Source organism: Cupriavidus sp. H39 (assembly GCF_050271075.1).
Classification (GTDB): Bacteria; Pseudomonadota; Gammaproteobacteria; order Burkholderiales; family Burkholderiaceae; genus Cupriavidus; species Cupriavidus necator_B.
On the sequence record NZ_CP189848.1, the window covers coordinates 450,191 to 674,572 of the forward strand.

Sequence of the window (224,382 nt, forward strand, 5' to 3'; positions counted from 1 at the left end):
CTACGTGGTGGTGCTGCCGATGCGGCAGGGCTTTGCGCGTTCGGGCGGCGCCTATGTGGGCGGCAGTTGCGACATCGAGACCAACGGCATGATGCAGGCCGACGATATCGTCGCCACGCTCGACTACATGGCCACGCAGCCCTATGTCGACATGGCGCGCATCGTCGTGATCGGCCAGTCGCATGGGGGGCTGACCACCATGGCGTTCAGCACCATCGCCTATCCGGGCGTGCGGGGCGTGGTCAACTTTGCCGGCGGGCTGCGCAACCTGAACTGCCCGGACTGGGAAGCGCGCCTGGTCGATGCTTTCGCCAGCTACGGCAGCCTGGCGCGCTACCCGTCGCTGTGGGTCTATGGCGAGAATGACAGTTACTGGCCGGTGCCCTTGCCCGGCCGCATGTTCAACGCCTTCAAGGCGCGCGCCACCGGCCCGGCGGCGCAAGCCCGGCTGGTCGACGTGGGCGAGTTCGGCGCCGACTCGCACCGGCTGTTCAGCGCGCGCGAAGGCATCCCGGTGTGGCTGCCGGAAGTCGGCAACTTCTTCCGCTCGCTCGGGCTGCCATTCGATACCGGCAGCTGAGGGCACGCCGCACCATCACTATCCGCCAACGGAGCGAACCATGGAATTCACAGCCCTGAACGTCAATATCGCCAACCACGTGGCCACCGTCACGCTGAACCGGCCCGACGTGCGCAACGCCTTCAACGAGACCGTGATCGCCGAGCTGACCGGCGCCTTCCGCGCGCTGGGCGACATGGACGAGGTGCGCGCCATCGTGCTGGCCGGCAGCGGGCCGGCCTTCTGCGCCGGCGCCGACCTGAACTGGATGAAGAAGATGGCGGGCTACTCCGACGACCAGAACCGCGCCGATGCGCTGACGCTGGCGCAGATGCTGCACACCATCTGGTCGTGCCCGCGCCCGGTAATTGCGCGTATCCAAGGCGATACCTACGCCGGCGGCATGGGCCTGGTGGCCGCGTGCGATATCGCGGTGGCCGCCGAGCATGCGCATTTCTGCCTGTCCGAGGCGCGCCTGGGCCTGCTGCCCGCCACCATCAGCCCGTATGTGATCCGCGCCATGGGCGAACAGGCCGCGCGCCGCTACTTCATCACCGCCGAGCGCTTCGACGCGGCCGAGGCGCTGCGGCTCGGCCTGCTGCATGCGGTGGTCCCTGCCGAGGCGCTGGACGCCAAGGTGGCCGAACTGACGGCCGCACTGGTTGGCAACAGCCCGAACGCCGTGCGCGAGAGCAAGCGGCTGGTACAGGATATTGCCGGCCGCGTCATCGACAACGACCTGCTGGCGGATACGGCGGAGCGCATCGCGAAGATCCGGGCATCGGAAGAAGGGCGCGAAGGGGTGAAGTCGTTTCTGGAGAAGCGCACGCCGTCGTGGCGGCCGGCTTGAAGAAGTCATCCCCGTTTGTTTGGTCCCTTTTCCCGCAAGCGGGAGAGGGAGCTCCACGGCGGCATGTGAAAGCGATTCAGGAAATAAAGGCGCCGTGTGTTGCGTGGAGATGGCAGCACGCTAGCCCCAAAACCTTGGCTTCATGCGCATAACGTTCGCCAAGTCCAGTCAACGCTACGCTAACCGTAAAAATCCGCACTCATTGCCAAGGCGCGGCGGACCTTCTTAACATGACCCTCCCCAACCCCTCCGCCACTGTCGCACTGCCCGGCCTTGCCGGCAGCGGCGACCGCGCGGACGGTCAACCAAGGAGGGCTATCTTGGACCACCTGTCCCATTCCCCAGGCAGCGGCGCGCCGGCGCTGGGCCAGCGCAGCCGCGCTGCCGTCTGGCACCCGTGCACGCGCCTGCGTCCCGACGACGACGCCTTGCCGCTGGCGATCGTGCGCGGCGAAGGCCCGTGGCTGCACGATGCCGACGGCCATCGCTATTTCGACGCCACCAGTTCCTGGTGGGTCAACCTGTTTGGCCACGCCAATCCGCGCATCAACGCGGCACTGGCAATGCAGCTGGAGACGCTGGAGCACGTGATGCTCGCCGGCTGCACGCACGCCCCGGCAGTCGAGCTGGCCGAGCGCCTGTCGGCCTTGACCGGCGGCGCGCTGGGCAATGTCTTCTACGCCTCGGACGGCGCCTCGGCGGTCGAGATCGCGCTGAAGATGAGCTTCCACTACTGGCGCAACACCGGCCTGCCGGCCAAGCGCGAGTTCGTCTGCCTGCGCCACGGCTACCACGGTGAAACCGTAGGCGCGCTCGCCGTGACCGACGTGGAGATCTTCCGCGATGCCTACGACGCGCTGATCCGCCGCGCGCATGTGGTGATGTCGCCCGATGCACGACAGGCCGGGCGCGGCGAGTCGCCCGCCGACGTGGCGGCGCGCGCGCTGGCGGAGCTCGAGGCGCTGCTGCGCGAGCGCGCCGGCGCCATTGCCGCGCTGATCGTCGAGCCGTTGGTGCAGGGCGCCGCCGGCATGGCGATGCATGACCCGTCCTACCTCGACGGCGTGCGCGCGTTGTGCGACCGCTACCGGGTCCACCTGATCGCCGACGAGATCGCGGTGGGCTGCGGACGCACCGGCACCTTCTTCGCGTGGGAACAGTCGCGCGGCACCGAGGCGCCGCTGCCCGCGCATGCCTGGCCTGACTTCCTGTGCCTGTCCAAGGGCATCAGCGGCGGCTACCTGCCGCTGTCGCTGGTGCTGTCGCGCCCCGAAATCCAGCGCGCCTTCGTCGCCGACGACCTGGCGCGCAGCTTCCTGCATTCGCATTCGTACACCGGCAACCCGCTCGCCTGCCGCGCGGCCCTGGCCACGCTGGACCTGTTCGCGCAGGACCAGGTGCTGGCGCGCAACCGCGAGCGCGCGCAATGGCTGGCCGACGGCATGGCCGCGCTGGCTGCCGACGCGCGCGTGCGGCACGTGCGCCAGCGTGGCCTGATCTGGGCCGCCGACGTGCGCGACGAGGTGGCCGGTGCCGACTTTGCCGCGCGCTTCCACCATGCCGCGCGCGCGCGCGAGCTGCTGGTGCGCCCGATCGGCCATACGCTCTACGTGATGCCGCCGTACGTGTTCGACGCCACGCAGGCGCGCTGGCTGGGCGAACAGCTGCTGGCCACGCTCGACGATGTGACCGCGCACGTGACCGTGGCCGCGGACCAGGAGGTGCGCCATGCTGCTTGAACAACTGAAGCAGGCCGCGGAACAGCGCCACGCCCAGGCCCTTACGCGCCGCCGCCGCATCGCGCACACCGCATGCGCGCCGCACCAGGCCGTGGGCGAGGACGGGGCCGAGGCGGAATCGCTGCTGACCTTCTGCAGCAACGACTACCTGGGACTGGCCAACCACCCGCAAGTGATCGCCGCGCTGGTGGAAGGCGCGCAGCGCTATGGCGCCGGCAGCGGCGCCTCGCACCTGGTCAGCGGCCATTCGCGCGCGCACGCGCAGCTGGAGACCGAGCTGGCACGCTGGTTTGCGCCGCACATCGCGCAGGCGCGCACGCTGTACTTCTGCACCGGCTACATGGCCAATATGGCGGTGCTGACCGCACTGGGCACGGCCGGGACGACGCTGTTCTGCGAATCGCTCAATCATGCCTCGCTGATCGACGGCGCACGGCTGGCGCGCGCCGACGTGCAGCGCTACCCGCATTGCGACACCGATGCGCTGGAAGCGCTGCTCGCGGCCAGCACCAGCCAGCGCAAGCTGATCGTTACCGACAGCGTGTTCAGCATGGACGGCAATGTCGCGCCGCTGCGCGCGCTGCTGGCGCTGGCCGAGCGTCATGACGCCTGGATCATCGTCGACGATGCCCATGGCTTCGGCGTGCTCGGCGAACACGGCCATGGCGTGCTGGAAGCGCTGGGCCTGTCGTCCGAACGCTTCATCTATATCGGCACGCTTGGCAAGGCCGCCGGCGTGGCGGGCGCCTTCGTCGCCGCGCACGAGACCATCATCGAGCACCTGGTCAACACTGCGCGGCCGTATATCTACACCACGGCCGCGCCGCCCGCGGTCGCACACGCGCTGCTGGCCAGCCTGGCCATCATCGAAGGCGAGGAGGGCCGGCAACGCCGTGCGCAACTGGCGCGCTGCATCGCCATGCTGCGCGAGGGCCTGGCCCAGGTCGCCGCGATCGCAGGCTGGACCCTGGGCGACAGCCAGACCGCGGTCCAGCCGCTGATCGTCGGCGACAACGGCGCGTCTCTGGCGCTGTCGGCCATGCTGGAGGCCGACGGCATCCGCGTTGGCGCGATCCGTCCGCCGACCGTGCCCGAGGGCACCGCGCGGCTGCGCATCACGCTGTCGGCATCGCACACCGAAGCCGACGTGCGGCGCCTGCTTGATGCGCTGAGCGCCGCGGTGGCGCAGCGGGAGGCCGCATGAGCACCCGGACGCCCTTTGCCTGCTTTGTGACGGGCACCGATACCGGCATCGGCAAGACCCACGCCAGCGCCGCGCTGCTGCATGCGCTCCACGGCGCCGGCTACCAAACCGCGGGCATGAAGCCTGTCGCCAGCGGCAGCGAATGGCGCGACGGCCATTGGCACAATGACGACGTGGCGCAGTTGCGCGCCGCCAGCTCGGTCACGGTGCCGCTCGGCCAGACCTGTCCGTTCCTGCTGCGCACGCCGTGCTCGCCGCACCTGGCCGCCGCGCAGGAAGGCGTACGCATCACGCGCGCGCCGATCCGTGCCGCCTTCGATGCGCTGCGCCGCCAGGCCGATGCCGTGGTGGTGGAGGGCGTGGGGGGCTTTAACGTGCCCCTCGACGCCGGCGCGGTGCGCTGGAACACCGCCGACCTCGCGGTGATGCTGAGCGTGCCGGTGGTGCTGGTGGTGGGCATCCGGCTCGGCTGCCTGAACCACGCCGTGCTGAGCGCCGAGGCCATCCGCGCGCGCGGCCTGCCGCTGGCCGGCTGGATCGCCAACCGGGTCGATCCGGACATGCTGCTGGCCGACGGGAACATCGCCACGCTGCATGCGTCGCTGGACGCGCCTTGCCTCGGCGAGCTGCCCTGGCAACTGGCACCCGCCGACGCCGCGGACCGTATCGACCTGGCGCCGCTGCTGGCCGCCGCCACCCGCTACCAGACCGAGGCCGCAGGCCTCGCCGCCTGAAAACAGAATTCGACTGACCATGACCCAAGCCCACACCGTTACCACCATTTCCGCCGAATCGCTGCGCCAGACCGCGCGCCAGCCTGCCTTGCCCGACGATGCCAAATGGCGCGTCGACGACGTCGCCGCGCTGTTCGCGCTGCCGTTCAACGACCTGCTGTTCCGCGCCCAGCAGGTGCATCGCGAGCATTTCGACGCCAACACCGTGCAGCTGTCGACGCTGCTGTCGATCAAGACCGGCGGCTGCGAAGAGGATTGCGGCTACTGCCCGCAAAGCGCGCACCACGATGCCGGCGTAAAGGCCGAGAAGCTGATGGCGCTGGACGAAGTGCTCGACGCCGCGCGCGCGGCCAAGGCCAATGGCGCCACGCGCTTCTGCATGGGCGCCGCCTGGCGCAGCCCCAAGGACCGCCACCTGGAGCCGGTGATGGACATGGTGCGCGAAGTCAAGGCGATGGGCCTGGAGACCTGCGTCACGCTGGGCATGCTCAAGGCCGAGCAGGCGCAGCAGCTCAAGGACGCGGGCCTGGACTACTACAACCACAACCTCGATACCTCGCCCGAGTTCTACGGCAAGATCATCACCACGCGCACCTACCAGGACCGGCTCGACACCATCGGCCATGTGCGCGACGCCGGCATCAACGTCTGCTGCGGCGGCATCGTCGGCATGGGCGAATCGCGCGAGGCGCGCGCCGGCCTGATCGCCCAGCTGGCCAATATGGACCCGTATCCGGAGTCGGTGCCGATCAACAACCTGGTGCAGGTCGAGGGCACGCCGCTGGCCGGCACCGAGGCGCTGGACCCGTTCGAGTTCGTCCGCACCATTGCCGTGGCGCGCATCACCATGCCGCAAGCGATGGTGCGCCTGTCCGCCGGCCGCGAGGCCATGGACGAAGCATTGCAGGCGCTGTGCTTCATGGCCGGCGCCAATTCCATTTTCTACGGCGACAAGCTGCTGACCACCGGCAACCCGCAGGCCGACCGCGATCGCGCCCTGCTGGCCCGCCTCGACATCCGCGCGGAGGGCTACGCGGGATGACGCGGTAGGAAAGTGCCCGCTGGACGGCTCGCCGCCGTAAGATCCCATCCATGGGATAACGAGGAGGGGGCATGTTCAACAAGATCCTGATCGCCAACCGCGGTGAAATCGCCTGCCGCGTGGCCGCCACCTGCCGCCGGCTGGGCATCCGCACCGTCGCGGTGTATTCCGATGCGGACGCCGAGGCGCGCCATGTCGCCTTCTGCGACGAGGCCGTGCATATCGGCGGCGCCGCCGCGCGCGACAGCTACCTGCGCGCCGACCATATCATCGAGATGGCGAAGGAGGCCGGTGCCCAGGCGATCCACCCGGGCTACGGCTTCCTGTCCGAGAACGAAGCCTTCGCTGAGGCCTGCGCCGCCGCCGGGCTGGTCTTCATCGGCCCGCCGGCGTCGGCGATCCACGCGATGGGCAGCAAGAGCGCGGCCAAGCAATTGATGGAAAAGGCCGCGGTGCCGCTGGTGCCCGGCTACCACGGCGAAGACCAGGACCCGGCGCTGCTGCGCCGCGAGGCCGACCGCATCGGCTACCCGGTGCTGCTCAAGGCCAGCGCCGGCGGCGGCGGCAAGGGCATGCGCGTGGTCGAGTCGGGCGACGGCTTCGAGGCCGCGCTGGCGTCGGTCAAGCGCGAGGCGTCGGCCAGCTTCGGCGACGACAAGGTGCTGGTCGAGAAGTACCTGACGCGCCCGCGCCATATCGAGATCCAGGTGTTCGCCGATACCCACGGCAACTGCGTCTACCTGTTCGAGCGCGATTGTTCGGTGCAACGCCGGCACCAGAAGGTGCTGGAGGAAGCCCCCGCGCCGGGCATGACCGAGGAGCGCCGCCGCGCCATGGGGGAGGCGGCCGTGGCCGCAGCCAAAGCCGTGGGCTATGTCGGCGCCGGCACGGTCGAGTTCATCGCCGATTATTCCAACGGCGAGGACGGCTCGTTCTACTTCATGGAGATGAACACGCGCCTGCAGGTGGAGCATCCGGTCACCGAGATGATCACCGGCCAGGACCTGGTCGAATGGCAGCTGCGCGTCGCCGCCGGCGAGCCGCTGCCGCTCACGCAGGAGCAGCTGCGCATCGATGGCCATGCGCTGGAGGCGCGCATCTACGCCGAGAACCCCGACAAGCAGTTCCTGCCGTCCACCGGCACGCTGCGCTTCCTGCGCACGCCGCCGGCGGTGCAGTTCATGCGCGGCGACGATGCACACGGCCCGGCCGGGGTGCGCATCGACGCCGGCGTGCGCGAGGGCGACACCATCAGCCCGTTCTACGACCCGATGATCGCCAAGCTGATCGTCTGGGGCAAGGACCGCGACGAGGCGCTGGCGCGCATGCGCCAGGCGCTGGCGGCCTACCACGTGGTGGGGCTGTCGACCAACGTGGCGTTCCTGCAGCGGCTGGTGAAGTCGGAAGCGTTCCGCACCGCCGATCTCGACACCGGCCTGATCGCGCGCAACGAGCAGGTCCTGTTCCCGCCGCCGGCGCCGGTCGGCATGGAGCTGATCGCGCTGGCGACCGCCGCGCTGCTGGCGCGCGACAACAACGAGCGCCGCATCGATGCCGCCGACCCGCATTCGCCGTGGACCCACGCCGGCGCATGGCGGCTGAACGGCGGCGTGTCGCGCACGCTGCGCTTCGGCTATGGCGAGCAAGTGCTGGAAGCCAGGCTGGATACCAACGCGCGCGGCAGCACGCTGATCTACGCCGACCAGGCCGCACCGTTCGCCTTTACCTGCCAGGCAGACGAGGTCCGCATCAACCTCGGCACGCGGCGCGCGCGCGGGCAGGTGCATGTGGACGGAGAGTATTTCCACGTGTTCTATGCCGGGCGCCATGTGAGCCTGGCGTGGCTCGACCCGCTCGCGCACGCCGGCGAGGCCGAAGGCGAGGGCGGCAAGCTGACCGCGCCGATGCCGGGCAAGGTCATCGCGGTGATGGTCGAGGCCGGCAGCGCGGTCACGCGCGGCACCCCGCTGCTGGTGATGGAGGCGATGAAGATGGAACACACCATCAGCGCACCGGGCGATGGGGTGGTCAGCGAGGTGCTTTACCGGGTGGGCGAGCAGGTGGCCGAAGGGGCGCAACTGCTGGCATTCGAGGGCAAGTGACGTTGGCAGCCTGAGGCGGGCCCGCGTGGGGCGCAAGTTAAGGGCGATCACCGTTGCATCCGCCAGCCCGGGCGCGCTTCCTCTGCCAGAATACGCATTTACCCCACCAGAAATCCTGCTGGAGACAAGATGAAGCTGCAGTTGTACGTCCCCGATGGCCGCTACGATCCGTGGATCGCCGGCTTTGCCGAGGCGCTGCCGGAAGCGCAGTGCGTAACGTGGGAGGACAGCCGCGGCGAGCCGGCCGACTACGCCGTAGTCTGGCGTCCGCCGGTGGAGATGCTGCGCGGCCGCTCCGAGCTGAAGGCGATCTTCAATCTCGGGGCCGGGGTCGACGGCATCCTGCGCCTGCGCGACGAGGCCCCGGATGCCCTGCCCGCGGGGGTGCCGATCGTGCGGCTGGACGACGCCGGCATGGCCGCGCAGATGGCGGAATACGTGACCCACGCGGTGCTGCGCTATTTCCGCAAGCTCGACGCCTACGAGGCCCAGCAGCGCGCGGGCCACTGGAAATTCCTCAAGCCGCATCGCCGCGCCGACTTCACCATCGGCGTGATGGGCGTGGGTACGCTTGGCGCGCATATCGCCCGCACGCTGGCGGGGTTCGGCTTTCCGGTACGGGGCTGGAGCCGCAGCGCGCGAGCGATCGAAGGGGTGAGCGGCTTCTATGGCGATGCCGGCCAGGCGCCGTTTCTGGACGGCTTGCGCGTGCTGGTCAACGTGCTGCCGCTGACCCCGCAGACCGATAACATTTTGAACGGCGAACTGTTCGGCAAGCTGGCGCAGGGCGCCTACGTGATCAATGTCGCGCGCGGCCAGCACCTGGTCGAAGCCGACCTGCTCGCGGCGGTGCAGGCCGGCCAGATCGCAGGCGCCACGCTGGACGTGTTCCGCACCGAGCCGCTGCCCGCCGAACACCCGTTCTGGCAGGAGCCGCGCATCACCATTACGCCGCATATCTCGGCGCTGACGTTGCGCGAGGACAGCATCGCGCAGATCGCGGGCAAGATCCGCGCGCTGCGCGCGGGCCAGCCGATCGCGGGCGTGGTCGACCTGCAGCGCGGCTATTGACCCGCTAACGAGCCCTCATACCCCACCGAATAAACGACAGGAGACAGCCATGACCATGCCTAACTACGTGAAGATCGTCGAAGTGGGCCCGCGCGACGGCCTGCAGAACGAAAAGGCGATGGTGCCGACCGACGTGAAGGTCGCGCTGATCAACCAGCTTACCGACGCCGGCTTCGTCAATATCGAGGCCGCGTCGTTCGTCTCGCCCAAATGGGTGCCGCAGATGGCCGACGGCGCCGACGTGATGGCACGGATCCAGCGCCGCGCGGGCACGCTGTATTCGGCGCTGACGCCGAACCTGAAGGGCTTCGAGGGCGCGATCGCCGCCGGTGCCGACGAGGTGGTGATCTTCGGCGCGGCCAGCGAGGCGTTCTCGCAGAAGAACATCAATTGCTCGATCGCCGAGTCGATCGCGCGCTTTGCGCCGGTGGCGGCCGCGGCGAAGGAGCAGGGCGTGCGCCTGCGCGGCAGCATCTCGTGCGCGCTCGGCTGCCCGTACCAGGGCGAAGTGCCGGTCAGCGCGGTGGTCGACGTGGTGCGGCGCATGCGCGAGCTGGGCTGCGATGAAATCGACATCGCCGACACCATCGGCGTGGGCACGCCGGTGCGCGTGCAGGAAGTGATGCGCGCCGCGGCGGCGGAGTTTGCGCTGGACCGGCTGTCCGGCCACTTTCACGATACCTACGGCCAGGCGCTGTCCAACATCCTGGCCAGCCTGGAAGTGGGCGTCGCGATCTTCCATGCGTCGGTGGCCGGGCTGGGCGGCTGCCCCTATGCCAAGGGCGCCACCGGCAACGTCGCCACCGAAGACGTGCTCTACATGCTGCACGGCATGGGCATCCACACCGGCATCGACCTGGAAGCGGTGGTCCGCACCGGCGACTACATCTCGCAGGCGATCGGCCGTGCCAACAGTTCGCGCGTGGGCCGCGCCCTGCTGACCAAATGGGCCGCCGCCAGCGACGCGGCCCCGGCCTGCGTGTAAGCGCGTGGCGCAAACGGGAGAACGCATGACGGTGAATCACGAAGCGCTGCCCGAGTCCGCGCAGCGCGTGGCGGGCCTGCTCGCCGGGCTCGGCCACGACCGGCCCGTGGTGATGCTGCCCGCCACCGGCAAGACCTCGGCCGAGGCCGCGGCGGGACTCGGCTGCAGCGTGGCGGAGATCGCCAAGTCCATCATCTTTCGCCGCGTCGCCGACGATGCGCCGGTGCTGGTGATCGCCAGCGGCAGCAACCGCGTCGACGAAGCCAAGGTGGCCGCGCGTGTGGGTGCGCTGGGCAAGGCCGACGCGCGCTTCGTGCGCGAGAAGACCGGCTATGCCATCGGCGGGGTCTGCCCCATCGGCCATGCGGTGGCGCCGGTAATGCTGCTGGACCAGGACCTGTTCCGGTATGAAAGCCTGTGGGCCGCGGCCGGCCATCCGCATGCGGTGTTCAACCTGACGCCGCACCAGCTGCAGCAGATGACCGGGGCCGAAGTGGCCGATGTTGCCGCGACGGCAGTCCCCGGAGCCGCGGCGTGAGCCCGGACCTGCGACCCGGCCTGGCGTTCAGCTGGCAATACACGGTGCCACCGAAGGCCACGGTGCCGCGCCTGTACGACGATATCCCCGGCTGCCCCGAGATGCCCGACGTGCTGGCCACCGGCTACCTGGTCGGCATCATGGAGTGCGCCTGCCTGCAGATGCTGCGCGAGCACCTGGACTGGCCGCGCGAGCAGTCGCTCGGCACGCTGGTCAGTTTCTCGCACCTGGCCCCCACGCCGCCGGGCATGGTGGTGACGGTCAAGGGCGAGCTGGTCGAGGTGGAAGGGCGCCGCCTGCGTTTCCAGCTGAGCGCGTGGGACGGCGAGGACAAGATCTCGGAAGGCGTGCACGAACGCCACCTGATCGACGCCGGCCGCTTCAACCAGAAAGTCGCGGCCAAGGCCGCGCGCGCGGCGGGCTGAGTGCCGGGCGAGCGCCACGCCATGGCCATGACACCCGCAGCGCTCGCCGCGCTCGCCGCTGAGCTGGCCACGCAGGCCGACGCCGCGCAGAAGGCCGCCCCGGTGCCGTCGCCGTGCCGCAACGTGTGCCGCATGGACCCGTCCAGCGGTTATTGTGAGGGCTGCCTGCGCACCATCGAAGAGATTGCCGGCTGGTCGTCGGCCGGCGACCAAGACAAGCGCCGCATCTGGGCGCAACTGCCACGGCGCGCCGCAGGGCTGGCCGGCGGGGAGACATCGTCGTGAGCGAAAGCACCGTGCCGCCGTTGCCGGCCACCCTGCGCGTGTTCGAGCGTGGCTGGCTGTCGGCCAACAACATCCTGTTCGCCGACGGCGACGATACCGCGCTGGTCGACACCGGCTACGTCACCCACGCGCCGCAGACGGTGGCGCTGGTCGCTTCAGCGCTGCAGGGCCGGCCGCTGGCGCGCGTGATCAATACCCATCTGCATTCGGACCACTGCGGCGGCAACGCCGCGCTGCAGGCGCGCTGGCAGCCGCGCACCGCGATCCCCGCGGCCGAGGCCACGGCCGTGGCGGCGTGGGATACGGATGCGCTCAGCTACAAGGCGACTGGCCAGCAGTGCGACCGCTTCACCTTCGACAGCGTGCTAAACCACGGCGACACGCTGCGCCTGGGCGGCATCGACTGGCAGGTGGTGGCGGCCCCCGGGCATGACCCGCATGCGGTGATGCTGTTCGCGCCAGCCGAGCGCATCCTGATTTCCGGGGACGCGCTGTGGGAGAACGGCTTCGGCGTGATCTTTCCCGAACTGGAGGGCGAGAGCGGCTTCGCCGAGCAGGCGGCCGTGCTGGCGTGCATCGCGCAGCTCGACGTGCGCGTGGTGATACCGGGCCATGGACGCGTCTTCACCGACGTGGCGGCGGCGCTCGAACGCGCACAGGGGCGCCTCGCGTACCTCAGCGCCGACCCGGCACGCAACGCCGGCCATGCGGTCAAGGTGCTGGTGAAATTCAAGCTGCTGGAGGCGCAGCGCATGACGCTGGCGGCATTGGCGGCGTGGATGGAGGCGACACCGTTGATGGCGCACATGCGCGAGCGCTTTATGCCGGGGCAGGAGATGGCGCAGCTCTGCGCGCAGACGGTGTCGGCGCTGGCGCGCGTCGGGGCGGCGCAGGTTGAGGGGGAGTGGGTGGTGAATCGGGATTGAGTGTTAGTGCCCTGCCGGTTTGCTTCCCTCTCCCGCAAGCGGGAGAGGGAGCACCCAGTTGGCTGCAAGAGACATTAGAGGGTTTGATGCGCCCCAGCCCGGCATCATTCAGAACGACGTCCTGAACCCCACCTTCACGCTGCGTCCCGCCATCGGCGCGATATCGCGCAGGATCGACGCCGCATTGCGCGCCTCCTGGTTGGTCAGGTTGTCGCCGCGCAGGTACACCAGGGTTTGCATCCCCGCCACCTTGAACTTGTAGGTCAGCGCCAGGCTCAGCAGCGTATAGGCGTCGGTCGGCGTGTCATTGGACGGCACGCGCGTCTGTTTGGCCGCGTAGGTGACATCGACGCGCGCGCCCCATGGCCCGGCGCCGTACACCAGCGCGCCGCCCAGGCGCAGCGGCGCCAGCCGCGGCAGCGGCTCGCCGGTGTCGCGGTTCTCGCCGCGCACGTAGTCGGCGCGTGCCTCGAAGTCCAGCGTGTCGCTGCTGGTCAGCATCTTCTGCAGCAGGCGCGCCTTACCTTCCGCCTCGAAGCCGTACAGCGTGGCCGGTACGCCCAGGTACTGGAACTCGGGCAGCGCATCGGGGCTGCCCGCGGCGACCACGTCGCCCGCCTCGTCGCGCGCGCGGCCGGTGGCGCTCAGCGCCAGGTAGTTGGCAAAGCGGCTGTAGTAGCCCGACACGCTGGCGCTGTGCGCGCCCGACTTGAAGCGCAAGCCCAGGTCGACCGAGGTGGCGCGCTCCTTGCTGGCGTTGGGATCGCCGACTTCCCAGGCGCCGGTGGCGACGTGGGGGCCGTTGGCGTACAGCTCGTAGAAGGTCGGCGCGCGTTCCGTGTAGGACAGGTTGCTGGTCAGTGACCACGCCGGGTTCATCTTGTACAGCAGGCCGGCCGAGGCGCTGGTGGCATTGAAGCTGCGGCTGGCGTCGGCGAAGAGGTCATTGCCGTTGGCGCTGGCCTTGACGCTGCTGTGGTCGAGCCGGCCGCCGAAATTCAGCTTTAGGTCGCCGCCGGCGGTCAGCGGCAGTTCCTCGAACAGGAATAGCGCGGCGTTGTCGGTGTTGGTGCTGGGCACGAAAGCCTCTTCGCCCAGCGCCGAAAAGTTGGTGTGCCCGAACTGCGTGCCGACCACGCCCGTCAGGTTGCCGATCTTCGCGTGCTTGGCCTCGAAGCGCGCATCCCAGCCGCGGTTCTTGAAGATCGTGCCGGTTTCGCCGTCTTCGATTTCGCGGTGCTCGTAGTCGGTGAAGCTGACCTTGCCCTTGACCGATTCGAACCAGCCGCCGGTGTTGCCGGCCAGGTTGCGCGCCTCGCCTTCCAGCGCGAAGCGGTCCTGCTTCATCTTCAGCCGCACCGCGTCCTCGGCGGGCGTGCCGTAGTCGTTGCGATAGGCACTGTAGTTGGCGCCGAGGAAGCCATCGGCCCAGGTGTAGGAGCCGCCCAGCGAGCCACCCTGCTGGTCGGCGCTGGTATTGGGCAGGCGCCCGTAGGGCTCGGCCTCGCCTTCGGGCAGCGGCTCGGCATTGCGCAGGCGGTCGCTGCGCGCGTAGCCGGGGATGCGCAGGTCGCTGGTCTTGCGCGCGAAGGCATCGGCGTGGACGGCAAACCTGCCGTTGCCAGCCTCGATCAGCGCGCTGGCGTTACGGGCCTGGTCGCCGCCGGCGGTGGCGCTGGCATCGACCGCGCCGCCAATGCCTTCGATCGGCTCCTTGGGGATGCGGTTGTCGATCACGTTGACCACGCCGCCGATGGCATTGCCGCCGTACATCAGTGCCGCCGGGCCGCGCACGACCTCGATGCGCTCGGCCACCAGCGGGTCCACCGGCACGGCGTGATCGTAGGACAGCGTGGAGGCGTCGACCGTGCTGCCGCCGTTCTGCAGCACCTTGATGCGGTCGCCGTCCAGGCCGCGGATCACCGGCCGGCTGGCATTGGGGCCGAAGTACGTGGATGACACCCCGGGCAGCTTGTCCAGGGTTTCGCCCAGCGTGCTGGCCTGGCGCACGGCCAGCGCATCGCCGCCCAGCGTCGACACCGGCGCCACCATGTCGTTCAGGTCGCTGCCCAGCGGATTGGCGGTGATCACGACTTCGCGCAGCGTGGCGCCGGCGGGGACCGTGGCGGGCGCGGCATCGGCGGCCGGCGCCGTGGCGGTTTGTGCCAGTGCGGCGGGCGCCACGAAGGCCGTAGCGAGCGTGGCGGTGAGGGAGGCGGCAAGTGCCGCCAGCGGGGTCAGGCGCGGTGCGGCGGACTTGGTGTAACGGCTGGTGGTGTAACGGTTCTTCGACATGGCGCGCAGAGCAATGCAGTGGCGATCGGCCCGGCCGGCACGGCGGCGCTGGCGCGGCGCCGCACGCCTGCGACAGGCGTGGCGAGCGCGGCCGGCAGGGCGCGTGTTCAGCTCGGAATGCGTAAGACGGCGGGTGCGCGGCGATGGCCGCGTCCCGGATCAGGCGAGGGCGATGGCCGGCACCGGCGGGGCGCGCGATTGGAAGGGGTGGGCGGATGGCAGGTCGGGCCAGCGCCAGGCCAGGCTGGCCGGCTTGACCGGTTTGCCGAAGGCAAGCTGCAGCGGCGGCAGCTTGCCGCAATGCGTGTCGGCGACGGTGGCGCCATCGAACAGCACGCACGAGTGCCCGGTGAGGGCCTGCGCCAGGGGATGCAGGTCGCCATCGGACGCTGCCGCAGCACTGGCAGCCGCCAGTGTGCCGGCCGGGGCGAGCAGGCCGCCATGGACGATGCGGTGGGTCAGCCCGGCATGCTGCGCCAGCAGCAGGCACAGCGCCAGCCACAGCGCGGGCCAGAGGCCCGGGCCGTGCGCGCGCAGGCGGGCGAACCAGTCAGTGCGCATGGGGATGGCCGCCATGGTTGCCGTGGTCGTGGCCGGGATCGCCGCAGCCGCAGTCACCGTCATGGCCGTGGCCATGGTCGTGATCGTGATCGTCGTCGAAATCATCGACCCAGGCCGGGAAAGGGTCCGGACAGGCGGCCCAGGCTTGCGCCCCGGCGGCCATCTCGGCATCGCTCAGCAGGCAGGCGTCGAGCCGGGCCTGCAGCGTGGCATGGTCCAGGTCCAGGCCAATCAGCACCAGTTCCTGGCGGCGGTCGCCGAACGGCGCCGGCACGCCTTGGTCGTGCATGTCGGCTTCCACCTCGGCGCGCTCGGTGGTGTCTGCCGGCCATTCCGCCGGATCGAGCGCAGCCCACCACGCGCCAGCGCCGCCATGGCGGCACACGCCGCCGGACTGGTTCCAGTCGCCGGCGGTATCCATGCGGCTCGCCAGCCAGAACAGGCCCTTGGAGCGCAGCACGCTGCCGTGCTCGCGCAGCCATTCGGTATGGATCAGGTCGGCGAAGCGTTGCGGGTGGAACGGGCGGCGGCGGCGGTAGACCAGCGTGGAGACGCCGCTGGCGGCGTCCGCCGCGGGTGCTTCGCCGCGCAGCGCGGCAAGCCAGCCAGGGCCCTCCGCGGCGGCTTCAAAATCGAAACGGCCGGTGCCCTGCACGCGCTCGGGCGGCGCCTTGCCGAAGCTGGCTTCGACGATGTCGGCGCGCGGGTTCAGGGCCTGCAGCGCCGCGTGCAGCCGCGCCAGCTCGGCGGCGCCGACGAGGTCAGCCTTGTTCAGCACGATCACGTCGCAGCCCTCGATCTGCGCGACCAGCACTTCGGCCACGGTGCGGTCGTCGTCCTGGCCCTGCGCCAGACCGCGGTCGGCGAGGAACTCGGCTTCATTGAGGTCGCGCAGCACGGTGGCGGCATCGACCACGGTGACCAGCGTGTCAGGCTGCAAGGCCGCCTCAGGCCCGGCGCCATGCTCGGCCTCGAACAGGAAGCCTTCGGCAATGGCCAGCGGCTCGTCGAGGCCGTCGGCCTCCACCAGCAGCGCGTCGAAGCGTCCCTCGGCGGCCAGCCGGGCGGCTTCGGCAAGCAGCGGCTCGCCCGACGGCAGCACCGTGGCCTCGCAGCCGGGCGGCAGCGGCGCCAGCGCTTGGCCGTCTTGCGCGCCGCAGACCAGCACGCCGACACGCCCGCCCGCGCCGTGCGCGAGCAGGTGGTTCAGCAGCGTGGTCTTGCCGGCGCCGGGAAAACCGGATAGCACCGTGACGGGCAGGCGATCAGCCATGGCAGCAGAGGGGAAAATGACGACGGGCAACGCAGCGCGCGAAGGCCGCGGCGCGCTGTTGCAACAAGGTTGCGAATTTACCAGAAAGGCCGCGGCGGCAACAGCCGGATGATTCTGAATGGTAGGCCGTGGCCCTGGCACGACAAAGCCGGATGCGGCCTGGCGCAACCTGGCTCGGCAGAAAAACAAACGGCCCGGGTACCCGGGCCGTCACGTCACGCCTGCTGCGCCGGCCTGGCCGGCGCGCCGGGCTTCAGTCGCCGAACAGCTTCTGGCGCAGTTCGCGGCGTTGCTGCGCTTCCAGCGACAGCGTGGCGGTGGGGCGCGCCAGCAGGCGCGGCACGCCGATCGGCTCGCCGGTTTCCTCGCACCAGCCGTAGTCGCCGGACTCGATGCGCTGCAGCGATTGTTCGACCTTCTTCAGCAGCTTGCGCTCGCGGTCGCGCGTGCGCAGCTCCAGCGCATGTTCTTCCTCGATGGTGGCACGGTCGGCCGGATCCGGCACGATCACGGTTTCGCGCAGGTGTTCCGTGGTCTGGTCAGCGTTCTTCAGGATTTCGTCGCGCAGCTGCTCAAGGCGGTGCTTGAAGAAGGCGAGCTGCGCTTCGTTCATGTAATCCTTGTCGCTCATCTTCAGGATTTCAGCTTCAGTCAGAAGTTTGTTGCTGCTCATGGTTGCTGCTGATTCTCTTGTTGATGCGGCCGGCGGCGTCTCAGTCCGCGCGGGTGCGCTGTCCGCGCGCTTGCGCGCCACGGTTGTTTCACTCTGGCTGGCTGCAGTCTTGCTGCTTCGCGGGCCTCCCTTCCTTGCGCCCGCTTCGGCGTTCGCCGTACTGCCGCGGGGAGCGGGCGCGGCCTTCACAGGCTGCGCCTTGAGCGTCTCTGCCGCGGCACTACCAGTCTTGCTGCGGCTTTCTTTGGTCTTCGTTGCGGCTGTCATGGGGACACCTCTCTCTCGCGTCAGTCAGTGACGGCGCGCGTCGGGGTACCCCAAGCGGAACAGGCGGTCTCCGCACGAAGCACTGCGACCGCACCTGCCGGCGGCCTGCCTCATGCTGACGACAACCGCCGCCCTGCAAGTCCACCGGCAAGCGGTGGACCGGACACCGGCGGCGGGAAAAAGGTGCGCCACCGGTATCAAATCCGGCCTATTGTACTTGAACAAATTTTTCGGAGATATGGGGAAAACCGGCTGGCGCTTCGGTATTTCCCCGGTACCCCGAACGGGGGGCAGCCGCAAGGCGGTGTCCGGCGGGGTGCCGCCCATGGGGCGGCAGGCGCACTCAGGCCAGGCAGTTCTCCAGGCCCTTGAGGATGGCGTCGCGGGGCAGGTCCACGCCGATGAACACCATGCGCGTGCCCGGGGTCTCGTCTTCCCACTCGGCACCGATGTCGCTGCCCATCAGCTGGTGAACGCCCTGGAACACCACCTTGCGGTCCACCCCCTCCATATATAGTACGCCCTTGTAGCGCAACAGTTTTTCGCCGTAGACCGCGAGGATGCCGGACAGGAATTCTTCCAGCTTGCCGTAGTGGAAGGGCTTGTCGCTGCGGAAGACGAACGACGCGATGCGGTCGGTGTGGTGATGGTGGTGATGGTGGTCGTGCGCATGGCCATGGCCGTGCCCATGGTCGTCGCCGTGATCATGCCCGCAGTCGGCATCGCAATGGTCGCCGTGTTCGTGATCGTGATCGTGGTCGTGGTCCTCGGCGCGCAGGAAGTCGGGGTCGATCTCGAGCTTGGCGTTCAGGTTGAAGCCGCGCAGGTCGAAGATGGTATCGATCGGCGCCTCGCCGAAATTGACCAGGCGGATCGGCGCGCGCGGGTTCATGTGCAGCAGCCGGTGGCGCAGCTCGGCCACGTCGGCTTCGCTCACCAGGTCGGACTTGGTGATGAAGATGGCGTCGGCAAAACCGACCTGGCGCTGCGCCTCTTCCTGCTGGTCCAACTGCAGGTGGGCGTGCTTGGCGTCGACCAGCGTGATCACCGCGTCGAGCAGGTAGCGCGCGGCGATTTCCTCGTCCATGAAGAAGGTCTGCGCCACCGGGCCCGGGTTGGCCACGCCGGTGGTTTCGATCACCACGCGGTCGAATTCGATTTCGCCGGCGTCGCGGCGCGTCAGCAGCGTCGACAGCGCCTGCACCAGGTCGCCGCGGATGGTGCAGCAGATGCAGCCGTTGCTCATCTGCACGATCTGCTCGCGGCCATCCTGCACCAGGATCTCGTTGTCGATGTTCTCTTCACCGAACTCGTTCTCGATCACGGCGATCTTCATGCCGTGCTGCTCGTTCAGGATGCGCTTGAGCAGGGTGGTCTTGCCGCTGCCGAGGAAGCCAGTCAGGATCGTGACCGGAATCAGTTTGGACATTGTTGTTCTCCGGGATGAGAGAAAGCGTTCAGGGGGGCCGCCCGCGGGCTGTGCGGACGGTTTCGTGGACCATTCAGTGCGAAGCGCCGCGGGGCGCGGCCGGCGGCCGCTTGCCGCATTCGGCGCAGACCCCGTTCACGGTCAGTTCGACATGTTCGATGGCAAAGCCGCTGGGCACGCGCGGCGCGACTGGCTGCGCCGGCGTGCCGGCATCGTCGAGGCAGAAGGTGCGGTCGCAGCGGGTGCAGTGGAAATGGCTGTGCTGGCGATGCTCCTGCGCGCGCGCGGCCTCGTGCTCGACCAGGCTGAAGCGAAACACGCGGTCGTTGCCGGCGCGCTTCTGCGCCACCCCCTGGTCCACCAGCCAGTCCAGCACGCGGTAGACGGTGACGCGGTCAATAGTTTCGCCGGCATCGGGCAGCCGGTCGATCACGGCCTGGTGCGTCAGCGCCTCATCGCTGCCGATCAGGCAGGCCAGGATACACAGCCGTGGCTGGGTCACGCGCGCGCCCAGCTGGCGCAGGCGCTCATGGGCGGCCTCCTGGGCCGCCGGGGTCGGGATTGCCGGTTCCGGCGCCACGGCCGGCCGGTCCGGACTGGGACGGGTCATGGCCGGATTTAACCATAGCCCTCCGGTTGATGCAATTCAGTTGCGTCAGCCGGGGCGGCGGATTGCGCCTATGATCGGCACTGGACCACTAAGCGGAGACCCCCATGCTGAATGACGCGAGCGCGCTGCTGTTCCCGAATTTCGAACCGTTCCGGCAGCAGGTCGGCGAGGTCGAGATCGCCGGGGTGCGGGGCGGCTCGGGGCCGCCGCTGCTGCTGTTGCATGGCCACCCGCAAAGCCACCTGATCTGGCACCGGGTCGCGCCCGCGCTGGCCGACCACTTCACGGTGATCGCCACCGACCTGCGCGGCTATGGCAGCAGCGCGGCGCCGCCGGGCAATGCCGGGCATGAGCGCTACAGCAAGCGCACCATGGCGCAGGACCAGGTGGCGCTGATGGCGGCCCTTGGCTTCCCGCGCTTTGCGCTGTGCGGCCATGACCGCGGCGCGCGCGTATCCCACCGGCTGTGCATGGACCATCCCGAGGCGGTCAGCCGCGCCATGCTGCTCGACATCGCGCCCACGCTGGCGATGTACGAGCGCACCAGCATGGCCTTTGCCGCCGCCTACTGGCACTGGTTCTTCCTGATCCAGCCGACGCCGTTCCCCGAGACGCTGATCAACGCCGAGCCGGATTTCTATATCCAGAAGCTGATGGGCCTGCGCCACGCCGGCCTGGCGGCGTTTGCCCCCGACGCGATGGCGGCCTACACCGCGGCGATGCGTGACCCGGCCCGCGTGCACGCGATGTGCGAGGACTACCGCGCCGCCGCCACCATCGACCTGGAGCACGACCGCGCCGACCGCGAAGCCGGGCGCCGCCTGGCGCTGCCACTGCGCGTGCTGTGGGGCGAGCACGGCGTGGTGGCGCGCTGTTTCGAGCCGCTGGCGCTGTGGCAGGAAGTGGCCACCGACGTGAGCGGCCACGCGCTGGCCTGCGGCCATTACATCCCCGAAGAAGCCCCTGAGCCGCTGCTGGAGGAAATGCTCGGTTTCTTCCGTTAGCCGGTGACGGCTGTCGCCAACGCATGCCTTTGGCGAGGATTGCTGCCATATTTTCCGCGTTTCCCGCCATATGCCGCGGATTGCAGGCGGGTTAGCCCCTATACCTGGCTATTGTCTGCTGTTGCTAACATCAATCCCCGCCCTTGCCGTTTACGGCGGGGCAGCGGTGCCGGCCGGCATGGTCCAAGCGCGGCCACAGAGCCGCGCCAGCAGCGTCCCCCGCACAGGCGGGCGTCGGGCCGGCGGCGATGCATTGCAGACGGGTATTACCGGGAACCAGGAGAAGAAAGCATGAAACGCGTGGCAAAGATGGTCGCGGCCGCTATGGCAGTCAGCGCGATGGGGGTGGCAACGGGCGCATACGCCCAGGAATATCCGGGCGGCAAGCCGGTATCGGCCGTGGTGCCGTTCGCAGCGGGCGGCCCGACCGACAAGGTCGCGCGCGAGCTGACCGCGATTATGTCCAAGCACCTGGGCTCGACCATCGTGATCGAAAACCTCGGCGGCGCCGGCGGTACCATCGGCGCCAAGAAGGTGGCCCAGTCCAAGAACGACGGCCACACCATCCTGATCCACCATATCGGCATGGCCACGGCCCCGGCGTTGTACCGCAACCTGGGCTTCGATCCGCTCAAGGACTTCGAGATGGTCGGCGAGATCGCCGACGTGCCGATGATCCTGGTCGGCAACAAGTCGCTGCCGCCGAACACTTTCAAGGAATTGCTGCCGTACCTCAAGGCCAACGCGAGCAAGCTGTCGCTGGCCAACGCCGGCATCGGCTCGGCCTCGCACCTGTGCGGCCTGCTGTTCCAGAGCGCGATCCAGACCGAGCTGACCACCGTGCCGTACAAGGGCGCCGCGCCGGCGCTGACCGATATCCTCGGCGGCCAGGTCAACCTGCTGTGCGACCAGACCACCAATCTCGCCGGCCATCTCAAGGCCCATTCGGTCAAGCCGTACGCGGCCATGCAGGCACGCCGCGTGGAAGCGTTCAAGGATATCCCGACCGCGGCCGAGCAGGGCCTGCCCGGAATCGAAGTGAAGGTCTGGCACGCCATGTACGCGCCCAAGGGCACGCCCAAGCCGGTGATCGACAAGCTCTCGGCCGCGCTGCAGAAGGCCGTGGCCGACCCGACCTTCCGCGCCAAGATGGCCGAGCTGGGCGCCGAGGCCGTGCCGGCGCAGCGCGCCACGCCGGAATCGCTGCGCACCTACCTGGGCGCCGAGATCAACAAGTGGACCCCGGTCATCAAGAAGGCCGGCGTGTACGCGGACTGATCAGGGGATCGAGTGGAGTGATTCATGCGGCGCGTCGGCAAATGACCGGCGTTCGCCACAGGGGCCATGCGCTTGCGCATGGCCCTTTTTGTTTTCCGTGACGGCGCCGGCAGCGCCTCGGCGCGCGTCCTATATTGGTCAGACTTGCCACCGCGCCCCGGGTGCGCGACAGGGCTTGAAACCGGGCGGGGGCGTCGCCAACTACGGTCCTGACATATTCACGGAAGCCACCATGGAACAGTATCACGGCACTACCATCGTAAGCGTCCGCCGCGGCAATCAGGTCGCGCTGGGCGGTGATGGGCAGGTCACGCTTGGCAATATCGTGATGAAAGGCACCGCGCGCAAGGTGCGCCGCATCTACAACGGCAAGGTACTGGTCGGGTTTGCCGGCAGCACCGCCGACGCCTTCTCGCTGCTGGACCGCTTCGAGGCCAAGCTGGAGAAATACCAGGGCAACCTGACGCGCGCCGCGGTCGACCTGGCCAAGGACTGGCGCTCGGACCGCGCGCTGCGCCGGCTCGAGGCCATGCTGATCACCGCCGACCGCGGCACCACGCTGGTCATCACCGGCAACGGCGACGTGCTCGACCCCGAAGGCGGCATCGCCGCGATCGGCTCGGGCGGCGCGTATGCGCAGTCGGCGGCCAAGGCGCTGGTGGAAAACACCGAGATGGCGCCGAAGGACGTGGTCGAGAAGGCGCTGACCATCGCCGGCGAACTCTGCATCTACACCAACACCAATTTCGTCATCGAGACGCTGGAATAAGCCGCTGGAACACGCGGGTGCCGGCCATCGGGCTGCGCGCCCCTGCGCCCCCTGCGTCCCAACTGAACGGATACCATGTCGCACACCATGACCCCGTCGGAAATCGTTTCCGAACTCGACAAGCACATCATCGGCCAGAACAAGGCCAAGAAGGCCGTGGCGGTGGCGCTGCGCAACCGCTGGCGCCGCCAGCAGGTGGCCGAGCCCCTGCGCCAGGAAATCACCCCCAAGAACATCCTGATGATCGGGCCGACCGGCGTCGGCAAGACCGAGATCGCGCGCCGCCTGGCCAAGCTGGCCGACGCGCCCTTCATCAAGATCGAGGCGACCAAGTTCACCGAGGTGGGCTACGTGGGCCGCGACGTCGACACCATCGTGCGTGACCTGGCCGAGATGGCGATCAAGCAGACGCGCGAGTCCGAGATGAAGAAGGTGCGCACCAAGGCCGAGGACGCCGCCGAGGACCGCCTGCTCGACGTGCTGCTGCCGCCGCCGCGCGATATCGGTTTCTCGCAGCCGGAAGAGAAGGATTCCAACACGCGCCAGGTGTTCCGCAAGAAGCTGCGCGAAGGCCAGCTCGACGACAAGGACATCGAGCTCGAGGTCTCCGCCGGCATGCCCAGCATGGACATCATGGGCCCGCCGGGCATGGAAGACATGACCGAACAGATCCGCACCATGTTTGCCGGCCTGGGCCAGGGCAAGAAGGCGCGCCGCAAGATGAAGGTCAAGGAAGCCTTCAAGCTGCTGATCGACGAAGAGGCCGCCAAGCTGGTCAACGACGAGGAGCTCAAGCACAAGGCCATCGCCAATGTCGAGCAGAACGGCATCGTGTTCCTGGACGAGATCGACAAGATCGCCAGCCGTAGCGATATCGGCGGCGGCGAGGTCTCGCGCCAGGGCGTGCAGCGCGACCTGCTGCCGCTGGTCGAGGGCACTACGGTGAACACCAAGTACGGGATGATCAAGACCGACCACATCCTGTTCATCGCCTCGGGCGCGTTCCACCTGTCCAAGCCGAGCGACCTGATCCCCGAGCTGCAGGGCCGCTTCCCGATCCGCGTGGAACTCGAATCGCTGTCGGTCCAGGATTTCGAGGCCATCCTGACGCAGACCGATGCCAGCCTGACCAAGCAGTACCAGGCCCTGCTGAACACGGAAGAGGTCAGCCTGGTGTTCGCGCCGGACGGCATCCGCCGGCTTGCCGAGATTGCGTTCTCGGTCAACGAGAAGGTCGAGAATATCGGCGCGCGCCGGCTCTATACGGTGATGGAGCGCCTGCTCGAGGACCTGTCATTCCACGCCACCAAGTCGTCGGGCGAAACCGTGACGATCGATGCGGCGTATGTGGAAGAGCGGCTGGGCGACCTGGCCGGCAACGAGGATCTGTCGCGCTACGTGCTGTAAGGCCCGCAGCCACCCAAACGGAAGGCGCACCGCGGTGCGCCTTTTTCATGTCCGTGCGTTTCCACCTGCCACAGCCCGGTAATCCTCGTAAGCATTGGTAAGCCCGCTGGCCGGCGTTGCCGTGCGATGCGACCCTTGCGCACCTTGACGGTCGATTGACCGGTGCGGGAGCCACCGCATCCCCCTCAACCCACTGGCAGGAGAAATCACATGGTCCATTACAAGACCCGCCGGGTGGTGCTGGCCACGGGCGGCCTGCTGGCCGCGCTGGCGGCCGCCACGGCCTTCCTTTGCGTCCGTCCGGCGATCCCGGCTGCCGCAGCCGCGCAGTCGGGCACCATTGGCGCGGCGGCTGCTGCGGCGGCGACGCTGGCACTGGATTCGGGCGCGCTGTTCACGCTGGCGGATCGCCATGCCGGCGACGCCATGCGCATCGCCGACAGCGGCACGCCGCCGGACGGTGCCGAGGGCCTGGACTGGGACTACGTCCAGCTGCGCCTGTAAGGCGCCGCCACGCCAGGCAAAAGGCCGCGCTCGTGCGCGGCCTTTTGCTTGGCCGGAGTTCTTTCAGTGCCTTCAGCGTGATACCGGCCGCTTGCCCAGCTTGCGCTGCAAGGTGCGCCGGTGCATGTTCAGCGCCCGCGCGGTGGCCGAGATATTGCCGCCATGCTCGGCCAGCACGCGCTGGATATGTTCCCATTCCAGCCGTGCCACCGACAGCGGCACGGGCTCTTCCAGCGCCGCCTGCGCCGCGTCTTCCGATACGCCCGCAGTCAGCGCGGTCAGGATCGAATCGACATTGGCGGGCTTGGCCAGGTATTCGTCCGCGCCTTGCTTGACCGCCGCCACCGCGGTGGCGATGCTGGCGTAGCCGGTCAGGATCAGGATGCGCGCGTCGGGCAGGGCCTGGCGCAGCGGCGCCACCAGCTGCAGCCCGGACTCGGCGGGCGCGGTGCTGCCGGCCTCGGGCGGCGGCTCCAGGTGCAGGTCCAGCGTGACGTAGGCAAAGTCGGTGCGCGCCGCCAGCGCCAGCGCGGCGCGGCCGTCATGCGCCACCGCCACGGCATAGCCGCGGCGCATCAGCGCGCGCGCCAGCGTGCCGGCAAAGACTTCGTCGTCGTCGATCACCAGGAAGGGCGTGCCGGCCGGTGCGGTGGCCTCGGGTACCGGGGTAAGGGTATCGGTCATGGGGTGGAGGGCATGGTGGCGGCAGCCGCCGCTGCGGAAAGCGTGAAGAGCGCGGGCAGGCGCAGTTCGGCGACGGTGCCGCCGCCGGGACGGTCATGCCAGGCCAGTTCGCCGCCCATCTGCCGGGCGGCGCTTTGCGCCAGGTACAGCCCGATGCCTTGGCCGCCGTGCGGGCTGGCCACCGGGGTTTCGCCAAGCTGGCCGCGCAGCGCTTCGGGGATGCCGTCGCCCTGGTCGGCGACGCGGAACGACAGCCACGGCGCGGTATTGCCCGGCGCCATGGCGATCTGCAGCTGCAGCGGCCGCGCGCCGCGCCCGGCGGCCTGCTGGCTGCGCGCGGCGTTGTCCAGCAGGATGGTCAGGATCTGGCCGACGCGCGCGGTTTCCACCGCTTGCGCGCCTGCGCCCGGCGTGGCCACGGCCTGCAGGCTGGCATTGGGATGGCGCAGCTGCCAGCGCTCGGCAAAGGCGGGCAGCCAGCCGTCGATGCGCTGCGGCGCCAGCGTGGCCGGATCTTCGCGCAGCCGCGCCAGCGTCGAACGGCACAGCGCCAGCTGCTGCTCCATGGTCTGCAGGTCGGGCAGATAACCGCTGATGGTGGCGGCGCCGCGGCCCGGGTCGGAGGCATCGGCGCGCAGCTCGCCGGCAATCACCGCCAGCGTGGCCAGCGGCGTGCCGATCTCGTGCGCGACCGCGGCGGCCTGGCCGTTCAGGTCTTCGACGCGCGCTTCGCGCAGCAGCTGCTCGCGCGCCAGGTTCAGCTGCGCCTCGCGCTGGCGCAGCACCCCGGACAGGCGCGCCACGAACAGCGCGATCATCACCGCGCTGGCGACAAAATTCAGCCACATGCCGGCCAGGTGATAGTTCACCGCGTTGTCCGGGTTGTGCAGGTCCAGCGGCACGTATTCGATCAGCAGCACCGTATAGCAGGCCAACGCATACAGCGCCAGCGCAATCACCTGGCGCCACGGCAGGATCGCCGCGGCGATGGCCAGCCCCGGCAGGTAGAACGAGACGAACGGGTTGGTCGCGCCGCCGGTATAGAACAGGATCGCCGACAGCGCGGTAAGGTCCACCAGCAACTGGCCCATCAGTTCGGCTTCGCCGGGCGCGCTGTTGCGCCGCGTGTGCTGGCGCAGCCGCAGGCCGGTGAGCAGGTTGAACAGCGCCTGCAGGCCCAGCACCACCAGCAGCGGCGCGTAAGGCAGGCGGATGCCGGCAATCGGCTCGCACACCAGCACGGTCAGCGCCTGCCCGCCGAGCAGCGCCCAGCGCAGCCAGAACAGCCGGCGCAGCGTCACCTGCCCATGGCGTGCCGAACTGGCGGCCGGCAGGGGCGACAGGAAGGGGAAGTCAGGCAAGCGGGGCACGGCTGCGGCGGGGCTCATGGCGCGAGTGTATCAATGCCGCCGCGGGGCGCCGGCGCGTGCGACACCTTGCCGCATTGGCGTGCCGGAGCGCCGGCTGCCAGACTGGCCGGTTGCGTGGTCGATCGTGCGCGCCTGGTGGCCATGCCGGGCGCAGGCAGTGCGGTCCCTGCCATGGTCTAATGTCTGCTTTCAGGAGAGCCTTTGATGCAAGCCAAATTCCGCCCGGCCACGCTGGCCGCACCCTTCGCCCTGGCTGCCGCGCTGGCATCGGGCGCCGCGTTGGCCCAGGTCGATGTCAGCAATGCCTGGGTGCGCGGCACGGTGCCGACCCAGACCGCTTCCGGCGCCTTCATGGTGCTGCACGCGCACGAGAACGCGAAGCTGGTCGGCGTCTCGTCGCCGGTGGGGGTGGCCGAGCTGCACGAGATGAAGATGGAGGGCAACGTGATGCGCATGCGCCAGGTCAAGTCGCTGGACCTGCCCAAAATGCAGAACGTCGAACTGAAGCCGGGCGGCTACCACGTGATGCTGATGGACCTGAAAGGGCAGCTCAAGCCCGGCGATACCGTGCCCATCACGCTGAAGATCGAGCAGGGCGGCAAGGTGGTCGAACAGAAGGTCACGGCCGAAGTGCGCAGCATGGTGCCGGCCGCCGCCAGCGGTGCGCACGCTGGCCACGGCGACCACATGCACTGACCGGCGCTCCGCCCGGACCGGGCGGCCACAACTCGACAACATGGCCAACAAGCAGCACGGCACCCGCCAGAAGATGGTGTTCCGCGGCGACACGCGGCCTGCCAGGCCGCCTGCCGTGCCAGCGCAACGTCGCGATGCCCGGCCCCCGGCGCCAGCCAAAGCGCCCGGGCGCCGTCAGCCGCGCAAGCTGATCGGCTCTTCCGATTCCTGAGCGGCGGCCGCGGCCAGCACGCGTTCGCGCAGCCACGCGTGGGCGGGATCGGCCTCGGTGCGCTCGTGCCAGATCATGCTGAAGGTGAAATCGTCCAGCGCGAACGGCGGCGCGAACACGGCATAGCGCGGGTCGTCTTCCAGCGCGGCCAGGCTGCGCCGCGCCGTGGTCAGCACCAGGTTGGTCCCGGCGATCAGCGCCGGCGCCACGCTCCAGTGCGGCACCACGCAGGCGATCTTGCGCCGCCCGCCCAGCTTTGCCACGGCGGTGTCGATCGCGTCCATGCGCTCGCTGTGCGTGGCTACCAGCACGTGCGAGCGCGCCAGGTAGGCCACCTGGTCGAGCCGGCCGCTGTCGCGCACGGTGGCAGCGTCCACCGCGCAGGCATAGCTTTCGCGGAATAGTTCGGCCGACTGCACGCCTTCTGGCTGGTGGCTGAACACCCCCAGCGCCATGTCGATCTCGCCATCGGCGACCTGCGCCGTCATGCCTTCGCGGCTGGCTTGCGACACCACCAGGTCGATATTGGGCGCGGCCTTGCGCACCGCGCGCAGCAGCCGCGGCAGCACCACCAGCGCGCCGTAATCGGACATCGCCAGGCGGAAGGTGCGCCGCGCGGTGGCCGGCTGGAAGCCGCTTGGCCCCAGCAGGATGCGCACCTGCGCCAGCGCCTCCGCCAGCGGGCCGGACAGCTCGTGCGCGCGCGCACTCAGCACCAGCCCGCCCTTGCCGCGTACCAGGATGGGATCGTCGAGCAGCTGCCGCAGGCGCCCCAGCGCATGGCTGACCGCGGGCTGGCTCAGGTGCAACCGCAGCGCGGCGCGTGAGATATGGCGCTCCGCCAGCAGCGCTTCCAGCACCACCAGCAGGTTGAGGTCGATTCCGCGTAGGCTATTCATTCGGCGAATATTAAACGTACGAAAGCAGAATTGGAAATTCGCAAAGCGATATTTCAAACTGCTGGCATCGCATCTTGCCCGATGGAGCGCGCCATGTCAGGTATCTCGTTGCCGTTTTCGATCCCGGTTTCCCTTTGGCTGCCGCTTGGCACCGCCGTGCTGGCCGGTGCTGCGATCCCGTTTCAGGCCGGGGCGAACGCCACGTTGGGGCGCACGCTCGGGCATCCGCTGTCGGCCACGCTGGTGTCGCTGCTGGTCAGCCTGCTGGCGCTGCTGCCCGTGCTGTGGCTGATGCGGGTACCGCTGCCGGCCCCGGCAGCGCTGGCGCGTGCGCCGGCCTGGCTCTGGAGCGGCGGGGTGCTGGGGGTGTTCTATATCTCGGCCGCGCTGATCATGGCGCCCAGGCTGGGCGCTGCCGGCTTCATTGCCGCGGTGGTGGCCGGGCAGGTGCTGGCCGCGCTGCTAGTGGACCAGTTCGGCCTGGCCGGGTTTGCGGTGCGCGCGCTCACGCCGGCGCGGCTGGCCGGCGCCGCGCTGATCGTGGCCGGGATGCTGGCGATGCAGTGGGACAACGGCGCGGCCTCCGCGCCGGCGCGTCAGCCGGCCGCCGGATCGGGCACGGAAGCGGGTGCGGAATCCGGCGTCTGATCCGCCCGCCGCAGCGCCAGGCAGGCCGGGCACAGGCAGTGCTGGCCGGGCACAATCTGCCGCGAAGGCAGCAGCGGCTGGCTGGCGCACCAGCACGCCGGCAGCCCCGCTACGTAGCCGCAGACAAAGCCGGCGCCGCAGCGGCTGCAATGTTCGACGGGCCGCAACTGGCCGGTCAGCACCGCGCGGGCGTCGCTCACGGCCGCCTCCGCTGCGCTGGCGCGACGGCGCGGGTCCGGTAGGGCAGGCGGCGGATGGCTGCGGACATGATGGCAAGGATTCGGGAACACTGCGCCGCGGCGCGGGCCAAATGGCTGAGTAGGTGGACTGAGCGGGCAGTGCGCTTGTTGCATGGACGGAACGCCCTGGTGCCCCGCAGGCCGCTTGCAGCCGGTTCACCGCGCCACCTTGGGCCGGCGCGCTCGCGCCCCGCGCGGTTTCTTGTAAAATCGGCGCCTGCCGTGGCCGGATGGCGCACTTTCGGGCGATCCCCGTGGGCGCTCCGTCGGGCTTCCCCCCGGGGACGCGGCCGCTTAGCCATCATACCTGTTGATTCTCACGGATGTCCCCCATGAACGCCGACAACCCCGGGCCTGCCGCAACCACGGTGGCCGCCATTGCTCCCGCGCTGAAAGCCGAGATTCTCGCCGAGGCCCTGCCGTATATCCGCAAGTTCCACGGCAAGACCATCGTGGTCAAGTACGGCGGCAATGCCATGACCGAAGAGAAGCTCAAGCACGGCTTCGCGCGCGACGTGATCCTGCTCAAGCTGGTCGGCATGAACCCGGTGGTGGTGCACGGCGGCGGCCCGCAGATCGACGAGGCGCTGAAGAAGGTCGGCAAGGTCGGCACCTTCGTGCAGGGCATGCGCGTCACCGACGAAGAGACCATGGAAGTGGTCGAGTGGGTGCTCGGCGGTGAAGTCCAGCAGGACATCGTGATGCTGATCAACCAGTACGGTGGCCAGGCGGTGGGCCTGACCGGCAAGGACGGCGGCCTGATCCGCGCCAAGCGCCTGCAGATGCCCGACCGCGAGAACCCCGGCGCGTTCATCGATATCGGCTATGTCGGCGACATCGAGGCGATCAACCCGGCGGTGGTCAAGGCGCTGCAGGACGACGCCTTCATCCCGGTGATCTCGCCGATCGGCTTCTCCGACGACGGCCAGGCGTACAACATCAACGCCGACGTGGTCGCCGGCAAGATGGCCGAGATCCTGAAGGCCGAGAAGCTGGTGATGATGACCAACATCCCGGGCGTGATGGACAAGAAGGGCAACCTGCTGACCGACCTGTCCGCGCGCGAGATCGAAGAACTGTTCGCCGACGGCACCATCTCGGGCGGCATGCTGCCGAAAATCTCGTCGGCGCTGGACGCGGCCAAGAGCGGCGTGCATTCGGTGCACATCATCGACGGCCGCATCGAGCATTCGCTGCTGCTGGAAATCCTGACCGAGCAGGCCTTCGGCACCATGATCCGCTCGCACTGAGCGGAACCCCGGGGCGGCCCCGGCCACGGCCGCCCGTCCCGGCATATCCCACTACCTCCGAGTTGCCCGGCGTGCCTTCCAGTCTTCCCTCACCGCGCCGTGTCCGCGCTCGCCTCCGCCGCCGCCCCGCGGGCGATACCTCGGGCGGCACGGTCTGGCTGTTCGATCTCGACAATACGCTGCACGACGCCTCGCACGCGATCTTCCCGGCGATCAACCGGCAGATGACCGCCTACGTGGCGCGCGTGCTCGGCTGCGACGAGGCCACCGCCAGCCGCGTGCGCGTGGACTACTGGCAGCGCTACGGCGCCACGCTGCTCGGCATGATCCGGCACCACGGGGTGGACCCGGCCGACTTCCTGCGCGCCGCGCACGAATTCCCCGAACTGGCCGACATGGTGCGGGTGCGGCGCGGCCTGGCCGCGCACCTGCGGCGCCTGCCCGGGCGCAAGATCCTGGTCACCAACGCGCCGCAGGACTATGCGCGCGCGGTGCTCGAGATCGCCGGCATCCGCCATTGCTTCGAGCGCGTGGTGGCGATCGAGCAGATGTGGGTGCATGGCCACCTGCGGCCCAAGCCGGACCGCCGCATGCTGCGCCGGCTGCTGGCGCAGGCGCGCATCGCGCCGCATCGCGCGGTGCTGGTCGAAGACACCGTGTCGCATCTCAAGCGCTATGCCGGCACCGGCATCCGCACCGCGTGGGTGACCGGCTACCTGCGCACGCTCGCGCCATCGCGCCCGCACGCGGTGCCCGCCGCGGCCGCTGCCGCCCATGACGACGGCAGTCGGCGCGACGCCGCGGTACGCTCGACGCTGGAAGCCGAGGACCGCCGCCATGCCGGCCACGCGGTGCAGGAGCGCTCGGTCACGCTGGTGGCCGCCGAGACCCAGGCGCCGCAGGCGCAGCCCGACAACGTGCCGCGCGTGCGCGCCCGCGTGCCGAACCGGCCGGCCTATGTGGACATAAAAGTACAATCGATGCATCAACTCCAACGACGAATGCGGAGAACCGGGTCATGACGCAAAGCAACGGGCGCGAACCAGAGGCCGTCATCACAGGCAGCGAGCACGAGGCCGACCAGCAGCCGGCCGCGCCGGCGCGCAAGCGTCCGCGCCCGGGCGAGCGCCGCGTGCAGATCCTGCAGACGCTGGCCACCATGCTGGAGCACCCGCGCGGGGAGAAGATCACCACCGCGGCGCTGGCCGCGCGGCTGAGCGTGTCCGAGGCGGCGCTGTACCGGCATTTCGCCAGCAAGGCGCAGATGTACGAAGGGCTGATCGGTTTTATCGAGCAGACCGTGTTCGGCCTGATCAACCAGATCACCGACAAGGAAGAGCACGGCCTGCGCCAGGCGCACGCGATCGTGCGCATGCTGCTGTCGTTCGCGGAAAAGAACCCGGGCATGACGCGCGTGCTGACCGGCGAGGCGCTGGTGGGCGAGCACGAACGGCTGCAGGAGCGCATCAACCAGCTGGTGGACCGCATCGAGGCCTCGCTGCGCCAGTGCCTGAAGGTGGCGGTGACGCAAGCCGCGTTCCCCGCGGATGCCGATATCCCCGCGCGCGCCGCGCTGGTCATGGCGGCGGTGCAGGGCCAGTGGCAGCGCTATGCCAAGAGCGGCTTCCGCAAGTCGCCATCGGACCATGCCGAGGCGCATTTGCGCGTGCTGCTGGGCTGAATGCAACCGGCCGGGCCGATTGCTCTATAATTGCCCGGTCGCGCCGATTTGATGACTGGCTTGCGGGCGCGCGGCAGCTACGGGACCAAGGTCCACGGCTTGCCACTATAAATGCGGCTAAAGAGGTTGGGTCGGCGCCCCATGCCACCACGGCAGTGGATGGCGCCGGCACGCGGAATCCCGCAAGGAATCCAGCGAATCCCGACTTGGCTGCGACGCTTCATACGCAAATGCCGGTCGGGTTTTTTTATGCCCGTTCGCCACGGGCCGGATTCCATGACTGATGTCGCCCTGCCGACCGCCGCGCCCGCCGCGTTCGACCTGCCGCCCGATTCCGTCGGCGTGGTCGCGCCGCAGCGCATGCACTTTGCCGAGCCGCTGAAGCTGCGCAACGGCTCGTCCCTTGCGGGCTACGACCTGATGGTCGAGACCTACGGCACGCTCAACGCGGACCGCTCCAACGCGGTGCTGGTCTGCCACGCGCTGAACGCCTCGCACCATGTGGCCGGGGTCTATGCCGAAGACCCGCGCGACGTGGGCTGGTGGGACAACATGGTCGGGCCCGGCAAGCCGCTCGACACCAACCGCTTCTTCGTCATCGGCGTGAACAACCTGGGCTCGTGCTTCGGCTCGACCGGGCCGATGAGCCCGAACCCGGCCACCGGCGCGCCCTATGGCGCGGCGTTCCCGGTGGTGACGGTGGAAGACTGGGTCAATGCGCAGGCGCGCGTGGCCGACGCCTTCGGTATCGCGCAGTTCGCCGCGGTGATGGGCGGCAGCCTGGGCGGCATGCAGGCGGTGGCCTGGAGCCTGATGTACCCGGACCGCCTGCGCCACTGCATCGTGATCGCGTCCACGCCCAAGCTGTCGGCACAGAACATCGCCTTCAACGAAGTCGCGCGCAGCGCGATCCTGTCGGATCCGGACTTCCACGGCGGCAACTACTACGCGCATGGCGTCAAGCCCAAGCGCGGCCTGCGCGTGGCGCGCATGATCGGCCATATCACCTACCTGTCGGACGAGGACATGGCCGAGAAATTCGGCCGTGAGCTCAAGAGCGAGGACATCCGCTTTTCGTTCGACGTCGAGTTCCAGGTGGAGAGCTACCTGCGCTACCAGGGCGACAAGTTCGCGGAATACTTCGACGCCAACACCTACCTGCTGATCACGCGCGCGCTCGATTACTTCGATCCGGCGCTGGCCCACGGCGGCGACCTCACGCGCGCGATGGCGCAGACCAAGGCCAGCTTCCTGGTGGCCAGCTTCGGCACTGACTGGCGCTTCGCGCCCAGCCGCAGCCGCGAACTGGTCAAGGCGCTGCTGGACAACAAGCGCCCGGTTTCGTACGCGGAGATCGACGCGCCGCACGGCCACGACGCCTTCCTGCTCGACGACCCGCGCTATCACAACCTGATGCGCGCCTATTACGACCGCATCGCCCAGGAGATCGGCGCATGAACGCCCTGGCCAATCCCAATATCCTGGCGCTGCGCCCCGACTTCCGCGCCATCGCGCGCTGGATCGAACCCAATTCCACCGTGCTCGACCTGGGCTGCGGCGACGGCAGCCTGCTGCGCGTGCTGCAGGACGAGCTCGACGTGCAGGCCTACGGCATCGAAATCCGCGATGAAGGGGTGCTGGCCTGCGCGCAGAAGGGCGTGCATGTGATCCAGCAGAACCTGGAAGGCGGCCTGGCGCTGTTCGAGGACAAGAGCTTCGACACGGTGATCCTGTCGCAGACGCTGCAGACCATCCACAACACCGCGCAGGTGCTGCGCGACACGCTGCGGGTGGGGCGCGAGTGCATCGTGTCGTTCCCGAACTTCGGCTACTGGCCGCACCGGCTGTCGGTGTTCCGCGGCCGCATGCCGGTGTCGGAGTCGCTGCCTTACCAGTGGTACAACACCCCCAACGTGCGCGTGCTGACCATCAGCGATTTCGAGGCCCTCGCGCCCAAGGTCGGCCTGCGCGTGATCGACCGCGTCGTGATGCACGAGGGCGTGACGGTCAACTGGGGCGGCAACTGGCGCGGCAGCCTGGCGGTGTACCGGGTCTGCGCGGCCTGAGGCCTCAGCGCGGCGTGTCGCCGGCGGTGCCGGCCAGGTGGTCGACAAAGGCGCGCACCTTGGGCGCTACATGCCGTGTGGGCGTATAGACCGCGTAGGCCGTGCCGATGTAGGGCTCGAGGATGTCCCAGTCGGCCAGCACGGTGACGACCCGGCCCTGCTCCAGCGCATCGCCGAGGGAGAAATCCGGCACCAGGCCGATGCCGGCGTCGCGTTCCACCATGCTCATGATCGCCAGGCTGTTGTTCAGCGTCAGGCGCGGCGGGATGCGCACCTCGACCTTGTCGCCGCCGGCCTGGTGGCGCAGGGTCCAGCGTTCGCCGAAATTGCCGTAGCCCAGGTACAGGCAGCGCGCCGCCGGCAGGTCGGCCGGCGTGGCCGGCGCGCCATGGCGCGCCAGGTAAGCAGGGGAGGCCACCAGCCGGTAGCGCACCTCGCGCAGCGGGCGCGCCGCCAGCCCCGGGTCCAATTCGCGGGCGATGCGCACGGCCACGTCCAGGCCCTCTTCCACGAGGTCGACCATGCGGTCGGCCAGGGTCAGCTGCAGGTCCAGCCCGGGGTACTTCGCCAGCAACGGCGGCAGCCGCGGCGCCAGCCACGCTTGGCCGAACGAGACCGGCGCGCTCACGCGCAGCACGCCTTGCGGCGCGCCGCCATGCTCGCCGGCCAGCGCGGTGACCTCGCGCGCGGCGGCGGTCAGGCGCGCGCAGGCGGCGTAGACCGACTGCCCCAGCTCGGTCAGCGCAAATGCGCGCGTGGTCCGCTGCAGCAGGCTCGCGCCGAGCCTGGCCTCCAATCGCGAGACATGGCGGCTGACCGCCGACGGGGTCATGCCAAGGTCTTGCGCGGCAGCCGAGAAGCTGCCGCACTCGACCACGCGGGCAAATACCGCCATCGCATTGAGTGGTGCATCCATCATGCCGAATCCCCCGTCTTTGACCTGTAGTCAAATACTAATTGAGCCACGACTACATTGTTGACATGAGCGACGAGTGAAACAATGCGGGCATTCGCTAGACCGGAGTTCTTCATGCCTTCGCAACAACCCCTGCCCGGCGGCGCCTGGCGCATGGTCGCGGCCATGGTGCTGTCCGGCACCATCGGCTGGTTCGTGGTCACCAGCGGCCAGCCGCCGCTCGATGTGGTGTTCTTCCGCTGCCTGTTCGGCGGCCTCGCGCTGCTCGGCGCGCTGACCTTGCAGCGTGGCTGGGTGCGCATGAGCCGCGTCCAGCTGGGCTGGCTGGCGCTGGGCGGCATCACGCTGGTACTCAACTGGCTGGCGCTGTTCTCGGCGTATGGGTACAGCGGCATCGCCATTGCCACGGTGGTCTACCACACCCAGCCGTTCTTCCTGCTGCTGCTGACGTCGGTGCTGCAGCGCGAGCCGTTCCCGTTTGCCCGCCTGCCCTGGCTGGTGCTGGCCTTTGCCGGCGTCATGCTGATTACCGGGCTGGAGCACGGCGCCAGCGGCGCGTCGATGCTCGCCGGTATCGGCCTGGGGTTGCTCGCGGCTCTGCTGTACGCTGTGACGACCCTCGCCACGCGGCGGCTGCAGGCCATCCCGCCAGGCCAGATCGCGGGGCTGCAGATGGTGCTGGGCGTGCTGATGCTGGCGCCGCTGGCGCATCCGGCGGCGGGCAGCTATGGCGCCGGCACCTGGGCCGCGCTGCTGGCGCTCGGACTGGTGCATACCGGCGTGATGTACACGCTGCTGTATGGCGCTTTCCAGCGGCTTTCGGTGCTGTCGATCGCCACGCTCTCGTTCATCTATCCGCTGGTGGCGATCGTCATCGACGTGATGGTCTTCGGCGTGGTGCTGGGGCCGCTGCAGGTGGCCGGCATGGCGCTGGTGTTGCTGGGCGTGGTCGCCAACCAGCTTGGCTGGGCGCTGCCCTTGCGGCGCCGGGTGCGGAGTTGATGCGGCGGCGTGCAAAGGCGGGAAGACTGTCACTTGACCGCAATGCTGACTACGGTTAGTGTAGGCAGCTAAAGCGAACGATCGTTCGATTCCACGACACACATCTTCCTGCATCCGCCATGTCCACTGCGCCCCAGACCCCCGCGGCCCCCGCCGCCAGCCCGCTCCATCCCTTCGACGACGCACTGGCACTGACGCCGGCCGGCGAACACCGCTTCCAGGGGCGCACCACGCCGGCGTACTGGAACATGATCGGCCCGTTCGGCGGCATTACGGCCGCCACGCTGCTGCAGGCGGCGATGAACCATCCGCAGCGCCTGGGCGAGCCGGTCTCGCTGACGGTCAACTTTGCCGGCCCGATCGCCGAAGGCCCGTTCGAGATCGAGGCGCGCCCGGTGCGCACCAACCGCTCGACCCAGCACTGGACACTGGAACTGCGCCAGGGCGATGCCGTTGCCACCACCGCGACCGCGATGTTTGCCGTGCGGCGCGAGACCTGGGCCTGTGGCGAAGCCGTGATGCCGGCGGTGCCGGCCGCCGAGACGCTGCCGGGCATGGGCGGGTTTGCGCCGGTGCGCTGGCTCAAGTCCTACGACATGCGTCCGGTGCGCGGCGCGAAGCCGAACGCCGAGGCGGGCACCGAGCATCCGGACAGCCTGACCCAGTTCTGGCTGCGCGATGCGCCGGCGCGCACGCCGGACTTTGCCGCGGTGGCGGCGTGGGCCGACAGCTTCTACCCGCGCATCTTCCTCAAGCGCGCGGGTTTCGTGCCGGCCGGCACGGTTTCGATGACCACGTATTTCCATGCGGACGCGGCCACGCTGGCCGCGCTGGGCGACAGCCATGTGCTGGCCAGCGCGCAGGCGCAGGTGTTCCGGCAGGGCTTCTTCGACCAGCGCGCGCAGCTGTGGAGCGCAGCGGGCGAACTGATCGCCAGCTCGCACCAGATCGTCTACTACAAGGAATAGAGGAAGCGGCCGGGCGCCCGCTCAGGCGACCGCTTCGCGCGCCTGGGCCTCGTAGCGGTGCACGGTGTGGCGCATGGCCCAGAGCAGCATCACGCCGGGCAGCGCCACCACCACGGTGCCCAGATAGAACGGCGCCCAGCCCCAGGCCTCGACCATATAGCCGGACGTCGGCCCGACGTAGACCCGGCCCACCGACGCCAGCGCCGACAGCAGCGCGTACTGCGTGGCCGAGAACGAGCGGTTGCACAGCGTCATCAGCAGCGCGACGAAGGCCGCGGTGCCCATGCCCCCGCACAGGTTCTCGACCGCAATGGTCGCGCCCATGGTCCACAGGTGCGGCGGTGTCACCGCCAGGATCCAGTAGCCGAGGTTCGACACCGCCTGCAGCACGCCGAACAGCATCAATGAGCGATACAGGCCGAGGCGCACCATCAGCGTGCCGCCGAACAGCGCGCCGATGATCGTCGCGGCCAGCCCCAGGGTCTTGTTGACGATGCCGACCTCACCCGCCGAGAAGCCGACGCCGCGGATCAGGAAGGTGGTCGACAGGCTGCCGGCAAAGGCGTCGCCAAGCTTGTACAGCACGATCAGCAGCAATAGCCACCATGCGCCCGGGCGCGCGAAGAAGTCGCGCAGCGGGCCCGTCACCGCCTCTTCCAGCGAGCGCGGCGCGCGCGCGGGCACATCGGGCTCCGGGGCCCACAGCAGCGTCAGCATGCCCACGCCCATCAGCGCCGCCATCAGCAGGTAGGTCTGCTGCCAGCCCAGCACGCGGTCGGCCAGCCACAGCGCCAGGCCGCCCGAGACCAGCATCGCCAGCCGGTAGCCCAGCACCTTGACCGCCGCGCCGGCGCCGCGCTCGGCCGGGCGCAGCACGTCGGTGCTGTAGGCGTCGAAGACGATGTCCTGCGAGGCCGACAGGAATGCCACCAGCGTGGCCAGCGCCGCGAGCGTCCACAGTGCCTGTTGCGGTGGGCAGAACGCCATGCCGGCGATGCCCAGCACCAGCCCGGCCTGCGTCAGCAGCAGCCAGCCGCGCCGGCGCCCTAGCAGCGGCGGCGTGTAGCGGTCCATCAGCGGCGCCCACAGGAACTTGAAGATATAGGCCTGGCCGACCAGCGAGAAAAAGCCGATGGTCTTGAGATCCAGCCCTTCGACCGTCATCCATGCCTGCAAGGTGCCCGAGGTCAGCGCCAGCGGCAGCCCGGAGGCAAAGCCCAGCATCAGCATGGCGCCGATGCGGCGGTTGCGGAAGATATCGAGATAGGTCTGGAAATTCATGGATGGGGCGGCGGTGTGCCGCCCGCGCGGCTGCGCGGGCGCCGTGTATTATTGCACCACCGGTTTGCCCACTCTCCGATTGCGCCCAAGGAATCGCACATGCTTCGCCCCTCGCATGGTGTTCAGCGTCCTTCCAGACTGCGCCTGGCCCGCGCGTTGGTGCTGGCCGCGGCCGTGCTGCCGCTCGCCGGCAGCTTGCCGGCGCTGGCGCAGCCGCAGGACCCCGGTGCCGGCGGCATCCGGCTCAACCCCGGCGGCTCCGCAGTGCGCAACATCGTGCCGGCCGAGGTGATCGAGCAGCAGGCCGCGCAGGAGTACGAGCAGCTCAAGCAGGAGGCCATCGCCAAGCGCGCCCTCGCCGCCGACAACAATCCGCAGTTGATCCGCCTGCGCGCCATCGGCAAGCGCCTGCTGCCGCAGACCGCGCGCTGGAATGAGCGCGCGCGCCAGTGGCAGTGGGAAATCAACCTGATCGGCTCGAAGCAGGTCAATGCGTTCTGCATGCCGGGCGGCAAGATCGCGGTCTATACCGGGCTGCTCGACCAGCTCAAGCTGACCGATGACGAAGTCGCCATGGTGATGGGGCACGAGATCGCGCACGCGCTGCAGGAGCATGCGCGCGAGCGCGCCGCCAAGTCCGAGATCACCAACCTGGGCGCCAACGTGATCTCGCAGCTGTTCGGCTTCGGCAACCTCGGCAATATGGCGCTGGGCACGGGCGCGCACCTGCTGACGCTGCGTTTTTCACGCTCGGACGAGTCCGAAGCGGACCTGATCGGCATGGATGTGGCCGCGCGCGCCGGCTACGATCCGCGCGCGGCGGTGTCGCTATGGCAGAAGATGGGCAAGGTATCGCAGTCGGGCGCCGAGTTCCTGTCGACGCATCCGTCCGGGCGCAGCCGCATCGCTGACCTGGAAAGGCACATGCCCGAGGTGCTGCCGCTGTACGCGCGCGCCATCAATACCACCGTAGACAAGCTGCCGCCGTACCGCGCCAACATGACGGGCCTTGGCGATGCGCCGGTGGATGCCGGCGACGAAGACCGGCAAAAGCCGCTGAAGCGCTGAAGCCCGTTGCGGCGACCCACGCCGCATCCCGGACAGCGGCCTGAAGCCATGGCGCCGGCGCCAGCGACAATGCGACAACCGCAGGGGGACCCGCATGAGCCTGAACCGCATGACCCCGTCGGAGCAGCGGGCCGCGTATATGCTGATCTTCGCCGGCTGCGAGGCCGAGCCAGACCGCTTTACCAGCGATCTGCCGGTCAGCTCCGAAGTCTGGCTGCTGTATGCGTCCGGCGAATCGTTCGAGGTGCCGCGCGGCTTGCTGCTGACCCCGCACCACGGCGCCGGCATAGCCGCGCTGCGCGCCGCGGTGCTGCGGCGGCTGCCGGCGCTGGCGGGGCCGGCGGACCAGGCCGGCCAACGCTTTCTTGCCGCCAATGAATCGCACCTGCTGGCGCAGATCGACTTCTTCGACATGCTGCGCCTGCTGCCGCTCACGGCCTGGTGGCATCGCGAGGTGCGCGTGCCGATGGCCGGCATGCAATGGACGCCCGCCGCGCGCAGGGCGCTGGCGCTGAGCCTGACCGGAGAGGCGCTGGTGCGCTGGCTGGGCGAGTCGGTGCTGGCCCATGTCGGCAGCGAGGCGGCGCTGGCCCGCTTCAAGGACATCGGCTACACCGCGTCGCGCACCCGCTTTGGCGGCCTCGCTGCCCCGGCCGGGCAGGCGCTGGGGCGGCTGGTCAATGTCGCCGCGCAGTACGTCGCGCTGACGCTGCTGGGGCTGCGCGACGACAGCTTCCCGCCCGGCGGGCTGACGCGGCGCGTCACGCAGGCCAGCCGCCAGGTGCTGGGGACGCTGTGGGCTTGCCTGCAGGAGGATCATGCAGAGGCCGCCGCGCCGGCGGCCGGAGTAGCTCCGGGAATGGCGGCGGGAATGGGGTCGGGAAGGGCTGCCGGGGACGTCCCCAATGCCGCTGCCGTCTCGCCGCTGTGGCGCATCTCCGTCAACCGGCCGGCCGAGCACGCGGTGTTCGCCTCGCGCAAGACCGTCAAGGCCGATGCGGCCATCCGCGTGTTCGATACCGGCGGGCAGGGCGTGTGCTGGGCGGTGATCGATTCCGGCATCGATGCCCGCCATCCGGCGTTCTTCGACCCGGCCAAGCTGGACGGGTCGCTGCCGGTGCGCGACGGGCTGATCGCCCCACGCTTGTCGCGCGTGGTCAGGACGCTGGATTTCACGCGCCTGTCGGCGATCACCAGCGGCCGCCTGCCGCCCATGCCCAAGGGCAAGCGGGTGCCTGGCGAGGCGGAACTCAGGCAGCGGATCGACGCGATTGCCAATGACCTGGCGCATGGACGCATCATCGACTGGTCGGTGATCGAGCCGCTGCTCGAAATCAGCCACGAGGATCCGGCGCAGTACGTGGCCCCTGGCGGCAGCCATGGCACGCATGTGGCGGGCATCATCGGCGCCGGCTGGCCCTCGTCGGCCTACCTGGCGCGGCCCGATCCCATGCCGCTGCCGCCCGAACTGGCCGAAGCCGGCGACGTCAGCGGCATCTGCCCGCGCATCGGACTGCTGGACCTGCGCATTTTCGACGCGCAGGGCCGGGGCGACGAGTTCGGCATCCTGGGCGCGCTGCAGTACGTGCGCTGGCTCAACCAGAGCCGCGACCGGCAATCGGTGCATGGCATCAACCTGAGCGTGGCGCTGCGCCACGACGTGCGCAGCTATGCCTGCGGCAGCACGCCGGTGTGCGTCGAGTGCGACCGCCTGGTGGCCAGCGGCGTGATCGTGGTGGTGGCGGCCGGCAACTACGGCTACGACGAGGCCTTCGCCGCCGAACACATGGGTGCGGGCTTCCGGGGCCAGACCATCACCGATCCGGGCAACGCAAGGGCCGTGATCACGGTGGGCGCGACCCATCGTACCGATCCCTACCGGTTCGGCATTTCCTACTTTTCCAGCCACGGTCCCACTGGCGATGGCCGCATCAAGCCCGACCTGGTCGCGCCGGGGGAGAAGATCACCTCGACCGTGCCCGGCGGCACGCTGGCGTCGATGGATGGCACCAGCATGGCGGCGCCGCACGTGTCCGGCGTCGCAGCCTTGCTGCTGTCGCGCAACAATGAACTGATGGGCCAGCCGGAGACGGTCAAGGCCATCCTGTGCGGCGCGGCCACGGACCTGGGGCGCGAGCGCGCCTTCCAGGGGGCCGGGCTGGTCGATGCGCTGCGTGCGTTGCAACGCGTGTAAGCCGCAGCGACCCGACCAACAAAAAAGCCGGCATCGCCGGCTTTTTTTACGCGCGTGGGCAGAAGCCTCAGGCGCGCAGTCCGCTGGCTTCGTCGGCGCCCACATGCACATTCATGCATTGCACCGCCGCGCCTGCCGCGCCCTTGCCCAGGTTGTCCAGGCGCGCCACCAGGTTCAGGCGCTCGGCATTGCCGAACACGAACAGGTCGACGCGGTTGGTGTCGTTGTTGGCCTGCACATCGAAGAAACCGCCGTCGAGGTTGTCGGCGCTGTTGTACGGCATCACGCGCACGAACTGCTCGCCTTCATAGTGCTGGCGATAGATCTCGACGATCTGCTCGGGGCTGACCTTGCGCGCCAGCCGGTTCGCGAACACCGGCACCGTCACCGCCAGGCCCTTCAGGAAATCGCCGACGATCGGGTTGAAGATCGGCGCCTGCGCCAGGCCGGCCTGCACACGCATTTCCGGCAGGTGCTTGTGCTCCAGGCCCAGCGCGTAAGGACGCGGGCTGTCCAGCTTCGGGTTACCGCCGGCCTCGAACTCGGCAATCATCGACTTGCCGCCGCCGCTGTAGCCGGTCAGCGAGAACGCCGACAGCGGGTAGTCGGCCGGCAGCACGCCGGCATCCACCAGCGGGCGCACCGCCAGCACGAAGGCGCTGGCGTGGCAGCCCGGCACCGCGATGCGCTTGCTGGCGCGAATCTTCTCGCGCTGGCCGCGCGCCAGTTCGGGCAGGCCGTAGGCCCAGTTGTCAGCGGTGCGGAACGCCGTGCTGGCGTCGATCACGCAAGTGTCCGGATTGGTCACCAGCGATACCGCCTCGCGCGAGGCCACGTCGGGCAGGCACAGGAAGGCGACGTCGGCGGCGTTCAGGAAGCGTGCTCGTTCGGCCGGGTCCTTGCGCTTGTCGTCGGCAATGCGCAGCAGTTCCACGTCGGAACGACCCGAGAGATAGTCAAGCAGCCGGAGACCGGTGGTGCCTTCCTGACCATCGACGAACACTTTGAAAACCATGGCTGACTCGCTCAATGAGGTGCGGGAAATGCGAAATGTCCCCTGCCGACCACGGCGGGGAACCTGCATTGTAGCGGGGATGAGGGCGCGTCGCAGGGTTTGTACCGAGGCAAGGCTTGCGATCTGGCGCAGTTCCGCGGTTGCAGGATATAACCAAGTAGGTTAATTTTCATGGAGAAAGGGACGGCACACTACAAGCTGAGGCATGTGCAGGGCCTTGTGGCGGCCGGCAAGATGGAATTGACCTATGCGGCTTACTCCCATGCGGCCATGATGGGCCTGCGTTGGCATGGTGTTCGCGAAATTGTGATGCAGCTCTGCCCGGCAGATTTCTACAAAAGCATGACAACGCATGAAGACCATCGAGTCTGGCAGGACGTCTACAGGCCCATCACGAGGCATGGCGCCTTGTATGTGAAGCTGACGGTCACCAGTGAGGTGCTGGTCGTTTCCTTCAAGCCAAAGTAGCAGCCGGTACGGAAAATCTAGGAGAGCGGATGAAGTGTCCCGAGTGCGGTGGTGCGGAACTGGTGGCAGAAATGCGCGACATGCCCTATACGTATCGCGGCGAAACCACTGTGATTGGCAATGTACGGGGCCAATGGTGTCCCAAGTGCGGCGAGGGGGTGCTGCCCCGTGACAGCGACTGGGTCAGCGACGCGATGCTTGCTTTCAACAAGCAGGTCAATGCCGCCCTTGTCGATCCCGCCTATATCACCGAAGTGCGAAAGAAGCTCCATCTGGACCAGCGGGAAGCCGCCGAAATCTTTGGTGGCGGCGTCAATGCGTTCTCGAGGTACGAAACCGGGCGGACCAAGCCGCCACTGGCCCTGGTGAAGCTGCTGAAGCTGCTCGATCGTCACCCGGAACTGCTTGCCGAGATCCGGGCGACGTGACCGCTGTCAGAGCGGAAAGTTATAGTCGATCGACAGCGGCGCGTGGTCGCTGAACTTCTCGTCCTTGTAGATCGAGCACAGGTGCGCGGTATCGGCGATCTTCGGCGTGGCGAGGTGGTAATCGATGCGCCACCCCACGTTCTTGGCATAAGCCTGGCCGCGATTGCTCCACCAGGTGTACTGGTCCGGCCGCGGATCCAGCTTGCGGAACACGTCGACATAGCCGTGCACGTCGAACAGTTCGCCGATCCAGGCACGCTCCTCCGGCAGGAAGCCTGAGTTCTTCAGGTTGCCCTTCCAGTTCTTGATGTCGATCTCCTTGTGCGCGATGTTGACGTCGCCGCACAGCACGATCTCGCGCCCGCTGGCCTTCAGTTGCAGCAGGTGCGGCAGGAAGGCCTCCATGAAGCGGAACTTGGCCAGTTGGCGTTCCTCGCCGCTGGAGCCGGAGGGCACGTACACCGAAATCACAGCCAGATGCGGATACTGCACTTCGACATAGCGGCCCTCGCTGTCGAACTCCGTATTGCCGAAGCCGGTGATCACGCGCTCGGGCTTGTGGCGGGTGTAGAGACCGACGCCGCTATAGCCTTTCTTCTCGGCGTAATGGAAAAAGCCGTGGTAGCCATGTGGTGCCAGGAACGCTTCCGTCATGTCGGCGGCCTGCGCCTTCAGTTCCTGCACACAGACCATGTCTGCGTCTTGCTTGCCCATCCAGTCGAAAAAGCCCTTCTTGGACGCGGAGCGGATGCCGTTGAGGTTGGCGCTGATAATCCGTAACATTCGGGGAAATTTTGAATTCAGAGAGAAATGATGACGCAGCAGAATGCGCCCGCCGGTAGCGCGGGTACCGCGGGTGACGATCTCAGCCAGACTTTTATCCGCTTTGCGCTCGACGCGGGCGTGCTGTCGTTCGGCGAGTTCGTCACCAAGGCCGGCCGCAAATCGCCTTACTTCTTCAACGCCGGCCTGTTCAACCAGGGCGGGATGCTGGGCCAGGTGGCGCAATTCTATGCGAAAACCCTGCTGGCCTCGGGTGTGCAGTTCGACGTGCTGTTCGGGCCGGCATACAAGGGCATCACGCTGGCGTCGGCCACCGCGGTGGCGCTGGCGGGCATGGGACGTGACGTCGGCTTCGCGTACAACCGCAAGGAAGCCAAGGACCACGGCGAAGGCGGCACGCTGGTCGGGGCGAAACTGCAGGGCAAGGTGGTGATTGTCGACGACGTGATCTCGGCCGGCACCTCGGTACGCGAATCGGTCAACCTGATCCGCGCCGCCGGCGCCGAGCCGGCCGCAGTGCTGATCGCGCTGGACCGCATGGAAAAGAGCGGCACCGCCGAGCAGGTCGGCACGCATTCGGCGGTGCAGGACGTACAGCGCGAATTCGGCATCCCGGTGATTGCCATCGCCAGCCTGAAGGACCTGCTGGCCTATCTCGATGCCTCGCAGGATCCGACGCTGGGCGCGTCGCGCGAGGCCGTGGCGGCCTATCGGCAACGCTACGGCGTTTGAAACCGCTAATGACGGTGGGCGTTGGCAACCAGCGCCCGACCAGGGGCGGCTGACTTTCAGACCGGAGGGAGCGCGGCGTGGCGGCAAAAGAACGGCAGGAACGGACAGTGCGGCAGGCGGCAACGCCGGCCTCGGCGGCGCAGTCAGCCGGCAACGGCGAGTCGCTCGCCGAGCGCGGCGCGCAGGTGCGGCCGCGCAAGCCGGTGCGCCAGGCCGCCAAGGCCCCCGACCGGCCCGCGCATGAGGCCTATGCCGTGCGCGCGCTGGTGTTGCAGGGCGGCGGCGCGCTTGGCGCCTACCAGGCCGGCGTGTACCAGGGCCTGGCCGACGGCGGCATCTCCCCCAACTGGGTCGCCGGCATTTCCATCGGCGCGCTCAACGCGGCCATCATTGCCGGCAATCCGCCGCAGCGCCGGGTGGAGCAACTGCGGGCGTTCTGGGAATATATCTGCGCCCAGCCGTGGCTGCCCAGCCTGTCGTACACCTGGTTCGCCGACGAGGCCGCAAGCTGGCCCGAGCCGATGCGGATCTGGTTCGACGGCCTGCATGCGGCGCGCGCCATGGTGGAAGGCCAGCGCGGCTTTTTCCAGCCGCGCAGCTGGGCGGCGCTGATGTCGCGCTACTCGGATCCGACCCATGCCAGCTTCTATGACACCACGCCGCTGAAGGCGACGCTGGAGCGCTTTGCCGACTTCGACCTGATCAACCATCGCCCCGACCTGATGCGGGTCTCGGTGGGCGCGGTCAACGTGCGCACCGGCAATTTCGCCTACTTCGACAATACCCGCGACAAGCTCTGCCCCGAGCATTTCATGGCCTCGGGGGCGCTGCCGCCGGGTTTCCCGGCGGTGGAAATCGATGGCCAGTACTACTGGGACGGCGGGCTGGTGTCGAACACGCCGCTGGCCGAGGTGCTGACCGCGCAACCGCGGCGCGACGCGCTGATCTTCCAGGTCGACTTGTGGAGCGCGCGCGGCAAGCTGCCGCACGACCTGATCGACGTGGCCGAGCGCCAGAAGGACATCCAGTATTCCAGCCGCACCCGGGCCATCACCGACTATATGCGCGAGCAGCAGAACCTGCGCCGCATGCTCAACGAGGTGATGGCGCTGGTGCCGCCGTCAAAGCGCGACAACGACTGGTACCGCCGCGCCGCCGAGCAGTCGTGCGATGCGCGCCGCAACGTGATCCAGCTGATCTACCGCGACAAGTCGTTCGAGAACCTGGCCAAGGACTACCAGTTCGGCCCGCTGACCATGCATGAGCACTGGACCAGCGGGCTCGAAGATATCCGCCAGACCCTGCGCCATCCGCAATGGCTGGCCATGCCCAGCCGCGAGCAGCCGTTCGTCACGCACGACGTGCATCGCGGCAACGGCGGCTGAGCCGGCCGGCGCGCGCTGGCTCAGTCGACCTTGATCTTTGCCAGTTCGGGCCGCGCCGGCGGATAAGCCGGCTTCAGGTCCGCGAACACCTTGGTCATGATCTCGGCCACCATCAGGTTGCGGTGCGTCTTGGAGTCGGCCGGCACCACGTACCAGGGGCATTCGGGCGTGCTGGTGGCCATGATGGCCGCCTCGTAGGCATCCATGTAGGCCTTCCAGTGCTTGCGCTCGGCGAGGTCGGTGGTGTCGAATTTCCAGTGCTTCTCCGGGTCGGCCAGGCGCGCCTCGAGCCGCGATTTCTGCTCGTCGCGGGAAATATGCAGGAAGCACTTGATGATAGTGGTGCCGGTCTCGGTCAGCATCGACTCGAATTCGCGGATCTGGCGCAAGCGCCGCTCGCATTCGGCGGCGTCGATCCAGTCGTGCACGCGCGTGATCAGCACGTCTTCGTAGTGGCTGCGGTTGAACACCACGATCTCGCCCGCCTTCGGCACTTGCAGGTGGATGCGCCACAGGTAGTCGCGCGCCAGTTCCTCGGGCGACGGGGCCTTGAAGCCGACCACGCGGATGCCCAGCGGGTCGAAGCTGCGGAACACGCCGCGCACGGTGCCGTCCTTGCCGCTGGTGTCCATGCCCTGCAGCACCACCAGCAGCTTGCGGCGGTGCTCGGCATAGAAGATGTCCTGCTGCGCGTCGAGGGCGTTGCTCAGCTCGATGATGCGGGCCAGGTCTTCTTCCTTGTTGCCGCACGACAGCGGCTTGCTGCCGGGGTCAAAGTCGGCAAGGCGGAATCGCTTGCCCGAAGTAATGCGGAAATCGTCCAGCGGCATGGGCGCTCCATTCGTGATGACCTGCGGGATCATGGAATCGGGCGCCCCCGCGAGGGCTCCGCGGCAACAGCGGCGGGGAGTGCGGAAGGGGCGCGCAGCCCCTATGGTCAGGCCGGCAGGGCCGCCAGGTCAATGCTGCCTTCGAACACGGTGGTGGCCGGGCCGGTCATGCGCACCGGTTCGGCGCCGCCGTCCCACGCGATGGTCAGCTCGCCGCCATGCGTGTGGACCCGCACCGGCGAATCCAGCAGGCCGCGCCGGATCCCGGCCACCACCGCCGCGCAGGCGCCGGTGCCGCAGGCCAGGGTCTCGCCGGCGCCGCGCTCGTAGACGCGCAGGCGGATGGCGTGGCGGTCCGCGACCTGCATGAAGCCGGCGTTGACACGGTTCGGGAAGGCGGGGTGGTGCTCGATCACCGGGCCGTCCTGCAGCACGGGGAAGTTCTCCACGTCGTCCACCACCTGCACCGCATGCGGGTTGCCCATCGATACCGCCGAGATCCATTCGGTGCGGCCGTTGACCTCGAGGCCGTACAGCGTGTCGGCGCCTTCGGCATGCGTGGGCAGGCCCTGCACCTGGAACGGCACGCGCGCCGGTTCCAGCTCGGGCGCGCCCATGTCCACCGTGACCTGGCCATCGTCCTGCAGCGTCAGCGTGATCACGCCGTTCATCACTTCCACGCGCACCGAACGCTTGTCGGTCATGCCCTGGTCGGTGACAAAGCGCACGAAGCAGCGCGCGCCATTGCCGCAGTGCTCAACCTCGCTGCCATCGGCATTGATGATGCGGTAGCGGAAATCGACGTCAGGACGCGTCGGCTTCTCGACGATCAGGATCTGGTCCGCGCCCACCCCGAAATGCCGGCTGGCCAGCGCGCGCCATTGCGCCGGGGTCAGGTCGATCTGCTGGTGGATGCCGTCGAGCACGACAAAGTCGTTGCCGGCGCCATGCATCTTGGTGAACTGGAGTTTCATGGTGGGGATTGTAGCGGCGCGGCGCCAGCCGTGCCGGCGCTCAGTAGATCTCGGGCTCGCCCGGCAGGCGATGCTTGAAGCGCTTGTGCACCCAATAGTACTCAGGCACGCGCGGCCGGATGCAGTCCTCGAAAAAGGCGTTCATGCGGCGCGTGTCGTCGGTCACGCTCGCGCCCGGGTAGTGCTCCCAGGCCGGCAGCACGCGCAGCACGTAGCCCTGGTAGTCGGGCAGCATCTCGGTGTAGATCGGCACCACCCTGGCGCCGGTCAGGCGCGCCAGCCGCGACACCGAAGTCAGCGTCAGCGCCTGCACGCCGAAGAACGGCACGAACTCCGAATCGCGCTCGCCGAAATCCATGTCGGCAATCAGCTGCAACGCCTCGCCCTTCTTCAGGCAGCGCAGGATGTCGCGCGCGCTGTCGTTGCGAGAGATCATATTGGCGCCGAAGCGCCCGCGCGCCTGCTTGAGGAAGGCGTCGAACAGCGCGTTCTTCTGCTTCGTATAGAGCGATGCGCCGGAGCGGCCGACATGCTCGCGCAGGTGGATGGTGAGCCGGATCGCGCCGGCTTCCACGCCCGACAGGTGCAGCGTAACGAGGATATGCGGGGTGCCATCCAGCGCCACCAGGCCGGCCTGGTCGTCGATCTGCACCCAGCGGCGCATCTGCGCCTCGCTGCCGGTCCAGAAGATGCCGCGCTCGGCAAAGCTGCGGAACAGGATGCGGAAGCTCCGGCGCGACAGCGTGTCGATCTCGGCCTCGGTCCGGTCCGGGAAGCACAGGCGCAGGTTGGCCTGCACCACGCGGCGCCGCTCGCTGGGGATCCAATACAGCAGGCTGCCCAGCGCTTCACCGAAGCGCGCCACGAACGGATAGGGCAGTTTGCCCAGCACGGTCAGCAGGCCGATGCCGAGCCACGTGAACACACGGCTCATGAGATCGATCGGTCGGCGGCCGGCCCGGTGTCGCTGCCCACGGTGCCCGGCATGCCAGGGGCGCCCGCACCGGCGGGGTGCTTGTAGCGGTTGTAGCCCCACAGGTACTGGGTCGGGCACAGGCTGACCAGGGCCTCGATGGTCTGGTTGATGACCGCGGCGGCGGCGGCCGGATCCTCCGGCAGCATGCCGCCCTCGTTGATTACGCGCAGATGCCCGCGGTAGCCGGCGCCGCGCGGCAGCCGCTCGGCAAACACCGCCACCACCGGCGCGCCGGTCAGTTGCTGCAGCCGGTGCACCAGCGCCATCGTATAGGCCGGCTTGCCGAAGAACGGCGCCCAGTTGCCTTCGCCGCCGCTGGGCACCTGGTCGGGCAGGATGCCCACCGCCTGGCCGCGCTTGAGCGCCTTCACCAGCATGCGCACGCCGCGCGGCGTGGCCGGCGCCATGTGCATGTTGGGGCGGGTGCGCATCTTTTCGATCCAGTCGCGCAGCCACGGCTGGTGCGGCGGCTTGAACAGCGCGGTCACCGGGCGCTGCAACGCGTGGGATTGGGGCAGCACCTCAAAGCAGCCGAGGTGCGGGGTCAGGATGATGATGCCCTTGCCGCGCGCCTGCAGCGTTGCGAGCTCGGGCCACAGGTGGTCGTCAAAGCCGTACAGCTTCGCGCCGATCTTGCTGCGGCTCCAGAAGTAGGGCATCTCGATGATCATGCGCCCGGCCGAGCGGGCGGCTTCGTCGATCATCGCCTCGGTGGCGCCAGGAAACGCGAGCCGGAAATTCTCCCGCAGGCGCTGGCCATAGCGGCCCGGCAGCCGTGCGCTCAGCAGGCCCAGCGCACCGCCCGCGGCCTGCAGCAGCCGCAGCGGAAAACGGGAGATCAGCCAGAATAAAAAAGTCATCAGGCGAGGAAAACAGGTCCAGGCAAGTCCGCCGCGGGTCTGTGCCGGGATCAGACGGGCAGGCAGGCGGGGGTCCCGATGGCGGTATTCCCCGCAGCGCCCCGGCATGCCGGCTAGGTGTTGTACCGCACCCCTGACGCGCTGCAACGACGCCTGCAGGCGCGTATAATAGCGTGTATCGCCGAGTTAACTGACAACTTGCGGGGCGATGCGGCTCAAACCGGGCTGCCTGAAATACCGCTAAAGCGTCGCCGCCATGAACCGAAAAGGCTGGCACGCAATAGCCAACCTGGAGAATAAGTTCGTGGCAAACGACTTCCTTTTTACTTCGGAATCCGTCTCCGAAGGCCATCCCGACAAGGTCGCTGACCAGATTTCCGACGCTGTCCTGGACGCCATCCTGGCGCAGGACAAGTATGCGCGTGTGGCAGCTGAGACGCTTTGCAACACCGGTCTGGTGGTGCTGGCCGGGGAAATCACCACGACCGCCAACGTCGACTATATCCAGATCGCGCGCGACACCATCAAGCGCATCGGGTACGACAACACCGATTACGGCATCGACTACAAGGGCTGCGCGGTGCTGGTGGCCTATGACAAGCAGTCGCCCGACATCGCCCAGGGCGTGGACCGCGCCTCGGACGACTACCTGAACCAGGGTGCCGGCGACCAGGGCCTGATGTTCGGCTACGCCTGCGACGAGACCCCGGAACTGATGCCGTTCCCGATTTACTATGCGCACCGCCTGGTCGAGCGCCAGTCGCAACTGCGCCGCGACGGCCGCCTGCCCTGGCTGCGCCCGGACGCCAAGTCACAAGTCACGGTGCGCTATGTCGACGGCAAGCCGCACAGCGTGGACACCGTAGTGCTGTCGACGCAGCATGCGCCCGACATCACGCAGGCGCAGATCCGCGAAGCGGTGATCGAGGAGATCATCAAGCCGGTGCTGCCGGCGGAGATGCTCAAGGAAACCAAGTACCTGGTGAACCCGACCGGGCGCTTCGTGATCGGCGGGCCGCAGGGCGACTGCGGCCTGACCGGGCGCAAGATCATCGTCGACACGTACGGCGGCGCCTCGCCGCACGGCGGCGGCGCGTTCTCGGGCAAGGACCCGTCCAAGGTCGACCGCTCGGCCGCCTACGCCGCGCGCTACGTGGCCAAGAACGTGGTGGCCTCGGGGCTGGCGCGGCAATGCCAGGTGCAGGTCAGCTATGCCATCGGCGTGGCCCGCCCGATTAACGTGACGGTCTACACCGAAGGCACCGGGAAGATTCCGGACGCCAAGATCGCGGAACTGGTGCAGGAGCATTTCGACCTGCGGCCGAAGGGCATCGTGCAGATGCTGGACCTGCTGCGGCCGATCTATGAGAAGACGGCTGCCTATGGGCACTTCGGGCGTGAAGAGCCGGAGTTCTCGTGGGAGGCTACTGACAAGGCGGCTGCGCTGCGGGCTGCGGCTGGGTTGTAAGAGGTATTTTGGAGTTTCCGAGGCTGGATGCGGGTGTTTTCTGGCTTCGGGCATGCCCCGCTGGCTCGTTAGGGTTTGGTGGGGTTTTTGTTTTTTTGGTTTGGGCGCTGCTGGTGACATGCTGTCGGCCGTTGGACCGCCTGGTTCCGCCCTGCTGGGCGGGTCACTTTTTGTCCGAGCGGTGTGTGTCAAGGTAGTTGTCGCGTCCGCCGTTATGCTGCTTTCCGGTGCTCCCTAGCCTCCTGCTCAGCTCGTTCGGGGTTCAAGAAGACCACTGGATCCAGTTTCCAATTCCGGATCCCTCGCGACCAGCGCTGCGGATGTCGGGCGCGGGCTGCCTGATACAGCATCGTGCGTCGCGCCAGTAGGGGCGGCGCTTCACCGCGGTGCCGCTGGTTCGGCGTGACGTACTTTAGGCCACTGTGGCGGTGCTCCTCGTTGTACCAACGCACGAACCGATGGACCCAATCGCGCGCCTGCTGCAGCGTATCGAATGGCCGATCCGGCCACAGCGGGCAGTACTTGGCTGTGCGGAACAGCGCTTCCGCGTAAGCGTTGTCATTGCTCACACGCGGACGACTGTATGAGGGCTGCACGCCCAGGTAACCCATCATCGCCAGCATCGTCCCTCCTTTCATGACGCTGCCGTTGTCCGAATGCAGCACCAGCGGCCGGCCGGCGGTCTTCTCGCGCAAACAGCCCAGCGACAGCAGTTCGCTGGCATGGTTGGCCGATTCGCTCTCGTGCACCTCGTTGACTACCAGCTTGCGGCTGTAGATGTCCTGCATCATGTACCAGTAAAAGAAGCGACCTTTCACCGTCGTGGGCATCCACGTGATATCCCAGCACCACACCTGGTTGGGTCCGTCGGCTCGGTGGGTGGTCAACGGACGCGACTTGGCTTCGTGGCCGCGTCCGCGCCGGCGCGCCTGGCCGGCGGCCTTGAGCACGCGGTAGAAGGTCGACTCCGAGGCCAGGTAACGGCCTTCGTCGGCCAGCCTGGGTACGATCTGGTGCGGCGTCAGGCCCTCGCAGCCGGGCTCGTTGGCCGCGGCCAGCACGGCCTCACGCTCGGCCTCGCTGAGCTTGTTGGCCGGCACCGGACGCTGCGCGCCCGGTCGTCCATCCTCAGGCGTATGGCGCCAGCGCTGCAAGGTGCGCTCGTTCAGACCTAATTCCTCGCACGCGAGGGCCTGGCGCGCGCCGCTCTTTACCGCTTCATCGATCAACGCAATGGCCTCGCGGCGATCCGAGACGTTGATCAATCCTCCTCGTCCCTTCCCCAGATCGCCTCGGCTTTTTTTCTTAGCACCAGCAGCGCTGCGGTTTCCGCCAGCGCGGCGTCCTTGCGCTTCAGCTCACGCTCCAAGTCACGGATTCGCTTCTTCGCGGTTGCTTCCTCGCGCAGCTGTGTGTCTGCCTTGGGCGGCGTCTTCGCATTCGCCTGCTCACAGGCAGCACGCCACTGCCGGATCTGTTCTGGCTGAATGCCCTTCCTGCGGCAGTATTCGGACAGCTCCGCTTCACTCAGGGGCGCCGTCTCCAGCACCACCCGGAACTTGTCCGCGCTGGACCACTTATCGCTCTGTTTGCCGTTGCCTGGCACAACTCGTCCTTGCTCTCGCGCCTCGTTGCGCCAGGTGCGCAGGCTCACCGTCGTGACACCCGTCTCCCTGGCCAACTCCACAACCGATCGGTTCACGGGCGGCATCATCTGCTCAACCACCCATTCCTTGTACTCCGCCGGATAGCGTTTCATTCTCCAACCGCTTCCGCCCTCCATTGTCCTTCATCGAAAGGCGGCGGGGCGACATCTATCCTGACATGGAGGGGAGCGACAAAAAGTAACCAAAAAGCGCGTTTACTGCCCTGCGGGCGGCATGTCTTATCGTAGTGGGCGTGGGGTTTTCGTACGGGGCTTGGCTTCCTCACAAAGCTGGACTGCCTGCCGCAGGGGGTGCACGACGGTGGGTGGGGCGTTGGAGTGGGGTTTGAACGAGCCCAGAGGGGTGGGTGGTCCCTGCTGCGGACCTTATCGTAGGGACGCCTACGGCTGCGCTACGCGCCGGCCCAAAAATGGCAGAACTGGATCCCTCGCGCCCGAAAGCCCCAAGCGAGCGCAGCGACGCGTGCCGAGCCAGGGCCCCTGCTCGGCGATACTGCCTGCGCGCAGCGCAGCCGTAGGCGTTCCTACGGCAAGGCCGGCAGCAGGCGGCCACCCCCCGCTCTGGGCTCGTTCAACCATCCCTTCAACGCCCCTGCCACCGACGCGCACCCCTGCGGCAGGCAGTCTAGCTTTATGAGGAAGCCAAGCCCCGTACGAAAACCCGGGGCCCACTACGATAAGACATGCCGCCCGCAGGGCAGTAAACGCGCTTTTTGGTTACTTTTTGTCGCTCCCCTCCATGTCAGGATAGATGTCGCCCCGCCGCCTTTCGATGAAGGACAATGGAGGGCGGAAGCGGTTGGAGAATGAAACGCTATCCGGCGGAGTACAAGGAATGGGTGGTTGAGCAGATGATGCCGCCCGTGAACCGATCGGTTGTGGAGTTGGCCAGGGAGACGGGTGTCACGACGGTGAGCCTGCGCACCTGGCGCAACGAGGCGCGAGAGCAAGGACGAGTTGTGCCAGGCAACGGCAAACAGAGCGATAAGTGGTCCAGCGCGGACAAGTTCCGGGTGGTGCTGGAGACGGCGCCCCTGAGTGAAGCGGAGCTGTCCGAATACTGCCGCAGGAAGGGCATTCAGCCAGAACAGATCCGGCAGTGGCGTGCTGCCTGTGAGCAGGCGAATGCGAAGACGCCGCCCAAGGCAGACACACAGCTGCGCGAGGAAGCAACCGCGAAGAAGCGAATCCGTGACTTGGAGCGTGAGCTGAAGCGCAAGGACGCCGCGCTGGCGGAAACCGCAGCGCTGCTGGTGCTAAGAAAAAAAGCCGAGGCGATCTGGGGAAGGGACGAGGAGGATTGATCAACGTCTCGGATCGCCGCGAGGCCATTGCGTTGATCGATGAAGCGGTAAAGAGCGGCGCGCGCCAGGCCCTCGCGTGCGAGGAATTAGGTCTGAACGAGCGCACCTTGCAGCGCTGGCGCCATACGCCTGAGGATGGACGACCGGGCGCGCAGCGTCCGGTGCCGGCCAACAAGCTCAGCGAGGCCGAGCGTGAGGCCGTGCTGGCCGCGGCCAACGAGCCCGGCTGCGAGGGCCTGACGCCGCACCAGATCGTACCCAGGCTGGCCGACGAAGGCCGTTACCTGGCCTCGGAGTCGACCTTCTACCGCGTGCTCAAGGCCGCCGGCCAGGCGCGCCGGCGCGGACGCGGCCACGAAGCCAAGTCGCGTCCGTTGACCACCCACCGAGCCGACGGACCCAACCAGGTGTGGTGCTGGGATATCACGTGGATGCCCACGACGGTGAAAGGTCGCTTCTTTTACTGGTACATGATGCAGGACATCTACAGCCGCAAGCTGGTAGTCAACGAGGTGCACGAGAGCGAATCGGCCAACCATGCCAGCGAACTGCTGTCGCTGGGCTGTTTGCGCGAGAAGACCGCCGGCCGGCCGCTGGTGCTGCATTCGGACAACGGCAGCGTCATGAAAGGAGGGACGATGCTGGCGATGATGGGTTACCTGGGCGTGCAGCCCTCATACAGTCGTCCGCGTGTGAGCAATGACAACGCTTACGCGGAAGCGCTGTTCCGCACAGCCAAGTACTGCCCGCTGTGGCCGGATCGGCCATTCGATACGCTGCAGCAGGCGCGCGATTGGGTCCATCGGTTCGTGCGTTGGTACAACGAGGAGCACCGCCACAGTGGCCTAAAGTACGTCACGCCGAACCAGCGGCACCGCGGTGAAGCGCCGCCCCTACTGGCGCGACGCACGATGCTGTATCAGGCAGCCCGCGCCCGACATCCGCAGCGCTGGTCGCGAGGGATCCGGAATTGGAAACTGGATCCAGTGGTCTTCTTGAACCCCGAACGAGCTGAGCAGGAGGCTAGGGAGCACCGGAAAGCAGCATAACGGCGGACGCGACAACTACCTTGACACACACCGCTCGGACAAAAAGTGACCCGCCCAGCAGGGCGGAACCAGGTGGTTCAACAGCCGACAGCATGTCACAAGCAGCACCCACCTCAGAAACCCCTCCCCACAGTAGTAAAATCCACCCCAACCCAGCCTCCCGCGCTGACAAAAAATTCCTTCCCGGGGCCCATCCCCAGAGGACTTCCATGCCCGCTGCACCAGCCATTGCCACTGCCACCGAGCCGACCAGCTCCCCATCCCAGGGCAAGCTCGACCTGATCCGCCCGCAGCCCTACACCGACTGGGCTCCCCAGGTCACCCCGGAGGAACGCGCCACACTGCGCCGCGAGCTGGAGCAGGGCGCGGTACTGTATTTCCCCAACCTGAAGTTCCATTTCCAGCCGGGCGAAGAGCGCTTCCTCGACAGCCGCTATTCCGACGGCAAATCCAAGAACATCAACCTGCGCGCCGATGACACCGCGGTGCGCGGCGCGCAGGGCAGCCCGCAGGACCTGGCCGACCTCTACACGCTGATCCGCCGCTACGCCGACAGCAGCGAAACCCTGGTGCGCACGCTGTTCCCCGAGTACATCCCCCACATGACGCGCGCCGGCACGTCGCTGCGGCCCAGCGAGATCGCCGGGCGCCCGGTCAGCTGGCGCAAGGACGACACCCGCCTGCACGTGGACTCGTTCCCGTCCAACCCGATGCTGGGCAAGCGGCTGTTGCGCGTGTTCCACAATATCGACCCGGCCGCGCCGCGCGTGTGGCGCGTGGGCGAGCCGTTCGGCGACTTTGCGCGCCGGTTCGTGCCCAAGACCCACGGCATGTGGCCGGGGCAGGCGGCGTTGATGAAGCTGCTGCATATCACCAAGCGCCGCCGCTCGGAATACGACCACCGCATGCTGCAGCTCCATGACCTGGCCAAGGCCGACCTCGACTACCAGGCCAACGTGCCGCAGCAGGAATTCCACTTCCCGCCGGGTGCGACCTGGATCGTCTTCAGCGACCAGCTGCTGCATGCCGCCATGCGCGGGCGCGCGATGATGGAGCAGACCATCTACCTGGCGCCGCAGGCGATTTCGGACCACACCCATTCGCCCGAGGCGGTGCTGTCGCGCATGCTCGGGCGGCCGATGCTGGTTTCCTGACTCAGCGCAGCAACAGCCGCAGCATCGTTTCAAAGGTCTTGCCGTAAGGCGGCTTGAGCAGGCCGGCGCCGTTCAGGCTGGCCTGGTGGAACACCGGTTTCACCTTCGAGAAGGTATCGAAGCCCGCCTGCCCGTGATACGCGCCCATGCCGCTGGGGCCGACGCCGCCGAACGGCAGGCCGTCCTGGGCGATATGGAACAGGGTGTCGTTGACGGTAACGCCGCCGGCGACGGTCTGCTTCATCACATGGCCGATGGCGCCGCGGTCGCGTTCGAACAGGTACAGTGCGAGCGGGCGCGGGCGGGCGTTGATGTAATCCACCGCCTCGTCAAGCGTGCGGTAGGTCACCACCGGCAGCACCGGCCCGAAGATTTCCTCGCGCAGGGCGGTTACGCCTTCCGGCACATCCAGCAGCAGCACCGGCGGCAGGCGCCGCGCCTGCGCGTCCGGCTGCGCATCGGACAGCGGCACCACGGTTGCGCCCTGGGCCGCGGCCTCGTCGACCAGACCCGCCAGCCGCGCGAAATGCCGCGGGCTGATGATGCTGGTGTAGTCCGCGTTGCGCGCCAGGTCCGGGTAGAGCCGGCCCACGCAGCGGCGCGCCGCTTCCACCAGTTGCCCCCGCAGGTCCTCCGGCACCAGCACATAATCCGGCGCGATGCAGGTCTGCCCCGCGTTCATCAGCTTGCCTACCAGGATGCGCTCCACCGCGCGCTCCAGGTCAGCGCCGGGGCCGATGATGGCGGGGGACTTGCCACCCAGCTCCAGCGTCACCGGCGTCAGGTTGGCGGCCGCCGCGCGCATCACATGGTGGCCCACCGCGGTCGAGCCCGTGAACAGCAGGTGGTCGAACGGCAGCGCGGTGAAGGCGCTGCCCACTTCGGCATCGCCGTTGATCACCACGATCTCGTCCGGGGCGAAGTGCTGCGGCACCAGCTGCGCGAACAGCGCCGCGAAGCGCGGCGTGTATTCCGACAGCTTCACCATGGCGCGATTGCCTGCGGCCAGCGCGCCGGCCAGCGGGCCGATAGTCAGGTACAGCGGATAGTTCCAGGGCACCACGATGCCCACCACGCCGAGCGGCTGCGGCACCAGGCGCGAGCGGCCGGGGCGGAACCAGAAGCCGGTGGCGGCGCGCCGCACGCGCATCCAGCGCTTGCCGTGGCGCAGGGCATCGTCGATGCCGGCAAGGCTGGGGAACACCTCCAGCAGCGCGGTTTCCTGACGCGGACGGTTGGTGAAATCCGCGTGGATCGCGGCGGCAATTTCGGCCTGGTTTTCGGTCACCAGGCGACACAGGCGCTGCAAGCGGTCGGCACGCACGGTCCAGCCGGGCAGCTGGTCGCGCCGCGAGGCGGCATGCATCGCACTGAAGACGGACGACAGGTCGGGGACTTCTCGCATGGCTGCGCTCCTGGATTTCTGCGCACATTCGCGCACCATCGCGCACGATAAGGCAGCGCGCCAGCCAAGACAATGGAAGCTTCCTACCAGAAGGCCAATTCAAACGCCCGTCCGTCGCGCCCGCGCATTTCGTTGCCGCCGACCTGCTCCAGTTCTTGAGCCAGCGCAGCCAGCGCCTACACTGAATCTCACGGCTTGCCATCCGCTGGACGGACCGGGCGCGCGCGCCGGCGCAGCCCGGCTTGCGCATGCGCGCCGCCTGCGGAATCGCGGGGAGACAGATGGAAACCACCTATGACTACGTCATCGTCGGCGCGGGCTCGGCGGGCTGTGCGCTGGCGGGGCGCCTGGCCGACAGCGGCGATGACACCATCGCCCTGGTCGAGGCCGGGCACCACGACCACCATGTGCTGGTGCGCACACCCGCCGGGCTGGCCGCGATGCTGCCGCGCGCGGGGGCGCGCAACTACGGCTTCCAGACCGTGCCGCAGCCGGGCCTGAACGGCCGCCGCGGCTACCAGCCGCGCGGGCGCGGGCTGGGCGGCTGCTCGTCGATCAACGCGATGATCTACACGCGCGGCCGGCCCGCGGACTATGATGCCTGGGCCGACGCCGGCTGCGATGGCTGGTCCTGGGACGACGTGCTGCCGTACTTTCGCCGCGCCGAATGCAACGAGCGCCTGGCGGGCAGCGACGAAGACCCGCTGCACGGCGGCAATGGCCCGCTCCATGTCAGCGACCTGCGCACGCCCAACCCGTTCGCCGAGCGCTTCATCGAGGCCGCGCAGCAGGCTGGCTATCCGCGCAACGACGATTTCAACGGTGAAGAGCAGGAGGGCATCGGCTGGTACCAGGTCACGCAACACGCCGGCGAGCGCTGGAATGCCGCGCGTGCCTACCTGCACGGCGGCAACGTGCGCGACCGCGCCTGCAATGGCGGCCGTGCGCGGTTGCACGTGCTGACCGACACGCAAGCCCTGCGCATCGTCTTCGAAGGCCGCCACGCCACCGGGGTACTGGTGCTGCGTGACGGCCGCCAGCAGCTGCTGCGCGCGCGTCGCGACGTGATCGTGTGCGCGGGCACGTTCGGCTCGCCGCAGCTGCTGATGGTCTCGGGCGTCGGTCCCGCCGCGCACCTGCGCGAACACGGCATCGGCGTGGTGCACGACCTGCCCGGCGTGGGCGCCAACCTGCAGGATCATCTCGACGTGGTGCTGCACAAGCGCACCGCCGTGCCCGAACTGTTCGGGGTGTCGTTCGGCGGCCTGGCGCGGCTGCTGGCCGAAATGCTGCGCTACCGGCGCGAGCGCGCCGGCATGATGTCGAGCAACTTCGCCGAGGCGGGCGGCTTCGTGCGCAGCCACCCGACGCTGCCCGAGCCCGACCTGCAGCTGCATTTCGTGGTCGGCCTGGCGGACGACCATATGCGCAAGCTGAATGTCGGCCATGGCTATTCCTGCCATGTCTGCCTGCTGCGCCCGCGTAGCCGCGGCGAGGTCCGCCTGGCCGCGGCCGATATCCGGCGCGCGCCGCTGATCGATCCGAAGTACCTGAGCGACGGGCGCGATCTCGACGACATGGTGGCCGGCGTGCGCATCGTGCGCAGCATCCTGTCGCAGCCGCAGCTGGCGTGCTTCGGCGGGCGCGAACTTTATACGGCCGGCCTGCGTGCCGATGGCAGCGACGATGCCGCCGTGCGCGCGCTGATCCGCGCGCGCGCCGACACCATCTACCAACCGGTCGGCACCTGCCGCATGGGCATGGATGCGATGGCAGTGGTGGACCCGCAGCTGCGCGTGCGCGGCGTCGAGGGCCTGCGCGTGGTCGATGCCTCGGTGATGCCCACGCTGGTCGGCGGCAACACCAATGCGCCCGCGATCATGATCGGCGAGCGCGCGCACGACCTGATCCGCTATGCGCCGCGGGTGATGCTGCGGGTGCTGGAGTCGATGGAGGCCTAGCCTTCGAAACCGCGCGACGCCACCCGCCCGAGCGCGTCGGCATCCGCATCCAGCGTGCCGAACACGCGCCCGTGCTGCCGCCCGAGCCGGCTGGCGACGAACAGCTCGGCGTTCGCGGGGTCGGCATGCGCGAGCATTAGCGCCGCCTGCGCGGTCAGCACCAGGCCCTGCGCGAAGCGGCGTGCATTGGCTTCCAGGTGCTCGGCAGGCTCGCGCAGCATGGCCTGCAGCGAGGCCAGTTCGGCGCGCACCGCCGCGTGGCCGCCGGCGCGGCGCGACAGGTCCTGCAGCAGGCGCGCGCCATCGTCCGGATTGCGCTGCAGCGCGCGCAGCACGTCCAGGCACATGATGTTGCCTGAGCCTTCCCAGATCGAATTGACCGGCGCCTCGCGGTACAGCCGCGCCATCGGGCCTTCTTCGACATAGCCGTTGCCGCCCCAGACTTCCATCGCTTCGCCGGTGGCTTCGAGCGTGCGCTTGCAGATCCAGAACTTGGCCGCGGGCGTGACCACGCGCTTCCAGGCCGCGGCGAGCGGGTCGGGGTGGTCGCCCTCGGCATGCTCGAAGGCGTGGCCCAGCTCCATCATCAGCAGCGCGGCCGCTTCGGATTCCAGTGCCAGGTCCGCCAGCACATTGCGCATCAGCGGCTGGTCGACCAGCTGGCGGCCGAACGCGCTGCGGTGGCGCGCATGGTGCAGCGCCTGCACGAACGCCGCGCGCAGGATGGCGGAGCTGCCGATCACGCAGTCGAGCCGCGTATTGGTCGCCATCTCGATGATGGTGGGGATGCCGCGTCCTTCCTCGCCGATCAGGATGCCGGTGGCGTCGCGAAACTCGACTTCGCTGCTGGCATTGGAGCGGTTGCCGAGCTTGTCCTTGAGCCGCTGGATCTGCACCGCGTTCCTGCTGCCGTCGTCGCGGAAACGCGACACGAAGAAGCACGACAGCGGGCCGTCTTCGGCGCCCATGCGCGCCACCACCAGGTGCGCGTCGCACATTGGCGCGGAGAAGAACCACTTGTGGCCGGTCAGCGCGTACTCCGCGCCGCGGCCTTCTCCGCGCACCGGGCGCGCCACCGTGGTGTTGGCGCGCACGTCGGAGCCTCCCTGCTTTTCGGTCATGCCCATGCCGATCATGATCGCGGTCTTGCTGCGCCACGGGAGGTCGCGCGCATCATGCTCCGTGGCATACAGGCGCGGTTCCAGCTCGGCGAACAGCGCGGCTTCCTTGCGCAGCACGGGAATGCTGGCGAAGGTCATGGTGGGCGGGCATAGCGAGCCCGATTCCACCTGCGCCTGCAGGAAGTACCCCGCCGTGCGCGCGGCCCAGGCGCCGGCGCGCGGTTGTGCAAAGGGCAGGGCCTGCAACTGCTGGCTGCGCAGCAGCCCCAGCAGCGCGTGCCAGCCGGGGTGGAACTCGACCGTGTCGATGCGCTCGCCGGTGCGGCTGTGGGTGTGCAGCTCCGGCGTATGGCGGTTGGCGTCCGCGGCCCATTGCTGCACTTCCGGCTCGCCCAGCCGCGCGCCGAACTGCCGCAGCGCGTCGGCATGCCAGCCGCCGCCCAGGCGCTCCAGCGCGGACCGCACCGTGGGATCGCTGTCGAACAGGTTGTAGTGCGCGAGATCCGGCACCTGGTTAAAGACACGGTGGGTGGCGGCGTCGGTCATGATGTCTCCTGGATCGGGCTTGCCGTTTGCTTGCATGGTAGAGCACGTGGCGGGCGTTCGAGTGCCTGGTTGTCCGCCTGGATGCGCTTTTTGCGATGCAGCATGCGTGATTCGATACCTTTATGCACAGCTGTGGCACCACCAACCGTGGTGAACTGGCACTGGCGCCCACCGGGGCTCTGTGCTTAAATTCACCCCGTTGGATGAAACAGGGGTGCCGTACGGATGGGCCGTGCGGCTGAGAGAGTCCCTTCGAACCCGATCCGGTTAGTACCGGCGTGGGAAGTTTCAGCAAGACCAAGCCTCTAGTCCCTCCGGGACTCGCCGCCCAGGCCTCCAAGCCGCCGGCAGCGCTCACAGGGCTCCTGGTTTCGTCCACCCCGCAAGAGAGAGGACGACACCCATGGCCCGTACTGCCCCCGCTGCATCCTTCGAATCGCTCGAAAGCGATCTCGACCAGAAATTCGCCTACCCGGCTTCGAGCAAGACTTACCTGACCGGCAGCCGCCCGGATCTCCGCGTACCGCTGCGCACCATCCTGCAGACCTCGACGCGCACGGAAAAGGGCGACATGCCCAATCCGCCGATCCCGGTCTACGACACTTCGGGCCCGTACAGCGACCCGGACGTGCACATCGACCTGAAGGCCGGCCTGCCGGCGGTGCGCGCCAAGTGGATCGAAGAGCGCGGCGACACCGAAGTGCTGCCCGGCCTGTCGTCGGAATACGGTCGCGACCGCGCCAACGACCCGGCCACCGCGCACCTGCGCTTTGCCCAGCTGACCAACCCGCGCCGCGCCAAGGCCGGCGCCAACGTGTCGCAGATGCACTATGCGCGCAAGGGCATCATCACGCCCGAGATGGAATACGTCGCGCTGCGCGAATCGCTGAACCTGCAGGCCCTGTACGACAAGCCCGAATACAAGGCGCTGCTGCGCCAGCATCCCGGCAACGCGCTGGGCGCCGGCCTGCCGCTGCGTCCGGAAGACATCACGCCGGAATTCGTGCGCAACGAGATTGCCACCGGCCGCGCCATCATTCCCGCCAACATCAACCACACCGAACTGGAGCCGATGGCGATCGGGCGCAATTTCCGCGTCAAGATCAACGGCAACCTCGGCAATTCGGCGGTGACGTCGTCGCTGGCCGAGGAAGTGGAAAAGATGGTGTGGTCGATCCGCTGGGGCGCTGACACCATCATGGACCTGTCCACCGGCAAGCACATCCACGAAACCCGTGAATGGATCCTGCGCAACTCGCCGGTGCCGATCGGCACGGTGCCGATCTACCAGGCGCTGGACAAGACCGGCGGCATCGCCGAGGACCTGACCTGGGAGATGTTCCGCGACACGCTGATCGAGCAGGCCGAGCAGGGCGTCGACTACTTCACCATCCACGCCGGCGTGCTGCTGCGCTACGTGCCGCTGACCGCCGACCGCGTCACGGGCATCGTCTCGCGCGGCGGCTCGATCATGGCCAAGTGGTGCCTGGCGCACCACAAGGAAAACTTCCTGTACACGCACTTCGACGAGATCTGCGAGATCATGAAGGCCTATGACGTGTCGTTCAGCCTCGGCGACGGCCTGCGTCCGGGCTGCATCGCGGATTCGAACGATGACGCCCAGTTCGGCGAACTGCGCACGCTGGGCGAGCTGACCGCCAAGGCGTGGAAGCACGACGTGCAGGTGATGATCGAAGGCCCGGGCCACGTGCCGCTGCAGCGCATCCAGGCCAACATGGACGAAGAACTCAAGCACTGCTACGAGGCGCCGTTCTATACCCTGGGACCGCTGGTGACGGACATCGCCCCCGGCTACGACCACATCACCAGCGGCATTGGCGCGGCCAATATCGGCTGGATGGGCACGGCCATGCTGTGCTACGTCACGCCCAAGGAGCACCTGGGCCTGCCGGACAAGGAAGACGTGCGCGAGGGCATCATCACCTACAAGATCGCCGCCCACGCAGCGGACCTCGCCAAGGGCTGGCCCGGCGCGCAGCTGCGCGACAACGCGCTGTCCAAGGCGCGCTTCGAGTTCCGCTGGGAAGACCAGTTCAACCTGGGCCTGGACCCGGAGCGCGCGCGTTCGTACCACGACGCCACGCTGCCGGCCGAAGGCGCCAAGATCGCCCACTTCTGCTCGATGTGCGGGCCGAAGTTCTGCTCGATGAAGATCACGCAGGAAGTGCGCGACTACGCGGCCTCGCTGCCCAAGGAAGCACAGCAGGGCATGGAAGAAAAGTCGATCGAGTTCCTGAAGAAGGGCAGCAAGATCTACTCGTAAGGCAACCGCAGTACGGGCATGGCCTCGCAACCCATGCCCGCGCAAGATCCGCCGCCGCGCAGCGCCCCGCGTGGCGGCACCGATAACAAGGAGGCCGGACGCGGCCGCAACGGCGCGTCCGGCACAACACCCTCATGACAGCAGTGCAGTCGTTTGACGTCGCCATCCTCGGGGCCGGCCTTGCCGGCCGCCTGGCCGCTTGGTTGCTGGTCCGCAGCGGCGCCCGCGTGGCGCTGGTGGAGCGGGCCGGCCCGGACGGCGCGGGCTCTGCCGCCTATGTGGCCGCGGCCATGCTGGCGCCGCTGGCCGAGTCGGCCATCGCCGAGCGCCGCATCGTCGACCTCGGCGTCGCCAGTGTCGACCTGTGGCGCGCTTGGCTGGCCGAACTGCCGGAGCCGGTCTTCTTCCAGGAAGACGGCACGCTGGTGGTCTGGCACGCGCGCGACCGCGCCGAGATGTCGCTGTTCACCAGCCGCGTGCGCGCCGTGGCGCCGCCCGAGCTGGTGGCGCAGCGGCTGCGTGCGCTCGATGCCGCGGGCGTGGGCGAGGCCGAGCCCGCGCTGGCGGGCCGTTTCCCGCAGGGCCTGCTGCTGGCCGGCGAAGGCCAGCTCGACAACCGCGGCGCGCTGCGCGCGCTGCTGTCGTGCGCGGTCAGCGAAGGCGTGCATTGCGTCTGGGAGGCTGGGGAAGTGGAAGCCGACACGCTGCCCATGCTGGGCATCCGCGCCGACGTGGTGCTGGATTGCCGCGGCCTGGGCGCGCGCGCGGCGTGGCCGGCGCAGCCCGGCGGCACCACGCCCGGGCTGCGCGGGCTGCGCGGCGAAGTGGTGCGCGTGCATGCGCCCGACGTGAAGCTGCACCGGCCGGTGCGGCTGCTGCATCCGCGCTACCCGATCTATATTGCTCCCAAGCCCAACGACCTGTACGTGATCGGCGCGACCGAGCTGGAAAGCGAGGACGATTCGCCGATGAGCGTGCGTTCCGCGCTGGAGCTGCTGTCGGCGGCGCACTCGCTGCATCCCGCTTTCGGCGAGGCGCGCGTGCTCGAGCTGAACGTGCAGCGCCGCCCCACGCGGCCCGACCACCTGCCGGCGATCCGCGTCGACCAGCACGCGCGCGTAGTGCGCGTCAACGGCCTGTACCGCCACGGCTTCCTGATCGCCCCGGCGGTGACCGAGGCCGCGTGCGCGGTGGTGAGCGCGTTGCTCAAGGGCGACCCTGCCGCCCACGCGGTGCCTGCCGCGCTGCGCTGGCCCGGCATGATCGAAGCCGTGACGGAAGCGCCGGCAGCCGCGATGCGCGCGCACTCCGGGCTGCTGCACTAACGCAAGACTGACATGGATATCCTGCTCAACGGCCGACCGCTCGCCCTTGCCGAATCCGCCACGCTGGCGGACGCGGTGAGCGCGGCGCAGATCGCGCCCCCCTTTGCCGCGGCGGTCAACGGCCAGTTCGTGCCGCGTGCCGCGCATGCCAACACCCCCCTTGCGGCCGGCGACCGCATCGACCTCGTGCAACCCGTGACGGGAGGCTGACCCCATGACCTTCGAACCTTCCGAAACCCTGCGCGACCCGTTCGTGCTGTATGGCGAGTCGTTCGGCTCGCGCCTGCTACTGGGGACCGCGCGCTATCCGTCGCCGGCCACGCTGGAAGCGGCCGTGCAGGCCTCCACGCCGGCCATGATCACCGTCGCGCTGCGCCGCCAGGGCGCGGTGGGCGACGGCGAGGGCGGCCAGGCGTTCTGGCAGATGCTCAAGGCACTGAACGTGCCGGTGCTGCCCAACACCGCCGGCTGCTTCACCGCGCAGGAAGTCATCACCACCGCGATGATGGCGCGCGAGGTGTTCGAGACGCCATGGATCAAGCTCGAGCTGATCGGCGACGACTACACGCTGCAGCCCGATACGCTCAACCTGCCGGCCGTGGCCGAGACCCTGATCAAGGAAGGCTTCAAGGTGCTGCCGTACTGCACCGAGGACCTGGTGCTATGCCGCCGGTTGCTCGATGTCGGCTGCCAGGCGCTGATGCCGTGGGCCGCGCCGATCGGCACCGGACGTGGCGCGGTCAATCCGCATGCGATGCGCGTGCTGCGCGAGCGCCTGCCGGACACCCCGCTGATCGTTGACGCCGGCCTGGGCCTGCCGTCGCACGCGGCGCAGGTGCTGGAGTGGGGCTACGACGGCGTGCTGCTCAACACCGCGGTGGCGCAGGCCGCCTACCCGGTCGACATGGCGCGCGCCTTCGCGCAAGCCGTGGCGGCGGGCCGCACCGCCTACCTGGCCGGGCCGATGCCCGAGCGCGAAATCGCGCAGGCCAGCACCCCGGTGGTCGGCATGCCGTTCTGGCACGCCGACCACACGGAGCAGCGCGCATGACCCGCCGCCCCGTCCACGCCCCCAGCGATGGTCCGCTGCGCGCGGCGGTGCTGGAACACTATGGCGAGACCTTCGGCGTCGATGACAAGCCGTGGCAGGCCTGGCGTCTTGAAGATGCGCCCGCGCAGCCCGGCGCGCACGACGTGCTGCTGTCGGACGGCGAAGCCACCGAGGCAGTCATCGCGCGCGTCGCCGCCAGCGGCGCCACGCTGATCGAGACCGACCGCGAAGGCGGCCAGTGGATCGACACGGTGCGCTCGCCGATGGGCACGTGGGTGTTCTCGGTTGCCGCGGACAGCGACCAGCCGCATTCGCCCGCGTTTGTCGCCGTGCTGCTGGCAAGCCTGTCGCTGCATTTCCCAGCGCATGACGCGTTGGTGCTGGCGCGCGCCTGGGCCCCGGGTTCGGCCGACTGGCCGTCTGACTTCGCGCGCTTCCCGCGCGTGCGCCATGCCGCGCTGGTGGCGCCGGAGCAGGCCGTCGAGCCGTTCGCGCCGTGCCCCGCGCTGGGCCTGTACGTGGTGGTGCCGAGCGCCGAGTGGATCGAGCGCCTGGCGCCGCTGAAGGTGCCGACGGTACAGTTGCGCTTCAAGGCCGATGATCCGGCCTCGGTGCGTGCCGAGATCGCGCGCGCTGCCACGGCCATGCGGGGCTCGTCGTCGCGCCTGTTCATCAACGACCACTGGCAGGCCGCGATCGACTATCGCGCCGCCCACGGCGGCGAGCAGAGCGGCATCTACGGCATCCACCTGGGCCAGGAAGATCTCGCTGACGCCGACCTCGATGCGATCCGCGCATCCGGGCTGCGGCTGGGCGTGTCCACGCATGGTTATGCCGAGATGCTGCGCGTCGCGGCGATCCGCCCGAGCTACCTGGCGCTGGGCGCGATCTTCCCGACCACCACCAAGGTGATGCCGACCCAGCCGCAGGGCATGGGCCGCTTCCGCGCCTACGTGAAGCTGATGCAGCCGGTGATCCCGTCGCTGGTGGGCATCGGCGGCGTCAACGCCACGAACATGCGCGAGGTGCTGGCCGTGGGCGTGGGCAGCGCCGCCGTGGTGCGCGCCGTCACTGAAGCCGACGACGTGCCGGCCGCGGTGGCCCGCCTCGTCAGCCTGTTCCCGGCCAGCTGAGCGCGCCGTGCCCGCGCCGCGCATTCGCCTGGCGGCCGTGGCTGACCTGCCGCGGCTGCCCGACATCGAACTGGCCGCGGCGGCGCTGTTCCCCGAGGGCGACCTGCCGGCGCTGCTGCGCCTGGTCAGCACGCCGGACTCGGCGCTGGCCGCCGCGCAGCGCGAAGGACGGTTGTGGGTGGCCGAGCATGCGGGCGAGCTCGCCGGCTTCGCACTGGCCAGCCGCAATGGCGCCTGCGGCTATCTCGATGAAATGGACGTGCATCCGGACCATGGCCGGCGCGGTATCGGGCGCGCGCTGGTCGGGACCGTGCAGGGCTGGGCGCGGGCGAACGGCCTGCGCACGCTGAACCTGACCACTTTCGCGCATTTGCCCTGGAATGCGCCGTTCTATGCCTCGATGGGGTTCCGGCGGCTGGAGGACGGCGAGCTGTGCCCGTTGCTGGCGGAGGCGCTGGCGGCACAGCGCGCTGCGGGGTTGCGCCAGCGCGTGGCGATGCGGCAGGAGTTCTGAGAGGGCAGCCTGGTTCCCGCGGCGCGAGCTACGGCGGCTTTCCGGGGACAAGATTTGTGCGACATTCGCCCAGCCGCCGGAGCCGGACCGGACCCGCCGCTATGATGTCGGGCAGCATTCCCCGCCAACCCTCCCGCAGCGCCCACCATGTCGACCCAGCTCCCCACCATCATCCCCGCCGCCCCCGGCACGCCCGAAAAGCCCTATTTCGGCATCGACGTGCCGCTGATGCGTTATTTCGGCCTGCAGCCGGAGTTGATCGAAGAGGGCTACTGCCGCACACGGCTGCCGGCGCACCCGCAGCTGGTGAACAGCCGCGGCGACGTGCACGGCGGCACGCTGATGGCGACGCTGGATTTCACGCTGAGCGGCGCGGCACGCTCGCATGCGCCCACCGAGACGGGCGTGATCACCATCGACATGTCGACCCATTTCCTGGCCGCCGCGCGCGGCGAGCTGACGCTGGAAGCGCGCTGCCTGCGCCGCGGCGCGCGCATTGCGTTCTGCGAGGGCGAGGTGAAGGATGCCGACGGCAACGTGGTGTGCGTGGCACGCGCGGCGTTCAAGCTGGTGCCGCTGTCCAGCGGCGGCAACTGATTCCTGCCTGAAAGCCCGGCCGTTCAGTCCTGCAGCGGCCGGTACACCTGTTCGAACCGCGCGCGCTCGGTGATGCCATAGTCGCCGGGCGCGTATTGCATCAGCCAGTCGCCCGGCTTGCCGTGCAGCACGTCGCCGCCGGCGCTGCGTTCGATGCTGAAGGGCTCGCCCATCTGGCGCGCCAGCACCGGGACCGGCTTGTTGCGATAGGCGCCGTCCTGGCCGTGCGCCAGCGGCGGGATGGCTTCGTACTTGGGATCGAAGCGGTCGCGCGATACGCACCAGCGATCGCCAGTGGCGCTGGTGACCAGCGCATCGCCAGGCTGGTAGCGGTTGGGACCTTCGCGGCTGATCAGCTCGCCAGCCTCGGTGGCGAACTTCACGTCGACGACTTCATGCTTGAGGTAGAAGGCGGCGTCGGGATCGCTGCGCAGGTCGATATCGGTAAGCCTGTGCATTTGCCGCTCAACCCAGCGCACGTGGCGCGAAGGCGTGGTTCAGCGGGCCGTTGCCGCTGCCCAGCCGCAGTCCGGCACCGGCCGCGATGGCCTGTGCCACATAGTCCAGCGCCTTGCCCGCCGCATCTTGCAGCGCATCGCCACGCGCCAGCTGCGCGGCGATCGCCGCCGCCAGCGTGCAGCCGGTGCCATGCAGGTTGCGGGTATCGACGCGTGGATGCGTGAACACGCGCACGGTGCCGTCCCGCAGCATCAGCAGGTCGTCCAGCCCCCCGGCGATGCCGGCCGCGCCATCGTCCTCCAGGTGGCCGCCCTTGAGCAGCACCGCCGGGCAACCCATCGCGATCAGGTCGGCGGCGGCCGGTTCCATGTCGGCGCGGCGCGCGATCCTGCGGCCCAGCAGATAGGAAGCCTCGGGCAGGTTGGGCGTGACCAGCAGCGCGCGCGGGAACAGCAGCCGCACCATGGCCTGCGTGGTGGCGTCGTCGGACAGCGTCGCGCCCGAGGTCGAGATCATCACCGGATCCACCACCAGCTTGCGGATGCCATGCCGGTCCGCGGCGGCGGCCACGGCCTCGACGATGGCGGCGGTTCCCAGCATGCCGGTCTTTGCCGCGTCCACGCCGATATCGCTGGCGACGGCATCGATCTGCGCGGCGACCATGTCGGCCGGGATCGCATGCACGCCGGTCACGCCCAGCGTGTTCTGCGCGGTGATCGCGGTAATGGCGCTCATGCCGAAGCAGCCCAGCGCGGAGAAAGTCTTCAGGTCGGCCTGGATGCCGGCGCCGCCGCCGGAGTCGGAGCCGGCGATGGTCAGGGTGCGGGGTGGCGTTGGGATCATCTGTGCGGAAATCAAGGAGGGCCGGTGCGCAAGGCGCCCGGGCACGCTACAATACCGCCACTCGTGCGACACGCACTCTCGTGTCCGGGTAGCTCCAACGTAAGGAGCATCGACCTCTGTTGGGACAAGGTGGCGGCCTCGGCTGACACCGTCCAATCCCAACCATTTCTTGCTTAGACACGCCGAGCCGCAAGGTGAGGTAAGTCAATCGGTGCAACGCCTGCCGGATCTTCGGTAGGGATTGTAGCTTGCTTTTGCTGGTCAACAGCCAGCCATCGCCCAAGGCGGAGACGCTCGCCTTCGGGCGAATTCGCCTTGACACTTTCCCAGCGGGAAGGCGTCTGCGCACGTCTCTGTTGCATAACTGCCACACGATTTAAGCCGACCCATCGGGTCGGCATCGCGTCTTGGACCGACTGCAGCCACTGCGCTCGCACGTCGGTAAGCGCTCGCCTTTACGGGAGCACATAAGTAAGGACTGAGGCCCGGAGCGTAAGCTCTACGCGTTATGGTTCGGTCGAGCACGCCCGCGTGGGCGCCTTGATAGAGAACTCGCTATGCGACTAGCGGTAGCCTAGGGGGACATGCGTCACTGGTAACGGTGGGGTGTGAAGCTTCCCTGACAATGTAGCCCCCGTAAGGGTGCCAATGGATCGTGAGGTCCGTAGGCAGCAAACCGAAGCAGCATCGGTTGAGGAGCTAGGCTGGCTGGTATGGGCAACACATGTGAACTGCTGATAAACGTCGTGAGTATTACGGTGCCAAAGCTGATGACAGGCACTCACCAAAAGGTACGTGGCTGGATACTCCGCTGAGTGGTCGGAGTACGTCGTCGTTAAGCCACCGGCGAAGAGGCAGGCCCTAACCCAGTCGTGTAACGCGTGGGGAACGTGGTAAGCCCGTATGGCTGCCCGAGTGCAGTTTTGCTCAGGCAGGCGAACCGCAAGGAACGCTGTCGGCTGTGCGGGTATGGGAGGTTGGAAAAAGCGAATGCCGGGTTGTAATGATCCGGATAGGGATTGAAACATCATCCCACGCGAAAGCGGGCAGACTTCCAACTGGTCTACTCGTCGCAAGACGACTGACTGAACTCGCTTGTTTAACTTTTCTTCCCTTGTGGGACAACTTGTCCCGCAAGGGGCATGTTGTCTCTTGATGTTGGGGAAGATCCTCAAGATAAGGAGGGCAGCATGGAAGCATTGATCCGCGAGGATGAATCTGCGCCTTCCGGCGTACCGCAAAAGTGGGGCGACATCGATTGGCGCCGCATAGAGCGGAACGTTCGAGTAATGCAGATTCGAATTGCGAAGGCAACACAGGAAGAGGATTGGCGTCGGGTGAAAGCCCTGCAAAGGTCCTTGACCCGCTCGTTCTCCGCCAAGGCATCGGCTGTACGACGAGTGACGATGAACCAAGGTGCGCGGACGGCGGGAGTCGATCGCGTAACGTGGGAAACGCCTGAAGTCCGGTGGGAAGCCATCGGGCGGTTGAAGCGCCGGGGGTACAGGCCACTGCCATTAAGGAGGGTCTACATTCCCAAAGCCAACGGTAAGAAGCGCCCCCTGGGCATTCCGACCATGTTGGATCGAGCCATGCAAGCGTTGTTTCTGCTGGCGCTGGAACCGGTGTCCGAAGGAACGGGCGATCCGAACTCGTATGGGTTTCGGATCAATCGGTCTACCGCGGATGCCATGAGCCAGTTATTCGCCTCCCTATCCCAGAAGGTTTCGGCCCAATGGGTGTTGGAGGCGGATATCAAGGGGTGCTTTGACCATATCAGTCACGACTGGTTGGAGCGCAATGTCCCAATGGACAAAGCCATCCTTAGGAAATGGCTGAAAGCTGGCGTGGTATTTCAAGGCCAGTTTCAGGCGACCGACGCCGGAACACCACAGGGGGGCATCATTTCCCCGACTCTGGCAAACGTGGCGCTGAACGGGTTGGAACAGCAACTGACCACCGCCCTCAAGGCGAAGTTAGGGGCCCACAACCTACGAAGGCACAAGGTGAATGTTGTGCGCTATGCGGACGACTTCGTGATCACCGGTAACACACCGGAGGTCTTGGAATGCGAAGTGAAGCCGTGGGTGGAACAGTTCCTCGCTGTCAGGGGGCTGACACTATCGACGGAGAAAACGCGGATCGTCACCATCGCCGAAGGCTTTGATTTCCTTGGGTGGAATTTCCGGAAGTACTCGGGAAAACTGCTCATCAAGCCGAGCAAGAAAAACGCGCAAGCGTTCTACCGCACGGTCAAAGGAGTCATCAGTGCCATGAAGGGAAGAAAGCAAGAAGATCTGATCCGACTGCTGAATCCGATGCTAAGGGGCTGGGCGCAATATCACAGTCCAGTGGTAGCGAAGGCAATGTTCACCAGAATGGAGCGCATGGTTTTTCAGGCTCTGTGGAGGTGGGCAAAGCGGCGACATCGAGGTAAGAACGCTGACTGGGTACGCAAGCGGTATTTCGTAACCATCGGCAATCGGAACTGGGTGTTTGGTACCACAACCGTGGATAAGAAGGGCAATCCCTTCTGGTTGGAGTTATACCCGCTCGCGGGCACGCCGATCAGAAGGCACGCGAAGGTCAAGGGGGAATTCAATCCTTTTGATCCGGTCTGGGAAATGTATGGCGAAAAACTGCGACAGGAGCGCATGCTGCAAAGCATGTCGCACCGCAAGCAGTGGATCAGGCTGTATATGTCCCAGCAGGGTTTATGTGCGTTGTGTCAGTGCAAAATGACCAAAGAGACGGGGTGGGATGATCACCACATCGTGCCGCGCGTTCTTGGTGGTTCCGACGCTCTAGGGAACCGAGTACTGGTGCATCCGGGTTGCCATGTTCAAGTTCATCACCACGGCAGAACCGTTGTGAAGCCGGTGTTCGATTTATTCGATCACTTTGTTGAGGCTTGAGCCGTATGCGGGGAAACCCGCACGTACGGTTCTTAGGGGGGAGTGTCACCAGCGATGGTATACTCCTACCCTCCCGAGGAGCGTTGCAACGGATGGCGGCCGGCGAAGCACATCGCGCGGTCGGCGGCACAGCTGCCCCATGCCATCCGCCAGGCTCGGACTGTCTTCAACGGCGCTCGCTGATCCGTGGTTTCGCACGGAGGCGAGTCGACCTATCCGCCCGCTGCGCATGTGCCCCGCTGCCATGCCGCCGCCCGCTTGCCCGATCTCGTCACCTGCGTGCCACTCTTCACCGGGAGTGAAACATGAACGCCGTGACCGACCTGAAGCAAGACTACCTCGTCGCCGACATCAACCTCGCCAGCTGGGGCCGCAAGGAAATCGCCATCGCCGAGACCGAGATGCCCGGCCTGATGGCGATCCGCGATGAATTCGCCGCCGCACAGCCGCTCAAGGGCGCGCGCATCGCCGGCTCGCTGCACATGACGATCCAGACCGCCGTGCTGATCGAAACGCTCAAGGCGCTGGGCGCCGATGTGCGCTGGGCCTCGTGCAATATCTTCTCGACGCAGGACCACGCCGCCGCCGCCATCGCCGCGGGCGGCACGCCGGTGTTCGCCTTCAAGGGCGAATCGCTGAAGGAATACTGGGACTTTACGCACCGCATCTTCGACTGGGCCGACGGCGGCACGCCCAACATGATCCTCGACGACGGCGGCGACGCCACGCTGCTGCTGCATCTGGGCGCCAAGGCCGAGCAGGATGCGTCGCTGATCGCCAACCCGGGCAGCGAGGAAGAGACCTTCCTGTTCGCCGCGATCAAGGAAAAGCTGGCCAAGGACCCGTCGTGGTACAGCCGCAACCTCGCCGCCATCCGCGGCGTGACCGAGGAAACCACGACCGGCGTGCACCGCCTGTACCAGATGGCGCAGAAGGGCGAGCTCAAGTTCCCTGCCATCAACGTCAACGACTCGGTCACCAAGAGCAAGTTCGACAACCTGTACGGCTGCCGCGAATCGCTGGTGGACGGCATCAAGCGCGCCACCGACGTGATGATCGCCGGCAAGGTCGCCATCGTGGCCGGCTACGGCGACGTGGGCAAGGGCAGCGCGCAGGCGCTGCGGGCGCTGTCGGCGCAAGTGTGGGTCACCGAGATCGACCCGATCTGCGCGCTGCAGGCCGCGATGGAAGGCTATCGCGTGGTGACAATGGACTACGCCGCCGAGCATGGCGATATCTTCGTCACCTGCACCGGCAACTACCACGTCATCACCCATGAGCACATGGCGAAGATGAAGGACCAGGCCATTGTCTGCAACATCGGCCACTTCGACAACGAGATCGACATCGCCTCGATCGAGAAGTACGAATGGGACGAGATCAAGCCGCAGGTCGACCACGTCAAGTTCCCCGACGGCAAGAAGCTGATCATCCTGGCCAAGGGCCGCCTGGTGAACCTGGGCTGCGCCACCGGCCACCCCTCGTACGTGATGAGCAGCTCGTTCGCCAACCAGACCATCGCGCAGATCGAACTCTGGCAGGAGCGCGACAGCGGCAAGTATCCGGTCGGGGTCTACACGCTGCCCAAGCACCTGGACGAGAAGGTCGCGCGCCTGCAGCTGCGCAAGCTGAACGCGCAGCTGACCGAGCTGACCGAGCAGCAGGCTGCCTATATCGGCGTGAAGAAGGAAGGCCCGTACAAGGCGGATCACTACCGCTATTGATCGGATCGCGCGCCGCGCTTGCCGTGCTCCCTCTTCCATGCATGGGGAGGGAGCAACCACGCCATCGAAGCCAACCAAGGAGCCGTCATGAGACTACTGGTCGTATGGATCATCAACGCCGTTGCGCTGTTCGTCTTGCCGTACATCATCCCGTCGATCCACATCAAGAGCTTCGGCTCGGCGATGCTGGCGGCGCTGGTGCTGGGCCTGGTCAATACGCTGATCCGTCCGATCCTGGTGATCCTGACGTTGCCGGTGACGCTGCTGACGCTGGGGCTGTTTATCTTCGTCATCAACGCGCTGCTGTTCCTGTTTGTCGGCAACCTGCTGTCGGGCTTTACCGTCGGCAGCTTCTGGGCGGCCTTGCTGGGCTCGATCCTGTACAGCGTGATCTCGTGGCTGCTGGCCAGCCTGCTGCTGGGCAACCGCGACGACTGACACTATTTCGCGCGCCGCGCCAACGCGGCGCGCCACCATCATGCAAGACCGCTACTTCAGCTTTGAATTCTTCCCGCCCAAGACGGCGGAGGGCACCGAGAAGCTGCGCAACACGCGTGCGCAGCTGGCACCGCTCAAGCCCAAGTACATCTCGGTGACGTTCGGCGCCGGCGGCACCACGCAGCAGGGCACGCTCGACGCGGTGCTGGAAATCCAGCGCGAAGGCATCGAGGCCGCGCCGCACCTGTCGTGCGTGGGCTCGTCGCGCGAGAGCATCCGCGCGATCCTGCAGCAGTACCGCGACGGCGGCATCCGCCATATCGTCGCGCTGCGCGGCGACATGCCGTCGGGCATGGGCGAGATCGGCGAATTCCGCTACGCCAACGAGCTGGTGGAGTTCATCCGTGCCGAGACCGGCGACTGGTTCAATATCGAGGTGGCCGCCTACCCCGAGTACCATCCGCAGGCGAAATCGCCGCGCCATGACCTCGACAACTTCGTGCGCAAGGTCAAGGCCGGTGCCGACTCGGCAATCACGCAGTACTTCTACAACGCCGACGCGTATTTCCGCTTTGTCGACGATGTGCGCGCGCTGGGCGTCGAGGTGCCCATCGTGCCGGGCATCATGCCGATCACCAACTACTCGCAGCTGATGCGCTTCTCCGAGATGTGCGGCGCCGAAGTGCCGCGCTGGGTGGCCAAGCGGCTCGAGAGCTTCGGCGACGACCGCGAATCGATCCGCGCCTTCGGGCTGGACGTGGTGACGGGGCTGTGCGAGCGGCTGCTGGCGGCAGGCGTGCCGGGCCTCCACTTCTACACGCTCAACGCGGCAGGCGCGACCAAGGCGATCTGGCAGCGGCTGAAGCTGTAAGCAACGCCGCAGAAAAAGCGAGCGGTTTTGGGTGCTCCAAAGCAGCTCGAGCTTGCCCAAGCAAGGTGTTCCCCCTCTCCCGTCATGGGGAGAGGGTCGGGGTGAGGGGTGGTTTAGCGAGGAACCACGAAAAACGGGGCCAACGGTTTTATCCGGCATAGCGGCTCCGGCAAACATCGGCCCTTACCCCACCCCTCTCCCGCGAGCGGGAGAGGGGTGCCTGCTGCACGGGGATTGTGGTGCTCCCGGCGTCCAGCAATCGGTGCCATACTCGCCCCCATGGTCACCGCGACCTTCCGCTTCTACGAGGAACTGAACGACTTCCTCGCGCCGGACCAGCGCCGGCGCGACCTGTCCTGCGTGTGCGCGCGCGCCGCCACGGTCAAGCACATGATCGAGGCGCTGGGTGTGCCGCATACCGAGGTCGAGCTGATCCTGGTCAACGGCGAGTCATGCGGATTCGACCGGCAACTGTGCGATGGCGACCGGGTCTCGGTCTATCCCAAGTTCGAACGGATCGACGTGTCGCCGCTGCTGCGGGTACGCGAGCTGCCGCTGCGCGTCATGCGCTTTGTCGCCGACGCCCACCTGGGCGGGCTGGCGCATCTGCTGCGCATGACCGGCTTCGACACGCTCTACGACAACCATTTCGAAGACAGCGAGATCGAGCGCATCGCCGTCGACGAGGGCCGCATCGTGCTGACGCGCGATCGCGAACTGCTCAAGCGCCGCGGCATCACGCACGGCTGCTATGTGCGCGCCCTCAAGCCGCGCCAGCAGGTGCGCGAGATCTTCGCGCGGCTTGACCTGGCGGGCAGCGCCCGGCCATTTTCGCTGTGCCTGGACTGCAACGTGCCGCTGCACACGCTGGAGGCGGCCGCCGCTGCCGGACGCGTGCCGGACGGCGTGCTCGAGCGCCATCGCAGCTTCGTCACTTGCGACCGCTGCCGGCGGGTGTTCTGGGAAGGCTCGCACTGGCGCTGCATGCGCGCGCTGGTCGATGAGCTGGTGCGGGACGCCGGGTCCGATCCGGCCTAGAACGCACCCGACTCCGTCACGATCCAGTCCATGGCGATGTCGTGGGGCTGCGCCTGCAGCGCGATACGGCAAGCGTCGTGGCCGATGCCGATCGCCACCGGCCGCGGCGCCATGGCCGCCAGCGTGCGGTCGTAGAAGCCGCCGCCATAGCCCAGGCGGAACTTGTCCGGGCTGAAACCGACACAGGGAATAAGCAGCGCATCAGGCATGGCGGCCTCGGTGCCGTCAGGCACCGGGATGCCGTAGTGGCCGGTGGCCATGGGCGTATCCGGCGTCCACAGGTGGAAGTCCAGCGGCGCGCCGGGGCGGCTGACCGAGGGCAGCGCCGCATGGCGGCCGGGCACGTCGGCCAGCCACTGCGCTACCGCGGCGCGCGCGTCGAACTCTTGCTGGATCGGCCAGTAGAAGCCCAGGCAGCGCACGGCCAGGCCCGCCAGCAGTTCAGACAGCGCGGCGGCGATGCGCGCGTCGGCTTCGGCGCGGGCGGGCAGGGCGGCGCGCCGCGCCAGCAGTTGCGCGCGCAGCGCGCGGCGGTCGCCGGCGGCGGGGGTGGGGGCGGTCGTGGCAGGAGTGGCAGACATGGCGTGGGATAATGCCCTGGTCCGAACCAACACGGACGGCGAAGCCGCGGATTTTGGCACAACGGTGCAGGCGCCGGCGCCGCCGTCATCGACAAGGAAGAAGAATGCTGAAGGGAGTATATCTGCAGCGTGCAGGGCGGGCCGCCTGGATCGCCCTTGCATGTGCATTGCTTGTCACGCCGGTCCACGCGCAGAAGCGCCCGCAAGCGGTGTCGCGCGCGCCGTCGACGGTGATCCCCAGCGATCCCGACGAGGCCTTCGCCGCGCTGCGCGAAGCCGCGCGCAAGAACGACGTCGAACGCGCCTACGCGATCTCGGCCACGCTGGTGGATTACCCGGTGCCGTCCTATGTCGAGTACTTCCGCATCAAGCCGCAGTTGTTCGACGCCAGCGGCCTGGCCCGCATCGATGCGCCGGACGACCAGGTACGCGTATTCCTGCAGCGCTACAAGGGCGACGCGATTGCCGACCGCATGCGCAATGACTGGCTGCTGGTGCTGGGCAAGAAGCGCGACTGGGCCAATTTCGACGTCGAGTATCCGCAGTTCGCGCTCAAGGACGATACCCAGGTCGAGTGCTATGCGCTGCTGTCGCGCGCGCTCAAGGGCCAGAACGTGGCCGCCGATGCGCGCAACGTGCTGAGCGATCCCAGGTACTACGGCGAGGGCTGTGTCGACCTGATCGGCTACCTGGCGCAGAGCCAGCAGATCCAGCGCAGCGACGTGGCCTTCCAGGCGCGCCTCGCGCTGGAGCAGAACTACCTCACGCTGGCCGCCAAGATCGCCGCGCTGCTGCCGGATGCGCGCATGGACGGCGATACCCTCGCCACCATCGTCAAGATGGCGCGCGCCGACCCGTCGCAGGCGGTGGCCTACCTCAGCACGGCGCAGGGCGCGCTGTCGCGCGACGAGCAGGGCGCGGCCTGGGGCGTGATTGGCCAGTTCGCGGCCAAGAAGCTGTTGCCCGAGGCGGCCGGCTACTACCGCCGCCAGATGGATCTGGGCGGCAACCAGTGGCTGTCCGACGACACGCAGGAATGGCGCGTGCGCGCCGCGCTGCGCCAGGGCGACTGGAAGCAGGTGCGCCAGGCGGTCGAGCTGATGCGCCCGGAGCTGCGCGCCAAGGACCCGGCCTGGATCTACTGGTACGGCCGCGCGCTCAAGGCCGACGGCCGCGACACCGAGGCCCAGCAGAACTTCCAGCAGATTGCGGGCCAGTTCAATTTCTACGGCCAGCTGGCCAGCGAGGAGCTGGGCAACCGCATCACGCTGCCGGCGCGCACCACCGTCAGCGACGCCGAGGCCATGGCGATGCGCGCGCGCCCCGGTTTTCAGCGCGCGCAGAAGTTCTACGCGATGAACCTGCGCTTCGAGGGCAACCGCGAGTGGAACTGGGAGCTGCGCAACATGAGCGACCGCGAGCTGCTGGCCGCGGCCGAATATGCGCGCCGCCTCGAGTTGCTGGACCGCACCGTCAACTCCGCCGACCGCACCCGCAACGAGCATGACTTCACGCTGCGCTTCCTGATGCCGTACCGCGACATCATGCAGCGCGCCACCGACGAGGTCGGCCTGGACATGGCATGGGTGTACGGCCTGATCCGCCAAGAGTCGCGCTTCATCATGAATGCGCGCTCGTCGGCCGGGGCCCACGGCCTGATGCAGGTGATGCCGGCCACGGCCAGGTATGTGGCGCGCAAGATCGGCATGAGCGACTTTTCGCCGTCGATGATGGCCGATCCCACCGTCAACATCCAGCTCGGCACCAATTACCTGAACATGGTGCTGACCGACCTGGACAGCTCCTGGACGCTGGCGTCGGCCGCGTACAACGCTGGCCCGGGCCGGCCCAAGGCCTGGCGCAGCACGCTGGCGCGGCCGGTGGAAGGCGCGATCTTTGCAGAGACCATCCCGTTCACGGAAACGCGCGGCTATGTGAAGAATGTGCTTTCCAACGCTACGTACTATGCTGCATTGATGAGTGGCCGGCCGCAGTCGCTGAAGTCGCGCCTGGGCACGGTCACGCCGTCGGCGGTGACTACCACCAGCCTGCCCTGAAGTCGTCTCTTTCCGCCCTTTGACCCCGTCAGGGCGGGCAAGACGGGCCCGCCGGCATTGCCCGGCGGGCAGATTTTCCCGGCACGGAGGCATCATGCAGACCAGCAACGTCCTCGTCATTGGTGGCGCCGGCTTCATCGGCAGCCATCTCGTCTCGCGCCTGGCCGGCGCCGCCTCGGCCTCCGGCGCGCCGCTGGAGCCCGGCGCCAACCCAGATTCCCCGATTGCCCCCGATCGCATCGTGGTCGGCACGCGCAATGTCGAGCATGCGCAGCACCTGCTGTTGCTGCCGCGCGTCGAGGTGGTGGAGCTGGGCCTGGCCGACAATGCCGCGCTGGATGACGCGATCGGCTCGCTTGGCGTGGACGGCATCGTCGTCAACCTGGTGGGCGTGCTGCATGGCGAGCGCGGCGAGCCTTACGGCGAGGCCTTTGCCAGCGCGCATGTGGAGCTGGTGCGGCAGATTGTGGCGTCATGCCTGTCCACGGGGGTGCGCCGGCTGTTGCATATGAGCGCGCTCGGCGCCGACAGCAACGGACCGTCGATGTACCTGCGCAGCAAGGGCGACGGCGAGCGTATCGTGCGCGCAAGCGGGCTCGACTGGACCATCTTCCGGCCGTCGGTGGTGTTCGGCCCCGACGACCATTTCCTGAACCTGTTCGCCCACATGCAGCAACTGGCGCCGGTGGTGCCGCTGGCGTGCGCGCATGCCCGCTTCCAGCCGGTGTTCGTGCAGGACGTGGTGCAGGCTTACCTGAACGCCATGGTGAATCCGGCCACCATCGGCCACGGTTATGAGCTCGGTGGGCCGCAGGTCTATACGCTGGAAGAGCTGGTGCGCTTTGCCGGGCGCGCCTCGGGCCATCCGCGCCCGGTGATCGCGCTGCCCGATGCGCTGGCGCGGGTGCAGGCCGCGGTCATGGAGCATATGCCGGGCGAACCGCTGCTGTCGCGCGACAACCTGGACTCGATGCAGCTCGACAATGTGCTGGAGCGCCCGATGGCGCCCGAACTGAACCTGCAGCCCGTGCACCTGGAGTCGGTCATGACCGACGCGCTGTCCGGGCGCAACCGCGATGCCGCGCTGACCCACATGCGCGCCAGCGTACACCGCTGAGACGCAGTCCAGGGCGCGGGCTATGTGACCGGATTTCATATCGGTTGCGAGCGCAATTCACTTTGACGCGGGCTGCCACGCTGGCAAAATGACAGGTCGGGCGCGCGCCGGCCACGCCATCCCGCGGGCCCTGCGCATGGGTCGCGACCCGCGACCGTGCCGCCTCTCCCTTCCGTTTCCTCCCCCAAGGACCCCACGATGAAGCTCGTCATCGGCAACAAGAACTATTCCTCCTGGTCGCTGCGCCCCTGGCTGCTGCTGCGCCAGGCCGGCATTGATTTCGAGGAAGTGCAGGTGCGCCTGTTCACCGGCAGCTTCGCCGCCGAGATTGCCCGCTACTCGCCCGCGGGCAAGGTGCCGGTGCTGGTCGACGGCGACGTCACCGTGTGGGATTCGCTGGCGATTTCCGAATACGTGGCCGAGCGCTTCCCCGAGCAGCAGCTGTGGCCCGCCGACCCGGCCGAGCGCGCGGTGGCGCGCGCGGTCTGCGCCGAGATGCACTCCGGCTTCGGCAACGTACGCAGCCAGCTGCCGATGAACGTGACCGCGGTGCTGCCCGGGCGCGGCTGGAACGTGGCGGTGCAGCGCGAGGTGGAGCGGATCGCCGCGATCTGGGACGGGCTGCGCAAGCAGCACGGCGCGCGCGGGCCGTTCCTGTTCGGCACGTTCACGGTGGCGGATGCGTTCTTTGCGCCGGTGGTGAGCCGCTTCGCCACCTATGGCATCCACTTGCCGGACGACACCGAAGACGCCAAGGCCTATGCCGATTTCATGCTGGCGCTGCCGGCGATGCAGCAATGGATTGCCGGCGCGCGCGAGGAGCGCGACTTCCTTGCCGACGACGAGCCGTACCGCCTGGCCCCCGATCGTGCCGATGCGATAATCGTCAATCACTAGCAATATCGCCGGCCCCCGGAGGCTGCTGCCCCGGAGCCGGCGCATGACGAGGCCACAACGATGCAGGTGTATGCCGTCGGCGGCGCGATCCGCGACGAACTGCTGGGCAAGCCCAGCCAGGACCGCGACTACGTGGTCGTCGGCGCGACCCCGGCCGAGATGGAAGCCGCCGGCTATCGCCCGGTGGGCAAGGACTTCCCGGTGTTCCTGCATCCGCGCACGCAGGAGGAATACGCGCTGGCGCGCACCGAGCGCAAGACCGCGATGGGCTACAAGGGCTTTGCCTTCTACTGCGAGCCCGATGTCACGCTGGAGGACGACCTGGTCCGGCGCGACCTGACCATCAACGCCATGGCGCGCGCGGTCGATGCCGACGGCAACCTGACCGGCCCCGTGATCGATCCGCACGGCGGCCAGCGCGACCTGGCCGCGCGCCTGTTCCGCCATGTCTCCGAGGCCTTCGCCGAGGACCCCGTGCGCATCCTGCGGCTGGCGCGCTTTGCCGCGCGCTTCCATGACTTCACCGTCGCCGCCGAGACCCTGCGCCTGATGCGCGAGATGGTCGCCGCCGGCGAGGTCGATGCGCTGGTGCCCGAGCGCGTGTGGCAGGAGCTGGCGCGCGGGCTGATGGAGGCAAGGCCGTCGCGCATGTTCGAGGTGCTGCGCGAATGCGGCGCGCTGGCGCGGCTGCTGCCGGAGCTGGAGCGGCTGTGGGGCGTGCCGCAGCGCGCCGACTTCCACCCCGAGGTCGATACCGGCGTGCACGTGATGATGGTGATCGACTGCGCCGCGGCGCTGGGCGCGCCGCTGCCGGTGCGCTTTGCCGCGCTGGTGCATGACCTGGGCAAGGGCACAACGCCCGAAGACGTGCTGCCGCGCCATATCGGCCACGAGATGCGCAGCGTCAGGCTGCTGGAAGCCGTCTGCGCGCGGCTGCGCGTGCCCAACGATTGCCGCGACCTGGCGGTGGTGGTGGCGCGCGAGCACGGCAACATCCACCGCTCGCTGGAGTTCAGCGCGGCCGCCCTGGTGCGGCTGCTGGAGCGCTGCGATGCGCTGCGCAAGCCCGGGCGCTTCGCCCAGGCGCTGCAAGCGTGTGAAGCCGACAAGCGCGGGCGCAAGGGCTTTGAAGCGAGCGCGTATCCGCAGGCGGCGCGCCTGCTGGCTGCGCTGGACGCCGCGGCGGCCGTCGACGCCGGCGCTATCGCGCGCGCCTGTGGCGACGATGTCAGCCAGATCCGCGACCGCATTCATGCGGCGCGCGTAGCCGCGGTGGCGCAGCGGCTCGGCAGCTAGGCAGGATGCCTCGCGCCGCGGCCGGTCCGCTGTAGAGGATCAGCAGCGCGCTGCGCCATCTTCCCGCCGTCATGCGCCGAGAAACAGCCGCCCGACCTCCGGATCCGCGCTGAGTTCGCCACCGGTTCCGGCCATGGCCAGCTGCCCGGCCACCAGGACATAGCCGAGGTCGGCGAATGCCAGTCCTTTGCGGGCGTTCTGTTCGACCAGGATGATGGTCTTGCCCGCCTCGTGCTGCAGCTGGCCAAGGAGTTCAAACACCAGGTCGATATAGCGTGGCTCCAGCCCGATCGAGGGCTCGTCCACCAGCAGCACGGCCGGATCCATCATCAGCGCGCGCAAGATTTCCAGCAGCCGGCGCTCCCCGCCCGAGAGCACGCTGGCGCGCTGGCCGCGCCGTTGCGCCAGCACGCCATGCTGCCGGAAGATGCGCTCGGCAGCCGCGGCCGCGTCCCGTGGGTGCGGCATCAGGTAGCCGCCCATCAGCAGGTTTTCCTCGACCGTCATGTCGGGGAAGATCGAACTTTCCTGCAGCACATAGGCCACGCCTGCCTGCCGCAGCTTCTGCTCGGCGTGCAGGTGAACCACCTGCGCGCCTGCCACGGCAATGGTCCCCGACATGACCCGGGCCAGCCCGTAGATGGCGCGCAGCACCGTCGACTTGCCCGCGCCGTTCGGGCCGATCAGGCACAGCGAGCCGCCGCGCGCCACGCGCAGGCTGAAGCCGTGCAGGATCTCCATGCCGCCATAGCCGGCGACCACGTTGTCCATGGCGACCATCGGCGCGCCGCCGGCCAGTTGCTCCAGTTGCGCGACGCCGGGCCGGGGGCGCGAGAGGGCGGCGGCGAGCGTGGCGGCCGGAGCGCTGGCGGCCCCCTGTGCCGCCGTGTGCGCGCTGCGCGTGGCGGTCACGGCTGTCCTCCGAGGTAGGCCTCGATCACGGCGCGGTTGGCCGTGATCTGCGCCGGCGGTCCCTGCGCCAGCACCTCGCCATGCGCCAGGCAGAAGATGTGGCCGGCCAGCTGCATGATGACCCGCATATTGTGTTCGATCACCAGCAGCGTGATGCCGAGCCGCGCGTTGATATCCCTGAGCAGCGCGATCAGGCTGTCGATCATCACCGGGTTCACGCCGGCGGTCGGCTCATCGAGCAGCAGCAGCCTGGGCTCGTTCATCAGGGCCATGCAGATCTCCAGCAACTTCTGCTGCCCGAACGACAGGTCCGCGCCGCGCTGGTCCGCGTGGTCCTGCAGGCCCGCCATGCGCAGGATCTGCCGGGCCCGTTCCGCCACCGCCGGCGGCTGCCGCGTGCACATCGCGGCGAGCCCTTCGTGGCTGTGCGGCACGCTGACCAGCAGGTTCTGCAGGCAGCTCATCTTGCCGAATACCCGGGTCTGCTGGAATGTGCGCGCGAGGCCCAGGCGTGCGATTTCGGGAACGCGCAGGCGCGAGATCTCGTGCCCGTCGAACCAGATCGAGCCGCCGTCGATGGGGTGGTAGCCGACGATGGCATTGAACAGCGTCGTCTTGCCCGAACCGTTTGGCCCGATCAGTCCCACGATGCCGCCGCGCGGCACCTGCAGGGAAACCTCATGGTTGGCGACGACCCCGCCAAAGCGCTTGGTGACGCCGCGCACCGCAAGCAGGTCGGTCATGGCGCGCCGCTCCCGCCCATGCGTCGGCGGTGCGCCCTGAAATCATGCAGCCAGCCCATGATGCCGGTCGGGAACAGCACCACGATCAGTACGATCAGCACGCCCAGCGCAACGCGCTGCCAGTTCAGCAGGTAAGTCCAGAACAACTCCTGGGTGAGGTGGAACAGCGCGGCGCCGAGCACCGGCCCCCATAGCGTGCCCTTGCCGCCCAGGATGGCCATCACCACCATCCACACGCCGAAGCTGGCACTGGCAAAGGCCAGCTCGCGCGGATCGATGAAGCCCACCAGGTTGCCCGTCAGTGCGCCCGCCATGCCCAGGAAGACCGCGCACAGGCACCAGGCCACAATCTTGTAGCGCGTGGTGTGCAGGCCGAGCGCCTCGGCCTTGTCCTCGTCGTCGCGGATGGCATTGAGCGCGAGGCCGAACGGGCGCGCATAGAGCCAGCGCAGCGTCAGCAGGGTCGCCACCGCCAGCACCAGCATCGCGTAGTAGAAGAACGGCTCGCGGCTGCCGGCGGCACCCGGGAACAGCGGCACCGTCATGCCCGATCCCGCGCCGATGAAATCCCAGCCGGCGGCGGCATCGGCGCAGGCGATGCCCAGGCCCAGCGTGCCGATGGCGAAGTAGTGGCCGCGCAGGCCCAGCATGGCGGGCCCCAGCGCCAGCGCTGCTACCACTGCCGCCAGCGCCGCCAGGCCCGTGCCCGCGGCCAGGCCGGCGAAATATCCGAGCCCGAAGTCGCGCTGCGCGACCGCGCAGACATAGGCGCCCACGCCGAAGAACACGATATTGCCGAAGGAGTTGTATCCCATCTGCCCGCCCATCACGTCCCAGGTCAGCGCGAACAGAACCATCAGCCAGAGGAAGGTCAGCTGCGTGGTGATGCCGGTGAACAGCCACGGCGCTGCCAGCGCGACCAGGCTGACCGCAAGCAGCGCCAGCCAGAGCACCGGGGTGGCTGCCGTGGCCGGAAACCCCGCTTCGGGCCGGCGCGCGCCGCGCAGGTGCGGCTTCATCGCAGATAGCCTCGCCGCCGGCGCAGCATCAGGTTGCGGCTCACCAGGATCGCCACCAGCAGGGCGTAGAGGAAGGCGGTCTGGTATTCGGTGCCGAGCAGGAAGCCGGCGTAATTCTCGGCCACGCCCAGCCCGGCCCCGGCGCCAAGCACCGGCAGCATGCTGCCCAGCCCGGCCACCACCACGATCATGAAGGCGCGCACGGTATAGGGCAGGCCCAGGTAGGGGTGGATGATCCAGGTCATGGCCACCAGGGCGCCAGCCGCGCCGCAGATGGCGGCATTGAGGGCAAAGGTGGCGGCGTAGATGCGATCGGCGTCCACCCCCAGAACGCGCGCCGCGCGCGCGTTCTGGGCGGTCGCCCGGATCGCCTGGCCGCGGCGGGTATGCCTGAGGAACAGCATCAGGCCGGCCCCCAGCGCCAGGGCGGCGACGAACGCCAGCAGCTTGATCTTCGGCACCACCAGTCCGCCCGGCAGGAACAGGCTGCCGAGGCCGGCATCGAGTGTGCGCACATTGGCGCCGAATGCCAGGTTGGCGAACTGCTGCAGCACGATGCTCAGGCCGAAGGTGGCCAGCACCGAGACAAAGAGATCGCGCTCGACCAGCCGGAAGATGACGATGCGATAGAGTCCCCAGCCCACCCAGTACATCGCCGCCGCGGCCACCGGCACGGCCAGCAGCGGCGGCACGCCCTTTTCCGCCAGCCAGATCACGATATAGCCGCCCAGCATCACCAGTTCACCCTGGGCCACGTTGATGAGGTTCATCACGCCCCAGACCAGCGCCATGCCGTAGGCGGCCAGCGCAAAGATCGCGCCGGCCAGCAGGCCATCCATCACGAGCTGCAGGTTCAGCCCGGGACTCTGGACGAGCACCGCGAGATCGGTCATAGGCTTCGGGCCGCGCCGCGGCCCCTATTTGCGCTGGGTCCAGGCGGGGGCCGGATAGATGACCTTGGACGATGCCCACTTGCCCGGCGCGACCACCTTGAACTTGCCGTCCTGCACCTGGTACAGCACCATCGACTTGGCAATGTTCTTGCCGCTCTGGTCGAACTTGAGCGGGCCGTAGAACGTCATCAGGTCGGTGGCGGCAAGCGCCTGGCGGACCTTTTCCGTATCGAGCGAGCCGGCGCGCTCGAAGGCGTCGGCGAAGGCCAGCACCGCGGCGCTCGATTCGGCCGCCTGGTATGGCGGGTCATAGCGGAATTCTTTCTCGAAGCGCTGCGCGTACTGGTCGGCCGTGCCGAACCAGCGGTCCTTGTAGCTCAGCGTGCGGTCCCATTGCGAGCCGCACACGGCGAATTCCGCGCTCTTGCCGAACTTCTCGATGATCTGCGCGGAGTCGCAGTGCGTCAGCGCCAGCATCGGCACGTCGATGCGCATCTCCGCCACCTGGCGCACCGCGAGCGCCGCGCCTTTCTCGTGGCCGGACACCACCAGGATGTCGGGCTTGAGCGCCTTCACCTTGGCCAGCGTGACCGACATGTCGTTGAGCTCGGGCGGCAGCTTGTCGTCGATCACCACCTGCATGCCCAGGCGTTTCGCATCCTCGGCCACGCCGTCGCGCACGTCCTGCGAGAAGTTGTCGTTCTCGATGGCGATCGCCACCTTCAGGGTCTTCGGTGACTTGCCGGCCTGGTGAGCTTGCTCGGCGGCAAGATTGATGGCGGCGCGCAGATAGTAGTCAGAGGTATTGAGCACCGCGAACATGTAGCGGTAGCCCTGCGTGAACAGGTTGCGGTCTGCGCCGTTGCCCTCGACCATCGGGATCCGGTACTTCTCCGTGACCGGGGCCATCGCCTTGGTGAGCCCCGAGCTGTAGGGGCCCAGCACGAACTTGACGCCGTCCTGGCTGATCAGCCGCTCCGCCAGCTGCGCACCGCGCGCCGAGGTGGATTCGTCGTCGTAGAAGAGGATCTTCAGCTGGTAGGCCTTGCCGCCGACCTTGACGCCGCCCATCTCGTTGATGCGCTTCACGGCAAGGTTGTAGCCGTCCTGCGTGTTCTTGCCATTGGTGGAGTACTTGCCGGTCAGCGAGACCGCGGCGCCGAGGACGATGGTGTCGGTCTCCGCCTTGGCTGCTCCGGGGAGCGACAGGGCCAAGCCAAGGCCAGCCAGGGCACAGAGGGCGGCATGGCGCATGCCGCCGGTGGTAGACCCTGGCCGGACACCGGTCAGAAAGCTGTGGGCGGATGCGGTTTTCATATCACCTCCTGACTCTCTCAAGATTAGGACTCATTTTTGAAAGGGAAAGGGCGGTATGAAACGAATCGATCACGCCATGATGGATATCGGGTTTTCCTTACGTTGAAACGGGGCCGTGCCACGCGACGGTGGTGAAACTGGCTGCCCCCGTGGCGCGCGCCTAAAGCAGCTTGCCGATCACCAGCGCCACCATCGACAGCAGGATCGTCGAGGCAAACGGCAGCACAAATTCGCGCCCGAACAGACGGAAACGCACGTCGCCCGGCAGCCGTCCCAGCCCGATCTTCTGCAGCCATGGCAACGCCGCGGACAGCACGATCACGCTGAAGAAGATGGTCAAGGTCCAGCGCAGCATGGCCGGCCTACAGCGCGTGGCAGCGGTCGCCGCGGGCAAAGCCGGCCAACGGTTCGCTGTCGTCCAGCCCGCGCGTGAGCGCGATCACCTTGAACAGTTCACCCATCTCGGCTTCGGACAGCAGCTTCTGCACCGCATTGGCCTGCGGCAGGAAGGCGCGTGCGTCGGACGGGTCCAGCGTCATCAGCAGGTCGGTGATGCCGGCGTTCATCAGGAAGCGCGCCTGCGAGGCAAAGCCCGCCACGGTCAGTCCGGTTTCGGCGGCGGCGTGCGCGATGCCGCTGAAGTTCACGTGCGCGGTGATGTCCTGCAGGCCGGGATACAGGAAGGGGTCGGGGTGCGCATGATGGCGGTAGTGGCACATCAGCGTGCCGCCGGCGCGCTGCGGATGGTAGTACTCGGCGCCGGGAAAGCCATAGTCGATGAAAAAGGCCGCGCCGCGCGCCAGCATGGCGCCGACCGCGCGCGTAAAGCCCTCGGCCTCGGCATGGGTCTCGGTGACCAGGTCGTGGTCGCCGGGGATGGCGCGCAAGGCCTCGGGCACGTCGGTAGCGGCCAGCGGGCGGTCTTCGAAGCGGAACGCGGTCGCGCCGCCATCCGGTACGCCGGCGCGCGCCACGCCGCGTTCATGCCAGTTGCCGCCATTGCGCGCATACAGCTGCACCGGCATTGCATCGAGCACTTCGTTGCCGACGATCACGCCTTCGAAGGCAACGGGCAGGGTATCGAGCCAGGTGACGCGCTCCGCCAGGTGCGGCGCGCGCCGGGCCAGCGTGTCCTGCTGGCGCGCGCGCAGTTCGCCCGATAGTTCGACGATGGCGTAGGTGTCGGGCAACTGGCCTTCCTGTTCGAGCCCGAGCAACAGGTCCGCCGCCAGCCGGCCGGTGCCGGCGCCGAATTCGAGCAGGCGCGGCAACCCCTGCGCCAGCAGCGGCGCGAACTGGCGCGCCAGCGTGCGGGCGAAGAAGGGGCTCAGTTCGGGGGCGGTGATGAAGTCGCTGCCGTCGCGGGCATCGCGCCCGAACTTGGCCGAGCCGCCGCTGTAATAGCCCAGGCCGGGCGCGTACAGCGCCAGCGCCATATAGCGGTCAAAGCCGATCCAGCCACCGGCCGCATCGATCGATTCGCCAATACGGGCCGCAAGGGTATCGGAAGCGGCCTGCGCGTCGGCGGGGGGAAGGGGTAAACTAGCGGCTTTCTGCATCCTGCGATTGTAGCAATGCCCGCATCCAAGATTCTCGCCGGCGAGACCGGTGCCCAGCCTGCCGTGGCCCGCGGCGTGGCGCTCGTGACCGGCGGCGCGCGCCGCCTGGGCCGCGCCATCGCGCTGGAACTCGCGGCGCAGGGCTGGGACGTGGCGGTGCACTGCCATCGCTCGGTCGACGAGGCCGAAGCCCTGGCCACGCAGATCCGCGCGCTGGGCCGCCGCGCCGCGGTGCTGCGCGCCGACCTGGCCGACGAGGCTGCCACCAGCCGCCTGGTGGCCGACTGCACCGCCGCGCTGGGCGTGCCCGCCTGCCTGGTCAACAATGCCTCGCTGTTCCAGTACGACGTGGCGACCAGCTTCTCGTATGCGTCGCTGGATACGCATATGCGCACCAACGTGGCCGCGCCGCTGCTGCTGGCGCGCGAACTGCACAAGGCGCTGGCCGCGTCCGCGGCTGCGGAAGGCGCGAACAAGGCCGCCGAGCCGCGCGGCGTGGTGATCAACCTGCTCGACCAGAAGCTGGACAACCTGAACCCCGACTTCCTCTCTTACACGCTGTCCAAGGCCGCGCTGCAGACCGCCACGGTGCAGCTGGCGCAGGCGCTGGCGCCGCGCCTGCGCGTGGTGGGCGTGGCTCCCGGCATCACGCTGGTGTCGGGCGAGCAGTCGGAGCAGAGCTTCCGCCGCGCGCACCGCGTGACGCCGCTGGGCCAGTCGTCCACGCCCGAGGACATCGCCCAGGCAGTGGCCTACCTGGCGCAGGCGCGCGCCGTGACCGGCACCACGCTGTATGTCGACGGTGGCCAGCACCTGATGCCGCTGGCGCGCGACGTGATGTTCCTGACCGAGTAAGCTGGAAGCCAGCCACCGAATACCCTAGTCATCTTGATGTGCCGCGCCCGCCGGGCGCGGCTTTCCATTTTTCTCTCCGCAGCCGCCCATGACCATGCTCGCCGCCCTTTCCCACCCCAGCCTGCAAGACTGCCGACGCATGTTCCTGCGCAACTATGAAGTGCAGATCAACATCGGCGTGCACGAATTCGAAAAGAAGGGCGAGCAGCGCGTGCTGATCAATATCGACCTGTTCGTACCGCTGGAGGAATGCACGCCGCAGGCCGACAAGCTCGACGAAGTGGTCGACTATGACTTCATGCGCAATACCGTGGCCGCGCGCATGGCGCAGGGTCACGTGCACCTGCAGGAAACGCTGTGCGACGACGTGGCCCGCGCCATGCTGAAGCATCCCAAGGTGCGCGCGGTGCGCGTGTCGACCGAGAAGCCCGACGTGTACCCGGATTGCGATTCGGTCGGGGTCGAGGTGTTCCATATCAAGCAGGCCTGAGCGGTCCTGCGGGCGTCCGCTGCAGCTAACGGACGCCTAAAGTAAAATGTTGCCCCTTCGCGCCGCGCCGGCCATTCCATCCGGCGGGCGCCACGCAACAGGATGCTCCATGAGCCACTCGAATAACTTTTATCGCCTCGAGACGAGGCTGCAATCGCAAACCGGCAAGGCCATCGGCGACTTCGGCATGATCGAGGACGGCGACACCGTGCTGGTCTGCATGAGTGGCGGCAAGGACTCGTACACCATGCTGTCGGTGCTGATGGCGCTGCAGAAGCGCGCGCCCATCAAGTTCAAGCTGATCGCGATGAACCTGGACCAGAAGCAGCCAGGCTTCCCGGAACACATCCTGCCGGCGTACCTGAAGTCGGTCGGCGTGGAATATGTGATCGTCGAGGCGGACACCTACTCGATCGTCAAGGAGAAGGTGCCCGAGGGCAAGACCACCTGCTCGCTGTGCTCGCGCCTGCGCCGCGGCGTGATCTACCGCACCGCCAAGGAGCTGGGCGCCAACAAGATTGCGCTGGGCCACCACCGCGACGACATCGTCAACACCTTCTTCCTGAACATGTTCTTCGGCGGCAAGATGAAGGCGATGCCGCCCAAGCTGGCTACCGACGATGGCGCGCATATCGTGATCCGCCCGCTGGCGTACTGCTCGGAGAAGGACATTGCCTCCTACGCGCGCGCGATGGAGTTCCCGATTATCCCGTGCAACCTGTGCGGCTCGCAGGAGAACCTGCAGCGCAAGAAGGTCAGCGAGATGCTGCAGGAATGGGAGCGCCAGAACCCGGGCCGCATCGACAATATCTTCTCGGCGCTGCGCAACGTGGTGCCGTCGCACCTGGCGGATACCGACCTGTTCCCGTTCACGGGGCTGGCGACCGGCCTGGCCAAGGTGGACGAGGCCTCACTGTTCGGCGAGACCACGTTCCAGCAGCAGCCGCTGATGTTCGCCGGCAGCGTCGAAGAAAACCGCATGGAGTTCGTGCGCTTCGAGCGCGCGCCCGCGGCGGAGCAGGCCGGCACCCAGTAAGACTGCCCCGGCAGCGCAAGCTTGCCGGGGGTTTTGCTCGCCGCTCCCGCGTGCGAGCGCATACACGGGCATTCCACCCGCCTAATTTGCCGCCGCCGCCGACTGCACCGGCGGATTCGCCTTTTCACGCATCAACGCATGGGTGTCGTCGATCCATTTCTGGAAGCGCTCCTGCGCGTGCGCCTTCTGTTGCGGCGTGGTCATGTTGGCAATCGCCACCGTCAGCGCGATGCCGGCGTTGTCGTTCGCCTGATGGCTGGCGGCGAGCCGGGCCGGCGGGTGCTGCCAGTACTCGCGGAAGCGGCGCAGCAGGTCGATCACCTGCGTCTTAGGCGGCTGCGTGGCCTGCACGTAGCGCACCATCTTGAGCCATTCCTGCTGCCGCGCCACACGCTCGGCATAGCGCGCCTCGGCGTTCTCCACTACCGGCCCCACCTTGGCGCGGATCGCCTTTTCCTGCTCGGCGGAGAAGCCGCCGTAGACCAGCCGGGCGTACTCCATCACCTTGTCGAAGCGTGCTTCCTCGCGCTCGGCCGGGTTTGCATTGAGGAATTTCTTGCGGTACTTGGCGTTGCCGTCGGCAAACTTCTTTTCCATGCGCGCGATCTGGTCGGGCGTGAGCGTCAGCAGCAAGTCCGCCATGTCGGGCATGGCCTGCTCGAAGGAGCGGCGCGCCAGCTCCTGCGACGCGTCCTGGAAGTGCTCGACGCGCGCCGCGCTGACGGGCTGGCGCACGTCCGCCTTGGCTTCCTGCAGCAAGCTGGCGATTTCCGGCAGCTGTGCCTTGCGATGCCAGGCGAAGAAGCGCGCGATGGCCTCGCGCGTGAGGGGTTCCTGGGCCGAGGTGACGTCGACATAATTGTCGATCCACCAGTACGCCAGCCGGTCTCCCTGCTGGTAGCCCAGTTTCATTGCGCTGCAGGCGCACAACGCCGCCGCGCCCAGAATCACCAAAATGCGCCGGGTCCAGCAATTGTGAAATTCCGAAACCGCGGTCCGTTGCGCAGAAAGCGCCATGTTAAAATCGGCGCGCATTGAAACCGGGCTGCCCCGCGAGCTGATCCGATGCCCGCCAGCCAAGGCCTGGCAAGGGTTTGCGGGAAGACGCGCAGGCCTGGCGGCAAGCTTCCGCCAGCGCCGGCAGCGCAGTTTGCCAAACACCGGCCCAAACACCCGGCCGGCGCTTTCCAGAATATTTTCGGACACACTCACTTAGGGGTCTCCTTGTGAATATCGTCATTCTCGCCGCGGGCATGGGCAAGCGGATGTATTCCGATTTGCCCAAGGTGCTGCACCCGGTAGCCGGGCGGCCCATGCTCGCGCATGTCCTGGATACGGCCCGTGCGCTGTCGCCGTCCCGGCTGGTGGTCGTGGTCGGCCACGGGGCCGATCGCGTGCGCGAGGCGGTCGCCGCTGACGATGTCGCCTTCGCCGAGCAGGCCCAGCAACTGGGCACGGGTCATGCGGTGATGCAGGCACTTCCCTTGTTGGACGACAACCACCCCACGTTGGTTCTCTACGGTGACGTGCCGCTCACCAGCGCAGCGACGCTGCAGGCGCTGGTGACCGAGGCCGGCGCGGAGCGCCTTGGCGTGCTCACCGTCGAGATGCCCGATCCCGCCGGTTATGGCCGCATCGTGCGCGACGCGGCGGGCAGCATCGTCCGCATCATCGAGCAAAAAGATGCGACGGAAGCCGAGCAAGCCATCCGCGAGATCAATACCGGCATTATCGTGTGCCCGACCGGCCACCTGCGCAAGTGGCTGTCGACGCTGCGCAACGACAACGCCCAGGGCGAGTACTACCTGACCGATACCGTCGAGCGCGCCGTCGCGGATGGCGTCGAGACCGTCTCGGCCCAGCCCGCGGCGGTCTGGGAGACGCTGGGCGTCAACAGCAAGCTGCAACTGGCCGAGGTCGAGCGCATTCACCAGGGCAACCAGGCCCGGCGCCTGCTCGAAGCCGGCGTGACGCTGCTGGACCCGGCCCGCATCGACGTGCGCGGCCAGCTGACCTGCGGGCGCGATGTCACCATCGACGTTGGCTGCGTGTTCGAGGGCCGCGTGCACCTGGAAGACGGCGTGCGCATCGGTGCGCATTGCGTGGTCCGCAACAGCACCGTCGGCGCCGGCGCGCAGGTGCACCCGTTCTGCCATATCGACGAGGCCAGGATCGGTCCGGCGGGCCGCATCGGGCCGTACGCGCGGCTGCGCCACGGCACCGAGCTGGGCGAGGACGTGCATATCGGCAACTTCGTCGAGGTGAAGAATGCACAGGTGGCGGCACACAGCAAGGCCAACCACCTGGCTTATGTGGGCGACGCCACGGTGGGGTCGCGCGTCAATATTGGCGCGGGTACCATCACCTGCAACTATGACGGGGTTAACAAGCACCGCACCGTGATCGAGGACGATGTCTTCATCGGTTCCGACACGCAGCTGGTGGCGCCGGTGACGGTGCGACGCGGCGCCACGCTGGGCGCCGGCACCACGCTCACCAAGGAGGCCCCGGCCGACAAGCTGACGCTGTCGCGGGCCAAGCAGCTGACCATCGACGCCTGGCAGCGTCCGGTCAAGCAGCCGAAGCAGTAAGCAGCAGGAAGCTCAAGCGCCGCCCGCGCAGGGTGGCGCCACAGGATTCATACCGGCGCCAGTGGCCTGCGGGCAGGCGCCAGCAAAACGGGGGTTCAGCATGTGTGGCATCGTCGGCGCGGTTTCCACGCGCAATATCGTTCCGGTCCTGATCGAAGGGCTGCGCCGCCTCGAGTATCGCGGCTATGACTCGTGCGGCGTTGCCGTCGTGCGCGACGATGCGGTCGAGCGCGCACGCACCGTGTCGCGCGTCGCCGACCTGGACGCGCAGACGCAGGCGTCCGGCCTGTCCGGCTTTACCGGCGTGGCGCATACGCGCTGGGCCACGCATGGCAAGCCCGACACCGTCAACGCCCACCCGCACCTGTCGGGCGAGACCATCGCGCTGGTGCACAACGGCATCATCGAGAACTACGAGCCGCTGCGCGAAGAGTTGCGCGCGGTGGGCTACGGCTTCGAGTCGCAGACCGATACCGAGGTGGTTGCCCACCTGATCCACCAGGCCTACAGCTATCCCAGCAGCGCCACGCGCGGCGACCTGTTCGCCTCGGTGCGCGCGGTCACCAAGCGCCTGCACGGCGCCTACGCCATCGCGGTGTTCGCCAAGGACCAGCCGGGCCGCGTGGTCGGCGCGCGCGCCGGCTCGCCGCTGGTGGTGGCGCTGGGCGAGAACGAGTCCTTCCTGGCGTCCGACGCGCTCGCCGTGGCCGGCACCGCCAACCGCATCATCTACCTGGAAGAGGGCGATGTGGTCGAGATCACGCTGGACGGCGTGACCATCCACGACGCCGACGACCACCCGGTCGAGCGTGAAGCGCGCCTAGTCGAAGCCCATGCCGCCTCGGTGGACCTGGGACCGTACCGCCACTTCATGCAGAAGGAAATCTTCGAGCAGCCGCGCGCGCTGGGCGACACCCTCGAAGGCGTCGAAGGCCTGTCGCCGGACCTGTTCGGCAACAACGCCGCCGAGGTCTTCGCCGGCATCGACAGCGTGCTGATCCTGGCGTGCGGCACCAGCTACTATTCCGGCTGCACCGCCAAGTACTGGCTCGAAAGCATCGCGAAGATCCCGACCCAGGTCGAGGTCGCCAGCGAATACCGCTACCGCGACACCGTGCCCAACCCGCGCGCGCTGGTGGTGGTGATCTCGCAATCCGGCGAAACCGCCGACACCATGGCCGCGCTGCGCCATGCCCGCGCGCTCGGCCACGTGCATACGCTGGCAGTGTGCAACGTCGCCACCAGCGCCATGGTGCGCGAGACCGAGCTGCGCTTCCTCACCCGCGCCGGCACCGAGATCGGCGTGGCCTCGACCAAGGCCTTCACCACGCAGCTGGCAGCGCTCTACATGCTGACGCTGTCGCTGGCCAAGACCCGCGGCCTGCTGACCGACGAGGCCGAGGCCCAGGCGCTGACCAACCTGCGCCACCTGCCGGCCGCGCTGCACGGCGTGCTGGCGCTGGAGCCGCAGATCATCGCGTGGTCGGAAGACTTTGCCCGTCGCGAGAACGCGCTGTTCCTCGGCCGCGGCCTGCATTACCCGATCGCGCTGGAGGGCGCGCTCAAGCTCAAGGAAATCTCGTACATCCACGCCGAGGCCTATCCGGCGGGCGAACTCAAGCACGGCCCGCTGGCGCTGGTCACCGAAGCCATGCCGGTGGTCACCGTCGCGCCCAACGACGCGCTGCTGGAAAAGCTCAAGTCCAACATCCAGGAAGTGCGTGCCCGCGGCGGCCGCCTGTACGTATTTGCCGACAGCGATACGCAGATCCAGTCGTCCGACGGCATCCAGGTGATCCGCATGCCCGAGCACTACGGCGATCTCTCGCCGATCCTGCACGTGGTGCCGCTGCAGCTGCTGGCGTATCACACGGCCTGCGCGCGAGGGACCGACGTCGACAAGCCGCGCAACCTGGCGAAGTCGGTGACGGTGGAGTAAGGCGTCAAATCCAGCCTGGCCGGCGCGCTGCGCTGGCACCAATGCAAAGAGGCCCTGCGGGGCCTCTTTGCATTGGTGCCCGGATCCTCCGCGGTCATGCCACCGTCAGCAGAAACGCGCGCGCCATTTCCATATCGAGCCGCCGCTCCGACAGCGCGAAGGTGCTCTCGCGGTTGATCAGCGCATACAGCAGCGTGCCGGCCAGCGCCTGGTGCGCGAAGCGGATGCGCAATTCCAGTTCCGGCGAGGGGCCGGCCGGGTGCAGCCGCGCCAGGCGGGTTGCCAGGTCGATCATGTACTGGCGGTTGAGCTGGCGGATCGGGTCCTCGCCGGTGGTCGCGCGGGCCACCAGCGAGGCGCGCAGCACCCCTTCATTGCGGTAGGCCCAGACGCGGCTGCCGCGCGCCAGCGTGTGCACCGCGTCTTCCAGCGTGGTGGGCGTGTGGTCGAGCTGTGCCAGGCGCGCCGCCATGGCGCGGCGCAATGTGGCCAGCGCCAGGGTTTGCAGCGCCTTGAAATAGCTGTCCTTGCCGTCGAAGCGGCTGTAGAAGGCGCCGGTGGTGACGCCGGCGTGGGCGCAGATCTCGTGGATCGAGACCTGCTCCAGCGTGCGCTCGCGCAACAGCCGCCGGCCCGCCGCGAGCAGCGCCTGGGTGGTGCGCAGGCCGCGCGAATAGCGCGGCACGGCATAGCCCGCGTGGCCTTCCAGCGCGATCAGCTTTTCTTTCATGACGACCCCGATCCCTGGCGGAAGCGCTTCCGCGTGCCCCTGTTTGTCCGTGTTTTTACCGATGTCATGAACTGTATCAGGCCACCATACTCGGCAAAAACATAATTCAGATTATCAATTAAGCGGTGCCGTGGCCATGCGGGACTGCCCGGAGACCGATGCATACACCCACGTCCCCCGAAGCGGAATCCGGCTTGCTGGCCGGCCTTCGCCGCGTCATTTCCCGCGAGTTTCCGGGGGCCGGGGCCGAGCCTGGCATCAGCGGGCTGCGCCGCCTGTCCGGCGGCGCCAGCCAGGAAACCTGGTCGTTCACGCTGGCCGGGCCGCACGGGCCGGAGCCGCTGATCCTGCGGCGCGATCCGGGCGCGGGGGCGCGGCCCGCGGCGGGGGTGTCGATGGTGCAGGCGGGCATGGCGGCCGAGGCGGCGTTGTTGCGGCTGGTCGGCGCGGCTGGTGTGCCGGTGCCGGTGGTGCGGGCGGTGCTGGCGCCCCAAGATGGCATTGGCGCAGGCTTCGTCATGGACTACATCGAAGGCGAGACGCTGGGCGGGCGCATCGTGCGCGAGCCGCGGCTGGCGCGGGCGCGCGAACGGCTGGCCTACCAGTGTGGCCAGGCGCTGGCCGCGATCCATGGCATCGACCGCGCCACGCTGCCGCCGCTGCGCGAGAGCAACGCCGCGGCCGAGGTGGAGGGCTACCTGCGGCGCTATCGGGCGGCTGGCGAGCAGCGGCCGGTGTTCGAGCTGGCGTTCCGCTGGCTGAAGCGCCATGCGCCGGCAACGGGGCGCACCACGCTGGTCCATGGCGACTTCCGCAACGGCAACCTGATGGTCGACGAAGCCGGCCTGCGCGCGGTGCTCGACTGGGAGCTGGCCCATGTGGGCGACCCCATGACCGACCTCGGCTGGCTGTGCGTGAATTCCTGGCGCTTTGGCCGCACCGGCCTGCCGGTGGGTGGCTTTGGCACGCGCGCGCAGCTGTTTGCCGGCTATGCCGACGCGGGCGGCATGGTCGATGCGGAGCGCGTGCGCTTCTGGGAGATCTTTGGCGTGCTGAAGTGGGGCGTGGCCTGCCAGACCATGTCGCGCCCGCCGGAGGGCGGCGGCCCCCGCAGCGTGGAGCGGGCCGCGATCGGCCGGCGCAGTTCCGAAACCGAGATCGACCTGCTCAACCTGCTGCTGCCGCGCAATGCAGCCCCGGCCTACGGAAGCTGACCATGCAAGACACTCCCCATGCCGCGGAACTGATCGACGCAGTGACCGCGTTCCTGCGCGACACGGCAATCCCCAACCTGAGCGGCCGCGCGGCCTTCGACGCGCGCGTCGCCGCCAATGTGCTCGACATCGTCGCGCGCGAGCTGCGCCTGGCCCCCGCGGCGCACGCCGCCGAGCATGAACGCCTGCGTGCCCTGCTGGGCCGCGACGGCACGCTGGCCGAACAGAACCAGCGCCTGTGCGAGGGCATCGCCAGCGGCCGCTTCGATGCCGCCACGCCGGGGCTTGCCGCTCACCTGTGGGCGGTCACGCTGGCCAAGCTCGCCGTCGACCAGCCCGGGTACAGCAGCTATCGCCAGATTGTCGATCCTGTGGAGACGCTTCCATGAATTTCCAGTTGCCGGCCGAGCTGACGGCCTACCTGGCCGAGCTCGATGCCTTTATCGAAGCCGAGATCGCCCCGCTGCAGGCCGAGCACGACAACCAGCGGTTCTTTGACCATCGCCGCGAATGGGCCCGCACCGACTTCGACAACCAGGGCCTGCCGCGCCCGGAATGGGAGGCGCTGCTGGCCGAAGCGCGCCGCCGTGCCGACCGCGCCGGCCACCTGCGCTTCGCCCTGCCCGCGGAGTATGGCGGCCGCGATGGCGGCAACCTGTGGATGGCCGTGATCCGCGAACACCTGGCGGCCAAGGGCCTGGGTTTGCACAACGACCTGCAGAACGAGCATTCGATCGTCGGCAACAAGCCCTTCGTGCTGGTGCTGCGCGATTTCGGCAACGACGTGCAACGCGCCACGCTGATCCCCGGCATGCTGGACGAGACCGTCAAGCTGAGCTTCGGCCTGACCGAGCCGGAGCACGGCTCGGACGCCACGCACATGGCCACACGCGCGCGCCCCGAGCAACGCGGCGGCCGCGGCGGCTGGCGCATCGACGGCGAGAAGATGTGGACTACCGGCCTGCACACCGCCACGCACGTGGTGCTGTTTGCGCGCACCAGTGGCGAGAATGGCGATGCCCGCGGCATCACCGCGTTCCTGGTGCCGGCGCACAGCGAAGGCGTGCGCGTGGAAGAGTACCTGTGGACCTTCAACATGCCGACCGACCACCCGCGCGTGAGTTTCAGCGGGGTCTGGGTGCCGGACGAGGCCGTGCTGGGGCAGCCCGGCGCGGGCCTCGCCATCGCCCAGCACTTCGTGCACGAGAACCGCATCCGCCAGGCCGCGGCGAGCCTGGGCGCGGCGGACTACTGCATCCGCGAGAGCGTGAAGTATGCGCGCCAGCGCAAGCCCTTCGGCCAGGAGCTGGCGCGCAACCAGGGCATCCAGTTCCCGCTGGTGGAACTGGCCACGCGCGCCGAGATGCTGCGCGCTTTCATCCGCCAGACCGCGTGGCAGATGGACCAGATGCCGAAGCGCGAGGTCGAGAAACGCCTGTCGGACAAGGTCTCGATGTGCAACTACAGCGCCAACCGCCTGTGCTGCGAGGCCGCCGACACGGCGATGCAGGTGCACGGCGGGCTGGGCTATTCGCGCCACAAGCCGTTCGAGCATATCTACCGCCACCATCGCCGCTACCGCATCACCGAGGGCTCGGACGAGATCCAGATGCGCAAGGTCGGCGCCTACCTGTTCGGCTATATCGGCCGCGACGGCGCCGGGCCGGCGCGCCACTGAAGGCGAAACCCCCGATGCCCGCCGCGGCGGGCATCCCATCCTTCCGGGAGATGCGCATGACTTCAACCTACCAGCCGCGCCGCGCGTGGCTGACCGCAGTGCTGTTGTTCTTCTTCCTGGTGGTCAACGCCATGGACAAGATGGTGGTGGGCCTGCTGGCCGCGCCAATGATGGGGGAACTGGGGCTCACGCCGGCGCAGTTCGGCCTGGTCGGCAGCAGCTTCTTCTGGCTGTTCGCGGTGTCCGGCGTGTTGGGCGGCTTCCTCGCCAACCGCACGCCGACCTCGCGGCTGCTGGTGCTGATGGCGCTGGCGTGGTCGCTATGCCAGATTCCGATCGCGCTGTCGTCCAGCCTGGCGGTGCTGATCGTGTCGCGCGTGCTGCTGGGCTTCATGGAAGGGCCGGCCGCGCCGGTGGCGATCCACGCCTGCTACAAGTGGTTTCCGAACAGCCGGCGCAACCTGCCGGTGGCAGTGCTGACGCAGGGTGCGGGCATCGGCATCGTGCTGGCCGGGCTGCTGATCCCGGCCGTGGCCGCGCACTGGGGCTGGCGCGCCAACTTTTACCTGCTGGCGGTGCTGGGCGTGGTGTGGGCGGTGGCGTGGCTCGCGCTCGGGCGCGAGGGCACGCTCGACGAACCCACCGACGCGCACGCCGCCACGGGCACCAGCGCGCCGCAGCGGCTGCCGTATCGTGTCCTGCTGAGCGATCCCACCGTGCTTGGCTGCTTTGCCTTGCGGCTGGCGGCGTACTGGGGCCTGGCGCTGTGCCTGACCTGGATTCCGGCGTACCTGCAAAGCGGGCTGGGTTTCGACCATGCCGTCAGCGGCAAGCTGTTCGCGCTGATCGTCGGCACCAACCTGCCGCTGACGATCGCCATCGCGTGGTGCTCCGAGCGCCTGCTCGCGCGCGGGGTGTCGTCGCGGGCGGCGCGCGGCCGGGTATCGGCCGGCATGCTGCTGCTGGCGGGCGGCTTCTTCTTGTTGCTGCTGTGGCCGGATACCACGCCGGCCATGCGCGTGGGGTTGCTGGTGCTGGCGTGCGTGTGCGCGCCGGCGATCTATTCGCTCGGCCCGGCGATGCTGGCCGAGGTGGTGCCGGCGGGGCAGCGCGGAGCGGTGCTGGCGATCGACGCCTCGGTGTCTTCGGTCGCCGGCGTGCTGGCGCCGCTGGTGACGGGCGTGCTGGTGCAGAACATGCCCGGCGCGCGCGGCTTTGAACTGGGGCTGGCGCTGTGCGGCGCGATCATGGTGGTGGCGGCGCTGGCCGGGCTGTGCGTGGTCAATCCGGAGCGCTCGCGCCAGCGCATGGCCGCACGGCTGCCGGCAAGCGTGGCAAGCGAGCGCTCGGCGGTGGCCGTGGGTTGAGGGTATGGCTGCGCCGGTCGTTCTATCCCCCTTGATGCCGTGCAGACCGCTTTCGAAAACCGAATAAAAACCATTGCCATTCGCATCCGCAAGCAGCGGCGAAAACCGGCAGGAATGCGGCAAAAGCGCCGCGGCGCGCGGCCGGATCGGCTTGATGTCCGCTTGCGCGGCACTACCATGAAAGTCACGGCGGGCGTTTCGCCGTGACGTTGCTGTGGTCGTGAAAGTGCGACATCGTGTGTCCCTGCCGAGGGGGCATTGGGGGCTGCCATGAAGAGCGACAAGAAGGTCATCCAGTTGCTGAACACGCAGCTGCGGCATGAGCTGACCGCGATCAACCAGTATTTCCTGCATGCCCGCATGTACCGGCACTGGGGGCTGCGCGCGCTGGGCAAGCATGAGTACGAGGAATCGATCGAGGAAATGAAGCACGCCGACAAGCTGATCGAACGGATCCTGCTGCTCGACGGCTTGCCCAACCTGCAGGACCTCGACAAGCTGCTGGTCGGCGAGAACACCGAAGAGATGCTCGGCTGCGACCTGAAGCTGGAGCAGGTGTCGCAGGCCAGCTGCAAGGATGCGATCAAGTATTTCGAGTCGGTCGGCGATTATGTCTCGCGCCAACTGGTGGTCGATATCCTCGAAGATACCGAAGAACATATCGACTGGCTCGAGGCGCAGCTGGAGCTGGTGCGCAAGGTCGGATTGCAGAATTACATCCAGTCCGCCATGGGCGGCGCGGACTGACGCGGCGCCGTTCCGCGCCGCCTCCTGCAAAGATTTCCATTTCCCGCTACACTGCGGCCCGCAGCACGTTGCGTCGTTCAGGCGCTGCGTCAGCGGCGGGGTGGCAGAGTGGTTATGCAACGGCCTGCAAAGCCGTGTACGACGGTTCGATTCCGGATCCCCGCCTCCATCATTTTCCTGCCTGGCCCGGCCGGCCCGGCGCGCCAGCGCATCCGCGCCATTTTCCCTCTTTTCACGCCCCTGTCATCGGCCTGCGCCATGACAGCGGCAGGCTGTGCCGTGCACGCCCTGACCGGTATGCGCAGCGATTCCGGACACCCATTTTTCCCCAATGGATCGACGACACCGAATCGGGTAATGTTGCCCGACAGGCCTGTCGGCCTGCATGCAACCCGTGCCGCCATATGGCGGCACCGCCATGTCCGGGCTTCCATGGCGTTTCCCGTCGCGAGGCAGTTTGAGAATGAGAGGCTCCAGATGATGAAAGACCTGCGGATCCGCGCGGCCATTCCGTCGGACGCACCAGCCGTGGGAGACGTGCTGGAACGATGCGGGCTGCCGCTGGACGGCGTGCCGCGCTTGCTCGAGCATTTCCACGTTGCCATCCTTGGCACGCAGGTTATTGGCTGCGCCGCCGGCGAGCGCTGCGGCGAGACCGTGGTGATCCGATCCGTGGCCGTGCTGCCCGAGCACCGCGACCAGGGCGTGGCCACCCACGTGGTGCGTGCCGCGCTGATGCGCGCCCGCGCCAACGGCGCGCGGCGCGCGGTGCTGCTGGCCTCCAGCTGCCCCAGCTATTTCGCGCGCTACGGCTTTACGCTGGTGCCGGCCTCGAAGCTGCCGCCCGAGGTCATGTCATCGAGCGAATTCCATCGCGCCGCGGACACGCCGCCGCTGTGCATGTGGTGCGAGCTGGGCTGATTCCCTGCAAGCCAACGGCGAGCCCCTGTGCTCGCCTCAGTGTGGGTCGTCGCAGCGGCTGATCTCCACCGTCACGTGCACCAGTTCTTCGTGCACGGACAGCGCCTCGCGCACGTGCTGCGGCGTCAGCGCGGCATCGTGCGTGACCAGGCAGACGATGCAGGCAAAGTGCTGCCGGCCCACGCGCCACACATGCAGGTCGGACACGCGGGTGCTTTCGTCGCCGTGATCCAGGCCCGCCAGCACCTCGCGCACTTCTTCCACCACCGGGTGGTCCATCTCCCGGTCCAGCAGCACCGTACCGCTCTGGCGCAGCAGGCCGATGGCCCAGCGCCCGACCAACACCGCACCCACCAGGCCCATCACCGGGTCCAGCCAGGCCCAGCCGAGCCACCAGCCGCCGGCCAGCGCGACCATCGCCAGCACCGAAGTCGCGGCGTCGGCCAGCACGTGCACATAGGCCGCGCGCAGGTTGATGTCGTGATGGGCGCCATGGCCATGATGATGGTGGCCATGGTCATGCCCATGATCGTGGCCGTGATGGTGGTTGTGATGGTGGCCGTGGTCGTGTCCGTGATCATGGCCATGCGCATGGCCGCCGAGGATCAGCGCGCAGCCCAGGTTGACCAGCAGCCCCAGCGCGGTCACGGCCATGGCTTCGCGATAGTGGATGGCCTGCGGCGTGAACAGCCGCTCGACCGAGCCCGCCGCCATCAGGGCAGCAATGCCCAGCAGGAATACCGCGCTGGCAAAGCCGGCCAGCACTTCGATCTTCCAGGTGCCGAAGGCAAAGCGCCAGTCGCCGGCGTAGCGCCTGGCGGCGGCATAGGCAAAGGCGGACAGGCCAATGGCCAGCGCGTGCGAACTCATGTGCCAGCCATCGGCCAGCAGCGCCATCGAGTTGAACCAGAGCCCGGCGGCAATTTCCGCCACCATGGTGATGGCGGTGATCACCATGACCAAGCGGGTGCCGCGCTCGGCGGCGCGGTTGCCCGCGTCGAAGGCGTGGCTGTGGGTCCAGGCGGACAGGTCTTGGGTATGCATGGGGAACCGTACGTTGCGCTTTGAGATCTTGAAAAATCGTCCGGCACAGGGCCGGGCAGGACCAAGGGTAGCAGAGACCTGGGGCGCGCCGGCGGCATCCCCGATGGCGACAGGGGTGCATCCGGGCGGCGGGTTGGCATCGCTACATGTGACTGATATGCGACAAGATGCCCCCGATGGTCGTAAGGAATCTTGTCTTTCGCTTACATACATTCATGAACGGATGTATGATTCGGCGAAAAATTCATGTCCCCGTCATAACTTTGTTGACCATACCGAGATGAGCTATCGCTTTATTGCCACGTGTCTTGCCGCCTGGATCGGCGTTTGCGCCACCGCGGGGTGGCTGGTCGAACGTCTCTGGAGCTGAGCGCGGGCCACGCCGCGGTCTGATCCCGCGGACTGACCCTTCTCCCCTCATCGGCAGTCCGCATCCATCCCCCTCAAGCCGCCTGCTGCGCCTGCGCCAGGCTGTCAAAGAACTGCCATAACTGCGGCGCATCGCCGGTGGCCACGTTGAAGCGGATCCACGGCGAGTCGGTCTCGTCCGGCTCGAAATACGATCCGGGCGCCAGCCAGATGCCATGCTCGAGTGCCAGCGTGGCGAGGCGGTTGCCGAGCAGCGGACCGCCGCGCCGGCTGGCCAGCCACTGCGCCTGCACCGAGTCGCTCAGGCGCGCCCACGCGAACATCCCGCCTTCCGGGCGCAGCAGCACCTCCAGCCCATGGGCCTCCATCTTTTCCGTCACGCGATCCTGCTGCGCGCGCAGCCGCTCGGACAATGCCGCCACATGGCGGCCGTAGTGGCCGCTGGTCAGCACCGAATACACCAGCCGCTCCGTCACCTCCGATGAGGTCAGGCCGACCGCCATCTTGGTGCGCGCGAAGGCCTTGGCCAGGTCCGGGCTGGCCGCCAGGTAGCCGACCCGCAGCGACGGCGTGATGGTCTTGGAAAAGCCGTTGACATAGACCACCTGCGACAACCCGTCCATGGCCGCCAGCATCGGCGAGCCAGCCGGCGCTAGCTCGCGGTAGATATCGTCCTCGACCACCAGCAGCCGGTGCTGCTCGGCCAGCTGCAGCACGCGGAAGGCGTTCATGCTGGTCAGGCTGGCGCCGGTCGGGTTCTGCAGCACGGTGTTGATGAACAGTGCGCGCGGGGCGTGGGCGCGCAGCGCATCTTCGAGCGCGTCGGTGTCCAGCCCCGCCGTCGTGCGCGGCACGCCGACCACGCGCAGCCCGGCCAGCCGCAGGATCTGCAGCAGGTTGCAGTAGCAGGGCGATTCCACCAGCACGGTATCGCCGGCGCGCAGCAGCGTGCGCACTACCAGGTCCAGCGCCTGTGTCGCGCCCTGGGTCAGCACCACCTGCTGCGCCTGCAGCGGAATGCCGTACTGGCCCAGGCCCGCGGCAATGTGCTCACGCAGTGGCGCAAAGCCATAGGGGTGGCCGTAGCCGGACAGCTGCGCCGCCGGCACGCGGGCCGAGGCGCGCATGGCCTGGTGCAAGCCTTCCTCGTTAAGCCAGTCGCCCGGCAGCCAGCCCGCGCCGGCCTTGATCGGTACCGAATGGTCGGCAAACACGTCGGACAGCAGCCAGGCCGCATTCAGCCCCGGCGCCTCCCATTGCGGCGCACGCGCGTGCCCGGCCGGGGCGTGGCGGTGCGCCACGGTGTAGCCCGCGCCGGGCCGCGCGGCGAGATAGCCCAGCGCGGTCAGTCGCCCGTAGGCCTCGGCCACGGTGAAGGTGCTGACGTGGTGGTGCTGTGCAAAGCGCCGCACCGACGGCAGCGCCGCGCCGGCACGCAGCGCGCGCTGCTCCACCAGCGCGGCGATGCCGGCGACGATCTGCTCGGTCAGGGTATCGCCGTCGCGGCGGCTGCGGGTCAGGTTCAGGGTCAGCATCAGGCGCTCGGTGGGGCGTGGACCTGTACAGTTTAGCGGGTGCCCGGCGCGGTCGCGGCCGACGAGGTGCCGTCCCGGGAAATTTGCCGCACTGCAGCGTGGGATGCCGAACCGCGCCTTCGCGCGGCACCCGGCAGCATCGGCGGGAGAAGTGGCGTGGCACCGCTTGCCTGTATGGTTTGGCGTGATCAAACTGTACGGTAAGGCGTGCTTGTCCGGACTGTATATTTTGTCGGTCAGTCGCCGCCGGTAGAGTGGCCCTCATCGCTGCCGCTGCCTGCCAGCGCGCCGCCGCCAACCGACCCGATTTCCCCTCAAGGAGGACGTATGGACGCCGCCAAGACCGTGATTCCCGATCTCGATGCCCTGTGGATGCCCTTCACCGCCAACCGCCAGTACAAGGCGGCGCCGCGCCTGCTGGCGTCGGCCAGCGGCATGTACTACACCACCCACGACGGCCGCCAGATCCTGGACGGTTGCGCCGGGCTGTGGTGCGTCGCGGCCGGCCACTGCCGCAAGGAGATCGCCGACGCGGTGGCACGCCAGGCGGCCACGCTGGACTACGCGCCGCCGTTCCAGATGGGCCATCCGCTGTCGTTCGAGGCCGCCACCAAGGTGGCGGCGATCATGCCGCAGGGGCTGGATCGCATCTTCTTCACCAACTCCGGCTCGGAGTCGGTCGACACCGCGCTGAAGATCGCGCTGGCCTACCACCGCGCGCGCGGCGAAGGCCAGCGCACGCGCTTTATCGGCCGCGAGCGCGGCTACCACGGCGTCGGCTTCGGCGGCATGGCGGTGGGCGGCATCGGCCCCAACCGCAAGGCTTTCTCGGCCAACCTGATGCCCGGCACCGATCACCTGCCGGCCACGCTGAACATCGCCGAAGCGGCCTTTTCCAAGGGCCAGCCGCAATGGGGCGCCCACCTGGCCGAGGAGCTGGAGCGCATCCTGGCGCTGCATGATCCGGCCAATGTCGCCGCGGTGATCGTCGAGCCGCTGGCCGGCTCCGCCGGCGTGCTGGTGCCGCCGGTCGGCTATCTGGAAAAGCTGCGCGAGATCACCAGCAAGCACGGCATCCTGCTGATCTTCGATGAAGTCATCACCGCCTTCGGTCGTCTGGGCGCCGCCACCGCGGCCGAGCGCTTCAACGTCACGCCTGACCTGATCACCATGGCCAAGGCGATCAACAACGCCGCGGTGCCGATGGGCGCCGTCGCCGTGCGCCGCGAGGTGCACGACGCGGTGGTAAATGCGGCCGCGCCGGGGACGATCGAACTGCTGCATGGCTACACCTATTCGGGCCACCCGCTGGCCGCGGCGGCCACCATTGCCACGCTGGACCTGTACCAGCGCGAAAACCTGTTCGGCCGCGCCGCCGAACTGGCGCCGGTCTTCGAGGCCGCGGTGCACGGCGTGCGTGGCGCCCCGCACGTGAAGGACATCCGCAACTACGGGCTGGTGGCGGGCATCGAGCTGGAATCGCGTCCGGGCCAGCCGGGCGCGCGCGCCTACGAGGCCTTCCTCAAGTGCCTGGAGCTGGGCGTGCTGGTGCGCTACACCGGCGACATCCTGGCGTTCTCGCCGCCGCTGATCATTTCCGAAGCGCAGATCGGCGAGATGTTCGATACGGTGAAGCAGGCGCTGCAAGCCATCAAGTAAGCGGCGCGCGCCGCATCGCCTTGCCGCCGGGCCCGCGGGGCCCGGCCTTTCTCTCTGATTGCACGCCGGGGTGCGCTGTACTGCGTGCCGCGGCCATCGAAGGAAACCCCAAGTGAGCATCGCAGAAAACCGGCAACTGGCCGAAATCCATCATTTCATCGGCGGCGCCGTGCGCCGCGCCGGCGGCCAGCGCCAGGCGGATGTGTTCAACCCCGCCACCGGCGAAGTGTCCGCGCGCGTGGCGCTCGGCACCACGCAAGACGTGGCCGACGCCGTCGCCGCCGCCAAGGCCGCTTTCCCCGCGTGGGCCGACACCCCGCCGCTGCGCCGCGCGCGCATCCTGTTCAAGTTCAAGGAACTGCTGGACCAGCACCACGACGACCTTGCCGCGCTGATCACGCGCGAGCATGGCAAGGTGTTCTCCGATGCCAGGGGCGAGGTCACGCGCGGCATCGAGGTGGTGGAGTTTGCCTGCGGCATTCCCAACCTGCTCAAGACCGATTTCACCGACAACATCGGCGGCGGCATCGACAACTGGAACCTGCGCCAGCCGCTGGGCGTGGTGGCCGGCATCACGCCGTTCAACTTCCCGGTGATGGTGCCGATGTGGATGTTCCCGGTGGCACTGGCGTGCGGCAATACCTTCGTGCTCAAGCCGTCGGAACGCGACCCGTCGCCGAGCCTGCTGATTGCTGATCTGCTGCGCCAGGCCGGTTTGCCGGACGGCGTGTTCAACGTGGTGCAGGGCGACAAGGAAGCGGTCGACGCGCTGCTAGCGCATCCGGACGTGCAGGCGCTGTCGTTCGTCGGCTCGACCCCGATCGCCGAGTACATCTATACGGAAGGCACCCGGCACGGCAAGCGCGTGCAGGCGCTGGGCGGCGCCAAGAACCACCTGGTGGTGATGCCCGATGCGGACCTCGACCAGGCGGTCGATGCGCTGATCGGCGCCGCCTATGGATCGGCTGGCGAGCGCTGCATGGCGATCTCGGTGGCCGTTGCCGTTGGCGAGGTCGCCGATCAGCTGGTGCCGCGCCTGGCCGAGCGGGCGCGTGCCTTGAAGATCCGCAACGGCATGGAGGCCGATGCCGAGATGGGCCCGCTGGTGACCGGCGCGCACAAGGCCAAGGTCGAAGGCTATATCGCCAAAGGCGTGGCAGAGGGTGCGACGCTGGTGACCGATGGCCGCGGCCACCAGGTCGACGGGCACGAGAACGGCTTCTATGTCGGCGGCACGCTGTTCGACCATGTGAAGCCCGACATGACCATCTACAAGGAAGAGATCTTCGGCCCGGTGCTGTCGGTGGTGCGCGTGCATGACTTTGCCGAGGCGGTGGCGCTGATCAATGCGCACGAGTACGGCAACGGCGTGTCGTGCTACACCAGCGACGGCGGCATCGCGCGCGCATTCGCGCGGCAGATCCAGGTGGGCATGGTCGGCATCAACGTGCCGATCCCGGTGCCGATGGCGTGGCATTCGTTCGGCGGCTGGAAGCGTTCGCTGTTCGGCGACCACCATGCCTATGGCGAAGAGGGCGTGCGCTTCTACACGCGCTACAAGAGCGTGATGCAGCGCTGGCCGGACTCGATCGCCAAGGGCGCGGAGTTCACCATGCCGGTGGCGAAGTAACAGCCGGAGACCGGTCATGAAGGTCAACCGCATCGTCGCCAATATCGGCACTGCCGACCCCGGCCAGGCCCGCATCTTCTATCAGGACGTGCTCGGCCTGGACATGCTGATGGACCACGGCTGGATCTGCACCTACGGCAGCGATGGCACCGCGCGGGCCCAGGTCAGCTTTGCCGTGGAAGGCGGCAACGGCACGCCAGTGCCCGCGCTGTCGATCGAAGTCGACGACGTCGACGAAGCGCACCGGCGCATGGTGGCTGCTGGCTTTGCCGTGGAATACGGCCCGGCCGACGAGCCCTGGGGCGTGCGTCGCTTCTTTGTGCGTGATCCGTTCGGGCAGCTGGTCAATATCCTCGCGCACGCCTGAGCGCATGCCTTGCCTGCCGTCAGTGCCGGCCTGGCCGGGCTTTCCTATCATTCCTGCAATGCGGTGGCCGGGTGCAAGTGACGCTTGCGCCTGGCCAGCGGCGTAAACTACCGCCCTTTTTCCGGGCCCGCGCGTTGCCGCCGCGGGCCTGGTCACCGTTGCAGGGAGTCTGAATGAGCTTGTTCCGTACCAAGGATATCGACGCGATGCTGGCCGTCGCGCGCGATGATGGCCTGAAAAAAGTGCTGGGTCCGGTCGACCTGGTGCTGATGGGCATCGGCGCCATCATCGGCACCGGCATTTTCGTGCTGACCGGCACCGGCGCGCTGACCGCGGGGCCGGCGCTGACGGTGTCGTTCGTGATCGCGGCGCTGGCGTGCGGCTTTGCCGCGCTGTGCTACGCGGAGTTCGCCTCGGCGATCCCGGTGTCGGGATCGATCTATACCTACAGCTACGCCACGCTTGGCGAGATCGTCGCGTGGATGATCGGCTGGGACCTGCTGCTGGAATACGGGCTGGCCACGTCGGCGGTGTCGGTGGGCTGGTCAGGCTATTTCCAGTCGCTGATGGCGGGCTTCGGCATGAAGCTGCCGGTGGCGCTGACCGCGGCGCCGGGCTCGGTGCCGGGGGTGCAGACCGTGCTGAACCTGCCGGCATGCCTGATCATGCTGGCCATCACCTGGGTAGTCTCTTACGGCGTGCGCGAGTCCGCGCGCGTCAACAACCTGATGGTCGCGATCAAGATCGGCGTGGTGCTGCTGTTTATCGCGGTGGGCGTGTGGCACGTGCAGCCGGCCAACTGGCAGCCGTTCGCGCCGTTCGGCTTTACCGGCATCTTCAATGCGGCGGCGCTGGTGTTCTTCGCCTTTATCGGCTTCGACGCAGTGACCTCGGCCGCGGAAGAAGTGCGCAACCCGCGCCGCGACCTGCCGATCGGCATCATCGGCTCGCTCGCGGTCTGCACGGTGCTGTACGTGGTGGTGGCGGCGATCATGACCGGCATCGTGCCGTTCGCGAAGTTTGCCGGCGTCGATCATCCGGTCTCGCTGGCGCTGCAGTTTGCGGGGCAGAACTGGGTGGCTGGCTTTGTCGACCTTGGCGCGATCCTGGGCATGACCACGGTGATCCTGGTGATGACCTATGGCCAGACCCGCGTGATCTTTGCCATGTCGCGCGACGGGCTGCTGCCCGAGCGGCTGTCCTCGGTGCACCCGGTGCATGCCACGCCCTACTTTGCCACCTGGACCGTGGGCCTCGTGTTTGCCGCGATTGCCGCCCTGGTGCCATTGAACGTGCTGGCGGAACTGATCAATATCGGCACGCTGGCGGCCTTTACGCTGATCTCGGTGGCGGTGCTGGTGCTGCGCAAGACCCGGCCCGAGCTGCCGCGCGCATTCCGTTGCCCGGGCGTGCCGGTGGTGCCGCTGCTGTCGATCGGCTTCTGCCTGTTCCTGATGGCGCACCTGCAGGCGCTGACCTGGGCCGCCTTCCTGGTCTGGCTGGCGGTGGGGCTGGTGATCTACTTCGCCTACGCGCGGCGCAATGCCGTGCTGCATAACCACGGCGGCTGACCGCGCCGCTCAGCGGCCGCGTTCGGCGGCGGCCTGCATAAACGCCACCGCGCGCGGCTCGTTGGCATAGGCGGCGTTGATGCGGATCCAGGCCGAGGTCTCGCCGCCGGGGCGGAAGTAATTGCCCGGCGCCAGCGTCACGCCGTATTGCTCGCCGAGCGTCACCAGCTCGCGCGAATCCGCGATGCCGGGCGGGCGCGCCCACAGGAAGTTGCCGCCGGAGGGCTGGCAGAACACCTCCCAGCCGTTGCCATGCAGCTGGCGCACCGCGCCGGCTACGGCCTCGCGCACGCGCAGCCGCAGCCGTTCCACGTACTTGCGGTAGCCGCCGCGCTCCAGCAGCGCCGCCGTCACCGCCTCGGCAAAGTGCGAGCCGGCCACGCTGGTCAACACCTTCACATCGACCAGGTCCTTGACCAGCGCCTTGTCGGCGACCAGGTAGCCGATCCGCAGCGACGCCGACACCGTCTTGGAAAAGCCGCCGATGTAGATCACATGCTCGAGCTGGTCCAGCGTCGCCAGCCGGTCGGTGAAGTGAGTCTGGAAGTCCGAGAAGATATCGTCCTCGACAAAGCGGAAGCCATGCCGGCGCGCCAGTTCCAGCAGCCGGAACGCCACCGGCGGCGCCAGCGTCGAGCCGGTCGGGTTCTGCAGCACGCTGTTGGTGAAGAACAGCTTGGGCTTGTGCTGGCGCAGCAGCGCCTCGGTGGCGTCCGGGTCGGGGCCGTTGGGCGTGTGCGGCACGCCCACCAGCTGCACGCCGTGCAGCCGCAGCAGGCCGAACAGGTTGTAGTAGCCAGGGTCCTCCACGAACACCGTATCGCCCGGCTTGAGCAGGTGGCGCACCACCAGGTCCAGCGCCTGGCTGGCCCCGGTGGTGATCAGCACTTGCGGCAGCTCCGCGGCGATGCCCAGCTGGCGCACGCGCAGCAGCACCTGGCGGCGCAGTTCCGGATGGCCCATCGGCGTGGCGTAATGGATCACGCTGTCGATCTCGTTGCGCGAAATCGCGCGGATCGCCTGCGTCAGGCCTTCCACGTCGCGCCAGGTCTCCGGGACGAAGCCGCCGGCCAGCTTGAGCGTGCCGCTGGGGTGGTTGAACTGCTCCAGGATATGGTCGGACAGGTCCTCGGCCAGGCTGGGGTCCGACCAGCCGCGCGCCGAGCGCCCCGCCAGCGGACTGTCCGCCACATAAAAGCCTGACCCCTGGCGCGAATCGAGCAGTCCCTGCGACACCAGCCGGTCATAGGCTTCGATCACCGGGAAGCGGCTGATGCCGTTCTCGGCGGCCAGCTGCCGGATCGACGGCAGCCGCGCGCCCGGGCGCGCCTCGCGGTTGCCGATCCACGACTTCACGCCTTCGACGATCTGCTCGGTCAGTGGAATTCCGGTGGAAGCATCTAAGATAAGTTTCATGGGATCCGCGCGCAGCCGCAGGGCAACTGTCAGGAAAAACTACTGAACAGTGCATCGAAAACTGTTCACAACTGTACATGGGATTGTAGTGAGGGATGCGAATAATGGAAGCGTGGCGGCAATGACGACGCCGACAGGCTGAGAGGAGTGCAACATGCGCGAACTACGGACTTTCGAACTGGACGAGCCCGGACAGCCGGTCAGCTGGCGCGCCGGTTACGGGCAGACCGTCTGCGCGGTGGCCGGCAAGCTGTGGCTGACGGTCGAGGGCAATCCCAACGATATCTGGCTGGAGCCAGGCGCCGAACTGGCGCTGCCGGAGGGCTACCGGGTATGGCTGTCGGGCGACGGCGCGGGAGCGCGCTTTACGCTGGCGCAGGTGCCGGCGCCGTGGTCGCTGCGGCGGCTGCCGGCGTGGCTGCGGGTGATGCGCCACCGCGTGGAAGAGCACAGCACCGATGCGTTCGGCGAGTGCCCCAGGATCTGGGCCTGAACGGCGCCCGACGATTTTCGGACAAGGCCACCTGCGGGTGGCCTTTTGCTTGGCGGCGGCGCCTACTCTAGAGGGGCGGAGCCGCCTGCCCTCGGGGTTCCGCCCCATTGATTAACGTTAACGTCAACGTCATATAATCGACCGGCCCCAATCCGGGACCCAGCCCGCGCGCTTGCCGACAAGCCGGCCAGGAACGGCACCCACAACATGACCGGCGCACGCCGCGGTGGCAGCGAAACACCAGAGACGGTGGAGACAATGACCGACCTTTCCGATGTGCATGATGTGCGCCGCGGGGCGCCCCAGCCCAAGCCGACCGCGCAGTGGGCCGGCCCGGTCAACAAGGTGCGCTTTGTCACGGCCGCCTCGCTGTTCGATGGCCACGATGCCTCGATCAACATCATGCGCCGCATCCTGCAGTCGCACGGCTGCGAGGTGGTCCACCTTGGCCACAACCGTTCGGTCGAGGAGATCGTGACCGCCGCGCTGCAGGAAGACGCACAGGGGATTGCGATCTCCAGCTACCAGGGCGGCCATGTCGAGTACTTCAAGTACATGGTCGACCTGCTGCGCGACAAGGGCGGCGAACACGTGCAGGTCTTCGGCGGCGGCGGCGGCGTGATCGTTCCCGACGAGATCCGCGAACTGCAGGCCTACGGCGTGGCACGGATCTATAGCCCCGAGGACGGCCAGCGCATGGGCCTGGCCGGCATGATTGCCGACATGGTGCAGCGCTGCGACATCGACCTGTCGCGCTACGCGCCCACCTCGCTCGATGCCGTGGCCGGCGGCGACCGCCGCGCGCTGGCGCAGCTGATCACCGCGCTGGAAAACGGCAAGGCCGATGGCGCGCTGGTGGCAGCGATGCACGCGCAGGCGAAACCGGCATCGATCCCCGTGCTGGGCATTACCGGCACCGGTGGCGCCGGCAAGTCGTCATTGACCGACGAGCTGATCCGCCGCTTCCGGCTGGACCAGCAGGATGCGCTCTCGATCGCCGTGATCTCGATCGACCCGTCGCGGCGCAAGTCCGGCGGCGCGCTGCTGGGCGACCGCATCCGCATGAACGCGATCAACCACCCCAACATCTTCATGCGCTCGATGGCGACGCGCGAGGCCGGCTCCGAGATCTCGCAGGCGCTGCCCGACGCGATCGCCGCGTGCAAGGTGGCGGGCTTCGACCTGGTGATCGTCGAGACCTCCGGCATCGGCCAGGGCGACGCCGCCATCGTGCCGCACGTCGATCTGTCGCTGTACGTGATGACGCCCGAGTTCGGCGCGGCGAGCCAGCTCGAGAAGATCGACATGCTGGACTTCGCCGACTTTGTCGCCATCAACAAGTTCGACCGCAAGGGCGCGCAGGATGCCTGGCGCGACGTGGCCAAGCAGGTGCAGCGCAACCGCGAGCAATGGCATGGCAAGCCGGAGGACATGCCGGTCTACGGCACCCAGGCCTCGCGCTTCAACGACGATGGCGTGACCATGCTGTACCAGGGCCTGCGCGAAGCGCTCGCCGCGCGCGGCCTGGCGCTGCGGCCAGGCGCGCTGCCGGCGCTGTCCGGGCGCGTCTCCACTGGCCAGAACGTGATCGTGCCGCCGGCACGCAGCCGCTACCTGGCCGAACTGGCCGACACCGTGCGCGCTTACCACCGCCGCGTGGCCGAGCAAAGCCGCATTGCGCGCGAGCGCCAGCAGCTGCGCGAAGCCAGCCGCATGCTGCGGGCCGCGCAGGGAGACGGCACCGCACTCGATGCGCTCGCCGCGGAACGCGACACGGCCCTCGGCCAGGTCGAGCGCAAGTTGCTGGCGATGTGGCCGCAGATGCGCGAGGCCTACAGCGGCGACGAATACGTGGTGAAGATCCGCGACAAGGAGATCCGCACCGGGCTGGTCACCACCACGCTGTCGGGCACCAAGGTGCGCAAGGTGGTGCTGCCGCGCTTCGACGACGACGGCGAGGTGCTGAAGTGGCTGATGCGTGAAAACGTGCCCGGCAGCTTCCCGTACACCGCCGGCGTGTTCGCGTTCAAGCGCGAGAATGAAGACCCCACCCGCATGTTCGCCGGCGAGGGCGATGCGTTCCGCACCAACCGGCGCTTCAAGCTGGTGTCGGAGGGCATGGACGCCAAGCGCCTGTCGACCGCGTTCGACTCGGTCACGCTCTATGGCGAAGACCCGCATGTGCGCCCCGACATCTATGGCAAGGTCGGCAACTCGGGCGTGTCGATCGCCACGCTCGACGACATGAAGGTGCTGTACGACGGCTTCGACCTGACCAGCCCGAGCACGTCGGTGTCGATGACCATCAACGGTCCGGCGCCGACCATCCTGGCGATGTTCATGAACACCGCCATCGACCAGCAGCTCGACAAGTTCCGCGCCGACAACGGCCGCGACCCCACTGCCGACGAGGAAGCCAAGATTCGCGCGTGGGTGCTGCAGAACGTGCGCGGCACGGTGCAGGCCGACATTTTGAAGGAAGACCAGGGCCAGAACACCTGCATCTTCTCCACCGAGTTCTCGCTCAAGGTGATGGGCGATATCCAGGAATACTTCGTCCACCACCAGGTGCGCAACTTCTACTCGGTGTCGATCTCGGGCTACCACATCGCCGAGGCCGGCGCCAACCCGATCTCGCAGCTGGCGTTCACGCTGTCCAACGGCTTCACCTATGTGGAAGCCTACCTGGCGCGCGGCATGCATATCGACGATTTCGCGCCCAACCTGTCGTTCTTCTTCTCCAACGGCATGGACCCCGAGTACAGCGTGCTGGGCCGCGTCGCGCGCCGCATCTGGGCCGTGACCATGCGCGACAAGTACGGCGCCAACGAGCGCAGCCAGAAGCTGAAGTACCACATCCAGACCTCGGGCCGCTCGCTGCATGCGCAGGAGATCGACTTCAACGATATCCGCACCACGCTGCAGGCGCTGATCGCGATCTACGACAACTGCAATTCGCTGCACACCAACGCCTACGACGAGGCCATCACCACGCCCACCGGCGAGTCGGTGCGCCGCGCGCTGGCGATCCAGCTGATCATCAACCGCGAATGGGGCGTAACCAGGTGCGAGAACCCCAACCAGGGCAGCTTCCTGATCGAGGAACTGACCGACCTGGTGGAAGAGGCGGTGCTGCAGGAGTTCGAGCGCATCGCCGAGCGCGGCGGCGTGCTCGGCGCGATGGAGACCGGCTACCAGCGCGGCAAGATCCAGGAGGAGTCGCTCTACTACGAGCAGCTCAAGCACGACGGCACGCTGCCGCTGATCGGCGTAAACACCTTCCGCAATCCGGATGGCGACCCGGTGCCGCAGAAGCTGGAACTGGCGCGCTCCAGCGAAGCCGAGAAGCAGAGCCAGCTCGATCGCCTGCAGGCCTTCCAGCAGGCGCATGCCGACGAAGCCCCAGCGATGCTGCAGCGGCTGCGCCAGGCGGTGATCGACAACCAGAACGTGTTCGCGGTGCTGATGGACGCGGTGCGGGTCTGCTCGCTGGGGCAGATCACGCACGCGCTGTTCGAGGTCGGCGGACAGTATCGCCGCAATATGTAGCGCCGCCGGCACCGCGCAGCCAGCGTGCCCGATTACCGCGCAGGGCGGCCGCAGTGACGGGCCGCCCTGCGTTACACTCGAAGGCTGCGCCAGCGGCCGTAGCCGCGGCAAATCGCATTCGAGACAACCGCAAGCCAGACATCATGGACACCCAGTACAGCCCGAACAACATCTTCGCGAAGATCCTGCGCGGCGAGATGCCGTGCCTCAAGGTGTACGAGGACGACGACACCATCGCCTTCATGGACATCATGCCGCAGGCCGACGGCCATACCCTGGTGGTGCCAAAGGAAGCCGCGGTCAACCTGTTCGACCTGTCCGAACGCGGCGCGCAGGCCGCCATCGTCGCCACGCAGCGGGTCGCGCGCGCGGTGCGCGCGGCATTCGCGCCCGACGGTATCTCGATCGGACAGTTCAACGGCGCGGCCGCGGGCCAGACCGTCCCGCACGTGCATTTCCATATCGTGCCGCGCTATGCCGACGCCGCGCTGCGCGGCCACGCGCGCGAGATGCAGGACCCGGAACTGCTCAAGGGGCATGCCGAGCGCATCATCGCCGCGCTGCGCGAGCAAGGCGCCTGAAGCCCGCCGCCAAGCATTCAACCAAGCAAGCAGAGGAAGACAAGATGGCAATCAAGACGGTAGGCATCGTAGGTGCCGGCACCATGGGCAACGGCATCGCGCAGGCTTGCGCAGTGGTGGGCCTGAACGTGGTGATGGTCGACATCAGCGACGCCGCGGTGCAGAAGGGCGTGGCCACGGTGGCCGGCAGCCTGGACCGGCTGATCAAGAAAGAAAAGCTGACCGAGGCGCAAAAGGCCGACGCGCTGGCGCGCATCCAGGGCAGCACGTCGTATGACGACCTCAAGGCCACCGACATCGTGATCGAGGCCGCCACCGAGAACTACGAGCTCAAGGTCAAGATCCTCAAGCAGATCGACGGCATCGTCGGCGACAACGTGATCATCGCATCGAACACCTCGTCGATCTCGATCACCAAGCTGGCCGCGGTGACCTCGCGCGCCGACCGCTTTATCGGCATGCATTTCTTCAACCCGGTGCCGGTGATGGCGCTGGTCGAACTGATCCGCGGCCTGCAGACCAGCGACGCCACCCACGCCGCCGTGGAAGGCCTGTCGAAGCAGCTCGGCAAGTACCCGATCACGGTCAGGAACAGTCCGGGCTTCGTCGTCAACCGCATCCTGTGCCCGATGATCAATGAAGCCTTCTGCGTGCTGGGCGAAGGCCTGGCCTCGCCGGAAGAGATCGACGAAGGCATGAAGCTGGGCTGCAACCACCCGATCGGGCCGCTGGCGCTGGCCGACATGATCGGCCTGGACACCATGCTGGCGGTGATGGAGGTGCTGTACACCGAGTTCGCCGATCCGAAGTACCGTCCGGCGATGCTGATGCGCGAGATGGTGGCCGCGGGCTACCTGGGGCGCAAGACGGGGCGCGGGGTGTACGTGTATAGCAAGTAAGCGGACCTGGGCCTGCCCCTCTGCTGGGCAGGTCTTGTCTGAGCGAGGCCGGCGACTGTACCTTGGGTCAGCGCCGGCCTTTTTCCGTTCATCAGGGCGCATTGGATCGCTACACTCGATAACAATCCTGACGGTTCATTCGGTTAGTCTATTGCACGGGCATTGCACAGGTGCCTGGTGAAGCCTGTTGGTATTGTGCGAACAAGGAATTTGTCGAAAACCTACGTCTATGAGTACTGGCGAACTGATCCTGTACACCACCGAGGACGGAGGGACTCGGATCCGGCTGCGGGCTGAAGATGGAACTGTCTGGCTGTCGCAGCTCGAGATGGCGGAACTGTTCCAGACGTCTGTCCCCAATATCAACATGCACGTCAAGAACGTGCTCGAAGACGCCGAGGTAAGTGAGTCTGCAACTATTAAGGAATCCTTAATGGTTCGCCAGGAAGGCAGCCGGCAGGTGCGGCGCCCGGTCAAGCTGTACAACCTCGACATGATTCTGGCGGTGGGCTATCGGGTTCGCTCCCATCGCGGCACCCAATTCCGCCAGTGGGCCACTACCCACCTGCGTGAATTCCTGATCAAGGGCTTCGTCATGGACGACGAACGCCTCAAGGACCCGGGCGGCTGGGATTACTTCGATGAACTGATCCAACGCATCCGGGACATCCGGGCGTCCGAAAAGCGGTTCTACCAGAAGATTCGCGACATCTATGCAACGGCCGTCGACTACGATGGCACAACCGAAGAAGCCCAGCGTTTTTTCGCCAAGATCCAGAACAAGATGCTGTGGGCCATCACCGGCCACACTGCCGCGGAACTGATTGCGGCCCGATCCGACCCCAGCCAGCCGAATATGGGGCTTACAAGCTGGAAAGGCAGGCGGGTGCGGCAGGGCGATGTGGGGGTGGCAAAGAATTACCTGCAGCAGCCGGAAGTCGACGCCCTCAACCGCATTGTGGTGATGTATCTCGACTACGCCGAAAGCATGGCGCTGCGTCGCAAGACGATGACCATGCAGGAATGGTCGGACAAGCTGGATGCGTTCCTGACCTTCAATGAACGCGAGGTCTTGACGCATGCCGGGAAGGTGTCTGCGCAAGTGGCCGAGCGTCTGGCGCTGGAGCGCTATACCGAATTCGAAATCAGGCGGCGAGATGCCGAGCGCCTTGCTGCAGACGCCGAGGATGTCGCGGCGCTGGAACGGATAGAGCAGCAGCTAGACGCTACCGTGGTCAAAAAGCGCTGACACCCATCGCCTTGTTCCAGGCGCGCCGCATTCCGCTTACACCGCGTTATATGCCGAAACACTCCGCCGCATCTGGTAACAGGAATGCGCGGTAGAGTGCACCCATTCCGTTTACGACAACGCACATCATGGCTCACCCGGTTCTCTTTGCGGCGCTGCTCGCTGGCGTCATGTCCCTGCTGGCGGCGCGTTCCGCGATGGCGCATGTGGATGTGGGGGTCAACATTGGTGCGCCGGTCTATGCCGCGCCGGCGCCGGTCTATGTGGCACCGCCGCCGCCTGTGGTCTATGCGCCGCGCTACCACGGCTGGCATGGCGACCGTTACTGGGATGGCCGGCGCTGGTATGGGCGGCACGAGTGGCGCGGGCGGCATCACCACCACCGGCACGACCATCACTACCGCCATCACGGCCAGGGGCATCACGGCCATCGTGGCCACGGCCGCTGATTCGCGCGCTGGCGCAGGCGCCGGCGCCTGCCGGACGCTCAGCGCAGCAGCACCAGCCGCGGCACCGCGTCCGCGCCGCTCCACACCACGGCGTTCTGGCCGTATTTCTCGCCGAGCATCCGCGCATCGTGCAGCGACAGCCCGGGCACCAGGAAGCTCGGTTCGGCCGGCCAGCCGTTGGACGGATGCTCGCCGGCGGCTGCCATCGCGGCCAAGCCCATGCGCTCCAGGTCCTGCGCCAGTGCCAGCTGACGCCGCGCATTGGCGTCATCGCCGCAACGCCGGCTGTGCGGGTTGGCCGCCGTGATGAAGGCGCTGCAGTCGACGCCGTGCACCTGGTGCAGCGCGGCCAGCGCCGGGCTGGGCTGGTCGATGCGCAAGGTCATCGGGGTGTCGCCCCGCACCCGGTAGTGCGTGTCGCGATACGCGCGCAAAGTGGCGGCGTCGATGGCGCTGTGCATTACTCTCCGTACTGCCGCAAGCCCTCGAGGTCCAGCACCTCGATCACGCCATAGTCCACCCGCACCAGCCCCTGCTGTTCCAGCACCTTCAGCGCCTGGTTGGCGCGCTGGCGCGAGATGCCGGCAAGCAGGCCGATCTCTTCCTGCGAGATCTCCAGCGTCTTGCCGATGCCGGGATACAGGTGCTCGTTGAACAGTGACGACACCGCGCGCGCCACGCGCGAGTCGATGTCTAGCAGCCGCTCATATTCCACCGCCGCGATGAACTGCCCGAGGCGCTCGTTGAACTGCGTCAGCAGGAAGCGGGTGAACGGCAGGCTGGTATCCAGCAGCCACTGAAAAGTGTCGCGCGGCAGGAAGGCGATGGTCGAGCGGCGCAGCGCCATCACGTCGTACTTGCGGATCTCCGACTTCAGCACCGCGCCTTCACCGAACCACCCGCCGGTGGGCACGCCGGTGAAGGTGACCGACTTGCCCGAGGGCGACACCGTGGTGATCTTGACGATCCCTTCGAGCACGCCCATCCAGTGCTCGGCCTTGTCGCCCTTGTGGCAGACGTAGTCGCCCTGGCTGTACTCGTGCACGAACATGGCGCGGCGCACGCGCTCGCGCTGCGCCGGGCTCAGGTCTGCTGCCCACACGCAGCGGTCGACAAAATCGTTCAGCATGGCCTGCGCAAGCTCCGGTAGGGATTAACCCGGAATTGTCACCGGCGTGACAACCGGGGTGGTTGGCATGGACTATCGTACGATCACAACGGAACCGCGGGTGTCACCAGAGGCACGCCGGGGAATGGCGGCAACGCTTTCCCGGCCCCCTGAAATGGCACACCGGGCTTGATGCGATGCGGCGGATGCCGCCGCGCAAAGCAGGCCAAGTATAACGACCGGACCGGCGCTTGACACCGGGCGTGGACCCCCACGCCGGAGGGACAGGAGACAGCGATGCAGGAATCGTCCGCGACGACCTTCCCGCGATGGCTGCTGGCGCACGCCCAGCAGCGGCCGGACCATCCGGCGTATCGCGAGAAGGATCTCGGCATCTGGCAGACATACAGCTGGGCCCAGGTGGCGCAGCAAGTGAGGGCGCTGGCATGTGGTCTGGCCGCGCTCGGCTTCAAACGCGGCATGAACCTGGCGGTGGTGGGCGACAACCGCCCGCGGCTGTACTGGGCCATGACCGCGGCGCAGGCGGTGGGCGGCGTGCCGGTGCCGCTGTACCAGGACGCCATCGCCAACGAGATGGTCTACGTGCTCAACGATGCGGAAATCGAGTTCGCCATCGTCGAGGACCAGGAGCAGGTCGACAAGCTGCTCGAGGTCGAAGCGCAGCTGGCCGAGTCCGGCCGCGCCGTGCGCCACATCATCTTTGAAGACCCGCGCGGCCTGCTCGACTATGACCACCCGTCGCTGATGTCGTACGAGCGCCTGCAGGAACTGGGGCGCGAATTCGACCAGGCGCATCCGGGCTTCTATGACGAGGCCATCGCCGCGGGGCAGCCCGACGACACCGCGATTATCCTCTATACCTCGGGCACCACCGGCAAGCCCAAGGGCGTGTGCCATTCGCACTACGGGTTGATCGGCTCGGCGCGCAATGGCTGCGCCTTTGACAAGCTCAGCGCCGATGACGACGTGCTGTCCTACCTGCCGATGGCGTGGGTCGGCGACAACCTGTTCTCGTATGCGCAGGCGATGGTGGCGGGCTTTACCGTGAACTGCCCGGAATCGCGCGAGACGGTGATGACCGACCTGCGCGAGATCGGCCCCACTTATTACTTCGCACCGCCGCGCATCTATGAAGGGCTGCTGACGCAGGTGATGATCCGCATGGAGGACGCCGGCTGGATCAAGCGCAAGCTGTTCCACTGGGCCATGGACGTGGCGCGCCGCTGTGGCACCGATATCCTCGACGGCCAGCCGGTGCCGCTGGCGGAGCGCATGCGCTATGCGCTGGGCGAAGCGCTGGTCTACGGCCCGCTGCGCAATGTGCTGGGCATGAGCCGCATCCGCGTCGGCTACACCGCGGGCGAGGCGATCGGCCCGGACCTGTTCCGCTTCTACCGCTCGATCGGCGTGAACCTGAAGCAGTTCTACGGCCAGACCGAGACCTGCGCCTATGTGTGCCTGCAGCCCGACGGCAAGGTCAAGTTCGATTCCGTCGGACCGGCCGCGCCCGGCATGGAGATCCGCATCGCCGACAACGGCGAGGTGCTGGTGCGCGGCGTGGGCCTGCTCAAGTCCTACTACAAGCGCGACGACGCCACCCGCGAGGCCATCAACGACGAGGGCTACTTCATGACCGGCGACGCCGGCGTGATCGATGCCGACGGCCACCTGAAGATCATCGACCGCGCCAAGGACGTGGGCAAGCTGGCCGATGGCTCGATGTTCGCGCCCAAGTACATCGAGAACAAGCTCAAGTTCTTCCCGTACATCAAGGAGGCGGTGGCGTTCGGCAACGGCCGCGACCAGGTCTGTGCCTTTATCAACATCGACTTCGAGGCAGTGGGCAACTGGGCCGAGCGCCGCCACCTGCCGTATGCCGGTTATGTCGACCTGGCCGCGCAGCCGGACGTGCTGGAGATGATCGGCGAGTGCGTGAACCAGGTGAACGCCGACCTTGCCAACGACCCGATGCTGGCGGGCTCGCAGGTGGCGCGCTTCCTGGTGCTGCACAAGGAGCTGGACCCGGACGACGACGAGCTGACGCGCACGCGCAAGGTACGGCGCGGCTTTATCGCGGAGAAGTACGGGGTGCTGGTCGAAGCCCTCTATGCGGGCAAGTCCGAACAGTTCATCGAGACGCGCGTCAAGTTTGAAGACGGGCGCGAGGGCAGCGTGTCGGCCACGCTGAAGCTGATGGATGCCAAGCGGCTGCCGGCGGCAGCGCGCGCGGCATGAGCGCACAGGGTGGAGGCAGCAACATGACGCAAGTGGCCTGGCAAGGCGCCGGCAAGGGCGAGTGGACGGGAGCGGCACGCACCGATGCGAGCGGCGCCGGCAGTGGCGGGGCGATGGCCCCCACCGGTCCGCTGCCCCCGTCGGGGCTGGCGGATGACAGCGGCGTGCATCCCGGTACGCGCCATGCGCAGCGTACCGGCGCGCAGGCGCGCACTGGCGGCGAGGTGATTCTGGACCTGCAGCACATCTCGCTGTCGTTCGGCGGGGTGAAGGCGCTGACTGATATTTCGTTCGACGTGTGCGAGCACGAGGTGCGCGCCATCATCGGTCCCAACGGCGCCGGCAAGAGTTCGATGCTGAACGTGATCAACGGCGTCTACCACCCGCAGCAGGGGCGCATCGTGTTCCGCGGCGAGGAGCGCAAGCAGATGCACCCGACCGCCGCCGCGCGCCAGGGCATTGCGCGCACGTTCCAGAACATTGCGCTGTTCAAGGGCATGACGGTGCTCGACAACATCATGACCGGGCGCAATACGCAGTTCCGCACCGGGCTGTTTGCGCACGCGCTGTGGTGGGGCCCGGCACGCAATGAAGAGATGCGGCACCGGCAGAAGGTCGAGGAGGTGATCGACTTCCTGGAGATCCAGTCGATCCGCAAGACGCCGGTGGGACGCCTGCCATACGGCCTGCAGAAGCGCGTGGAGCTGGCGCGGGCGCTGGCGGCGGAGCCGTCGATGCTGCTGCTCGACGAGCCCATGGCCGGCATGAATGTGGAAGAGAAGCAGGACATGTGCCGCTTCATCCTCGATGTGAACCGGCAGTTCGGTACCACCATCGTGCTGATCGAGCATGACATGGGCGTGGTGATGGATATCTCCGACCGCGTGGTGGTGCTGGACTACGGCAAGAAGATCGGAGACGGGACGCCCGAGGAAGTCAAGGCGAATCCCGATGTCATTAAGGCGTATCTCGGTACTTCCCATTGAGCGCGGTGTGCACCCCTCTCCCGCGCGCGGGAGAGGGGTGCCAGACAGCGGTGTGGGTGGACCAACGGAAGCAAGCAAAGGCAAACCATGACGTTCTTCATTGAAATCCTGATCGGCGGCCTGCTGTCGGGACTGATGTACTCGCTGGTGGCGCTGGGCTTCGTGCTGATCTACAAGGCCTCCGGCGTGTTCAACTTTGCCCAGGGCGCGATGGTCTACTTTGCCGCGCTGGCGGTGGTGGGGCTGATGGACAAGGGCCTGCCGATGTGGGCCGCGGTGATCGGCGCCTTCGTGGTGATGATCCTGGTGGGCATGAGCACCGAGCGCTTCGTGCTGCGCAAGCTGGTCAACCAGCCACCGATCACGCTGTTCATGGCGACCATCGGGCTGTCGTTCTTCCTGGAAGGGCTGGGGCCGCTCTTGTTCGGCAATGAAGTGCGCCCGATCAACCTGGGCATCGTCGACGAGCCGATCGAGTCGATCCTGACCAGCTTCAATATCGTGCTGTCCAAGTTCGACCTCGCGGCGGCGGCCATCGCCGGCGTGCTGGTCGGATCGCTGGCGCTGTTCTTCCAGTACACCAAGGTCGGGCGCGCGCTGCGCGCGGTGGCCGACGACCACCAGGCGGCGCTGTCGCTGGGCATTCCGCTGCAGAACATCTGGGCCATCGTCTGGGGCGTGGCGGGCTTTGTCGCGCTGGTGGCGGGCATGCTGTGGGGCTCGCGCAATGGCGTGCAGTTCGCGCTGACGCTGACCGCGCTGAAGGCGCTGCCGGTGCTGATCCTCGGTGGCTTCACCTCGGTGCCCGGCGCCATCGTCGGCGGGCTCATCATCGGCGCGTCGGAGAAGCTGGCCGAGATCTATATCCCGCCGGTGTTCCAGTCGGTGTTCGGCGGCAACTTCGGCGGCATCGAGGGATGGTTCCCGTACGTGTTTGCGCTGCTGTTCCTGCTGGTGCGGCCCGAAGGGCTGTTTGGTGAAAAACATATTGATCGCGTCTGACCGACTTCGCACAGGAGAGTTGCCATGTTCTATCGTGAGGCCGGCCAGTTCAAGACCAGCTACGTTGCCGACAGCCAGATCTTCCCGATCCGCCAGGACCGCATCGGTTTTGCGGTGCTGATGGCGGTCGCCTTCGTGGCGGTCCCGTTCGTCGGCTCGGAATACTGGTTCTCGGCCATCCTGATCCCGTTCCTGATCTTCTCGCTGGCGGCGCTGGGGCTGAATATCCTGACCGGCTATGCCGGCCAGCTGTCGCTGGGCACCGCGGCGTTCATGGCGGTGGGCGCCTACGCGGCCTACAACTTCCAGCTGCGCATCGAAGGCATGCCGGTGCTGCTGATGTTCATCCTGGCGGGCTTGTCGGCGGCGGTGGTGGGCGTGGCGTTCGGGCTGCCATCGCTGCGCATCAAGGGCTTCTACCTGGCGGTGGCGACGCTGGCGGCGCAGTTCTTCGTGGTGTGGGCGCTGACCAAGTTCCCCTGGTTCTCCAACAACAGCTCGTCGGGCGTGATCACGGCGCAGCGGCTGGACCTGTTCGGCCTTGCCATCGACACGCCGGTCAAGAAGTACCTGTTCGTGCTCGGCATCGTCACGGTGCTGGCGCTGGCGGCCAAGAACATGGTGCGCTCGGCCACCGGGCGTGCCTGGATGTCGGTGCGCGACATGGACGTGGCGGCCGAGGTGATCGGCATCCCGCTGATGCGCACCAAGCTGCTGGCGTTCGCGGTCAGCTCGTTCTACTGCGGCGTGGCCGGCGCGCTGTACGCGTTCTGCTACCTGGGCTCGGTCGAGCCGGACGGCTTCTCGCTGGACCTGTCGTTCCGCGTGCTGTTCATGATCATCATCGGCGGCGTGGGCAGCATCCTGGGCTCGTTCCTCGGCGCCGCCTTCATCCTGCTGCTGCCGATCTTCCTGGACAACGTGCTGCCGCCGCTGGCAGCGCTGCTGCACCTGCCCTTTACCAATGCCACCGTGTCGCACATCCAGCTGATGGTGTTCGGCGGGCTGATCATCTTCTTCCTGATCGTCGAGCCGCACGGGCTGGCCCGGCTGTGGCAGATCGCCAAGGAGAAGCTGAGGCTGTGGCCGTTCCCTCATTGACGGGAGGGGAACCTGTGTTACCGCAGTTCCTGTGTGAAGTTCTGAAGCTTACGCATAACGAAACGCTCCCTTGAGGGCGAAGGAGACTGTCATGACCCACCTGATTCGCAATGTGCAACGCGCCGCCCTGGTGGTCAGCGCCGCGGCGGCACTGCTGGCGCCGGCGGCGCCGGCCATGGCGCAGAGCAACGAGCAGTTCGTGGCGTTGCCGAGCTACCGCGTGGGGCCGTACGGCGCCAACGGGCAGTCCTGGTATGGCGGCTTCATCGACTACCTCAACTACGTCAACCTGAAGGACGGCGGCGTCAACGGCGTCAAGCTGAGCTGGGAAGAGTGCGAGACCGAGTACAACAACGCCAAGGGCGTGGAGTGCTATGAGCGGCTGAAGGCCAAGAACGCCACCACCAAGGGCACCGCGTACCACGCGATGTCGACCGGCATCTCCTACGCGCTGGTCGACAAGACCGCCGCCGACAAGGTGCCGCTGGTGATGATGGGCTACGGCCGCACCGATGCGGTCGACGGCTCGGTGTTCCCGTACGCGTTCCCGCTGGTGACCACGTACCAGATGCAGGTCTCGGCCATCGTCAAGTACCTGGCGTCGAAGAATGGCGGCTCGCTGGCGGGCAAGAAGATCGTCTACCTGTACCACGACTCGGCCTATGGCAAGGAGCCGATCGTGGCGCTGCAGGCCGAGGCGCGGCTGGGCAAGTTCAACCTGGTCGAGATCCCGGTGGCGCACCCGGGCAACGAGCAGGGCGCGCAGTGGCTGAAGATCCGCCAGGAAAATCCCGACTACGTGATCTTCTGGGGCTGGGGCGTGATGAACCAGACCGCGCTGAAGGCCGCGCAGAAGGTGGGCTTCTCGCGCGAGAAGATGATCGGCTCCTGGTGGGCGGGCTCCGAGGAAGATACGGTGCCGGCCGGCGATGCCTCCAAGGGCTACATGAGCGCGACCTGGAACGTCGCGGGCAAGAGCGTGCCGCTGATCGCCGATATCGAAAAGGTGGTCTACGGCGCCGGCAAGGGCAATATGCAGGACAAGAACAAGGTCGGCTCGGTGCTGTACAACCGCGGCGTGTCGGCCGCGGTGGTGACGGTGGAAGCGGTGCGCGTGGCGCAGGCCAAGTTCGGCAAGGGCAAGCCCATGACCGGCGAGCAGATGCGCTGGGCCTTCGAGAACCTGAACCTGACCAACGCACGCCTGCAGCAACTGGGCGCCACCGGCCTGCTGCCGGAGATCAAGACCAGCTGCGAGAACCATGAGGGGTCGGGCAAGGTGAAGATCCAGCAGTGGGACGGCAGCAAGTGGGTGGTGGTGTCGGACTGGATCGAGGGCAACAAGAGCCTGATCCATCCGCTGTTCAAGGCCACCGCGGCGCAGTACGCGAAGGAGAAGGGGATTACGCCGGGGTGCTCGAAGAGCTGATTGCCCTCGACCTCCGATGGTTTGCTCCCCTCTCCCGCTTGCGGGAGAGGGGCCGGGGGTGAGGGAGGGCGCTGGCAATAGCGAAGCCATTCACTTCGTGGCAACGCCGGCCCTCACCCCAACCCTCTCCCGGAGGGAGAGGGAGTACACCGACGGCAAGTTGAAAGTCCAACGCAACACCGCCACACCAACCCGAGCCGCACCATGAGCCTCCTGTCCGTCAACAATATCGAAGTCATCTACGATCACGTGATCCTGGTGCTCAAGGGCGTTTCGCTCGAAGTGCCGGAGGGCAAGATCGTGGCGCTGCTGGGCGCCAACGGCGCGGGCAAGACCACCACGCTCAAGGCCATTTCCAACCTGCTGCAGGCCGAGCGCGGCGACGTCACCAAGGGTTCGATCGAATACCGCGGCGACCGCGTCGACCAGCTCACGCCCAATGACCTGGTGCGCCGCGGCGTGATCCAGGTGATGGAAGGGCGCCATTGCTTCGCGCACCTGACCATCGAAGAGAACCTGCTCACCGGTGCCTACACGCGCGGCCTGTCGCGTGGCCAGACGCGCGACGAGCTGGAAAAGATCTACCAATACTTCCCGCGGCTGAAGACGCGCCGCAAGTCGCAGGCCGGCTACACCTCCGGCGGCGAGCAGCAGATGTGCGCGATCGGCCGGGCCATGATGGCCAAGCCCGCGATGATCCTGCTGGACGAGCCGTCGATGGGGCTGGCGCCGCAGATCGTCGAGGAGATCTTCGAGATTGTGCGCGGCCTGAATTCACGCGAGAACGTCAGTTTCCTGCTGGCCGAGCAGAACACCATGGTGGCGCTGCGCTATGCCGACTACGGCTACATCCTGGAGAACGGCCGCGTGGTGATGGATGGCGACGCCGAGTCGCTGCGCACCAACGAGGATGTCAAGGAGTTCTACCTGGGCGTGGCCGCCAACGACGCCGACGGCCCCGGCCGCAAGTCGTTCCGCGACGTCAAGAGCTACCGGCGCCGCAAGCGCTGGCTAGCCTAGCCAGCGCCCGTTTTTTATCCGGCCTTGCCACCACGCGCCCCGCGGCGCGGGGCAAGCCGCATCCCATTCCCTGACGCACAGCACCATGCCAGAACACTTCGATCCGCTCGAAACCCGCGCGCCGGAAGTCCGCGAGCAGGCGCTCCTTGCCGCCCTGGCACGCCAGGTGGCCCATGCGCGCGACCACGCGCCTTACTTTGCCGAACTGCTGAGCGGCGTCGAGCCGCGCCTGCTGACCTCGCGCGCGGCGCTTGCCGAACTGCCGGTGACGCGCAAGTCAGACCTGAGCGCGCGCCAGCGCCTGCTGGCGCCGCTGGGCGGGCTCAACGCGACGCCGCTGGCCAAGCTGCGCCATGTGTTCCAGTCGCCCGGGCCGATCCACGAGCCCGACGGCCACGACGCCGACTGGTGGCGCACCGCGCGCGCCATGCACGCCGCGGGCTTTCGCGCCGGCGACCTGGTCTACAACACCTTTTCCTATCACTTCACCCCGGCCGGCATGATGATGGAAAGCGGCGCCCACCGGCTGGGCTGCTGCGTGTTCCCGGCCGGCGTCGGCCAGACCGATTCGCAGGTGCAGGCACTGGCCAGCCTGCAGCCGGCCGCCTATGCGGGCACGCCGTCGTTCCTCAAGCTGCTGCTGGAGCGCGGCGATGAACTCGGCACGCCCTGCACCAGCCTGGCCAAGGCGCTGGTCTCCGGCGAGGCCTTGCCGCCGTCGCTGCGCAACTGGTTCCAGGCGCGCGGGGTGCGCGTGCAGCAGATGTACGGCACCGCCGATGTCGGCCTGATCGCGTACGAGACCGAAGGTGGCGACGGCTGGGTGGTGGACGAGGGCGTGCTGGTGGAGATCGTCGAACCTGGCGGCTCGCGCCCGATGCCCGAAGGCGAGACCGGCGAGGTGGTGGTGACGGTGCTGGGCAACGGCGACTACCCGCTGATCCGCTTCGGCACCGGCGACCTGTCGGCAGTGGTGCCGGCGTCGTCGCAGCGGCCCAGCCCGTGCGGCCGCACCAATATCCGGCTCAAGGGCTGGCTCGGGCGCGCCGACCAGGCCACCAAGGTCAAGGGCATGTTCGTGCATCCGGGACAGGTGGCCGACGTGGTGCGGCGCCATCCCGAGATCCGGGCGGCGCGGCTGGTGGTGACGGGTGATCCGGGCGCCGACGTGATGACGCTGCGCTGCGAGGCGACGCGCACAGACGCTGAGCTGCAGCGCGCGGTGGCGGAGTCGCTGCGCGAGGTGACGCGGCTGCGCGGTGAGGTGGCGTTTGTCGCGGCGGGGTCGCTGCCGCAGGATGGGAAGCTGATCGAGGATGCGCGCAGTTACGACTGAAGGAGCTTGGCATACGGTTTGCGCCCCTCTCCCGCTTGCGGGAGAGGGGCGGGGGTGAGGGCCGGAGCATCCACGAAGTAGGGAACGCCGACAGACCGCCACGCCTCAAGACTTCCCCCCACCAGCCGGCCGCGTCGGCAACCTGACCATCCACACACTCACCCCCACCGCACACGCCAGCAACGCCGCCGACACCAGCGGCCGCCCGCGCAGCAGCCATGCCGTGGTGCCCATCGACACCCACATCATCGACAGCGCCAGGCATTTCGCCTTGAACGGGATGCTGCGGTGCCGCTGCCAGTCGCTCACCAGCGGCCCGAAGCGCGGATGCCCCAGCAGCCATTCATGGAAGCGTTGCGAGCCGCGCGCGAAGCATGCAGCGGCCAGCAGCACGAACGGCGTGGTGGGCAGCACCGGCAGGAAGATGCCGATCACGCCAAGCAGCAGGCATACGCCGCCCAGCACCACCCACAGCGCGCGCAGCACCTGCTGCCGGCGGCCTGGCGCGGCGGCGGGATCCGGAGCGGAATCGGGAGGGTTGGCGGGACCTGGCGTTGGCAAGGGAGGCCTGAAGAGGCCGCAGCCGCGGCCCGGTAATGGCTTGGGTCAGCGTGCAATACCCAGCCGCGCCTTGGCGGCATCGTACTCCGCCTTCATGCGCGCGACGATTTCGCCGGCGCTGGGGATGTCGTGGATCTGGCCCACGCCCTGGCCGGCGCCCCAGATATCCTTCCACGCCTTGGCCTTGGAGCTGCCGCTGGAAAAATCCATCTTGCCCTTGTCGGCCACCGGCAGGTTGTCCGGGTCCAGGCCCGCGTTGCTGATGCTTTCGCGGATGTAGTTGCCGTGCACGCCGGTGAACAGGTTGGTGTAGACGATATCGGCGGCGGCCGAGCTGGTGATCGACTGCTTGTACGACTCGGCGGCATGGGCCTCCTGTGAGGCGATGAAGCGCGTGCCCACGTAGGCAAAGTCCGCGCCCATGGCCTGCGCGGCCAGCACCGCCTCGCCGGTGGCGATCGAGCCCGACAGCGCGATCGGGCCGTCGAAGAGCTTGCGCACCTCGCCCACCAGTGCGAACGGCGACAGCATGCCGGCATGGCCGCCGGCGCCCGCCGCGACCAGGATCAGGCCGTCGACGCCGGATTCGATCGCCTTCTCGGCGTGGCGCAGGCTGATCACGTCGTGCAGCACGATGCCGCCGTAGCTGTGCACCGCGTCGATCAGTTCCTTCGGCGGCGCGCGCAGCGAGGTGATGAAGATCGGCACCTTGTGTTCCACGCAGACCTTGATGTCGTGCTCGAGGCGCGCGTTGGAGCTGTGGACGATCTGGTTGACCGCGACCGGGCCCACCGGTGCGCCGGGGTTGGCGGCCTTGAACGCGGCCAGTTCTTCCTCGATCCGGGTCAGCCATTCGTCGAGCAGCTCGGCCGGGCGCGCATTGAGCGCCGGGAACGAGCCGACGATGCCGGCCTTGCACTGCGCCAGCACCAGTTCCGGGTAGCTGACGATAAACATGGGCGAGGCAATCACGGGCAGGGCCAGGTTCTGCAGGGCCTGGGGCAGTTGCTTGGCGGCGGGCATGGTGTCTCCTGAACTACTGGCGGGCGCGCGTAACGCGCCCTAAATGAACGGTCGTTCGATTATAGGGAGTTTCCGCGCGGTCACGTTAGAAGCCCCAGTCTATGCCGGTCCGGCCGGCGCGGGCGCTATGCCGCCGGCAGGACCAGCTCGGCCAGCGCGCCGCCGTCCGGGCGGTTGGCCAGTGTCACGTCGCCATGATGCAACGTTGCCACCTCGCGCGCAAAGCACAGGCCCAGGCCGGTGCTCTTGTCCGCACCGTGCGGGCGCGGCAGCGAGTAGAAGCGCTCGAACACGCGCGGCAGCGCGTAGTCGGGGATGCCGGGGCCCCGGTCGGCCACGACGATGGCCAGCGCGTCGCCGCGGCGCTCCAGCCCCACCGTGACCGCGCTGCCCGCCGGGGCGAAGTCGATGGCGTTTTCCAGCAGGTTGGCGATGGCCTGGCGCAGCAGGAACGGGTCCCCGGCGACGTGGCCCGGGCCGCCTTCGGCAGGGCCCTGCAGCGCCACGCCGCGCTGCCGCGCGCGCGGCTCCAGTTCGGCGCACAGTTGCGCCAGCAGCGGCGCCAGCGGCACCGGCTCGCGCACTTCCAGGCGCTGGCGCTGTTCTACCTCGGCCAGCGCCAGCAGCTTGCGGATCATGGTTTCCAGCCGCCCGGACTGGGTCCGGATATTGGCGACGAAGCGCTGGCGGTCGGCCGCCGGCATCTCTTCCTGCAGCAACTCCGCCGCGCCGCCGATGGCGGCCAGCGGGCTCTTCATCTCGTGGGTCAGCGTGTGGATGTAGTGCTCGACATACTGCTTGTCTTCCAGCCGCTCGCGCATGCCCTGCACCGCGCGGCCCAGCTCGGCAAGCTCGCCCGCGCCGCGCAGCGGCATCTCGGCGCGCTCGCCGGCTGCCACCGCGCGCGCGTAGCCGCGCAAGCGGCTCAGTCCATGCGCGAGCCACAGCGTGCAGGCCAGCCCGATCACGCAGGCGGTGCCGATCAGCAGGCCGCCGTAGAGCAGGATCTTGCGCTGGCTGCGCGCGATAAACGGCGCCATGGCCGCATTGGGCTTGGCCACCGTGAGCACGCCGATGATGCGCTCGCCGTCGCGCACTGGCGCGGCCACGTGCATCACGGTGCTGGCCTCGTCGGCGGGGTCGGCGCGCGTGCTGCGCGCGCCGTACTTGCCGCGCAGCGTCAGGTAGACATCGTTCCAGCGCGAATAGTCGCGGCCCACGTCGGTGCCGGTCGAGTCGAAGCGCACGATGCCGCTGGCATCGGTCACATAGACGCGGTAGCCGATGCTGTCCTTGTGCAGGCCCGAGACCTCGGCATTGACCGGCACGTCGCGCAGCGCCGCCATATGCCGCGCGAAATCGCCGTCGGCGATGCGGCCGGCCTTCAGGTCGTCGGCGGCCAGCGCGGCCAGCACGTGCGCGGTATCGATCAGCGTGTCTTCCATGGCCTGGCGCACCCCGGGCTTGACCTCCTGCACGAACACGCGCAGCGTCAGCACCGTGGCCAGGCCCACGATCAGGAAAAAGCCGAAGAAAATGCGCAGGCCGATATGCATGGCGCGCGCTCAGGGCTCCAGCGAATAGCCCATGCCGCGATGGGTGCGGATGCGCCCGGCGCCTTCGGGGGACGCCTCGCGCAGCTTGGCGCGCAGGGTCTTGATATGGGTATCGACGGTGCGGTCGCTGGTGTCGAGCGCGCCGGCCCACACGCCGTCCATCAGCTGCGCGCGCGAATAGATGCGGCCCGGATGCGCCACCAGCCAGGCCAGCAGCAGGTATTCGTAGCGCGTCAGCGCCAGCCAGTGGCCGCGATAGGCCAGGCGGGCCCCGTCCTTATCGTGGGTAAAGCCGGCAATCTCGTCGTCCCTTGCCGCGGCGGCACCGCCGCCGCGCGCCCGGCGCAGGATGGCGCGCACGCGCGCGGCCAGCTCGCGCGGCGAGAACGGCTTGACCACGTAGTCGTCGGCGCCGATCTCCAGCCCGACGATGCGGTCGATCTCTTCATGGCGCGCGGTCAGGAAGATCACCGGCGCATCGCAGAAGGTGCGCAGCGTGCGGCAGACCTCGAAGCCGCTCAGATCCGGCAGCCCCACGTCCAGGATCACCAGGTCCGCCGGCGCGGCGCGCAGGCTTGCCAGCGCGTCGCCGCCCAGCGTGCAGTGCTCGGCCAGCATGCCGTCGGTGCGCAGGGCATAGAGGATGGTGTCGGCGATGGCCTGCTCGTCTTCCACCACCAGGATCCGCGGTTGTTCCATGCCCGGCATTCTAGCCGGTCAGGCGCGGGACGCCGCGCGGGCCGGCGCCGCCGGTTGCCCGCCGCGGCGCTGGTGGAAATAGATTTGCTCCGCGGCCCAGCGCAGCGGCGGCGAGTACAGCATCAGGTCGAACGGCCAGTCGCACTGGAAGCGCTCGAACATCCAGCGCAGCGCGCGCTTGGCGCGAAAGCGCGGCGCGCTGGCGTTGGCCACGGCCTCCGGTGCCGGGCCGCCGCGCAGCAAGTGCGACGCCACGGCGTGGCCGACCGCTTCGCCGTGGGCAAAGGCGTAGTGGATGCCGCCCGCGGTAAGCGGCGACACGATGCCGGCGGCGTCGCCGGTCAGGATCACGCCGTCGCGCGCCAGCGGCAACGCCGGGCCGCCGCACGGGATCAACCCGGCGCGCGTGGCCGCCGGCCGCGCCAGCTGCGGCAGGCCGGCGCGCTCGCGCACGTGTGCCAGCAGGCCGTCCAGGTCCGGCGCGCGGCCGTGCCGCGGCAGGTAGCGCAGTGCCAGCCCGGCCTGCACGCCGGTGGGGTTCTGCGCGATCCAGCCGATATAGCCCGGCGCGAAGCGGCGGGTGATGAAGCAGTGCAGCGCGCCCGGCTCGGGCAGCGCCATCCCCGGGAATTCGTATTCGACGCCATACAGGAAGCTGTGCCCGCGTCCCAGCCCGGCACATTGCGCCACGCGCGACTTCGCGCCATCGGCACCCACCAGATAGCGCGTATGGCCTACGCCCGTCACGTGCCAGCCACCGTGGCGCGGCACCGCGCCGACGAAGGCCTGGCCCAGCCGCAGCTCGACCCGGTGGCGCACCAGTTCCGCGACCAGCCAGCGCATCAGCCGCGGCGTATCGGTGGTGTGGAAGTAGTAGCCGGGCGCGCTCAGGTCGATGCTGCGCAGCCGCGGCGAGTACAGCCGCACCTGCTCGACGCGGTGCACGCAAGCGGCCGGCGCCTGGCCCAGCCAGGTCTGTTCGATGGCTTCCCTGACCAGGATGCCGGTGGTATGGAGCTTGTCGCCCGGATCGGTCTTGCGTTCCAGCACCAGCACGCGCAGGCCGGCGCGCGCGGCGGCCAGGGCGCAGGCCGCGCCGGCAAAGCTGGCGCCGGCGATGACGAGGTCGTAGTCGAAGGAGGGCATGGCGGTTCCCGGAGAGCGAAGGGCTCCAGTCTGGCCAGCCGGGGTGAGGGCAATGTGTGGCGGGTGTGAAGCGGCGCGGCAGGGCGTGTAAGAACCAAAAAAAATGCCCCGCATGCGCGGGGCCATCAATTACCACGAAGACTGATACACACGGCGGGGCACCTGCCAATGCCGCAACCGCCCACGAAGCATAGGGCGCCAATGTGACGGCGTCGTGGCAACGCCATGAAGCCACGGTGACATCACAGGCCGTAGCGCTTGATCTTGTCGTAGAGCGTGGCCTTGCCGACCTGCAGCAGGTCGGCCGCCTGGCTGACCGCGCCGCCGGTGCGCGCCAGCGCATCCGCGATCACGGCGCGCTCGAAGTGCTCCATGCGCTCGCGCAGCGGCGCGGTCTCGTCGGGCGCGGCGGCCTGCGCGCCGGCCTGGCCGCCCTCGGGCACCCCCAGCACCATCCGGTCGGCGGCATTGCGCAGCTCGCGCACGTTGCCCGGCCACGGGCGCTGCGCCAGCGCCTGGCGCTGGGCCTCGGACAGGATCGGCGCGGGCCGCTGGTAGCGCACCGCCGATACCAGCGAGAAATGCTCGAACAGCGGCACGATGTCCTCGCGCCGCTCGCGCAGCGGCGGCAGTGCGATGGTGACGACATTGAGCCGGTAATACAGGTCTTCGCGGAACGTGCCTTGCGCCACCAGCGCGTCCATGTCGCCCTTGGCCGCCGCGACGATGCGCACGTCAATCTGCACCGACGCGTTCGAGCCCAGCCGCTCCAGCGAGCCTTCCTGCAGCACGCGCAGCAGCTTGACCTGCAGCGCCAGCGGCATGCTTTCGATCTCGTCGAGGAAGAGCGTGCCGCCCGAGGCATGCTCGAGCTTGCCGATGCGGCGCTTGCCGGCGCCGGTGAAGGCGCCGGCCTCGTGGCCGAACATCTCGCTCTCGAAAATGGCCTCGGGCACGGCGCCGCAGTTCAGCGCGATAAAGGGTCCTTCGGCGCGCCCGGACAGCGCGTGCAGGCTGCGCGCCACCAGTTCCTTGCCGGTGCCGGTCTCGCCGTTGATCATCACCGGCACGTCGGTGGGCGCGACATTGGCCACCAGCGCACGCACCTGCTCGATCGCGGGCGAGCGGCCGATGATGCGCGTGCCGGCGGCGGGTCCGGCCAGTTCGCGGCGCAGCGCCTGGTTCTCGAGCTCCAGCGCGCGGCGTTCGAGCGCGCGGCGCACGGTGTCGGTGAGGCGGTCGGCGCCGAAGGGCTTTTCGATAAAGTCATAGGCGCCTTCGCGCATCGCCTGCACCGCCATGGTGATGTCGCCGTGGCCGGTCACCAGGATCACCGGCACGCCCGGCGCGGCATTGCGGCAGTGCTGCAGCAGGTCCAGGCCGCTGGCGCCGGGCAGGCGCACGTCGGTCACCACCACGCCGGCAAAGGCGCCGTGCAGGTGCGGGATGGCGGCCTCGGCCGAGGGCAGCGCCAATACCCGGAAGCCGGCCAGCTCCAGGCTTTGCGCGGTGGCCTGCCGCACCAGCGGCTCGTCTTCGACAAACAGGACACGCAGACCGTCTTGCATCGCAGTACTCATGGTGACGCGGAAACCGAGGGCGCCGGATCGATGGCAGGCGCGCGCGCCAGCACCAGCGTGAACTGCGCGCCGCCGCCGGGGACATTGGCGACGCTGAGCTGGCCGCCGAACTCGCGCACGATCGACGAAGAGATCGCCAGCCCCAGCCCCAGACCCTGCCCGGTTTCCTTGGTGGTGAAAAAGGGTTCGAACAGGCGCGGCAGGGCTTCCGGCGCGATGCCGGTGCCGTTGTCGCGCACGACGATAGTGACGGCGTGCTCGCCGGGCTGGACCTCGAGATCGATCCGCCCCTGCGCCGGCGCGGCTGCCGCGATCGCATCGAGCGCATTGCCAATCAGGTTCAGCAGCACCTGCTCCAGCTTGAGCTCGTCGGCGCGCACGGCCAGCCCGGGCGCCGCATCCAGGCCGGTGACGCTGACCGTGACCGCGCCCAGCCGCGGCGCCAGCAGCGCCAGCACTTGGTCGACGGCCGCGCGCAGCGCCACCGGCCGGCGCACCGGGCGCGCCTTGCCGGCAAACAGCTTGAGCTGGCCGGTGATCTTGCCCATGCGCTCGGTCAGGTCGGCGATGGCGGCCAGGTTGCCTTCGGCCGCCGCCAGCTGGCCGCGCGCGAGCAGCACGCGGGTGTTGTCCGAGAACGTACGCAGCGCCGCCAGCGGCTGGTTCAGTTCATGCGTGATGCCGGCCGCCATCTGTCCCAGCGCGGCCAGCTTGCTGGCCTGCACCAACTCATCCTGCGCTGCGCGCAGTTCGCTTTCGGCGCGGGTGCGCTCGGCCACTTCGTCTTCCAGCTTCTCGTTGATCGCCATCAGGTCGGCGGTGCGGGCCTCTACCCGGCGTTCGAGCTGGTCATAGGCGGCCTCGAGCAGGCGGCGGCTGTACTGCATGTCGCGCGCGCGGTGGCGGCGCTGGCGCCAGTTGACCAGCAGCAGGCAGATGCAGGCGTAGGCCAGCGCGGCGGCCACGGTGGCGTTGCGCGCATTGGCCAGCACCGGCTCCAGCGGCACCATCACCTGCATGGTCCAGCCGGCCGGGCCGACGGTGCGGTTCAGTTCCAGGTAGCGCTCGGCGCGTTCGGCGCCATCCGGTGCAAAGGTCGTCCGGGACGCCGCCGCATCGTCGCGCACGCGTACCAGGCGCGCGCCGTGGGGCAGCGTGGTGTCGGCCAGCCAGCGCGTGACCGGCGATGCCAGCGGTTCCAGCGGCAGCGGCGTCACCGCGCGGCCGTGGTACTGGCGGGTCTGGTCCAGTTCCGCCCGCAATGCCGGTGCCAGCGGGCGCAGCGTGCGGTACTGCCACGCGGGGACCGACGACAGGAAGATCACGCCGTGGTCGTCGCTGACCATCAGCGGCTCGGCACCGCTGCCGGCGCGCTGGAACCACTCCAGGTTGAGCTTGACCACGGTCACGCCGATGACCTTGCCGCCGGCTTCCACCGGCTGCGCGATGTAGTAGCCGGGCTCGTCGCTGGTGATGCCGATGGCGTAGAAGCGCCCCATCTGGCCGCCCGCTGCGGTCTGGAAGTAGGGGCGGAAGCGGTAGTCGGTGCCGACGAAGCTGCCGGGCTCGCCATGGTTGCTGGCCGCCAGTGCAATGCCGTTGGCGGCGATCACGTAGGTAGCCGACGCATGCGCGCGGCGGTTGACCTCGGCCAGGTACTGGTTGGCAGCGGCGACGCGTTGCGCGTCGTCGGGGGCGGCGAGCAGCCCGCGCACGAACGGATGCAGCGACACCAGCGCGGGCAGGAACTCGTAGCGGTCGAGGGTGCTTTCGAGCGTGGCGGCGTAGCGGTCGGCGCGCGTGGCGGTGGCTTGCTGCAGGCCGGCCAGGCCACGCTGGACCGAGACCAGCCAGGTCAGCGCGCACAGCAGCAGCAGGCCTGCCGCCAGCGCGACGGCAAAGCCCCACCAGCGCCCGCTGCCGGCCTCCGGCGCGTGCACCGGGCGGGTGGCGGCGGGGTCATGCACGGCGAGAAAGTCGTCGGAGTGGGGCATCGGCGCGCGCGAGGGCTGTCGCGCCGATGATACCCGCTGGCGGGCGGCCGGGGCAGCCGCCCGCGCGGGCGCGGCGCATTCAGACGGCGCCCTGGCCGGCTTCGGCAAGTTCGTCGGCGTCGCCGCCGCCGCCATGCTGCAGCACGCGCGCCAGGCGCTTGCGGTCCAGCTCGCGTTCCCACGCCGATACCACCACCGTGGCCACGCCGTTGCCGATGATGTTGGTCAGCGCGCGGCACTCGCTCATGAAGCGGTCGATGCCCAGGATCAGCACCATGCCCGCCACCGGAATGGTCGGCACCACCGCCAGCGTCGCCGCCAGCGTGATGAAGCCCGAGCCGGTCACGCCGCTGGCGCCCTTGGAGGTCAGCATCGCCACCGCCAGGATGGTGAGCTGCTGCATCAGCGTCAGCTCGATGCCGGTAGCCTGCGCGATGAAGATCACCGCCATCGTCATGTAGATGTTGGTGCCGTCCAGGTTGAACGAGTAGCCGGTGGGCACCACCAGGCCCACCACCGACTTGGAACAGCCCAGCTTCTCCAGCTTTTCCATCATGTGCGGCAGCGCGGCTTCGGACGAGCTGGTGCCCAGCACGATCAGCAGCTCTTCCTTGATGTAGGCAATAAAGCGCAGGATGTTGAAGCCGGTCATGCGCGCGATCGTGCCCAGCACCACCAGCACGAAAATGATGGCGGTGAGGTAGAAGGTACCGATCAGCTTGAGCAGCGGCACCAGCGAGCCCAGGCCGTACTTGCCGATGGTGAACGCCATCGCGCCGAAGGCGCCGATCGGGGCCACCTTGGTGATCACGTGGACGATATGGAAGAACACCTTCGAGACCTGCTCGATCAGCTGCACCACGATGCGCGCGCGTTCGCCGAGCACCGCCAGCGCGGCGCCGAAGAACAGCGACACCAGCAGGATCTGCAGGATGTCGCCGTTGGCGAAGGCGCTGAACACGGTGTCCGGGATGATGTGCATCAGGAACTCGACCGTGCTCTGGCCGTGCGCCTTCGACACGTACTGGGCGATGGCCTTGGTGTCGAGCGTGGCCGGGTCGATGTTGAAGCCCACGCCCGGCTTGAGCAGGTGCGCGGCGCCCAGCCCGATCAGCAGCGCGAAGGTCGACACCACCTCGAAGTACAGCAGCGCCTTGCCGCCGACGCGGCCGACTTTCTTCATGTCGCTCATGCCGGCAATGCCGGTGACCACGGTACAGAAGATGATCGGGCCGATGATCATCTTGATCAGCTTGATGAAGCCATCGCCCAGCGGCTTCATGGCGACGCCGGTGTCGGGCCAGAAGTGGCCAAGCACGATGCCGATGCAGATGGCGAACAGGACCTGCACGTACAGGATCTTGTAGAAGGGTTTCCTCATGATGTCGTCCTCGGTGTTGACCGTACCCGGCGGGTTTGCGCGGGGCGCGCGCCGTCACGGTTGCGGCGCGTTCACGGACGGGAATTCGCAACCCGCGTGCCAGTCAAAACGGTATTGCTAACTGTTTGATTCACAAGGAAAGGCTTGCATCGGGCGGGGCACGGGCGTCCGGGTTTCCGGAATCCCGGACGCCACGGCTCTGGTGATCCGGAATGCTGGGCGGGCGGCAGGTGCCCGAGGCGCCACCTGTACGGCGGTTATGGCAACCGGACGCTGGCGCAAACCTGTCATGGATCGCGGCCAGGCCGCCGCAACGCCGTATAATTCCGAGCTTCCGTTCAATGCCGTCCGGGCCGTGCCGCCGTCCGGGGCCGTCTTCACACCGTACGCATGCGCAGCTACTACCAGCACCACGTCTTCTTCTGCCTGAACCAGCGCGAGGCCGGCGAGAACTGCTGCGCCAACTACAACGCCAAGGCCATGCAGGAATACGCCAAGAAGCGTTGCAAGGAACTCGGCATCGCCGGCGGCGAAGGCCGCGTGCGCATCAACAAGGCCGGCTGCCTGAACCGCTGTGAACTCGGCCCGGTGCTGGTGGTCTACCCCGAGGCCATCTGGTACACCTTTGTCGACGAGCACGACATCGATGAAATCATCGACAGCCACCTGCTCAAGGGCAAGCCGGTCGAGCGGTTGATGGTGGACCGCTGATGGCGGAGCACTGAACCAACCGAAGCCGGCGCATGCCGGCTTGTTGCTTTACCCCTGTTCCACACGTTGCAACCGCCATGCCCCGCCGCCCGCCAGCCGGACGGTTTTTTCATTTTTGCCCGGGCTTCCCGCCGGGCGCTTGCTTGACCGCCATCCTGACCCGTCCATCATGAACGCGCATACCCAGGTACTGTCCATCGCCGGCCCCGCCGGTGCGATCGATCTCTCGGTAGACCTGCCGCAAGGCCTGCCCGACGTACCCCTGCGCGGCCTGGCGCTGGTGGCGCACCCGCATCCGCTGTTCGGCGGCACCAAGGACAACAAGGTCGCGCAGACGCTGGCGCGCAGCTTCGTGCAGCTGGGCTACGCCACGGTGCGTCCCAACTTCCGCGGCGTCGGTGGCAGTGCCGGCGAGCATGACAACGGCGTTGGCGAACAGGACGACCTGCTCGCCGTGGTGGCCTGGATGCGCCAGCAGACCGCGTGGTCGGCGCAGGCCGCAACGCTGCCGCTGGCGCTGGGCGGGTTCTCGTTCGGCAGCTTCGTTAGCACCCATGTGGCGCGCCGCCTGGCCGAAGCCGGCACGCCGGTGCAGCGCCTGGTGCTGGTAGGCACCGCCGCCAGCCGCTGGGAAGTGGCCCAGGTGCCGGCCGACACCATCGTGATCCACGGCGAGCAGGACGACACCGTGCCGCTGGCCAGCGTGTTTGACTGGGCCCGCCCGCAAGAGCTGCCGGTGATCGTGATTCCCGGCGCCGACCATTTCTTTCACCGCAAGCTGCACCTGATCAAGCAGCTCGTCGTCAATGCGTGGGACCGGTAAGGCCGGCACGCCGCCTCCCGGATCTTCCCGCGCCACCTTCTTACTGTCGGAAAACAGAAACATGCTGAATAGAGCCACGACACGCCTTTCGTCCGCTTTTGCTCCCGCTGCCATCGCCGCCGCCGTCGTGCTGGCCGTCGCGCCCGCCGCCGTGCTGGCGCAGGGCGTGCCGACGCCGCAGGTCGCCGCCAAGTCGTGGATGCTGTATGACGTGACCAGCGGCCAGGCCCTGGCCTCGCAGAACGCCGATGCGCGCATCGAGCCGGCTTCGCTGACCAAGCTGATGACCGCCTACCTGGCGTTCGAGGCACTCAAGGAAAAGCGCCTGACGCTGGACCAGACCGTGGTGCCGACCAACCTGGTGCTCAAGGTCAAAAGCGACGAGTCGCGCATGTTCATCGAGCCCAACAAGCCGGTCACCGTGCAGGACCTGCTGCTGGGCCTGATCGTGCAGTCGGGCAACGACGCCGCGCTGGCGCTGGCCGAGGCCGTGGGCGGCTCGGAAGAGGGCTTCGTCGCGATGATGAACCGCGAGGCCCAGCGCATGGGCATGAAGAACACCCACTTCACCAATACCGACGGCATCCCCGACCCGAATCACTACACCACCGCGGTGGACCTGGCGACGCTGACCACGCGCCTGATCAAGGACTTCCCCGAGTACTACAGCATGTACTCGCAGAAGGAGTTCACCTATAACAAGATCAGGCAGCCCAACCGCAACCGCCTGCTGTACATCGACTCGACCGTCGACGGCGTCAAGACCGGCCACACCAAGTCCGCCGGCTATTGCCTGATCTCGTCGGCCAAGCGGCCGCTGGCCAACGTGCCGGACGGCTCGCGCCGCCTGATCTCGATCGTGATCGGCACCACCACCGAACAGGTGCGCACCCAGGAAAGCCTGAAGATCCTCAACTATGGCTTCCAGTTCTTCGACACGCTGCGCCTGTACGACAAGGGCCAGGTGCTGGCCACGCCGGACATCTACAAGGGCAAGAACGGCACGATCAAGATCGGCGTGCAGAACGAGACCTTCGTCACCGTGCCCAAGGGCACCGGCGGGCGCCTCAAGCCGGTGCTGGAGCGCCAGGAACTGCTGATCGCGCCGATCTCGGCGGGCCAGCAGGTGGGCATGGTCAAGCTGATGGATGGCAACAACAAGGTGGCTGAATTCCCGGTGGTGGCACTGGAAGAAGTGCCCGAGGCCGGCTTCTTCGGCCGCCTGTGGGACACCATCCGCCTGTGGTTCAAGCGCAAGTGACCTGAATGCGCGCGAGCCGGCGTGCCACGCGGCGCGCCGGCCTTGCGCCGGAGAATCCGAGATGACGACCGACAACCAAGGCAGCGGTAACAAGCCCGGCGAGATCCCGCCGGAGCAGTCGCTGATCGAATATCCGAGCCATTTCCCGATCAAGGTGATGGGCACGATGCAGGACGGCTTCGCCGAAGCCATCGTCACGCTGGTGCAGGAGTTCGACCCCGACTTCCACGCCGGCAAGATGGAAATGCGCCCGTCGAGCAAGGGCAACTACCTGGGCCTGACCGTGACGGTGTGGGTCACCAGCCGCGAGCAGCTCGATGACCTGTACCGGGCATTGACTTCGCATCCGATGGTGAAGGTGGTGCTGTAAGAAGGACTGTTGTAAGACTTTCTCTCCCGTACTGTTTGCTCCCCTCTTCCGCCTGCGGGAGAGGGGCCGGGGGTGAGGGCAGGCGCGGGCAATACCGACGCGCGTCACTTCGTTGATACTCCGGCCCTCACTTCCAACCCCTCTCCTGCCCGCGGGAGAGGGGAGCCACTCCCGCCGTGTGTAAAGCGCATCGGGCGTGGCATTGCTTCCTCCCCATACCAACATGAACACCATCACCCTGAAACCCGGCAAGGAAAAATCCCTGCTGCGCCGCCACCCGTGGATCTATGCTACGGGCATCGCCACCACCGAAGGCCGCTGCGAGCCGGGCGCCACCGTGATCGTGCACGCCGCCGACGGGCGTTTCCTGGCCAAGGCCGCCTACAGCCCCGAATCGCAGATCCGCGCGCGCGTGTGGACCTTCGACGAGAACGAGCCGGTCGACCATGCGCTGTTCAAGCGCCGCGTGGCGGCGGCCATTGCCTACCGCCGCCAGTGGGTCAAGGACAGCGACGCGGTGCGGCTCATCTTCGGCGAGTCCGACCGGCTGCCGGGGCTCATCGTCGATTACTACGGCAACGGTGACTCCGGCCAACTGGTGTGCCAGTTCAATTCGGCGGGCGTCGAGCACTGGAAGACCGCGATCGTGCAGGCGCTGGTCAAGGAGACCGGCTGCCCCAACGTCTACGAGCGCTCCGACGCCGCGGTGCGCCAGCGCGAGGGGCTCGAGCTGGTGACCGGCGTGCTGGCCGGCGCCGAGCCCGATCCGGCGTTGTCGGTGACCGAGCACGGCGTGCGTTATTACGTCGACGTGCGCAACGGCCACAAGACCGGCTTCTATGTCGACCAGCGCGACAACCGCAAGCTGGTCGGCGACCTGGCCGCGGGGCGCGAGGTGCTGAACTGCTTCTGCTATACCGGCGGCTTTTCGCTCGCGGCGTTGCGCGGCGGTGCCACCGCGGTGACGTCGATCGATTCGTCGGGCGAGGCGCTGAAGATCGCCGCGGGCAACGTGGCGCTGAACGGGTTTGATGCCGGGCGCGCAGCCTGGCTCGACGCCGACGTATTCAAGACGCTGCGCGAATTCCGGGCCGAAGGGCGGCAGTTCGACCTGATCGTGCTGGACCCGCCCAAGTTCGCGCCATCGGCGCAGCATATCGACCGCGCCGCACGCGCCTACAAGGAAATCAACCTGGTCGGCATGCAACTGCTGCGCCCGGGCGGGCTGCTGTTCACGTATTCGTGCTCGGGGGCCATCAGCATGGAGCTGTTCCAGAAGATCGTGGCCGGGGCGGTGACCGATGCGCGGGCGGATGCCCGCATCCTGCGCAGGCTGTCGGCCGGCACGGATCATCCGATGCTGGCGGCGTTTCCGGAAGGGGAGTATTTGAAGGGGTTGCTGCTGGAGAAGGTGGCCTGATGCGAAGGCTGACGAGCGGCGATGGCCTTAAGCCGCCCGCTTGTTTTCTCCCCTCTCCCGCGCGCGGGAGAGGGGCGGGGGTGAGGGCGGGCGCTTGCTCGAAGTGAAGCGCCTCATGCTTGGCACACGCCAGCCCTCACCCCCGGCCCCTCTCCCACTGCGTGGGAGAGGGGAGCGAACCGGCGGGCTCGGCAAAGTCGGCCGACCGCTCGATCACCGCCACATATTCCGCATCCGGCCCGCCAGGTCCACCGGCGCCAGCGCCGGCTTCACCGCGGCTTCGCCCGGCATCGGCGGCGGCGGCCACGAGCGGCTGTAGAAATTCGGCATCACCCGGTTTGGCAGGAAGCGCGTGCGCGACGCATACACATGCCGGTCGCCGAAGCCCACTTGCTGGTGCACATAGAACCGCTGCGGCACGATCACATCGAGGTGGTCCTTGGCCCGGGTCATCGCCACGTACAGCAGTCGCCGCTCTTCCTCGATCTCTTCCGTGGTGCCGGTGGCCAGGTCGCTCGGCATGCAGCCGTCGACGGCATTCAGCACATACACCGCCTTCCACTCCTGGCCCTTGGCCGAATGGATGGTCGACAGGATCAGGTAGTCCTCGTCGCGCGAGGGCACGCGGGACTCATCGCTGGAGGCGCTGGGCGGGTCCAGCGTCAGCTCGGTCAGGAAGCGCTCGCGCGCGCCGTAGGTGGCGGCGATGCGCTCCAGCTGCTGCAGGTCGGCCTGGCGCGCGGCGGCGTCGTCGTGCAGCCGTTCCAGGTGCGGCGCATACCAGCCCAGCACCTGCTCGAATTCCGATGGCCATGGCGAGGTCGGCGCCATCAGCGCGCGTGCCAGCCCCAGCAGGTCAGCCCACGCGGGCGCCGCGGCCGGCGGCGGCTCGAAGGCTTCCAGCGAGAACAGCGGCTCGGTCGCCATCGCCAGCGCATCGAGCACGCGCGCCGCGGTCTTGGGGCCGATGCCTGGCAGCAGCTGCAACGTGCGGAAGCCCGCCATGCGGTCGCGCGGGTTTTCCAGCCAGCGCACCACCGCCAGCACGTCCTTGACGTGGGTGGATTCCAGGAACTTGAGGCCGCCGAACTTTACGAACGGGATATTGCGCCGTGCCAGCTCGATCTCCACCTGCGCGCTGTGGTCGGCGGCGCGGAACAGTACCGCCTGCGCCATCAGCGCGAGGCCGGCCTCGCGCCGCGCCAGCACCTGCTCGACCACGTAGCGGGCCTGGTCGGCCTCGTCGTTGACCACGACCACGCCGGGCTTTTCGGCGGACTGGCGCTCGGACCACAGGTCCTTGGTATAGCGCTCGGCCGCCAGCCCGATCACCGCGTTGGCGGCCTGCAGGATCGGCTGCGTCGAACGGTAGTTCTGCGACAGCGTGACCTGCTGCGCGGCCGGCGTGAACTGCGCGGGAAAATCCAGGATATTGCGCACGCTGGCGCCGCGGAAGGCGTAGATCGACTGCGCGTCGTCGCCGACCACGGTCAGGCCGCGTCCGTCGGGCCGCATGGCCAGCAAAATCGACGCCTGCAGCGCATTGGTGTCCTGGTATTCGTCGACCAGGATATGGTCGAAGCGCGCGCCCATGTCCTGCGCGATGGTGGGCTCGGCCATGGCCTGGGCCCAGTACAGCAGCAGGTCGTCGTAGTCCAGCACGTGCTGTTTCTGCTTGGCCTCGACATAGCCGGCGAACAGCGTGCGCAGCGCGTCGGCCCACATCGCGTAGCGCGGAAACTGCTGCTTGAGCACGTCTTCCAGCGGCGCCTGGGTGTTGACCACGCGCGAATAGATCGCGAGGCAGGTTTCCTTCTTGGGGAAGCGGCTGGCGGTCTCGGACAGGCCCAGGTCGTGGCGCACCACGTGCATCAGGTCGGCCGAGTCGCCGCGGTCGCTGATGGTGAAGGCGGGCGACAGGCCCAGCGTCTCGGCATATTCGCGCAGCAGCCGTGCGCCGATGGCGTGGAAAGTGCCGGACCACTGCAGCGCCGCGCGGCCCGCGCCGGTGCTGGTGCCCAGCGCGTGGTCGACGATGCGCTCGACGCGCCGGCCCATCTCGGCCGCGGCGCGGCGCGAGAACGTCAACAGCAGGATGCGGCGCGGATCGGCGCCGCCCAGTACCAGGTGTGCCACCCGGTGCGCCAGCGTATTGGTCTTGCCCGAGCCGGCCCCGGCGATGATCAGCAGCGGCGCCTCGCTGCCGTGCTCGACCGCGGCGCGCTGCTCCCGGTTGAGCCGGGACAGGTAGGCGGGAACGGCTTCGGCGTCAGGTGCGGCGAGTTCGGCGGCGGGGGCAAGGTCCAGGGTCACGGGTGAGGCCGGCAGAAGGGAGGCTTGGAAAAGACTGGCGCCAACTGTATATCCATACAGCCTCCCCGCGCAACCCGCCACACGGCCGATCGCTGCCAAAAACAAAAAAAGGTGCTCGATGAGCACCTTTTCGCAGGCGTTGGCAGCGCCGCTGTTACGCGGATTTTGCCAGCGCGCCGTCGAGCAGCTTGTGCAGCGCTTCCCATTCGGGCTCGCCCACATAGCGCTTCAGGATGCGGCCGTCCTTGTCGACCACGAAGGTGGTCGGCGTCAGCCCCACGTCGCCGAAGGCCTTGGCCGCGCTGCCGTCGGTGTCCATCGCCACCTTGAACGGCAGCCCGCGCGTCTTGGCGTAGTTCATCACATACATGGGGGGGTCATAGTTCATCGCCACCGCGACGAATTCGAGGCCTTTGCCCTTGAACTGCTCGTAGGTCCTGACCATGTCCGGCATCTCCTTGATGCAGGTGGCGCAGCTGGTGGCCCAGAAGTTGACCAGGTAGACCTTGCCCTTGAGGTCGGCGGTGCTGACCTTTTCGCCCGACAGCAGCGTGAAGGTGGCGGCGGGCGCGGTACCGGACGGCGATAGCGCGCGGTAGCCGAACCATCCCAGCAGCGCCAGTACCACCACGGCGGCGACGATGGGCCATGGCTTGCGGGAGGTCTTGGGGGCAGCGGTAGTGGTCATGAAATCCGGCTCGGCAGGTTCGGTCAGCAGTGGGACATTCTAATGCGGCCGGCGTTCGCGCGCTGTGCGGAACCGCCTTGCGGCAATCCGCCGCAGCCCTTCAGTCACTTCTGCGCGGCGACGGCGGCGCGGGCCTGCGTCAGCGCCTGTTCCAGGTAGGCGCCGTAGAAGTCGGGCTGCATGCCGCGCAGCGGGCTGGCGGCGGCGCGGCCCTGGCGGTCCAGGAACAGCACCGTGGGCGCCACCCTGACCTGCTGCGCCCGCGCCCAGGCGCGCGCGGTGGTCAGGCTGCCGTCGGCAGCGCGCAGCGGGGTGTCGGCGGTCATGTCGAGTTCGCGCACTGCGATCTCGCCCGCGGCCGCCTGCGGGCCGAGGTAGTTGCGCCGCACCGCGTCGCAATAGCCGCAGCCGGGCAGCGACACCAGCACCACCAGCGGCTCGCCGCGGCGCGCCGCGTCGGCGCCGTGGGCGGCGAGGTCAGTGGCCGGCGGCAGGTGCGGCGGGCTGGCGGCGGCAGCCAGGCCGGCCACGGCGGCCAGCAACACGCCCGCGGCCAGCCAGGGCAGGCGAGTGCTGGCTACGGCAAGTCGGGCAAGGCGAGGAGCGGGCATGGCGGATCTGGGGGCGGCGGAGCGGCGCGGCAAGCACTGGCGCGCCGCTTCCGGGATAATACCGGTTTCCGCGCGCCGGCGATGCGCCCGTGCGCGACCATCCCGCACCTGCCCTTCGCCCCCGTTTTTCCATGCGCCCCGTGCTGCCCCCGCTGAGCCCTGTCGCCGTGCCCCGCTGGTCCCTGACGTGCTGCGCCGCGCTGCTGGCGCTGGCCCTGTGCGCCTGTTCGCCGCGCTATGACTGGCGCACCATCCAGTCGGGCGAAGGCGGCTACGCCGCGCTCTATCCCGGCAAGCCCACCAGCGCCGCCCGCGACGTGACCATTGCCGGGCGCAAGCTGCCGATGACGATGGAAGCCGCACGCGTCGACGAGACCCTCTTCGCCGTGGGCGTGGTGACGCTGCCCGCCGACGATGAAGCGCTGCGGCGCGAGGCCCTGGCGGCGATGCAGGCCGGCCTGCTGGCCAACCTGGGCACGCTGTCGGGCGAGGCGCGCACGCGGCCGGTCACCATCATGAGCGCGGACCGGCCGGGCCGACCGCTGGCCGGCCTGGAACTGCAGGCCAGCGGCGTGTCGCCGCAGGACCAGTCGCCGCGCCGTCTCAGCGCGCGGCTGGTGGCGGTGGGCGTGCACGCCTACCAGGCGGTGGTGCTGGAATCCGGCGAGGCCGCGCGCGACGCGCGCCAGGCTGAGCAAGTGGAGCAGTTCCTGGGCGGGTTCCACCCGCTCTGAGGCACCGCGCCCCAATCCATCACAGGTGCCCGGGCTGCAGTGCGTGGCCCGGCATGGTTGACGTCAAAGGAGAGTCGAAATGCGTTGGGAAGTCTGGTTGGCCTATTTCGCCGCGTGCTGGGTGATTGCCGTCTCGCCGGGATCGGGCGCGGTGCTGTCGATGAGCCATGGGCTGTCGTACGGGCTGCGCCGGACCACCACCACCATCTTCGGCCTGCAGGCCGGGCTGGTGATCGTGCTGCTGGTGGCCGGCGGCGGGCTGGGCGCGCTGCTGCTGGCCTCGGAGCAGGCCTTCATGGTGGTCAAGACGGTTGGCGCGCTGTACCTGATCTACCTCGGCATCCAGCAATGGCGCGCCAGGGTGGAAGCGGGTTCGGTGCAGGACGGCGGCCCCGCGCGCGTGGCCGTGATGAGCCGGCGCCGGCGCTTTGCCACGGGCTTGCTTACCAACGTGACCAACCCCAAGGGCATTATCTTCATGGTCGCGGTGCTGCCGCAGTTCATCGACCCGAACCGGCCGCTGGCACCGCAGCTGGCGATCCTGGCCGCCACCATGTGCGGCGTCGACCTGGTGGTGATGCATGGCTACGCGCTGCTGGCGTCGCGCATGCAGGGGCTGTTCCGCAATGCGCGCGCGGTGCTGTGGCAGAACCGGTTTTTCGGCAGCGTGCTGATGGCGGTGGGCGCGGCGCTGTTCTTCGTGCGCCGCCAGCACGCCTGACCGGCACGGGATCCGCACTGGCGTGGGCGGGCGGGGTTTGCTTCAATGAGGAAGAAGCCCAGCCACGGAGACCTCGCATGCCCGCCTCGCTGAACCCCATCGCCGGTGCACGCCCGCATCCGCGCCATACCGTGCCCCCGGCGGAAGAGCCAGCGCCGCCGGGCGTGCCCCCCGACCTGCCGTTGCCGCCCGAGGAAGACCCGCCCCCGCCGCCGGTGGAGCCGCCCGTGGCCGGCGCCGCCGGGCGCTATTGCTTGAGCTCGTAAAAGTCGTTCAGGCAGTACGCGTCGGTCAGTTCGACCGGCTTGTCGCCATGGGTGTAGCCGGTGCGGCGGATATGCAGCAGGGGCTCGCCCGGCCTGATGCCCAGGCGCGCGGCCAGTTCCTCGGTGGCCACGACGGCGCGCAGTGTCTCGGTGACGCGCAGCACCGGCTTGCCGATCCGCTCCAGGTAGGCGTAGAGCGATTCGCCGATGGCGCTGGCGTCGGGCAGCACGGCCAGCGCCAGCGTGGTCACATCCATCCAGTAAATCTGTCCGTCAGCCTTGCGCAGCCGCGTCAGCCTGACGATCTCGTCGCCCTCGGGCAGGGCCAGCTCAGCGCTTTCCTGCGCGGTGGCGCGGCGGCGCTCGAACGCCACCAGCTCGCTCGCCGGCGTCATGCCGCGCCGGCGCGCCAGCTCGCTGAAGTTGTCGAGCCGCGCCGGCCTGGGCTCGGCGCGCGGCGCGATAAAGGTGCCCGCGCCATGGCTGCGCGTGATGGTGCCTTCCTCGGCCAGCACCTGTAGCGCGCGCCGTGCGGTGACGCGCGAAATCCCCAGCGAATCGACCAGCGTGCGCTCCGACGGCAGCGCATCGCCCACCCGCCATTGTCCGGCCTGGATGGCGGCGGTCAGCTTGCGCGCCACCTGCAGGTAGATCGGCGTGGCGTCCGCCTCGTCCGGCCTGAGGGCCTGCAGCCGTTGATCCATGCGAATCCTCGTGGGTACCAAAATTTGGTGGTGATGATACCACTTTAGGACATCTGGCGGCCTCGCGGGCAAATAGTACGGCCCGGGTGATGCGTGCGCCATGCGCAGGGTTTCCGTCAATTGGTATTGGAAAGGTGTGGCTAAAAAGGAGGCCCGCGCAAGGTACGAGCCGCCAGGAAAAAGCCTATTTTTCAGGGCCTGTGCGTTGAATCAATTTTTTGTCCGAGGCCGTCATGTGATACTGCCGACGCACGCATTTTAGATACCAGTTAAGTACATGTCTGGCGTAGTGGTTTGTACTGGTATTTTTGTTGTCATGAACCGTTTATCTTCTCCCCCGAACCTGGCGCCGTGGCATTCCGCAACCGGTCGCCGCGAATCTGGAAGCAGAATGGCTGAGACGAGCGAAACCCTGTTGTTGCGGGCTCCGTTGAGCGGAGTGCTGCTGCCCCTCGCGGCGGTGCCGGACCCGGTCTTTGCCGAAGGCTTGTTCGGCGACGGCGTGGCCATCGATCCGCTGAGCGACACCGTGGTGTCGCCTTGCGATGGCGTCGTGCTGCACCTGGCCGCAACCGGCCATGCGTTGACCTTGCAGGCGTCGTGCGGTGCCCAGGTGCTGCTGCATGTCGGCATCGACACCGTGTCGCTGCGCGGCGACGGCTTTGCGCCATGCGTGGCGCAGGGCGCGGCAGTGCGTCAGGGTGATGCGCTGATCCGCTTCGATGTCGAGCGCGTGGCGCGGCAGGCGCGCAGCCTGGTGACAGTGATGGCGGTGGCCAACGGCCACGACTTCCCCGTTGCCGCGCGCACCGATGCGGTCCTGGCCGAGGCCGGCCGCACCGTGTTGCTGCAGTTGCGCCCGGCAGGCGCCGCGGCAGCCGCAGCGCCTGCACCGCGGGCCGATGTCACCGACGCGGCCGCCCTGCGGCGCACGGTCACGCTGGGCTGCGCCGGCGGCCTGCATGCAAGGCCCGCGGCGCGTGCGCGTGCGGCCATACAGGGGCTCGAGGCCACGGTGGCGCTGCACTACGGTGGACGGCAGGCCAGCCTGTCAAGTCTGGTGGCGCTGCTGGCGCTGTCCGCGGACGAGGGCGCCACGGTAGATCTGGTCGCCAGCGGGCCCGATGCCGGCGCCGCGCTGGATGCGGTGGCGCGTGAGCTGCAACGCACCGACGCGGGGGAAGAGCAGGCCGTGTTCCCCGTCGGCATGGCGCCGCCACCGGGTGCGCGTAGCGGCGAACTGCCGCCGGGCGGCATTGCCGGCGTGGCCGCCGCTCCCGGCATCGCCATCGGCCCGCTGCGCTGGTGGCGCGACGCGGCGCCGGAGCCGGACCAGGCCGGCCTGGGCGCGCCGGCCGAGCGTGCCACCCTGCGCGCCGCGCTGGCGGCGGTCGACGCCCAGTTGGCGCACGACAGCGCCGCCGCCAACGCGCGCGGGGCCAGCGCCGAGGCCGGCATTTTCGCCATGCATCGCGCGCTGCTTGAAGACCCGGCGCTGCTGCAGGCTGCCGATCCTCTGATAGACGCGGGAAAAAGCGCGGGCTTCGCATGGCGCGAGGCCACCAGCGCCGAAGCCGCGGCGTTGGCCGCCATGACCGACCGCCGCGCCGCCGACCGTGCCGCCGACCTGCTCGACCTGGGCAAGCGCGTGCTGCGCGCGCTGGCGGCAATCCGCCATGGTGCCAGCCATGCGGAGGCCGGCGTGTCCGCCGACGTGGCGCTGGGCGGGCAACCCGTGGTGCTCGCCGCCGACGAATTCACACCTTCCGACCTGATCGGGCTCGAGCGCACCCGCGTGGCCGCGCTGGTGATGGTGCGCGGCGGCCCGACCGCGCACGCCGCCATCATGGCGCGCCAGCTCGGCATCCCGTGCCTGGTGGCGCTGGGCAGTGCGCTGGAACGGCTGCCCGATGGCACGCAGGTCATTGCCGACGGCGACCACGCGCGCCTGCACGCCAACCCCGATGAACACCTGCTGGCCGCCGCCGCGAGCACCCTCAGGCTGCGCGCGCAGCAGGGCCAGGCCGACCTGCGCGTCGCGCACGCGCCGGCCAGCACGCGCGACGGCGTGCACGTTGAAGTAGCCGCCAATATCGGCAGCCTCGACGACGCGCGTCATGCGGTCGCGCAAGGCGCCGACGCGGTCGGCCTGCTGCGCACCGAGCTGCTGTTCCTGCATGGCGAGGCCGCGCCCGCCGCGGAAGATCACACCGCCCGTTGCCAGGCCATTGCCGATGTACTGGACGGGCGCAGCGCGATCGTGCGCACGCTCGATATCGGCGGCGACAAGGACGCCGCCTGGCTGCGCCTGCCGGCCGAGGCCAACCCAGCGCTGGGGCTGCGCGGCGTGCGCCTGGCGCAGGTCTGCCCGCAACTGCTGGACGACCAGCTGCGCGGCCTGCTGGCGGTGCGCGCCAGGCCGCCGCTGCGCATCCTGCTGCCGATGGTCAGCGAGGCGGGCGAGTTGCTGCACTGGCGCGCGCGCATCCGCGCGCTGGCGGCCGAAGCCGGCGCCGATGCCGGCATCGAGGTCGGCGTGATGATCGAAGTGCCGGCCGCCGCGCTGCTTGCCGACCAGCTCGCCGAGCACGCTGACTTTTTCTCGATCGGCACCAATGACCTGACCCAGTACACGCTGGCCATGGACCGCTGCCAGCCGCACCTGGCGCCGCGCCTGGACGCCCTGCATCCCGCCGTGCTGCGCATGATTGCCGCCACCGCCGAAGGCGCCGCGCGCCATGGGCGCTGGGTCGGCGTGTGCGGCGCGCTCGCGGGCGATCCGCTGGCCGTGCCGGTGCTGCTGGGACTGGGCGTGACCGAGCTGTCGGTCGACGCCGCGCTGGTGCCGGCCATCAAGGCGCGGGTGCGCAAGCTCGCGCACGCCGACTGCCGGAAACGCGCGTCCGAATTGCTGCGGCTGGCTTCGGCCGCGGCGGTGCGTGAGGCGTGCCGGCGCTACTGGCCGGCCTGAACCCCGCGCCCCGACCACGCGCCCCCACCACGCGCGCCATGCGCGCACAGCTTCGAGGAGAACGCCAATGAAGATCGATCTGTTGCCCCGGCTGCAACGCCTGGGCGCCACGCTGATGCTGCCGATCGCGGTGCTGCCGGTGGCTGGCCTGCTGCTGCGCCTGGGCCAGCCAGACGTGTTCGGCATCGAGGTGATGGCGCAGGCGGGCAACGCCGTCTTCGCCAACCTGGCGCTGCTGTTTGCCATCGGCGTGGCGGTGGGCTTTGCGCGCGACAACAACGGCGCCGCGGCGCTGGCCGGCGCCATCGGCTACCTGGTGCTGACCACGGTGATGAAGACTGTCGACCAGGCGCTCGACATGGGCGTGCTGGCCGGCATCGTCGCCGGGGCGATCGCGGGCAGCCTCTACAACCGCTACCGCGGCGTGGTGCTGCCGCCGTACCTGGCGTTCTTTGCCGGCAAGCGCTTCGTGCCCATCGTCACCGCGCTGGCCTGCCTGCTGCTGGGCATCGTGCTGGCCTATGCCTGGGCGCCGGTGCAGGCCGCCATCCACGTGGCCGGCGCCTGGCTCACCACCGCGGGCCCGGCCGGCGCGTTCGTATTCGGGCTGCTGAACCGGCTGCTGCTGGTGACCGGGCTGCACCACCTGATCAATACGCTGGCGTGGTTCGTGTTCGGCAACTATGCCGATCCGGCCACCGGCGCGGCCGTGGCGGGCGACCTGCACCGCTATTTTGCCGGCGATCCCGGCGCGGGCCTGTTCATGACCGGCTTCTTCCCGGTGATGATGTTCGGGCTGCCTGCGGCCTGCCTGGCGATGTACCACGAGACCGCTCCGGAGCGGCGCGCACTGGTGGGCGGCATGCTGTTCTCGATGGCGCTGACCTCATTCCTGACCGGCATCACCGAGCCGATCGAGTTCAGCTTCATGTTCCTGGCGCCGGTGCTGTACGGCCTGCATGCGCTGCTGACCGGCCTGTCGATGGCGCTGTGCGATTGGCTCCAGATCCGGCTGGGCTTCACCTTCTCGGCGGGCGCGATCGACTACGTGCTGGCCTACGGCCTGTCCAGCCGCGGCTGGCTGGCGCTGCCGCTGGGGCTGGCGTATGCGCTGGTCTACTACGGCGTGTTCCGTGTCTTTATCCGCCGCTTCAACCTGCCGACGCCGGGCCGCGACGACATCGTCCCCGCCGCGCCCGCCGAAGGCGCGGCGCAGCCGGCCGCCGGCAGCACGGGACAACGCTATGTCGAGGCGCTGGGCGGGGCCGCCAACCTGGTCGTGGTCGATGCCTGCACCACGCGGCTGCGGCTGAAGGTGGCCGACGTCGGCGCGGTGTCGGAACCGCGGCTCAAGGCGCTGGGGGTGCGCGGCGTGCTCAAGCGCCCGCCCAACGTGGTGCAGGTGGTGGTCGGTCCGCAGGCCGAGCAGGTTGCCGGCGATATCCGCGCGGTGCTGGAGCAGGCCGGGCAGGCCGGGAAGGCCGCGCCGGACCCGGTTGCCGAAGCCGGCGGCTTCGACCCGGACTGGTGGATCGCAGCGCTGGGCGGCGCCGCCAACATCGCCGCCATCAGCGTCGAGGCGCTGACGCGACTGCGGGTGGTGGTGCGCGAGCGAGCGCGGGTGCGTGCCGAAGATCTGGCTGGCAGCCCGCTGATGTGGGTTGGCGACGACACCGCGCATATTGCCTTCGGCCATGCGGCAGACCAACACGCGGCCGCGCTGCGGCGCGCCCTGCAAGCCCGGCCCCAGTGACCCCCGCCGCCGCAGCCGGCTGGCTGCGGTCGATCCCGCCATCGGCCAGAACGTGACGGCGGCCGCGACGACTGCCGTGCTGATGGCTACCGACATGCCTATCCAGGAGCCCTTGATCGTGAAACGCATTGCATTGACGACGCTGCTCGCGGCGTCGGCCGGCAGCGCCTGCGCGCAGGCCGCCGGCACCGGCATCACCCTGTACGGCCGCGCCGTGGCCGGCCTTGACTATGTCAACGGCATCGCCCGCCCCGGCGGCGACGCCGACACCTTGCGCTTTGGCAGCAACCAGTACGGCGTCAGCTTCTGGGGCTTGCGCGGCGCCGAAGACCTGGGCGGCGGCCTGCGCGGGGTGTTCAACCTGGAGGGCATGATCACCTCGGGCACCGGCCGTTCCGATCCGCTGTTCGGGCGCCGCGCCCAGGTGGGCCTGGCCGGCAACGACTGGGGCGCGCTGCTGCTGGGCCGCGCCATGAGCCTGACCGACGACGAGAGCGGCGCGATCGATCCGATGGGGCTGCAGGCCAGCTCGATCGCCACGCTGGTCTATGGCCGCAACTGGGGCTCCCGTCCCAACGCCGTGACCTACAACTCGCCCGCGTGGGGCGGGCTGAGCGTGCGCGCGCAGGCGGGCAGCGACGGCGTGCCGGGCAGCTTCAACCGCGGCAGGCAGGTGAGCGCGGCGGTCAAGTACGCGCGGGGCAACTTCAGCCTGACCGGCATCTATGAAGCACTGCGCGACGCCCAGGGCCGCATGGACAACCTGTACACCAGCTCGCGCCAGTACACGCTGGGCGGCAGCTATGCGCTCAATGACCTGCGCCTGTTTGCCGGCTACAACCTGACCGCGTCGTCGGGCGCCACCGTGGCCACGCCGGAGAACCCGTATGCCGCCACGCGCAGCCAGATGGCATGGGTAGGCGCCAACTACCGCGTGCTGCCGGCACTGACGCTGCTGTCCGGCGTCTACTACGCTACCCTGAACCGGGGCGGCGGGCATGGCACGCTTGTCACACTGGGCGCAAAGTATGACTTGTCGAAGCGCACCGCGCTGTATGGCACCGTCGCCTCGGTATTCAACTCGCGCAACGCCTCGTTTTCGGTCGAGGCGTCGCCGGACACCATGCCGCGCGCGGGGGCGAACCAGCAGGGTGCCTATGCCGGCGTCATCCACCTGTTCTGACGGTGGCCAGGTGCGGCGGCCGATGATTTGGAGAGCATTGCCATGAAGGGAAACATCCTGACGCCGGCTGGCTGGGTCTTCGGCGAGGTCCATGCCGGCCCGGACGGACGCATCGCGCGCATCGAGGGGGTGCCGGTCACGCCCGCGCTCAACGATGCCCCGTACGTGCTGCCGGGGTTTGTCGACTTGCTCAATCATGGCGGCGGCGGCAAGGATTTCATGGATGGCGAGGCCGCGGTGCCGGTGATCCTGCGCGCCCATGTGCGCTTCGGCACCACCAGCCTGCTCGCCACCACCATGACGGCGCCGCACGCCGTGCTGCTGCCCGCGGTGCAGGCGCTTGGCCGCGCCTGTGCCGGTCGCCCGGCCGGCGCGGCGCGGCTGCTCGGCGTGCATCTGGAGGGGCCGTACATCAATCCGGGCAAGCTAGGCGCGCAGCCGGACACCTCCGTCATCGCCACGCCCGAAGATCTGGCGCAGTACCTCGACGCCGCGCCGCTGAAGGTAGTGACGCTGGCGCCCGAGCTGCCGGGGCACCTGGACATCATCCGCCGGCTGGCCGCACGCGGCGTGCGCGTGCAGCTGGGCCACACCCTCGGCACCTATGAAGACGCAGCGGCCGCGCTGGATGCCGGCGCCAGCGGCTTCACCCACCTGTTCAACGCGATGACGCCGCTGCGGCACCGCGCGCCCGGCGTGGTGGGCGCCGCGCTGGCACATGCCGAATTCGCCGAGCTGATCCCGGACTTGCTCCACGTGCATCCCGGCGCCATCCGCGCCGCGCTGCGCGCGATCCCGCGGCTGTACGCGGTCACCGACGCCACCGCCGCCGCGGGCATGCCCGACGGCGCGTACCACCTCGGCAGCCAGACCGTCTACAAGGCCAACGGCAGCGTACGCCTGGCCGACGGGACGCTGGCCGGCAGCGTGCTGACCATGGACCAGGCGCTGCGCAACTTCGTCTCGATCGGGCTGGACCTGGTCGACGCATCGCGGCGCGTGTCGCTGTACCCGGCGCAGTACCTGGGCATTGCCGAGCGCGGCATGCTGGCCGAAGGCTGCTGGGCCGACGTGGTGGTGCTGGACCGCGCGCTGTCGGTGCGCAGCGTGTATGTCGAAGGAGAGTGCTGTGTCGCGAATGCTTGAAGAAGCCCTGAGCGCGCCCGCCGTGGTCGCCGCGCAGCTGGCCGACGCGCCGCGCGTGGCGGCGCTGGCCGCGCAACTGGCCGCGCACGACTGGCCCGCAGTGCTGACCGTGGCGCGCGGCAGTTCGGACCACGCCGCCAGCTATTTCGCCGCGCTGGTGACGCGCCGGCTGGGCGTTCCGGTGGCCTCGCTGCCGATGTCGACGGTGACGCTGCACGACAGCGCATTGCGCGTGGCCGGGCAGCTGGCGGTGGCATTCTCGCAGTCGGGCCGCAGCCCGGACCTGGTCGAGACCATGCAGGCCCTGCGCGCCGGCGGCGCCGCCACGGTGGCGCTGGTCAACGCGCCCGCTTCACCGCTGGCGCAGGCGTGCGCGCATGCCTTGCCGCTGCGCGCCGGCACCGAGCACAGCGTGGCCGCAACCAAGAGCTATATCGCCATGCTGTCGATGTCGGCGCTGCTGGTCGGGTATCTCGAAGCCGCGCGCGGCGGTGGCAGCGCCTTGCTCGATGCGTGCAGCGGCCTGCCCGCCGCGCTGGCGGCAGCGTCGGCGCAGGACTGGTCCGCGCTGGTGCCGGCCCTGCGCGACGCGCAGCGCATGATGGTGCTGGGGCGCGGCGCAGGGCTGGCGATCGCGCAGGAGGCGGCGCTCAAGCTCAAGGAAACTGCCGGCATCCAGGCCGAGGCCTTTTCCGGCGCCGAGGTGCGGCACGGCCCGATGGAGATCATCGGCACCGGCTATCCGCTGCTGGTGTTCGCGCCGCGCGGACCGGAGCAGCCCGGGCTGCTGGCGCTGGCCGCGGAGATGCGCGCACGCGGCGCGCGCGTGCTGCTGGCGGCCCCGGCTGGCACGAATGATGCGGATGGTCCGGTGGCGTTGCCGCTGGTGCCGGCCGACGAAGCGCTGCTGGATCCGATCTGTGCGATCCAGAGTTTTTATGTCGCCGCGCACGCGCTGGCCGTGGCGCGCGGGCGCAATCCCGACCAGCCGCAATACCTGCGCAAGGTGACCGAGACCCGCTGATCCGGCAGACTGCCCAACACGGCAAGCGCTGCCGGCTCGCACCGCACCCGCCCCACACCCCACGCCCCCGCGGCACCCAAGGAGCCCGTCATGCCAACCACCCGCACCGTCTCTGCCTTCGGCACTGCCGACGACCGGCCGCTTGACCTCGTCATCTTCGGCGGCGCCGGCGACCTGTCGGCGCGCAAGCTGCTGCCCTCGCTCTATATGTGCCACCGCGACGGCAACCTGCCGGACGGCACCCGCATCATCGGCGTGGGCCGGCACCGGTGGGACCGCGAGGCCTTTGTCAATTTTGCCGACGAAAGCGCACAACCGTTTGTCGATGCGCGCTATATCGAGGCGGGCAAATGGCAAGCCTTCCTGCAGCGGCTGGACTTCGTGCATCTCGACGCCGCGCAGGCCGCCGACTATCCCGCGCTGGCCGCGCAGTTGCGCAACGACGCGCTGCGCATCTACTACATGGCGATGCCGCCGGGGCTGTTCGCCGCCACCTGCGACAACCTCGCCAGCCATGGGCTGATTGCCGGCGACACCCGGCTGGTGCTGGAAAAACCGCTGGGCGTGGACCTGGCCTCGGCGATCGACATCGGCGAGGTGGTGAGCCGCTATTTCAGCGAGGAGCGCACCTACCGGATCGACCACTACCTGGGCAAGGAGACGGTGCAGAACCTGATGGCGCTACGCTTCGGCAATTCGATCTTCGAGCCGCTGTGGCGCACGCCGTTCGTGCGCAGCGTGCAGATCACCGTGGCCGAGACCGTGGGCGTGGGCACGCGCGGCGGCTTCTACGACGAGGCCGGAGCGATGCGCGACATGGTGCAGAACCACCTGCTGCAGCTGGTCAGCATCCTGGCGATGGAACCGCCGGCATCGCTCAACTCCGACGCGGTGCGCGATGAAAAGCTCAAGGTGCTGCGCTCGCTGCGGCCGATGTCGCCCGAGGACGTGCGCCGCAACACCGTGCGCGGCCAGTACACCGCCGGCGCCATCGGCGGCGAGCTGGTGCGCGGCTACCTGCAGGAAGACGGGATTCCGCCCGACAGCCGCACCGAGACCTTTGTCGCGATGCGGGCGGAGCTGGGCACCTGGCGCTGGAACCAGGTGCCGTTCTACCTGCGTACCGGCAAGCGCATGCAGGAGCGCGTGACCGAGGTGGTGATCCACTTTGCCGAGGTGCCCCATTCGATCTTCGACCCGGGCAGCACGCTGCAGCCCAACCGCATGGTGATCCGGCTGCAGCCGGAAGAGGCGGTGCGGCTGACGCTGATGGTGAAGCAGCCGGGCGAGGGCATGAAGCTCAAGCCGCTGAGCCTGGCGCTGAACCTGGACTCGGCGTTCACCACGCGCCGTGCCGAAGCCTACGAGCGCCTGCTGCTCGACGTGATCCGCGGACGGCTGGCGCTGTTCGTGCGGCGCGACGAGCTGCAGGCCGCCTGGACCTGGGTCGACCCGATTCTTGAGGCGTGGCGCGCGCAGGACGAGGGCCCGCGGCCCTATACCGCCGGCACGTGGGGGCCGGCGGCGTCGTCGGCGTTCATGGCGCGCGAAGGCGTGCAATGGTCGGAGGAAGCCTGAGCGGCTGGCCGGACCCGCTGCGCCTGCGGGTTCCCCGCACTGAGAAAGGCCGTCAGCCGCCGGCCATCCGCAGCGCGCGCCGGTACTGGATCGCCTCGCCCACGTGGGCGGCGTTCAGCACCTCGGCGCCGGCCAGGTCGGCAATCGTGCGCGCCACCTTCAGCACGCGGAAGTACGAGCGCGCCGACCATGCCAGCCGCGTCATCGCGCCGCGCAGCAAGGCTTGGGCCTGCGGGTCCATGCCGCAGTGCTGCTCGATCTCGCGCCCGGCCAGTTCGCTGTTGGGCTTGCCCTGCCGGGCCAGCTGGCGTTCGCGCGCGGCCAGCACGCGCGCGCGCACCGCGGCGCTGGCTTCGCCGGGTGGGCCGTCGAGCATTTCGCCCTGGTCTTGCGCGGGCACTTCGACCTGCAGGTCGATGCGGTCGAGCATGGGGCCGGAAATCCGCGACTGGTAGCGCCGCACCTGGTCGGGGGTGCAGCGGCAGGGCCGGTCGGGGTGGCCAAGGTAGCCGCACGGGCACGGGTTCATCGCTGCCACGAACTGGAAGCAGGCGGGGAAATCCGCGTGGCCATTGGCGCGGGCGATGGTGATGCGGCCCGATTCCAGCGGCTCGCGCAGGACTTCCAGCACGCGGCGGTCGAACTCGGGCAGCTCGTCGAGGAACAGCACGCCGTGGTGCGCCAGCGAGATCTCGCCCGGGCGCGGATTGCCGCCGCCGCCGACCATGGCCGGGCCCGAAGCGGTGTGGTGTGGCGCCCGGCACGGGCGCAGGCCCCAGGCGTCGGCGCGAAAGCCGCCCGGGGTCAGGCTCATGACGGCGGCGGCTTCCAGCGCCTGCTGCAGCGACATCGGCGGCAGCAGGCCGGGCAGGCGCTGCGCCAGCATCGACTTGCCGGTGCCCGGCGGGCCCACCAGCAGCACCGAGTGCTGGCCGGCCGCCGCCACCTCCATGGCGCGGCGCGCCTGCGCCTGGCCGCGCACTTCGCACATGTCGGGACCGCGCCCGGTGGCGGCGGGCAGCAAGGGCGGCATGGCGCGGGGCAGCCGCGCCTCGGCCACCGGGCCGAGGTGGTCACAGGCCTGGCGCAGCGTGGCGGCCGCGTGCACGGGCAGGTCTTCGATCAGCGCGGCTTCGGCGCCGTTGCCCGCGGCGACCAGGAAGGCGCGCGGCGCTTCGCCGGCAGCTGCGCGCGCGGCGTTGTCGCGCGCCAGCCCCATCGCCATGGCCAGCGCGCCGCGCACCGGACGCAATTCGCCGGACAGCGACAGCTCGGCGGCAAATTCATGCGCGTCCAGCGCGTCCGACGGAATCTGGCCGCTGGCCGCCAGGATGCCGAGCGCGATGGCCAGGTCGAAACGGCCGGACTCCTTGGGCAGGTCGGCCGGGGCCAGGTTGACGGTAATGCGGCGGTTGGGAAACTCATAGCCGCTGTTGAGGATGGCGGCGCGCACGCGCTCGCGGCTCTCGCGCACGCCGGTGTCGGCCAGGCCGACGATGGTGAAGGCCGGCAGGCCGTTGGCCAGGTGGGTCTCGACCCGCACCGGCGGCGCGGCGATGCCGGTCAGGGCCCGGCTGCGTAGGACGGCAAGGCTCATGACATCGAACCGCACGAAACTGTTAACGAAAAAGGCCGCCAGGACTGGCGGCCTTCAGACAGGCTGGAGGATGGCGGCGAGACCGGCGTGCTCACGCGCCCCCGGTCGAATCCACCGAGCCGGCGCCGGGCGGGATGCCGGCGCGGCGCTCAAGCTCCGCCACGCGGCTTTCCAGTTCCTCCAGGCGGGCGCGGGTGCGCGCCAGCACCTGCGACTGGACGTCGAATTCCTCGCGCGTGACCAGGTCCAGCCGGGCAAAGCCCTGGGTCATCATGCTGCGCACGTTCTTCTCGATGTCCCTTGCCGGCGAATTGCGCAGCGCCTCGCTGACCTTGTTCTGCAGGTCGTTGAAGAGATCGGTCGGTTTCATGGTTTCTCCTTTGCGCACCTGAGTGGTGCCAATCCGGGTGGACATCTGGCGTATGGCGCGCTTTCGCACAGGATTTGGGCGCCCTGAATGCGGGCGGTTCGTGTGCGCGCGGGCCGTACACAGCCACCGTCAGGTCTCGATTATCGCCCCAGCGGCACGCGCGCGAAAGGACCGGCGCCGCGCCGTTCACACCTTTTAACCCGGTCTGGCGTCGCTGCAGGCCAGATTCAGGCCCGCGTCGGCGCCTGGCCCGAGTGCGCAGATGCGCATCGACCGCCGGCAGACGGCGGGATGCCGCAGGGTGGCACGGCAGTTGCAGTAGTGCTGCCGAGCTGCCTCGAAGCTTCACCGGAATTCCAACTAAACGAAATCCGAGCCATCAGCAAAAAGGAGAAAAACCCCATGAAGAAGTTGGCCCTTGCAGTCAGCGCGGTGGTCCTGGCCAGTGCCGCGAACGGCGCCATGGCACAGAGCACCGACGCCGCGGCCCCGGCTGCCGAGCCGGCCTCGCCGCATACGTTCACGGCCAACGTGTCGCTGGTCTCGGACTACCGCTATCGCGGCATCAGCCAGACCAACCTGCGCCCGGCCATCCAGGGCGGTTTCGACTACGCGCACGAAAGCGGCTTCTACGTGGGCAACTGGAACTCCAGCATCAGCTGGCTGGAGGACGCCAACCCGGCAGTGTCGGCGCCGGTCGAAATGGATTTCTACGGCGGCTTCAAGAACACCTTCAAGGTGGCCGGCACCGAGTTCGCCTATGACCTGGGCGTGCTCGAGTACTACTACCCGGGCGGCTACAACAACCCGCGGCCGTACACCACCGAACTGTATGCCGGGGTCGGCTGGGGCCCGGTGTTCCTGAAGTACTCGCACTCGGTCACCAACCTGTTTGGCTGGGCCGACAGCAAGAACAGCTACTACGTCGACCTCAGCGCCAACGTGCCGCTCAATTTCTGGGACCTGACGCTGAACGCGCACGTCGGCTACCAGGGCGTCAAGCACAACAGCGATGCCTCGTACACCGACTGGAAGATCGGCCTGACCAAGGACCTCGGCAAGGGCTTTGCGCTGGCGATCGCCTATGTCGACACCAACGCCAAGCAAGTGGCCTACACCAGCGCCAACCGTGGCCGCTACCTGGGCAAGGCCGCGGCCTGGGCCTCGATCACCAAGACTTTCTAACTCTGACGCAGCCCCGGGCGGGCTGATGCCGGTCCGCTCCCAGGAGAATCCTGATGAAACTCATCATCGCAGTCATCAAGCCGTTCAAGCTCGACGAGGTGCGCGAAGCGCTGTCGGACGTGGGCGTGTCCGGCATCACCGTGACCGAAGTGAAAGGCTTCGGCCGCCAGAAGGGCCATACCGAGCTGTATCGCGGCGCCGAATACATCGTCGACTTCCTGCCCAAGGTGAAGATCGAGGTGGCCGTGCCCGACGACGTGGTCGAGCGCGCCATCGAGGCGGTCGAGAAATCGGCCCGCACCGGCAAGATCGGCGACGGCAAGATCTTCGTGGCCCCGATCGAGCAGGTCATCCGCATCCGCACCGGCGAGACCGGCGGCGATGCCCTGTGACCCAAGACAGCATAGAGACAAAGGTGAATTCCATGAAAACCTGGATCAAGCGATTCCTGACGGCGGGTGCGATGGCGCTGGCCGTCGGCACGGCTGGCGTGGGCATGTCGACGCCGGCCGCCGCGCAGGACAAGCCGGCGGCTGAGGCTTCGGCCGCTGCCCCTTCCGCGGCCGCCGCCGCACCCGCTGCAACCACCCCGGCAGCAACCCCGGCGCCCGCCGCCGCACCCGTCGCCGCACCGGCGGAAGCCGCCGCGGCGCCTGCGGCACCCGTGCCCAACAAGGGCGACACCGCCTGGCTGCTGGTCTCGACCGCGTTCGTGATCCTGATGACGCTGCCTGGCCTGGCGCTGTTCTACGGCGGCCTGGTGCGCTCCAAGAACATGCTGTCGGTGCTGATGCAGTGCCTGGTGATCTTCTCGCTGGTGGCGCTGCTGTGGGCAATCTACGGCTACAGCTTTGCCTTTACCGAGGGTAACGCCTTCTTCGGCGGCACCGACCGGCTCTTCATGAAGGGGCTGACAGTCGAGGCCGTGGCCGCCACCTTCAGCAAGGGCGTGGTGGTGCCCGAACTGGGCTACTTCGCCTTCCAGTGCGCCTTCGCCTGCATTACCTGCGGCCTGATCATCGGCGCCTTCGCCGAACGCGCCAAGTTCTCGGCCGTGCTGGTGTTCGTGGTGCTGTGGTTCACCTTCTCCTACATCCCGATGGCCCACATGGTCTGGTTCTGGCCGGGTCCGGACGCCTACACCGACGCCGCCGCGGGCACCGCCGCAACGGCCAAGGCTGGCTGGCTGTTCCAGAAGGGCGCGCTCGACTTCGCCGGCGGCACCGTGGTGCACATCAACGCCGCCGTGGCTGGCCTGGTGGGCGCCTTCATGTTCGGCAAGCGCATCGGCTTCGGCCGCGAGGCGATCCGCCCGCACAGCCTGACCTTCACCATGGTGGGGGCCTCGCTGCTGTGGTTCGGCTGGTTCGGCTTTAACGCCGGCTCGGCGCTGGAAGCCAACGGCTCGGCCGCGCTGGCCTTCGTCAACACGCTGCTGGCCACCTGTGCCGCGGTGCTGGCGTGGACCTTCGGCGAGTGGCTCGGCAAGGGCAAGCCGTCGATGCTGGGCGGCGCCTCGGGCGCGGTGGCCGGCCTGGTGGCGATCACCCCGGCGGCCGGCTTTGTCGGCCCGATGGGCTCGATCGCGATGGGCCTGGTGGCCGGCCTGCTGTGCCTGTGGGGCGTGACCGGCCTGAAGCGCATGCTGGGCATGGACGACTCGCTGGACGTGTTCGGCGTGCACGGCGTGGGCGGCATCGTGGGGGCGCTGCTGACCGGCGTGTTCGCCGCGCCCAGCCTGGGCGGCACCGGCATCTACGACTACGTGGCCAACAAGGTGGCGGACGACTACTCGATCGCCGGCCAGCTGTGGATCCAGTTTGAAGGCGTGCTGACCACCGTGGTGTGGTCGGGCGTGGTGGCCTTTGTCGCCTACAAGCTGGTCGACATGCTGATCGGCCTGCGCGTGCCGGAAGACGAAGAGCGCGAAGGCCTCGATATCACCTCGCACGGCGAGACCGCGTACGAAGGCTGAGCGAAACCGTGTTGTGCTGGAGGGCTGATTGGGAATCTGCTCTCAGGAGTTTTGCCCGGCTGCGTGCCGGGCTTTTTTCTTGTTGGCGTTGACTGAGGTTGCAGACATTTGCGTGCGGCCCAGGGCGCCGGCGCGCTCGGACCTGGCCATCGGGACGCTATTCGCGACGGTCGCCGAAACCGGCAAACGCAGTACTGGGGCGGGCAAACCAGCAATCCCGCGCGCCGGGCGCGGGCTTTTCGCAAAGTGCTTAAATCCGATCTTAAAAAGCTTCAGTTGTATTTAATGTGCTGCAGACATACATTGCCATTGAGGCAGTTTCCTCCACCTGCAGAACGCTCCCCGTATCTGTCAGGCCATTTAAAAGCGCGGCATCGCCGCGCTTTTTTTTGCCCGGCTGCCGGCGCCGGCGCGGCCTCTTTATTTTCCGCGGCCCATCCCCATATCGTTATCCCTTATGCCAGGCGCTGCATATCCTTATAAAGGGTGTGCCAGCGCCTGGTTGGCCGTTCCTCTACAATCGGGGCGAACGATTTAGACGATCTATAGGATGGATATGGTCCCGCATCTCATCACCGCGCTGAACGGTCCGCTGCTCGAACTGGAAAAGAAAATCCTGGACGCCACGCCGTCCATCGAGCGCTGGTTCAGGCTGGAATGGCAGGAGCATACGCCTCCGTTCTATTGCTCGGTGGACCTGCGCAACGCCGGCTTCAAGCTGGCGCCGGTCGATACCAACCTGTTCCCGGGCGGCTTCAACAACCTGGCCACGGAAATGCTGCCGCTGGCGGTGCAGGCGGCGATGGCGGCGATCGAGAAGATCTGCCCGGACGCCAAGAACCTGCTGCTGATCCCGGAGCGCCACACCCGCAACATGTTCTACCTGCAGAACGTGGCGCGGCTGTCGCTGATCATGCGCCAGGCCGGGCTGAACGTGCGCCTGGGCTCGCTTTCCGAGGAAATCACCGAGCCGACCCCGATCGAGCTGCCCGACGGCCAGACCCTGGTGGTGGAGCCGCTGGCGCGCCTGGGCACCAAGGGCCGCCGGCTGGGCCTGAAGGATTTCGATCCCTGTTCGATCCTGCTCAACAACGACCTGTCGGCCGGCATTCCGCCGATCCTGGAAAACATCAATGAGCAGTACCTGCTGCCGCCGCTGCACGCCGGTTGGTCGACGCGCCGCAAGAGCAGCCACTTTTCCGCCTATGACGAGGTGGCCAAGAAGTTCGCCAAGCTGATCGACATCGACCCGTGGATGGTCAACCCGTACTTTGCGCGCACCACCGGCGTGAATTTCCACGAGCGCGTGGGCGAGGAGGAACTGGCCGACGCGGTCGAAGGCGTGCTGAAGAAGATTGCCAAGAAGTACCGCGAGTACGGCATCAAGGAAACGCCGTACGTGGTGGTCAAGGCCGATGCCGGCACCTATGGCATGGGCATCATGACCGTGCGCGATCCTTCCGAGATCAAGGGCCTGAACCGCAAAGAGCGCAACAAGATGAGCGTCGTCAAGGAGGGCCTGGAGGTCAGCGACGTCATCATCCAGGAGGGCGTGCACACCTTCGAGAAGGTCAACGAGGCCGTGGCCGAACCGGTGGTGTACATGATCGACCGCTACGTGGTGGGCGGCTTCTACCGCGTGCACACCGGCCGCGGCAACGACGAGAACCTGAACGCCCCGGGCATGCACTTCGTGCCGCTGGCGTTTGCGCCCAACGGCATCCCCGACAGCCATGCCAAGCCCGGCGCGGCGGTGCCGAACCGCTTCTACATGTATGGCGTGGTGGCCCGGCTGGCCTTGCTGGCGGCGTCGCTGGAACTCGAGAAGACCGACCCGAACCCGATCATCTGAACGCCACCATGCGCATCCTCTTTATCACCGATCCGCTGGAGACCTTCAAGACCTACAAGGACTCCACCTACGCCATGATGGCCGAGGCCGCTGCGCGCGGCCATGAGCTGTACTGGTGCCTGCAGCCGCAACTGGCGCTGTCGGGCCGCACCGTCGAGACCGTGGCCACGCGCCTGCACCTGACCGGCGAGGGCGGCGACGGACATGGCGCCTGGTACCGCGAGGGCAACAGCGCGCTCGAGCCGCTGTCGGCCTTCGACGCGGTGCTGATGCGCAAGGACCCGCCCTTCGACATGGAATACGTGACCAGCACCTGGCTGCTGGAGCTGGCCGAGGCGCAGGGCGCGCGGGTCTTCAACAAGCCGCGGGCGATCCGCGACCATTCCGAAAAGCTGGCGATCGCCCAGTATCCGGAGTTCATCACGCCGACGCTGGTCACGCGCGACCTGGCGCGCATCCGCGATTTCCACGCCGAGCATCGCGACATCATCGTCAAGCCGCTGGACGGCATGGGCGGCATGGGTGTGTTCCGGGTCGGCGCGGACGGCATGAACCTGGCGGCGATCGTCGAGACGCTGGGCCAGGACGGCGCCCGTTCGCTGATGGTGCAGCGCTATATCCCGGCGATCAAGGACGGCGACAAGCGCGTGCTGCTGATCGGCGGCGTGCCCGTGCCGTATTCGCTGGCGCGCGTGCCGATGGCCGGCGAGGTGCGCGGCAACCTGGCCGCGGGCGGCACCGGGCGCGCGCAGGAGCTGAGCGGGCGCGACCGCGAGATCGCCGAGGCGCTGGCGCCGGGGCTGTGGGAGCAAGGCCTGCTGCTGGTCGGCCTGGACGTCATCGGCGACTACCTGACCGAGGTCAATGTGACGAGCCCGACCTGTTTTCAGGAAATCACCCAGCAGACCGGCTTCCATGTCGCGGCGATGTTTATCGACGCGCTGGAGCACGCCGTGAGTGCTGCTGGCAGCTAGCCGACACCAGCTCAGGCCGGCAGCGGGAGCGCGGGGGGGCGCCTGCTACAATCGGGGCAATCCAACGGATTCACCATCATGGCAGGCATCCTGATCATCGCGCACACCCCGCTGGCATCAGCCCTGCGCGATTGCGCCGCCCACGTCTACTGTGGCCAGCCGCAGCGGCTGGAAGCCATCGACGTCCTTCCCGATGCCGATCCCGCCGCGGTGCTGGCCGAGGCCAGGCGCCGGCTCGATGCCATCTGCGAAGACAACGGCGCGCTGGTGCTGACCGATATCTTCGGCGCCACCCCCGCCAACATTGCCGCGCGCCTGGCCGAGCCGGGCCGCGTGCGCGTGCTGGCCGGCGTCAACCTTCCCATGCTGGTCCGCGCCATCTGCTACCGGGCCGAAAAGCTGGACCAGCTTGCCACCAAGGCGCTGGCCGGCGGCGCGCAGGGCGTGCTGCAGGTCGGCACCACCACCGTCCAGAACCAAACCGCCAATCATCCCGACAAATATGCTGCAGAGGGACACCACCATAGTCAATAAACTCGGACTGCACGCACGCGCGTCCGCCAAGCTGACCCAGCTCGCCGGCAGCTTCGTCAGCCAGGTCAAGATGTCCCGCAACGGACGCCAGGTCGATGCCAAGAGCATCATGGGCGTGATGATGCTGGCCGCCGGCATTGGCTCGACGGTGACGCTCGAGACCGAGGGGCCCGACGAGCAGGAGGCGATGGACGCGCTGCTGGCACTGATTGCCAACCGCTTTGGTGAAGGGGAGTGAGGCCGGCGGCCTTGACCCGAATTGATCAACGTTCCTGACGGAGCGGTACATGCCTTTCGCCCTGCACGGCATCCCGGTCTCGCGCGGCGTCGCCATCGGGCGCGCGCACCTGCTCGCGCCCGCGGCGCTGGACGTGTCGCACTACCTGGTCGATGAAGAGCAGCTCGACGCCGAGGTGGAACGGCTGCGCGCGGCGCGCGCCGCGGTGCGCGCCGAACTGGCTGCGCTCAAGCGCGACCTGCCGCGCGATGCGCCCGAAGAGCTGGGCGCGTTCCTCGACGTGCACGCGATGATCCTCGACGACGAGGCGCTCGCGCGCGAGCCCGAGGCGCTGATCCGGGGCCGGCGCTACAACGCCGAGTGGGCACTGACCACGCGCCTCGAAGAGCTGATGCGCCAGTTCGACGAGATCGAGGACGAATACCTGCGCGCGCGCAAGGCCGATATCGAGCAGGTGGTGGAGCGCATCCTGAAGGCGCTGGCCGGCGCGCCGGTGCTGGTGCCCGCGCCGGTGCCCGCGCTGGCCGCCGACGGCGAGCCCGCCCCCGGCGTGATCGTGGTGGCCCACGATATCGCGCCGGCCGACATGCTGCAGTTCCGCCACACCGTGTTCCACGGCTTCGTCACCGACCTGGGCGGGCGCACCTCGCATACCGCCATCGTCGCGCGCAGCCTCGACATTCCGGCCGCGGTCGGCGTGCAGAGCGCGAGCGAGCTGATCCGCCAGGACGACTGGATCATCATCGACGGCGATGCCGGCCTGGTGATCGTCGACCCTACCGCCATCATCCTCGAGGAATACCGCCACCGGCAGAGCGAGCGCGTACTGGAGAAGAAGCGCCTGCAGCGGCTGCGCCATACGCCGGCGGTGACGCTGGACGGAATCGAGATCGAGCTGCTGGCCAATATCGAGATGGCCGAGGACGCCGGCGCCGCGCTAACCGCCGGCGCGGTCGGCGTCGGCCTGTTCCGCTCCGAGTTCCTGTTCATGAACCGGCGCGACGAGCTGCCGGGCGAAGACGAGCAGTTCCAGGCCTATCGTGGCGCGGTTGACGCCATGCACGGGCTGCCGGTGACCATCCGCACCATCGATATCGGCGCCGACAAGCCGCTCGACGCGCGCGGCGACGGCCGCGCCGATGACTTCGAGACCGCGCTGAATCCGGCGCTGGGCCTGCGCGCGATCCGCTGGTCGCTGTCGGAGCCCGGTATGTTCCTGACCCAGCTGCGTGCGCTGCTGCGCGCCTCGGCCTTCGGCCCGGTGCGGCTGCTGGTGCCGATGCTGGCGCATGCCAGCGAGATCGACCAGACCCTGGCGCTGATCGCCAAGGCCAAGCGCCAGCTTGACGAGCGCGGCGAGCCCTACGATCCGGGCATGAAGGTCGGCGCGATGATCGAGATCCCGGCGGCGGTGCTGTTGCTGCCGCTGTTCCTGCGCAAGATGGATTTCCTGTCGATCGGCACCAACGACCTGATCCAGTACACGCTGGCCATCGACCGTGCCGACAACGCCGTCGCGCACCTGTTCGACCCGCTGCACCCGGCGGTGCTGCAGCTGGTGGCGCGCACCATCCGCGAGGCCAACCGCGCCGGCGTGCCGGTGGCGGTGTGCGGCGAGATGGCGGGCGATCCGACCATGACCCGGTTGCTGCTGGGCATGGGGCTGCGCGAATTCTCCATGCACCCGGCGCAACTGCTGCGGGTCAAGCAGCAGATCCTGCACGCCCACTGCGAACGCCTCGAGCCACTGGTTGACCAGCTGCTGCAGGCCTACGACCCGGAGGAGCAGGCCGCGGTGCTGCGGCAGATCGCACAACCCTGAGGACATCAGGGTTTTCTGAATCGTCGAGGCGGCTGGTGGCGCACTTCCATGAGGCGGAAAGTGCCGTGCCAGCCGCCTCTTTTTTATGTCCAGTGACGTGGAATCGACCTGTTTCGAAGTGGCTTAATGGGAATTGTTATCATTATTGATCTCTGATATTCTGACGTTCATTCGCGAGGACATGCCGGTGTTCCGCGCCGCAACGGAGGGGCTTGTGTACGTCTGCATCTGCAACCAGATCACCGATCGTGAGATTCACGGTGCCGCGCACTTGGGCGTCGAAACCCTCGACGAACTGGCTGAAACGCTCGGCGTCGGCACTTGTTGCGGCCGTTGCCGCGAGTGCGCGCAGCAGGTGCTGCAGGAAGGCGTGGCCGCGGTGCGCAACGTGACCGTCGCGACCCTCGCCAGCATCCAGGTTGTGGAGATTTCTTCCTGTTCCGCATCGGGCCCATGTACCATAATGGACACTCGGGACCCGGCAGTCGCGAACGACCAGCGCAAGGCGCTGGTGGCCTGAACGCGCCCATGAACTGAAGCTTCAGTTCACGGCGCGTTTTCGCGCTTTTCCTTTTTTTACTGACTGCACGGCGCCATTGGCGCCGTTTCGTGTTTTTGCGCGGGCCCGAGGCAACAGGAGCCGCCAATGAAAGGTGACAAGAAGGTCATCCAGCATCTGAACGCCCAGCTCAAAAATGAGCTGACCGCGATCAACCAGTATTTCCTGCACGCCCGCATGTATCGCCACTGGGGCCTGAAGAAGCTCGGCGACGTGGAGTACAAGGAATCGATCGGCGAGATGAAGCACGCCGACCGCCTGATCGAGCGCATCCTGATGCTGGACGGCCTGCCCAACCTGCAGGACCTGCACAAGCTGCTGCTCGGCGAAGACACGCCCGAGATGCTCAAGTGCGACCTGAAGCTGGAACAGACCGCGCACACCACCGTCAAGGAAGGCATTGCCTATTGCGAATCGGTCGGCGATTATGTCAGCCGCGAAATTCTGGTCGATATCCTCACCGATACCGAGGAACATATCGAGTACCTGGAAACGCAGCTGGACCTGATCGACAAGGTCGGGCTGCAGAACTACCTGCAGTCGCAGATGGAGCCGGGCGAGCAATAAGCCGCCGTCTTCGGCGAGGCTGCCCCGGCGGGCAGCCCGCCCCAGCGCGCGGCGCCAATCGGTGCCGCCTGGTTGCTCGCCTGCAGGCAGTAACCCTTCTCATTCCAATTCCTTTCTTCATCCAGGTGTCGCCGGCGGGGCCAACGCTCCTGACCCGCCGGCGCGCCGCGCGGAGCCCGCTTCATGACCCACCCCATCCGCCTGACGCAGTACAGCCACGGTGCCGGCTGCGGCTGCAAGATTTCTCCCAAGGTGCTCGATGTGATCCTGGCCGGCAGCGGCGCGCAGCATCTGGACCCGCGCCTGTGGGTCGGCAATGCCTCGCGCGATGACGCGGCGGTGTACGCGCTGGATGGCGCCGACGGCGAGCGCGGGGTGGTCTCGACCACCGACTTCTTCATGCCCATCGTCGACGATCCGTTCGACTTCGGGCGCATCGCCGCGACCAATGCGATCAGCGACATCTACGCCATGGGCGGCGACCCGCTGATGGCCATCGCCATCCTGGGCTGGCCGGTGAACGTGCTGCCGCCCGAGGTGGCGCGCGAAGTGGTGGCGGGTGGGCGCCGCGCCTGCGACGACGCCGGCATTCCGCTGGCGGGCGGGCATTCGATCGATGCGCCCGAGCCCATCTTCGGCCTGGCGGTGACGGGCCTGGTCGAGCGCGCGCACATGAAGCGCAATGACACCGCCACGCCGGGCTGCCGGCTGTACCTGACCAAGCCGCTAGGCATTGGCGTGCTGACCACGGCCGAGAAGAAAGGGCTGCTGCGCGCCGATAACCGCCATCTGGCGCGTGACTGGATGTGCGTGCTGAACCGGCCCGGCAGCGCCTTCGGACGCCTGCCCGGCGTGCGCGCGATGACCGATGTGACCGGCTTCGGGCTGCTTGGCCACCTGGTAGAAATGGCCGACGGCAGCGGCCTGACCGCCCGCATCGAATATGCCGCGGTGCCGGTGCTGGATGACGTCATCGACTACATCGGCCAGGGCTGCGTGCCGGGCGGCACCCAGCGCAACTTCGACAGCTACGGGCACCGCATCGCACCGCTCACCGAGGCGCAACGTGCGCTGCTGTGCGATCCGCAGACCAGCGGCGGTCTGCTGGTGGCGGTCGAGCCCGCCGGCGAAGCCGCGTTCCTCGCCGAATGCCAGCGCCTGGGGCTGTCCCTGGCACCGATCGGCGAGATGGTGGCCCGCGCCGCGCTGGCCGTAGAGATCCGCTGATGCGCCCGGATACCGCCGATTTCCGCACGCTGTTTCTCAGTGGCGTGGCCATGCTGGACGTGCGCGCGCCGCTGGAGTTCGCGCGCGGAGCCTTCCCCGGCGCGGTCAACTTGCCGTTGATGGACGACGCCGAGCGCCACGAAGTCGGCCTGTGCTATGCGCAGAAGGGCCAGCAGGCGGCGATCGAACTCGGCCACCAGCTGGTGTCGGGGTTGCGCAAGGCGGCGCGCATCGCGGCCTGGGCGGAGTTTGCGCGCGCGCATCCGGACGGCTACCTGTATTGCTTCCGCGGCGGGCTGCGCTCGCAGCTGGTGCAGCAGTGGCTGCACGCGGCGGGTGTCGACTATCCGCGCGTGACCGGCGGCTACAAGGCGATGCGCGGTTTCCTGATCGAGACCATCGATACCGCGGCGGCAGCGCAGCCATGGATCGTGCTGGGCGGCCTGACCGGCTGCGGCAAGACCGACGTGCTGGCCGATGTGCCGGCATCGATCGACCTGGAAGGCCATGCACGCCATCGCGGCTCGGCGTTCGGCCGCCGCGCGCTGGCACAGCCGCCGCAGGTCGATTTCGAGAACGCGCTGGCCATCGACGTGCTGCGGCGTATTGACGCAGGCAGCCGCGCGCTGGTGGTGGAGGACGAAGGCCGCTTCATCGGCAGCCGCAATGTGCCCAAAGTGCTCACGCAGCGCATGCAGGCCAGCCCGCTGGTCTGGCTGGAAGCCTCGTTCGACGAACGCGTGGAGCGGGTGCTGCGCGACTATGTGGAGGGCCTGGCGGCGGAATTCATTGCGCAGCAGGGCAGCAGGGAAGGCTTCGAAGCCTATGCGGCGCGCCTGCGCGAGGCCATGGCCGGGATTTCGCCACGGCTGGGCGGCGAGCGCTACGGCAAGCTGTCAGCGTTGCTGGAACAGGCACTGGCGCGGCAGTCGGAGTGGGGCGAGGTGGAACTGCACCGCGGCTGGATCGAGGTACTGCTGCGCGAGTACTACGATCCCATGTACGCATTCCAGAGCGAGCAGCGTGAAGCCCGCATCGTGTTCCGCGGCGACCGTGCCGCCGTCACCGACTGGCTGCGGGCGCACACGGCGCGGCAAGCCTGAGCACCGCGCTCAATGTCCGGCGCAGACCGGGCAATCCGGCGTGCGCGCCAGCCGCATCGTGGTCCATTCCATCGACAGCGCATTGACCATCAACAAGCGGCCCGCCAGGCTGTCGCCGACGCCGGCGAGCAGCTTGAGGGCCTCGGCCGCCTGCACCGTGCCAACCATGCCGACCAGCGGCGCGAACACGCCCATGGTGGCGCAAGCGACTTCCGGCGCGGGTTCGGCCGGCGGGAACAGGCAGGCGTAGCAGGGCGCGTCGGGCTGGCGGCGGTCGAACACGCTGATCTGGCCGTCGAAGCGCAACGCGGCGCCGGATACCAGCGGGACCTTGTGGCGCACGCAGGCGCGGTTGACGGCCTGGCGCGTGGCGAAGTTGTCGCAGCAATCGAGCACCACGTCGGCCGTGGCGACGAGTTGGTCAAGCTCTGCATCGCCCACGCGCGCGGGCACCGTCACGATCTCCAGCCCCGGGTTGATGCGCAGCATGCCTTCGCGTGCCGAATCCACCTTGGGCCGGCCCACGTTGGCGGTGGTGTGGATGATCTGGCGCTGCAGGTTGGTCAGGTCGACTTCGTCGTTGTCGACCACGGTAATGCGGCCGACGCCGGCCGAGGCCAGGAAGGGCAGGGCCGCGGCGCCGAGGCCGCCGGCGCCGATCACCAGCGCATGGCCGGCCAGCAGGCGGCGCTGGCCTTCGATGCCCAGTTCGTCCAGCAGGATGTGGCGCGAGTAGCGCAGCAGTTGTTCGTCGTTGAGGCCGTCGTCGCTCATGAGGTAATCCCTCGAGTGCTGAAGGGGGAGGGCGGTTTTGGGTGCTCCAAAGCCGCCCGAGCTAGCCCAAGCAAGGTGTTCTCCCTCTCCCCTCAGGGGGAGAGGGTTGGGGAGAGGGGTGGACTAGCAAGGAACCACTTCAAGCGAAGCCAGGGGTGTTAACCCACCGCCCTCAGCCTTTGACACGCCTGCCCTCACCCCCTGACCCTCTCCCGCAAGCGGGAGAGGGGAGCAAACCGGCAGCGCGCGGATCTTGCCGGCGCGTGCAGGTCGCGTCTGCTGTGGAATCAGGGCGCCTTGCCGGTCGGCGTGCCCAGCGGCTCGCCGATCGGCGCGCTGGCCGGCGGCTGCTTGCCGGGCGCCGGAGCGGCTGGCTTGGCGGCCGGTGCGCTGGCACCCTTGGCGCCGCTCTTGCCCGCAGGCTTCGCCGCCTTGCCGTTGTCGGCCGGCGGGTTGGTTTCCAGCTTCGACTTGGAGCGCTTGACCGGTTGCCCGTTGAGCTGCGCGATGGCCTGCTGCAGCATGAAGTCGTCGGCCGAGCCGAACTCGACCGGCTTCTTGCGGCGGTCCTTCTCGCGCTCTTCCGGCGTCTTCTTCGCGTTCTCTTCTTCCAGGCGGCGCAGCTCTTCCACGCGGCGCTGCTCGCGTTCGGTCATTTCCGGTTCTTCCGATTCCTGCTTGTTGTGCAGGTGGCGCTCGGTGTCGATCTCGCGCGTGATCAGCGCGTCGTCCGGATCGCCGTCAGGGTTCTGGTCGACCGGGATGTCCGGGCGGATGCCCTTGGCCTGGATCGACTTGCCGCTCGGCGTGTAGTAGTACGCGATGGTGAGCTTGATGCCGGTGTCGTTGGTGAGCGGGCGCACGGTCTGCACCGAGCCCTTGCCAAAGGTGGTCTTGCCCATGATCTGGGCGCGGTGGTGGTCCTGCAGCGCGCCGGCCACGATCTCGGAAGCCGAGGCCGAGTAGGCGTTGGTCAGCACCACCATCGGGATCTTCTTGTACAGCGCCGGCAGGCCCTTGAGCGGATCCTCTTCCAGCGACGACAGGCGGTAGTTGTTGTACGAGGCCCGGTACACGCGCTTGGCATCCGGCACCTGGCCGTTGGTCGACACCACCGTGGCGTCTTCCGGCAGGAAGGCCGCGGCAACGCCGACCGCGCCCTGCAGCACGCCGCCGCCGTTGTTGCGCAGGTCCAGCACCAGGCCCTTCATGTTGGGGTTCTTCTGCGCCAGTTCGACCAGCTTGCGCGACAGGTCCGAAATGGTGCGTTCCTGGAAGCTGGTCAGGCGGATCCAGCCGATATTGTTGTCCAGCATCTTGGCCTTGACCGACTGCACGCGGATTTCGGCGCGCGTGATCGAGACCGGGAAGGTGCGTTCCTCGCTCTTGCGGTAGATCGTCAGCGTGACCTTGGTGCCGGGCTCGCCGCGCATGCGCTTGACCGCCTGCTCCAGCGGCAGGCCGCGCACCGGCTTGTCGTCGATACGGGTAATCAGGTCGCCGGGCTGGATGCCGGCGCGGAAGGCGGGCGTGTCCTCGATCGGGTTGATCACCTTGACCAGGCCCTCTTCCTGCGAGATCTCGATGCCCAGGCCGGCAAAGCGCCCGCGCGTGCCTTCCTGCAGTTCCTTGAAATCCTTCTCGTCGAGGTAGGACGAGTGCGGGTCGAGGCTGGCGACCATGCCCTTGATGGCTTCGGTCAGCAGCTTCTTGTCATCGACCGGCTCCACATACTCGCGCTTGATCTGCCCGAAGATATCGGCCATCAGCCGCAACTGGTCCAGCGGCAGGGGCCCCGATGAATTCTGCGCGGTCGCCGAAATCTGCAGCGTGGCGAGCACGCCGGCGACGAGGCCGACCGAAACTAGGCTGATGTTCTTGAGCGTCTTGCGCATGAGGGCTGCCTGAACTTGTACGCGAAGTACGGGTGTACGGTAGGGGGATTATGCCGGCTGCGGCCGCCCGGCGCCGGGCGGTTCGTCCGAGTTTTGTCCGACAGTATAAGTGCGGGTGGAGAAATGGGCCTGTCCGGTCCCGGCTCAGGGTGGGCGGCCGCACATCTGCGCGCGGCCACCCGGGCGGATCTCAGCGCGCCTTGCCCTGGCTGGCCACGGCCGCCAGCGAGGCGGCGATGGCGTCCTGGTCGCCCAGGTAATAGTGGCGCAGGGGGCGCAGGTCGGCGTCCAGCTCGTAGACGAGCGGGGTGCCGTTGGGGATATTGAGTCCGACGATGTCGTCATCCGAAATCTGGTCCAGGTATTTCACCAGCGCGCGGATGCTGTTGCCATGGGCGGCAATGACCACGCGCTTGCCGGATTGGATGTCGGGGGCGATGGATTCGTTCCACAGCGGCATCACGCGCGCCACGGTGTCCTTCAGGCACTCGGTCAGCGGGATTTCGTGGCGCGGCACGCCGGCGTAGCGCGGATCGTCGTACGAGGCGCGCGGATCGGTCGGCTCCAGCGCGGGCGGCGGCGTGTCGTAGCTGCGGCGCCATACCAGCACCTGCTCGTCGCCGAACTTGGCCGCGGTCTCCGCCTTGTTCAGGCCGGCCAGGGCGCCGTAGTGGCGCTCGTTCAGGCGCCATTCGTTGCGCACCGGGATCCACATCAGGTCCATTTCATCCTGCACATGCCACAGCGTGCGGATGGCGCGCTTGAGCACCGAGGTGTAGGCCACGTCGAAGCCGAAGCCGGCCTCCTTGAGGAGCTTGCCGGCCTGGCGCGCCTGGTCGGCGCCGGTTTCGGTCAGGTCGACATCGACCCAGCCGGTAAAGCGGTTTTCGAGGTTCCACGTGGATTCGCCGTGGCGGATGAGGACGAGCTTGTACATGCTGCTGCTTCCAGAGAGTAGGTAACCTGCATGCGTCCGCGCCGTCACCTGGAGCAGGCTGATGGGATGCACACGTGACCCCAATGTCTCAGACAGGCGACAATGGCGGATGGCCGTGCAACGGCAGGGCCTGGACGCCAAACCGCGTATTTTATAATGCCGCCGACCCAACCTACCGGAATGCCAACGTGAATTTCTTCGCCGACTACAACAACCTCGCCCTGATCGCCCTTGCCGTGGTCTCGGGCGGCCTGCTGGCCTGGCCCGCGATCTCGCGCAGTACCGGCGGCAAGTCGGTCAACACCACCACCGCGACCCAGCTGATCAACAAGCGCGGCGCCGTCGTGGTCGACATCCGCGAGCCCGCCGAGTACGCCAAGGGCCACCTGCCGCAAGCCAAAAGCGCGCCGCTCGCCGACCTGCCCGCGCGCGCGGCCGGGCTTGCAAAGGACAAGGCTGCCCCCATCATCGTGGTATGCCAGACCGGCCAGCGCTCGGGCAAGGCCCAGGCAGCGCTGAAGGAAGCCGGTTACAGTGAGATCTACGCGCTCGAGGGTGGCATCGCCGCCTGGCAGCAGGCAGGCCTGCCCCTGGTGAAGTAACCGGGCATTCTGCCAAATCCGTCACAGCGTGCCCCGGCTTGCCGGGCCGCGCCCATTGCATTCAAGGAGACCCCACATGGCCCGCGTCGTCATGTATAGCACCGTGGTGTGCCCGTATTGCGTGATGGCTGAACGCCTGCTCAAGTCCCGCGGCGTCGAAACGATCGAGAAGATCCTGATCGACCGCGAACCGGGCAAGCGTGAAGAGATGATGGCCCGCACTGGCCGCCGCACCGTGCCGCAGATCTACATCGACGACACCCACGTGGGCGGCTTCGACGACCTCTCGGCGCTCGACCGCCAGGGCGGCCTGGTGCCGCTGCTGGCCGCCTGAGCCGCCTTGGGATCGTCCCCGCGCAGAATCATCTGATTTCGCGCGGGGTGGTCCCGGCATCCCTCCGGCGCGGGTGAATTCGCCACCCGCGTCATGTACCATATGCGTTTTCCAACCGGGCACCGGCCGGCCCTGCACGATGCAGGCGCCGCCGCCGCGGTACCCGACACGCATCCAGCCCATCCTCCCGGAAGCCTTTCATGAGCGACCAGCAAAACACCCAGCAGGACGATCAACCCTTTTTCAACATCCAGCGTGTCTACCTGAAGGACATGTCGCTGGAGCAGCCCAATTCGCCGGGCATCTTCCTGGAATCGGAAGCCCCGTCGGTGGAAGTGCAGGTCAACGTCGGCGCTTCGCAGCTGCAGGAAGGCATCTTCGAAGTGGTGGTGACGGGCACCGTGACGACCAAGGTGCAGGACAAGGTTGCCTTCCTGGTTGAAGCGCACCAGGCCGGCATCTTCGATATCCGCAACGTGCCGGTGGAACAGCTGGATCCGCTGCTGGGCATTGCCTGCCCCACCATCCTCTATCCGTACCTGCGCGGCAATATCGCCGACGTGATTACGCGTGCCGGCTTCCAGGCCATCCACCTGTCGGAAATCAACTTCCAGGCGCTGTACGAGCAACGCCTGCAGGCCGCCATGGAAGAAGCCCAGGGTGCTGAAGGCGGCAACAGCGGCATCGTGATGCCCGACGGCAGCCAGGCCCGCCACTGAGCGAGGCGTCCTGCGCCATCCATCGAAACGGGGCTGCGGCCCCGTTTTGCCTTTGGGCTACCATCGGAGGCGCAAGCGGCCAGAGCGCTTGCGCCATCCACTGTTCGAGCTGCCATGAAACTGACCTTCCTGGGTGCCGGGGCGTGGGGCACCGCCCTCGCCAGCCATGCCGCGGCCACCAATGACGTGGTGTTGTGGGGACGCGACCCGGCGCAGCTCGCGGCGCTCGCGGCCACGCGCGAGAACGCCGCTTACCTGCCGGGCGTGACGCTGTCCGAGCGGCTCGCGGTGCAGCCGGATTTCGCGCAGGCCGTGGCGCATGCCGCCGACGATCCGGACGGCATCGTGGTGGTGGCCACGCCGGTGGCGGGCCTGCGCGAGATGACGCGCCGGCTGGCCACGCGCGGCGCGAAGCCGGTGTCGATGCTGTGGCTGTGCAAGGGCTTCGAGGCCGACACCCACCTGCTGCCGCACCAGATGGTGCGGGCCGAGCTCGACGCCGCCGGGCGCGGGGACTTTGCCTATGGCGTGCTGACCGGCCCGAGTTTCGCGCGTGAGGTGGCGCTGGGGCTGCCGTGCGCGCTGACCGTGGCGGGCAACCAGCCCTCGCTGGCCGAGCGCGCGCAGGCCGCCTTCCACCATCATGCGATGCGCATCTACGGCAGCGACGACCTGACCGGCGTGGAGGTCGGCGGCGCCGTCAAGAACGTGCTGGCAATTGCCACCGGGGCCAGCGACGGGCTGGGCCTGGGGCTGAACGCGCGCGCCGCGCTGGTCACGCGCGGGCTGGCCGAGATGACGCGGCTGGGCCTGGCGCTGGGTGGCCGGGTCGAGACCTTCATGGGGCTGGCCGGCGTCGGCGACCTGATCCTGACCGCCACCGGCGACCTGTCGCGCAACCGCAAGGTCGGCCAGCAGCTGGCCGCGGGGGAAAGCCTGGAACAGATCCTGGCCGGGCTCGGGCACGTTGCCGAAGGCGTGCGCTGTGCCCAGGCGGTCGCACAGCTCGCCGCCACGCACGGTATCGAGATGCCGATTGCGCGCGCCGTCTGCGCCGTGCTCTTCGACGGCCTCAGCGCCGCCGACGCGGTGGCGCAGCTGCTGCAGCGCGACGCGCGCGACGAATGAGCGCCGGCGTTTCCACCTGTTTCCGAGGCTTCGCATGTCAACACGACGACAAGCGCTGATCGCGCTCGCTGCCGCCTGCGCCGCCGGGACCGCGCGCAGCGTTTTCGCGCAAGCGTGGCCGGCGCGGCCGATCCGCATGGTAGTGCCGTTTCCGCCGGGCTCGTCGCCCGACCTGATCGCGCGCATCCTGACCGAAAAGCTGGCCGCCGCGCTGGGCCAGCCGGTGGTGGTGGAAAACCGCCCGGGTGCCGGCGGCAACATCGGCACCGGCATGGTGGCGCGCGCCGCGCCGGACGGCTACACCCTGCTGTTCACCATCAACGGCCCGCTGGTGACCGCCCCCACGCTGTCGCGCAACCTGAACTACGACCCGTTCCGCCAGCTGGCCCCGGTCACGCTGGTGGCGACTTCGCCTAACGTGCTGGTGGTGGACGCGCGGCTGCCGGCGCATAACCTGCGCGAGTTCGTCGCGCTGGCGCGGGCCCGGCCGGGTGAACTGAACTATGGCTCGCCCGGCAACGGCAGCGCCTCGCACCTGGCGATGGAGCAGCTGAAGGCGATGGCTGGCGTCGAGCTGCAGCACGTGCCGTATCCCGGTTTCCCGCAGATCACCACGGCGATGGTCGGCGGACAGGTGCAGGCGGCCTTCATGGTGCCGGCGATCGCGATGCCGCAGGTCAATGCCGGCAAGCTGCGCGTGCTGGCCGTGACCACCACGGGGCGCACCGCGGTGCTGCCGTCGGTGCCTACAGTGGCGGAATCCGGCTATGCGGGCTTCGAGGCGATTTCGTGGCAAGCCGTGCTGGCGCCCGCGGGCACGCCGCAGGCCGTGATCGACCGGCTCTACCGGGAACTGGTGGCGATCATCGGCAGTGCCGACGTGCGCGACAAGATGCGCGCGCAGTATTTCGTGCCGGCCGGCACCGCGCCGGCCTCGCTGCGGCAGACCATGGCGAGCGAGAAGGCGCGCTGGGACAAGGTGATCCGGGCAGCCGGCGTGCAGCCGGAGTAGGCACTGCCGCGGCAGCCTTTAGCTGCCGCCTGCGAAGCCGTTCTGCCGCCATGCCTCGAACACCACCACGGCCACCGTGTTCGACAGGTTCAGGCTGCGGTTGTCCGGCCGCATCGGCAGCCGGATGCGCTGCGCCGGCGGGAACCACTCGCGCCGCTCGGGCGACAGTCCGCGCGTCTCGGAGCCGAACACGAACCAGTCGCCAGGCCGGAACGCCACCTGGCCGAATGGCGTGGAGCCGCGCGTGGTCAACGCGAACATCCGCGCCGGGTCCGGCTGCTCGCTGGCCATCAGCGCGTCCCAGCTGTCGTGCACGCGCATGGTGGCGTACTCGTGGTAATCCAGGCCCGCGCGGCGCATGCGTGCGTCCTCCAGCGGAAATCCCAGGGGCTTGACCAGGTGCAGCTGTGCGCCGGTGTTGGCGCACAGGCGGATCACATTGCCGGTATTGGGCGGGATTTCCGGTTCGACCAGGACAACGTTGAACATGATGCGGGCGATGGCGGGCGCGTAGCGCCCTTCGTCAGAACGGTGCGCAGCTTACCGCGCGCCTGCCTCCGTGTCATCCCGCCCGCTACGGCGTGCGCAGCGCGACGATCACGCTGACCCGGGCCGCGCCCTGGGCCTTGAGCATGCCGGCGGCCTCGTGCAGGGTCGCGCCGGAGGTCATCACATCGTCGACCAGCGCCACGTGCAGACCGTCCAGCCGCGTGGCGGCGCGGGTGAGGGCGAACGCGCCGCGCAGGTTCACCTGCCGCGCGGCCAGGTCCAGCGCCCGCTGGCTGCCGGTGTCGCGCCGGCGTTGCAGCAGCACCGGATCGGCACGCAGGCCCAGGCGGCGCGCCAGCGGCCGCGCGATTTCCCAGGCCTGGTTGAAGCCGCGCGCGGCCAGCCGTTGCGGCGACAGCGGCACCGGCGCAATCAGGTCCGGCGTGCCGTGACCGGCGCGGGCCCAGGCCGCGGGCAAGCCGTCGGCCAGCCGGGCGGCAAGCCAGGCCGCCAGCGGCAAGGCGTGGCCAAACTTGAGCGCCAGCACCAGCTGGTCCTGCGGCGAGGCGTAGTCACCGAGCGTATAGGCGTGGTCGAAGGCGCGCGGCGATGCGCCGCAGGCCGGGCAGTGGCGATGGCGCCCCAGCGCCAGCGCGCAAACCGCGCAGCGCCGCACCGGGCGCAGCAGGTCGGCGGCGCAGGGCGCGCACACCGCCTGCCCTTGCACCGCCCCACACAGTGCGCAGGCGCTGGGCAACAGCTGCTCGCGCGCACTCCAGAGCGCGCGGCCGGCGCCGCCGGCAGCCAACGCGGCGCGCGCGTATACTTGCCGTCCGGCCGCGGCCCATCGGGCGCGGCGGCCGTGTTCATCCGGCGCCTGGGGCAGAGCCTGCCCGCGCGCCGGTTCCTGGTTTTCTTGCTGCCCTGCCTGCCCGTGTCCCTGCATGCCGCCGATTCTCCCGATGCCTTCCTGCCGCCCGCGCGCCTGACCCGGCTCGCCTTTGACCGGCGCAGCCGAGGCTTCGGCCAGCTCGATTTCCTGCTGGGCGAGATCGGCCGCCGCATGCAGGAGCGCATGGAGGTGATCCGCCTGGCGCCGCAGCGCGCGTTGGACATCGGCTGCGGCCATGGCCAGGGCCTGGCCGGGCTGCGCGCGCGCTTTCCGGATGCGCAGATCGCCGGCCTGGATATCTCCGGCGCAATGCTGGCCGAGGCCGGCCAGCGCGATCCGCAGCGCCGGCCCGGCTGGATCGGCCGCATGCTGGGCAAGCGGCCGCTGTTCGACCTGGTCCAGGGCGATCTTGCCACACTGCCTTTTGCGCCCGCGAGCTTTGACTTGCTGTGGTCCAACCTGGCACTGCACTGGCATCCGGAGCCACACCGCGTGTTCCCGGAATGGCACCGCGTGGCGCGCGACGAAGCGCTGGTGTTGTTTTCGCTGTTCGGCCCCGACACGCTGAAGGAACTGCGCGCGGCCTTCGCCGAGGTCGACGATGCCGCCCATACGTTGCGCTTTGTCGACATGCACGATATCGGCGACATGCTGGTGCACAGCGGCTGGTCGACCCCGGTGATGGACATGGAAACCCTGACCGTGACCTACGAGTCGCCCGCCACGCTGCTGCGCGAGGTGCAGGCTTTCGGCGGCCTGCGCGCGCCGGCCGGGGCGCCGCCGCAGGGCCTGCGCGGCCGCGGCTGGTACCAGGCGCTGACCCGCGCGCTGGAGCGGCGGCGCAACGCCGACGGCGTGATCCCGCTGAGCTTCGAGATCGTCTACGGCCATGCCTGGAAGCTGGCCCCGCGCGGCGCGCAGGCGCGCGACGGCGAAGGCCGCGCAGTGGTGCCGCTGGACCAGATCGGCCGTGCAAAACCGCGCCGCGCAGGTTAAAACTGAGTTAACTTGCGCCGGCGCACGATTGCCGCAAACATAGTGCCGGCGCGGCGGGCAGGGCGATGATAGGAGCCTGGCCAATGCACAGAATAAGTTGGCGCGCAAGCCTTGCGGTCAAGGCGCGCCCTTGTCCGTGTATGGGAAGCGCCCTATAATGCGCCAGTTTGTCGCAGTGGTCCCCTGGCACAAGAACGTCCTGGTTTGCACGCACTGTGCGGTCCGGACGCCATCGTCCCGGGTGTGCATCCGATGCAGAGTGGTTGGCGATGCAAGACTTGGGTATCGCATTCCAGACGGCAGGTGGTGACTCCGGCGGAAATCTCGACGGACCTCCCTCCTCGCCCCACGACTGGCTGATGAAGCGCAATTGCTCGCTGAGTCCACGCCAGGTCGGCTGGTTTTACCTCTCGATCCTCACGGTTTCGCTTGCCATCGCGTTGTTTTTCGCCTGGCAAGGGTCGTGGCTCGTGCTGCCGTTTGCCAGCATCGAGTTGATCGGGCTGGGCATTGCCCTGCTTGTGTATGCGCGCCATGCGACGGACTATGAGCGCGTCAGCATCACCGACGGCACGCTGGTCGTGGAGACAGCCAGCGCCGGGCGGGTGACGCGCCAGGAATTCAATCCGTGCTGGGTGCGGATCGAACTGGGTGAATCGTTCCGCGCGCTGGTGACGCTGCGCTCGGGCAGGCGTGTGGTACAGGTGGGGTATTACGTGGACCCGTACCGGCGACGCAAGTTCGCGCAGGAGCTCGCAGCGGCCTTGCGCCGCCTCTGAGAGGCGGCGGGAGCGGCGGCGGGGACAGATTTGAATCTGTAAATTGGGTAGATAACAAATGAAAATGTGGAAGAAGGCATCCGCAGTTTGTCTGGCCGGCGCGTCCCTGCTTGCCAGCCAGGCGGCGTCCGCGGTCAGCGACATGCCGGGCGGCCCCGCCGTGCGCCAGCTCAACCTGACCGAGCCGGTTACCAAGATCGCCGAACAGATTCACTGGCTGAACTGGATGATGCTGATCATCTGCACGGTGATCTTCATCGCGGTGTTCAGCGTGATGTTCTATTCCATCTTCACGCACCGCAAGGCCAAGGGCGCCAAGCCGGCCTCCTTCCACGAGAGCATCACCGTCGAGGTGGTCTGGACCATCGTGCCGTTCCTGATCGTGATCGCGATGGCGCTGCCGGCCACCAAGACCGTGGTCGCGATGAAGGACACCACCAATTCGGACGTCACCATCAAGGCCACCGGCTACCAGTGGAAGTGGGGCTATGACTACCTGAAGGGCGAAGGCGAGGGCATCTCCTTCGTATCGACCCTGACCACCCCGCGCGAGCAGATCAACAACGAGCAGGCCAAGTCGAACACCTACCTGATGGAGGTGGACAACGAGCTGGTGGTGCCCGTCAACAAGAAGATCCGCATCGTCACGACCGCCAATGACGTGATCCATGCCTGGATGATCCCGGCCTTCGGCGTCAAGCAGGATGCGATCCCGGGCTTCGTGCGCGACACCTGGTTCAAGGCCGAGAAGATCGGCGTGTACCGCGGCCAGTGCGCCGAGCTGTGCGGCAAGGAACACGCCTTCATGCCGATCGTCGTGCGCGTGGTTTCCGACGCCGACTACACCAAGTGGGTCGACGGCAAGAAGAAGGAGCTGGCGGCCAAGGCCGACGATCCGAACAAGACCTGGACCCTGGACGAAGCCAAGGTGCGCGGCGAGAAGATCTACGCGGCCAACTGCGCGGTCTGCCACCAGCCCAACGGCAAGGGCGGCGGCGCCTTCCCGGCGCTGGACGGCTCCAAGATCGTGAACGGCCCGAAGGCCGGCCAGATGCACATCCTGCTGGAAGGCAAGGGCGGCATGCCGTCGTGGAAGCAGCTGTCGGACACCGAGCTGGCCACGGTCATGACCTATACCCGCAACGCCTGGAGCAACAAGACCGGCGAAGTGATCCAGCCGGGCGACTTCGTGGGCGCCCGCGCGGGCAAGTTCCCCGAAGGCGGCGGCGCGGCAGGCGGCGAAGCCCCGAAGGCCGACGCCAAGCCCGCTGACAAGGCTGACAAGCAGGCCAGTCTCGCGGGCAACCGCGTCGCGGGCTGACCCGCTGAAGACAGAACAGGATTAGAGGAGCATTTGCGATGAGTACTGCTACCCCGGACGCGCTCGCCCATCCGCACGATCACGCGCATGACGACCACGCGCACGATCACCCGCATGGCTGGCGCCGCTGGCTGTTCGCCACCAACCACAAGGACATCGGTACGCTGTACCTGCTGTTCTCGTTCATCATGCTGCTGTCGGGCGGTGTGCTGGCACTGCTGATCCGCCTGGAGCTGTTCGAGCCCGGCCTGCAGTTCTTCCGCCCCGAGCTGTTCAACCAGTTCACCACCATGCACGGCCTGGTGATGGTGTTTGGCGCGATCATGCCGGCCTTCGTCGGCTTCGCCAACTGGATGATCCCGCTGCAGATCGGCGCGTCGGACATGGCGTTCGCGCGCATGAACAACTTCAGCTTCTGGCTGATGCCGCCGGCCGCGCTGCTGCTGGCCGGCTCGTTCTTCGCCCCCGGCGGCGCCACCGCCGCCGGCTGGACCCTGTACGCGCCGCTGTCGGTGCAGATGGGCCCGGGCATGGACATGGCCATCTTCGCCATGCACATCATGGGCGCGTCGTCGATCATGGGCTCGATCAACATCATCGTGACCATCCTCAACATGCGTGCCCCCGGCATGACGCTGATGAAGATGCCGATGTTCTGCTGGACCTGGCTGATCACCGCCTACCTGCTGATCGCCGTGATGCCCGTGCTGGCCGGCGCCATCACCATGGTGCTGACCGATCGCCACTTCGGCACCAGCTTCTTCTCGGCCGCCGGCGGCGGCGACCCGGTGATGTACCAGCACATCTTCTGGTTCTTCGGCCACCCCGAGGTCTACATCATGATCCTGCCGGCCTTCGGGATCATCTCGCACGTGGTGCCGGCGTTCGCGCGCAAGCGCCTGTTCGGCTACAGCTCGATGGTGTACGCCACCGCTTCGATCGCCATCCTGTCGTTCATCGTGTGGGCCCACCACATGTTCACGACCGGCATGCCGGTGACCGGCCAGCTGTTCTTCATGTACGCGACCATGCTGATCGCGGTGCCCACGGCCGTGAAGATCTTCAACTGGATCGCCACCATGTGGCGCGGCTCGATGACGTTCGAGACTCCGATGCTGTTCGCGATCGGCTTTATCTTCGTGTTCACCATCGGCGGCTTCACCGGCCTGATGCCGGCGGTGGCCCCGATCGACATCCAGCTGCAGGACACCTACTTCATCGTGGCGCACTTCCACTATGTGCTGGTGGCCGGCTCGCTGTTCGCGCTGTTCGCGGGCTTCTACTACTGGGGTCCGAAGTGGAGCGGTTTCATGTACAACGAAACCCGCGGCCAGATCCACTTCTGGGGTTCGCTGATCTTCTTCAACGTGACCTTCTTCCCGATGCACTTCCTGGGCCTGGCCGGCATGCCGCGCCGCTATGCCGACTACCCGACCCAGTTCGCCGACTTCAACGCGATCGCGTCGATCGGTGCGCTCGGCTTCGGCCTGATGCAGGTGTATTTCTTCTTCTTCGTGGTGCTGCCGTCGTACCGCGGCGGCCAGCAGGCCACGGACAAGCCCTGGGATGGCGCCGAGGGCCTGGAGTGGACCGTGCCGTCGCCGGCGCCGTTCCACACCTTTGAAGTTCCCCCGCAGGTCCGCTGAGGCGGTACCCGCGTAACCAGGCGGCGGGGGGCGGCAGCGCCCGCCCCCGCGCCGGCAGGAAACCGAAGCAGCTATGCAGTCTCCAGACAAAAGCCCGTCACGCCAGGACCAGAAGGCCGCTAACCGCCGCCTTGGCCTGATCCTGCTGTCGATCGTGGTGGTCTTCTTTCTGGGGTTCTTCGCCAAGATGATGTTTCTTGGCTGAGGTGGCAGGGTAGCGAAATGAGCATCGACCAGCAGTCGGGCAGGGAAGCGGACAAGCGGTTCAACCGTGGCATGATGCTGCGCCTGGTCGTGATCGTGGCCGTGATGTTCGGCTTTGGCTACGCGCTGGTGCCGCTGTACAAGAAGATTTGCGAGATTACCGGCATCAACGTCATCACCACGCGCGAGCTGCATGGCGCGGTGAAGAATACGCAGATCGACAAGAGCCGCACCATTACGGTGGAGTTCGACTCCAACGCGCGCGGGCCCTTCGCCTTCCGGCCGGTGAAGCACAGCATGGAAGTGCATCCCGGCGAGATGGCGACGATCGTCTACGAGGTGGCCAACGGGCAGCCGCGCGATATCTCGGCGCAGGCCATCCCGAGCTACGCGCCCAAGCAGGCGACCCAGTATTTCATGAAGCTGGAGTGCTTCTGCTTCAAGCAGCAGACGCTCAAGGCGAACGAGGCGCGCGAGATGCCGGTGGTGTTCGTGATCGATCCCGCGCTGCCCAAGGATGTGAAGAGCATTACGTTGTCGTACACCTTCTTCGAGGTGGGCGCACCGGTGGCGCAGGCGCCCGAAGGCCAGCTGGCGCCGCAGCCGGCCCCGGGTGGCAAGGGCATCTGAAGCGGGCGGCCGGCTAGGCGGAGGACGGGCGATGGATGAGATGAAGGACGCGGTCAGGCGCAAGATGTCGTTTGCGCAGACCATGCGCGCGGTGCTGTGGTCGTTCATCGGGCTGCGCAAGGGCGCCGAGCACGAGCGCGACATGGCCCGCCTGAATCCGGTGCACGTGGTGATAGCCGGACTGATCGCGGCGGCCGTGTTCATTGCGATCCTGATCGTGGTCGTGCGCCTGGTGGTAAGCCAGGCGGCAGCGTAGCAAGGCAGGAAGGGTAGACAACAAAAGCAGTCGCAGAACAAAGCAACCGCGGCGGCGGGGCCGGCCCAGAGGAGGCGGGTGGCCTGCAGTGCCAAGGCGGCGACAACGAATACTGAATCAAAGACTCTGAGCTGGAGATAAAAGAATGAGTGCGAATCGCGCAAACGCTCCGTACTACTTCGTACCGGGCCCGTCGCGCCACCCGATCACGGCAAGCTTCGGCCTGCTGATGACGGGCGCCGGCGCCGCCGGTTGGGTAAACGGGCAGCCCTGGGCGCCGTACCTGTGCGGCTTCGGCCTGCTGTGGTTCCTGTTCGTGCTCAAGAGCTGGTTTGGCGACGCCATCAGCGAGTCCGAGGGCGGCATGTACGGCAAGAACATCGACTTGTCGTTCCGCTGGTCGATGGGCTGGTTCATCTTCTCGGAAGTGATGTTCTTCGCCGCGTTCTTCGGCGCGCTGTTCTACGCGCGCGCCATCGCCATGCCGTGGCTGGGCGACCTGAACAACAAGATCCTGTGGCCCGACTTCGCCGCGGTATGGCCCAATACCGGCCCGGCCGGCGTGGTGGAAACCTTCCAGACCATGGGCCCGTGGCCGATCCCGACCATCAACACCGCGCTGCTGCTGATGTCCGGCGTGACGCTGACCTGGGCGCACCACGCGCTGCTGGCCGGCAAGCGCAGCCAGCTGATCCAGGGCCTGGTGCTGACCATCCTGCTGGGCGCGATCTTCATGTGCTTCCAGGTCTACGAGTACATGCACGCCTACTCGGAGCTGAACCTGAAGCTGAGCTCGGGCATCTACGGCTCGACCTTCTTCCTGCTGACCGGCTTCCACGGTTTCCACGTGACCATGGGCGCGATCATGCTGACGGTGGTGCTGATCCGCGTGCTGAAGGGCCACTTCACGCCCGAGCACCATTTCGCCTTCGAAGGTGCAGCCTGGTACTGGCACTTCGTCGACGTGGTGTGGCTGTTCCTCTACATCGTGGTGTACTGGCTGTAAGCGCTGCCGTACCGGCCGGCGGCCCCCCGGAACACCCGGGGCCGCCGGCGCCAACGCAAAAGAGAAACGCCGCAGGGGCATGGCAGCCTGCGGCGTTTGTCTTTTGCGGGCCAGGCCCGAGGGGCGCCTCGTCAGGGCGCCATGCGGATGCCGGTGCTGTGGATCCAGCCCATCCAGTTCGAGAACAGGATGAACAGAAACAGCGCCACCGAGAAGCCGACGCGCAGCATCAGCGAGCGCATCATGTTGGGCGTCTTGCCGCGGTCGCGCATCATGAAGAACAAGGCCGAGGCCAGGCTGGCGATGATCAGGATGAAGGCAATGATGATGACAAAGCGCATGGCGGGGCGGGATGGGGGCAGGCGCGGCGCGACGTGCGGCGCACAGGGCCATTATCGCACCGGGCTGCGTTGCGCAGTGCCGCGGGGGCGATGAACTGGCGCCGCTTCGCCAGCCCGTTGCCGCTGGCCGCCGCGCTGCTGGTGATCGCGCTGACCTGTGCGCTGGGCAACTGGCAGCTCAACCGCGCGCATGAGAAGGAAGCGCGCGCCGCGCGGCTGCATGCGCTCGCCGCGCAGCCGCCGGTGGTACTGGGCACCGCGCCGCTGTCACAAGTTGTGACCGACCGCGCGGTGCGCGTCAGCGGGCGCTTCGACGCATCCCGCACCATATTGCTGGATAATCGCCCCCACGGCACCGGCGGGCGCAGCGGCGACAGCCGTGCGGGCTTCCTGGTGCTGACGCCGCTGGTGATCGGCGCGGCGCCGGGCGAGGCCGGCGCCCAGCGCGCCGTGCTAGTGCTGCGCGGCTGGCTGCCGCGCGATGCCGGGGACCGCACCCGGATCGCGCCGTTTCCGACGCCCGCGGGCGAGGTCACCATCACGGGCACGGCACTGGCCGGCGTGCCGCGGGTCTATAGCCTGGGCCAGGAGGCCGCCGGCAGCCGGATCCGCCAGAACGTCGAGATCGCGCCCTACGCAGCCGAAACCGGGCTCGCCCTGCACCCGTTGGTGATCGAGCAGCGCAACGACACCGGCGACGGCCTGGCGCGCGACTGGGCGCCTGCCGACGTGGGCGCCGACCGGCACTATGGCTATGCCTTCCAGTGGTTCGGGCTGGCGGCGCTGACCGTGGTGCTGGTGGTGGTGCTGGGCTGGCGCCGCGCGCGGCGGCTGGCCACCGTGATCGAATGAATTGACTGCCTCTGCGCCCGCCACGGGCGCATGGGCTTGCCGAAGACAAAGGACAGACGTACTCCATGGCACAGCAAGACTCCGCTCCGGCCGCCGCGGCCCCGGACCCCCGCATCGACGCGCGCACGCGCCGTGGCCGCCTGCAGATGCTGATGCTGCTGCTGGTGTGCGCGTCGCCGGTGATCGCCTCCTACTTCACCTACTACGTGATCAAGCCGCGCGGCGGCGCCACCAACTACGGGGCGCTGGTCGACCCGCAGCGGCCGATGCCGCCGGTGCGCGTCACCGACGAGCAGGGCCAGGCCGTGCCGCTGGAGCAGTTCCGCGGCAAGTGGCTGCTGGTCAGCGCCGATCCGTCCGCCTGTGACGAAGCCTGTGCGAAGAAGCTGTTCACCATCCGCCAGATCCGCGCCGGACAGGGGCAGGACCGCCTGCGCATCGTGCCGGTGTGGCTGGTCACCGACGACGGCAAGATCGACGAGCGCCTCGTCTCCGCCTACAACGAGCCCTACGCCGGCGTGCGCTTCCTGCGCATCGACCGCCAGGCGGCGCAGCAGTGGCTGCCGGCAGAGCCGGGCAAGCGCGCCGAGGACACGCTGTTCCTGGTCGATCCGCTGGGCAACCTGATGATGCGCTTCCCGCAGGACCCGGACCCCAAGAAGGTGAGCGGCGACCTGAAGAAGCTGCTCAAGGTCTCGCGCATCGGTTGAGGGGACGCCATGCTGCTGCAACTGGCCATCATCGGCATCCTGATCGCGCTGTTCCCGTTGTCCTATGTGCTGGTGAAGGGCGACCGCAACAAGTACCGCAAGCTTGCCTGGATCACGGCGTTCCTGACGCTGGACCTGATCATGTTCGGCAGCTTCACGCGCTTGACCGATTCCGGGCTGGGCTGCCCCGACTGGCCCGGTTGCTACGGGCATTCCAACCCGCATGCCGCCATGGAGCCGATCCGCGCGGCCGAGACCGCGCTGCCGAGCGGCCCGGTGACGCTGGCCAAGGCCTGGATCGAGATGATCCACCGCTACTTCGCCATGGCGGTCGGCGTGCTGATCATCACGCTGATGGTGCTGGCGTGGGTCAAGCGGCGCGAACTGAAGCAGTCGCCCTGGTTCGCCACCGGCGTGCTGCTGCTGGTGTGCTTGCAGGGCGCCTTCGGGGCCTTCACCGTAACCCTGAAGCTGCAACCCATCATCGTGGTCACGCACCTGATGCTGGGCATGGGCCTGCTGGCGGTGCTGATCCAGCTGGGCTCGCGCAACGACCCGCCGCACCCGGGCGCGCCGCAGGCGGCGCGGCTGCGCTGGCCGGTGCGCATCGGCCTGCTGCTGCTGGTGATCCAGATCTTCCTGGGCGGCTGGGTCAGCACCAACTACGCGGTGATGGCCTGCACCGACTTCCCGCTATGCAATGGGCAGCTGGTGCCCGAGATGGACTTCCGCCACGGCTTCACGCTGTGGCGCCAGCTGGGCATGACCGCGGACGGCGACTACATCCCGCACGCGGCGCTGGTGGCGATCCACTGGGTGCATCGCGGCTTTGCCGTCATCGTGCTGGGCTACCTGGCTTGGTTTGCCCTGCGTGCGCGCCGGCTCGAAGGGCTCAGCCGCGCCGCCGGCTGGCTGCTGGCGACGCTGGTGCTGCAACTGGCCACCGGGATGTCCAATATCGTGTTCGACTGGCCGCTGGTGGCGGCGGTCGCGCATAACGGCGGCGCGGCGGTGCTGCTGCTGCTGCTGGTCCGTCTCCACTACAATATCGGGCTGACGACCCGGGCCGTCGGCGCCCCCGCTGCCGTGCCGAATGCCGCCCGTGCCACATGAAAGACAAGACCCCTTCCGTGGTTACCGCTACCCACCCCCATTCCCTGGGCAAGTTGAGCCGCTTGCGGCACCTGGCCCGGCAATATGCCGCCCTGACCAAGCCGCGCGTGACGCAGCTGGCCGTGTTCTGCGCCATCATCGGCATGTTCCTCGCCACGCCCGGCATGGTGCCGTGGCCGGTGCTGATCGGCGGCGCCGCCGGCATCTGGCTGCTGGCCGGCGCGGCTTTCGCCATCAATTGCCTGGTCGAACAGAAGATCGATGCACTGATGCGCCGCACCGCCTGGCGCCCGTCCGCCACCGGTGAGATCACCACGCGCCAGACGCTGGTGTTCTCCGCCATCCTGGGCGGCGCGGGCATGTGGCTGCTGCACGTCTACGCCAACGATCTGACCATGTGGCTGACCTTTGCCACCTTCCTGGGCTACGCGGTGGTCTACACCATCCTGCTCAAGCCGGCGACGCCGCAGAACATCGTCATCGGCGGGCTGTCCGGGGCAATGCCGCCGGCGCTGGGCTGGGCCGCGGTGGCGGGCGAAGTACCGGCCGAGGCCTGGTTCCTGGTGCTGATCATCTTCACCTGGACCCCGCCGCATTTCTGGGCGCTGGCGCTGTACCGCCGCGCCGACTACGCCAAGTCCGGCCTGCCGATGCTGCCGGTCACGCACGGCGAGCGCTATACGCTGCTGCATATCCTGCTGTACACGCTGATCATGATCGCGGCGACGCTGCTGCCTTTTGTCTATGGCATGAGCGGCTACATCTACCTGGCGGCCGCGCTGGCGCTGGGCGCGGGCTTCCTGGCCTATGCCTGGAAGCTGTACCGCAACTATTCGGACGAGTTGGCGCAGCGCACCTTCCGCTTCTCGATCCTGTACCTGTCGCTGCTGTTCGCCGCGCTGCTGGTCGACCACTACTTCAAGTTCGTGCCGCAGGTCTGACCTGCGCCATCGCGCCCCGGCTGCGGCATCTTGCCGCGCCGGCGCGAGCACAGCAGCATGATCGGCGATACTGCATGCTGTTTCCTTCCCATTCCCGACCCGTGCCCCGCATGCCACGCCTCAGCCCCGCTTCCGGCCTGTTCGCCGCCTTCCGCCGCTTTGCCCTGCTGGCCGCGCTCGCCCTGGCCGTGGCCGCCTGTGGGCAGCAGAAGGCGTCGTTCCGCAATGTCGATATCACCGGCGCCGCCGATTTTGGCAAGGACTTCGCGCTGACCGACCACACCGGCAAGGTGCGCACCCTGGCCGACTACAAGGGCAAGGCGGTGGTGATGTTCTTCGGCTACACCCACTGCCCGGATGTCTGCCCCACCACCATGGCTGAACTGAAGGCCGTGATGGAAAAGCTGGGGCCGGATGCGGACCGCGTGCAGGTGCTGTTCGTCACGGTCGATCCGGAGCGCGATACGCAGGCGTTGCTGGCGCAGTACGTGCCCGCCTTTGATCCCCGCTTCGTCGGGCTGCGCCCGGCCGATGAGGCCGCGCTGCAGAAGCTGGCCAAGGACTTCAAGGTGTTCTACGCCAAGGTGCCGGGGAGCTCGCCCAACAACTACACCGTGGATCACTCGGCCGGCAGCTACGTATTCGATGCGCAGGGCAAGCTGCGGCTGTTCATCCGCCATGGCCAGGGCCCGGAACCGATTGCGCACGACCTGAAACAGCTGTTGTCCTGATGCAGGCGGGACGGAAGGGTGCGGCATAACGCCGCACCTCGCTGCGCGCGGACAATAAAAAAAAGGCCGGTCCAGTGGACCGGCCTTTTGCATGGTTGGCGGTACCGATCAGGCAAAGGCCTGCAGCGCGCCCTTCATCTTTTTCATCGCCGCCGCCTCGATCTGGCGGATGCGTTCGGCCGACACGCCGAACTCGTCGGCCAGCTCATGGAGCGTGGCGCCGCCCGAGCCGTCGTCCTCGACGTTGAGCCAGCGCGCCTCGATGATGCGGCGGCTGCGCTCGTCGAGCTTGCCCAGCGCTTCTTCCAGCCCGTCGACCTGCATGCGGTCGTGGCGCTTGGCTTCCATCACGCGCGTCGGCTCGTTGTGGTTGTCAGCCAGGTAGGCGATGGGGGCGAATTCCTCTTCGCCATCGTCGACCTGGCCTTCCAGCGCCAGATCGCCGCCCGACAGCCGGGTTTCCATCTCCATCACTTCTTCGGGCTTGACGTTCAGCTCGCGCGCCACGGCCTCGACCTGCTCCGGCGTGAACGTGTGGCCGCCCTGCTTGCGGCTGCGCAGGTTGAAGAACAGCTTGCGCTGTGCCTTGGTGGTGGCCACCTTGACCATGCGCCAGTTCTTCAGCACGTATTCATGGATTTCCGCCTTGATCCAGTGCATCGCGTACGACACCAGCCGCACGCCCTGGTCCGGATCGAAGCGCTTCACTGCCTTCATCAGGCCGATATTGCCTTCCTGGATCAGGTCGGCGTGCGGCAGCCCGTAGCCCAGGTACTGGCGGGCGATCGACACCACCAGCCGCAGGTGCGACATCACCAGGCGGCGCGCGGCGTCGACGGAATCGTGATCGCGCAACTCGCGCGCGAGGCGTTGCTCTTCCTCCGCGGTCAGCAGCGGAATGCGGTGGACAGCCTGGATGTAGCTGTCGAGGTTGCCCACGGTCGCCGGAAAGGTCAGCGCAAAGCTGCCCGTGTTCCGGGGCACCGTCGGCAGACGGTTATTCAGGGTTTGGTCGGCAGACAAGACTGCGTTCACTCAATGGCTCCTTTCGCGTCCGGCGGTTGGGTTGCCGGTGCGCCGCGCCCCCTTGGGAATCGGCGGCACTGCAACACATCTTAGCACTCTGGCCGGGTGAGTGCTAATTGGAGTTCCGATGGCCCCGATAGTTCCCGTATATTAACCTCCCTGTTCGGATAGGCAGAAGGTTTGGCAAGAGACGGCAACGATACCGGTGCCATCGCGCACTGTAGTTAGAGCGCGCGGGGGCAAACGGGTTCTGTCCGCTGCTGCAATGCTCCGTTGCAGCACCGTCTACACTCGACCGGCGGGCGGCGCAATGGCATGCTTGCGAGCCTCTCTTATCGGATCGGAGGAGTTATGTCTGCTATCGAACACTTGCTCAAGCCGCATGTGCGCGACCTGGGCGATTTCACCGTGCGCCGGCTGCTGCCAGCCGCGGCTACCCAGACTGTCGGGCCGTTTATCTTCTTCGACCATATGGGGCCGGTCCAGCTGCCGGCCGGTCAGGGCGCCGATGTGCGCCCTCATCCTCATATCGGGCTGGCCACGGTCACCTATCTGTTCGAGGGCGAGATCATCCATCGCGACAGCCTGGGCAGCGACCAGGCGATCCGCCCTGGCGACGTCAACTGGATGACCGCGGGCCACGGCATCGTCCACTCGGAGCGATCTCCCGAGCATGTGCGCAAAGACGGCGCGCGGCTGCATGGCATCCAGACCTGGGTGGCGCTGCCGCAGCAATATGAGGGCGCCGAGCCGTCGTTTTTCCACCATCCCGCCGCCACGCTGCCGCGCATTGAGCGGCCCGGGCTGCGCATGGTGGTGATTGCGGGCGATGCGTTCGGCCAGACTTCGCCGGTCAAGGTCTTCAGCCGCACCCTGTACGTGGCGATCGAGCTGGACGCGGGCGCCAGCGTGGAGATACCCGCCAACCATGCCGAGCGCGGCATCTATCCGGTCGACGGCGCGGTCGCGCTCGACGGCGAGCCGCTGCCGGCCGAGCACATGGTGGTGCTCACGCCGGGCCGGCCGGCAACGCTGACGGCCACGGCGCCGTCGCGCGTGATGCTGCTGGGCGGCGACCCGACCGACGGGCACCGCTTTATCTACTGGAATTTCGTGGCCAGCAGCAAGGTGGCGATCGAGGCTGCCGCCCAGCGCTGGGAGGACGACCAGTTCCCGCACGTGCCGGGCGAGACCGAGCGTATTCCGCTGCCCCCGCGCAAGCCCTGAGCGTAGTCCCGGGGCCGGCTCAGAGCGGGCTGGCCCAGGTCACCCGAGTGCCCTGGCGCAGGCATTCGCGGATCGCCTCGACCTGGATGGTGATGGGCGCCGGCACCGGCACCGCGCCGTCCAGCACGCGCCGGATCCAGGCCACGGTCAGGCCGGCGTCGCTGCCCGGCGGTAGCTCCGGCACGTCGCCGATGGTGCCGCCGGCCTGGCCGACCAAGGTCTGCTGGTGGCCTTCATGCAGCCAGTCGATGCGGCTGGTGCGCCGGGCATCGGCCACCACTTCGCCCTCGGTGCCGCGTGCCAGCAGCACGTTGGCGGGCTCGTGCGAGAAGTAGTCGGTCAGCGTCTCGCGGTATTCGGGGTGCGTGTAGCTGTACAGCCGCAGGCCTTCGGCAGGCGAATGCTCGCCCACCGGCTGCAGCATCTTGGCCACCGTATGCGACGAATTGCGCAGGCCGATCACGGTGCGCCGCTCCAGCAGCCGCGACAGTCCGGGCGACAGCACGTCGACCGGCAGCACCGCCAGCGGGCCATTGCCGTCGCCGTCGCGCAGCCGTGCCGAGGCTTCGGCAGTGCTGGCGCACAAGGGCACGCCCAGTTGTTCGAACAGCGCCATGCTGGTCACGCGGCCTTCGAACACGCGCGTGCCGTGCACCAGCACGGGGACGCCTTCGCGGGCCAGCAGCAGCGCCAGCAGCGGCACCAGGTTGGGCTGCTTGCGCGCCCCGTTATAGCTCGGAATCACCACCACCTGCCGGTCCGGCGGCGCGGGCAGCGGCTGGCAATGCGCATGGGCGGCCTCCAGCATGCCGGCCAGCTCGTGCGGCGCCTCGCCCTTGATGCGGTAGGCCATCAGGATGGCGCCCAGCTCCACGTCAGAGACGCGGCCGGCCAGCATGGCGTCGAACAGCGCCTGCGCGTCCTCTCGCGGCAGGGCGCGCGCGCCGTTGACGCCGCGGCCGATCTCCTTGATATAGCGGGCGGCGGGAAATGGGGCGGCGGTGGTGGTCATGGCGGCGTGGGGTAGTGTGTGCTGGGTTCATGATAGCGGAGCCCGGCGGCCTCGCCCATCGCCGCCGGCGGTGCTGCTACGCCGCTTGCGGCAGCGCCGGGTTGCGCTGCTTGCGGTAGAGGAAGTCCAGCACCGCGGTGCGGCAGCGATGGTAGGCCGGTTCGTGCGCCAGCGCCACGCGGTCGCGCGGGCGCGGCAGGTCCACCTTCAGGATCTCGCCGATGGTGGCGGCCGGGCCGTTGGTCATCATCACGATGCGGTCGGCCAGCAGCACGGCTTCGTCGACATCGTGCGTCACCATTACCACCGTGCTGCGCGTGCGCGCCACGATCTTGAGCAGCTCGTCCTGCAGATGCGCCCGCGTGAGCGCATCCAGCGCGCCGAAGGGCTCGTCCATCAGCAGCACCTTGGGCGCCATCGCCAGGGCGCGGGCAATGCCCACGCGCTGCTTCATGCCGCCGGAGATCTCGTGCGGATATTTGCCTTCGGCGTGGCTCAGTCCCACCAGCGCCAGCGTGTCGTGCGTGCGCGCCTTGCGCTGCGCCTTGTTCTCGCTGGCCGCAAACACACGCTCCACGCCCAGGTAGACGTTCTCGAAGCAGGTCAGCCACGGCAGCAGCGAATGGTTCTGAAACACCACCGCGCGCTCCGGGCCGGGCCCGGCGATTTCACGCCCGGCGCAGATCAGCGCGCCGGTGGTGGGCGTGGCCAGTCCCGCCAGCAGATTCAGCAGCGTCGACTTGCCGCAGCCGGAGTGGCCGATCAGCGTGATGAACTCACCCTCGGCGACCTGCAGGTGAATGTCGCGCAGCGCGACGAACGGGCCCTTGCGGGTCTTGAAGGTCTGGCCGACGTTTTCAATGCTGACGAACTTGTCCATGGCGTCTCTCCCGTACCGATCAATGCGTGCCGTAGCTGAAGCGCCGGGCCAGCGCCAGCAGCGCATGCTCCAGCAGCAGGCCGATGAGGCCGATCACGAAGATCGCGATCACGATGTGCTCCACCTTCAGGTTGTTCCATTCGTCCCACAGCCAGAAGCCGATGCCGGTGCCGCCAGTCAGCATCTCGGCCGCGACGATCACCAGCCAGGCCGTGCCGATCGACAGCCGCACGCCGGTCAGCATGTAGGGCAATACCGCGGGAAACAGCACGCGCGTAAACACTTTCCATTCCGACAGGTCGAGCACGCGCGCCACGTTCAGGTAGTCCTGCGGCACGCGCGTGACGCCCACCGCGGTGTTGATCACCATCGGCCAGATCGAGCAGATGAAGATCGCCCAGATTGCGGCGGGGTTGGCCGCCTTGAACAGCAGCAGCCCGATCGGCAGCCAGGCCAGCGGCGAGACCGGCCGCAGCAGGCTGATCACCGGTGCGGTCATGGCGTTCAGGAAGGCAAAGCGCCCGATCACGAAGCCGGCCGGTATGCCGACCAGCGCCGCCAGGCCGAAGCCCGCCGCCACGCGCGCCAGCGACGCCAGCACGTTCCAGCCGATGCCCTGGTCATTGGGCCCGTTGCGGTAGAACGGGTCGGCAAACAGCGGCACCGCGGCGTGCCACGTCGCGCCCGGTGTGGGGATGGCCGGGATCATGGTGGCGATGCCGTGCCAGGCCAGCACAAACAAGGCGAAGCCCAGCAGCGGCGGCACGGCCTTCAGCACCAGCGCGGCGACGGCGTCGCGGCGTTGCGCGCGCCGCGCCTGCATGGCGATTTCGTGTTCGCGCCGACGCGCCCGCTCCTTGGTGTCGGGGTCGGCGGCGACGGCGCTTGCGGCATTGGGCGTAGTAGGGACAATGGCATTCACGTCTGGCTCCTTTTGGTCAGGGGCACTGCGAATCAATCGGAAGGCTGGCTGCGGGCCTTGATCTTGAAACCGTCGGCGTAGGCCTTGGGGTCCTTGCCGTCCCAGACCACGCCGTCGATCAGCTTGGCGCTGCGCATCTCGCTCCTGGGCAGCGGCACCTGTGCGGCGGTGGCGGCCTGCTTGTAGACATCGATGCGGTTGACCTGCTTAGCCACCGCCAGGTAATCCGGGTGGGCCTTGAGCAGGCCCCAGCGCTTGTGCTGGGTCAGGAACCACATGCCGTCGGACAGGTACGGGAAATTGGCGCTGCCGTCCTGGTAGAACTTCATCGCGTCGGGGTCGTCCCAGGTCTTGCCCAGCCCATTGGTGTAGCGGCCCAGCATGCGGTCCAGGATGATGTCCATGTCGGTATTCACGTAGGACTTGGCGGCGATGGTTTCAGCGGTCTTGCGGCGGTTGGAGGCGGAGGCGTCGATGAACTTCGACGCCTCCAGCACCGCCGCCACCATCGCACGCGCCGTGTTCGGGTACTTCTGCACGAACTCCGCGGTGGTGCCCAGGGTCTTTTCCGGATGGTTTTTCCAGATCGCCTGCGTGGTTTCGGCGGTAAAGCCGATCTTGTCGGCAATCGCGCGCGCGCCCCAGGGCTCACCGACGCAGAAGCCATCCATATTGCCCACGCGCATGTTGGCCACCATCTGCGGCGGCGGCACCGTGATGGCCTTGGCGTCCCGCATCGGATCGATGCCGTTGGCCGCGAGCCAGTAGTACAGCCACATCGCATGGGTACCGGTGGGGAAGGTCTGGGCGAAGGTGTAGTCGCGCTTCTCCTTCGTCATCAGCGCCTTCAGGCTGGCGCCGTCCCTGACGCCCTGCTCGGCCAGCTTGGCCGACAGCGTGATCGCCTGGCCGTTCTGGTTCAGGCTCATCAGCACGGCCATGTCTTTTTTCGGCCCGCCGATGCCGAGCTGCACGCCATAGACCAGGCCGTAGAGCACGTGGGCCGCGTCCAGCTCGCCATTGACCAGCTTGTCGCGCACGCCTGCCCACGAGGCTTCCTTGGTCGGCGTGATCTTGATGCCGTACTTCTTGTCGAGCCCGAGCGCGGCCGCCATCACTACCGAGGCGCAGTCAGTCAGCGGGATAAAGCCGATGCGCACGTCGGTCTTCTCCGGTGCGTCGGAGCCCGCCGCCCAGGCGCCTGCGCGCACCAGCGGGTCGACCAGCGTCATCACGCTGGCACCGGCGATGGTCGCCAGCGCGCGGCGGCGGCCGCTGCTGGCCGGTACCGCGTCGGCAGCGGCAGCAGCGTCGGCGTTGTGGACGGCTGCGTGCAGCGGCCTGGCATGGCTGAGGCGAGAGGGCATTGCGTGGCTCCAAGAAAAAAAGCGTCCCCGGCGCGGCCGGCTTCGCCAGAAGCCGGTGCGGTGTGGGGACGCCGTTGTCCATGGCGTGATACGGCCCGCGTTGGTCGTATCCGCCTGATTGGGTGATCGGCCGCCGTTGGCCGATGCCTGCATGACGCAAGCCGTATGCCAGCACTGTGCGGTGCAACATTTCCGGGCATCTTGTGCCGGAACGGGGCGAAATGGGCGGGAGCGGTGCGTACGCGGAGATGGCCGCCGCATTTCGCTTGGAGCGGGCGGGCAGGGCGGGCCCCGGCGTGGCGCTACGAACCCGCGGCGCACCAGCCGCGTGCGGCTACGCACCGCGGCTGCGCGCCCGGGCGGCTCAGCCCATCACGTCGATCACGCGCTGGGCGGCGTCAACCAGTTTCAGTCCGCGTTCCATCGCCATGCTGCGCAGGCGCTGGTAGGCGTCTTCCTCGCTGAGGCCGCGCGCCTGCATCAGCAGGCCCTTGGCACGCTCCACCACCTTGCGCTCGGCCAGCTTCAGCCGGGTGGCGTCGAGCTCGGCGCGCAACTGCTGGTCGAGCTCGAAGCGCGCATAGGCCACGTCGAGCACGGTCTTGACGCGCTCGGCGCGCAGGCCGTCGACGATATAGGCGGTAATGCCCGCGCTCAGTGCGGCCTTGATGCGCTGGCGGTCGTCGTTGTCGGTGAACAGCACGATCGGGCGCGGTGCATGCTGGGTCGAGACGCATACATGCTCGATGGTGTCGCGCGCGGCAGACTCCGACGCGATGATCAGCATGTCGGGCTGGGTGGCGGTGATCACGTCGGGCAGCCGCAGGTCGGCATCGACGATCTGGATCTCGCTAAAGCCCGCGTTCACCAGCCCGCTGCGGATGGTCTCGACATTCAGGGGGTCGGTGTCGAGCGGGTCGCGCACGAGCAGGATACGCAGCACGCGGGCGGGGCCGGACGTGGCGGGTGTCGTGGGCGTTGGGGGCGGATGGCGTCGTGTCATGGCTGGCTCTGTTGCAGTGCGCCATGCAAGATTCGCGCCGGGCAGCGCAAGACAGGGTGCGCCAGTCCGGTGCAGCGGCGCCGCGAGCGTGCCTGAGTTCATTGTATGCGCCCGTACGCAGAGGCAGCCCGCGGTGTATCCTGTTGCCCTGCTGCGCCCGGCACCGGACTGCGTCGCAGCACCGATCAGAACTATCTGGAGAGATGCATGACCGAATTCGTGTTCGCCCCGCCCGCGCCCGTTGGCGTGCCTGTGCGCGGCAGCGACGCCAGTTTCCCGGTCCGGCGCGTGTATTGCGTCGGCCGCAATTATGCCGCCCACGCCCGGGAAATGGGCTCGGACCCCGACCGCGAGCCGCCGTTCTTCTTCTGCAAGCCGTCCGATGCGGTCAGCTATGTCGCCGACGGCACCGAAGGCGCCTTCCCTTACCCGCCAGGCACCAGCAACTGCCACTATGAAGTGGAGCTGGTGGTGGCGATCGGCAAGGGCGGCCGCGACATCCCGGTCGAACAGGCGGCCAGCCATGTGTTCGGCTACGCCGTGGGCCTGGACATGACGCGCCGCGACCTGCAGAACGAATCGAAGAAGACCGGCCGCCCGTGGGAGACCGGCAAGGCCTTCGACAAATCCGCGCCGATCGGCCCGATCGTGCCGGTCTCGGCCATCGGCCATCCGGAAAAGGGCGCGGTCACGCTGTCGGTCAACGGCGTGGAAAAGCAGCGCGGCGACCTGTCGGACCTGATCTGGTCGGTGCCCGAGATGGTGTCGTACCTGTCGAAGCTGTTCGAGCTGCAGCCGGGGGACCTGATCTTCAGCGGCACGCCCGAGGGCGTGGGCCCGGTGGTCAAGGGCGATGTCATGCAGTGCCACGTCGGCGGCGTGGGCGATCTCACCATCAAGGTGGTCTGAACCGATGCTCAAGCTTTACAGCTATTTCCGTAGTTCGGCCTCGTACCGCGTGCGTATCGCGCTGGAGCTTAAGGGCCTGTCCTATGACTACGTGCCGGTGCACCTGCTCAAGGAAGGCGGCCAGCAGCTCAAGCCCGAGTTCCGCGCGGTGAACCCGGACGGCCTGGTGCCGGCGCTGGCCGACGGCGAGCACGTGCTGCAGCAGTCGCTGGCGATCATCGAGTACCTGGACGAGGTCCACCCCGAGCCGAAGCTGCTGCCCGGCACGGCGCTGGACCGCGCCTATGTGCGCGGGCTGGCGCAGGAAATCGCCTGCGAGATCCATCCACTGAACAACCTGCGCGTGCTGAAGTACCTGAAGCACACGGTCGGCGTGACCGACGAGGTCAAGGATGCGTGGTACCGCCACTGGATCGAACTGGGCTTCGCCTCGCTGCAAGCCAACCTTGAGCGCAACGGCAAGGCCGGGCGCTTCTGTTTCGGCGACACGCCCACGCTGGCCGACCTGTGCCTGGTGCCGCAGGTGTTCAACGCGCAGCGCTTCAATATCGACGTGACCCGCTATCCGGCGCTCGCGAAGATCTACGAATCCTGCATGGCCCTGCCGGCGTTCCAGAAGGCGGAGCCGAAGTCGCAGCCTGACGCGGAATAGTCGCCGGCAAGTCCCGCAAAGCACAAACGCCCCGGCACTGCCGGGGCGTTTTGCGTGGAGCATGACGGGATTTAACCCAGCAGCGCCTCGGCGAACTCGTCCGCCCTGAATGGCTGCAGGTCTTCGACCTTTTCACCCACGCCGATGAAGTACACCGGCACCGGGCGCTGGCGCGCGATCGCCGCCAGGATGCCGCCCTTGGCGGTGCCGTCGAGCTTGGTCACGATCAGCCCGGTCAGGCCCAGCGCGTCGTCGAAGGCGCGGGTTTGCTGCAGGGCGTTCTGGCCGGTGTTGGCGTCGATCACCAGCAGCACCTCGTGCGGCGCGCTCGGCATGGCCTTGCTGATCACGCGCTTGACCTTTTTCAGCTCTTCCATCAGGTGCAGCTGGGTCGGCAGGCGCCCGGCGGTGTCGGCCATGACGATGTCGATGCCGCGCGCCTTGGCCGCGTTGACGGCATCGAAGATCACCGCCGCGGGGTCGCCGCTTTCCTGCGCCACCACGGTGACGTTGTTGCGTTCGCCCCAGATCGTCAGCTGCTCGCGCGCGGCGGCACGGAACGTGTCGCCGGCGGCCAGCAGCACCTTCTGGTCATAGCGCTGGAAGTGCTTGCACAGCTTGCCGATGCTGGTGGTCTTGCCGGCGCCGTTGACGCCCGCGATCATCATCACCAGCGGCTGCTCGCGGCCCAGCGCCATGGTTTTCTCGAGCGGGCGCAGCAGCTGCGTCAACAGGTCGCGCAGTGCCGCCTTGACGCCGTCGGCGGTTTCGATGCGTTCGGCCTTGACGCGCTTGCGCAGCTCGCCCAGCAGGTACTCGGTGGCTTCGACGCCGGCGTCGGCCATCAGCAGCGCGGTTTCCAGTTCCTCGAACAGGTCCTCGTCGACCTTGACGCCGACGAACAGCGTGCCGATGTTGCGGCTGGTCTTGGACAGGCCGGTACGCAGCCGCTGCATCCAGCCCTGCCTGGCTTCCGCGCTGGGGGCGGGCGGCGGCACCAGTTCCAGCGCCTCGGCCGGGGCGGGCGGCGGCACCAGTTCCAGCGCCTCGGCCGGGGCGGGCGGCGGCACCAGTTCCAGCGCCTCGGCCGGGGCGGGCGCCGGCACCGGAACGGCGGCGGCCACGGGCGCCGGCGCGGACGGGGGCACTTGCGCCGGCACGGGGACGGGCACCGGAACCGGCGCGGGTGCGGGCGTTGGCGTCGGGGCCGGTGCCGGGGCGGGCGCGGGCACCTCCGGAGCGGGGGCCGGGGCGGGCGCGGGCGCCGCGACAGGTGCCTCGACGGGCGCCGGCTCGGCCTTGCGCTTCTTCCAGAAACTAAACATTGGGGAACGGGGTCAATACCGGGGCCGATACCCTGGCGGCAGCCAACGCCAGCGGGCAACCGGTGATTAATCAATGGGTTACGCAGGCTTCGCGATGGCTGGGGAGAAACCGTTGTGGTCCCGGCCGGCGATTGCGTATAGTTCGCTACATGTATTTACGACATGGCTGATTCGCGCGCGCAGCGTTGCGCATGCGAATCGATCGGCAAAATTCTAGCAGACGGGGTCGCATGAACCATTGCGCTGTCATGACCACAGCGGGCGCGCCAGGCACCGAAGCCGGCGTCCAAACGCGCATCCAGCGTCACCCACCACCTTTCCAGGGCGCAGCGCGGCTGGCGCGGCGCGTCATTCCCGCGTTGCTGCTGGCCGCGCTGCCGTGGTCCATGCCCGCGGCGGCGCAAGGCGTGGTGGCCTCGCCGATGCCGGGCACCCAGACCGCGCCGGCCGGCGCGACCGCGCAGGGCGCGACCGAATACCGCCTGTCCAACGGACTGCGGCTGATCGTCAAGGAAGACCACCGCGCCCCCACGGTGGCGCACCAGGTGTGGTACCGCGTCGGCGGCATCGACGAAGTCAGCGGCACCACCGGCGTGGCCCATATGCTGGAACACATGATGTTCAAGGGCACGCCCAAGGTTGGGGTGGGCGAATTCTCGAAGCAGGTGGCGGCCCTGGGCGGGCGCGAGAACGCCATGACCAACCGCGACTTCACCATGTACTACCAGCAGATCGGCAAGCAGTACCTGCCGAAGATGATGGAGCTGGAAGCCGACCGCATGGCCAACGTTGTCATCACCAAGGATGAGTTCGAGCGCGAGATGAAGGTGGTGATGGAAGAACGTCGCCTGCGCACCGACGACTCCGCACGCGGCACGGTCTACGAGCAGCTGCTGGCCACGGTCTATACCGCCGCCGCCTACCGCCACCCGGTGATTGGCTGGATGGACGACCTGGTCAACATGCGCGTGGACGACGTCAAGGACTGGTACCGCCACTGGTACGTGCCGAACAACGCCATGGTGATCGTCACCGGCGACGTCAAGGCTGACGAAGTGCGCGCCCTGGCCGAGCGCTACTACGGCAAGCTCAAGCCGCGCGCGCTGCCGCTGCGCAAGGACCAGGAAGAGCCGGCGCAGAAGGGCATCAAGCGCATCTGGGTCAAGGCGCCCGCCGAGAACCAGTACATGGTGATGGCGTACAAGGTGCCGCGCCTGCGCGACGTCGAGAAGGACGTCGACCCCTATGCGCTCGAGGTGCTGTCGGCGGTGCTCAACGGCTACGACAACGCGCGCCTGACGCGCGAACTGGTGCGCGAGCAGCGCCTGGCCGACGACGTCAATGTCGGCTACGACAGCATCAACCGCGGCGAGTCGCTGTTCGTGCTTGACGGCACGCCGGCCGCGGGCCACAACACCGAAGAGATCGAACGCGCGCTGCGCGCCGAGATCGAGCGCATTGCCAGGGAAGGCGTGTCGCCGGAAGAGCTCAAGCGCGTCAAGGCGCAGGTGGTGGCCGGCCAGATCTACAAGCGCGATTCGGTATTCGGGCAGGGCATGGAGATCGGCGTGTCCGAGATCTCGGAGATCTCCTGGCGCCAGATCGACCGCATGCTCGACAAGATCAAGGCCGTCACGCCGGCCCAGGTGCAGGCCGTCGCCGCCAAGTATTTCAATGACGACAACCTGACCGTGGCCACGCTGGTGCCGCAGCCGATCGATCCGAACAAGCCCAAGTCCCAGGCCCCTTCGGGCCTGCGCCACTGAGAACAAGGCGATGACCCAGTCCGTCACTTCCGCCCCGCGCTCGCTGCGCAAACTTGCCGGCGCCGCGTTGGGTGCCGCCCTGCTGCTGGCCGCGCAGCTGGCGCAGGCAGCGATCCCGATCGAACACTGGACCGCGTCCACGGGTGCCCGGGTGTACTTTGTGCACAGCCCGTCGATCCCGATGCTCGACATCAACATCGACTTCGACGCCGGCAGCCGCTATGACCCGCAGGGCAAGGCCGGGCTGGCCACGCTGACCGCGGCGCTGCTGGACAAGGGCGCCGCCGCGCAGGACGGCCAGCCGGCGCGCGATGAGGCGAAGATTGCCGATGGCTTTGCCGATACCGGTGCCGCCTTTGGCGGCGCGGCCGGCGGCGACCGCGGCGGCATCGGGCTGCGCACGCTGACCGCGCAGCCGGAGCTGGACCAGTCGGTCGCGCTGGCGGCGCAGCTGATCAAGGCGCCGACCTATCCGGACGCCGTGGTCGGGCGCGAGAAGCAGCGCCTGATCACCGCCATCCGCGAAGCCGACACCAAGCCTGGCGTGATCGCCGACAAGGCGCTGGCCCGGGCCATGTATCCCGACCATCCCTACGGCGTTGCCGCGACCCCGGACAGCGTGGCGTCGATCACGCGCGACGATATCGTCCGGTTCTGGCGCGACAACTATGGCGCGCAGCGCGCGGTGGTGACGCTGATCGGCGCGGTCGACCGCAAGCAGGCCGAGGCCATCGCCGAGCAGCTGACGCGCGGGCTGCCGCCAGGCAGCGCCGCGCCAGCGCTGCCGCAGGTGCGGCTGAAGATCGCGCCCAGCGAGCAGCGCCTGCCGCACCCGGCGCAGCAGTCCAGCGTGGCGCTGGGCCAGCCGGCGATCGCGCGGGGCGACCCGGACTATTTCGCGCTGCTGGTGGGCAACTATGTGCTGGGTGGCGGCGGCTTCAGCTCGCGCCTGACCGACGAAGTGCGCGAAAAGCGCGGCCTGACCTACGGCGTGGACAGCTACTTCGCGCCCTCCAAGCAGCCGGGGCCGTTCGGCATCAGCCTGCAGACCAAGAAGGCGCAGACCGACGAAGCGCTGGCGCTGGTGCGCCAGGTGCTGGCGCGCTTTGTCGCCGAAGGCCCGAGCGAAAAGGAACTGCGCGCGGCCAAGGACAACCTGGTCAACGGCTTTCCGCTGCGCATCGACAACAACCGCAAGTTGCTGACCAACGTGGCCAATATCGGCTGGTACGGGCTGCCGCTCGATTACCTCGATACGTGGACCGCGCAGATCGGCAAGGTCACGCGCGAGCAGGTCAGGGCAGCGTTCCAGCGCCATGTGCACCCGGACAACATGGCCACGGTGATCGTCGGCGGGCCGGTCGGCGCGGCGCCCACGGCTGCCCGGCAGTGATGCCGGCGGTGACGGCGGCATCGCCTGCGGCGGACCGCGCCGCAGGCTCTACAATCACGGCATGAATTCGCGTTCCCGCTTGCCCTCGCCCGCCCCGCGCGGGCGCTCTCCCGTGTCTCCGGTGCCGCGCGAGGCACCCGCTCAGGTGCGCATCATTGGCGGACGCTGGAAGCGTACGCTGCTGCCGGTGCCTGACGCCCAGGGCTTGCGCCCCACGCCCGACCGCGTGCGCGAGACGCTGTTCAACTGGCTGGGCCAGGACCTGTCCGGGCTGGAATGCCTGGACCTGTTCGCCGGCTCCGGCGCGCTCGGTTTCGAGGCTGCTTCGCGCGGTGCGGCCGCGGTGACGCTGGTCGAATCCAATGCGCGCGTGGCCAGGCAATTGCGCGATAACCTGACCCGCCTCGATGCGCCGCAGGTGCGCGTGCTGCAAGGCGACGCCTTTGCCATTGCCGCGCAACTGCCGGATGCCAGCTTCGACGTGGTGTTCCTGGACCCGCCCTTCGCCGAGGACTGGATCGGCCCGTCGCTGGCGCACGCGGCACGGCTGTCGCGGCCGGGCGGGGCGGTCTATGTCGAGACCGACCACCCGCTGACCGGCGCCGATGCGCCGGTGCCGGCGGCGCTCGAGATCGTGCGGCACGCGCGCGCGGGGGCGGTGCATTTCCACCTGCTGCAGCATCGTGTGCCGGGCAGCGGCGCGGCCTGATCCAGCCTGATTCGCCGGTGCGCGGCCCCGCGCCTGGCGTCGCGGTTCCAAAACCGGGAAGGGGCCCTTCCTGATTGCGGAACCGATTCTTAGCTGCACTGCCGCAAAACGGTGCCCCCCGCGACTTCCTAGCGGGGCATTTAGGGTTACACTACGCCGCTGTCACAACGCTCGCGACGCAGCACCCACGCCGGCCCGGCCGGCGCAAGCGGCGGCCCATCCAGGGCCGGCAGCGGGCAGATCAAGGAGGAAGTATGGTCAGCGCGGTCTATCCCGGCACCTTCGATCCAATGACCCGGGGACACGAGGATCTGGTCCGCCGTGCGTCGAATATCTTCGACGAACTGGTGGTCGGCGTGGCGCAGAGCCCCAACAAGCGCCCGTTCTTTTCGCTCGAAGAGCGCATCAGCATTGCCCGTGAAGTGCTCGGGCATTATCCCAATGTGCGGGTCGAGGGCTTTTCCGGACTGCTCAAGGACTTTGTGCGCAAGAACAATGCGCGCGTGATTGTGCGCGGCCTGCGCGCGGTGTCCGACTTCGAGTACGAGTTCCAGATGGCGGGCATGAACCGCTACCTGCTGCCCGACGTCGAGACCATGTTCCTGACCCCGTCGGACCAGTACCAGTTCATCTCTGGCACCTTCGTGCGCGAGATCGCGGTGCTGGGGGGCGACGTCAGCAAGTTCGTGTTCCCGTCGGTGGAACGCTGGCTGCAAGAGAAAATCGCCAAACCGGAATAAAATACGGCTTCAGACACGTCAGACCGCGGCCAGTCGGGCGCGGGCGTGTCCGCAGGAAGGAAACACCATGGCGCTGATGATCACCGACGACTGCATCAACTGCGACGTTTGTGAACCCGAGTGCCCGAACGAAGCCATTTCGATGGGGCCCGAGATCTATGAAATCGACCCCAACAAGTGCACCGAGTGCGTCGGGCATTTCGATGAGCCGCAATGCCAGCAGGTCTGCCCGGTTGCCTGCATTCCCAAGGATCCGAACCGCGTCGAGACCCACGAGGTCCTGATGCAGCGGTACCGGCTGCTGACCGCGGCCCGGCACGCGGCCTGACTCCGCCCGCGCGCTTCCCGGTTTCCGCCGCGCAAAAAAAAGCCCCCGGCACCGCAAGGTGACGGGGGCTTAACCTTTCCCCAATTACTACGGTTACTGCCTACTGCACTGCGCGGTCAGGCACCGATCGGCTTGCCGTCGGCACGGCGCACCACGATGGTGGACGAGCGCGGCGGCTTGGCCGCATCCGGCCACTTGCCGGTCGGATGCTGGATGTTGATGAAGCAGGTGGTCAGGTCCGGCGTGTAGGCGATGCCGGTGATCTCGCAACCGGTGGGGCCTGCCAGGAAGCGCTTCGACTGGCCCGTTGGCGAGATGTAGTACATGCTGTTGTTGCCAAAGGTGCCGGTGTAGGTGGCACTGGTGCTCGAGTCGGTCTGCACCCACAGGCGGCCCTTCGGGTCGACGCGCAGGCCGTCCGGGCTGGAGAAGGTGTCGCCGTTGATGTTGCCTTTCAGGTTGTCGGTGGCCAGCGACGGGTCGCCGGCCTGCAGCAGGATGCTCCAGGTGAAGGTCGTGGCCAGCGGCGAATTGCCGGCTTCATTCCACTTGACGATATGGCCGTGCAGGTTGTTCTTGCGCGGGTTGGCGGCGTCGGTCTGCTGGCGGCCGCTGTTGTTGGTCAGCGTGCAGTAGAGCGTGTTGTCCGGTGCGGCAGTGATCCACTCGGGGCGGTCCATGAGCGTGCCGCCGGCCACGCGCGCGGCGGACTTGGTGTTGATCAGCACGTCAGCCTGGGTGGCGAAGTCCACCGTGGTCGGCGCCGGCGATACCGCCGACTGGGTCCAGTTGCCCGGGTCCGAGGCACCGATGGTCAGGCCGTTCTTGCCTTGCGCCAGCTCGATCCACTGGCCGCTGCCGTCGGCGTTGAACTTCGCCACGTAGAGCGTGCCGCTGTCGAGCAGGTTGGCGTTGGCGGCGCGGTTGTTCGGGTCGAACGCCTTGCTCGGCACGAACTTGTAGATGCAGCCCGGCGTGCCGTCGTCACCCATGTAGAAGGCGACGTTGTAACTGGCATCGGTCACGAAGGCGACGTTCTCATGGTCGAAGCGGCCCATCGCGGTGCGCTTGGCCGGCGCCCCCAGCGTGCCGTACGGGTCGATCTCCACCACCCAGCCATAGCCGTTTTCGGCCTGGGTCGGGTCGATGTAGTTATCGGTGCTTTCTTCGCAAGTCAGGTAGGTGCCCCACGGCGTATAGCCGCTCGAGCAGTTGTTGAGCATGCCGACCACGGTGGCGCCCACCACCGGGGCGGCCGGGCCGCCGACGCGGTAGAGCGTGTTGCCGGTGTAGCGCTTGTTGTAGACCGAGTCGCGCTTGACCTGCCACTTGCCGCTGGCGGCCAGTTCCACTTCGATCACCGAGATGCCCACCGCGGACAGGGCGATGCGCTTCTGCTCCGGGCTTGCGGTGGCGGCAACGTAGGCGGTCGGGAACAGGATGTTGTAGTCCGGCAGCTCGTGGTTGATCGCCAGCAGGCCGCCCTTTTGCGGATCCACGCCCGGCAGCGCGAAGTAGTGCATGCCGTCGTGGTTGCCGCCGGCCTGGCGCTCGGTCTCGGCCGACGACTGGAACGCGCCGGCATAGCCGGTGGCGCCGGCTTCGACCGGATCGCCGGCGGAGAACAGCACGTCGACGCTGTAGCCGCTGGGCACCACCACGGTATCGGCGGTGGACTTGGCGATCGGCTCGAAGGTGACCTCGTAGCTCGGCGTGACCGGGGCGGGCGCGGGTGCAGGTGCCGGCGCCGGGGCTGGCGCTGGAGCGGGTGCCGGAGCGGGATCGTCATCGCCGCCGCAGGCGGCCAGCAGGCCGCTGCCGAACGCCGACACCAGCGACAGGCCCAGGCCACCGCGCAGCACCCGGCGGCGGGCCGGGTTGGCGGCGACGATGTCCTCCAGCCTCTGGCCGGGCACGTCAACGTCGGGCTTGGCGGCGCGGCTTGCGGCGCGCGCTTCGTCGGTCAGGTACGACATGGGCTTTCCTCCTGTGGGATGTCATGCGCATCGGCAACCATGCGATACCGACGCGATTGGAAACCCCGCAATGTAGGTGCCGCCCATGGCACTTTGATGACAACATGTCTGCAAAAGCAGACGGGTGCGGCCAAATGACGACGGGCCGCGGATGCGGCCCGTTTTCATGCTGATGTCGCAGGAATATGCGTGGATGCCCTGCGGTGGTCAGCGCGTGGTGTGCAGCTGCGCCATGGCGCGCTCGGCATCGCCGCGGGCCAGCAGGCCAAGCGGCTCGATGCAGCGGTCGATCGCGGCATCGATGGCTTCCTGCTCCTCGCGCCGCGGCGGCTTGAGCACGAAGTTGACCACGTCCTCGCGGCCGGCGCCGGCACCGCCGGGCGCATTGCGCGGATGGCCCACGCCCAGGCGCAGACGCCAGTAGTCCTGCGTGGTCAGGTGGGCGGAGATGTCCTTGAGACCGTTGTGGCCGCCCGCGCCGCCGCCGCGCTTGAGCTTGGCGGCGCCGGCCGGCAGGTCCATCTCGTCATGCACGACCACGATCTCGTCGGGCAGGATCTTGTAGAAGCGCGCCAGCGACACCACCGCCAGGCCGGAGCGGTTCATGAAGGTCGACGGCTTCAGCAGCCAGACCTCCTGGTCCCATAGCCGCGCGCGCGCGGCGAGGCCATGGAAGCGGCCCTCCACGCGCAGCGTGGCGCCGCCCATGCGGGCCAGCTGGTCCACCAGCCAGAAGCCGGCGTTGTGTCGGGTGGCCTCGTACTCCGCACCGGGATTGCCGAGGCCGACGATAAGCTTGATCATGCGTTTGACTGGGTCGTTGGCGCGCGGGGACTGCGCCACAGGCGCCAAGGATACCGAAAAACCGGCAGTCCGCTGCCGGGCGAAAAAAAACCGCCGCAAGAGCGGCGGTTTCTTCGTGGCGCGGCCCGCGGGCCGCCACCGCTGCGGCAGCTTAGGCAGCCGGGGTTTCGCCAGCGGCTTCGCCGCCTTCGGCAGCTTCCGACACGGCGCCAGCCGGTTGCGAGATGCTGGCGATGGCCGGGTTGTCGTCACCGTGGGTGATCACGGTCACGCCCTTCGGCAGCTTCAGGTCGGACAGGTGCAGGGTCTGGCCCAGCTCCATCGTGCCGACGTCCACTTCGATGAACTCGGGCAGGTCGGCCGGCAGGCACGACACTTCCAGGTCATTGACGATGTGGTTGACCAGGCCGTGGCCCAGCTTCACGCCAGGAGCGGTTTCCTGGTTCATGAAGTGCAGGGGCACCTTGACGTGGATCTTGTCGTTGGCCGACACGCGCTGGAAATCAACGTGCAGCACCAGCGGCTTGAACGGGTGCATCTGGAATGCGCGCAGCAGGGCCTTTTCGCTCTTGCCGGCCACTTCCAGGTCCAGGATCGACGAGTGGAACGCTTCCTTCTTCAGGGCGTGCCACAGCGCGTTGTGATCCAGTTCGATCATCTTCGGCTCGGCGGCGCCGCCGTAGATGATGCCGGGGGTCTTGCCCGAATTGCGCAGGCGGCGGCTCGCACCCGTTCCCTGTACGCTACGCTCGAAAGCGACAACTTTCATGATGACTCCAAAAAGTAAGAAGGCTGTCCGCGACCAGACAGCCTCGTTGCGGCGCAAATCAGCAAACCATGCGCCGATCAGGTCACGTTGAGCGCCAAACCACGGCGATCAACGCAGTAAAGCCAAAGATTCTATCAGGAACCCGCGAACAGCGACATGATGGAGTCGCCCTTGACGATGCGGGTGAAGGTCTCGGCCAGCAGCGGGGCGGTCGAGAGCTGGCGGATCTTGGTGCACTTTGCAGCTTCCTCGGACAGCGGGATGGTGTCGCACACCACCACTTCGTCCAGTGCCGAATCAGCGATGCGGGCCGCCGCGCCGCCCGACAGCACAGGGTGCGTGCAGTAGGCGAAGACCTTCAGCGCACCGCGCTCCTTCAGCACCTGGGCGGCCTTGCACAGCGTGCCGCCGGTGTCGATCATGTCGTCCATGATGACGCAGTTGCGGCCGTCGACTTCACCGATGATGTTCATCACCTCGGCCACGTTGGCCTTGGGACGGCGCTTGTCGATGATGGCCAGGTCGCAGTTCAGTTCCTTGGCCAGCGCGCGGGCACGGACCACCCCGCCGACGTCCGGCGAGACCACCAGCAGGTCGCCGTAGTTCTTCTCGCGCAGATCGCCCAGCAGTACCGGCGAAGCGTAGATGTTGTCGACGGGAATATCGAAGAAGCCCTGGATCTGGTCGGCGTGCAGGTCCATCGTCAGCACGCGCTCGACACCAGCGACTTCGAGCATGTTGGCCACCACCTTGGCCGAAATCGCGACGCGCGCCGAACGCGGGCGGCGGTCCTGGCGGGCATAGCCGAAGTAGGGCATGGCGGCGGTGATGCTGCGTGCCGAAGCGCGCTTGAGCGCATCGACCATCACCATCAGTTCCATCAGGTTGTCGTTGGTCGGCGCGCAGGTGGACTGCAGCACGATGACGTGCTTGCCGCGAACGTTTTCCTGGATTTCGACCTGGACTTCACCGTCGGAGAAGCGGCCAACCTGGGCCTTGCCCAGCGGAATGCCGAGGTGCTGTACGACAGCCTCCGCGAGTTTGGGGTTGGCGTTGCCGGTAAATACCATCAAGCCTTCGCTGCTCATTCGGGGCACCTGTCTTGCTGCTGGGGGAGCTTGGTGTCACCGGCGAAGCCGGTGACTTGGAAGATATCGTGTTCCGTTAGGACACTATAGGAAGTAATGGCAGGGGAAGAAGGATTCGAACCTTCGAATGCCGGAATCAAAATCCGGTGCCTTGACCAACTTGGCGACTCCCCTACACAACCGGGCCGTTCTTCGTGGTACCAGACTGCCATGTGGCAGTGACATACCGCGCCGAACGAAAACTTGCTATGCGAACGTCGCGAGCGGGTGTTGTGCCAGACTTCTCACACACCTGCCATCCCATTCGGGCGGCAACCTTTCCAAAACCTGCTGCGCTGTCGTCGCGTCGGGAAAACGCGCAAACACGCAGGCTCCGGAGCCGGTCATCCGGGCATGCTGATTGTGTTGCTTCAGCCATGCCAGGGCTCGGGCGACTTCGCCGAACTTCGCTGTTGCGATCGGTTCCAGATCGTTGCGACCGAAATCGAATTTGTTTTCACGAGCAGCGAAGACCGCAATTATGGAGAGCGGCGTATCCCTTGTCAAGCACGCGTCCGAAAAAATTTCAGCGGTGGGGACATGCTGCTTCGGATGGATGATCACGAACCAGCTGTCGGGCAGCTCGACGGGGGTCAGGTCCTCGCCGATGCCCTGCGCAAAGGCGTTCTGCCCGAGCACGAACACCGGCACGTCGGCGCCCAGCGTCAGCCCGATCCGCATCAGCTCGGCGCGTGGCAGCCCCAGGCCCCACAGGTGGTTCAGCGCCAGCAGCGTGGTGGCGGCGTCGGAAGAGCCGCCGCCGATGCCGCCGCCCATCGGCAGCACCTTGTCGATGGCGATGTCGGCGCCGAACGTGGTGCCGGTGGCGGCCTGCAGCGCGCGCGCGGCGCGCACCACCAGGTCTGTTTCGGCCGGCACGCCCTGCACCTCGGTGACGCGCGCGACCACCCCGTCGTCGCGGCGGCGGAAATGCAGCGTATCGCACCAGTCGACCAGCTGGAACACGGTCTGCAGCGTGTGGTAACCGTCGGCGCGGCGGCCGGTCACGTGCAGGAACAGGTTGAGCTTGGCCGGTGCGGGGCAGTCGCGCAGTTCGGGTGGGGGCAGGGGATGGCTGCTGCGGGTGGCGCGGTTCATGGTGTCTGGGGATCGATCACGAGCCGCACCGACAGCGGATTGCTGCCGGCGTCGCGCGCCAGGTCGATGCGGCGCGGCACTTGCGTCGGGGCCGCGCTGTCTTGCCAGGCGACGTAGCGCACGGTCCAGCCGTTCTGCGCCAGCGTCGCCAGCCGGCCCTGCTCGTCGCGCGTGGCGCGCGCCGGCGTGCCCCGGGTGGGGCGCCCGTGCAGCCAGTCGCGCATGCCGGCCACCGGCAGCGCAAAGCCCAGCGCTTCCTCCATCAGGGTGTCGACCTCGGGCGCGTTGCGCGGCGGCTGGTTGGGCAAATCGAGCGTGGCGCCCGAGGGCGTGGCGGTGACCACGGCCAGGGTCTGGCCAAGCGGCGAGACCAGGTCCAGCCGCACGTTGCGGCCCTGCTCCTCCCAGCGGAAGCTGCCCTGCACGCCCTCGTCGCGTCCGTAGCGCACGTAGTTGGCGGAGAAGCGGCCGGTGTACTGCTGGCTGGCGGCGTCCTGGTCGACATCAAAGCTGCGCGACGGCGCCACGCTGGCGCACCCCTGCAGTAGCAGCGGCGCGCCAAGGCAAAGCAGCGCCAGGCGTCGGGATCGGTTCATGGGCATGGTCGTGAGGACGGCGGCGCGGCAGCCGCCGGCTGACGGGAATCCGGCGCCGCGGGCCCGGTTTGCGGGCTGCGGCGCGCGGGCTTACTTGGACTGCTGCACGTTAACTTTGTAGCGGCGCAAGGTGTCGACCAGGGTCTCGTTCTCGGGATCGATGCGCACCGCCTCGGTCCAGGTCTTGCGGGCCTCGTCGTGTTCGCCGAGGTGCCACAGCACCTCGCCCAGGTGCGCGCCGATCTCGGCCTCGGGCGCCTTGGAATAGGCGTTGCGCAGCAGGTCGGCCGCCGGGCGCAGGTCGCCCATGCGGAATTTGACCCAGGCCAGGCTGTCCATGATGTATGGATCGTCCGGTCCCAGCTCGGAGGCGCGCTCCAGCAGCCTGAGCGCCTCGGGCAGGCGCTCGTTGCGGTCCGCCAGCGAATAGCCGAGGGCGTTGTAGCCTTGCTTCTGCTGTGGCTGCAGCGCAATCACGCGGCGCAGGCCGGTTTCCATGCTGGCGTAGCGCTTCTGGCGCTCGTCGAGCATGGCCAGCTCATAGATCCAGTCGGCGTTGTCGGGCTCCGCCGCGACGCGGTCGTTCAGCACCTTGCGGGCGCGGTCGTAGGCCTTGTTCTCCATCAGCGTGGCCACTTCGGCCTGGCGGATGGCGGTCACGCGCTGCGAGCGCTGGCCGGGGTCGGAGATATCCTCGGCGTCGCTGAGCATCTCGCCGAACAGCGCCTGCGCGTCGTCGAGCTTGCCCATGCGCGCCAGCAACTGGGCGCGCTTGGCGGTTGCCGCCGGCGCCAGGCGGATGTCCTCGATGCGATCGAGCCAGCGGATCGCGCCCGCGTAGTCCTTGCGTTCCTCGGCGATCTGCGCCAGGTACTGATACGCGATATCGGGATTGGCGCTGGGCTGGTTTTCGACCAGCCGCAGGTATTCCTGCAGGTACTGCTCGGCCTCGCCCAAGTTCCTGGCCTGCAGGCTGGTCAAGCCCAGCGCCAGCGGCACGCGCGGGTCGGCGGGGGCCACCTTGCGCAGCGTCTCGAACTCCTGGCGAGCCGCCGGCATGTCGTTCTTCAGCAGGTACAGCCGCGCCAGCGTGATATGGCCGTTGACCGATTCGGGCGACTTTTCCAGAAAGCGCTTGAGCACCGCCACGGCTTCGTCAGGTTGCTTCTCGGCGCGCAATTCTGCCGACATCAACGCAGCCGCTTCATAGCCGGGCCGCAGCCGCAAGGCCTGGTCGAGCGCGGCCAGCGCGCCAGGTTCGTCGCCGGCGACTTCGCGCGCGCGCGCCAGTGCCAGATGGGTTTCCGGCAGCTTGACTTCGTTGCGGGTCAGGTCCTGCAGCAGCGTGGCCGCGCCGGCCGGATCGCTGGTGCGCGACAGCTGCTGCTGCAGTTGAAGGATGGCCTCGCCGCGCTGGCCGGCTGGCACCGCAGCCAGTTGTTGCTGCAGCAGCGGGCGGGCGTCGTCCCAGCGGCCGTTAAGCACCAGCAGGGTCGATAGCACCTGGCCGGCCGCGGGCGAGGCCGGGCTGATCTCTTTCCACAGGCGTGCGGCGTCAAGCGCCTGCTGCGGGATGCGCGCGTTGAAGGCGATCTCGGTGGCACGCTGGGCGAAGCGCGGGTCGCGGGTCTGGCGCGCCAGTTCCAGGTAAGTGCGGTAGGCCGGACCAACCAGGCCGCGCTGGATGGAAATCTCGGCGGCCAGCACCATATAGACGATATCGTCGGTCAGTTCCAGCGATGGCAATGCCGGCCGCGCCGGCTTGGCCGCGGGGGTGTCCGCCGCGGCCAGTTGCAGCATGGGCAGCGCACCCGCGCCGACGGCGGGCGCGGCGTGGGTGGCGCTTGCCGCCGCAGCCAGCAGTGCGCCGGCGGCGAGCGCGCGCACATGGCGCTGCGGAGCCTGCCACCAGTGGGCCAGGCGGCTGGCACGGCGCGCCGTGCGCGAGTGGGCGTCCCCCGGCGATGTGGTCAGGCCGCCGCCCGTGGTGGCTTGCAACGTGGAGTCCGGCATCAGGTCCGGCATCAGGTCCGACATGTATTGAGTGCTCCGGCGCGCGCTGGCGAAGGATGGGAGATTGCGCATTGATAAAGGCATTGTAGCCTGCCGCTACAATGCGCTGCTTGGCGCCGCAGGCCGGCGCCGGCAGGCGCTGCAGCAGTTTTGAGCGGTAACCAACGGAGAGGTTCGATGCCTGAATTGCCTGAGGTCGAAGTGACCCGGCGCGGCTTGCTGCCGCATGTGGTGGGGCGGCGCATCGCCGCGGTCGCGGTGCGCCACCGGGGCCTGCGCTGGCCGGTCGACCCGGGACTCGAGGCCAGCCTGGCCCGCCGCGTGGTGCGCCGCATCGAGCGCCGCGGCAAGTATCTGCTGCTCGAATGCGTCAGCCCCGACGCCGCGCAGCCCGCGGGCTGGCTGCTGGTGCACCTGGGCATGACGGGCACGCTGCGGGTGCTGCCCGAGGCACCGCCGCCGGGCGTGCACGATCACTTCGACCTGGTGCTCGACGCGGACCCCGGGGCGGTGCCAGGCCAGCAGCCCGGCACCATCGTGCTGCGCTTCCGCGATCCGCGCCGCTTCGGCGCCATCCTCTGGACCACGCTGCCGGAGGCGGAACTGCCGTCGCATCCGTTGCTGAGCACCCTCGGCATCGAGCCTTTCGATCCCGCCTTCGACGGCGCCTGGCTGCACCGCCACACGCGCGGCCGCAGTGCCGCGATCAAAACCGTGCTGCTCGCGGGCGCCATCGTGGTGGGGGTGGGCAACATCTACGCGTCCGAAAGCCTGTTCCGTGCCGGTATCCGTCCGACCACCCCGGCCGGGCGCCTGAGCCGCGCGCGGTGCGAGCGGCTTGCGCAAGCCGTGCGCGACACCTTGGCGCAGGCAATCGAACGCGGCGGCAGCACCTTGCGCGATTTTGTCGGCAGCGACGGCGCCAGCGGCTACTTCCAGCTGGACTGCTTTGTCTACGACCGCGCCGGCCTGCCGTGCCGGGTCTGCGCCACGCCGGTGCGCCAGATCGTGCAGGGCCAGCGCTCTACCTTCTATTGCCCCAACTGCCAGCGCTGACAGCGGGCGGAGTGCTGCACGGTACGCCGCGCCGGCATGAGTCGATGGCTCGGCGCAACACTGGCGCGGCCGCCGCCGTCCAAGGGCCGCGAATTCCACAAAAACGCCGTGGAAACCTGTATCGTGTGCGCAGTCATAAAAAGTTACAAAATGGCCGGCCGCATGCCATGTAGGAAGGGGCGCCGACCGGCATTGCGTGACCACGGGCATGCCGCACAGGGTGGCGCGCCCCGAGGTAAAACCAAGTCAGCCCAACAGGTCCATGACAACGCTCGCCCACCAATTCGAACAATACGGCGCCTGGAGAACCGGAGTCCTCCAGTCACTGGCCGAATTCCAGTCGTGGCTGCAGCAGCACGACCTGTACGATGCGCAGGCCGACGAGCGCGTGCAGCGCATCCATAGCGTGCTGCGCAGCGACCGCCTCAAGGTCGCCTTCATCGCCGAGTTTTCGCGCGGCAAGAGCGAGCTGATCAACGCCATCTTCTTTGCCGACTACGGGCGCCGCATCCTGCCGTCGTCGGCGGGGCGCACCACCATGTGCCCGACCGAACTGCGCTACGACGAGGCCGAGCCGCCCAGCATCCGTCTGCTGCCGATCGAGACGCGCCTGCAGGACGCCTCGACCGCTGACTTCCTCGAGGCCGGCACGTCGGCGTCGCACTGGCATTCGGTGCCGCTCGATCCGTCCTCGCCCGAGGGCATGCTGGAGGCGTTCCAGCACGTGGTGCAGACCATGCGCGTGCCGCCCGAGCAGGCCGAGGCGCTGGGGCTGTACCACGAGAACGATCCCGATGCCGCCTACGCGGTCGACGCCGAGGGCATGGTCGAGATCTCGCGCTGGCGCCACGCCGTCATCAATTTTCCGCACCCGCTGCTGCGCCAGGGCCTGGTGATCCTGGACACGCCCGGGCTGAACGCGATCGGCACCGAGCCCGAGTTGACGCTGCGGCTGATTCCGGATGCGCATGTGGTGGTATTCGTGCTGGCCGCCGACGCGGGGGTGACCAAGAGCGACCTGGAGCTGTGGCGCAGCCATGTCGGCGCCGGGCACCGGCGCGGCTGCCTGGCGGTGCTGAACAAGATCGACGGGCTGTGGGATCCGCTGCGCCAGCCGGGCGAGATCGCGCAGGAGATCGCGCGGCAGGTGTCGACCACCGCGCAGGTGCTGGGCATCGAGCAGTCGCGCGTGTATCCGGTGTCGGCGCAGAAGGGACTGGTGGCCAAGGTCACGCATGACGATGGCTTGCTCGCGCGCAGCGGCCTGCCGGAATTCGAGCACGTGCTGTCGGACCAGCTGATTCCGCGGCGGCGCGAGATCGTCTCGGACCAGGTGTACCGGCTGGTGCAGGACATGGCGCGCGCCGCGCAGCAGCTGCTGCAGAGCCGCCGCCGTGACATCGTCGAGCAGCTGTTCGAACTGCGCGGCCTGCGCGGCAAGAACCATGCGATGGTCAAGCACATGCTGATGCGGGTGCAGGGCGAGAAGGACGAGTTCGAGCAGAGCATCAGCAAGTTCCAGGCGCTGCGCCTGGTCTTTGGCCGGCACAGTGCCGACATCATCAAGAGCCTGCAGTTGCGCGACGTGCGCCGCACCATGCGCAGCGCGCGCGAGCAGATGAAGGAGCGCTTCTTCTCGCGCGGCCTGCGCGAGGACATGGAGGCATTGTTCGCGCAGCTGAGCGGGCTGGTGAGCGATGCCGACAACAAGATCGGCCAGCTGCACCAGCTGATCGAAAGCATGTACCGGCGCTTCAATGCCGAGCACGGCTTCACGCTGCCCGCGCCGATGCAGTTCACCGCCGAGCGCTACCTGGCCGAGCTGCAGGAGACGCTGCGGCTGGTGCAGGCGCATTTCGGCACGATCAGCATGCTGACGCGGTCGCGCCCGCAGCTGGTGCAAAGCGCGTTCAACACCATGGCCAGCCGCGTGCTGGAGAATTTCCGCGGGCTGAACCGCGATATCGAAGTCTGGCTCAAGTCGGTGATGACGCCGCTGGAAGCGCAGGTGCGCGAACATCAGAAGCAACTGCGCCGGCGTGTCGATTCGATCGAACGCATCCATGAAGCCACCGACACGCTGGAAAGCCGCATCGCCGAGCTGGAGGAAGTACTGAACGGGCTGGACGAACGCAGCGGGCGCATCGAAGGCTTTGTCCAGCGGCTGATGCGGCCGGCGGCAGGCGCCGACAGCACCAGTCTGGCGGTGGCCTAGCCCGCTTCGCGGGACGGTATATCATGTGGCGCCGCGCCTTGCGGCGCCTTTTTCTTTGGCGCGCCGACTCCATGTCCGCGCGCCAGGCCGTTGCACACCGATGCCCCCCAAACCAGCCCCCCGCACCCTTCCCGCCCTGCCCGATGACCTCTGCGTGCCGCCCGGCTTCGGCGCGCGCGTGGTCGACTGGCAGCGACAGCATGGACGGCACGACCTGCCGTGGCAGAACACCCGCGATCCGTACCGCATCTGGCTGTCCGAGATCATGCTGCAGCAGACCCAGGTCAGCGCGGTGATCGACTATTTCCAGCGTTTTGTGGCGCAGCTGCCCACGGTGCAGGACCTGGCGGCGGCGCCTGCCGATCAGGTGATGGCGCTGTGGGCGGGGCTGGGCTATTACTCGCGCGCGCGCAACCTGCATCGCTGCGCCATGCAGGTGGTCAGCGAGCACGGCGGCCGCTTCCCCACGGACCCCGCGGTGCTGGTGACGTTGCCGGGCATCGGCCGCTCCACCGCGGCGGCCATTGCCGCGTTCAGCGCGGGGGTGCGTTCGCCGATCCTGGACGGCAACGTCAAGCGTGTGTTCGCGCGCTGCTTCGGCATCCATGGCCATCCGGGCCAGCGCGCGGTGGAAACGCGCATGTGGCAACTGGCGGAACTGGCCTTGCCGGCGTCAGGCCCGCGCCAGGCCGAGGACATGGTGGCCTATACGCAGGGCCTGATGGACCTGGGCGCGACGGTGTGCTCGCGCGGCAAGCCGGCCTGCCTGGCCGATGCGAGCGCGTGCCCGCTGTCGGCCGATTGCGTGGCGCGCCGCGACGGCCTCACCGGCGTGCTGCCCACACCCAGGGCGCGCGCAGCCATCCCCGAGCGCAGCACGGTGATGCTGCTGGTGCGGCGCGAGCGCGAAGTGCTGCTGCGCCTGCGCCCGGACAGCGGCATCTGGGGCGGCCTGTGGAGCCTGCCCGAGATGCCGGTCGACACCGTGCCATTCGACGCTGAAGACGCCGAGACCCGGGCGCTCGATTACGCGCGCGCTTTCGGCACGCCCGCGCGCGCCGCGCTGAGCGGCGAGCTGACCCATGTGTTCACGCACTTCCGCCTGCTGATCCGCGCGATCCGGGTTGACCTGAGTGCGCGCGATGCCAACCTGCGGGAGCAGGACCGCGCGGCGCCATCCGGCCTACGCTGGCTTTCGCTCGACGATCTCGATGCGGTAGGCACGCCCGCGCCGGTGCGCCGGCTGCTCGAAGACCAGGCGCGGGTGGGCTTGTTCTGAGATTGGGGCAGGGCGGAACGCCGCCTACAGCATGTGGTTCTGGCGCATGTAGCGGTGCACGATCTCGATGCGCATGCCGGCGTCGGGCAAGGCCATCAGCATCTGCTTGGCCTTCAGCGGCACCGGCAGCAGCTCGCACAGCCGGTTGGCAACCCAGCTCGGGTCGTCCCACAGGTAGGGCTCGTCGAAGGGCAGGCGGTCGGGCTGCTCGGCGTGCAGTCGCGTGACGATGCGGCGCAGCGCGTCCAGGCATTCGCCCAGCAATTCGAGCTTGCAGTCGATGATGTCGGGCGGGAGCTGCTCGGCGCGCGCCACCAGCAAGCCGTCGTCGCGGGTCTCATGGCTGAGGATATGGAAGCGCTCGCGGCCGCGCGCGCGAATCAGCAGCACGCCCAGCTGCTCCATGTTGCAGTCGACGATCTCGGCCAGGCAGCCGACCAGCTCGGGCACGGTGGCCTGGTTGGGCCGGGCCACTTCGTCGCCGCTGGCGATCAGGCACACGCCGAATGGCGCGCTGTCGCGCAGGCAGTTGCGCACCATGTCGACATAGCGCGCCTCGAACACGCGCAACGGCAGCCGCCCACCGGGAAACAGCACCGTGTGCAACGGGAACAGCGGCAGGTTGTCGAGCGTCCGTGGCGGGTCTTCTGACCCTGTGGGACGGTAGAGGTCGGTCGAGGACATGCGTGCAGGCTTGGGGTCGCGCAGCATTTGGGCCGCCAGGCCGACGCTGCGCTCAGGTGCCCCGTGAAGCCCGGGCGGCCATGCCGCGTGCGTCAGCCCGCCGGTGCGAGCTCTCGGTGTCTGACCAGCACATTACCATGTGCCCGGAAATAGTTGGCCAGCCTTTCCGCAATATAGACCGAGCGATGCTGGCCGCCGGTGCAGCCGATCGCCACGGTCAGGTAGCTGCGGTTGTCGGCGATGAAGCTTGGCAGCCACTTTTCCACGTAGGCGCGGATATCCTCGGCCATCGCCAGCACCATGGGCTGGGCCTGCAGGAAGTCGATCACCGGCGTGTCGCGGCCCGTCAGCGGCCGCAGCGCCAGGTCGTAATACGGATTGGGCAGCGAACGCACGTCGAACACCATGTCGGCGTCGCTGGGCACGCCGTGCTTGAAGCCGAACGACTCGAACAGCAGCGTCAGGCGCTGGCTGTCGTCACGGATCAGTTCCTTGATCCAGCTGCGCAGCGTATTGGTGCGCACATTGCTGGTGTCGATCCGGTGCGCGGCTTCGGCCAGCGGGCTCAGCAGCGCGCGCTCCATCTCGATCGCTTCCATCAGCGCCGTGTCGTTGAAGGCCGGGGCTTGACCCGGACCGGCACCGTCGGTGCGCGCAGACAGAGGATGGCGCCGGCGCGTTTCGGAGTAGCGTTGCACCAGGGCATCGGTGCTGGCGGTCAGGAAAATGACCTCGACCTGGTGCTCGGGGGCCAGCGCGCGCACGGTGTCGGGCAACTGGTCCAGCGATTCCCGGCTGCGGATGTCGGTGGCCACGCCCAGGTGCGTATAGCCCTGGCTGTCGAGATAGCGGGTCAGTTCAGGGATGAACTGGGCCGGCAGGTTGTCCACGCAGTAATAGCCTGCATCTTCGAGGACGTTCAGTGCGACGGACTTGCCGGAACCGGATAT

General features: G+C 68.1%; 210 protein-coding genes, 2 tRNA genes and 2 riboswitches (2 of these 214 only partly in view). Of the genes, 137 read left to right on the forward strand and 75 right to left on the reverse strand.

Annotated elements, in window-relative coordinates:
- The 13 genes from ACOCMH_RS17520 to ACOCMH_RS17580 all read left to right on the forward strand — a co-directional run.
- Nucleotides 1–580, forward strand: the 3' portion of a protein-coding gene (locus ACOCMH_RS17520; RefSeq protein WP_427312283.1) for a dienelactone hydrolase family protein. 317 nt of this gene lie to the left of the window's left edge; the window shows 580 of its 897 coding nt (coding positions 318–897); its start codon lies off the left edge, out of view; it ends in the stop codon at nt 578–580.
- A gap of 40 nt (nt 581–620) precedes the next feature.
- The gene (locus ACOCMH_RS17525) at nt 621–1,409 is read left to right on the forward strand and encodes an enoyl-CoA hydratase/isomerase family protein (protein WP_427312284.1); all 789 of its coding nucleotides are present in this window, start codon (nt 621–623) and stop codon (nt 1,407–1,409) included.
- Nucleotides 1,410–1,729: 320 nt separating this feature from the next.
- The gene (gene bioA / locus ACOCMH_RS17530) at nt 1,730–3,148 is read left to right on the forward strand and encodes an adenosylmethionine--8-amino-7-oxononanoate transaminase (protein WP_427312285.1); all 1,419 of its coding nucleotides are present in this window, start codon (nt 1,730–1,732) and stop codon (nt 3,146–3,148) included.
- On the forward strand, nt 3,138–4,352 hold the full coding sequence (bioF, locus tag ACOCMH_RS17535) for an 8-amino-7-oxononanoate synthase (RefSeq protein ID WP_427312286.1): 1,215 nt from the start codon (nt 3,138–3,140) through the stop codon (nt 4,350–4,352). Before bioA ends, bioF begins: the two co-directional genes overlap by 11 nt.
- Nucleotides 4,349–5,086, forward strand: a complete 738-nt coding sequence (bioD, locus tag ACOCMH_RS17540; protein WP_427312287.1) for a dethiobiotin synthase — start codon at nt 4,349–4,351, stop codon at nt 5,084–5,086. The genes bioF and bioD overlap by 4 nt, the downstream gene beginning before the upstream one ends.
- 19 nt (nt 5,087–5,105) lie before the next feature.
- On the forward strand, nt 5,106–6,128 hold the full coding sequence (gene bioB / locus ACOCMH_RS17545) for a biotin synthase BioB (protein ID WP_427312288.1): 1,023 nt from the start codon (nt 5,106–5,108) through the stop codon (nt 6,126–6,128).
- Between the two features lie 71 nt (nt 6,129–6,199).
- On the forward strand, nt 6,200–8,230 hold the full coding sequence (locus tag ACOCMH_RS17550) for an acetyl/propionyl/methylcrotonyl-CoA carboxylase subunit alpha (RefSeq protein ID WP_427312289.1): 2,031 nt from the start codon (nt 6,200–6,202) through the stop codon (nt 8,228–8,230).
- A gap of 129 nt (nt 8,231–8,359) precedes the next feature.
- Nucleotides 8,360–9,301, forward strand: a complete 942-nt coding sequence (locus ACOCMH_RS17555) for a 2-hydroxyacid dehydrogenase (protein WP_427312290.1) — start codon at nt 8,360–8,362, stop codon at nt 9,299–9,301.
- Nucleotides 9,302–9,350: 49 nt separating this feature from the next.
- A complete protein-coding gene (locus tag ACOCMH_RS17560) occupies nt 9,351–10,286 on the forward strand; it encodes a hydroxymethylglutaryl-CoA lyase (protein ID WP_427312291.1) in 936 nt (311 codons plus the stop codon).
- Between the two features lie 25 nt (nt 10,287–10,311).
- Nucleotides 10,312–10,824, forward strand: coding sequence for a YbaK/EbsC family protein (locus tag ACOCMH_RS17565; RefSeq protein WP_427312292.1), 513 nt, complete (start codon nt 10,312–10,314; stop codon nt 10,822–10,824).
- Nucleotides 10,821–11,249 (forward strand): thioesterase family protein, encoded by a 429-nt coding sequence (locus ACOCMH_RS17570; protein ID WP_427312293.1) that lies wholly within the window; start codon nt 10,821–10,823, stop codon nt 11,247–11,249. Before ACOCMH_RS17565 ends, ACOCMH_RS17570 begins: the two co-directional genes overlap by 4 nt.
- A 27-nt stretch (nt 11,250–11,276) precedes the next feature.
- On the forward strand, nt 11,277–11,534 hold the full coding sequence (locus ACOCMH_RS17575) for a DUF1289 domain-containing protein (RefSeq protein ID WP_427312294.1): 258 nt from the start codon (nt 11,277–11,279) through the stop codon (nt 11,532–11,534).
- Nucleotides 11,531–12,460, forward strand: a complete 930-nt coding sequence (locus ACOCMH_RS17580) for an MBL fold metallo-hydrolase (protein ID WP_427312295.1) — start codon at nt 11,531–11,533, stop codon at nt 12,458–12,460. Before ACOCMH_RS17575 ends, ACOCMH_RS17580 begins: the two co-directional genes overlap by 4 nt.
- A 108-nt stretch (nt 12,461–12,568) precedes the next feature.
- On the opposite strand, the gene ACOCMH_RS17585 is transcribed toward ACOCMH_RS17580, so the two are convergent.
- The 6 genes from ACOCMH_RS17585 to ACOCMH_RS17610 all read right to left on the reverse strand — a co-directional run bounded on the left by ACOCMH_RS17585 (nt 12,569) and on the right by ACOCMH_RS17610 (nt 19,568).
- On the reverse strand, nt 12,569–14,755 hold the full coding sequence (locus tag ACOCMH_RS17585; protein ID WP_427312296.1) for a TonB-dependent receptor: 2,187 nt from the start codon (nt 14,753–14,755) through the stop codon (nt 12,569–12,571).
- A 159-nt stretch (nt 14,756–14,914) separates the two neighbouring features.
- Nucleotides 14,915–15,316, reverse strand: a complete 402-nt coding sequence (locus tag ACOCMH_RS17590; protein WP_427312297.1) for a hypothetical protein — start codon at nt 15,314–15,316, stop codon at nt 14,915–14,917.
- On the reverse strand, nt 15,306–16,589 hold the full coding sequence (locus tag ACOCMH_RS17595; protein WP_427312298.1) for a GTP-binding protein: 1,284 nt from the start codon (nt 16,587–16,589) through the stop codon (nt 15,306–15,308). Before ACOCMH_RS17595 ends, ACOCMH_RS17590 begins: the two co-directional genes overlap by 11 nt.
- 253 nt (nt 16,590–16,842) lie before the next feature.
- The gene (gene dksA, locus ACOCMH_RS17600; protein WP_010813282.1) at nt 16,843–17,262 is read right to left on the reverse strand and encodes an RNA polymerase-binding protein DksA; all 420 of its coding nucleotides are present in this window, start codon (nt 17,260–17,262) and stop codon (nt 16,843–16,845) included.
- Nucleotides 17,263–17,872: 610 nt separating this feature from the next.
- Entirely contained in the window at nt 17,873–18,958 is a 1,086-nt protein-coding gene (locus ACOCMH_RS17605; protein WP_427312299.1) for a CobW family GTP-binding protein, read from the reverse strand.
- 73 nt (nt 18,959–19,031) lie between these two features.
- Nucleotides 19,032–19,568 carry a Fur family transcriptional regulator gene (locus ACOCMH_RS17610; protein ID WP_427312300.1) on the reverse strand — a complete coding sequence of 179 codons (537 nt, stop codon included), beginning with the start codon at nt 19,566–19,568 and terminating at the stop codon, nt 19,032–19,034.
- A gap of 104 nt (nt 19,569–19,672) precedes the next feature.
- Between ACOCMH_RS17610 and ACOCMH_RS17615 the strand changes: the two genes are divergently transcribed.
- From ACOCMH_RS17615 to ACOCMH_RS17635, 5 genes are all read left to right on the forward strand, one after another.
- Nucleotides 19,673–20,572: an alpha/beta fold hydrolase gene (locus tag ACOCMH_RS17615; protein WP_427312301.1), complete on the forward strand. Its 900-nt coding sequence runs from the start codon at nt 19,673–19,675 to the stop codon at nt 20,570–20,572.
- Between the two features lie 291 nt (nt 20,573–20,863).
- A complete protein-coding gene (locus ACOCMH_RS17620; RefSeq protein ID WP_427312302.1) occupies nt 20,864–21,850 on the forward strand; it encodes a tripartite tricarboxylate transporter substrate-binding protein in 987 nt (328 codons plus the stop codon).
- A 232-nt stretch (nt 21,851–22,082) separates the two neighbouring features.
- Complete coding sequence (gene hslV, locus ACOCMH_RS17625) at nt 22,083–22,619, forward strand: ATP-dependent protease subunit HslV (protein WP_427312303.1); 537 nt, start codon at nt 22,083–22,085, stop codon at nt 22,617–22,619.
- A 75-nt stretch (nt 22,620–22,694) separates the two neighbouring features.
- The gene (gene hslU / locus ACOCMH_RS17630) at nt 22,695–24,026 is read left to right on the forward strand and encodes an ATP-dependent protease ATPase subunit HslU (RefSeq protein WP_171518139.1); all 1,332 of its coding nucleotides are present in this window, start codon (nt 22,695–22,697) and stop codon (nt 24,024–24,026) included.
- Nucleotides 24,027–24,236: 210 nt separating this feature from the next.
- Nucleotides 24,237–24,530, forward strand: a complete 294-nt coding sequence (locus ACOCMH_RS17635; RefSeq protein ID WP_427312304.1) for a hypothetical protein — start codon at nt 24,237–24,239, stop codon at nt 24,528–24,530.
- 72 nt (nt 24,531–24,602) lie between these two features.
- Here ACOCMH_RS17635 and ACOCMH_RS17640 read toward each other — a convergent pair whose 3' ends face one another.
- Together ACOCMH_RS17640 and ACOCMH_RS17645 are read right to left on the reverse strand one after the other, a co-directional pair.
- Entirely contained in the window at nt 24,603–25,214 is a 612-nt protein-coding gene (locus ACOCMH_RS17640) for a response regulator transcription factor (RefSeq protein WP_427312305.1), read from the reverse strand.
- A complete protein-coding gene (locus ACOCMH_RS17645) occupies nt 25,211–26,602 on the reverse strand; it encodes an ATP-binding protein (RefSeq protein WP_427312306.1) in 1,392 nt (463 codons plus the stop codon). The genes ACOCMH_RS17640 and ACOCMH_RS17645 overlap by 4 nt, the downstream gene beginning before the upstream one ends.
- A gap of 186 nt (nt 26,603–26,788) precedes the next feature.
- On the opposite strand from ACOCMH_RS17645, the gene ACOCMH_RS17650 reads away from it, so the two are divergent.
- Nucleotides 26,789–27,280, forward strand: coding sequence for a copper chaperone PCu(A)C (locus ACOCMH_RS17650; protein ID WP_427312307.1), 492 nt, complete (start codon nt 26,789–26,791; stop codon nt 27,278–27,280).
- A gap of 174 nt (nt 27,281–27,454) precedes the next feature.
- Here ACOCMH_RS17650 and ACOCMH_RS17655 read toward each other — a convergent pair whose 3' ends face one another.
- Entirely contained in the window at nt 27,455–28,390 is a 936-nt protein-coding gene (locus tag ACOCMH_RS17655; protein WP_427312308.1) for a LysR family transcriptional regulator, read from the reverse strand.
- Nucleotides 28,391–28,483: 93 nt separating this feature from the next.
- Between ACOCMH_RS17655 and ACOCMH_RS17660 the strand changes: the two genes are divergently transcribed.
- On the forward strand, nt 28,484–29,038 hold the full coding sequence (locus ACOCMH_RS17660) for a DMT family transporter (RefSeq protein WP_427312309.1): 555 nt from the start codon (nt 28,484–28,486) through the stop codon (nt 29,036–29,038).
- On the opposite strand, the gene ACOCMH_RS17665 is transcribed toward ACOCMH_RS17660, so the two are convergent.
- A complete protein-coding gene (locus tag ACOCMH_RS17665; RefSeq protein ID WP_427312310.1) occupies nt 28,987–29,238 on the reverse strand; it encodes a cysteine-rich CWC family protein in 252 nt (83 codons plus the stop codon). The two genes, ACOCMH_RS17660 and ACOCMH_RS17665, sit on opposite strands and share 52 nt — an antisense overlap.
- Before the next feature lie 371 nt (nt 29,239–29,609).
- Here ACOCMH_RS17665 and argB point away from each other — a divergent pair, with 371 nt between their 5' ends.
- From argB to metW, 5 genes are all read left to right on the forward strand, one after another.
- On the forward strand, nt 29,610–30,527 hold the full coding sequence (gene argB / locus ACOCMH_RS17670; RefSeq protein WP_010813296.1) for an acetylglutamate kinase: 918 nt from the start codon (nt 29,610–29,612) through the stop codon (nt 30,525–30,527).
- A 71-nt stretch (nt 30,528–30,598) separates the two neighbouring features.
- Nucleotides 30,599–31,549 (forward strand): pyrimidine 5'-nucleotidase, encoded by a 951-nt coding sequence (locus ACOCMH_RS17675; RefSeq protein WP_427312311.1) that lies wholly within the window; start codon nt 30,599–30,601, stop codon nt 31,547–31,549.
- Nucleotides 31,546–32,208: a nucleoid occlusion factor SlmA gene (gene slmA, locus ACOCMH_RS17680; RefSeq protein WP_427312312.1), complete on the forward strand. Its 663-nt coding sequence runs from the start codon at nt 31,546–31,548 to the stop codon at nt 32,206–32,208. The genes ACOCMH_RS17675 and slmA overlap by 4 nt, the downstream gene beginning before the upstream one ends.
- Before the next feature lie 276 nt (nt 32,209–32,484).
- Nucleotides 32,485–33,666 (forward strand): homoserine O-succinyltransferase MetX, encoded by a 1,182-nt coding sequence (metX, locus tag ACOCMH_RS17685; RefSeq protein WP_427312313.1) that lies wholly within the window; start codon nt 32,485–32,487, stop codon nt 33,664–33,666.
- A complete protein-coding gene (metW, locus tag ACOCMH_RS17690; RefSeq protein WP_013955295.1) occupies nt 33,663–34,274 on the forward strand; it encodes a methionine biosynthesis protein MetW in 612 nt (203 codons plus the stop codon). Before metX ends, metW begins: the two co-directional genes overlap by 4 nt.
- Nucleotides 34,275–34,278: 4 nt before the next feature.
- Here metW and ACOCMH_RS17695 read toward each other — a convergent pair whose 3' ends face one another.
- Nucleotides 34,279–35,193 (reverse strand): LysR family transcriptional regulator, encoded by a 915-nt coding sequence (locus ACOCMH_RS17695; protein ID WP_427312314.1) that lies wholly within the window; start codon nt 35,191–35,193, stop codon nt 34,279–34,281.
- Nucleotides 35,194–35,304: 111 nt separating this feature from the next.
- On the opposite strand from ACOCMH_RS17695, the gene ACOCMH_RS17700 reads away from it, so the two are divergent.
- Both ACOCMH_RS17700 and ACOCMH_RS17705 read left to right on the forward strand, forming a co-directional pair.
- On the forward strand, nt 35,305–36,192 hold the full coding sequence (locus ACOCMH_RS17700; RefSeq protein WP_427312315.1) for a DMT family transporter: 888 nt from the start codon (nt 35,305–35,307) through the stop codon (nt 36,190–36,192).
- Between the two features lie 119 nt (nt 36,193–36,311).
- Nucleotides 36,312–37,160 (forward strand): acyl-CoA thioesterase, encoded by an 849-nt coding sequence (locus tag ACOCMH_RS17705; protein ID WP_427312316.1) that lies wholly within the window; start codon nt 36,312–36,314, stop codon nt 37,158–37,160.
- Between the two features lie 21 nt (nt 37,161–37,181).
- Here ACOCMH_RS17705 and ACOCMH_RS17710 read toward each other — a convergent pair whose 3' ends face one another.
- Nucleotides 37,182–38,441 (reverse strand): muropeptide transporter, encoded by a 1,260-nt coding sequence (locus tag ACOCMH_RS17710; RefSeq protein ID WP_427312317.1) that lies wholly within the window; start codon nt 38,439–38,441, stop codon nt 37,182–37,184.
- Nucleotides 38,442–38,540: 99 nt separating this feature from the next.
- Here ACOCMH_RS17710 and ACOCMH_RS17715 point away from each other — a divergent pair, with 99 nt between their 5' ends.
- Both ACOCMH_RS17715 and ACOCMH_RS17720 read left to right on the forward strand, forming a co-directional pair.
- Complete coding sequence (locus ACOCMH_RS17715; protein WP_427312318.1) at nt 38,541–39,509, forward strand: M48 family metallopeptidase; 969 nt, start codon at nt 38,541–38,543, stop codon at nt 39,507–39,509.
- A gap of 94 nt (nt 39,510–39,603) precedes the next feature.
- Entirely contained in the window at nt 39,604–41,703 is a 2,100-nt protein-coding gene (locus ACOCMH_RS17720) for a S8 family peptidase (protein WP_427312319.1), read from the forward strand.
- 67 nt (nt 41,704–41,770) lie between these two features.
- Here the strand turns inward: ACOCMH_RS17720 and argC are convergent, their stop codons facing one another.
- Nucleotides 41,771–42,718: an N-acetyl-gamma-glutamyl-phosphate reductase gene (argC, locus tag ACOCMH_RS17725; RefSeq protein ID WP_171518122.1), complete on the reverse strand. Its 948-nt coding sequence runs from the start codon at nt 42,716–42,718 to the stop codon at nt 41,771–41,773.
- 171 nt (nt 42,719–42,889) lie between these two features.
- Here argC and ACOCMH_RS17730 point away from each other — a divergent pair, with 171 nt between their 5' ends.
- Nucleotides 42,890–43,186 carry a type II toxin-antitoxin system MqsR family toxin gene (locus ACOCMH_RS17730; protein WP_427312320.1) on the forward strand — a complete coding sequence of 99 codons (297 nt, stop codon included), beginning with the start codon at nt 42,890–42,892 and terminating at the stop codon, nt 43,184–43,186.
- Nucleotides 43,187–43,215: 29 nt separating this feature from the next.
- Nucleotides 43,216–43,614, forward strand: a complete 399-nt coding sequence (locus ACOCMH_RS17735; protein ID WP_427312321.1) for a type II TA system antitoxin MqsA family protein — start codon at nt 43,216–43,218, stop codon at nt 43,612–43,614.
- 6 nt (nt 43,615–43,620) lie between these two features.
- Here the strand turns inward: ACOCMH_RS17735 and ACOCMH_RS17740 are convergent, their stop codons facing one another.
- Nucleotides 43,621–44,397: an exodeoxyribonuclease III gene (locus ACOCMH_RS17740; protein WP_171518121.1), complete on the reverse strand. Its 777-nt coding sequence runs from the start codon at nt 44,395–44,397 to the stop codon at nt 43,621–43,623.
- Nucleotides 44,398–44,424: 27 nt separating this feature from the next.
- On the opposite strand from ACOCMH_RS17740, the gene pyrE reads away from it, so the two are divergent.
- On the forward strand, nt 44,425–45,129 hold the full coding sequence (gene pyrE, locus ACOCMH_RS17745; RefSeq protein WP_427312322.1) for an orotate phosphoribosyltransferase: 705 nt from the start codon (nt 44,425–44,427) through the stop codon (nt 45,127–45,129).
- A 77-nt stretch (nt 45,130–45,206) separates the two neighbouring features.
- The gene (locus tag ACOCMH_RS17750) at nt 45,207–46,514 is read left to right on the forward strand and encodes a patatin-like phospholipase family protein (RefSeq protein ID WP_427312323.1); all 1,308 of its coding nucleotides are present in this window, start codon (nt 45,207–45,209) and stop codon (nt 46,512–46,514) included.
- Between the two features lie 20 nt (nt 46,515–46,534).
- On the opposite strand, the gene ACOCMH_RS17755 is transcribed toward ACOCMH_RS17750, so the two are convergent.
- The 4 genes from ACOCMH_RS17755 to ACOCMH_RS17770 all read right to left on the reverse strand — a co-directional run bounded on the left by ACOCMH_RS17755 (nt 46,535) and on the right by ACOCMH_RS17770 (nt 50,154).
- Nucleotides 46,535–47,344: a polyphosphate kinase 2 family protein gene (locus ACOCMH_RS17755; RefSeq protein WP_427312324.1), complete on the reverse strand. Its 810-nt coding sequence runs from the start codon at nt 47,342–47,344 to the stop codon at nt 46,535–46,537.
- A gap of 107 nt (nt 47,345–47,451) precedes the next feature.
- Nucleotides 47,452–48,318: a diaminopimelate epimerase gene (gene dapF, locus ACOCMH_RS17760; protein WP_427312325.1), complete on the reverse strand. Its 867-nt coding sequence runs from the start codon at nt 48,316–48,318 to the stop codon at nt 47,452–47,454.
- Nucleotides 48,319–48,358: 40 nt separating this feature from the next.
- Nucleotides 48,359–49,252 (reverse strand): lipid A biosynthesis lauroyl acyltransferase, encoded by an 894-nt coding sequence (locus ACOCMH_RS17765; RefSeq protein WP_427312326.1) that lies wholly within the window; start codon nt 49,250–49,252, stop codon nt 48,359–48,361.
- Nucleotides 49,249–50,154, reverse strand: coding sequence for a lysophospholipid acyltransferase family protein (locus ACOCMH_RS17770; RefSeq protein WP_427312327.1), 906 nt, complete (start codon nt 50,152–50,154; stop codon nt 49,249–49,251). Before ACOCMH_RS17770 ends, ACOCMH_RS17765 begins: the two co-directional genes overlap by 4 nt.
- Before the next feature lie 304 nt (nt 50,155–50,458).
- Between ACOCMH_RS17770 and metK the strand changes: the two genes are divergently transcribed.
- Complete coding sequence (gene metK / locus ACOCMH_RS17775) at nt 50,459–51,622, forward strand: methionine adenosyltransferase (RefSeq protein ID WP_092317780.1); 1,164 nt, start codon at nt 50,459–50,461, stop codon at nt 51,620–51,622.
- Between the two features lie 212 nt (nt 51,623–51,834).
- On the opposite strand, the gene ACOCMH_RS17780 is transcribed toward metK, so the two are convergent.
- A protein-coding gene (locus tag ACOCMH_RS17780) for an IS3 family transposase (RefSeq protein ID WP_427306043.1) occupies nt 51,835–53,381 on the reverse strand; the annotation gives its coding sequence in 2 pieces (ribosomal slippage) (nt 51,835–52,898 and nt 52,898–53,381; 1,548 coding nt in all).
- A gap of 713 nt (nt 53,382–54,094) precedes the next feature.
- Here ACOCMH_RS17780 and ACOCMH_RS17785 point away from each other — a divergent pair.
- Nucleotides 54,095–55,641 (forward strand): IS3 family transposase gene (locus ACOCMH_RS17785; RefSeq protein ID WP_427306043.1). Its coding sequence is split into 2 segments (ribosomal slippage): nt 54,095–54,578 and nt 54,578–55,641, totalling 1,548 coding nucleotides; the frame shifts between segments, so codons are not numbered across the junction.
- A gap of 209 nt (nt 55,642–55,850) precedes the next feature.
- Nucleotides 55,851–56,795, forward strand: coding sequence for a Kdo hydroxylase family protein (locus ACOCMH_RS17790; RefSeq protein ID WP_427312328.1), 945 nt, complete (start codon nt 55,851–55,853; stop codon nt 56,793–56,795).
- 1 nt (nt 56,796) lies between these two features.
- Here ACOCMH_RS17790 and ACOCMH_RS17795 read toward each other — a convergent pair whose 3' ends face one another.
- Entirely contained in the window at nt 56,797–58,200 is a 1,404-nt protein-coding gene (locus ACOCMH_RS17795) for a coniferyl aldehyde dehydrogenase (RefSeq protein WP_427312329.1), read from the reverse strand.
- 281 nt (nt 58,201–58,481) lie between these two features.
- On the opposite strand from ACOCMH_RS17795, the gene ACOCMH_RS17800 reads away from it, so the two are divergent.
- Nucleotides 58,482–60,161, forward strand: a complete 1,680-nt coding sequence (locus tag ACOCMH_RS17800; RefSeq protein ID WP_427312330.1) for a GMC family oxidoreductase — start codon at nt 58,482–58,484, stop codon at nt 60,159–60,161.
- On the opposite strand, the gene ACOCMH_RS17805 is transcribed toward ACOCMH_RS17800, so the two are convergent.
- Complete coding sequence (locus tag ACOCMH_RS17805) at nt 60,158–61,828, reverse strand: acyl-CoA dehydrogenase family protein (protein ID WP_427312331.1); 1,671 nt, start codon at nt 61,826–61,828, stop codon at nt 60,158–60,160. The genes ACOCMH_RS17800 and ACOCMH_RS17805 overlap by 4 nt on opposite strands.
- 200 nt (nt 61,829–62,028) lie before the next feature.
- Nucleotides 62,029–62,130: riboswitch (TPP riboswitch) on the forward strand.
- A 101-nt stretch (nt 62,131–62,231) separates the two neighbouring features.
- Here ACOCMH_RS17805 and thiC point away from each other — a divergent pair.
- The 7 genes from thiC to ACOCMH_RS17840 all read left to right on the forward strand — a co-directional run bounded on the left by thiC (nt 62,232) and on the right by ACOCMH_RS17840 (nt 68,732).
- Nucleotides 62,232–64,112, forward strand: coding sequence for a phosphomethylpyrimidine synthase ThiC (thiC, locus tag ACOCMH_RS17810; RefSeq protein WP_427312332.1), 1,881 nt, complete (start codon nt 62,232–62,234; stop codon nt 64,110–64,112).
- Between the two features lie 134 nt (nt 64,113–64,246).
- Complete coding sequence (locus ACOCMH_RS17815) at nt 64,247–65,437, forward strand: FAD-dependent oxidoreductase (RefSeq protein WP_427312333.1); 1,191 nt, start codon at nt 64,247–64,249, stop codon at nt 65,435–65,437.
- A gap of 12 nt (nt 65,438–65,449) precedes the next feature.
- Nucleotides 65,450–65,647, forward strand: coding sequence for a sulfur carrier protein ThiS (thiS, locus tag ACOCMH_RS17820; RefSeq protein WP_012351522.1), 198 nt, complete (start codon nt 65,450–65,452; stop codon nt 65,645–65,647).
- A 4-nt stretch (nt 65,648–65,651) separates the two neighbouring features.
- On the forward strand, nt 65,652–66,488 hold the full coding sequence (locus tag ACOCMH_RS17825; protein ID WP_427312334.1) for a thiazole synthase: 837 nt from the start codon (nt 65,652–65,654) through the stop codon (nt 66,486–66,488).
- Complete coding sequence (locus ACOCMH_RS17830; RefSeq protein ID WP_427312335.1) at nt 66,485–67,621, forward strand: thiamine phosphate synthase; 1,137 nt, start codon at nt 66,485–66,487, stop codon at nt 67,619–67,621. Before ACOCMH_RS17825 ends, ACOCMH_RS17830 begins: the two co-directional genes overlap by 4 nt.
- A gap of 7 nt (nt 67,622–67,628) precedes the next feature.
- Entirely contained in the window at nt 67,629–68,135 is a 507-nt protein-coding gene (locus ACOCMH_RS17835) for a GNAT family N-acetyltransferase (RefSeq protein WP_427312336.1), read from the forward strand.
- Nucleotides 68,136–68,282: 147 nt separating this feature from the next.
- Nucleotides 68,283–68,732, forward strand: a complete 450-nt coding sequence (locus tag ACOCMH_RS17840) for a PaaI family thioesterase (RefSeq protein ID WP_306855675.1) — start codon at nt 68,283–68,285, stop codon at nt 68,730–68,732.
- Nucleotides 68,733–68,755: 23 nt separating this feature from the next.
- Here ACOCMH_RS17840 and ACOCMH_RS17845 read toward each other — a convergent pair whose 3' ends face one another.
- Entirely contained in the window at nt 68,756–69,190 is a 435-nt protein-coding gene (locus ACOCMH_RS17845; RefSeq protein WP_427312337.1) for a PGDYG domain-containing protein, read from the reverse strand.
- 7 nt (nt 69,191–69,197) lie between these two features.
- Entirely contained in the window at nt 69,198–70,034 is an 837-nt protein-coding gene (gene thiD, locus ACOCMH_RS17850; RefSeq protein ID WP_427312338.1) for a bifunctional hydroxymethylpyrimidine kinase/phosphomethylpyrimidine kinase, read from the reverse strand.
- 1,190 nt (nt 70,035–71,224) lie between these two features.
- On the opposite strand from thiD, the gene ltrA reads away from it, so the two are divergent.
- From ltrA to ACOCMH_RS17875, 5 genes are all read left to right on the forward strand, one after another.
- Entirely contained in the window at nt 71,225–72,949 is a 1,725-nt protein-coding gene (ltrA, locus tag ACOCMH_RS17855; protein ID WP_427312339.1) for a group II intron reverse transcriptase/maturase, read from the forward strand.
- A 69-nt stretch (nt 72,950–73,018) separates the two neighbouring features.
- A riboswitch (S-adenosyl-L-homocysteine riboswitch) is annotated at nt 73,019–73,134 on the forward strand.
- Nucleotides 73,135–73,254: 120 nt separating this feature from the next.
- Nucleotides 73,255–74,673, forward strand: coding sequence for an adenosylhomocysteinase (gene ahcY / locus ACOCMH_RS17860; RefSeq protein WP_427312340.1), 1,419 nt, complete (start codon nt 73,255–73,257; stop codon nt 74,671–74,673).
- A gap of 87 nt (nt 74,674–74,760) precedes the next feature.
- On the forward strand, nt 74,761–75,111 hold the full coding sequence (locus ACOCMH_RS17865) for a phage holin family protein (RefSeq protein WP_306855679.1): 351 nt from the start codon (nt 74,761–74,763) through the stop codon (nt 75,109–75,111).
- Nucleotides 75,112–75,151: 40 nt separating this feature from the next.
- Entirely contained in the window at nt 75,152–75,982 is an 831-nt protein-coding gene (gene metF / locus ACOCMH_RS17870) for a methylenetetrahydrofolate reductase [NAD(P)H] (RefSeq protein WP_171514418.1), read from the forward strand.
- Nucleotides 75,983–76,261: 279 nt separating this feature from the next.
- Nucleotides 76,262–77,020 carry a Mut7-C RNAse domain-containing protein gene (locus tag ACOCMH_RS17875; RefSeq protein ID WP_427312341.1) on the forward strand — a complete coding sequence of 253 codons (759 nt, stop codon included), beginning with the start codon at nt 76,262–76,264 and terminating at the stop codon, nt 77,018–77,020.
- Here the strand turns inward: ACOCMH_RS17875 and ACOCMH_RS17880 are convergent.
- Complete coding sequence (locus ACOCMH_RS17880) at nt 77,017–77,601, reverse strand: 5-formyltetrahydrofolate cyclo-ligase (protein WP_427312342.1); 585 nt, start codon at nt 77,599–77,601, stop codon at nt 77,017–77,019. The genes ACOCMH_RS17875 and ACOCMH_RS17880 overlap by 4 nt on opposite strands.
- Nucleotides 77,602–77,705: 104 nt before the next feature.
- On the opposite strand from ACOCMH_RS17880, the gene ACOCMH_RS17885 reads away from it, so the two are divergent.
- From ACOCMH_RS17885 to ACOCMH_RS17900, 4 genes are all read left to right on the forward strand, one after another.
- The gene (locus tag ACOCMH_RS17885; RefSeq protein ID WP_427312343.1) at nt 77,706–79,658 is read left to right on the forward strand and encodes a transglycosylase SLT domain-containing protein; all 1,953 of its coding nucleotides are present in this window, start codon (nt 77,706–77,708) and stop codon (nt 79,656–79,658) included.
- A gap of 94 nt (nt 79,659–79,752) precedes the next feature.
- The gene (locus ACOCMH_RS17890; RefSeq protein WP_427312344.1) at nt 79,753–80,775 is read left to right on the forward strand and encodes a complex I NDUFA9 subunit family protein; all 1,023 of its coding nucleotides are present in this window, start codon (nt 79,753–79,755) and stop codon (nt 80,773–80,775) included.
- Between the two features lie 198 nt (nt 80,776–80,973).
- Nucleotides 80,974–81,672, forward strand: a complete 699-nt coding sequence (locus tag ACOCMH_RS17895) for a glutathione S-transferase family protein (protein ID WP_427312345.1) — start codon at nt 80,974–80,976, stop codon at nt 81,670–81,672.
- A gap of 60 nt (nt 81,673–81,732) precedes the next feature.
- The gene (locus tag ACOCMH_RS17900; RefSeq protein ID WP_427312346.1) at nt 81,733–82,968 is read left to right on the forward strand and encodes a multifunctional CCA addition/repair protein; all 1,236 of its coding nucleotides are present in this window, start codon (nt 81,733–81,735) and stop codon (nt 82,966–82,968) included.
- A 69-nt stretch (nt 82,969–83,037) separates the two neighbouring features.
- On the opposite strand, the gene ACOCMH_RS17905 is transcribed toward ACOCMH_RS17900, so the two are convergent.
- The 7 genes from ACOCMH_RS17905 to ACOCMH_RS17935 form a co-directional block, all read right to left on the reverse strand.
- Nucleotides 83,038–83,880 carry an ABC transporter ATP-binding protein gene (locus ACOCMH_RS17905; protein WP_427312347.1) on the reverse strand — a complete coding sequence of 281 codons (843 nt, stop codon included), beginning with the start codon at nt 83,878–83,880 and terminating at the stop codon, nt 83,038–83,040.
- The gene (locus ACOCMH_RS17910; RefSeq protein ID WP_427312348.1) at nt 83,877–84,623 is read right to left on the reverse strand and encodes an ABC transporter ATP-binding protein; all 747 of its coding nucleotides are present in this window, start codon (nt 84,621–84,623) and stop codon (nt 83,877–83,879) included. Before ACOCMH_RS17910 ends, ACOCMH_RS17905 begins: the two co-directional genes overlap by 4 nt.
- On the reverse strand, nt 84,620–85,642 hold the full coding sequence (locus ACOCMH_RS17915; RefSeq protein ID WP_427312349.1) for a branched-chain amino acid ABC transporter permease: 1,023 nt from the start codon (nt 85,640–85,642) through the stop codon (nt 84,620–84,622). The genes ACOCMH_RS17910 and ACOCMH_RS17915 overlap by 4 nt, the downstream gene beginning before the upstream one ends.
- The gene (locus ACOCMH_RS17920; protein ID WP_427312350.1) at nt 85,639–86,535 is read right to left on the reverse strand and encodes a branched-chain amino acid ABC transporter permease; all 897 of its coding nucleotides are present in this window, start codon (nt 86,533–86,535) and stop codon (nt 85,639–85,641) included. Before ACOCMH_RS17920 ends, ACOCMH_RS17915 begins: the two co-directional genes overlap by 4 nt.
- Nucleotides 86,536–86,559: 24 nt before the next feature.
- On the reverse strand, nt 86,560–87,852 hold the full coding sequence (locus ACOCMH_RS17925) for an amino acid ABC transporter substrate-binding protein (RefSeq protein WP_427312351.1): 1,293 nt from the start codon (nt 87,850–87,852) through the stop codon (nt 86,560–86,562).
- 160 nt (nt 87,853–88,012) lie between these two features.
- Nucleotides 88,013–88,207 carry a DUF2905 domain-containing protein gene (locus tag ACOCMH_RS17930; protein WP_171514407.1) on the reverse strand — a complete coding sequence of 65 codons (195 nt, stop codon included), beginning with the start codon at nt 88,205–88,207 and terminating at the stop codon, nt 88,013–88,015.
- Between the two features lie 7 nt (nt 88,208–88,214).
- Complete coding sequence (locus tag ACOCMH_RS17935) at nt 88,215–89,411, reverse strand: class I SAM-dependent methyltransferase (protein ID WP_427312352.1); 1,197 nt, start codon at nt 89,409–89,411, stop codon at nt 88,215–88,217.
- A gap of 15 nt (nt 89,412–89,426) precedes the next feature.
- On the opposite strand from ACOCMH_RS17935, the gene ACOCMH_RS17940 reads away from it, so the two are divergent.
- The 3 genes from ACOCMH_RS17940 to ttcA all read left to right on the forward strand — a co-directional run bounded on the left by ACOCMH_RS17940 (nt 89,427) and on the right by ttcA (nt 91,792).
- Entirely contained in the window at nt 89,427–90,266 is an 840-nt protein-coding gene (locus ACOCMH_RS17940) for an SDR family oxidoreductase (RefSeq protein WP_427312353.1), read from the forward strand.
- Nucleotides 90,267–90,354: 88 nt separating this feature from the next.
- Nucleotides 90,355–90,756 (forward strand): dihydroneopterin aldolase, encoded by a 402-nt coding sequence (locus ACOCMH_RS17945; RefSeq protein ID WP_082818824.1) that lies wholly within the window; start codon nt 90,355–90,357, stop codon nt 90,754–90,756.
- Between the two features lie 109 nt (nt 90,757–90,865).
- Nucleotides 90,866–91,792 carry a tRNA 2-thiocytidine(32) synthetase TtcA gene (gene ttcA, locus ACOCMH_RS17950; RefSeq protein WP_427312354.1) on the forward strand — a complete coding sequence of 309 codons (927 nt, stop codon included), beginning with the start codon at nt 90,866–90,868 and terminating at the stop codon, nt 91,790–91,792.
- 81 nt (nt 91,793–91,873) lie between these two features.
- Here the strand turns inward: ttcA and ACOCMH_RS17955 are convergent, their stop codons facing one another.
- Nucleotides 91,874–92,704, reverse strand: coding sequence for a DUF6279 family lipoprotein (locus ACOCMH_RS17955; protein WP_427312355.1), 831 nt, complete (start codon nt 92,702–92,704; stop codon nt 91,874–91,876).
- A gap of 314 nt (nt 92,705–93,018) precedes the next feature.
- Between ACOCMH_RS17955 and glmU the strand changes: the two genes are divergently transcribed.
- Complete coding sequence (glmU, locus tag ACOCMH_RS17960) at nt 93,019–94,383, forward strand: bifunctional UDP-N-acetylglucosamine diphosphorylase/glucosamine-1-phosphate N-acetyltransferase GlmU (protein ID WP_427312356.1); 1,365 nt, start codon at nt 93,019–93,021, stop codon at nt 94,381–94,383.
- Between the two features lie 100 nt (nt 94,384–94,483).
- Nucleotides 94,484–96,322 carry a glutamine--fructose-6-phosphate transaminase (isomerizing) gene (gene glmS, locus ACOCMH_RS17965; protein ID WP_427312357.1) on the forward strand — a complete coding sequence of 613 codons (1,839 nt, stop codon included), beginning with the start codon at nt 94,484–94,486 and terminating at the stop codon, nt 96,320–96,322.
- A 94-nt stretch (nt 96,323–96,416) separates the two neighbouring features.
- Here the strand turns inward: glmS and ACOCMH_RS17970 are convergent, their stop codons facing one another.
- Nucleotides 96,417–97,052 (reverse strand): TetR/AcrR family transcriptional regulator, encoded by a 636-nt coding sequence (locus tag ACOCMH_RS17970; RefSeq protein WP_427312358.1) that lies wholly within the window; start codon nt 97,050–97,052, stop codon nt 96,417–96,419.
- 158 nt (nt 97,053–97,210) lie between these two features.
- On the opposite strand from ACOCMH_RS17970, the gene ACOCMH_RS17975 reads away from it, so the two are divergent.
- The 7 genes from ACOCMH_RS17975 (at nt 97,211) to ACOCMH_RS18005 (ending at nt 102,979) form a co-directional block, all read left to right on the forward strand.
- Nucleotides 97,211–98,266 carry a phosphotransferase family protein gene (locus ACOCMH_RS17975; protein ID WP_427312359.1) on the forward strand — a complete coding sequence of 352 codons (1,056 nt, stop codon included), beginning with the start codon at nt 97,211–97,213 and terminating at the stop codon, nt 98,264–98,266.
- 2 nt (nt 98,267–98,268) lie between these two features.
- Entirely contained in the window at nt 98,269–98,655 is a 387-nt protein-coding gene (locus tag ACOCMH_RS17980) for a DUF6285 domain-containing protein (protein ID WP_427312360.1), read from the forward strand.
- Complete coding sequence (locus ACOCMH_RS17985) at nt 98,652–99,944, forward strand: acyl-CoA dehydrogenase family protein (RefSeq protein ID WP_427312361.1); 1,293 nt, start codon at nt 98,652–98,654, stop codon at nt 99,942–99,944. The genes ACOCMH_RS17980 and ACOCMH_RS17985 overlap by 4 nt, the downstream gene beginning before the upstream one ends.
- Before the next feature lie 56 nt (nt 99,945–100,000).
- Nucleotides 100,001–101,311 carry an MFS transporter gene (locus ACOCMH_RS17990; RefSeq protein ID WP_427312362.1) on the forward strand — a complete coding sequence of 437 codons (1,311 nt, stop codon included), beginning with the start codon at nt 100,001–100,003 and terminating at the stop codon, nt 101,309–101,311.
- Nucleotides 101,312–101,581: 270 nt separating this feature from the next.
- Complete coding sequence (gene bfr / locus ACOCMH_RS17995; protein WP_171514366.1) at nt 101,582–102,058, forward strand: bacterioferritin; 477 nt, start codon at nt 101,582–101,584, stop codon at nt 102,056–102,058.
- A 94-nt stretch (nt 102,059–102,152) separates the two neighbouring features.
- Nucleotides 102,153–102,227: transfer RNA gene (locus ACOCMH_RS18000), tRNA-Cys, on the forward strand.
- A 308-nt stretch (nt 102,228–102,535) separates the two neighbouring features.
- Nucleotides 102,536–102,979: a GNAT family N-acetyltransferase gene (locus ACOCMH_RS18005; RefSeq protein WP_427312363.1), complete on the forward strand. Its 444-nt coding sequence runs from the start codon at nt 102,536–102,538 to the stop codon at nt 102,977–102,979.
- A gap of 36 nt (nt 102,980–103,015) precedes the next feature.
- On the opposite strand, the gene dmeF is transcribed toward ACOCMH_RS18005, so the two are convergent.
- Complete coding sequence (gene dmeF, locus ACOCMH_RS18010; RefSeq protein WP_427312364.1) at nt 103,016–104,023, reverse strand: CDF family Co(II)/Ni(II) efflux transporter DmeF; 1,008 nt, start codon at nt 104,021–104,023, stop codon at nt 103,016–103,018.
- 443 nt (nt 104,024–104,466) lie between these two features.
- Nucleotides 104,467–105,927: a PLP-dependent aminotransferase family protein gene (locus ACOCMH_RS18015; RefSeq protein WP_427312365.1), complete on the reverse strand. Its 1,461-nt coding sequence runs from the start codon at nt 105,925–105,927 to the stop codon at nt 104,467–104,469.
- Between the two features lie 327 nt (nt 105,928–106,254).
- Between ACOCMH_RS18015 and ACOCMH_RS18020 the strand changes: the two genes are divergently transcribed.
- From ACOCMH_RS18020 to ACOCMH_RS18035, 4 genes are all read left to right on the forward strand, one after another.
- Nucleotides 106,255–107,586 (forward strand): aspartate aminotransferase family protein, encoded by a 1,332-nt coding sequence (locus ACOCMH_RS18020; RefSeq protein ID WP_427312366.1) that lies wholly within the window; start codon nt 106,255–106,257, stop codon nt 107,584–107,586.
- Between the two features lie 112 nt (nt 107,587–107,698).
- Nucleotides 107,699–109,216 carry a CoA-acylating methylmalonate-semialdehyde dehydrogenase gene (locus ACOCMH_RS18025; protein WP_427312367.1) on the forward strand — a complete coding sequence of 506 codons (1,518 nt, stop codon included), beginning with the start codon at nt 107,699–107,701 and terminating at the stop codon, nt 109,214–109,216.
- Nucleotides 109,217–109,232: 16 nt separating this feature from the next.
- Nucleotides 109,233–109,583: a VOC family protein gene (locus tag ACOCMH_RS18030; protein WP_427312368.1), complete on the forward strand. Its 351-nt coding sequence runs from the start codon at nt 109,233–109,235 to the stop codon at nt 109,581–109,583.
- A 173-nt stretch (nt 109,584–109,756) separates the two neighbouring features.
- On the forward strand, nt 109,757–111,154 hold the full coding sequence (locus ACOCMH_RS18035) for an amino acid permease (protein ID WP_427312369.1): 1,398 nt from the start codon (nt 109,757–109,759) through the stop codon (nt 111,152–111,154).
- A 9-nt stretch (nt 111,155–111,163) separates the two neighbouring features.
- Here ACOCMH_RS18035 and ACOCMH_RS18040 read toward each other — a convergent pair whose 3' ends face one another.
- Complete coding sequence (locus ACOCMH_RS18040) at nt 111,164–112,570, reverse strand: PLP-dependent aminotransferase family protein (RefSeq protein WP_427312370.1); 1,407 nt, start codon at nt 112,568–112,570, stop codon at nt 111,164–111,166.
- 154 nt (nt 112,571–112,724) lie between these two features.
- On the opposite strand from ACOCMH_RS18040, the gene ACOCMH_RS18045 reads away from it, so the two are divergent.
- The 6 genes from ACOCMH_RS18045 (at nt 112,725) to ACOCMH_RS18070 (ending at nt 119,790) form a co-directional block, all read left to right on the forward strand.
- A complete protein-coding gene (locus ACOCMH_RS18045; protein WP_427312371.1) occupies nt 112,725–113,063 on the forward strand; it encodes a DUF2917 domain-containing protein in 339 nt (112 codons plus the stop codon).
- Nucleotides 113,064–113,321: 258 nt separating this feature from the next.
- The gene (gene icmF / locus ACOCMH_RS18050; RefSeq protein WP_427312372.1) at nt 113,322–116,612 is read left to right on the forward strand and encodes a fused isobutyryl-CoA mutase/GTPase IcmF; all 3,291 of its coding nucleotides are present in this window, start codon (nt 113,322–113,324) and stop codon (nt 116,610–116,612) included.
- Between the two features lie 143 nt (nt 116,613–116,755).
- Nucleotides 116,756–117,193 carry an HIT family protein gene (locus ACOCMH_RS18055; RefSeq protein WP_427312373.1) on the forward strand — a complete coding sequence of 146 codons (438 nt, stop codon included), beginning with the start codon at nt 116,756–116,758 and terminating at the stop codon, nt 117,191–117,193.
- Nucleotides 117,190–118,092, forward strand: coding sequence for a 3-hydroxybutyryl-CoA dehydrogenase (locus tag ACOCMH_RS18060; RefSeq protein ID WP_427313314.1), 903 nt, complete (start codon nt 117,190–117,192; stop codon nt 118,090–118,092). Before ACOCMH_RS18055 ends, ACOCMH_RS18060 begins: the two co-directional genes overlap by 4 nt.
- A gap of 229 nt (nt 118,093–118,321) precedes the next feature.
- The gene (locus tag ACOCMH_RS18065) at nt 118,322–119,341 is read left to right on the forward strand and encodes a virulence RhuM family protein (protein ID WP_427312374.1); all 1,020 of its coding nucleotides are present in this window, start codon (nt 118,322–118,324) and stop codon (nt 119,339–119,341) included.
- Between the two features lie 128 nt (nt 119,342–119,469).
- A complete protein-coding gene (locus tag ACOCMH_RS18070; RefSeq protein ID WP_427312375.1) occupies nt 119,470–119,790 on the forward strand; it encodes a hypothetical protein in 321 nt (106 codons plus the stop codon).
- A gap of 38 nt (nt 119,791–119,828) precedes the next feature.
- Here the strand turns inward: ACOCMH_RS18070 and ACOCMH_RS18075 are convergent, their stop codons facing one another.
- Both ACOCMH_RS18075 and ACOCMH_RS18080 read right to left on the reverse strand, forming a co-directional pair.
- Nucleotides 119,829–120,251 carry a DUF3293 domain-containing protein gene (locus ACOCMH_RS18075; RefSeq protein ID WP_427312376.1) on the reverse strand — a complete coding sequence of 141 codons (423 nt, stop codon included), beginning with the start codon at nt 120,249–120,251 and terminating at the stop codon, nt 119,829–119,831.
- Nucleotides 120,251–120,919 carry a Crp/Fnr family transcriptional regulator gene (locus ACOCMH_RS18080; protein WP_171514353.1) on the reverse strand — a complete coding sequence of 223 codons (669 nt, stop codon included), beginning with the start codon at nt 120,917–120,919 and terminating at the stop codon, nt 120,251–120,253. Before ACOCMH_RS18080 ends, ACOCMH_RS18075 begins: the two co-directional genes overlap by 1 nt.
- 276 nt (nt 120,920–121,195) lie before the next feature.
- Between ACOCMH_RS18080 and ACOCMH_RS18085 the strand changes: the two genes are divergently transcribed.
- The 7 genes from ACOCMH_RS18085 to ACOCMH_RS18115 all read left to right on the forward strand — a co-directional run bounded on the left by ACOCMH_RS18085 (nt 121,196) and on the right by ACOCMH_RS18115 (nt 130,028).
- Nucleotides 121,196–123,154, forward strand: a complete 1,959-nt coding sequence (locus tag ACOCMH_RS18085; RefSeq protein ID WP_427312377.1) for an AMP-dependent synthetase/ligase — start codon at nt 121,196–121,198, stop codon at nt 123,152–123,154.
- 23 nt (nt 123,155–123,177) lie between these two features.
- On the forward strand, nt 123,178–124,140 hold the full coding sequence (locus tag ACOCMH_RS18090) for an ABC transporter ATP-binding protein (RefSeq protein WP_427312378.1): 963 nt from the start codon (nt 123,178–123,180) through the stop codon (nt 124,138–124,140).
- 87 nt (nt 124,141–124,227) lie between these two features.
- Entirely contained in the window at nt 124,228–125,142 is a 915-nt protein-coding gene (locus tag ACOCMH_RS18095) for a branched-chain amino acid ABC transporter permease (protein ID WP_427312379.1), read from the forward strand.
- Nucleotides 125,143–125,166: 24 nt separating this feature from the next.
- Nucleotides 125,167–126,243 carry a branched-chain amino acid ABC transporter permease gene (locus ACOCMH_RS18100; protein WP_427312380.1) on the forward strand — a complete coding sequence of 359 codons (1,077 nt, stop codon included), beginning with the start codon at nt 125,167–125,169 and terminating at the stop codon, nt 126,241–126,243.
- Nucleotides 126,244–126,334: 91 nt separating this feature from the next.
- A complete protein-coding gene (locus ACOCMH_RS18105; RefSeq protein WP_427312381.1) occupies nt 126,335–127,672 on the forward strand; it encodes an ABC transporter substrate-binding protein in 1,338 nt (445 codons plus the stop codon).
- 204 nt (nt 127,673–127,876) lie between these two features.
- The gene (locus ACOCMH_RS18110) at nt 127,877–128,692 is read left to right on the forward strand and encodes an ABC transporter ATP-binding protein (protein WP_427312382.1); all 816 of its coding nucleotides are present in this window, start codon (nt 127,877–127,879) and stop codon (nt 128,690–128,692) included.
- Nucleotides 128,693–128,777: 85 nt separating this feature from the next.
- Entirely contained in the window at nt 128,778–130,028 is a 1,251-nt protein-coding gene (locus ACOCMH_RS18115; RefSeq protein WP_427312383.1) for a phenylacetate--CoA ligase family protein, read from the forward strand.
- Between the two features lie 105 nt (nt 130,029–130,133).
- Here the strand turns inward: ACOCMH_RS18115 and ACOCMH_RS18120 are convergent, their stop codons facing one another.
- The 8 genes from ACOCMH_RS18120 to ACOCMH_RS18155 form a co-directional block, all read right to left on the reverse strand.
- Nucleotides 130,134–130,589: a YbaN family protein gene (locus ACOCMH_RS18120; RefSeq protein WP_427312384.1), complete on the reverse strand. Its 456-nt coding sequence runs from the start codon at nt 130,587–130,589 to the stop codon at nt 130,134–130,136.
- Between the two features lie 45 nt (nt 130,590–130,634).
- Entirely contained in the window at nt 130,635–131,612 is a 978-nt protein-coding gene (locus tag ACOCMH_RS18125; RefSeq protein ID WP_427312385.1) for an NAD(P)H-dependent flavin oxidoreductase, read from the reverse strand.
- Nucleotides 131,613–131,737: 125 nt separating this feature from the next.
- Nucleotides 131,738–133,168, reverse strand: a complete 1,431-nt coding sequence (creC, locus tag ACOCMH_RS18130; protein WP_427312386.1) for a two-component system sensor histidine kinase CreC — start codon at nt 133,166–133,168, stop codon at nt 131,738–131,740.
- A gap of 9 nt (nt 133,169–133,177) precedes the next feature.
- Nucleotides 133,178–133,876, reverse strand: a complete 699-nt coding sequence (creB, locus tag ACOCMH_RS18135; RefSeq protein ID WP_427312387.1) for a two-component system response regulator CreB — start codon at nt 133,874–133,876, stop codon at nt 133,178–133,180.
- A 9-nt stretch (nt 133,877–133,885) separates the two neighbouring features.
- Nucleotides 133,886–135,013: an NAD(P)/FAD-dependent oxidoreductase gene (locus ACOCMH_RS18140; RefSeq protein WP_427312388.1), complete on the reverse strand. Its 1,128-nt coding sequence runs from the start codon at nt 135,011–135,013 to the stop codon at nt 133,886–133,888.
- 242 nt (nt 135,014–135,255) lie between these two features.
- On the reverse strand, nt 135,256–136,581 hold the full coding sequence (locus ACOCMH_RS18145) for a sigma-54-dependent transcriptional regulator (protein WP_427312389.1): 1,326 nt from the start codon (nt 136,579–136,581) through the stop codon (nt 135,256–135,258).
- An 8-nt stretch (nt 136,582–136,589) separates the two neighbouring features.
- On the reverse strand, nt 136,590–138,587 hold the full coding sequence (locus ACOCMH_RS18150; protein ID WP_427312390.1) for a sensor histidine kinase: 1,998 nt from the start codon (nt 138,585–138,587) through the stop codon (nt 136,590–136,592).
- Nucleotides 138,588–138,666: 79 nt separating this feature from the next.
- Nucleotides 138,667–139,968, reverse strand: coding sequence for a dicarboxylate/amino acid:cation symporter (locus tag ACOCMH_RS18155; protein ID WP_427312391.1), 1,302 nt, complete (start codon nt 139,966–139,968; stop codon nt 138,667–138,669).
- Between the two features lie 390 nt (nt 139,969–140,358).
- On the opposite strand from ACOCMH_RS18155, the gene ACOCMH_RS18160 reads away from it, so the two are divergent.
- The 5 genes from ACOCMH_RS18160 (at nt 140,359) to ACOCMH_RS18180 (ending at nt 144,553) form a co-directional block, all read left to right on the forward strand.
- Nucleotides 140,359–140,679, forward strand: coding sequence for a (2Fe-2S) ferredoxin domain-containing protein (locus ACOCMH_RS18160; RefSeq protein ID WP_427312392.1), 321 nt, complete (start codon nt 140,359–140,361; stop codon nt 140,677–140,679).
- Between the two features lie 169 nt (nt 140,680–140,848).
- On the forward strand, nt 140,849–141,502 hold the full coding sequence (locus ACOCMH_RS18165) for an alpha/beta hydrolase (RefSeq protein WP_427312393.1): 654 nt from the start codon (nt 140,849–140,851) through the stop codon (nt 141,500–141,502).
- 61 nt (nt 141,503–141,563) lie between these two features.
- Nucleotides 141,564–142,763, forward strand: a complete 1,200-nt coding sequence (locus ACOCMH_RS18170) for a D-alanyl-D-alanine carboxypeptidase family protein (protein ID WP_427312394.1) — start codon at nt 141,564–141,566, stop codon at nt 142,761–142,763.
- 61 nt (nt 142,764–142,824) lie between these two features.
- Nucleotides 142,825–143,133 (forward strand): HP0495 family protein, encoded by a 309-nt coding sequence (locus ACOCMH_RS18175; protein WP_171514336.1) that lies wholly within the window; start codon nt 142,825–142,827, stop codon nt 143,131–143,133.
- A 223-nt stretch (nt 143,134–143,356) separates the two neighbouring features.
- Nucleotides 143,357–144,553: a class I SAM-dependent rRNA methyltransferase gene (locus ACOCMH_RS18180; protein WP_427312395.1), complete on the forward strand. Its 1,197-nt coding sequence runs from the start codon at nt 143,357–143,359 to the stop codon at nt 144,551–144,553.
- Nucleotides 144,554–144,766: 213 nt separating this feature from the next.
- Here the strand turns inward: ACOCMH_RS18180 and ACOCMH_RS18185 are convergent, their stop codons facing one another.
- The 3 genes from ACOCMH_RS18185 to ACOCMH_RS18195 all read right to left on the reverse strand — a co-directional run bounded on the left by ACOCMH_RS18185 (nt 144,767) and on the right by ACOCMH_RS18195 (nt 148,165).
- A complete protein-coding gene (locus ACOCMH_RS18185; protein WP_427312396.1) occupies nt 144,767–146,866 on the reverse strand; it encodes an ATP-dependent helicase in 2,100 nt (699 codons plus the stop codon).
- 154 nt (nt 146,867–147,020) lie between these two features.
- The gene (locus ACOCMH_RS18190) at nt 147,021–147,554 is read right to left on the reverse strand and encodes a TlpA disulfide reductase family protein (RefSeq protein ID WP_427312397.1); all 534 of its coding nucleotides are present in this window, start codon (nt 147,552–147,554) and stop codon (nt 147,021–147,023) included.
- A 104-nt stretch (nt 147,555–147,658) separates the two neighbouring features.
- On the reverse strand, nt 147,659–148,165 hold the full coding sequence (locus ACOCMH_RS18195) for a thioredoxin (protein WP_427312398.1): 507 nt from the start codon (nt 148,163–148,165) through the stop codon (nt 147,659–147,661).
- 131 nt (nt 148,166–148,296) lie between these two features.
- On the opposite strand from ACOCMH_RS18195, the gene ACOCMH_RS18200 reads away from it, so the two are divergent.
- The 3 genes from ACOCMH_RS18200 (at nt 148,297) to ACOCMH_RS18210 (ending at nt 149,886) form a co-directional block, all read left to right on the forward strand.
- A complete protein-coding gene (locus tag ACOCMH_RS18200) occupies nt 148,297–148,899 on the forward strand; it encodes a hypothetical protein (protein WP_427312399.1) in 603 nt (200 codons plus the stop codon).
- Between the two features lie 79 nt (nt 148,900–148,978).
- Entirely contained in the window at nt 148,979–149,620 is a 642-nt protein-coding gene (locus ACOCMH_RS18205) for a LysE family transporter (RefSeq protein ID WP_171514330.1), read from the forward strand.
- A 77-nt stretch (nt 149,621–149,697) separates the two neighbouring features.
- Nucleotides 149,698–149,886 carry a hypothetical protein gene (locus ACOCMH_RS18210; RefSeq protein ID WP_427312400.1) on the forward strand — a complete coding sequence of 63 codons (189 nt, stop codon included), beginning with the start codon at nt 149,698–149,700 and terminating at the stop codon, nt 149,884–149,886.
- On the opposite strand, the gene ACOCMH_RS18215 is transcribed toward ACOCMH_RS18210, so the two are convergent.
- Nucleotides 149,868–150,590, reverse strand: a complete 723-nt coding sequence (locus tag ACOCMH_RS18215) for a GntR family transcriptional regulator (RefSeq protein ID WP_171514329.1) — start codon at nt 150,588–150,590, stop codon at nt 149,868–149,870. The two genes, ACOCMH_RS18210 and ACOCMH_RS18215, sit on opposite strands and share 19 nt — an antisense overlap.
- A gap of 391 nt (nt 150,591–150,981) precedes the next feature.
- Between ACOCMH_RS18215 and ptsP (ACOCMH_RS18220) the strand changes: the two genes are divergently transcribed.
- The 6 genes from ptsP (ACOCMH_RS18220) to zwf all read left to right on the forward strand — a co-directional run bounded on the left by ptsP (ACOCMH_RS18220) (nt 150,982) and on the right by zwf (nt 160,245).
- Nucleotides 150,982–153,561, forward strand: coding sequence for a phosphoenolpyruvate--protein phosphotransferase (ptsP, locus tag ACOCMH_RS18220; protein ID WP_427312401.1), 2,580 nt, complete (start codon nt 150,982–150,984; stop codon nt 153,559–153,561).
- A gap of 67 nt (nt 153,562–153,628) precedes the next feature.
- Complete coding sequence (gene nagE, locus ACOCMH_RS18225) at nt 153,629–155,314, forward strand: N-acetylglucosamine-specific PTS transporter subunit IIBC (RefSeq protein WP_427312402.1); 1,686 nt, start codon at nt 153,629–153,631, stop codon at nt 155,312–155,314.
- 118 nt (nt 155,315–155,432) lie between these two features.
- A complete protein-coding gene (locus tag ACOCMH_RS18230; protein ID WP_427312403.1) occupies nt 155,433–156,497 on the forward strand; it encodes a porin in 1,065 nt (354 codons plus the stop codon).
- Nucleotides 156,498–156,539: 42 nt separating this feature from the next.
- Nucleotides 156,540–157,643 carry an N-acetylglucosamine-6-phosphate deacetylase gene (gene nagA / locus ACOCMH_RS18235; protein ID WP_427312404.1) on the forward strand — a complete coding sequence of 368 codons (1,104 nt, stop codon included), beginning with the start codon at nt 156,540–156,542 and terminating at the stop codon, nt 157,641–157,643.
- A complete protein-coding gene (locus ACOCMH_RS18240) occupies nt 157,636–158,667 on the forward strand; it encodes an SIS domain-containing protein (RefSeq protein ID WP_427312405.1) in 1,032 nt (343 codons plus the stop codon). The genes nagA and ACOCMH_RS18240 overlap by 8 nt, the downstream gene beginning before the upstream one ends.
- A 90-nt stretch (nt 158,668–158,757) precedes the next feature.
- Nucleotides 158,758–160,245, forward strand: coding sequence for a glucose-6-phosphate dehydrogenase (zwf, locus tag ACOCMH_RS18245; RefSeq protein WP_171514323.1), 1,488 nt, complete (start codon nt 158,758–158,760; stop codon nt 160,243–160,245).
- A 52-nt stretch (nt 160,246–160,297) separates the two neighbouring features.
- On the opposite strand, the gene ACOCMH_RS18250 is transcribed toward zwf, so the two are convergent.
- Both ACOCMH_RS18250 and ACOCMH_RS18255 read right to left on the reverse strand, forming a co-directional pair.
- The gene (locus tag ACOCMH_RS18250; protein ID WP_427312406.1) at nt 160,298–161,842 is read right to left on the reverse strand and encodes a YifB family Mg chelatase-like AAA ATPase; all 1,545 of its coding nucleotides are present in this window, start codon (nt 161,840–161,842) and stop codon (nt 160,298–160,300) included.
- A 91-nt stretch (nt 161,843–161,933) separates the two neighbouring features.
- Complete coding sequence (locus ACOCMH_RS18255) at nt 161,934–162,212, reverse strand: accessory factor UbiK family protein (RefSeq protein WP_012351595.1); 279 nt, start codon at nt 162,210–162,212, stop codon at nt 161,934–161,936.
- A gap of 402 nt (nt 162,213–162,614) precedes the next feature.
- On the opposite strand from ACOCMH_RS18255, the gene ACOCMH_RS18260 reads away from it, so the two are divergent.
- From ACOCMH_RS18260 to mnmH, 12 genes are all read left to right on the forward strand, one after another.
- Nucleotides 162,615–163,397 (forward strand): TorF family putative porin, encoded by a 783-nt coding sequence (locus ACOCMH_RS18260; RefSeq protein ID WP_427312407.1) that lies wholly within the window; start codon nt 162,615–162,617, stop codon nt 163,395–163,397.
- Nucleotides 163,398–163,450: 53 nt separating this feature from the next.
- Nucleotides 163,451–163,789 (forward strand): P-II family nitrogen regulator, encoded by a 339-nt coding sequence (locus ACOCMH_RS18265; protein WP_010814843.1) that lies wholly within the window; start codon nt 163,451–163,453, stop codon nt 163,787–163,789.
- A gap of 32 nt (nt 163,790–163,821) precedes the next feature.
- Nucleotides 163,822–165,372, forward strand: coding sequence for an ammonium transporter (gene amt / locus ACOCMH_RS18270; RefSeq protein ID WP_427312408.1), 1,551 nt, complete (start codon nt 163,822–163,824; stop codon nt 165,370–165,372).
- Nucleotides 165,373–165,928: 556 nt separating this feature from the next.
- Nucleotides 165,929–167,224: a glutamate--cysteine ligase gene (gene gshA / locus ACOCMH_RS18275; RefSeq protein ID WP_171514319.1), complete on the forward strand. Its 1,296-nt coding sequence runs from the start codon at nt 165,929–165,931 to the stop codon at nt 167,222–167,224.
- 8 nt (nt 167,225–167,232) lie between these two features.
- Nucleotides 167,233–168,198, forward strand: a complete 966-nt coding sequence (gshB, locus tag ACOCMH_RS18280) for a glutathione synthase (RefSeq protein ID WP_427312409.1) — start codon at nt 167,233–167,235, stop codon at nt 168,196–168,198.
- A 78-nt stretch (nt 168,199–168,276) separates the two neighbouring features.
- A complete protein-coding gene (locus ACOCMH_RS18285) occupies nt 168,277–168,732 on the forward strand; it encodes a PTS sugar transporter subunit IIA (protein ID WP_427312410.1) in 456 nt (151 codons plus the stop codon).
- On the forward strand, nt 168,701–168,970 hold the full coding sequence (locus ACOCMH_RS18290; protein ID WP_427312411.1) for an HPr family phosphocarrier protein: 270 nt from the start codon (nt 168,701–168,703) through the stop codon (nt 168,968–168,970). The genes ACOCMH_RS18285 and ACOCMH_RS18290 overlap by 32 nt, the downstream gene beginning before the upstream one ends.
- Nucleotides 168,971–169,019: 49 nt before the next feature.
- Nucleotides 169,020–170,792 (forward strand): phosphoenolpyruvate--protein phosphotransferase, encoded by a 1,773-nt coding sequence (gene ptsP, locus ACOCMH_RS18295; protein ID WP_427312412.1) that lies wholly within the window; start codon nt 169,020–169,022, stop codon nt 170,790–170,792.
- 214 nt (nt 170,793–171,006) lie between these two features.
- Nucleotides 171,007–171,312, forward strand: coding sequence for a (2Fe-2S)-binding protein (locus tag ACOCMH_RS18300; RefSeq protein ID WP_026164535.1), 306 nt, complete (start codon nt 171,007–171,009; stop codon nt 171,310–171,312).
- A 126-nt stretch (nt 171,313–171,438) separates the two neighbouring features.
- Nucleotides 171,439–171,918 (forward strand): bacterioferritin, encoded by a 480-nt coding sequence (gene bfr / locus ACOCMH_RS18305; RefSeq protein ID WP_078195143.1) that lies wholly within the window; start codon nt 171,439–171,441, stop codon nt 171,916–171,918.
- A 183-nt stretch (nt 171,919–172,101) separates the two neighbouring features.
- Complete coding sequence (selD, locus tag ACOCMH_RS18310; protein ID WP_427312413.1) at nt 172,102–173,145, forward strand: selenide, water dikinase SelD; 1,044 nt, start codon at nt 172,102–172,104, stop codon at nt 173,143–173,145.
- Nucleotides 173,145–174,248 carry a tRNA 2-selenouridine(34) synthase MnmH gene (gene mnmH, locus ACOCMH_RS18315; RefSeq protein WP_427312414.1) on the forward strand — a complete coding sequence of 368 codons (1,104 nt, stop codon included), beginning with the start codon at nt 173,145–173,147 and terminating at the stop codon, nt 174,246–174,248. The genes selD and mnmH overlap by 1 nt, the downstream gene beginning before the upstream one ends.
- Nucleotides 174,249–174,257: 9 nt before the next feature.
- Here mnmH and ACOCMH_RS18320 read toward each other — a convergent pair whose 3' ends face one another.
- From ACOCMH_RS18320 to gpmA, 3 genes are all read right to left on the reverse strand, one after another.
- Nucleotides 174,258–175,022 carry a HesA/MoeB/ThiF family protein gene (locus ACOCMH_RS18320; protein WP_042883932.1) on the reverse strand — a complete coding sequence of 255 codons (765 nt, stop codon included), beginning with the start codon at nt 175,020–175,022 and terminating at the stop codon, nt 174,258–174,260.
- 287 nt (nt 175,023–175,309) lie between these two features.
- A complete protein-coding gene (locus tag ACOCMH_RS18325; protein ID WP_427312415.1) occupies nt 175,310–176,917 on the reverse strand; it encodes a S41 family peptidase in 1,608 nt (535 codons plus the stop codon).
- Nucleotides 176,918–177,107: 190 nt separating this feature from the next.
- The gene (gene gpmA / locus ACOCMH_RS18330; RefSeq protein ID WP_427312416.1) at nt 177,108–177,854 is read right to left on the reverse strand and encodes a 2,3-diphosphoglycerate-dependent phosphoglycerate mutase; all 747 of its coding nucleotides are present in this window, start codon (nt 177,852–177,854) and stop codon (nt 177,108–177,110) included.
- 188 nt (nt 177,855–178,042) lie between these two features.
- On the opposite strand from gpmA, the gene ACOCMH_RS18335 reads away from it, so the two are divergent.
- The 5 genes from ACOCMH_RS18335 (at nt 178,043) to ACOCMH_RS18355 (ending at nt 181,649) form a co-directional block, all read left to right on the forward strand.
- Nucleotides 178,043–178,456: a rhodanese-like domain-containing protein gene (locus ACOCMH_RS18335; RefSeq protein ID WP_427312417.1), complete on the forward strand. Its 414-nt coding sequence runs from the start codon at nt 178,043–178,045 to the stop codon at nt 178,454–178,456.
- A gap of 76 nt (nt 178,457–178,532) precedes the next feature.
- Entirely contained in the window at nt 178,533–178,790 is a 258-nt protein-coding gene (gene grxC, locus ACOCMH_RS18340; RefSeq protein ID WP_115663138.1) for a glutaredoxin 3, read from the forward strand.
- A 200-nt stretch (nt 178,791–178,990) separates the two neighbouring features.
- Nucleotides 178,991–179,509: a protein-export chaperone SecB gene (gene secB / locus ACOCMH_RS18345; RefSeq protein ID WP_010814828.1), complete on the forward strand. Its 519-nt coding sequence runs from the start codon at nt 178,991–178,993 to the stop codon at nt 179,507–179,509.
- A 114-nt stretch (nt 179,510–179,623) separates the two neighbouring features.
- Nucleotides 179,624–180,637, forward strand: coding sequence for an NAD(P)H-dependent glycerol-3-phosphate dehydrogenase (locus ACOCMH_RS18350; RefSeq protein ID WP_427312418.1), 1,014 nt, complete (start codon nt 179,624–179,626; stop codon nt 180,635–180,637).
- Nucleotides 180,638–180,671: 34 nt separating this feature from the next.
- On the forward strand, nt 180,672–181,649 hold the full coding sequence (locus ACOCMH_RS18355; protein ID WP_427312419.1) for a Bug family tripartite tricarboxylate transporter substrate binding protein: 978 nt from the start codon (nt 180,672–180,674) through the stop codon (nt 181,647–181,649).
- Nucleotides 181,650–181,667: 18 nt separating this feature from the next.
- Here ACOCMH_RS18355 and trmL read toward each other — a convergent pair whose 3' ends face one another.
- Complete coding sequence (gene trmL, locus ACOCMH_RS18360) at nt 181,668–182,138, reverse strand: tRNA (uridine(34)/cytosine(34)/5-carboxymethylaminomethyluridine(34)-2'-O)-methyltransferase TrmL (protein WP_252681769.1); 471 nt, start codon at nt 182,136–182,138, stop codon at nt 181,668–181,670.
- A gap of 85 nt (nt 182,139–182,223) precedes the next feature.
- Nucleotides 182,224–183,084: a ComF family protein gene (locus ACOCMH_RS18365; RefSeq protein WP_427312420.1), complete on the reverse strand. Its 861-nt coding sequence runs from the start codon at nt 183,082–183,084 to the stop codon at nt 182,224–182,226.
- On the opposite strand from ACOCMH_RS18365, the gene ACOCMH_RS18370 reads away from it, so the two are divergent.
- From ACOCMH_RS18370 to ACOCMH_RS18405, 8 genes are all read left to right on the forward strand, one after another.
- On the forward strand, nt 183,073–184,026 hold the full coding sequence (locus ACOCMH_RS18370; protein ID WP_427312421.1) for a methyltransferase domain-containing protein: 954 nt from the start codon (nt 183,073–183,075) through the stop codon (nt 184,024–184,026). The two genes, ACOCMH_RS18365 and ACOCMH_RS18370, sit on opposite strands and share 12 nt — an antisense overlap.
- A 269-nt stretch (nt 184,027–184,295) precedes the next feature.
- A complete protein-coding gene (locus ACOCMH_RS18375; RefSeq protein WP_427313315.1) occupies nt 184,296–184,805 on the forward strand; it encodes a DUF2244 domain-containing protein in 510 nt (169 codons plus the stop codon).
- Between the two features lie 58 nt (nt 184,806–184,863).
- Nucleotides 184,864–186,126 carry a cytochrome c oxidase subunit II gene (gene coxB, locus ACOCMH_RS18380; RefSeq protein WP_427312422.1) on the forward strand — a complete coding sequence of 421 codons (1,263 nt, stop codon included), beginning with the start codon at nt 184,864–184,866 and terminating at the stop codon, nt 186,124–186,126.
- 38 nt (nt 186,127–186,164) lie between these two features.
- Nucleotides 186,165–187,772 carry a cytochrome c oxidase subunit I gene (gene ctaD / locus ACOCMH_RS18385; RefSeq protein ID WP_171514303.1) on the forward strand — a complete coding sequence of 536 codons (1,608 nt, stop codon included), beginning with the start codon at nt 186,165–186,167 and terminating at the stop codon, nt 187,770–187,772.
- Between the two features lie 73 nt (nt 187,773–187,845).
- The gene (locus ACOCMH_RS18390) at nt 187,846–187,977 is read left to right on the forward strand and encodes a cytochrome oxidase small assembly protein (RefSeq protein WP_427312423.1); all 132 of its coding nucleotides are present in this window, start codon (nt 187,846–187,848) and stop codon (nt 187,975–187,977) included.
- A gap of 17 nt (nt 187,978–187,994) precedes the next feature.
- Nucleotides 187,995–188,606 carry a cytochrome c oxidase assembly protein gene (locus tag ACOCMH_RS18395; protein ID WP_427312424.1) on the forward strand — a complete coding sequence of 204 codons (612 nt, stop codon included), beginning with the start codon at nt 187,995–187,997 and terminating at the stop codon, nt 188,604–188,606.
- Between the two features lie 31 nt (nt 188,607–188,637).
- Complete coding sequence (locus ACOCMH_RS18400) at nt 188,638–188,862, forward strand: DUF2970 domain-containing protein (RefSeq protein ID WP_427312425.1); 225 nt, start codon at nt 188,638–188,640, stop codon at nt 188,860–188,862.
- 145 nt (nt 188,863–189,007) lie between these two features.
- Nucleotides 189,008–189,868 carry a cytochrome c oxidase subunit 3 gene (locus ACOCMH_RS18405; protein ID WP_171514300.1) on the forward strand — a complete coding sequence of 287 codons (861 nt, stop codon included), beginning with the start codon at nt 189,008–189,010 and terminating at the stop codon, nt 189,866–189,868.
- A gap of 131 nt (nt 189,869–189,999) precedes the next feature.
- Here ACOCMH_RS18405 and ACOCMH_RS18410 read toward each other — a convergent pair whose 3' ends face one another.
- Nucleotides 190,000–190,209: a twin transmembrane helix small protein gene (locus ACOCMH_RS18410; protein WP_427312426.1), complete on the reverse strand. Its 210-nt coding sequence runs from the start codon at nt 190,207–190,209 to the stop codon at nt 190,000–190,002.
- A gap of 90 nt (nt 190,210–190,299) precedes the next feature.
- On the opposite strand from ACOCMH_RS18410, the gene ACOCMH_RS18415 reads away from it, so the two are divergent.
- The 5 genes from ACOCMH_RS18415 (at nt 190,300) to ACOCMH_RS18435 (ending at nt 194,556) form a co-directional block, all read left to right on the forward strand.
- Nucleotides 190,300–191,061, forward strand: a complete 762-nt coding sequence (locus tag ACOCMH_RS18415) for an SURF1 family protein (protein ID WP_427312427.1) — start codon at nt 190,300–190,302, stop codon at nt 191,059–191,061.
- A 65-nt stretch (nt 191,062–191,126) separates the two neighbouring features.
- Nucleotides 191,127–191,771, forward strand: coding sequence for an SCO family protein (locus ACOCMH_RS18420; protein WP_427312428.1), 645 nt, complete (start codon nt 191,127–191,129; stop codon nt 191,769–191,771).
- Between the two features lie 9 nt (nt 191,772–191,780).
- Nucleotides 191,781–192,884, forward strand: a complete 1,104-nt coding sequence (locus ACOCMH_RS18425; RefSeq protein WP_427312429.1) for a COX15/CtaA family protein — start codon at nt 191,781–191,783, stop codon at nt 192,882–192,884.
- Complete coding sequence (gene cyoE / locus ACOCMH_RS18430) at nt 192,881–193,825, forward strand: heme o synthase (RefSeq protein WP_171514296.1); 945 nt, start codon at nt 192,881–192,883, stop codon at nt 193,823–193,825. The genes ACOCMH_RS18425 and cyoE overlap by 4 nt, the downstream gene beginning before the upstream one ends.
- A 110-nt stretch (nt 193,826–193,935) precedes the next feature.
- On the forward strand, nt 193,936–194,556 hold the full coding sequence (locus ACOCMH_RS18435) for an SCO family protein (RefSeq protein ID WP_427312430.1): 621 nt from the start codon (nt 193,936–193,938) through the stop codon (nt 194,554–194,556).
- A 108-nt stretch (nt 194,557–194,664) separates the two neighbouring features.
- Here the strand turns inward: ACOCMH_RS18435 and rpoH are convergent, their stop codons facing one another.
- A complete protein-coding gene (gene rpoH / locus ACOCMH_RS18440) occupies nt 194,665–195,591 on the reverse strand; it encodes an RNA polymerase sigma factor RpoH (RefSeq protein WP_427312431.1) in 927 nt (308 codons plus the stop codon).
- 342 nt (nt 195,592–195,933) lie between these two features.
- Between rpoH and ACOCMH_RS18445 the strand changes: the two genes are divergently transcribed.
- Entirely contained in the window at nt 195,934–196,809 is an 876-nt protein-coding gene (locus ACOCMH_RS18445) for a pirin family protein (protein ID WP_427312432.1), read from the forward strand.
- A 19-nt stretch (nt 196,810–196,828) separates the two neighbouring features.
- Here the strand turns inward: ACOCMH_RS18445 and ybiB are convergent, their stop codons facing one another.
- The 5 genes from ybiB to ACOCMH_RS18470 form a co-directional block, all read right to left on the reverse strand.
- Nucleotides 196,829–197,821: a DNA-binding protein YbiB gene (gene ybiB, locus ACOCMH_RS18450; RefSeq protein ID WP_427312433.1), complete on the reverse strand. Its 993-nt coding sequence runs from the start codon at nt 197,819–197,821 to the stop codon at nt 196,829–196,831.
- Between the two features lie 76 nt (nt 197,822–197,897).
- Nucleotides 197,898–198,701, reverse strand: coding sequence for an ABC transporter ATP-binding protein (locus ACOCMH_RS18455; RefSeq protein WP_427312434.1), 804 nt, complete (start codon nt 198,699–198,701; stop codon nt 197,898–197,900).
- Between the two features lie 19 nt (nt 198,702–198,720).
- The gene (ntrB, locus tag ACOCMH_RS18460) at nt 198,721–199,623 is read right to left on the reverse strand and encodes a nitrate ABC transporter permease (protein ID WP_427312435.1); all 903 of its coding nucleotides are present in this window, start codon (nt 199,621–199,623) and stop codon (nt 198,721–198,723) included.
- Nucleotides 199,624–199,655: 32 nt separating this feature from the next.
- Nucleotides 199,656–200,990, reverse strand: a complete 1,335-nt coding sequence (locus ACOCMH_RS18465; RefSeq protein ID WP_427312436.1) for a CmpA/NrtA family ABC transporter substrate-binding protein — start codon at nt 200,988–200,990, stop codon at nt 199,656–199,658.
- Between the two features lie 364 nt (nt 200,991–201,354).
- Nucleotides 201,355–201,993 carry an ANTAR domain-containing response regulator gene (locus ACOCMH_RS18470; RefSeq protein ID WP_427312437.1) on the reverse strand — a complete coding sequence of 213 codons (639 nt, stop codon included), beginning with the start codon at nt 201,991–201,993 and terminating at the stop codon, nt 201,355–201,357.
- A 207-nt stretch (nt 201,994–202,200) separates the two neighbouring features.
- Here ACOCMH_RS18470 and ACOCMH_RS18475 point away from each other — a divergent pair, with 207 nt between their 5' ends.
- Both ACOCMH_RS18475 and maiA read left to right on the forward strand, forming a co-directional pair.
- Entirely contained in the window at nt 202,201–202,902 is a 702-nt protein-coding gene (locus ACOCMH_RS18475; RefSeq protein ID WP_427312438.1) for a fumarylacetoacetate hydrolase family protein, read from the forward strand.
- A 4-nt stretch (nt 202,903–202,906) separates the two neighbouring features.
- A complete protein-coding gene (maiA, locus tag ACOCMH_RS18480; RefSeq protein ID WP_427312439.1) occupies nt 202,907–203,554 on the forward strand; it encodes a maleylacetoacetate isomerase in 648 nt (215 codons plus the stop codon).
- Nucleotides 203,555–203,625: 71 nt separating this feature from the next.
- Here the strand turns inward: maiA and ftsY are convergent, their stop codons facing one another.
- A complete protein-coding gene (gene ftsY, locus ACOCMH_RS18485) occupies nt 203,626–204,879 on the reverse strand; it encodes a signal recognition particle-docking protein FtsY (RefSeq protein WP_427312440.1) in 1,254 nt (417 codons plus the stop codon).
- 230 nt (nt 204,880–205,109) lie between these two features.
- Between ftsY and ACOCMH_RS18490 the strand changes: the two genes are divergently transcribed.
- The 5 genes from ACOCMH_RS18490 (at nt 205,110) to ACOCMH_RS18510 (ending at nt 209,815) form a co-directional block, all read left to right on the forward strand.
- On the forward strand, nt 205,110–206,645 hold the full coding sequence (locus ACOCMH_RS18490) for a M16 family metallopeptidase (protein WP_427312441.1): 1,536 nt from the start codon (nt 205,110–205,112) through the stop codon (nt 206,643–206,645).
- A gap of 10 nt (nt 206,646–206,655) precedes the next feature.
- Nucleotides 206,656–208,038, forward strand: a complete 1,383-nt coding sequence (locus ACOCMH_RS18495) for a M16 family metallopeptidase (RefSeq protein ID WP_427312442.1) — start codon at nt 206,656–206,658, stop codon at nt 208,036–208,038.
- 61 nt (nt 208,039–208,099) lie between these two features.
- Nucleotides 208,100–208,747, forward strand: a complete 648-nt coding sequence (gene rsmD, locus ACOCMH_RS18500) for a 16S rRNA (guanine(966)-N(2))-methyltransferase RsmD (RefSeq protein WP_427312443.1) — start codon at nt 208,100–208,102, stop codon at nt 208,745–208,747.
- 254 nt (nt 208,748–209,001) lie between these two features.
- Nucleotides 209,002–209,487: a pantetheine-phosphate adenylyltransferase gene (coaD, locus tag ACOCMH_RS18505; protein ID WP_092307516.1), complete on the forward strand. Its 486-nt coding sequence runs from the start codon at nt 209,002–209,004 to the stop codon at nt 209,485–209,487.
- Nucleotides 209,488–209,554: 67 nt separating this feature from the next.
- On the forward strand, nt 209,555–209,815 hold the full coding sequence (locus tag ACOCMH_RS18510) for a YfhL family 4Fe-4S dicluster ferredoxin (protein WP_012351650.1): 261 nt from the start codon (nt 209,555–209,557) through the stop codon (nt 209,813–209,815).
- A gap of 116 nt (nt 209,816–209,931) precedes the next feature.
- On the opposite strand, the gene ACOCMH_RS18515 is transcribed toward ACOCMH_RS18510, so the two are convergent.
- From ACOCMH_RS18515 to ACOCMH_RS18550, 8 genes are all read right to left on the reverse strand, one after another.
- Nucleotides 209,932–211,791 (reverse strand): PhoX family protein, encoded by a 1,860-nt coding sequence (locus ACOCMH_RS18515; RefSeq protein WP_427312444.1) that lies wholly within the window; start codon nt 211,789–211,791, stop codon nt 209,932–209,934.
- A gap of 207 nt (nt 211,792–211,998) precedes the next feature.
- Nucleotides 211,999–212,595 (reverse strand): aminoacyl-tRNA hydrolase, encoded by a 597-nt coding sequence (gene pth, locus ACOCMH_RS18520; RefSeq protein ID WP_171514280.1) that lies wholly within the window; start codon nt 212,593–212,595, stop codon nt 211,999–212,001.
- Nucleotides 212,596–212,746: 151 nt separating this feature from the next.
- On the reverse strand, nt 212,747–213,364 hold the full coding sequence (locus tag ACOCMH_RS18525; RefSeq protein WP_427312445.1) for a 50S ribosomal protein L25/general stress protein Ctc: 618 nt from the start codon (nt 213,362–213,364) through the stop codon (nt 212,747–212,749).
- A gap of 134 nt (nt 213,365–213,498) precedes the next feature.
- Nucleotides 213,499–214,452, reverse strand: coding sequence for a ribose-phosphate pyrophosphokinase (locus tag ACOCMH_RS18530; protein WP_171514278.1), 954 nt, complete (start codon nt 214,450–214,452; stop codon nt 213,499–213,501).
- Nucleotides 214,453–214,549: 97 nt separating this feature from the next.
- A tRNA-Gln gene (locus ACOCMH_RS18535) sits at nt 214,550–214,626 on the reverse strand.
- A gap of 72 nt (nt 214,627–214,698) precedes the next feature.
- A complete protein-coding gene (gene ispE / locus ACOCMH_RS18540) occupies nt 214,699–215,589 on the reverse strand; it encodes a 4-(cytidine 5'-diphospho)-2-C-methyl-D-erythritol kinase (RefSeq protein WP_427312446.1) in 891 nt (296 codons plus the stop codon).
- Nucleotides 215,586–216,185: a lipoprotein insertase outer membrane protein LolB gene (gene lolB, locus ACOCMH_RS18545; protein ID WP_427312447.1), complete on the reverse strand. Its 600-nt coding sequence runs from the start codon at nt 216,183–216,185 to the stop codon at nt 215,586–215,588. The genes ispE and lolB overlap by 4 nt, the downstream gene beginning before the upstream one ends.
- A gap of 90 nt (nt 216,186–216,275) precedes the next feature.
- Nucleotides 216,276–218,222 carry a tetratricopeptide repeat protein gene (locus ACOCMH_RS18550; protein WP_427312448.1) on the reverse strand — a complete coding sequence of 649 codons (1,947 nt, stop codon included), beginning with the start codon at nt 218,220–218,222 and terminating at the stop codon, nt 216,276–216,278.
- A 153-nt stretch (nt 218,223–218,375) separates the two neighbouring features.
- Between ACOCMH_RS18550 and mutM the strand changes: the two genes are divergently transcribed.
- The 3 genes from mutM (at nt 218,376) to mutY (ending at nt 222,748) form a co-directional block, all read left to right on the forward strand.
- Nucleotides 218,376–219,254, forward strand: a complete 879-nt coding sequence (gene mutM, locus ACOCMH_RS18555; protein WP_427312449.1) for a bifunctional DNA-formamidopyrimidine glycosylase/DNA-(apurinic or apyrimidinic site) lyase — start codon at nt 218,376–218,378, stop codon at nt 219,252–219,254.
- 262 nt (nt 219,255–219,516) lie between these two features.
- Nucleotides 219,517–221,469, forward strand: coding sequence for a dynamin family protein (locus ACOCMH_RS18560; RefSeq protein WP_427312450.1), 1,953 nt, complete (start codon nt 219,517–219,519; stop codon nt 221,467–221,469).
- Nucleotides 221,470–221,569: 100 nt separating this feature from the next.
- A complete protein-coding gene (gene mutY, locus ACOCMH_RS18565; RefSeq protein WP_427312451.1) occupies nt 221,570–222,748 on the forward strand; it encodes an A/G-specific adenine glycosylase in 1,179 nt (392 codons plus the stop codon).
- A gap of 24 nt (nt 222,749–222,772) precedes the next feature.
- Here mutY and ACOCMH_RS18570 read toward each other — a convergent pair whose 3' ends face one another.
- Both ACOCMH_RS18570 and rapZ read right to left on the reverse strand, forming a co-directional pair.
- A complete protein-coding gene (locus ACOCMH_RS18570; protein ID WP_427312452.1) occupies nt 222,773–223,432 on the reverse strand; it encodes an LON peptidase substrate-binding domain-containing protein in 660 nt (219 codons plus the stop codon).
- A 92-nt stretch (nt 223,433–223,524) separates the two neighbouring features.
- On the reverse strand, nt 223,525–224,382 hold the 3' portion of the coding sequence (gene rapZ / locus ACOCMH_RS18575; protein ID WP_427312453.1) for an RNase adapter RapZ. The gene runs 24 nt beyond the window's last position; the window shows 858 of its 882 coding nt (coding positions 25–882); the start codon falls outside the window, past its right edge — the gene reads right to left on this strand; the stop codon is at nt 223,525–223,527.

Bases quoted from the DNA above. Each gene is read 5' to 3' on its own strand.
- glmS (WP_427312357.1), top strand. From the start codon at position 94,484: ATGTGTGGCATCGTCGGCGCGGTTTCCACGCGCAATATCGTTCCGGTC.
- ACOCMH_RS18395 (WP_427312424.1), top strand. From the start codon at position 187,995: ATGAGCATCGACCAGCAGTCGGGCAGGGAAGCGGACAAGCGGTTCAAC.
- thiD (WP_427312338.1), bottom strand. From the start codon at position 70,034: ATGATCCCAACGCCACCCCGCACCCTGACCATCGCCGGCTCCGACTCC.
- ACOCMH_RS18150 (WP_427312390.1), bottom strand. From the start codon at position 138,587: ATGCCCCACTCCGACGACTTTCTCGCCGTGCATGACCCCGCCGCCACC.
- secB (WP_010814828.1), top strand. From the start codon at position 178,991: ATGAGCGACCAGCAAAACACCCAGCAGGACGATCAACCCTTTTTCAAC.
- ACOCMH_RS17715 (WP_427312318.1), top strand. From the start codon at position 38,541: ATGCTTCGCCCCTCGCATGGTGTTCAGCGTCCTTCCAGACTGCGCCTG.
- hslV (WP_427312303.1), top strand. From the start codon at position 22,083: ATGGAACAGTATCACGGCACTACCATCGTAAGCGTCCGCCGCGGCAAT.
- ACOCMH_RS17620 (WP_427312302.1), top strand. From the start codon at position 20,864: ATGAAACGCGTGGCAAAGATGGTCGCGGCCGCTATGGCAGTCAGCGCG.
- ACOCMH_RS18290 (WP_427312411.1), top strand. From the start codon at position 168,701: ATGCTGCAGAGGGACACCACCATAGTCAATAAACTCGGACTGCACGCA.
- metW (WP_013955295.1), top strand. From the start codon at position 33,663: ATGAACGCCCTGGCCAATCCCAATATCCTGGCGCTGCGCCCCGACTTC.
- ptsP (WP_427312401.1), top strand. From the start codon at position 150,982: ATGGCTGAGACGAGCGAAACCCTGTTGTTGCGGGCTCCGTTGAGCGGA.
- ACOCMH_RS18140 (WP_427312388.1), bottom strand. From the start codon at position 135,013: ATGCCCTCCTTCGACTACGACCTCGTCATCGCCGGCGCCAGCTTTGCC.
- ACOCMH_RS18425 (WP_427312429.1), top strand. From the start codon at position 191,781: ATGCTGCTGCAACTGGCCATCATCGGCATCCTGATCGCGCTGTTCCCG.
- ACOCMH_RS18160 (WP_427312392.1), top strand. From the start codon at position 140,359: ATGCGCAGCTACTACCAGCACCACGTCTTCTTCTGCCTGAACCAGCGC.
- ACOCMH_RS18415 (WP_427312427.1), top strand. From the start codon at position 190,300: ATGAACTGGCGCCGCTTCGCCAGCCCGTTGCCGCTGGCCGCCGCGCTG.
- ACOCMH_RS18080 (WP_171514353.1), bottom strand. From the start codon at position 120,919: ATGCTGAACGATTTTGTCGACCGCTGCGTGTGGGCAGCAGACCTGAGC.
- ACOCMH_RS18045 (WP_427312371.1), top strand. From the start codon at position 112,725: ATGCGCGAACTACGGACTTTCGAACTGGACGAGCCCGGACAGCCGGTC.
- ybiB (WP_427312433.1), bottom strand. From the start codon at position 197,821: ATGACCACCACCGCCGCCCCATTTCCCGCCGCCCGCTATATCAAGGAG.
- creC (WP_427312386.1), bottom strand. From the start codon at position 133,168: ATGCATATCGGCCTGCGCATTTTCTTCGGCTTTTTCCTGATCGTGGGC.
- pth (WP_171514280.1), bottom strand. From the start codon at position 212,595: ATGATCAAGCTTATCGTCGGCCTCGGCAATCCCGGTGCGGAGTACGAG.
- ACOCMH_RS17720 (WP_427312319.1), top strand. From the start codon at position 39,604: ATGAGCCTGAACCGCATGACCCCGTCGGAGCAGCGGGCCGCGTATATG.
- ACOCMH_RS17955 (WP_427312355.1), bottom strand. From the start codon at position 92,704: ATGAAACTGGGCTACCAGCAGGGAGACCGGCTGGCGTACTGGTGGATC.
- ACOCMH_RS18490 (WP_427312441.1), top strand. From the start codon at position 205,110: ATGAACCATTGCGCTGTCATGACCACAGCGGGCGCGCCAGGCACCGAA.
- ACOCMH_RS17590 (WP_427312297.1), bottom strand. From the start codon at position 15,316: ATGCGCACTGACTGGTTCGCCCGCCTGCGCGCGCACGGCCCGGGCCTC.
- ACOCMH_RS18410 (WP_427312426.1), bottom strand. From the start codon at position 190,209: ATGCGCTTTGTCATCATCATTGCCTTCATCCTGATCATCGCCAGCCTG.
- ACOCMH_RS18530 (WP_171514278.1), bottom strand. From the start codon at position 214,452: ATGAGCAGCGAAGGCTTGATGGTATTTACCGGCAACGCCAACCCCAAA.
- ACOCMH_RS18350 (WP_427312418.1), top strand. From the start codon at position 179,624: ATGAAACTGACCTTCCTGGGTGCCGGGGCGTGGGGCACCGCCCTCGCC.
- ptsP (WP_427312412.1), top strand. From the start codon at position 169,020: ATGCCTTTCGCCCTGCACGGCATCCCGGTCTCGCGCGGCGTCGCCATC.
- ACOCMH_RS17595 (WP_427312298.1), bottom strand. From the start codon at position 16,589: ATGGCTGATCGCCTGCCCGTCACGGTGCTATCCGGTTTTCCCGGCGCC.
- ACOCMH_RS17550 (WP_427312289.1), top strand. From the start codon at position 6,200: ATGTTCAACAAGATCCTGATCGCCAACCGCGGTGAAATCGCCTGCCGC.
- ltrA (WP_427312339.1), top strand. From the start codon at position 71,225: ATGGAAGCATTGATCCGCGAGGATGAATCTGCGCCTTCCGGCGTACCG.
- ACOCMH_RS17920 (WP_427312350.1), bottom strand. From the start codon at position 86,535: ATGACCGATCTCGCGGTGCTCGTCCAGAGTCCCGGGCTGAACCTGCAG.
- ACOCMH_RS18085 (WP_427312377.1), top strand. From the start codon at position 121,196: ATGCAGGAATCGTCCGCGACGACCTTCCCGCGATGGCTGCTGGCGCAC.
- ACOCMH_RS18005 (WP_427312363.1), top strand. From the start codon at position 102,536: ATGATGAAAGACCTGCGGATCCGCGCGGCCATTCCGTCGGACGCACCA.
- ACOCMH_RS17635 (WP_427312304.1), top strand. From the start codon at position 24,237: ATGGTCCATTACAAGACCCGCCGGGTGGTGCTGGCCACGGGCGGCCTG.
- ACOCMH_RS18550 (WP_427312448.1), bottom strand. From the start codon at position 218,222: ATGTCGGACCTGATGCCGGACCTGATGCCGGACTCCACGTTGCAAGCC.
- ACOCMH_RS18405 (WP_171514300.1), top strand. From the start codon at position 189,008: ATGAGTGCGAATCGCGCAAACGCTCCGTACTACTTCGTACCGGGCCCG.
- ACOCMH_RS18035 (WP_427312369.1), top strand. From the start codon at position 109,757: ATGAGCTTGTTCCGTACCAAGGATATCGACGCGATGCTGGCCGTCGCG.
- ACOCMH_RS18355 (WP_427312419.1), top strand. From the start codon at position 180,672: ATGTCAACACGACGACAAGCGCTGATCGCGCTCGCTGCCGCCTGCGCC.
- ACOCMH_RS17935 (WP_427312352.1), bottom strand. From the start codon at position 89,411: ATGCAGAAAGCCGCTAGTTTACCCCTTCCCCCCGCCGACGCGCAGGCC.
- coxB (WP_427312422.1), top strand. From the start codon at position 184,864: ATGAAAATGTGGAAGAAGGCATCCGCAGTTTGTCTGGCCGGCGCGTCC.
- ACOCMH_RS18510 (WP_012351650.1), top strand. From the start codon at position 209,555: ATGGCGCTGATGATCACCGACGACTGCATCAACTGCGACGTTTGTGAA.
- ACOCMH_RS17910 (WP_427312348.1), bottom strand. From the start codon at position 84,623: ATGACCGACCTGCTTGCGGTGCGCGGCGTCACCAAGCGCTTTGGCGGG.
- ACOCMH_RS17800 (WP_427312330.1), top strand. From the start codon at position 58,482: ATGGAAACCACCTATGACTACGTCATCGTCGGCGCGGGCTCGGCGGGC.
- ACOCMH_RS18190 (WP_427312397.1), bottom strand. From the start codon at position 147,554: ATGACCACTACCGCTGCCCCCAAGACCTCCCGCAAGCCATGGCCCATC.
- ACOCMH_RS17925 (WP_427312351.1), bottom strand. From the start codon at position 87,852: ATGAAAACCGCATCCGCCCACAGCTTTCTGACCGGTGTCCGGCCAGGG.
- cyoE (WP_171514296.1), top strand. From the start codon at position 192,881: ATGAAAGACAAGACCCCTTCCGTGGTTACCGCTACCCACCCCCATTCC.
- ACOCMH_RS17890 (WP_427312344.1), top strand. From the start codon at position 79,753: ATGCAGACCAGCAACGTCCTCGTCATTGGTGGCGCCGGCTTCATCGGC.
- ACOCMH_RS18570 (WP_427312452.1), bottom strand. From the start codon at position 223,432: ATGTCCTCGACCGACCTCTACCGTCCCACAGGGTCAGAAGACCCGCCA.
- bfr (WP_171514366.1), top strand. From the start codon at position 101,582: ATGAAGAGCGACAAGAAGGTCATCCAGTTGCTGAACACGCAGCTGCGG.
- ACOCMH_RS18365 (WP_427312420.1), bottom strand. From the start codon at position 183,084: ATGCAGGGACACGGGCAGGCAGGGCAGCAAGAAAACCAGGAACCGGCG.
- ACOCMH_RS17730 (WP_427312320.1), top strand. From the start codon at position 42,890: ATGGAGAAAGGGACGGCACACTACAAGCTGAGGCATGTGCAGGGCCTT.
- ACOCMH_RS18320 (WP_042883932.1), bottom strand. From the start codon at position 175,022: ATGAGCGACGACGGCCTCAACGACGAACAACTGCTGCGCTACTCGCGC.
- dksA (WP_010813282.1), bottom strand. From the start codon at position 17,262: ATGAGCAGCAACAAACTTCTGACTGAAGCTGAAATCCTGAAGATGAGC.
- bioD (WP_427312287.1), top strand. From the start codon at position 4,349: ATGAGCACCCGGACGCCCTTTGCCTGCTTTGTGACGGGCACCGATACC.
- ACOCMH_RS18200 (WP_427312399.1), top strand. From the start codon at position 148,297: ATGCGCCCCGTGCTGCCCCCGCTGAGCCCTGTCGCCGTGCCCCGCTGG.
- ACOCMH_RS18170 (WP_427312394.1), top strand. From the start codon at position 141,564: ATGCTGAATAGAGCCACGACACGCCTTTCGTCCGCTTTTGCTCCCGCT.
- ACOCMH_RS17610 (WP_427312300.1), bottom strand. From the start codon at position 19,568: ATGACCCGTCCCAGTCCGGACCGGCCGGCCGTGGCGCCGGAACCGGCA.
- mutM (WP_427312449.1), top strand. From the start codon at position 218,376: ATGCCTGAATTGCCTGAGGTCGAAGTGACCCGGCGCGGCTTGCTGCCG.
- rsmD (WP_427312443.1), top strand. From the start codon at position 208,100: ATGAATTCGCGTTCCCGCTTGCCCTCGCCCGCCCCGCGCGGGCGCTCT.
- ACOCMH_RS18475 (WP_427312438.1), top strand. From the start codon at position 202,201: ATGACCGAATTCGTGTTCGCCCCGCCCGCGCCCGTTGGCGTGCCTGTG.
- ACOCMH_RS18285 (WP_427312410.1), top strand. From the start codon at position 168,277: ATGGCAGGCATCCTGATCATCGCGCACACCCCGCTGGCATCAGCCCTG.
- ACOCMH_RS17840 (WP_306855675.1), top strand. From the start codon at position 68,283: ATGTCGACCCAGCTCCCCACCATCATCCCCGCCGCCCCCGGCACGCCC.
- ACOCMH_RS18400 (WP_427312425.1), top strand. From the start codon at position 188,638: ATGGATGAGATGAAGGACGCGGTCAGGCGCAAGATGTCGTTTGCGCAG.
- coaD (WP_092307516.1), top strand. From the start codon at position 209,002: ATGGTCAGCGCGGTCTATCCCGGCACCTTCGATCCAATGACCCGGGGA.
- ACOCMH_RS18065 (WP_427312374.1), top strand. From the start codon at position 118,322: ATGAGTACTGGCGAACTGATCCTGTACACCACCGAGGACGGAGGGACT.
- gshA (WP_171514319.1), top strand. From the start codon at position 165,929: ATGGTCCCGCATCTCATCACCGCGCTGAACGGTCCGCTGCTCGAACTG.
- ACOCMH_RS17975 (WP_427312359.1), top strand. From the start codon at position 97,211: ATGCATACACCCACGTCCCCCGAAGCGGAATCCGGCTTGCTGGCCGGC.
- ACOCMH_RS18445 (WP_427312432.1), top strand. From the start codon at position 195,934: ATGTCTGCTATCGAACACTTGCTCAAGCCGCATGTGCGCGACCTGGGC.
- zwf (WP_171514323.1), top strand. From the start codon at position 158,758: ATGCCAACCACCCGCACCGTCTCTGCCTTCGGCACTGCCGACGACCGG.
- amt (WP_427312408.1), top strand. From the start codon at position 163,822: ATGAAAACCTGGATCAAGCGATTCCTGACGGCGGGTGCGATGGCGCTG.
- ACOCMH_RS17805 (WP_427312331.1), bottom strand. From the start codon at position 61,828: ATGACCGACGCCGCCACCCACCGTGTCTTTAACCAGGTGCCGGATCTC.
- argB (WP_010813296.1), top strand. From the start codon at position 29,610: ATGAACGCCGACAACCCCGGGCCTGCCGCAACCACGGTGGCCGCCATT.
- trmL (WP_252681769.1), bottom strand. From the start codon at position 182,138: ATGTTCAACGTTGTCCTGGTCGAACCGGAAATCCCGCCCAATACCGGC.
- ACOCMH_RS17695 (WP_427312314.1), bottom strand. From the start codon at position 35,193: ATGATGGATGCACCACTCAATGCGATGGCGGTATTTGCCCGCGTGGTC.
- ttcA (WP_427312354.1), top strand. From the start codon at position 90,866: ATGAGCCACTCGAATAACTTTTATCGCCTCGAGACGAGGCTGCAATCG.
- ACOCMH_RS18215 (WP_171514329.1), bottom strand. From the start codon at position 150,590: ATGGATCAACGGCTGCAGGCCCTCAGGCCGGACGAGGCGGACGCCACG.
- ACOCMH_RS17880 (WP_427312342.1), bottom strand. From the start codon at position 77,601: ATGTCTGCCACTCCTGCCACGACCGCCCCCACCCCCGCCGCCGGCGAC.
- ACOCMH_RS17525 (WP_427312284.1), top strand. From the start codon at position 621: ATGGAATTCACAGCCCTGAACGTCAATATCGCCAACCACGTGGCCACC.
- ACOCMH_RS17655 (WP_427312308.1), bottom strand. From the start codon at position 28,390: ATGAATAGCCTACGCGGAATCGACCTCAACCTGCTGGTGGTGCTGGAA.
- ACOCMH_RS17895 (WP_427312345.1), top strand. From the start codon at position 80,974: ATGAAGCTCGTCATCGGCAACAAGAACTATTCCTCCTGGTCGCTGCGC.
- ACOCMH_RS18100 (WP_427312380.1), top strand. From the start codon at position 125,167: ATGTTCTATCGTGAGGCCGGCCAGTTCAAGACCAGCTACGTTGCCGAC.
- ACOCMH_RS17615 (WP_427312301.1), top strand. From the start codon at position 19,673: ATGCTGAATGACGCGAGCGCGCTGCTGTTCCCGAATTTCGAACCGTTC.
- ACOCMH_RS17990 (WP_427312362.1), top strand. From the start codon at position 100,001: ATGACTTCAACCTACCAGCCGCGCCGCGCGTGGCTGACCGCAGTGCTG.
- ACOCMH_RS17865 (WP_306855679.1), top strand. From the start codon at position 74,761: ATGAGACTACTGGTCGTATGGATCATCAACGCCGTTGCGCTGTTCGTC.
- ahcY (WP_427312340.1), top strand. From the start codon at position 73,255: ATGAACGCCGTGACCGACCTGAAGCAAGACTACCTCGTCGCCGACATC.
- icmF (WP_427312372.1), top strand. From the start codon at position 113,322: ATGACCGACCTTTCCGATGTGCATGATGTGCGCCGCGGGGCGCCCCAG.
- ACOCMH_RS17660 (WP_427312309.1), top strand. From the start codon at position 28,484: ATGTCAGGTATCTCGTTGCCGTTTTCGATCCCGGTTTCCCTTTGGCTG.
- ACOCMH_RS18265 (WP_010814843.1), top strand. From the start codon at position 163,451: ATGAAACTCATCATCGCAGTCATCAAGCCGTTCAAGCTCGACGAGGTG.
- ACOCMH_RS18125 (WP_427312385.1), bottom strand. From the start codon at position 131,612: ATGCCCGCCGCCAAGCAACTGCCCCAGGCCCTGCAGAACCTGGCCCTG.
- ACOCMH_RS18390 (WP_427312423.1), top strand. From the start codon at position 187,846: ATGCAGTCTCCAGACAAAAGCCCGTCACGCCAGGACCAGAAGGCCGCT.
- ACOCMH_RS17795 (WP_427312329.1), bottom strand. From the start codon at position 58,200: ATGCGAGAAGTCCCCGACCTGTCGTCCGTCTTCAGTGCGATGCATGCC.
- ACOCMH_RS18560 (WP_427312450.1), top strand. From the start codon at position 219,517: ATGACAACGCTCGCCCACCAATTCGAACAATACGGCGCCTGGAGAACC.
- ACOCMH_RS18210 (WP_427312400.1), top strand. From the start codon at position 149,698: ATGCCCGCCTCGCTGAACCCCATCGCCGGTGCACGCCCGCATCCGCGC.
- ACOCMH_RS18095 (WP_427312379.1), top strand. From the start codon at position 124,228: ATGACGTTCTTCATTGAAATCCTGATCGGCGGCCTGCTGTCGGGACTG.
- ACOCMH_RS17770 (WP_427312327.1), bottom strand. From the start codon at position 50,154: ATGACTTTTTTATTCTGGCTGATCTCCCGTTTTCCGCTGCGGCTGCTG.
- ACOCMH_RS18240 (WP_427312405.1), top strand. From the start codon at position 157,636: ATGCTTGAAGAAGCCCTGAGCGCGCCCGCCGTGGTCGCCGCGCAGCTG.
- ACOCMH_RS17915 (WP_427312349.1), bottom strand. From the start codon at position 85,642: ATGAAGCCGCACCTGCGCGGCGCGCGCCGGCCCGAAGCGGGGTTTCCG.
- ACOCMH_RS17825 (WP_427312334.1), top strand. From the start codon at position 65,652: ATGACCTTCGAACCTTCCGAAACCCTGCGCGACCCGTTCGTGCTGTAT.
- ACOCMH_RS17650 (WP_427312307.1), top strand. From the start codon at position 26,789: ATGCAAGCCAAATTCCGCCCGGCCACGCTGGCCGCACCCTTCGCCCTG.
- ACOCMH_RS18165 (WP_427312393.1), top strand. From the start codon at position 140,849: ATGAACGCGCATACCCAGGTACTGTCCATCGCCGGCCCCGCCGGTGCG.
- ACOCMH_RS18055 (WP_427312373.1), top strand. From the start codon at position 116,756: ATGGACACCCAGTACAGCCCGAACAACATCTTCGCGAAGATCCTGCGC.
- ACOCMH_RS17765 (WP_427312326.1), bottom strand. From the start codon at position 49,252: ATGAGCCGTGTGTTCACGTGGCTCGGCATCGGCCTGCTGACCGTGCTG.
- ACOCMH_RS18525 (WP_427312445.1), bottom strand. From the start codon at position 213,364: ATGAAAGTTGTCGCTTTCGAGCGTAGCGTACAGGGAACGGGTGCGAGC.
- lolB (WP_427312447.1), bottom strand. From the start codon at position 216,185: ATGAACCGATCCCGACGCCTGGCGCTGCTTTGCCTTGGCGCGCCGCTG.
- bfr (WP_078195143.1), top strand. From the start codon at position 171,439: ATGAAAGGTGACAAGAAGGTCATCCAGCATCTGAACGCCCAGCTCAAA.
- ACOCMH_RS18015 (WP_427312365.1), bottom strand. From the start codon at position 105,927: ATGCTGACCCTGAACCTGACCCGCAGCCGCCGCGACGGCGATACCCTG.
- ACOCMH_RS18075 (WP_427312376.1), bottom strand. From the start codon at position 120,251: ATGCACAGCGCCATCGACGCCGCCACTTTGCGCGCGTATCGCGACACG.
- ACOCMH_RS17705 (WP_427312316.1), top strand. From the start codon at position 36,312: ATGTCCACTGCGCCCCAGACCCCCGCGGCCCCCGCCGCCAGCCCGCTC.
- ACOCMH_RS17710 (WP_427312317.1), bottom strand. From the start codon at position 38,441: ATGAATTTCCAGACCTATCTCGATATCTTCCGCAACCGCCGCATCGGC.
- ACOCMH_RS17815 (WP_427312333.1), top strand. From the start codon at position 64,247: ATGACAGCAGTGCAGTCGTTTGACGTCGCCATCCTCGGGGCCGGCCTT.
- ACOCMH_RS18375 (WP_427313315.1), top strand. From the start codon at position 184,296: ATGCAAGACTTGGGTATCGCATTCCAGACGGCAGGTGGTGACTCCGGC.
- bioF (WP_427312286.1), top strand. From the start codon at position 3,138: ATGCTGCTTGAACAACTGAAGCAGGCCGCGGAACAGCGCCACGCCCAG.
- gpmA (WP_427312416.1), bottom strand. From the start codon at position 177,854: ATGTACAAGCTCGTCCTCATCCGCCACGGCGAATCCACGTGGAACCTC.
- ACOCMH_RS17735 (WP_427312321.1), top strand. From the start codon at position 43,216: ATGAAGTGTCCCGAGTGCGGTGGTGCGGAACTGGTGGCAGAAATGCGC.
- ACOCMH_RS18260 (WP_427312407.1), top strand. From the start codon at position 162,615: ATGAAGAAGTTGGCCCTTGCAGTCAGCGCGGTGGTCCTGGCCAGTGCC.
- mnmH (WP_427312414.1), top strand. From the start codon at position 173,145: ATGCGCCCGGATACCGCCGATTTCCGCACGCTGTTTCTCAGTGGCGTG.
- maiA (WP_427312439.1), top strand. From the start codon at position 202,907: ATGCTCAAGCTTTACAGCTATTTCCGTAGTTCGGCCTCGTACCGCGTG.
- ACOCMH_RS18515 (WP_427312444.1), bottom strand. From the start codon at position 211,791: ATGTCGTACCTGACCGACGAAGCGCGCGCCGCAAGCCGCGCCGCCAAG.
- ACOCMH_RS17560 (WP_427312291.1), top strand. From the start codon at position 9,351: ATGACCATGCCTAACTACGTGAAGATCGTCGAAGTGGGCCCGCGCGAC.
- ACOCMH_RS18470 (WP_427312437.1), bottom strand. From the start codon at position 201,993: ATGACACGACGCCATCCGCCCCCAACGCCCACGACACCCGCCACGTCC.
- creB (WP_427312387.1), bottom strand. From the start codon at position 133,876: ATGCCGGGCATGGAACAACCGCGGATCCTGGTGGTGGAAGACGAGCAG.
- hslU (WP_171518139.1), top strand. From the start codon at position 22,695: ATGTCGCACACCATGACCCCGTCGGAAATCGTTTCCGAACTCGACAAG.
- argC (WP_171518122.1), bottom strand. From the start codon at position 42,718: ATGGTTTTCAAAGTGTTCGTCGATGGTCAGGAAGGCACCACCGGTCTC.
- ACOCMH_RS18205 (WP_171514330.1), top strand. From the start codon at position 148,979: ATGCGTTGGGAAGTCTGGTTGGCCTATTTCGCCGCGTGCTGGGTGATT.
- ACOCMH_RS17555 (WP_427312290.1), top strand. From the start codon at position 8,360: ATGAAGCTGCAGTTGTACGTCCCCGATGGCCGCTACGATCCGTGGATC.
- ftsY (WP_427312440.1), bottom strand. From the start codon at position 204,879: ATGTTTAGTTTCTGGAAGAAGCGCAAGGCCGAGCCGGCGCCCGTCGAG.
- ACOCMH_RS17645 (WP_427312306.1), bottom strand. From the start codon at position 26,602: ATGAGCCCCGCCGCAGCCGTGCCCCGCTTGCCTGACTTCCCCTTCCTG.
- ACOCMH_RS17875 (WP_427312341.1), top strand. From the start codon at position 76,262: ATGGTCACCGCGACCTTCCGCTTCTACGAGGAACTGAACGACTTCCTC.
- ACOCMH_RS17885 (WP_427312343.1), top strand. From the start codon at position 77,706: ATGCTGAAGGGAGTATATCTGCAGCGTGCAGGGCGGGCCGCCTGGATC.
- ACOCMH_RS17845 (WP_427312337.1), bottom strand. From the start codon at position 69,190: ATGCACAGGCTTACCGATATCGACCTGCGCAGCGATCCCGACGCCGCC.
- thiS (WP_012351522.1), top strand. From the start codon at position 65,450: ATGGATATCCTGCTCAACGGCCGACCGCTCGCCCTTGCCGAATCCGCC.
- ACOCMH_RS17830 (WP_427312335.1), top strand. From the start codon at position 66,485: ATGACCCGCCGCCCCGTCCACGCCCCCAGCGATGGTCCGCTGCGCGCG.
- ACOCMH_RS17740 (WP_171518121.1), bottom strand. From the start codon at position 44,397: ATGTTACGGATTATCAGCGCCAACCTCAACGGCATCCGCTCCGCGTCC.
- bioB (WP_427312288.1), top strand. From the start codon at position 5,106: ATGACCCAAGCCCACACCGTTACCACCATTTCCGCCGAATCGCTGCGC.
- gshB (WP_427312409.1), top strand. From the start codon at position 167,233: ATGCGCATCCTCTTTATCACCGATCCGCTGGAGACCTTCAAGACCTAC.
- metF (WP_171514418.1), top strand. From the start codon at position 75,152: ATGCAAGACCGCTACTTCAGCTTTGAATTCTTCCCGCCCAAGACGGCG.
- ACOCMH_RS18465 (WP_427312436.1), bottom strand. From the start codon at position 200,990: ATGCCCTCTCGCCTCAGCCATGCCAGGCCGCTGCACGCAGCCGTCCAC.
- nagA (WP_427312404.1), top strand. From the start codon at position 156,540: ATGAAGGGAAACATCCTGACGCCGGCTGGCTGGGTCTTCGGCGAGGTC.
- ACOCMH_RS18115 (WP_427312383.1), top strand. From the start codon at position 128,778: ATGCCAGAACACTTCGATCCGCTCGAAACCCGCGCGCCGGAAGTCCGC.
- ACOCMH_RS17605 (WP_427312299.1), bottom strand. From the start codon at position 18,958: ATGTCCAAACTGATTCCGGTCACGATCCTGACTGGCTTCCTCGGCAGC.
- slmA (WP_427312312.1), top strand. From the start codon at position 31,546: ATGACGCAAAGCAACGGGCGCGAACCAGAGGCCGTCATCACAGGCAGC.
- ACOCMH_RS18250 (WP_427312406.1), bottom strand. From the start codon at position 161,842: ATGAGCCTTGCCGTCCTACGCAGCCGGGCCCTGACCGGCATCGCCGCG.
- dmeF (WP_427312364.1), bottom strand. From the start codon at position 104,023: ATGCATACCCAAGACCTGTCCGCCTGGACCCACAGCCACGCCTTCGAC.
- grxC (WP_115663138.1), top strand. From the start codon at position 178,533: ATGGCCCGCGTCGTCATGTATAGCACCGTGGTGTGCCCGTATTGCGTG.
- ACOCMH_RS18255 (WP_012351595.1), bottom strand. From the start codon at position 162,212: ATGAAACCGACCGATCTCTTCAACGACCTGCAGAACAAGGTCAGCGAG.
- ACOCMH_RS17980 (WP_427312360.1), top strand. From the start codon at position 98,269: ATGCAAGACACTCCCCATGCCGCGGAACTGATCGACGCAGTGACCGCG.
- ispE (WP_427312446.1), bottom strand. From the start codon at position 215,589: ATGAACCGCGCCACCCGCAGCAGCCATCCCCTGCCCCCACCCGAACTG.
- ACOCMH_RS18325 (WP_427312415.1), bottom strand. From the start codon at position 176,917: ATGCGCAAGACGCTCAAGAACATCAGCCTAGTTTCGGTCGGCCTCGTC.
- ACOCMH_RS17900 (WP_427312346.1), top strand. From the start codon at position 81,733: ATGCAGGTGTATGCCGTCGGCGGCGCGATCCGCGACGAACTGCTGGGC.
- ACOCMH_RS18195 (WP_427312398.1), bottom strand. From the start codon at position 148,165: ATGCCCGCTCCTCGCCTTGCCCGACTTGCCGTAGCCAGCACTCGCCTG.
- nagE (WP_427312402.1), top strand. From the start codon at position 153,629: ATGAAGATCGATCTGTTGCCCCGGCTGCAACGCCTGGGCGCCACGCTG.
- ACOCMH_RS18105 (WP_427312381.1), top strand. From the start codon at position 126,335: ATGACCCACCTGATTCGCAATGTGCAACGCGCCGCCCTGGTGGTCAGC.
- ACOCMH_RS18030 (WP_427312368.1), top strand. From the start codon at position 109,233: ATGAAGGTCAACCGCATCGTCGCCAATATCGGCACTGCCGACCCCGGC.
- mutY (WP_427312451.1), top strand. From the start codon at position 221,570: ATGCCCCCCAAACCAGCCCCCCGCACCCTTCCCGCCCTGCCCGATGAC.
- ACOCMH_RS18020 (WP_427312366.1), top strand. From the start codon at position 106,255: ATGGACGCCGCCAAGACCGTGATTCCCGATCTCGATGCCCTGTGGATG.
- ACOCMH_RS18145 (WP_427312389.1), bottom strand. From the start codon at position 136,581: ATGCAAGACGGTCTGCGTGTCCTGTTTGTCGAAGACGAGCCGCTGGTG.
- ACOCMH_RS18155 (WP_427312391.1), bottom strand. From the start codon at position 139,968: ATGAGGAAACCCTTCTACAAGATCCTGTACGTGCAGGTCCTGTTCGCC.
- ACOCMH_RS17585 (WP_427312296.1), bottom strand. From the start codon at position 14,755: ATGTCGAAGAACCGTTACACCACCAGCCGTTACACCAAGTCCGCCGCA.
- ctaD (WP_171514303.1), top strand. From the start codon at position 186,165: ATGAGTACTGCTACCCCGGACGCGCTCGCCCATCCGCACGATCACGCG.
- ACOCMH_RS17565 (WP_427312292.1), top strand. From the start codon at position 10,312: ATGACGGTGAATCACGAAGCGCTGCCCGAGTCCGCGCAGCGCGTGGCG.
- ACOCMH_RS17985 (WP_427312361.1), top strand. From the start codon at position 98,652: ATGAATTTCCAGTTGCCGGCCGAGCTGACGGCCTACCTGGCCGAGCTC.
- thiC (WP_427312332.1), top strand. From the start codon at position 62,232: ATGGCCCGTACTGCCCCCGCTGCATCCTTCGAATCGCTCGAAAGCGAT.
- ACOCMH_RS18070 (WP_427312375.1), top strand. From the start codon at position 119,470: ATGGCTCACCCGGTTCTCTTTGCGGCGCTGCTCGCTGGCGTCATGTCC.
- ACOCMH_RS17940 (WP_427312353.1), top strand. From the start codon at position 89,427: ATGCCCGCATCCAAGATTCTCGCCGGCGAGACCGGTGCCCAGCCTGCC.
- metX (WP_427312313.1), top strand. From the start codon at position 32,485: ATGACTGATGTCGCCCTGCCGACCGCCGCGCCCGCCGCGTTCGACCTG.
- ACOCMH_RS17575 (WP_427312294.1), top strand. From the start codon at position 11,277: ATGACACCCGCAGCGCTCGCCGCGCTCGCCGCTGAGCTGGCCACGCAG.
- dapF (WP_427312325.1), bottom strand. From the start codon at position 48,318: ATGAAACTCCAGTTCACCAAGATGCATGGCGCCGGCAACGACTTTGTC.
- pyrE (WP_427312322.1), top strand. From the start codon at position 44,425: ATGATGACGCAGCAGAATGCGCCCGCCGGTAGCGCGGGTACCGCGGGT.
- selD (WP_427312413.1), top strand. From the start codon at position 172,102: ATGACCCACCCCATCCGCCTGACGCAGTACAGCCACGGTGCCGGCTGC.
- ACOCMH_RS18175 (WP_171514336.1), top strand. From the start codon at position 142,825: ATGACGACCGACAACCAAGGCAGCGGTAACAAGCCCGGCGAGATCCCG.
- ACOCMH_RS17930 (WP_171514407.1), bottom strand. From the start codon at position 88,207: ATGCTGCGCTGGACCTTGACCATCTTCTTCAGCGTGATCGTGCTGTCC.
- ACOCMH_RS17790 (WP_427312328.1), top strand. From the start codon at position 55,851: ATGCCCGCTGCACCAGCCATTGCCACTGCCACCGAGCCGACCAGCTCC.
- ACOCMH_RS18495 (WP_427312442.1), top strand. From the start codon at position 206,656: ATGACCCAGTCCGTCACTTCCGCCCCGCGCTCGCTGCGCAAACTTGCC.
- ACOCMH_RS17970 (WP_427312358.1), bottom strand. From the start codon at position 97,052: ATGAAAGAAAAGCTGATCGCGCTGGAAGGCCACGCGGGCTATGCCGTG.
- ACOCMH_RS18420 (WP_427312428.1), top strand. From the start codon at position 191,127: ATGGCACAGCAAGACTCCGCTCCGGCCGCCGCGGCCCCGGACCCCCGC.
- ACOCMH_RS17700 (WP_427312315.1), top strand. From the start codon at position 35,305: ATGCCTTCGCAACAACCCCTGCCCGGCGGCGCCTGGCGCATGGTCGCG.
- ACOCMH_RS18435 (WP_427312430.1), top strand. From the start codon at position 193,936: ATGCCACGCCTCAGCCCCGCTTCCGGCCTGTTCGCCGCCTTCCGCCGC.
- ACOCMH_RS17640 (WP_427312305.1), bottom strand. From the start codon at position 25,214: ATGACCGATACCCTTACCCCGGTACCCGAGGCCACCGCACCGGCCGGC.
- ACOCMH_RS18110 (WP_427312382.1), top strand. From the start codon at position 127,877: ATGAGCCTCCTGTCCGTCAACAATATCGAAGTCATCTACGATCACGTG.
- ACOCMH_RS17755 (WP_427312324.1), bottom strand. From the start codon at position 47,344: ATGCCGCTGGACGATTTCCGCATTACTTCGGGCAAGCGATTCCGCCTT.
- ACOCMH_RS17945 (WP_082818824.1), top strand. From the start codon at position 90,355: ATGACCATGCTCGCCGCCCTTTCCCACCCCAGCCTGCAAGACTGCCGA.
- ACOCMH_RS18455 (WP_427312434.1), bottom strand. From the start codon at position 198,701: ATGGACAAGTTCGTCAGCATTGAAAACGTCGGCCAGACCTTCAAGACC.
- ACOCMH_RS18090 (WP_427312378.1), top strand. From the start codon at position 123,178: ATGACGCAAGTGGCCTGGCAAGGCGCCGGCAAGGGCGAGTGGACGGGA.
- ACOCMH_RS18180 (WP_427312395.1), top strand. From the start codon at position 143,357: ATGAACACCATCACCCTGAAACCCGGCAAGGAAAAATCCCTGCTGCGC.
- ACOCMH_RS18040 (WP_427312370.1), bottom strand. From the start codon at position 112,570: ATGAAACTTATCTTAGATGCTTCCACCGGAATTCCACTGACCGAGCAG.